220 protein-coding genes, 3 tRNA genes, 1 other RNA gene, 3 pseudogenes and 1 riboswitch (2 of these 228 only partly in view) are annotated in these 225,968 nt (G+C 70.7%); of the genes and pseudogenes, 85 read left to right on the top strand and 142 right to left on the bottom strand.

Translation table 11 applies throughout. The annotated features are described in order from the left end of the window. Nucleotides 1-323, top strand: partial view of a helix-turn-helix domain-containing protein gene (locus tag M8542_RS50230; RefSeq protein ID WP_257918113.1) — the 3' portion only. 628 nt of this gene lie to the left of the window's left edge; only the last 323 of its 951 coding nucleotides appear in the window; the start codon falls outside the window, past its left edge; its stop codon occupies nt 321-323. Between the two features lie 129 nt (nt 324-452). Here M8542_RS50230 and M8542_RS01440 read toward each other — a convergent pair whose 3' ends face one another. Both M8542_RS01440 and lysS read right to left on the bottom strand, forming a co-directional pair. After that, nucleotides 453-803 (bottom strand): histone-like nucleoid-structuring protein Lsr2, encoded by a 351-nt coding sequence (locus M8542_RS01440; protein WP_257918112.1) that lies wholly within the window; start codon nt 801-803, stop codon nt 453-455. Nucleotides 804-949: 146 nt separating this feature from the next. Beyond that, nucleotides 950-2,461, bottom strand: a complete 1,512-nt coding sequence (lysS, locus tag M8542_RS01435) for a lysine--tRNA ligase (RefSeq protein WP_257918111.1) — start codon at nt 2,459-2,461, stop codon at nt 950-952. Between the two features lie 77 nt (nt 2,462-2,538). On the opposite strand from lysS, the gene M8542_RS01430 reads away from it, so the two are divergent. From M8542_RS01430 to M8542_RS50225, 3 genes and pseudogenes are all read left to right on the top strand, one after another. After that, nucleotides 2,539-3,291 carry a class I SAM-dependent methyltransferase gene (locus M8542_RS01430; RefSeq protein WP_257918110.1) on the top strand — a complete coding sequence of 251 codons (753 nt, stop codon included), beginning with the start codon at nt 2,539-2,541 and terminating at the stop codon, nt 3,289-3,291. A 36-nt stretch (nt 3,292-3,327) separates the two neighbouring features. Beyond that, a riboswitch (guanidine-III (ykkC-III) riboswitch) is annotated at nt 3,328-3,390 on the top strand. Nucleotides 3,391-3,418: 28 nt separating this feature from the next. Beyond that, nucleotides 3,419-3,724, top strand: a complete 306-nt coding sequence (locus M8542_RS01425) for a DMT family transporter (RefSeq protein ID WP_257918109.1) — start codon at nt 3,419-3,421, stop codon at nt 3,722-3,724. Nucleotides 3,725-3,757: 33 nt separating this feature from the next. Beyond that, nucleotides 3,758-4,162, top strand: a pseudogene (locus M8542_RS50225) (DUF6640 family protein). Nucleotides 4,163-4,187: 25 nt separating this feature from the next. On the opposite strand, the gene M8542_RS01410 reads toward M8542_RS50225, so the two are convergent. The 7 genes from M8542_RS01410 to M8542_RS01380 all read right to left on the bottom strand — a co-directional run bounded on the left by M8542_RS01410 (nt 4,188) and on the right by M8542_RS01380 (nt 11,731). Then, on the bottom strand, nt 4,188-4,964 hold the full coding sequence (locus tag M8542_RS01410) for a type III pantothenate kinase (protein ID WP_257918106.1): 777 nt from the start codon (nt 4,962-4,964) through the stop codon (nt 4,188-4,190). Between the two features lie 5 nt (nt 4,965-4,969). Further along, nucleotides 4,970-5,467 carry an aspartate 1-decarboxylase gene (panD, locus tag M8542_RS01405; protein ID WP_257918105.1) on the bottom strand — a complete coding sequence of 166 codons (498 nt, stop codon included), beginning with the start codon at nt 5,465-5,467 and terminating at the stop codon, nt 4,970-4,972. 9 nt (nt 5,468-5,476) lie between these two features. Further along, nucleotides 5,477-6,382 carry a pantoate--beta-alanine ligase gene (panC, locus tag M8542_RS01400; RefSeq protein WP_257918104.1) on the bottom strand — a complete coding sequence of 302 codons (906 nt, stop codon included), beginning with the start codon at nt 6,380-6,382 and terminating at the stop codon, nt 5,477-5,479. Next, the gene (locus M8542_RS01395) at nt 6,379-7,338 is read right to left on the bottom strand and encodes a Rossmann-like and DUF2520 domain-containing protein (protein ID WP_372508468.1); all 960 of its coding nucleotides are present in this window, start codon (nt 7,336-7,338) and stop codon (nt 6,379-6,381) included. Before M8542_RS01395 ends, panC begins: the two co-directional genes overlap by 4 nt. Before the next feature lie 90 nt (nt 7,339-7,428). Next, nucleotides 7,429-8,532, bottom strand: coding sequence for a PrsW family intramembrane metalloprotease (locus tag M8542_RS01390; RefSeq protein ID WP_257918558.1), 1,104 nt, complete (start codon nt 8,530-8,532; stop codon nt 7,429-7,431). A gap of 457 nt (nt 8,533-8,989) precedes the next feature. Continuing rightward, nucleotides 8,990-11,200, bottom strand: coding sequence for a DUF6779 domain-containing protein (locus M8542_RS01385; protein ID WP_257918102.1), 2,211 nt, complete (start codon nt 11,198-11,200; stop codon nt 8,990-8,992). 69 nt (nt 11,201-11,269) lie between these two features. After that, on the bottom strand, nt 11,270-11,731 hold the full coding sequence (locus M8542_RS01380; RefSeq protein ID WP_257918101.1) for a DUF3180 domain-containing protein: 462 nt from the start codon (nt 11,729-11,731) through the stop codon (nt 11,270-11,272). A gap of 61 nt (nt 11,732-11,792) precedes the next feature. On the opposite strand from M8542_RS01380, the gene M8542_RS01375 reads away from it, so the two are divergent. Next, the gene (locus M8542_RS01375) at nt 11,793-12,728 is read left to right on the top strand and encodes a helix-turn-helix domain-containing protein (protein WP_257918100.1); all 936 of its coding nucleotides are present in this window, start codon (nt 11,793-11,795) and stop codon (nt 12,726-12,728) included. 326 nt (nt 12,729-13,054) lie between these two features. On the opposite strand, the gene folK is transcribed toward M8542_RS01375, so the two are convergent. From folK to dacB, 13 genes are all read right to left on the bottom strand, one after another. Beyond that, nucleotides 13,055-13,546: a 2-amino-4-hydroxy-6-hydroxymethyldihydropteridine diphosphokinase gene (gene folK, locus M8542_RS01370; RefSeq protein ID WP_257918099.1), complete on the bottom strand. Its 492-nt coding sequence runs from the start codon at nt 13,544-13,546 to the stop codon at nt 13,055-13,057. Then, nucleotides 13,543-13,902, bottom strand: a complete 360-nt coding sequence (gene folB, locus M8542_RS01365) for a dihydroneopterin aldolase (RefSeq protein WP_257918098.1) — start codon at nt 13,900-13,902, stop codon at nt 13,543-13,545. The genes folK and folB overlap by 4 nt, the downstream gene beginning before the upstream one ends. Then, nucleotides 13,895-14,701: a dihydropteroate synthase gene (folP, locus tag M8542_RS01360; RefSeq protein WP_257918557.1), complete on the bottom strand. Its 807-nt coding sequence runs from the start codon at nt 14,699-14,701 to the stop codon at nt 13,895-13,897. The genes folB and folP overlap by 8 nt, the downstream gene beginning before the upstream one ends. 35 nt (nt 14,702-14,736) lie before the next feature. Then, nucleotides 14,737-15,342, bottom strand: coding sequence for a GTP cyclohydrolase I FolE (gene folE / locus M8542_RS01355; RefSeq protein WP_257918097.1), 606 nt, complete (start codon nt 15,340-15,342; stop codon nt 14,737-14,739). Beyond that, nucleotides 15,320-17,734 carry an ATP-dependent zinc metalloprotease FtsH gene (ftsH, locus tag M8542_RS01350; RefSeq protein ID WP_257918096.1) on the bottom strand — a complete coding sequence of 805 codons (2,415 nt, stop codon included), beginning with the start codon at nt 17,732-17,734 and terminating at the stop codon, nt 15,320-15,322. The genes folE and ftsH overlap by 23 nt, the downstream gene beginning before the upstream one ends. 202 nt (nt 17,735-17,936) lie before the next feature. After that, nucleotides 17,937-18,752 (bottom strand): ESX secretion-associated protein EspG, encoded by an 816-nt coding sequence (locus M8542_RS01345; protein WP_257918095.1) that lies wholly within the window; start codon nt 18,750-18,752, stop codon nt 17,937-17,939. Nucleotides 18,753-18,885: 133 nt separating this feature from the next. Further along, on the bottom strand, nt 18,886-19,677 hold the full coding sequence (locus M8542_RS01340) for an ESX secretion-associated protein EspG (RefSeq protein ID WP_257918094.1): 792 nt from the start codon (nt 19,675-19,677) through the stop codon (nt 18,886-18,888). Nucleotides 19,678-19,734: 57 nt separating this feature from the next. After that, nucleotides 19,735-21,144, bottom strand: coding sequence for a hypothetical protein (locus tag M8542_RS01335; RefSeq protein WP_257918093.1), 1,410 nt, complete (start codon nt 21,142-21,144; stop codon nt 19,735-19,737). Between the two features lie 22 nt (nt 21,145-21,166). Next, entirely contained in the window at nt 21,167-21,532 is a 366-nt protein-coding gene (locus tag M8542_RS01330; RefSeq protein ID WP_257918092.1) for a hypothetical protein, read from the bottom strand. Between the two features lie 144 nt (nt 21,533-21,676). Continuing rightward, the gene (gene hpt / locus M8542_RS01325; protein ID WP_257918091.1) at nt 21,677-22,228 is read right to left on the bottom strand and encodes a hypoxanthine phosphoribosyltransferase; all 552 of its coding nucleotides are present in this window, start codon (nt 22,226-22,228) and stop codon (nt 21,677-21,679) included. A 3-nt stretch (nt 22,229-22,231) separates the two neighbouring features. Then, nucleotides 22,232-23,191 (bottom strand): tRNA lysidine(34) synthetase TilS, encoded by a 960-nt coding sequence (gene tilS / locus M8542_RS01320; RefSeq protein WP_257918090.1) that lies wholly within the window; start codon nt 23,189-23,191, stop codon nt 22,232-22,234. Continuing rightward, on the bottom strand, nt 23,188-24,198 hold the full coding sequence (locus M8542_RS01315) for an Rv3626c family coenzyme F420 biosynthesis-associated protein (RefSeq protein WP_257918556.1): 1,011 nt from the start codon (nt 24,196-24,198) through the stop codon (nt 23,188-23,190). The genes tilS and M8542_RS01315 overlap by 4 nt, the downstream gene beginning before the upstream one ends. Nucleotides 24,199-24,281: 83 nt before the next feature. Further along, complete coding sequence (gene dacB, locus M8542_RS01310; protein WP_257918089.1) at nt 24,282-26,591, bottom strand: D-alanyl-D-alanine carboxypeptidase/D-alanyl-D-alanine endopeptidase; 2,310 nt, start codon at nt 26,589-26,591, stop codon at nt 24,282-24,284. A gap of 176 nt (nt 26,592-26,767) precedes the next feature. Between dacB and M8542_RS01305 the strand changes: the two genes are divergently transcribed. Beyond that, entirely contained in the window at nt 26,768-27,280 is a 513-nt protein-coding gene (locus M8542_RS01305) for an inorganic diphosphatase (protein ID WP_257918088.1), read from the top strand. Nucleotides 27,281-27,349: 69 nt separating this feature from the next. Here the strand turns inward: M8542_RS01305 and M8542_RS01300 are convergent, their stop codons facing one another. The 6 genes from M8542_RS01300 to M8542_RS01275 all read right to left on the bottom strand — a co-directional run bounded on the left by M8542_RS01300 (nt 27,350) and on the right by M8542_RS01275 (nt 33,607). Then, nucleotides 27,350-29,005 carry an MDR family MFS transporter gene (locus tag M8542_RS01300; protein ID WP_257918087.1) on the bottom strand — a complete coding sequence of 552 codons (1,656 nt, stop codon included), beginning with the start codon at nt 29,003-29,005 and terminating at the stop codon, nt 27,350-27,352. A 173-nt stretch (nt 29,006-29,178) separates the two neighbouring features. After that, the gene (gene glyA, locus M8542_RS01295) at nt 29,179-30,447 is read right to left on the bottom strand and encodes a serine hydroxymethyltransferase (RefSeq protein ID WP_257918086.1); all 1,269 of its coding nucleotides are present in this window, start codon (nt 30,445-30,447) and stop codon (nt 29,179-29,181) included. Between the two features lie 198 nt (nt 30,448-30,645). After that, nucleotides 30,646-31,068: an uL11 family ribosomal protein gene (locus M8542_RS01290; RefSeq protein WP_257918085.1), complete on the bottom strand. Its 423-nt coding sequence runs from the start codon at nt 31,066-31,068 to the stop codon at nt 30,646-30,648. Nucleotides 31,069-31,101: 33 nt separating this feature from the next. Then, nucleotides 31,102-31,620 (bottom strand): gamma carbonic anhydrase family protein, encoded by a 519-nt coding sequence (locus tag M8542_RS01285; protein ID WP_257918084.1) that lies wholly within the window; start codon nt 31,618-31,620, stop codon nt 31,102-31,104. Between the two features lie 90 nt (nt 31,621-31,710). Beyond that, the gene (locus tag M8542_RS01280; protein WP_257918555.1) at nt 31,711-32,913 is read right to left on the bottom strand and encodes a M14 family metallopeptidase; all 1,203 of its coding nucleotides are present in this window, start codon (nt 32,911-32,913) and stop codon (nt 31,711-31,713) included. Nucleotides 32,914-33,019: 106 nt separating this feature from the next. After that, nucleotides 33,020-33,607, bottom strand: coding sequence for a TetR/AcrR family transcriptional regulator (locus M8542_RS01275; protein WP_257918083.1), 588 nt, complete (start codon nt 33,605-33,607; stop codon nt 33,020-33,022). 123 nt (nt 33,608-33,730) lie between these two features. On the opposite strand from M8542_RS01275, the gene M8542_RS01270 reads away from it, so the two are divergent. After that, on the top strand, nt 33,731-34,186 hold the full coding sequence (locus tag M8542_RS01270) for a GreA/GreB family elongation factor (RefSeq protein ID WP_257918082.1): 456 nt from the start codon (nt 33,731-33,733) through the stop codon (nt 34,184-34,186). Between the two features lie 69 nt (nt 34,187-34,255). Here M8542_RS01270 and M8542_RS01265 read toward each other — a convergent pair whose 3' ends face one another. The 4 genes and pseudogenes from M8542_RS01265 to M8542_RS01250 all read right to left on the bottom strand — a co-directional run bounded on the left by M8542_RS01265 (nt 34,256) and on the right by M8542_RS01250 (nt 40,446). Beyond that, entirely contained in the window at nt 34,256-35,509 is a 1,254-nt protein-coding gene (locus M8542_RS01265; protein WP_257918081.1) for a hypothetical protein, read from the bottom strand. Between the two features lie 935 nt (nt 35,510-36,444). Beyond that, nucleotides 36,445-37,160, bottom strand: a pseudogene (locus M8542_RS01260) (SMODS-associated NUDIX domain-containing protein). Between the two features lie 127 nt (nt 37,161-37,287). Further along, nucleotides 37,288-38,721, bottom strand: a complete 1,434-nt coding sequence (locus tag M8542_RS01255; protein WP_257918080.1) for an RNA-directed DNA polymerase — start codon at nt 38,719-38,721, stop codon at nt 37,288-37,290. Nucleotides 38,722-39,294: 573 nt separating this feature from the next. Further along, entirely contained in the window at nt 39,295-40,446 is a 1,152-nt protein-coding gene (locus M8542_RS01250) for a helix-turn-helix domain-containing protein (protein ID WP_257918079.1), read from the bottom strand. Nucleotides 40,447-40,558: 112 nt separating this feature from the next. On the opposite strand from M8542_RS01250, the gene M8542_RS01245 reads away from it, so the two are divergent. Genes M8542_RS01245 through M8542_RS01225 form a run of 5 tightly spaced genes read left to right on the top strand, consistent with a single transcriptional unit; the run spans nt 40,559 to nt 42,290 of the window. Then, on the top strand, nt 40,559-40,759 hold the full coding sequence (locus tag M8542_RS01245) for a hypothetical protein (protein WP_257918078.1): 201 nt from the start codon (nt 40,559-40,561) through the stop codon (nt 40,757-40,759). Next, complete coding sequence (locus tag M8542_RS01240; protein ID WP_257918077.1) at nt 40,756-40,953, top strand: hypothetical protein; 198 nt, start codon at nt 40,756-40,758, stop codon at nt 40,951-40,953. The genes M8542_RS01245 and M8542_RS01240 overlap by 4 nt, the downstream gene beginning before the upstream one ends. Then, the gene (locus M8542_RS01235) at nt 40,950-41,246 is read left to right on the top strand and encodes a hypothetical protein (RefSeq protein ID WP_257918076.1); all 297 of its coding nucleotides are present in this window, start codon (nt 40,950-40,952) and stop codon (nt 41,244-41,246) included. Before M8542_RS01240 ends, M8542_RS01235 begins: the two co-directional genes overlap by 4 nt. Continuing rightward, entirely contained in the window at nt 41,233-41,499 is a 267-nt protein-coding gene (locus tag M8542_RS01230; protein WP_257918075.1) for a hypothetical protein, read from the top strand. The genes M8542_RS01235 and M8542_RS01230 overlap by 14 nt, the downstream gene beginning before the upstream one ends. Next, on the top strand, nt 41,496-42,290 hold the full coding sequence (locus tag M8542_RS01225; protein ID WP_257918074.1) for a Scr1 family TA system antitoxin-like transcriptional regulator: 795 nt from the start codon (nt 41,496-41,498) through the stop codon (nt 42,288-42,290). Before M8542_RS01230 ends, M8542_RS01225 begins: the two co-directional genes overlap by 4 nt. A gap of 272 nt (nt 42,291-42,562) precedes the next feature. Here M8542_RS01225 and M8542_RS01220 read toward each other — a convergent pair whose 3' ends face one another. Beyond that, entirely contained in the window at nt 42,563-44,812 is a 2,250-nt protein-coding gene (locus M8542_RS01220) for a tetratricopeptide repeat protein (protein WP_257918073.1), read from the bottom strand. Between the two features lie 360 nt (nt 44,813-45,172). Then, nucleotides 45,173-45,246, bottom strand: a tRNA-Thr gene (locus M8542_RS01215). Nucleotides 45,247-45,379: 133 nt separating this feature from the next. Here M8542_RS01215 and M8542_RS01210 point away from each other — a divergent pair. Beyond that, nucleotides 45,380-47,044 carry a hypothetical protein gene (locus M8542_RS01210; protein WP_257918072.1) on the top strand — a complete coding sequence of 555 codons (1,665 nt, stop codon included), beginning with the start codon at nt 45,380-45,382 and terminating at the stop codon, nt 47,042-47,044. A 53-nt stretch (nt 47,045-47,097) separates the two neighbouring features. Here M8542_RS01210 and M8542_RS01205 read toward each other — a convergent pair whose 3' ends face one another. The 7 genes from M8542_RS01205 to topA form a co-directional block, all read right to left on the bottom strand. After that, nucleotides 47,098-48,303 carry a DNA polymerase III subunit delta' gene (locus tag M8542_RS01205; RefSeq protein ID WP_257918071.1) on the bottom strand — a complete coding sequence of 402 codons (1,206 nt, stop codon included), beginning with the start codon at nt 48,301-48,303 and terminating at the stop codon, nt 47,098-47,100. Further along, nucleotides 48,300-50,456 (bottom strand): bifunctional MFS transporter/dTMP kinase, encoded by a 2,157-nt coding sequence (locus M8542_RS01200; protein ID WP_257918070.1) that lies wholly within the window; start codon nt 50,454-50,456, stop codon nt 48,300-48,302. Before M8542_RS01200 ends, M8542_RS01205 begins: the two co-directional genes overlap by 4 nt. A 148-nt stretch (nt 50,457-50,604) precedes the next feature. Continuing rightward, entirely contained in the window at nt 50,605-51,231 is a 627-nt protein-coding gene (locus M8542_RS01195) for a hypothetical protein (protein WP_257918069.1), read from the bottom strand. Nucleotides 51,232-51,487: 256 nt separating this feature from the next. After that, complete coding sequence (locus tag M8542_RS01190) at nt 51,488-52,279, bottom strand: hypothetical protein (RefSeq protein ID WP_257918068.1); 792 nt, start codon at nt 52,277-52,279, stop codon at nt 51,488-51,490. Between the two features lie 401 nt (nt 52,280-52,680). Then, entirely contained in the window at nt 52,681-53,472 is a 792-nt protein-coding gene (locus M8542_RS01185; protein ID WP_257918067.1) for an ESX secretion-associated protein EspG, read from the bottom strand. Nucleotides 53,473-53,558: 86 nt separating this feature from the next. Further along, complete coding sequence (locus M8542_RS01180) at nt 53,559-54,134, bottom strand: hypothetical protein (RefSeq protein ID WP_257918066.1); 576 nt, start codon at nt 54,132-54,134, stop codon at nt 53,559-53,561. Between the two features lie 145 nt (nt 54,135-54,279). Next, nucleotides 54,280-57,156, bottom strand: coding sequence for a type I DNA topoisomerase (gene topA / locus M8542_RS01175; RefSeq protein WP_257918065.1), 2,877 nt, complete (start codon nt 57,154-57,156; stop codon nt 54,280-54,282). Between the two features lie 306 nt (nt 57,157-57,462). Between topA and M8542_RS01170 the strand changes: the two genes are divergently transcribed. Further along, the gene (locus M8542_RS01170) at nt 57,463-58,269 is read left to right on the top strand and encodes a S1 family peptidase (protein ID WP_257918064.1); all 807 of its coding nucleotides are present in this window, start codon (nt 57,463-57,465) and stop codon (nt 58,267-58,269) included. Between the two features lie 19 nt (nt 58,270-58,288). Here M8542_RS01170 and M8542_RS01165 read toward each other — a convergent pair whose 3' ends face one another. From M8542_RS01165 to M8542_RS01155, 3 genes are all read right to left on the bottom strand, one after another. After that, nucleotides 58,289-58,939 carry a hypothetical protein gene (locus tag M8542_RS01165; protein WP_257918063.1) on the bottom strand — a complete coding sequence of 217 codons (651 nt, stop codon included), beginning with the start codon at nt 58,937-58,939 and terminating at the stop codon, nt 58,289-58,291. A 51-nt stretch (nt 58,940-58,990) separates the two neighbouring features. Further along, a complete protein-coding gene (locus M8542_RS01160; RefSeq protein ID WP_257918062.1) occupies nt 58,991-59,578 on the bottom strand; it encodes a hypothetical protein in 588 nt (195 codons plus the stop codon). A gap of 151 nt (nt 59,579-59,729) precedes the next feature. After that, nucleotides 59,730-62,024 (bottom strand): sodium-translocating pyrophosphatase, encoded by a 2,295-nt coding sequence (locus M8542_RS01155; RefSeq protein WP_257918061.1) that lies wholly within the window; start codon nt 62,022-62,024, stop codon nt 59,730-59,732. Between the two features lie 349 nt (nt 62,025-62,373). Between M8542_RS01155 and sftH the strand changes: the two genes are divergently transcribed. Beyond that, nucleotides 62,374-65,067, top strand: coding sequence for a DEAD/DEAH box helicase (gene sftH / locus M8542_RS01150; protein WP_257918554.1), 2,694 nt, complete (start codon nt 62,374-62,376; stop codon nt 65,065-65,067). A 98-nt stretch (nt 65,068-65,165) separates the two neighbouring features. On the opposite strand, the gene M8542_RS01145 is transcribed toward sftH, so the two are convergent. The 8 genes from M8542_RS01145 to ssd all read right to left on the bottom strand — a co-directional run bounded on the left by M8542_RS01145 (nt 65,166) and on the right by ssd (nt 72,231). After that, entirely contained in the window at nt 65,166-65,783 is a 618-nt protein-coding gene (locus M8542_RS01145; protein WP_257918060.1) for a bifunctional DNA primase/polymerase, read from the bottom strand. A gap of 726 nt (nt 65,784-66,509) precedes the next feature. Next, on the bottom strand, nt 66,510-66,842 hold the full coding sequence (locus tag M8542_RS01140) for an Rv3654c family TadE-like protein (RefSeq protein ID WP_257918059.1): 333 nt from the start codon (nt 66,840-66,842) through the stop codon (nt 66,510-66,512). 94 nt (nt 66,843-66,936) lie between these two features. Next, a complete protein-coding gene (locus M8542_RS01135; protein ID WP_257918058.1) occupies nt 66,937-67,293 on the bottom strand; it encodes a TadE family type IV pilus minor pilin in 357 nt (118 codons plus the stop codon). Then, nucleotides 67,290-67,463: a DUF4244 domain-containing protein gene (locus tag M8542_RS01130; RefSeq protein ID WP_257918057.1), complete on the bottom strand. Its 174-nt coding sequence runs from the start codon at nt 67,461-67,463 to the stop codon at nt 67,290-67,292. Before M8542_RS01130 ends, M8542_RS01135 begins: the two co-directional genes overlap by 4 nt. A 19-nt stretch (nt 67,464-67,482) precedes the next feature. Beyond that, nucleotides 67,483-68,208: a type II secretion system F family protein gene (locus tag M8542_RS01125; protein WP_257918056.1), complete on the bottom strand. Its 726-nt coding sequence runs from the start codon at nt 68,206-68,208 to the stop codon at nt 67,483-67,485. Then, nucleotides 68,205-68,963: a type II secretion system F family protein gene (locus tag M8542_RS01120; protein WP_257918055.1), complete on the bottom strand. Its 759-nt coding sequence runs from the start codon at nt 68,961-68,963 to the stop codon at nt 68,205-68,207. Before M8542_RS01120 ends, M8542_RS01125 begins: the two co-directional genes overlap by 4 nt. Nucleotides 68,964-69,027: 64 nt before the next feature. Continuing rightward, a complete protein-coding gene (locus M8542_RS01115; protein ID WP_257918054.1) occupies nt 69,028-70,167 on the bottom strand; it encodes a TadA family conjugal transfer-associated ATPase in 1,140 nt (379 codons plus the stop codon). Between the two features lie 990 nt (nt 70,168-71,157). Beyond that, nucleotides 71,158-72,231: a septum site-determining protein Ssd gene (gene ssd, locus M8542_RS01110; protein WP_257918053.1), complete on the bottom strand. Its 1,074-nt coding sequence runs from the start codon at nt 72,229-72,231 to the stop codon at nt 71,158-71,160. 535 nt (nt 72,232-72,766) lie between these two features. Here ssd and M8542_RS01105 point away from each other — a divergent pair. From M8542_RS01105 to nicT, 7 genes are all read left to right on the top strand, one after another. Next, nucleotides 72,767-73,597: an HAD family hydrolase gene (locus M8542_RS01105; protein ID WP_257918052.1), complete on the top strand. Its 831-nt coding sequence runs from the start codon at nt 72,767-72,769 to the stop codon at nt 73,595-73,597. Between the two features lie 685 nt (nt 73,598-74,282). Beyond that, the gene (locus M8542_RS01100) at nt 74,283-76,022 is read left to right on the top strand and encodes a glycoside hydrolase family 3 protein (protein ID WP_257918553.1); all 1,740 of its coding nucleotides are present in this window, start codon (nt 74,283-74,285) and stop codon (nt 76,020-76,022) included. Further along, nucleotides 76,019-77,278, top strand: coding sequence for an exo-beta-N-acetylmuramidase NamZ family protein (locus tag M8542_RS01095; RefSeq protein ID WP_257918051.1), 1,260 nt, complete (start codon nt 76,019-76,021; stop codon nt 77,276-77,278). Before M8542_RS01100 ends, M8542_RS01095 begins: the two co-directional genes overlap by 4 nt. Nucleotides 77,279-77,324: 46 nt before the next feature. Next, entirely contained in the window at nt 77,325-79,043 is a 1,719-nt protein-coding gene (locus tag M8542_RS01090; protein ID WP_257918552.1) for a serine hydrolase domain-containing protein, read from the top strand. Between the two features lie 238 nt (nt 79,044-79,281). Next, nucleotides 79,282-80,259 (top strand): MurR/RpiR family transcriptional regulator, encoded by a 978-nt coding sequence (locus tag M8542_RS01085; RefSeq protein WP_257918050.1) that lies wholly within the window; start codon nt 79,282-79,284, stop codon nt 80,257-80,259. A 20-nt stretch (nt 80,260-80,279) separates the two neighbouring features. After that, nucleotides 80,280-81,209, top strand: a complete 930-nt coding sequence (locus tag M8542_RS01080) for an N-acetylmuramic acid 6-phosphate etherase (protein ID WP_257918049.1) — start codon at nt 80,280-80,282, stop codon at nt 81,207-81,209. Between the two features lie 52 nt (nt 81,210-81,261). After that, entirely contained in the window at nt 81,262-82,353 is a 1,092-nt protein-coding gene (gene nicT / locus M8542_RS01075; RefSeq protein ID WP_257918048.1) for a Nickel transporter NicT, read from the top strand. Here nicT and M8542_RS01070 read toward each other — a convergent pair. Further along, complete coding sequence (locus M8542_RS01070) at nt 82,350-83,072, bottom strand: Fic family protein (protein ID WP_257918047.1); 723 nt, start codon at nt 83,070-83,072, stop codon at nt 82,350-82,352. The genes nicT and M8542_RS01070 overlap by 4 nt on opposite strands. Then, the gene (locus M8542_RS01065; protein ID WP_257918046.1) at nt 83,065-83,562 is read right to left on the bottom strand and encodes a phosphoribosyltransferase; all 498 of its coding nucleotides are present in this window, start codon (nt 83,560-83,562) and stop codon (nt 83,065-83,067) included. The genes M8542_RS01070 and M8542_RS01065 overlap by 8 nt, the downstream gene beginning before the upstream one ends. A gap of 112 nt (nt 83,563-83,674) precedes the next feature. Between M8542_RS01065 and M8542_RS01060 the strand changes: the two genes are divergently transcribed. The 3 genes from M8542_RS01060 to M8542_RS01050 all read left to right on the top strand — a co-directional run bounded on the left by M8542_RS01060 (nt 83,675) and on the right by M8542_RS01050 (nt 86,973). Then, the gene (locus M8542_RS01060) at nt 83,675-84,277 is read left to right on the top strand and encodes a GNAT family N-acetyltransferase (protein ID WP_257918045.1); all 603 of its coding nucleotides are present in this window, start codon (nt 83,675-83,677) and stop codon (nt 84,275-84,277) included. A gap of 100 nt (nt 84,278-84,377) precedes the next feature. Continuing rightward, on the top strand, nt 84,378-86,360 hold the full coding sequence (gene acs, locus M8542_RS01055; protein ID WP_257918044.1) for an acetate--CoA ligase: 1,983 nt from the start codon (nt 84,378-84,380) through the stop codon (nt 86,358-86,360). Nucleotides 86,361-86,502: 142 nt separating this feature from the next. Further along, a complete protein-coding gene (locus M8542_RS01050; protein ID WP_257918043.1) occupies nt 86,503-86,973 on the top strand; it encodes a DUF6319 family protein in 471 nt (156 codons plus the stop codon). A gap of 153 nt (nt 86,974-87,126) precedes the next feature. On the opposite strand, the gene M8542_RS01045 is transcribed toward M8542_RS01050, so the two are convergent. Continuing rightward, nucleotides 87,127-87,468, bottom strand: coding sequence for a cupin domain-containing protein (locus M8542_RS01045; RefSeq protein WP_257918042.1), 342 nt, complete (start codon nt 87,466-87,468; stop codon nt 87,127-87,129). A 129-nt stretch (nt 87,469-87,597) separates the two neighbouring features. On the opposite strand from M8542_RS01045, the gene M8542_RS01040 reads away from it, so the two are divergent. Beyond that, complete coding sequence (locus M8542_RS01040; protein WP_257918041.1) at nt 87,598-88,326, top strand: VIT1/CCC1 transporter family protein; 729 nt, start codon at nt 87,598-87,600, stop codon at nt 88,324-88,326. On the opposite strand, the gene M8542_RS01035 is transcribed toward M8542_RS01040, so the two are convergent. Continuing rightward, a complete protein-coding gene (locus M8542_RS01035; protein ID WP_257918040.1) occupies nt 88,327-89,784 on the bottom strand; it encodes a peptide MFS transporter in 1,458 nt (485 codons plus the stop codon). 188 nt (nt 89,785-89,972) lie between these two features. Here M8542_RS01035 and nhaA point away from each other — a divergent pair, with 188 nt between their 5' ends. The 3 genes from nhaA to M8542_RS01020 are packed head-to-tail and all read left to right on the top strand — an operon-like array spanning nt 89,973 to nt 92,626. Continuing rightward, a complete protein-coding gene (gene nhaA / locus M8542_RS01030) occupies nt 89,973-91,160 on the top strand; it encodes a Na+/H+ antiporter NhaA (protein WP_257918039.1) in 1,188 nt (395 codons plus the stop codon). A 42-nt stretch (nt 91,161-91,202) separates the two neighbouring features. Next, on the top strand, nt 91,203-91,700 hold the full coding sequence (locus M8542_RS01025; protein WP_257918038.1) for a phage holin family protein: 498 nt from the start codon (nt 91,203-91,205) through the stop codon (nt 91,698-91,700). Between the two features lie 5 nt (nt 91,701-91,705). Beyond that, the gene (locus M8542_RS01020) at nt 91,706-92,626 is read left to right on the top strand and encodes an alpha/beta fold hydrolase (protein WP_257918037.1); all 921 of its coding nucleotides are present in this window, start codon (nt 91,706-91,708) and stop codon (nt 92,624-92,626) included. A 195-nt stretch (nt 92,627-92,821) separates the two neighbouring features. On the opposite strand, the gene M8542_RS01015 is transcribed toward M8542_RS01020, so the two are convergent. Continuing rightward, nucleotides 92,822-93,910 (bottom strand): FAD-dependent monooxygenase, encoded by a 1,089-nt coding sequence (locus tag M8542_RS01015; RefSeq protein WP_257918036.1) that lies wholly within the window; start codon nt 93,908-93,910, stop codon nt 92,822-92,824. Between the two features lie 108 nt (nt 93,911-94,018). Here M8542_RS01015 and M8542_RS01010 point away from each other — a divergent pair, with 108 nt between their 5' ends. Continuing rightward, nucleotides 94,019-94,900 carry a GntR family transcriptional regulator gene (locus M8542_RS01010; protein ID WP_257918035.1) on the top strand — a complete coding sequence of 294 codons (882 nt, stop codon included), beginning with the start codon at nt 94,019-94,021 and terminating at the stop codon, nt 94,898-94,900. On the opposite strand, the gene M8542_RS01005 is transcribed toward M8542_RS01010, so the two are convergent. From M8542_RS01005 to nth, 4 genes are read right to left on the bottom strand one after another with little or no spacing between them, the layout of a single operon-like run. Further along, entirely contained in the window at nt 94,897-96,081 is a 1,185-nt protein-coding gene (locus M8542_RS01005; protein ID WP_257918034.1) for a MarP family serine protease, read from the bottom strand. The genes M8542_RS01010 and M8542_RS01005 overlap by 4 nt on opposite strands. Before the next feature lie 4 nt (nt 96,082-96,085). Continuing rightward, nucleotides 96,086-96,781 (bottom strand): NUDIX hydrolase, encoded by a 696-nt coding sequence (locus M8542_RS01000; RefSeq protein WP_257918033.1) that lies wholly within the window; start codon nt 96,779-96,781, stop codon nt 96,086-96,088. After that, entirely contained in the window at nt 96,778-97,377 is a 600-nt protein-coding gene (locus M8542_RS00995; protein WP_257918032.1) for a TlpA family protein disulfide reductase, read from the bottom strand. The genes M8542_RS01000 and M8542_RS00995 overlap by 4 nt, the downstream gene beginning before the upstream one ends. Beyond that, entirely contained in the window at nt 97,374-98,057 is a 684-nt protein-coding gene (gene nth, locus M8542_RS00990) for an endonuclease III (RefSeq protein ID WP_257918031.1), read from the bottom strand. Before nth ends, M8542_RS00995 begins: the two co-directional genes overlap by 4 nt. 225 nt (nt 98,058-98,282) lie before the next feature. Here nth and M8542_RS00985 point away from each other — a divergent pair, with 225 nt between their 5' ends. The 4 genes from M8542_RS00985 (at nt 98,283) to M8542_RS00970 (ending at nt 102,132) form a co-directional block, all read left to right on the top strand. Continuing rightward, nucleotides 98,283-98,534, top strand: coding sequence for a hypothetical protein (locus tag M8542_RS00985; protein ID WP_013230551.1), 252 nt, complete (start codon nt 98,283-98,285; stop codon nt 98,532-98,534). A gap of 148 nt (nt 98,535-98,682) precedes the next feature. Continuing rightward, nucleotides 98,683-99,357, top strand: coding sequence for a Crp/Fnr family transcriptional regulator (locus M8542_RS00980; RefSeq protein ID WP_003081747.1), 675 nt, complete (start codon nt 98,683-98,685; stop codon nt 99,355-99,357). Nucleotides 99,358-99,788: 431 nt separating this feature from the next. Continuing rightward, nucleotides 99,789-101,036: an MFS transporter gene (locus M8542_RS00975; protein WP_372508450.1), complete on the top strand. Its 1,248-nt coding sequence runs from the start codon at nt 99,789-99,791 to the stop codon at nt 101,034-101,036. A 34-nt stretch (nt 101,037-101,070) separates the two neighbouring features. Beyond that, nucleotides 101,071-102,132 carry a DNA polymerase III subunit beta gene (locus tag M8542_RS00970; protein ID WP_257918030.1) on the top strand — a complete coding sequence of 354 codons (1,062 nt, stop codon included), beginning with the start codon at nt 101,071-101,073 and terminating at the stop codon, nt 102,130-102,132. On the opposite strand, the gene M8542_RS00965 is transcribed toward M8542_RS00970, so the two are convergent. Then, nucleotides 102,122-103,084, bottom strand: coding sequence for a hypothetical protein (locus tag M8542_RS00965; protein ID WP_257918029.1), 963 nt, complete (start codon nt 103,082-103,084; stop codon nt 102,122-102,124). The genes M8542_RS00970 and M8542_RS00965 overlap by 11 nt on opposite strands. A gap of 31 nt (nt 103,085-103,115) precedes the next feature. Further along, nucleotides 103,116-104,081: an Lrp/AsnC family transcriptional regulator gene (locus tag M8542_RS00960; protein ID WP_257918028.1), complete on the bottom strand. Its 966-nt coding sequence runs from the start codon at nt 104,079-104,081 to the stop codon at nt 103,116-103,118. An 83-nt stretch (nt 104,082-104,164) separates the two neighbouring features. On the opposite strand from M8542_RS00960, the gene M8542_RS00955 reads away from it, so the two are divergent. Then, nucleotides 104,165-104,986: a VOC family protein gene (locus M8542_RS00955; RefSeq protein WP_257918027.1), complete on the top strand. Its 822-nt coding sequence runs from the start codon at nt 104,165-104,167 to the stop codon at nt 104,984-104,986. Beyond that, the gene (locus tag M8542_RS00950; RefSeq protein WP_257918026.1) at nt 104,983-106,149 is read left to right on the top strand and encodes a carboxylesterase family protein; all 1,167 of its coding nucleotides are present in this window, start codon (nt 104,983-104,985) and stop codon (nt 106,147-106,149) included. The genes M8542_RS00955 and M8542_RS00950 overlap by 4 nt, the downstream gene beginning before the upstream one ends. On the opposite strand, the gene M8542_RS00945 is transcribed toward M8542_RS00950, so the two are convergent. The 7 genes from M8542_RS00945 to sp36 all read right to left on the bottom strand — a co-directional run bounded on the left by M8542_RS00945 (nt 106,127) and on the right by sp36 (nt 110,527). After that, nucleotides 106,127-106,381, bottom strand: coding sequence for a glutaredoxin family protein (locus M8542_RS00945; protein WP_257918025.1), 255 nt, complete (start codon nt 106,379-106,381; stop codon nt 106,127-106,129). The two genes, M8542_RS00950 and M8542_RS00945, sit on opposite strands and share 23 nt — an antisense overlap. Before the next feature lie 11 nt (nt 106,382-106,392). Next, on the bottom strand, nt 106,393-107,163 hold the full coding sequence (locus tag M8542_RS00940; RefSeq protein ID WP_257918024.1) for an MBL fold metallo-hydrolase: 771 nt from the start codon (nt 107,161-107,163) through the stop codon (nt 106,393-106,395). After that, nucleotides 107,160-107,978 carry an NUDIX hydrolase gene (locus tag M8542_RS00935; protein WP_257918023.1) on the bottom strand — a complete coding sequence of 273 codons (819 nt, stop codon included), beginning with the start codon at nt 107,976-107,978 and terminating at the stop codon, nt 107,160-107,162. The genes M8542_RS00940 and M8542_RS00935 overlap by 4 nt, the downstream gene beginning before the upstream one ends. A 109-nt stretch (nt 107,979-108,087) precedes the next feature. Beyond that, nucleotides 108,088-109,242, bottom strand: coding sequence for a hypothetical protein (locus M8542_RS00930; protein ID WP_257918022.1), 1,155 nt, complete (start codon nt 109,240-109,242; stop codon nt 108,088-108,090). Nucleotides 109,243-109,278: 36 nt separating this feature from the next. Further along, nucleotides 109,279-109,905: a hypothetical protein gene (locus M8542_RS00925; protein WP_257918021.1), complete on the bottom strand. Its 627-nt coding sequence runs from the start codon at nt 109,903-109,905 to the stop codon at nt 109,279-109,281. Then, nucleotides 109,905-110,360, bottom strand: coding sequence for a RidA family protein (locus M8542_RS00920; RefSeq protein ID WP_086840822.1), 456 nt, complete (start codon nt 110,358-110,360; stop codon nt 109,905-109,907). Before M8542_RS00920 ends, M8542_RS00925 begins: the two co-directional genes overlap by 1 nt. 5 nt (nt 110,361-110,365) lie before the next feature. After that, on the bottom strand, nt 110,366-110,527 hold the full coding sequence (gene sp36 / locus M8542_RS00915; protein ID WP_003068074.1) for a Sp36 family protein: 162 nt from the start codon (nt 110,525-110,527) through the stop codon (nt 110,366-110,368). A 208-nt stretch (nt 110,528-110,735) separates the two neighbouring features. On the opposite strand from sp36, the gene M8542_RS00910 reads away from it, so the two are divergent. Genes M8542_RS00910 through bagB form a run of 3 tightly spaced genes read left to right on the top strand, consistent with a single transcriptional unit; the run spans nt 110,736 to nt 113,119 of the window. Continuing rightward, entirely contained in the window at nt 110,736-110,984 is a 249-nt protein-coding gene (locus tag M8542_RS00910) for a hypothetical protein (RefSeq protein WP_257918020.1), read from the top strand. Between the two features lie 21 nt (nt 110,985-111,005). Then, entirely contained in the window at nt 111,006-112,013 is a 1,008-nt protein-coding gene (gene bagA, locus M8542_RS00905; RefSeq protein ID WP_257918019.1) for an ATPase BagA, read from the top strand. Further along, nucleotides 112,010-113,119, top strand: a complete 1,110-nt coding sequence (bagB, locus tag M8542_RS00900) for an ATPase BagB (protein ID WP_257918018.1) — start codon at nt 112,010-112,012, stop codon at nt 113,117-113,119. The genes bagA and bagB overlap by 4 nt, the downstream gene beginning before the upstream one ends. Before the next feature lie 75 nt (nt 113,120-113,194). Here bagB and M8542_RS00895 read toward each other — a convergent pair whose 3' ends face one another. Further along, nucleotides 113,195-113,491, bottom strand: coding sequence for a WhiB family transcriptional regulator (locus M8542_RS00895; protein ID WP_257918017.1), 297 nt, complete (start codon nt 113,489-113,491; stop codon nt 113,195-113,197). A gap of 345 nt (nt 113,492-113,836) precedes the next feature. Here M8542_RS00895 and M8542_RS00890 point away from each other — a divergent pair, with 345 nt between their 5' ends. The 3 genes from M8542_RS00890 (at nt 113,837) to M8542_RS00880 (ending at nt 117,596) form a co-directional block, all read left to right on the top strand. Beyond that, the gene (locus M8542_RS00890) at nt 113,837-116,014 is read left to right on the top strand and encodes a transglycosylase domain-containing protein (protein ID WP_257918016.1); all 2,178 of its coding nucleotides are present in this window, start codon (nt 113,837-113,839) and stop codon (nt 116,012-116,014) included. Nucleotides 116,015-116,140: 126 nt separating this feature from the next. Further along, entirely contained in the window at nt 116,141-116,569 is a 429-nt protein-coding gene (locus M8542_RS00885) for a hypothetical protein (RefSeq protein WP_257918015.1), read from the top strand. Nucleotides 116,570-116,643: 74 nt separating this feature from the next. Then, a protein-coding gene (locus tag M8542_RS00880; protein ID WP_372508449.1) for an IS5 family transposase occupies nt 116,644-117,596 on the top strand; the annotation gives its coding sequence in 2 pieces (ribosomal slippage) (nt 116,644-117,112 and nt 117,112-117,596; 954 coding nt in all). Nucleotides 117,597-117,628: 32 nt separating this feature from the next. Here the strand turns inward: M8542_RS00880 and M8542_RS00875 are convergent. Then, nucleotides 117,629-119,386, bottom strand: coding sequence for a serine/threonine-protein kinase (locus M8542_RS00875; protein WP_257918014.1), 1,758 nt, complete (start codon nt 119,384-119,386; stop codon nt 117,629-117,631). A 119-nt stretch (nt 119,387-119,505) separates the two neighbouring features. On the opposite strand from M8542_RS00875, the gene M8542_RS00870 reads away from it, so the two are divergent. Both M8542_RS00870 and M8542_RS00865 read left to right on the top strand, forming a co-directional pair. Further along, nucleotides 119,506-120,486: a metallophosphoesterase gene (locus M8542_RS00870; protein ID WP_257918013.1), complete on the top strand. Its 981-nt coding sequence runs from the start codon at nt 119,506-119,508 to the stop codon at nt 120,484-120,486. A gap of 29 nt (nt 120,487-120,515) precedes the next feature. Then, nucleotides 120,516-120,589, top strand: a tRNA-Pro gene (locus M8542_RS00865). Between the two features lie 52 nt (nt 120,590-120,641). Here M8542_RS00865 and M8542_RS00860 read toward each other — a convergent pair. Continuing rightward, the gene (locus M8542_RS00860; protein ID WP_257918012.1) at nt 120,642-121,406 is read right to left on the bottom strand and encodes a class I SAM-dependent methyltransferase; all 765 of its coding nucleotides are present in this window, start codon (nt 121,404-121,406) and stop codon (nt 120,642-120,644) included. A 39-nt stretch (nt 121,407-121,445) separates the two neighbouring features. Between M8542_RS00860 and M8542_RS00855 the strand changes: the two genes are divergently transcribed. Further along, the gene (locus M8542_RS00855; RefSeq protein WP_257918011.1) at nt 121,446-123,296 is read left to right on the top strand and encodes a prolyl oligopeptidase family serine peptidase; all 1,851 of its coding nucleotides are present in this window, start codon (nt 121,446-121,448) and stop codon (nt 123,294-123,296) included. Nucleotides 123,297-123,362: 66 nt separating this feature from the next. Here the strand turns inward: M8542_RS00855 and M8542_RS00850 are convergent, their stop codons facing one another. The 5 genes from M8542_RS00850 to M8542_RS00830 are packed head-to-tail and all read right to left on the bottom strand — an operon-like array spanning nt 123,363 to nt 127,555. Then, nucleotides 123,363-123,548: a tautomerase family protein gene (locus tag M8542_RS00850; RefSeq protein ID WP_257918010.1), complete on the bottom strand. Its 186-nt coding sequence runs from the start codon at nt 123,546-123,548 to the stop codon at nt 123,363-123,365. 15 nt (nt 123,549-123,563) lie between these two features. Beyond that, nucleotides 123,564-124,601, bottom strand: coding sequence for a GNAT family N-acetyltransferase (locus tag M8542_RS00845; RefSeq protein WP_257918009.1), 1,038 nt, complete (start codon nt 124,599-124,601; stop codon nt 123,564-123,566). Beyond that, nucleotides 124,595-125,707, bottom strand: a complete 1,113-nt coding sequence (locus M8542_RS00840; RefSeq protein WP_308210229.1) for a GNAT family N-acetyltransferase — start codon at nt 125,705-125,707, stop codon at nt 124,595-124,597. Before M8542_RS00840 ends, M8542_RS00845 begins: the two co-directional genes overlap by 7 nt. Before the next feature lie 58 nt (nt 125,708-125,765). Further along, nucleotides 125,766-126,800, bottom strand: a complete 1,035-nt coding sequence (locus tag M8542_RS00835; protein ID WP_257918008.1) for a GNAT family N-acetyltransferase — start codon at nt 126,798-126,800, stop codon at nt 125,766-125,768. Beyond that, nucleotides 126,797-127,555 carry a hypothetical protein gene (locus M8542_RS00830; RefSeq protein WP_257918007.1) on the bottom strand — a complete coding sequence of 253 codons (759 nt, stop codon included), beginning with the start codon at nt 127,553-127,555 and terminating at the stop codon, nt 126,797-126,799. The genes M8542_RS00835 and M8542_RS00830 overlap by 4 nt, the downstream gene beginning before the upstream one ends. A 272-nt stretch (nt 127,556-127,827) precedes the next feature. Between M8542_RS00830 and M8542_RS00825 the strand changes: the two genes are divergently transcribed. The 5 genes from M8542_RS00825 to M8542_RS00805 are packed head-to-tail and all read left to right on the top strand — an operon-like array spanning nt 127,828 to nt 133,828. After that, nucleotides 127,828-128,838 (top strand): glycosyltransferase family 2 protein, encoded by a 1,011-nt coding sequence (locus tag M8542_RS00825; protein ID WP_257918006.1) that lies wholly within the window; start codon nt 127,828-127,830, stop codon nt 128,836-128,838. Continuing rightward, nucleotides 128,835-130,076, top strand: coding sequence for an ATP-grasp domain-containing protein (locus M8542_RS00820; protein WP_257918005.1), 1,242 nt, complete (start codon nt 128,835-128,837; stop codon nt 130,074-130,076). Before M8542_RS00825 ends, M8542_RS00820 begins: the two co-directional genes overlap by 4 nt. Then, complete coding sequence (locus M8542_RS00815) at nt 130,073-131,317, top strand: hypothetical protein (RefSeq protein WP_257918004.1); 1,245 nt, start codon at nt 130,073-130,075, stop codon at nt 131,315-131,317. The genes M8542_RS00820 and M8542_RS00815 overlap by 4 nt, the downstream gene beginning before the upstream one ends. 19 nt (nt 131,318-131,336) lie before the next feature. Next, on the top strand, nt 131,337-133,136 hold the full coding sequence (locus M8542_RS00810; protein ID WP_257918003.1) for a carbamoyltransferase family protein: 1,800 nt from the start codon (nt 131,337-131,339) through the stop codon (nt 133,134-133,136). Further along, nucleotides 133,133-133,828: a hypothetical protein gene (locus M8542_RS00805; RefSeq protein ID WP_257918002.1), complete on the top strand. Its 696-nt coding sequence runs from the start codon at nt 133,133-133,135 to the stop codon at nt 133,826-133,828. The genes M8542_RS00810 and M8542_RS00805 overlap by 4 nt, the downstream gene beginning before the upstream one ends. Here the strand turns inward: M8542_RS00805 and M8542_RS00800 are convergent. Beyond that, the gene (locus tag M8542_RS00800) at nt 133,794-134,420 is read right to left on the bottom strand and encodes a TIGR03085 family metal-binding protein (protein WP_257918001.1); all 627 of its coding nucleotides are present in this window, start codon (nt 134,418-134,420) and stop codon (nt 133,794-133,796) included. The two genes, M8542_RS00805 and M8542_RS00800, sit on opposite strands and share 35 nt — an antisense overlap. Here M8542_RS00800 and M8542_RS00795 point away from each other — a divergent pair. After that, nucleotides 134,419-135,555, top strand: a pseudogene (locus M8542_RS00795) (NADH:flavin oxidoreductase/NADH oxidase). The gene M8542_RS00800 and the pseudogene M8542_RS00795 overlap by 2 nt on opposite strands. 29 nt (nt 135,556-135,584) lie before the next feature. On the opposite strand, the gene gad reads toward M8542_RS00795, so the two are convergent. The 4 genes from gad to M8542_RS00775 all read right to left on the bottom strand — a co-directional run bounded on the left by gad (nt 135,585) and on the right by M8542_RS00775 (nt 138,656). After that, nucleotides 135,585-136,964, bottom strand: coding sequence for a glutamate decarboxylase (gene gad, locus M8542_RS00790; RefSeq protein ID WP_257918000.1), 1,380 nt, complete (start codon nt 136,962-136,964; stop codon nt 135,585-135,587). Between the two features lie 73 nt (nt 136,965-137,037). Continuing rightward, nucleotides 137,038-137,514 (bottom strand): Dps family protein, encoded by a 477-nt coding sequence (locus M8542_RS00785; RefSeq protein WP_257917999.1) that lies wholly within the window; start codon nt 137,512-137,514, stop codon nt 137,038-137,040. A gap of 36 nt (nt 137,515-137,550) precedes the next feature. Further along, on the bottom strand, nt 137,551-137,973 hold the full coding sequence (locus M8542_RS00780; RefSeq protein WP_257917998.1) for an organic hydroperoxide resistance protein: 423 nt from the start codon (nt 137,971-137,973) through the stop codon (nt 137,551-137,553). A 134-nt stretch (nt 137,974-138,107) separates the two neighbouring features. Continuing rightward, nucleotides 138,108-138,656, bottom strand: a complete 549-nt coding sequence (locus M8542_RS00775; RefSeq protein ID WP_372508467.1) for an NADPH-dependent FMN reductase — start codon at nt 138,654-138,656, stop codon at nt 138,108-138,110. A gap of 145 nt (nt 138,657-138,801) precedes the next feature. Between M8542_RS00775 and M8542_RS00770 the strand changes: the two genes are divergently transcribed. Continuing rightward, nucleotides 138,802-139,854 carry an alpha/beta hydrolase gene (locus M8542_RS00770; protein WP_257917996.1) on the top strand — a complete coding sequence of 351 codons (1,053 nt, stop codon included), beginning with the start codon at nt 138,802-138,804 and terminating at the stop codon, nt 139,852-139,854. A 79-nt stretch (nt 139,855-139,933) separates the two neighbouring features. Here the strand turns inward: M8542_RS00770 and M8542_RS00765 are convergent, their stop codons facing one another. The 3 genes from M8542_RS00765 to M8542_RS00755 all read right to left on the bottom strand — a co-directional run bounded on the left by M8542_RS00765 (nt 139,934) and on the right by M8542_RS00755 (nt 143,143). Then, nucleotides 139,934-140,464 (bottom strand): hypothetical protein, encoded by a 531-nt coding sequence (locus M8542_RS00765; RefSeq protein ID WP_257917995.1) that lies wholly within the window; start codon nt 140,462-140,464, stop codon nt 139,934-139,936. Nucleotides 140,465-141,036: 572 nt separating this feature from the next. Then, nucleotides 141,037-141,636 (bottom strand): acyl-CoA-like ligand-binding transcription factor, encoded by a 600-nt coding sequence (locus M8542_RS00760; protein ID WP_257917994.1) that lies wholly within the window; start codon nt 141,634-141,636, stop codon nt 141,037-141,039. After that, entirely contained in the window at nt 141,617-143,143 is a 1,527-nt protein-coding gene (locus M8542_RS00755; protein WP_257917993.1) for a DHA2 family efflux MFS transporter permease subunit, read from the bottom strand. Before M8542_RS00755 ends, M8542_RS00760 begins: the two co-directional genes overlap by 20 nt. A gap of 173 nt (nt 143,144-143,316) precedes the next feature. Here M8542_RS00755 and M8542_RS00750 point away from each other — a divergent pair, with 173 nt between their 5' ends. After that, a complete protein-coding gene (locus tag M8542_RS00750) occupies nt 143,317-144,453 on the top strand; it encodes an MFS transporter (protein ID WP_257918549.1) in 1,137 nt (378 codons plus the stop codon). Between the two features lie 9 nt (nt 144,454-144,462). Here the strand turns inward: M8542_RS00750 and M8542_RS00745 are convergent, their stop codons facing one another. Both M8542_RS00745 and M8542_RS00740 read right to left on the bottom strand, forming a co-directional pair. Beyond that, nucleotides 144,463-144,843, bottom strand: coding sequence for a DUF8711 family protein (locus tag M8542_RS00745; protein WP_257917992.1), 381 nt, complete (start codon nt 144,841-144,843; stop codon nt 144,463-144,465). Between the two features lie 16 nt (nt 144,844-144,859). After that, complete coding sequence (locus M8542_RS00740; RefSeq protein ID WP_257917991.1) at nt 144,860-146,050, bottom strand: RtcB family protein; 1,191 nt, start codon at nt 146,048-146,050, stop codon at nt 144,860-144,862. A 157-nt stretch (nt 146,051-146,207) separates the two neighbouring features. Here M8542_RS00740 and M8542_RS00735 point away from each other — a divergent pair, with 157 nt between their 5' ends. Beyond that, nucleotides 146,208-147,686 carry a M48 family metallopeptidase gene (locus M8542_RS00735; RefSeq protein WP_257917990.1) on the top strand — a complete coding sequence of 493 codons (1,479 nt, stop codon included), beginning with the start codon at nt 146,208-146,210 and terminating at the stop codon, nt 147,684-147,686. A 10-nt stretch (nt 147,687-147,696) separates the two neighbouring features. After that, nucleotides 147,697-148,794, top strand: coding sequence for a DUF4034 domain-containing protein (locus tag M8542_RS00730; RefSeq protein WP_257917989.1), 1,098 nt, complete (start codon nt 147,697-147,699; stop codon nt 148,792-148,794). Nucleotides 148,795-148,841: 47 nt separating this feature from the next. Here the strand turns inward: M8542_RS00730 and M8542_RS00725 are convergent, their stop codons facing one another. Together M8542_RS00725 and M8542_RS00720 are read right to left on the bottom strand one after the other, a co-directional pair. Beyond that, nucleotides 148,842-149,879, bottom strand: a complete 1,038-nt coding sequence (locus tag M8542_RS00725) for an aspartate-semialdehyde dehydrogenase (protein WP_257917988.1) — start codon at nt 149,877-149,879, stop codon at nt 148,842-148,844. Further along, complete coding sequence (locus M8542_RS00720) at nt 149,879-151,144, bottom strand: aspartate kinase (protein ID WP_257917987.1); 1,266 nt, start codon at nt 151,142-151,144, stop codon at nt 149,879-149,881. Before M8542_RS00720 ends, M8542_RS00725 begins: the two co-directional genes overlap by 1 nt. A 230-nt stretch (nt 151,145-151,374) precedes the next feature. Here M8542_RS00720 and M8542_RS00715 point away from each other — a divergent pair, with 230 nt between their 5' ends. Further along, entirely contained in the window at nt 151,375-151,965 is a 591-nt protein-coding gene (locus M8542_RS00715; RefSeq protein WP_257917986.1) for a nitroreductase family protein, read from the top strand. Between the two features lie 70 nt (nt 151,966-152,035). Here the strand turns inward: M8542_RS00715 and M8542_RS00710 are convergent, their stop codons facing one another. After that, nucleotides 152,036-152,416, bottom strand: a complete 381-nt coding sequence (locus M8542_RS00710; protein ID WP_257917985.1) for a hypothetical protein — start codon at nt 152,414-152,416, stop codon at nt 152,036-152,038. Between the two features lie 218 nt (nt 152,417-152,634). Between M8542_RS00710 and leuA the strand changes: the two genes are divergently transcribed. Both leuA and M8542_RS00700 read left to right on the top strand, forming a co-directional pair. After that, nucleotides 152,635-154,395: a 2-isopropylmalate synthase gene (leuA, locus tag M8542_RS00705; RefSeq protein WP_257917984.1), complete on the top strand. Its 1,761-nt coding sequence runs from the start codon at nt 152,635-152,637 to the stop codon at nt 154,393-154,395. Between the two features lie 80 nt (nt 154,396-154,475). Then, nucleotides 154,476-155,027: a DedA family protein gene (locus M8542_RS00700; protein ID WP_257917983.1), complete on the top strand. Its 552-nt coding sequence runs from the start codon at nt 154,476-154,478 to the stop codon at nt 155,025-155,027. On the opposite strand, the gene M8542_RS00695 is transcribed toward M8542_RS00700, so the two are convergent. Continuing rightward, nucleotides 155,014-155,619 (bottom strand): peroxiredoxin-like family protein, encoded by a 606-nt coding sequence (locus M8542_RS00695; RefSeq protein ID WP_257917982.1) that lies wholly within the window; start codon nt 155,617-155,619, stop codon nt 155,014-155,016. The genes M8542_RS00700 and M8542_RS00695 overlap by 14 nt on opposite strands. Nucleotides 155,620-155,678: 59 nt before the next feature. On the opposite strand from M8542_RS00695, the gene M8542_RS00690 reads away from it, so the two are divergent. Then, nucleotides 155,679-156,281 (top strand): TetR/AcrR family transcriptional regulator, encoded by a 603-nt coding sequence (locus M8542_RS00690; RefSeq protein WP_257917981.1) that lies wholly within the window; start codon nt 155,679-155,681, stop codon nt 156,279-156,281. 32 nt (nt 156,282-156,313) lie between these two features. On the opposite strand, the gene M8542_RS00685 is transcribed toward M8542_RS00690, so the two are convergent. Continuing rightward, entirely contained in the window at nt 156,314-157,222 is a 909-nt protein-coding gene (locus M8542_RS00685) for a LysR family transcriptional regulator (protein WP_257917980.1), read from the bottom strand. Nucleotides 157,223-157,308: 86 nt separating this feature from the next. On the opposite strand from M8542_RS00685, the gene M8542_RS00680 reads away from it, so the two are divergent. Next, on the top strand, nt 157,309-158,217 hold the full coding sequence (locus M8542_RS00680; RefSeq protein WP_257917979.1) for an EamA family transporter: 909 nt from the start codon (nt 157,309-157,311) through the stop codon (nt 158,215-158,217). Here the strand turns inward: M8542_RS00680 and M8542_RS00675 are convergent. The 4 genes from M8542_RS00675 to M8542_RS00660 form a co-directional block, all read right to left on the bottom strand. Further along, entirely contained in the window at nt 158,214-158,861 is a 648-nt protein-coding gene (locus M8542_RS00675) for a DedA family protein (RefSeq protein WP_257917978.1), read from the bottom strand. The genes M8542_RS00680 and M8542_RS00675 overlap by 4 nt on opposite strands. A 107-nt stretch (nt 158,862-158,968) precedes the next feature. Beyond that, nucleotides 158,969-159,610, bottom strand: a complete 642-nt coding sequence (locus tag M8542_RS00670) for an SDR family oxidoreductase (RefSeq protein ID WP_257917977.1) — start codon at nt 159,608-159,610, stop codon at nt 158,969-158,971. 62 nt (nt 159,611-159,672) lie between these two features. Beyond that, a complete protein-coding gene (locus M8542_RS00665; protein ID WP_257917976.1) occupies nt 159,673-160,845 on the bottom strand; it encodes an RNA polymerase sigma factor in 1,173 nt (390 codons plus the stop codon). After that, nucleotides 160,842-161,204 carry a YciI family protein gene (locus M8542_RS00660; protein ID WP_257917975.1) on the bottom strand — a complete coding sequence of 121 codons (363 nt, stop codon included), beginning with the start codon at nt 161,202-161,204 and terminating at the stop codon, nt 160,842-160,844. The genes M8542_RS00665 and M8542_RS00660 overlap by 4 nt, the downstream gene beginning before the upstream one ends. 81 nt (nt 161,205-161,285) lie before the next feature. Between M8542_RS00660 and M8542_RS00655 the strand changes: the two genes are divergently transcribed. Beyond that, complete coding sequence (locus M8542_RS00655) at nt 161,286-161,708, top strand: YybH family protein (RefSeq protein ID WP_257917974.1); 423 nt, start codon at nt 161,286-161,288, stop codon at nt 161,706-161,708. A gap of 46 nt (nt 161,709-161,754) precedes the next feature. On the opposite strand, the gene M8542_RS00650 is transcribed toward M8542_RS00655, so the two are convergent. The 11 genes from M8542_RS00650 to M8542_RS00600 all read right to left on the bottom strand — a co-directional run bounded on the left by M8542_RS00650 (nt 161,755) and on the right by M8542_RS00600 (nt 174,006). Next, on the bottom strand, nt 161,755-162,867 hold the full coding sequence (locus M8542_RS00650) for an ABC transporter ATP-binding protein (protein ID WP_257917973.1): 1,113 nt from the start codon (nt 162,865-162,867) through the stop codon (nt 161,755-161,757). Next, nucleotides 162,864-163,859 (bottom strand): ABC transporter ATP-binding protein, encoded by a 996-nt coding sequence (locus tag M8542_RS00645; protein ID WP_257917972.1) that lies wholly within the window; start codon nt 163,857-163,859, stop codon nt 162,864-162,866. The genes M8542_RS00650 and M8542_RS00645 overlap by 4 nt, the downstream gene beginning before the upstream one ends. Nucleotides 163,860-163,866: 7 nt before the next feature. Next, entirely contained in the window at nt 163,867-164,796 is a 930-nt protein-coding gene (locus tag M8542_RS00640; protein ID WP_257917971.1) for an ABC transporter permease, read from the bottom strand. Next, nucleotides 164,793-165,794: an ABC transporter permease gene (locus M8542_RS00635; protein ID WP_257917970.1), complete on the bottom strand. Its 1,002-nt coding sequence runs from the start codon at nt 165,792-165,794 to the stop codon at nt 164,793-164,795. The genes M8542_RS00640 and M8542_RS00635 overlap by 4 nt, the downstream gene beginning before the upstream one ends. A gap of 87 nt (nt 165,795-165,881) precedes the next feature. Continuing rightward, nucleotides 165,882-167,552 carry an ABC transporter substrate-binding protein gene (locus M8542_RS00630; protein WP_257917969.1) on the bottom strand — a complete coding sequence of 557 codons (1,671 nt, stop codon included), beginning with the start codon at nt 167,550-167,552 and terminating at the stop codon, nt 165,882-165,884. Between the two features lie 328 nt (nt 167,553-167,880). Then, entirely contained in the window at nt 167,881-168,417 is a 537-nt protein-coding gene (locus M8542_RS00625) for a uridine kinase family protein (protein ID WP_257917968.1), read from the bottom strand. 4 nt (nt 168,418-168,421) lie between these two features. After that, nucleotides 168,422-168,856: a DUF2304 domain-containing protein gene (locus tag M8542_RS00620; RefSeq protein ID WP_257917967.1), complete on the bottom strand. Its 435-nt coding sequence runs from the start codon at nt 168,854-168,856 to the stop codon at nt 168,422-168,424. Nucleotides 168,857-168,868: 12 nt separating this feature from the next. Continuing rightward, a complete protein-coding gene (locus M8542_RS00615; protein ID WP_372508466.1) occupies nt 168,869-169,570 on the bottom strand; it encodes a glycosyltransferase family 2 protein in 702 nt (233 codons plus the stop codon). A gap of 59 nt (nt 169,571-169,629) precedes the next feature. Beyond that, on the bottom strand, nt 169,630-171,609 hold the full coding sequence (locus M8542_RS00610) for a DUF6541 family protein (RefSeq protein WP_257917965.1): 1,980 nt from the start codon (nt 171,607-171,609) through the stop codon (nt 169,630-169,632). A gap of 61 nt (nt 171,610-171,670) precedes the next feature. Then, complete coding sequence (locus tag M8542_RS00605) at nt 171,671-172,975, bottom strand: polysaccharide biosynthesis protein (RefSeq protein WP_257917964.1); 1,305 nt, start codon at nt 172,973-172,975, stop codon at nt 171,671-171,673. A gap of 8 nt (nt 172,976-172,983) precedes the next feature. Beyond that, nucleotides 172,984-174,006: a glycosyltransferase family 2 protein gene (locus M8542_RS00600; RefSeq protein WP_257917963.1), complete on the bottom strand. Its 1,023-nt coding sequence runs from the start codon at nt 174,004-174,006 to the stop codon at nt 172,984-172,986. An 84-nt stretch (nt 174,007-174,090) separates the two neighbouring features. On the opposite strand from M8542_RS00600, the gene M8542_RS00595 reads away from it, so the two are divergent. Further along, a complete protein-coding gene (locus M8542_RS00595) occupies nt 174,091-175,188 on the top strand; it encodes a UDP-N-acetylglucosamine 2-epimerase (protein WP_257917962.1) in 1,098 nt (365 codons plus the stop codon). Between the two features lie 58 nt (nt 175,189-175,246). Beyond that, nucleotides 175,247-175,801 (top strand): glucosaminidase domain-containing protein, encoded by a 555-nt coding sequence (locus tag M8542_RS00590; RefSeq protein WP_257917961.1) that lies wholly within the window; start codon nt 175,247-175,249, stop codon nt 175,799-175,801. On the opposite strand, the gene M8542_RS00585 is transcribed toward M8542_RS00590, so the two are convergent. The 3 genes from M8542_RS00585 to M8542_RS00575 are packed head-to-tail and all read right to left on the bottom strand — an operon-like array spanning nt 175,758 to nt 177,209. After that, a complete protein-coding gene (locus M8542_RS00585; protein WP_257917960.1) occupies nt 175,758-176,255 on the bottom strand; it encodes a hypothetical protein in 498 nt (165 codons plus the stop codon). The two genes, M8542_RS00590 and M8542_RS00585, sit on opposite strands and share 44 nt — an antisense overlap. Next, nucleotides 176,245-176,841, bottom strand: coding sequence for a recombination mediator RecR (gene recR / locus M8542_RS00580; RefSeq protein ID WP_257917959.1), 597 nt, complete (start codon nt 176,839-176,841; stop codon nt 176,245-176,247). The genes M8542_RS00585 and recR overlap by 11 nt, the downstream gene beginning before the upstream one ends. A 5-nt stretch (nt 176,842-176,846) precedes the next feature. After that, on the bottom strand, nt 176,847-177,209 hold the full coding sequence (locus M8542_RS00575; protein WP_257917958.1) for a YbaB/EbfC family nucleoid-associated protein: 363 nt from the start codon (nt 177,207-177,209) through the stop codon (nt 176,847-176,849). Between the two features lie 79 nt (nt 177,210-177,288). Between M8542_RS00575 and M8542_RS00570 the strand changes: the two genes are divergently transcribed. Beyond that, nucleotides 177,289-178,122, top strand: coding sequence for an N-acetylmuramoyl-L-alanine amidase (locus M8542_RS00570; RefSeq protein WP_257917957.1), 834 nt, complete (start codon nt 177,289-177,291; stop codon nt 178,120-178,122). Between the two features lie 355 nt (nt 178,123-178,477). On the opposite strand, the gene M8542_RS00565 is transcribed toward M8542_RS00570, so the two are convergent. Continuing rightward, the gene (locus M8542_RS00565; RefSeq protein WP_257917956.1) at nt 178,478-180,772 is read right to left on the bottom strand and encodes a DNA polymerase III subunit gamma and tau; all 2,295 of its coding nucleotides are present in this window, start codon (nt 180,770-180,772) and stop codon (nt 178,478-178,480) included. A gap of 89 nt (nt 180,773-180,861) precedes the next feature. Between M8542_RS00565 and M8542_RS00560 the strand changes: the two genes are divergently transcribed. After that, nucleotides 180,862-181,668, top strand: coding sequence for a spermidine synthase (locus M8542_RS00560; protein ID WP_257917955.1), 807 nt, complete (start codon nt 180,862-180,864; stop codon nt 181,666-181,668). Between the two features lie 6 nt (nt 181,669-181,674). Here M8542_RS00560 and ffs read toward each other — a convergent pair. The 10 genes from ffs to M8542_RS00510 form a co-directional block, all read right to left on the bottom strand. Then, nucleotides 181,675-181,769: signal recognition particle sRNA small type (gene ffs / locus M8542_RS00555), an RNA gene on the bottom strand. A gap of 64 nt (nt 181,770-181,833) precedes the next feature. Further along, complete coding sequence (locus M8542_RS00550; RefSeq protein WP_257917954.1) at nt 181,834-182,433, bottom strand: GTP-binding protein; 600 nt, start codon at nt 182,431-182,433, stop codon at nt 181,834-181,836. Next, a complete protein-coding gene (locus M8542_RS00545; protein ID WP_257918548.1) occupies nt 182,411-182,758 on the bottom strand; it encodes a DUF742 domain-containing protein in 348 nt (115 codons plus the stop codon). The genes M8542_RS00550 and M8542_RS00545 overlap by 23 nt, the downstream gene beginning before the upstream one ends. Next, entirely contained in the window at nt 182,758-183,192 is a 435-nt protein-coding gene (locus M8542_RS00540) for a roadblock/LC7 domain-containing protein (RefSeq protein ID WP_257917953.1), read from the bottom strand. The genes M8542_RS00545 and M8542_RS00540 overlap by 1 nt, the downstream gene beginning before the upstream one ends. Then, a complete protein-coding gene (locus tag M8542_RS00535) occupies nt 183,189-185,885 on the bottom strand; it encodes a sensor histidine kinase (protein WP_257917952.1) in 2,697 nt (898 codons plus the stop codon). The genes M8542_RS00540 and M8542_RS00535 overlap by 4 nt, the downstream gene beginning before the upstream one ends. 25 nt (nt 185,886-185,910) lie before the next feature. Next, on the bottom strand, nt 185,911-186,699 hold the full coding sequence (locus tag M8542_RS00530; protein ID WP_257917951.1) for an ABC transporter ATP-binding protein: 789 nt from the start codon (nt 186,697-186,699) through the stop codon (nt 185,911-185,913). Next, nucleotides 186,696-187,568: an ABC transporter permease gene (locus M8542_RS00525; RefSeq protein ID WP_257917950.1), complete on the bottom strand. Its 873-nt coding sequence runs from the start codon at nt 187,566-187,568 to the stop codon at nt 186,696-186,698. Before M8542_RS00525 ends, M8542_RS00530 begins: the two co-directional genes overlap by 4 nt. Beyond that, complete coding sequence (locus tag M8542_RS00520) at nt 187,565-188,578, bottom strand: ABC transporter substrate-binding protein (protein ID WP_257917949.1); 1,014 nt, start codon at nt 188,576-188,578, stop codon at nt 187,565-187,567. Before M8542_RS00520 ends, M8542_RS00525 begins: the two co-directional genes overlap by 4 nt. 99 nt (nt 188,579-188,677) lie before the next feature. Continuing rightward, a complete protein-coding gene (locus tag M8542_RS00515; protein WP_257917948.1) occupies nt 188,678-189,028 on the bottom strand; it encodes a hypothetical protein in 351 nt (116 codons plus the stop codon). Next, nucleotides 189,025-190,884 carry a glycosyltransferase family 39 protein gene (locus tag M8542_RS00510; protein ID WP_257917947.1) on the bottom strand — a complete coding sequence of 620 codons (1,860 nt, stop codon included), beginning with the start codon at nt 190,882-190,884 and terminating at the stop codon, nt 189,025-189,027. The genes M8542_RS00515 and M8542_RS00510 overlap by 4 nt, the downstream gene beginning before the upstream one ends. 89 nt (nt 190,885-190,973) lie before the next feature. On the opposite strand from M8542_RS00510, the gene M8542_RS00505 reads away from it, so the two are divergent. After that, on the top strand, nt 190,974-191,558 hold the full coding sequence (locus M8542_RS00505; RefSeq protein WP_257917946.1) for an O-methyltransferase: 585 nt from the start codon (nt 190,974-190,976) through the stop codon (nt 191,556-191,558). A gap of 24 nt (nt 191,559-191,582) precedes the next feature. Here the strand turns inward: M8542_RS00505 and M8542_RS00500 are convergent, their stop codons facing one another. Both M8542_RS00500 and M8542_RS00495 read right to left on the bottom strand, forming a co-directional pair. After that, nucleotides 191,583-193,100, bottom strand: a complete 1,518-nt coding sequence (locus tag M8542_RS00500; protein WP_257917945.1) for a sensor histidine kinase — start codon at nt 193,098-193,100, stop codon at nt 191,583-191,585. Continuing rightward, nucleotides 193,078-193,827, bottom strand: coding sequence for a response regulator transcription factor (locus tag M8542_RS00495; RefSeq protein ID WP_276585749.1), 750 nt, complete (start codon nt 193,825-193,827; stop codon nt 193,078-193,080). The genes M8542_RS00500 and M8542_RS00495 overlap by 23 nt, the downstream gene beginning before the upstream one ends. A gap of 168 nt (nt 193,828-193,995) precedes the next feature. On the opposite strand from M8542_RS00495, the gene M8542_RS00490 reads away from it, so the two are divergent. The 5 genes from M8542_RS00490 (at nt 193,996) to M8542_RS00470 (ending at nt 198,060) form a co-directional block, all read left to right on the top strand. Next, nucleotides 193,996-194,613, top strand: coding sequence for a hypothetical protein (locus tag M8542_RS00490; RefSeq protein WP_257917944.1), 618 nt, complete (start codon nt 193,996-193,998; stop codon nt 194,611-194,613). Between the two features lie 224 nt (nt 194,614-194,837). Next, on the top strand, nt 194,838-195,992 hold the full coding sequence (locus tag M8542_RS00485) for a sensor histidine kinase (RefSeq protein WP_257917943.1): 1,155 nt from the start codon (nt 194,838-194,840) through the stop codon (nt 195,990-195,992). Continuing rightward, complete coding sequence (locus M8542_RS00480) at nt 195,989-196,645, top strand: response regulator (protein WP_257917942.1); 657 nt, start codon at nt 195,989-195,991, stop codon at nt 196,643-196,645. The genes M8542_RS00485 and M8542_RS00480 overlap by 4 nt, the downstream gene beginning before the upstream one ends. A 167-nt stretch (nt 196,646-196,812) precedes the next feature. After that, the gene (locus tag M8542_RS00475) at nt 196,813-197,793 is read left to right on the top strand and encodes a S1 family peptidase (protein ID WP_257917941.1); all 981 of its coding nucleotides are present in this window, start codon (nt 196,813-196,815) and stop codon (nt 197,791-197,793) included. A gap of 69 nt (nt 197,794-197,862) precedes the next feature. Further along, a complete protein-coding gene (locus tag M8542_RS00470) occupies nt 197,863-198,060 on the top strand; it encodes a hypothetical protein (RefSeq protein ID WP_257917940.1) in 198 nt (65 codons plus the stop codon). On the opposite strand, the gene M8542_RS00465 is transcribed toward M8542_RS00470, so the two are convergent. Continuing rightward, nucleotides 198,050-198,496 carry a nitroreductase family deazaflavin-dependent oxidoreductase gene (locus M8542_RS00465; protein WP_257917939.1) on the bottom strand — a complete coding sequence of 149 codons (447 nt, stop codon included), beginning with the start codon at nt 198,494-198,496 and terminating at the stop codon, nt 198,050-198,052. The two genes, M8542_RS00470 and M8542_RS00465, sit on opposite strands and share 11 nt — an antisense overlap. 126 nt (nt 198,497-198,622) lie before the next feature. Here M8542_RS00465 and M8542_RS00460 point away from each other — a divergent pair, with 126 nt between their 5' ends. Next, entirely contained in the window at nt 198,623-199,294 is a 672-nt protein-coding gene (locus M8542_RS00460; RefSeq protein ID WP_257917938.1) for a TetR/AcrR family transcriptional regulator, read from the top strand. Here M8542_RS00460 and M8542_RS00455 read toward each other — a convergent pair. Together M8542_RS00455 and M8542_RS00450 are read right to left on the bottom strand one after the other, a co-directional pair. Next, entirely contained in the window at nt 199,291-200,139 is an 849-nt protein-coding gene (locus tag M8542_RS00455; RefSeq protein WP_257917937.1) for a GNAT family N-acetyltransferase, read from the bottom strand. The two genes, M8542_RS00460 and M8542_RS00455, sit on opposite strands and share 4 nt — an antisense overlap. A 55-nt stretch (nt 200,140-200,194) precedes the next feature. Beyond that, nucleotides 200,195-200,785 (bottom strand): TetR/AcrR family transcriptional regulator, encoded by a 591-nt coding sequence (locus M8542_RS00450; protein WP_257917936.1) that lies wholly within the window; start codon nt 200,783-200,785, stop codon nt 200,195-200,197. Nucleotides 200,786-200,836: 51 nt separating this feature from the next. Between M8542_RS00450 and M8542_RS00445 the strand changes: the two genes are divergently transcribed. Then, on the top strand, nt 200,837-202,354 hold the full coding sequence (locus M8542_RS00445) for a 3-hydroxyacyl-CoA dehydrogenase (RefSeq protein ID WP_257917935.1): 1,518 nt from the start codon (nt 200,837-200,839) through the stop codon (nt 202,352-202,354). Nucleotides 202,355-202,430: 76 nt separating this feature from the next. Here the strand turns inward: M8542_RS00445 and M8542_RS00440 are convergent, their stop codons facing one another. Beyond that, on the bottom strand, nt 202,431-205,265 hold the full coding sequence (locus tag M8542_RS00440) for a PQQ-dependent sugar dehydrogenase (protein ID WP_257917934.1): 2,835 nt from the start codon (nt 205,263-205,265) through the stop codon (nt 202,431-202,433). A 111-nt stretch (nt 205,266-205,376) separates the two neighbouring features. Continuing rightward, a complete protein-coding gene (locus M8542_RS00435; RefSeq protein ID WP_257917933.1) occupies nt 205,377-206,024 on the bottom strand; it encodes a L,D-transpeptidase in 648 nt (215 codons plus the stop codon). A gap of 210 nt (nt 206,025-206,234) precedes the next feature. On the opposite strand from M8542_RS00435, the gene M8542_RS00430 reads away from it, so the two are divergent. Then, nucleotides 206,235-206,744 (top strand): hypothetical protein, encoded by a 510-nt coding sequence (locus M8542_RS00430; protein WP_257917932.1) that lies wholly within the window; start codon nt 206,235-206,237, stop codon nt 206,742-206,744. Here M8542_RS00430 and M8542_RS00425 read toward each other — a convergent pair. Both M8542_RS00425 and M8542_RS00420 read right to left on the bottom strand, forming a co-directional pair. After that, nucleotides 206,734-207,624, bottom strand: a complete 891-nt coding sequence (locus tag M8542_RS00425) for a serine/threonine-protein kinase (protein ID WP_257917931.1) — start codon at nt 207,622-207,624, stop codon at nt 206,734-206,736. The genes M8542_RS00430 and M8542_RS00425 overlap by 11 nt on opposite strands. 7 nt (nt 207,625-207,631) lie before the next feature. After that, nucleotides 207,632-209,320: an HsdM family class I SAM-dependent methyltransferase gene (locus M8542_RS00420; protein WP_257917930.1), complete on the bottom strand. Its 1,689-nt coding sequence runs from the start codon at nt 209,318-209,320 to the stop codon at nt 207,632-207,634. 78 nt (nt 209,321-209,398) lie between these two features. Here M8542_RS00420 and M8542_RS00415 point away from each other — a divergent pair, with 78 nt between their 5' ends. The 10 genes from M8542_RS00415 (at nt 209,399) to M8542_RS00370 (ending at nt 216,867) form a co-directional block, all read left to right on the top strand. Next, on the top strand, nt 209,399-210,142 hold the full coding sequence (locus tag M8542_RS00415) for a PP2C family protein-serine/threonine phosphatase (protein WP_257917929.1): 744 nt from the start codon (nt 209,399-209,401) through the stop codon (nt 210,140-210,142). 44 nt (nt 210,143-210,186) lie between these two features. Further along, nucleotides 210,187-210,271: transfer RNA gene (locus tag M8542_RS00410), tRNA-Ser, on the top strand. Nucleotides 210,272-210,565: 294 nt separating this feature from the next. Next, a complete protein-coding gene (locus M8542_RS00405) occupies nt 210,566-211,030 on the top strand; it encodes a DUF6355 family natural product biosynthesis protein (protein ID WP_257917928.1) in 465 nt (154 codons plus the stop codon). A 31-nt stretch (nt 211,031-211,061) separates the two neighbouring features. Further along, nucleotides 211,062-211,403, top strand: a complete 342-nt coding sequence (locus M8542_RS00400) for a DUF6355 family natural product biosynthesis protein (protein WP_257917927.1) — start codon at nt 211,062-211,064, stop codon at nt 211,401-211,403. Between the two features lie 150 nt (nt 211,404-211,553). Beyond that, complete coding sequence (locus tag M8542_RS00395; RefSeq protein WP_257917926.1) at nt 211,554-211,904, top strand: hypothetical protein; 351 nt, start codon at nt 211,554-211,556, stop codon at nt 211,902-211,904. A 44-nt stretch (nt 211,905-211,948) separates the two neighbouring features. Further along, on the top strand, nt 211,949-212,830 hold the full coding sequence (locus M8542_RS00390) for a class I SAM-dependent methyltransferase (protein WP_257917925.1): 882 nt from the start codon (nt 211,949-211,951) through the stop codon (nt 212,828-212,830). A 373-nt stretch (nt 212,831-213,203) separates the two neighbouring features. After that, nucleotides 213,204-213,464 carry a hypothetical protein gene (locus M8542_RS00385; RefSeq protein ID WP_003056176.1) on the top strand — a complete coding sequence of 87 codons (261 nt, stop codon included), beginning with the start codon at nt 213,204-213,206 and terminating at the stop codon, nt 213,462-213,464. Nucleotides 213,465-213,468: 4 nt separating this feature from the next. Further along, a complete protein-coding gene (locus M8542_RS00380; RefSeq protein WP_257917924.1) occupies nt 213,469-213,714 on the top strand; it encodes a hypothetical protein in 246 nt (81 codons plus the stop codon). A 34-nt stretch (nt 213,715-213,748) separates the two neighbouring features. Further along, a complete protein-coding gene (locus M8542_RS00375; protein ID WP_257917923.1) occupies nt 213,749-216,466 on the top strand; it encodes an FtsK/SpoIIIE domain-containing protein in 2,718 nt (905 codons plus the stop codon). After that, nucleotides 216,463-216,867, top strand: a complete 405-nt coding sequence (locus M8542_RS00370) for a hypothetical protein (protein WP_257917922.1) — start codon at nt 216,463-216,465, stop codon at nt 216,865-216,867. Before M8542_RS00375 ends, M8542_RS00370 begins: the two co-directional genes overlap by 4 nt. Here M8542_RS00370 and M8542_RS00365 read toward each other — a convergent pair. The 9 genes from M8542_RS00365 to M8542_RS00325 all read right to left on the bottom strand — a co-directional run bounded on the left by M8542_RS00365 (nt 216,864) and on the right by M8542_RS00325 (nt 223,616). Beyond that, complete coding sequence (locus M8542_RS00365) at nt 216,864-217,220, bottom strand: YbaB/EbfC family nucleoid-associated protein (protein WP_257917921.1); 357 nt, start codon at nt 217,218-217,220, stop codon at nt 216,864-216,866. The two genes, M8542_RS00370 and M8542_RS00365, sit on opposite strands and share 4 nt — an antisense overlap. Further along, on the bottom strand, nt 217,217-217,741 hold the full coding sequence (locus M8542_RS00360; protein ID WP_257917920.1) for a hypothetical protein: 525 nt from the start codon (nt 217,739-217,741) through the stop codon (nt 217,217-217,219). Before M8542_RS00360 ends, M8542_RS00365 begins: the two co-directional genes overlap by 4 nt. After that, entirely contained in the window at nt 217,738-218,247 is a 510-nt protein-coding gene (locus M8542_RS00355; protein ID WP_257917919.1) for a hypothetical protein, read from the bottom strand. The genes M8542_RS00360 and M8542_RS00355 overlap by 4 nt, the downstream gene beginning before the upstream one ends. Continuing rightward, nucleotides 218,235-218,537, bottom strand: coding sequence for a hypothetical protein (locus tag M8542_RS00350; RefSeq protein ID WP_257917918.1), 303 nt, complete (start codon nt 218,535-218,537; stop codon nt 218,235-218,237). The genes M8542_RS00355 and M8542_RS00350 overlap by 13 nt, the downstream gene beginning before the upstream one ends. Beyond that, nucleotides 218,534-218,830, bottom strand: a complete 297-nt coding sequence (locus M8542_RS00345) for a hypothetical protein (RefSeq protein WP_257917917.1) — start codon at nt 218,828-218,830, stop codon at nt 218,534-218,536. Before M8542_RS00345 ends, M8542_RS00350 begins: the two co-directional genes overlap by 4 nt. Further along, on the bottom strand, nt 218,827-219,402 hold the full coding sequence (locus tag M8542_RS00340) for a hypothetical protein (protein ID WP_257917916.1): 576 nt from the start codon (nt 219,400-219,402) through the stop codon (nt 218,827-218,829). Before M8542_RS00340 ends, M8542_RS00345 begins: the two co-directional genes overlap by 4 nt. Next, complete coding sequence (locus tag M8542_RS00335) at nt 219,402-220,604, bottom strand: putative T7SS-secreted protein (RefSeq protein WP_257917915.1); 1,203 nt, start codon at nt 220,602-220,604, stop codon at nt 219,402-219,404. Before M8542_RS00335 ends, M8542_RS00340 begins: the two co-directional genes overlap by 1 nt. Beyond that, nucleotides 220,601-221,017 carry a type VII secretion target gene (locus tag M8542_RS00330; RefSeq protein ID WP_257917914.1) on the bottom strand — a complete coding sequence of 139 codons (417 nt, stop codon included), beginning with the start codon at nt 221,015-221,017 and terminating at the stop codon, nt 220,601-220,603. The genes M8542_RS00335 and M8542_RS00330 overlap by 4 nt, the downstream gene beginning before the upstream one ends. Nucleotides 221,018-221,147: 130 nt before the next feature. Continuing rightward, nucleotides 221,148-223,616: a DUF8508 domain-containing protein gene (locus M8542_RS00325; protein WP_257917913.1), complete on the bottom strand. Its 2,469-nt coding sequence runs from the start codon at nt 223,614-223,616 to the stop codon at nt 221,148-221,150. A gap of 126 nt (nt 223,617-223,742) precedes the next feature. Here M8542_RS00325 and M8542_RS00320 point away from each other — a divergent pair, with 126 nt between their 5' ends. Next, nucleotides 223,743-224,768, top strand: coding sequence for a CapA family protein (locus M8542_RS00320; RefSeq protein ID WP_257917912.1), 1,026 nt, complete (start codon nt 223,743-223,745; stop codon nt 224,766-224,768). A 290-nt stretch (nt 224,769-225,058) separates the two neighbouring features. On the opposite strand, the gene M8542_RS00315 is transcribed toward M8542_RS00320, so the two are convergent. Next, complete coding sequence (locus M8542_RS00315; RefSeq protein ID WP_257917911.1) at nt 225,059-225,505, bottom strand: limonene-1,2-epoxide hydrolase family protein; 447 nt, start codon at nt 225,503-225,505, stop codon at nt 225,059-225,061. Between the two features lie 17 nt (nt 225,506-225,522). After that, nucleotides 225,523-225,968, bottom strand: partial view of a TauD/TfdA dioxygenase family protein gene (locus tag M8542_RS00310; protein WP_257917910.1) — the 3' end only. The gene runs 472 nt beyond the window's last position; 446 of the gene's 918 nt are visible here — the last part of the coding sequence; the start codon falls outside the window, past its right edge; the stop codon is at nt 225,523-225,525.

The following is a 225,968-nucleotide window of genomic DNA, read 5'->3' as shown; positions in this document are numbered from 1 at the left end:
TCGCGCACGATCCCGGAATTACCCGGGTGGCGCAACTGTGCGCGGATACTGGACTAACCACCCGCGCGGTGCAGCGGTTGTTCGCCGAACACGTCGGCTGCCCACCCAAGTGGGCGATCCGGATATACCGCCTCAACGACGCCGCGCAGCGGATCGCCACGGAAGGCGACCCGGATTACGCCGGTCTGGCGGTCCGGCTGGGCTATAGCGACCAGTCGCACTTCATCCGTGATTTCCGGACCGTGACGGGCCAGTCGCCCGCCGAGTACACCCGAACGGCGCGGGCGGCCGCCGAACCGGAACCGGACAGCGACCGGACATGAAGAAAGCCGCCGGGCGAATTCGCCCGGCGGCCTCCGCCAAACCCCGCTTCGGGAAGTCCCGGGCCGCCCGCCGGACGACGCAGGTCAGCGACCCGCGATCGGCGTCGTGCGCGCCGGCCCGAAAAACCCTCAGTTCTTCTTGTGGTACGCCTCGACGACCTCGGACGGGATCCGGCCCCGGTCCGAAACCGCGTAACCGCTCTTGCGGGCCCACGCCCGAATGGCCTGGTTCTGTTCCCGGTCGACGGCGGCCGGGCGGGCCGAACCCTTACCCGCGACCGGGCGCACCGAAGCACGCTTGCGGCCACCCGCGCGACGGGCGTGCTCGACATACTGGGCGAGGGCGTCCCGCAACTCCTCGGCGTTTTCCGAGGAGAGGTCGATCTGGTAGCTGACTCCGTCCAAACCGAACTCGACGGTCTCTTCCGCCTCACTGCCGTCCAGGTCGTCGACCAGCGAGACGAGCACCTTCTGTGCCATCCGATTCCTCCTGCGGGGACTTGCTCAATGATCTGGTTACGGGGCGAGCCCCGGGACAGAAGACTTTGTCTAGAACATTGATACCCGCTTCGGGAGGGCAGCGCAAATCTCATTGGGATAACCGACGGCTATCCCACACGGCCGGGTTATTCCGGCCGCACGAGCGGGAAGAGGATCGTCTCCCGGATACCGAGACCGGTCAGCGCCATGAGGAGCCGGTCGATCCCCATTCCGACGCCGCCGCTCGGCGGCATTCCGTACTCCAGGGCACGGAGGAAATCCTCGTCGAGCCGCATGGCTTCGCTATCGCCCTGCGCCGCCAGCCGGGACTGTTCGGTGAGCCGTTCCCGTTGGACGGCCGGATCGACCAGCTCCGAGTATCCGGTGGCGAGTTCGAATCCGCGCACGTAGAGGTCCCACTTCTCGGCCACGCCGGGGCGCGAGCGGTGCTCCCGCGTCAATGGCGACGTCTCCAGCGGAAAATCACGGACAAACGTCGGGGCGTGCAGGTGATCTCCGACGAGGTGTTCCCACAGTTCCTCGACGAGCTTCCCGTGGCCGAGCTTCGGATCCACTTCCAGGCCCCTGGCCTGCGCGAATCCGTGCAGTTTGGCGGCGGGCGTCTCCGGCGTCACCTCTTCACCGAGGGAATCGGACAACGACTCGTACATTCCGAGTGTGGTCCATTCGCCGGAGAGGTCGTACTCCGAACCGTCGGGCAGGGTGACGACCTGGGTGTCCAGCACCGCCTGCGCGGCCTCCTGGATCACCTCGCGGGTCATCACCGCATTCGTGTCGTAGGTCGCGTAGGCCTCGTAGTACTCGAGCATCGCGAACTCCGGCGAGTGCGAAGAGTCGCTGCCCTCGTTCCGGAAGTTGCGGTTGATCTCGAAGACCTTCTCGATCCCGCCGACGACGCAGCGCTTGAGGTACAGCTCCGGCGCGATCCGCAGGAACAGCTCCAGGTCGAACGCGTTCGAGTGCGTGACGAACGGACGCGCCGCGGCGCCGCCGTGCAGCGTCTGCAGCATCGGCGTCTCGACCTCGGTGAACCCGCGGCGGTGGAACGACTCCCGCAGCGACCGGACCACGCCGGCGCGCGTGCGCACGACGTCCCGCGCCTTCGGGCGCATGATGAGGTCGACGTAGCGCTGGCGGATCCGCGTCTCCTCGGCCAGGTCCTTGAAGGCGTTGGGCAGCGGGCGCAGCGCCTTCGACGTGATGCGCCAGGCGTCGGCCATCACGGACAGCTCGCCGCGCTTGGACGTGATGACCTCGCCCTGCACGAAGACGTGGTCGCCGAGGTCGACATCGGACTTCCACGCCGCGAGCGCGTCTTCCCCGACCTTCGCCAGGCTGATCATGGCCTGCAGCTCGGTGCCGTCGCCCTCGCGCAGGCTCGCGAAGCACAGCTTGCCGGTGTTCCGCAGGAACATGACCCGGCCGGTGACGCCGACGACGTCGCCGGTGGCGGTGTCGACGGGCAGGCCCTCGTGTGCCGCGCGCACCTCGGCGAGCGAATGCGTGCGGGGCACCTCGACCGGGTAGGGATCGATCCCTTCGGCGAGGATCCGGTCGCGCTTCTCCCGGCGCACCCGCATCTGCTCGGGCAGTTCGTCTTCGGCGGGCTCGCTGGTGGAAGCGGGGTTTTCGGTCATGGCCCATAGGGTACGAACCCGGCCACGCGCTACGCCAACCGGATTACCTTTCCTTTCCCTCGATTAACCTGGGCCGGGTGAGTGATCCCACACGCGCCGAGCGCGCTTCCTCCTTCGGCAGCCGAGCGGCCGCGTACGCCGAGCACCGGCCCGATTACCCGCGGGAGGCGATCGAGTGGGGCCTTTCGGGGGCGAGGAGAACACCGCGTCACGTGCTCGATCTGGGTGCCGGAACGGGCAAGCTCACCCTCGGTCTGGCCGAACTCGGGCTGGCCGTCACGGCGGTCGAGCCCGACCCGGAAATGCGCGCCGAACTGGGCCGGGTGGTGCCGTCGGCGACGTCGCTGGCGGGCCGGGCGGAACGGATCCCGTTGCCCGACGCCGCGGTCGACGCGGTTTTCGTCGGCCAGGCGTTCCATTGGTTCGACGTCCCGGCGGCGATGACGGAGATCGGCCGCGTGCTGCGGCCCGGTGGCGTGCTGGTGCCGATGTGGAACTACGAAGACGAATCGGTGCCGTGGGTCGCGGAGTACACCGCACTCGGCCGCGACGGCGCCCGCCGCCCGGCGGCGACCGACGATTTGCGCCAGTTCGAGCACCCTGCGTTCGAGATGTTCGAAAGCGATCGGTTTCGCCATGTGCAACGCCGCACGGCCGAGAGCCTGCTGGAAACGATCGCCACGTATTCGCTCGTGATCGTCTCGACCCCGGAGAAGCGGCAGGCGTTGTTGACGCGGCTGCGCGAGTTCCTCGCGTCGAATCCGGCGACGGCGAACGGCGAGTTCGACCTCCCGTTGCAGACGCTGGCCCTCCGCGCCCGCCGCCGGTGAGACATTCTTTGTCACCGGCGGCGTGCTAGCTTCGGAAGTGACCTTCACGGAAGGTTCCGGACGAGCGCGTCGTACCCGGTCAGGACAAGACGACGCAGTGCCTCAAAACACTGCGAAAGGGCTCGTCATGTCTTGGGTCGTCCTCGTCCTGTCCGGAATCCTGGAAACCGTCTGGGCCGCGTCGCTGAAGGGCTTCTTCCGGCCGGCGGCGGTGGTCACGTTCGTGGTGGCGCTGGCGCTGAGCATGGCGGGCCTGGCGTACGCGCTGCGGACGATCCCGCTCGGCACGGGCTACGCGGTCTGGGTCGGCATCGGCACGATCGGCACGGCGCTGTACGGGATGGTCGCACTGGGCGACTCCGCGACGGCGGCGCGGATCACGTGTCTCGTGCTGATCGTCGCGGGCGTGATCGGGTTGAAACTGCTGCCTTGACCTCCAGCAAGGTGGAAGTTCGATACTGCGGTCATGCGGAGCAAATCCCTGGGCCGGGCCCTGATTTCGGTGGTGTCTTTGGTGACGGCGGTCGGCCCCTATCGCGCCGACTGGAACGAAACCCACGTGAAGAACCCGGCGTGGCCACCCCACGCGAAGTTCCACAACGGCCAGACGATGAGCCTGGGGCTGGCGCTGGGAGCCACGAGCTTGTGGTAGCTGTGGCGGGCGCCGTCGGGCCGCGAGGGCCTGGACGCGGGGGCGGTGCTGGCGTCGCTGTACTGGGTGACGCAGATTTCGGCGCTGGCTTATCCGGGGTCGAAGGCGGTCGACCCGCCCGGTGAGGCGCGGTTTCCCCAGGCCAAGGTGGCTTTCCCGGCGTTGGCGTTGACGGCGCTGGGGTACGCGCTGGAGCGACGGCGGCTGGCCCGCGGCTGAGGCGGCTCCGGCACTTCTTCCGGACTCAAGGCCGGATGTTGCGCTCGAAGACCAGCCGCAGCCCGAGCAAAGTCAAGTCCGGCACGTGGTCGGTGATCGTCTCCGACTCGCCGATCACCAGCGGTGCCAGCCCGCCGGTCGCCAGCACCGCGACCGGTTCCGTCCCGCCGGGGGACAGCTCGCGGACGATCCGCTTCACCAGCCCGTCCACCTGCCCGGCGAACCCGTACAGGATCCCCGACTGGAGGCACTCCACGGTGTTCTTCCCGATCACCGATCGCGGCGGCACCAGCTCGACCTTCCGCAGCGCCGCCGCGCGCAACGCCAGCGCGTCCACCGAAATCTCGATCCCGGGTGCGAACGCGCCGCCCAGGAACTCGCCGCGCGCCGAGATCGCGTCCACGTTGGTCGAAGTGCCGAAGTCGACCACCACGCACGCCGTGCTGTGGAGGTGGTGCGCCGCCAGCGTGTTCACCAGGCGGTCGGCGCCCACCTCCTTCGGGTTGTCCACCAGCAGCGCCACTCCCGTGCGCACCCCCGGCTCCACCACGATCTTCGGCACCCGCGCGTAGTACCGCGAAAGCATCACCCGCAGCTCGCGCAGCACCGCCGGGACCGTCGACAGGGCACTGATCCCCGTGACCGCGTCCGCGTGCGGGCCCAGCAGGCCGCGCACCGTCAACGCCAGCTCGTCGGCCGTCATGCGGGCGTCCGTGCGCATCCGCCAGTCCCCGACGAGCGTGCTGCCGGAGTACAGGCCCAGCACGATGTTCGTGTTGCCGACGTCGACGGTGAGGAGCAAGCGGGTCAGCTTTCCGCGTGCAGCAGCGCGTCGAGCCGGCGGGCGTCCGCCGTCTCCGCGACCGGGAACACCGCCGTGTCGTCCTCCGGCGGCAGCGTCACCGTGCCGGACAGCAGCCCGGACCCCTCCGGCGCGTAGCCGGGGTCGGCGTGCCGGTGGACGATCCGGTTGTCCGCGTCGACGAACACCACGCGCGGCTCGTACGTCGCCGCTTCGGCGTCGTCCATCTGGCCGTACGAAATGAGGATGACCAGGTCGCCCGGGTGCACCAGGTGCGCCGCTGCGCCGTTGATGCCGAGCACGCCGCTGCCGCGCTCGCCCTTGATGACGTAGGTCTCGAGCCGGGCGCCGTTGGTGACGTCCACAATGGACACCTGTTCGCCGGGCAGCAGGTCCGCGGCCTCCATCAGGTCCTGGTCGACGGTGACCGAGCCGACGTAGTGCAGGTCGGCCTGGGTCACGGTGACCCGGTGGATCTTCGACTTGAGCATGGTGCGGTACATAGTGGACTCCTATTCCCCTGCGTCCAGCCGCTCCGGGTGCTCGACAGCGGCGCCGAGCAACACCGGGACGTTGTCGATCAGCCGGGTACTCCCCACCCGGGCCGCGATCAACAGTCGTGCCTCACCGTCGACGGGCGCGGGCCCGAGGTCGGTTCCCCTCAACTCCAGGTAATCCACCTCGACCGCGGGCCGCGCGGCGAGGGTCTTCCACGCGGTCTCGAGGACCGCCTCGGCGCCGTCCCGCCCGACGAACGCCCCCGCGGTGAGGGCGGCCGACAGGACAATGGCGTCTTCGCGCTGTTCAGGCGTCAGGTAGACGTTGCGCGACGACAACGCCAGCCCGTCCTGCTCCCGCACCGTCGGCACGCCGATCACGTGCGTGTCGATGTTCAGGTCCCGCACCATCCGCTTGATCAGGACCAGCTGCTGGTAGTCCTTCTCGCCGAAGAGCGCATAGTCCGGGCGAAGCAGGTTGAACAGCTTCGCGACGACGGTGAGCACGCCGGCGAAGTGGCCGGGCCGGACCGCACCCTCCAGCTCCTCGCCGAGCGGCCCGGGGTGCACGGTGACCGCCGCGCCTTCGCCGTAAAGCGCGTCGGCGCTCGGCGTGAACGCGATTTCGACGCCGTCCTCGCCCAGCACGGCCAGATCGTTCTCCAGCGGCCGCGGGTAGGCCTCGAAGTCCTCGCCCTCGCCGAACTGCAGCGGGTTGACGAAGATCGAGGTGGCCACGACGTTGTTCGGCAGCCGCTTCGCGCGGCGGATCAGCTCGCGGTGCCCGGCGTGCAGCGCGCCCATGGTCGGCACGAGCGCGAGCTTGCGGCCGACGCCGTGCAGGGCCTTGCTGACCTGGCTCATCTGCTCGGGCGAGGCGAACGTGTTCAACGTGCCGCGGCTGAATTTCGGTGTGGTCACTGGTCTTGGTGCCCTTCGGCGGGATCGTCGAGGAGTTCGGTGAGGTCTTTGGCGGCCGCGGTGTCCAGCAGCCCGGCAGCCGAAGAACGCGCCACCGTGCGCTTGGCCAGCGCCCGGTAGGCCGGCGCGACGTCCGGCGCCCGGTCCGCCAGCACTGCGAGGTGCTTGCGGACAGTGCCGGCGTCACCACGCGCGACCGGGCCGGTGAGCGCGCGGTCGCCGTGTCGCAGCACATTATCCAACGCCGCCGAAAGCAGTGGCGCCACCAGGCGTTCGGAGTGCCCGATTCCCGCTTCGCGCAAGACTTCCGCGCAGTCGGCGACCAGTGTCATCAGGTGGTTCGCGCCGTGCGTCAACGCTGCGTGGTAGAGCGCTCGCGCGGAGTCGGGGATGCGCACCGGCTCGGCGCCCATCTCGACCGCGAGGGCCTCGCCGACGCTCCAGGCGGCGTCGTCGTCGGCCGTCGCGGTGACGCCGATGCTGCACGCCGCCAGCCGCTCGAGGTCCTCCTCGCGGCCGGTGAACGTCATCACCGGGTGCAGCGCGAGCGGCAGCGCCCCGGCCTCGGCGGCCGGCGCGAGCACGTCGATGCCCTGCGCGCCGGAGGTGTGCACGACGATCTGCCCGGGCCGCAGCGACTCGGTGGCGACGAGCCCGCGGACCATCCCGGCCAGCGCGTCGTCGGGGAGGGCGAGCAGCACCAGGTCGGCCCGGCGGACGGTTTCGTCGGGCGGCAGCAGGGGCACGTCGGGGAGGAGGCGTTCGGCACGGGCCAGCGACGCGGCGGACAGGCCCGACGCGGCGACCACGGTGTGCCCCGCCCGGGCCAGCGCGGCCCCGAGCACACTGCCCACCCGGCCGGCGGACACGACACCGACCGCGAGGCGGGCGGGCCTCATCATGGCGTGCGCCTGTGGACGCTCATGGTTGGCAGACTCCCTCTGCTCTCGTTCCAGTCCCGCTCCGGGTACCGGACGAACGGCGCGAGACTAACTCGGTTGAGCGCGAACCGTTCAGCCCGGGTGACAAGCTTCACCCGGACCGGGTCACCCTCGGGCGGCCTCGTCGGCGAGGCGCGTCGCCTCCGCCCGGGCGGCCTTCAACGTGCGCAACAGCTCCTTCTGACGCTGCCGGTCGTCGTCGGTGGTGAGCTCCCGGCGGTCGAGGAACGCGAGCTCGGTGACGCTCGCCTGGTAGACGGCGACGGCTTTCGCGGCCTGTTTCCCGGACTGCCGTTTCGCCTGGCGGCGCCACGCGCGCCGGCCGGGCAGGCTGGCCAGCAGCTCGACCTCCGACGGCGCGATCCAGCGCGACGCGGCCATGTGCGGCAGGGCGGTCGCGATGATCCGCTGCTCCCGCCGTCGCTGCAGGACGACCAGGTAGACCACGCCGAGGAACAACGGCAGCATGATCAGGAAGTACACGGTGAGGAACTTCGACCCGCCGAGCAGCGCGGCGCTGTTCCACAGCGCGTGCAGGCAGACGGCGGCCAGGTACCCGGCGAGCGGCGCGACGACCTTCATCGCCTTGGTGGTCGTGCGCGCGGCGATGCCGATCCCGATGCCGGTGAGCACGGCGAACAGCGGGTGCGTGAACGGCGCGAGCACGCCACGCAGGAAGAACGCCGTGATGACGCCCTGGCTGTGCCCGTCGCCGAAGCCGTACTCCGCGAAGGCGCGGCCGAAGTAGTAGATGTTCTCGGTGAAGGCGAACCCGGCGGCACTGAACCCGGCGTAGACGACGCCGTCCACGACACCGTCGAACTCACTGGACCGGCGCCAGAGGATGAGGACGACGAAGAGGGCTTTCGCGGCCTCCTCGACGATGGGCGCGGAGATCAGCGCGGCGATGGTGTTGCCGGTGCCCTTGCCGAGCAGCTCGTCGCCGACGGCTTCGGCGGTGGTGTTGATGAGCAGCGCGGTGATCGTCGCGATGCAGGCGCCCCACGCGAAGGCGAGGAGCAGGAACTTCGCGGGTTCGGGCTCCCACCGGTCGACCCAGAGGAACCCGGCGACGACGCCGGCGACGGGCACGAGCGCGGCGAGCACGCCGATGGTGACGGCGAGCGGCCCGACCCGCGCGGTGGCCAGGCCGAACAGGAACAGGCCACACAGGGCGACCACGATCAGCCCGAGCACCGGCAACAGCACGGTGATCCGGCGAGGCCGCCGTCCGCGGTCGAGTCCCGTCGCGGGCGAGAGGGTTCCGCTCACAGCCGGTCACCCTACGCAGACCGGACAGGAAGAGAAACGCCACCTGGCACACACGGCGTGGCTCGCGCCTCGGCCGGGCCGCCACGCACCCAATGTGGCGTTGGGTGCATCGAGCGCACCCAAAGTGGCGTTCGGTGCATCCAACGCACCCAACGTGGCGTTCGGTGCATCCAACGCACCCAACGTGGCGTTCGGTGCATCCAACGCACCCAACGTGGCGTTCGGTGCGCCCAACGCACCCAACGTGGCGTTCGGTGCGCCCAACGCACCCAACGCCACATTGGGGCGCTTGAGGCTGGCGCTCAGAGCAGGCGGTAAGGGCGACCGCCGCCAACGCCCAGTGCGCAGCGACCACCGCCGGGGCTCAGTCCCCCGCGGCGGCCGTGGCTGAACGTCAGTCCTCGGCGCGGCGACGGCGACGGGGCGTCGAGCCCGTGCCGCCGTTGGCCGCCAGCAGCTCGCTCACCGAACGGCCCGCCGTGTGCGAACCGCTGCCCGGGGCCGGCTCCGCCGCTCGGCGGCCGTTGCCGTTGCGGGCGTGGCCGTTGCCGTTGTGGCCGTTCTGCTCCACGTCCGCCGGGTCGACCGGGGTCATGCCGCGGCGGGACATCGATGCCCGCTCGGCCACCATGCCCTCCCACGCCGGGGGCTCGCCGTCCGGGCGACGGCGGCGGCCGCCACCCGTCGGGTCCGGGGCCGGGACCGCGGGCATCTGCTGCGAGTCGTCCGGCTTGCGACGGCGGCCGCCCGAACGGCCCTGGTAGTTGCGCACCGACTCCGGCAACGTCGGGTTGACGCCCGGGGCCTCCGCCTGCGCGGCCTCGGCCGGCGCGCGGTGCGAACCGCCGTGGCGCGACGCGGGCTCGTCGAGGATCGGCGACATGTCGGCCCGCGAGAACTGCTCCAGCCGCGACGGACGACGGCCGTCGGCGGCCGGGACCGGCGTGGTCGGCGGGACCACCGGGGGCAGGTCGGTGCGCGACGGCTGCCGCGGCGCCGGGCTCTTGCTCGGCACCGGCGTCGTCGGGGGGACGACTGGGAGGTCGCTGCGCGAGGCCGTGGCGTCCCGCGGCATCGGCGCCGGCTTGGGCTCGGGCGGCTTCGGCCGGTTCGGCCGCTGCCGCTCGGCGAAGTCGTCGCGGTTCTGGAAGGCCGCGCTCAGGTCGGTCACCGGCCGGATGTCCGACCGCGACATCTCCGACGGCTTCACCGGCGGCGCCGGCCGGGCGGGCGCCGGCCGCGGCGGCTCGGGCGGCTTGGGGCGCGCACCGTTCCCGACGCGCGGCAGGTCCGGCCGCGACATCTCCACCCGGGGAATGTCCGGACGCGACATCTCCACCCGCGGGATCGCCGGCATCGACCGCTCCACCCGCGGAATATCCGGACGCGACATCTCCACCCGCGGAATGGCCGGCATCGACCGCTCCACCCGCGGAATATCCGGACGCGACATCTCCACCCGCGGGATCGCCGGCATCGACCGCTCGACCCGGGGGATGTCCGATCGCGAAACCTCGCCCGGCCGCGGCGCCTCGACGCGCGGCAGGTCCGGCCGCGAAACCTCGGCCGGCCGCATCGCCGGGCGCGACAGCTCCGCGCGCCGCGCGGGCGGCGGCTCGGGACGGCGGATCTCCGTCTTCGGCTCCGCCGGCCGGCGGATCTCGGTCTTCGGCTCGGGCCGCGGCACCTGGCGCGTCGGCTCGGCGGCGGCCTCGGGACGGCGCTCCTTCGCGACCTCGTCCGGCTTGGGCAGCCGCATCGGCTGCGACTCGGCCTGGCGGCGGGCCGCCTCGGCACGCAGCTCGGCGGCCTTCAGCTCGCGCTGCGCGGCGTTCAGCGCCGGGTCGACCGGTGGCACCGGCGGCCGCCGCTCGCTCAGCGGCGCCGGCCGCGAGATCTGCTGGGTGCTCTGCGCGTTGACGTTCGCCGGGCCCTTCGGCGCCGGCTTCCCGCCGAATCCCTTGCTGTTCTTGCCCTTGCCGTTCGCGGGCTTGCCGCCCGACGCCTTGCGACGGCGCTCGTCGAGCACCCGGTCGATCAGCTCGGTCGGCCGCTCGCCGCCTTCGTTGACGGGCTTGCGCGCGGCCATCAGCTGGGCCGGCTTCTTCTTCGGGGCGCCGTCGGTGACCAGGCGGTTTTCGTCGGAGAGCTTGCGCATGCGAGTCGCCTGCGCGGTCAGCGCGACGCGTTCGAGCAGCACCTCGCCGCCGAACAGCGACTGGAGGCTGTCGCGCAGCGCGGACACCTCGGCGCGCAGCGCCTCCAGCTCCTCGCGGCTGCGGGAGTCGGCGGTGCTGCGGTTCTCCGCCTCCACCTCCAGCTCGAATTCACGCCGGGCCGCGATCTCGCGTTCCAGCTCCAGCTCGTACACAGCCTGCGCCTCGGTGACCGCTTCCTCGCTCTGTGCCGCGTGCTTGCGGTACTTCACGGCGAGAAATGCGCCGATCAGGGCAGCCCAGAGGGCGGCGACGATCCCCAGGCGGAGATAGCGGAGGTCGTCGCTGAGCACCAGTGCGAGGGTGGCTCCGATGGCGAGGACGAATCCGACGACTAGCCACGGCCTGCCCAGTAGGCGGCCGCGCGAGTCGTCACCCACGCCGGTCATGCCTGACACCGTACCTGCTCGTAATCCGAACGAGACCTACTCGGTCCCGCGAGCGGTGGGAATCCAGCGCTAACCGGTCATTCCGCCGGTGCGCTCACGATCTTGGTCGCGCGGGGTGCGGCAGCAGTGCTCGAGCCACAAACCCGCTGCTACCAGGGCTGCGGAAGACACGACGCCGACCACCCCGGCGCGGGTGTCGAGCACCGCCGCGACGAGTTCGTCACGTCGCGGAAAAAGATAGGCGAGCGCGGCCAGCCAGGCGCCGGCCATGAACGCTCCGGCGAGTGACGAAGCCTTCGCGAGGGCCACCGATCGGGCGATCCCGATCGCGGCGACGACGCGGCCGCTCTTGATCCGGGACCGGATGGAGAACGCGAGGATGGCCTCGACCACGGCCAGGACGGCGAAGGTGACGCCGGCGAGCGTCGGCAGCTGCGGCAGCGAGCCGTAGGCCACGACGAAGAGCAGGTAGCCGAGGACCAGGCCGAGCAGCCCGGCCACCACCACGTCACGGGGCCGGGTGAAGTGCATGCGTCAACCGTACCGTGGGAAGGTTGACTCTCCACCGACTGGAGAGTTCATCATGCGTCTTGTGGGCACCACCGCGACCTTCACCATCGGCGAGCTGGCCCGGCGAACCGGGCTGCCGGTCAAGACCATCCGCTTCTACTCGGACGAAGGCCTGCTGCCGCCCACCGACCGGACCGACGCCGGCTACCGGCTCTACGACGCGGCGGCGATGGCCCGGCTCGAGCTGGTCCGCACGCTGCGGGAGCTGGGCCTTGGCCTCGCCGACGTCTCCGCGGCGCTGACGCGGCCGGCGACGGTCGGCGAGCTGGCGACCCGGCACGTCGAGGCGCTGGACGAGCAGATCCGGCGGCTGCGGCTACGCCGGGCGGTGCTGCGCGCGGTGGCCAAGCGTGGTTCCGAACTGGAGGAAGTGAAACTGATGAACCGTCTCGCGTCGATGTCCGACGAAGAGCGCAAGCGGCTGGTGGACGAGTTCTGGGACGAGATGACGGCCGGCCTCGAAATCGACCAGGCCTTCTACGAGCGGATGCGCGCGGGGAAGCCGGAGCTGCCCGACGACCCGACACCCGAGCAGCTCGAAGCGTGGATCGAGTTCGCCGAGCTGGTCCAGGACCCGGACTTCCGGGCGCTGATCCGCGGCATGAGCGAAACCCAGGCCCAGCAGATCCGCGACGGCGAGTTCCACCCGCCGGCGGACGCCTGGCAGCAGAACTGGCCGAGCTGGACCGCCCGCGCCGAGGCGGCGGTGGCGTCGGGTGATTCGCCCACGTCGGAGGCGGGGCAAGCGCTTGCGGCCGAGATCGCGGCGGCGACGGCCCGCCCGGACCAGGACCCGGCGTCCGCGGAGTTCCGCACGGAGATGGCGGACCGGTTCGCGACGAGCGGCGACCCCCGGGCCGAGCGGTACTGGCAGCTGCTGGCGATCATCAACGGCTGGCCGCCGGTCCCGACGGCCCAGCCGGCGGTGCGGTTCATGATCGCGGCCCTGCGCGGCTGACCGCGGCTGAACGGCAGCTCGGCGATCCGCGGCCGCGAACGGGTTGACTCAGCTCAGGTCGAGACCCGTCCGGCGGACCGAAGCGACGTCGTCCGCCGGGCGGGCCGCCAGCAGCACCGCGACCGCGAACGAGTTGACTCAACTCAAGCCGAGACCCGTCCGGCGGACGGGCCGCCGGCAACGCCGCGATCGCCCCGGGGCCCAGCAGCACCGCGGCCGCGAAGGGGTTGACTCAACTCAAGCCGAGACCCGTCCGGCGGACGGGCCGCCGGCAACGCCGCGATCGCCCCGGGGCCCAGCAGCACCGCGACCGCGAACGAGTTGACTCAGCTCAGGTCGAGATCCGTCCGGCGGACCGACGCGACGTCGTCCGCCGGGCGGGCCGCCAGCAGCGTCGCGATCGGGCCGTGGCCCGGCAGGACCGCGGCCGGCTCGATCTCCACCCACGGCACCAGCACGCTCGCGCGGTCCGGCGTGCCCGGGTGCGGGAGCAGCAGCTCCGGGTCGGCCGACGTCACGCCGTCGACCGTCACGACGTCGACGTCCAGGGTCCGCGGGCCCCAGCGCAGCTTGCGCACCCGGCCCGCCGCCTGCTCGGCCGCCTGGCCCGTGCGCAGCCACGCCCAGTGGTCGCGGGCCGGGTCGTCGACGACGCAGACCGCGTTCAGGAAGTCCGGCTGGTCTTCGACGCCCCACGCCTTCGTCTCGTACACGCTCGACACCGCGACCAGCGCCGGGCGCACCGCGTCGAGCGCCAGCTTCAGGAAGCCGAGCCGGTCGCCGAGGTTGGAACCCAGGGAGAGGACAGCGCGGCTCATCGGTCGCGCCGGACCGTCACCGCGACGTCGTCGAACGTCAGCGGGATCGGCGCCGACGGCTTGTGCACGGTCACCTCGACCGCGCTCAGCCGCTCGTCGCGCAACACCTCGTCGGCGATCCTGCCCGCGACGCTCTCGATGAGGTCGTACGGCTCGCCCGCGACGATCCCCGCCGCGAGCTCGGCCAGCTCGCCGTAGTGCAGGGTCTTGGTCAGGTCGTCCGACGCCGCGGCCGGCCCGAGGTCGAGCCACGCCGTGATGTCGACGACGAACTCCTGGCCATCCCGCTTCTCGTGCTCGAACACGCCGTGGCGGCCGAACACGCGCAGGCCGGTCAGCGTGATCCGGTCAGACATCAGGCGAACCCTTCCACCACGCGGCGGCCACGGTGACCGCGTCCAGCGAAGCCCCGACCTCGTGCACCCGCACACCCCACGCGCCGGCGGCCGCGGCGAGCGCGGAAATCGCCGCGGTGGCGTCCTCGCGGCCGTCGGGCGAACGCGGTGTGCCGTCCTTTTCGGACAGCAGCCGGCCGAGAAACCGCTTCCGGGAAGCACCGACCAGCACCGGGAAACCCAGCGACAGCAACGAGTCCAGCCCGCGCAGCAACGCCCAGTCGTGCTCGGCGTTCTTCGCGAAGCCCAGCCCCGGATCGAGCACGAGCGCGCTCTCGGCGACGCCCGCGGCGAGCGCTTCGTCCACCCTGGACAGCAGCTCGGCCCGGACGTCGGCCACCACGTCTTCGTACTTCGCCAGCGCCTGCATGTCCTGGCTGTGGCCCCGCCAGTGCATCAGCACCCACGGCACCCCCGCCTCGGCGGCGACGCGCGCCATGTCCGGGTCGGCCAGCCCACCCGAGACGTCGTTGACGATCCGGGCGCCGGCTTCGAGCGCGGCCGCGGCGACGGACGCGCGCGTGGTGTCGACCGACAGCTGGATGCCCTCGCCGGCGAGGGTGCGGATGACGGGCAGGATCCGCCGCAGCTCCGTCTCGGCGTCGACCCGGGCCGCACCCGGGCGGGTCGACTCACCGCCGACGTCGATCAGGTCGGCCCCGCGCGCCCACATCTCGCGCGCGTGCTCGAGCGCCTGCGCGAGCCCGAGGTACCGGCCACCGTCCGAAAAGGAATCGGGCGTCACGTTCAGCACGCCCATCACGACGCACCGGCCGGGAGCGGGGAGCCCCACGCTCACCGGCGCGCCTTGATCAGGTCGAGCGCCTCCGCCCGCGAAGTGGCGGAGGTCTTGAACTGCCCCCGCACGGCCGAGGTGGTGGTGCGCGCACCCGGCTTGCGGATGCCGCGCATGGCCATGCAGAGGTGCTCGGCCTCCATCACGACGATGACCCCGCGCGGTTCGAGCTTCCGCACGATGGCGTCGGCGACCTGGGAAGTCAGGCGCTCCTGAACCTGCGGGCGCTTGGCGTAGAGGTCGACGACCCGGGCGAGCTTCGAGAGCCCGGTGACCTTCCCGGCGGCGTTCGGGATGTACCCGACGTGCGCGACGCCGTGGAACGGCACCAGGTGGTGCTCACAGCTGCTGTACATCGGGATGTCCGTGACCAGCACGAGTTCCTCGTGCGACTCGTCGAACGTCTTGTCCAGCACCGAGTCCGGCTCGGTGTAGAGGCCCGCGAACATCTCGCGGTACGCGCGGGCCACCCGGGCGGGCGTGTCCTTCAGACCGTCCCGCTCCGGGTTTTCACCGCAGGCCAGCAGCAGCTCGTGGATCGCCTTCTCCGCCCGGTCCTGGTCGAAGACCGGGCGGTCGGCGTCACTGGGGCTTGTCTGGTCCATCAGGGTCACGTCGTTCCCCCTCGCTCTGCTGGTTGCCGGCCTGGTCGGCGAACCAGCCGTGCTCACGAGGGCGTTCTTCAGCACCGGGGCGCCACGACTGGCCCGGCTGTCCGCCCGGCGAGGTCGCGGGCGTCCAGCCCGGAGGGGCACCGTAGTTCGGGGGGCCGCTCTGGCCCGCCGGACCACCCGGGTAGCCACCGGGCTGCTGGTTGTACGTCTGCGGCCAGTGGCTCGTGCCGTTGGGGCCACCGTTCGGGCCGCCGTAGGGACGGCCGCCGTTCGGGTAGGCGCCCGGCTGCGGCGGGGCGTACGGGTTCGCGTTCGGGTCCACCGGCGTCGGCGACGAGTACGGCGGGCCACCCGGCAGGTCGCCGCCGCCCTGCGCGGTGCCGACCGGGGTCGGCTCCGGCTTCAGGACCGGCTTCTCCTTCTCCGGCGGCGGCCACGGCTCGCCGCGCTCCATCGCCAGCTCGCCCGGGGTCTTGATCGGCGGCTTGTCCGACGGCGTCCGCTCACCGAACTCGTTGAACACGGTGATGTGCGGGCGCTTCTCGACCGTCGCGAAGATCCGCTCCAGGTCCTTGCGGGTCAGCGTCTCCTTCTCCAGGAGCTCGATGACCAGCTCGTCGAGCACGTCACGGTAGGTGTTGAGCACGTGCCACGCCTCGGTGTGCGCCGTCTCGATGAGCTTGCGCACCTCCTCGTCGATCTCGTGCGCCACTTCCAGCGAGTAGTCCGCCTGGCGGCCGGCCGACCGGCCGAGGAACGGGTCGCCCTGCTCCTGGCCGTACTTGACCGCGCCGAGCCGGGCGCTCATGCCGTACTCGGTGACCATCGCGCGGGCGATCTTCGTCGCCTGCTCGATGTCCGACGACGCGCCGGTGGTGGGCTCGTGGAAAACGAGCTCCTCCGCCGTGCGGCCACCCATCGCGAAGACCAGCCGCCCGATCATCTCGGAGCGGGTCATCAGGTCCTTGTCGTCCTCCGGGACGAGCAGCGCGTGCCCGCCCGTGCGGCCGCGCGGCAGGATCGTCAGCTTGTAGACCGGCTCGATGTCCGGCATCGCCCACGCGGCGAGGGCGTGCCCGCCCTCGTGGTAGGCCGTGATCTTCTTCTCCTTCTCGGAGATGATCCGGCTCTTGCGGGCGGGGCCGCCGACCACGCGGTCGACCGACTCCTCCAGCGCCGCGTCGGTGATCACGTGCCCGTTCTGGCGGGCGGTGAGCAGCGCCGCCTCGTTCAGCACGTTCGCCAGGTCCGCGCCGGACATGCCGACGGTCCGCTTGGCGAGGCTGCCCAGGTCGGTGCCCTGCGCGATCGGCTTGCCCTTGGAGTGCACCTCGAGGATCGCCTTGCGGCCGCGCAGGTCGGGCGCGGACACCGGGATCTGCCGGTCGAACCGGCCCGGGCGCAGCAGCGCCGGGTCGAGGATGTCGGGCCGGTTGGTGGCCGCGATCAGGATGATGCCGCCGCGGGCGTCGAAGCCGTCCATCTCGACGAGCAGCTGGTTCAGCGTCTGCTCGCGCTCGTCGTGCCCGCCGCCGAGGCCGGCGCCGCGCTGGCGGCCGACCGCGTCGATCTCGTCGACGAAGATGATGCACGGCGCGTTCTGCTTGGCCTGCTCGAACAGGTCACGGACACGCGAGGCGCCGACACCGACGAACATCTCGACGAAGTCCGAGCCGGAGATCGTGTAGAACGGCACGCCCGCTTCGCCGGCGACGGCGCGCGCGAGCAGCGTCTTACCGGTGCCCGGCGGCCCGTAGAGCAGCACGCCCTTCGGGATCTTCGCGCCGAGCGCCTGGTAGCGCGCCGGGTTCTGCAGGAAGTCCTTGATCTCGTACAGCTCTTCGACGGCCTCGTCGGCGCCCGCGACGTCACCGAACGTCGTCTTGGGCATGTCCTTGTTCAGCTGCTTGGCCTTGGACTTGCCGAAGTTGAGGACGCGGTTGCCGCCGCCCTGGGCGTTGTTCATCATCCACATCAGCAGGCCCAGCACGAGGGCGAGCGGGATGGCGAAGATGAGGATCTGCGTCAGCACGCCCTGCTGGGTCACCTTGGTGGTGAACTTGATCGGCTGCCCGCCGGTCTTGGCTGCGGTCAGCGCGTCGTAGATCGGGCGGGTGGCATCCGCCGGATACTGCGAAATGATCTGGGTGACCTGCTGGCCGTCGACGTCGATGGGCTTGGAAAGCAGCAGCTTGAGCTGCTGTTCCTTGTCCTCGAGGCTGGCTTCCTTGACGTTGTTCGAGGAGATCTGGGAGTTCGCCACCGAGATGGGTGCCTGGGTGTACCCACGATCACTGTCGAAGATCGTGTTGTACGCGAACAACGCCAGCAACCCCGCGACGATCCACAGCAGTGGGTTCCTGAGCACGCTCTTCCGGTTCATACGACTCGGCCCTGGTGGCCTCGACCCTCCCTGGTTGGGCGGCTCCTGTGATACCCGCCATCACGATGTTGACAACCCGTGGTGCCTGGACACCCGTCCCATCAGGGTACCGTCCGCTGCCGCGTTCATCCCCTGTGAGCCTCTCGCAGGTCAACGGGCGATACCGCGCCCGGGTTCCCGGCCGGTGTCCACGGAGGTCACGCTATCGGGTGCCGTCCGACACACTGCTCACCATCTCGCCCAGCCGGGTGCGCAGCGTCGCCGGGTCCGCCGGGGCGACGGTGACCCACTCACGGCCGTCCGTACCTGCGCGGGAGACGCTCAGGTACCGCCCGGTCGCGGTGTCGAACCAGGCCAGCACCCGGGACCGCTGCTTGGCCCCGACCTGCGAACGGCTGTTCGCTGCCAGCTGACCGCCGCGCTGCCGCGGCTGCCCGGCGATGCGCCCGTACGCCTCGCGCGGGTCGACCGTGGCCCGTTCGCTGAGCGGGGTCCGGCGCGCCCGGCCGCGTTCCTCGCCCGGGTTCGACGGCAGGGACACCGGGACCCGGATCGGGGCGGTGCGCAGCGCGTCGTCCAGCGGAAGTGTGACCGACGCCTCGCTGCCGCGCGGACCGCCCGGGAGCACCCCGACGACCGCGGAGACCAGGCCATCCGGTGGGGCGTCGCGCAGCCAGATGCCGTCGGCGTCCTGGATCGCGATGACGCCCTGGGTCTCGTCGGCCGCCGCGAGCACGCCGATCGTCGGCGCGTCGAACACCGGGATGTGCAGGGCGTCGATGGTCAGCGGGGCGAAGGCCAGCAGCTGCAGCGCGTCCTCGATCGGCGGCGCGAGCCGGCCGCGCGCGTCACGGACGCCGCGGGCCTTCAGCTCGGCATCGGTGCGGTGGCGCAGCGAGACGCGCTCATCCTCGGTCGCGCCGTGCGACCGGACCAGCAGCGGGTACGGCAGCTCCCCGACCTGCGCCGACTCCCAGAGGAAGTCGAACGCCAGCGGCGAGAAGAACTCTTGCATCACTACTCTCCCGGATCGGATTCTTGCTCAGCGTAGCCCGCACCACCGACGAAAAGTGATCGTCGGCCGGGCATGCTCGCCGGCCGCCGGAGCCCGATCTTGGCAGAGGTGGCGCGAGGGCCGGCCGCGTGGTGCGTCAGACCGCGCTGGTCGTCGCCGCGCCCGCGAGCATTTCGCCGAGCCGGTGCCGCAGCGTCGCCGCGTCCGCCGGGGCGATCGTGATCCAGTCCCGGCCGTCCCGGCCCTGGGTCGCCTGCGTGAAGTAGCGGCCCGACTCCGTGTCGAACCAGCTCAGCACCGGTGTGCGCGTGCGGCCGCCCATCCGGTTTCGGGCGTTGGCGCCGATCTGGCCGCCGCGCAGCCGGGGCTGGGCGTGCAGCCGGGCCAGCGCCTTGCGGTCGTCGTCCGCGCTCGCGCGCTCGTCGGCGTCGCCGTTGCCGCGGCGGGACAGGAAGTCCACGCCGTGCGCGCCGACCAGCTGCTCGAGCGGGACCGTGATCGACTTCTCCGAGCCGCGCGGGGCGCCCGGGAGCAGCGAGACGATCGCACTCGCCAGCCCGTCGGCCGGGCACGGCTGCAGGTGCAGCCCCCGCGTGTCCTGCACCGCGAGCAGCCCCTGGCCGCCCAGCACGCCGGCCACCGCGAGCAGCGGCTCGGCTTCCGGGGCGATCAGCTGGACCGCGTCCAAGCTCAGTTCGGGCTGCGCCAGCACGCCGAAGTAATCCTCGATGTGCGGTTCCGGCCGGCCGCGGCCGTCGGCGAGCCCACGCGCGACAAGGCCCTCCAACGTGCGGCGACGCAGCAGCGACCGCTCGTCGACGGTCGCGCCGTGCGACGGGACGCGCAGTGGGTACGGCAGCTCGCCCAGCCCGGCGGACTCCCACAGGAAGTCCACCTCGACCGGGGTGAGCAGCTCAGCGTTCGGCATCGAGCCACCCCCGGGAAGAGGACGAGCCGGGCCCGCGGAGGCGGGCCCGGCTTCGGATCAGCGGTCTTCTTCGTCCTCGGACCACGCGCCGATGACCGGCGGCGGGGTCGCCTGGTTCGCGCCGAAGGCGGCGTCCGGGTCGGCCTCGATGAGGAACGACGCGTGCGTGTGCTCCTCGTCCTGCTCGCCCTGGGCGCCGTGCGGGGCCATTCCGCCGCCCATGCCCGGGTTCATCGGCGGCGGGGTCTGCCCGCCGATGGTGCCGGCCGACGAAACGAGGCCCTGCTGCGGGGCCTGGGCCGAAGCGGCGCTCTGGCCCTGGCCGTCGGCCGACGCGAGGCTCGTCTCGTTCTCGTTCTTCGCGCCCGACCGGTTGCCCTTGCCCAGCGCGCGGGAGGCCAGCGCGCCGAGACCGCCCGCGGCCCCGCCGATGCCGAGGCCCATGCCGATCTTGCTCAGCGGGTTGCCGCCGGACTGCCCGGCGCCCGCCGGGACGTGGCCCGCGCCCGTGGTGGCGCCCGCACCGGTGCCGGCGACGCTGCCGCCGGCCCCGTCGCTGCCGAGCGTCGCCGCCGCCTCGTGACCGAAGCCCGCGACGCCGCTGTGGGCCGCGTTCGGGCCGACGCCGGCGTGCTGCGCGTCGAACGCGCCGCCGAAGTTGCCGAAGTTCGCGCCGCTGGAGGCGAACACCGCGCCGTCGGCGCCCGACAGGCCCTGCACCGGGCCGGCGTTGCCGACCGAGCTGATCCCGTTGAACGACACCGAGTTGTGCGAGCCCGTCGGCTTCATGCCGAGCGACTCCGGGCCGAAGCTCGGGGTCGAGCTGTCGACCTCGCTCATGGCCTTGGTGTAGGCGTTGAAGAACGCGACCTGCTGCGCCTTGACGTCGTTCGCCGCGTCGGCCTGGGCCTTCTGGTCGGCGATCATCGCCGCCGGGCCGCCGGCCAGCGCCGCCGCCATGGTCTGCTTGGGGTCGTAGTCCTTGGGGGCCGGCATCTTCTTGACCTCGCCGGCCGCCGCGGCCTGCCGGGCGAGCCGGTCGGACATCGTGTGCGCCGCGTCGGAGGCCTGCGAACCGGAGTTGGCGATGGCCACCAGCGCGCCCTGGGCACCGCCGGCGCCCTGGCCGACCCAGGCGTTGCCCAGCTCGGAGATCGCGTTGTACAGGTGGTCGGACGCCTGCTTCAGCTCGTTGCCGTGGTGCGCCCAGGCCTGCCCGGTCGCCTCGGCCGTGCCGGGTTCGTTGTTGTTGACCGCGCCGTTGTAGAGCTGCTGGCTCGCCTGCGCGTTCCAGTTCGGCGGGTTGGCGATCGCGCGGTCGCTGCCCATGTCGAAGCCGCCGGCGCTGCCGCGGGCGTTGTCGACGATGTTCTGCGACGCCGAGTTGTCGCCGAGCGGCACGAGCGAGCCCGGGTCGGTCGCCCCTCCAGTGGTGGACGACGGCTGGTCGCTGTGGTTCGGAGCCATGACTGCGAAATCCCCCTCTGACTCAGGCGTTGCGGAACGGGTCGGCCGCGGCGTTGTCGATCTCGTGGTACCGGGACATCGCCGTGACGATGCCCTCTTCGGCGGCGGAGTACTGGTCCAGCAGGTTCTGCAGGGCGGCGGCGTAGGAGTCGCCACCGCCGTCCGCGCGCTGGACGAACTTCGCGGCCATGGCGTTCCCGACCGGGTTGTCGCCGAGCTTCGGCGGCTGCGCGAGCGCGCCCGCGCCACCGAGCAGGGCTTCCACCGCGTCCTTGCCGGTGCGGATCTTGTTCAGCACGGCTTGCGCGGCTTCGGGGTCGATCCCGACCTGACCCGCCGCGGCCGCGGCCTTGAAGGCGTTCGCGTCGGCAGCGCTGCTGTTCCCCATCTGAGCTCTCTCCCGTTCCCCCGACCCGGTCACCGCGGGCACGAATGGTCTTCGCATAGGTTAACGCACGTGATCAGAGCGTATGACGCAAACTCGGACCGCGGGGTTCCGCGAATCCGGTACTTGCGGTGAACGGTCGGTGAACTAGGACGTGTAGACCTTCGGGTCGAGCGTCCCGATGTAGGGCAGGTCCCGGTAGCGCTCGGCGTAGTCCAGGCCGTAGCCGACGACGAACTCGTTCGGGATGTCGAACCCGATGTACTTCACCGGGACGTCGACCTTCACCGCCTCGGGCTTGCGCAGCAGCGAAACGACCTCGAGCGACGCGGGGTTGCGGCTCGCGAGGTTCTTCAGCAGCCACGACAGCGTCAGGCCGGAGTCGACGATGTCCTCGACGATCAGGACGTCCCGGCCGGCGATGTCCCGGTCCAGGTCCTTCAGGATCCGCACGACACCGGACGACGACGTCGCCGAGCCGTACGAGGAGACGGCCATGAATTCCAGCTGCGTCGGCAGCGGCAGCGCGCGGGCGAAGTCGGTCATGAACATGACCGCGCCCTTCAGGACGCCCACCAGCAGGAGTTCGCCCTGCCCGTTGGCCGGGTAGTCGGCGGCGATCTGCGCCGACAGCTCGGTGATCTTGTCCTGGATCTGCTGCTCGGTGACGAGCACGGAGGCGATTTCGCCCTCGTACACGGGTCATTCCCCTCGGGTGGTGGGTTGGGAGGTGAGGCAGAGCCTGCCACGGCACCGGCGTGCCTCCAAGTTGCCCGGCAACCAGACACCGCCTTGACCACGCCACCGGGCGACGAGGTCGTCGACCGCGCGCAGGTGCGCGTCGGTGAGCTCGCGCACACCCGATTGCAGCAGCCACCTGCGGATAACCCGCCGGCGGAGCGCCGGCGGCTCGGCTCCGAGGACGCCGACATCCAGACCTTCGGAGCCGCCCGCGCGGGTGAAGATCATGTCCGCCATTGTGTCCAGTGCCTCACTGTCCTCACGCAGCTGCGCGGCCGTGCGGGCGAGCGCGGCGGCCACTCCGCCGTTGAGGACGTCCTCCAGGAGCGGCAGGACTTCGGTGCGCAACCGGACGCGGGTGAAGCGCGGTTCGAGGTTGTGCGGGTCGTCCCACGGCTCGACGCCGAGTTCGGCGCAGGCTTCCCGCGTCGTCGTGCGCGGGACGCCCAGCAGCGGCCGGCCCCACGGCGGGTCGTGCGGCCGCATCCCGGCGACGCTGCGTGGGCCGGAGCCGCGGCCGAGCCCGAGCAGGACGGTTTCGGCCTGGTCGTCGAGGGTGTGGCCGAGCAGGACGAGCTCGTGCCCGGCCAGCGCGCGGTAGCGGGCCTTGCGCGCGGCGGCTTCCGGGCCGCCGGGTCCGGTGACGTCGACGCGGCGCACCTCGGCCTCGTCGACGCCGAGGGACTTCGCGGCTTCGGCGGCGTCTCGCGCGATCTTCGCCGAGCCGTCCTGCAAGCCGTGGTCGACGACCAGCGCGCGGACGCGGAGGCCGTGCCGGTGCCCGACGTAGGCCGTCGCCTCGGCGAGCGCGAGGGAGTCCGCGCCGCCGGAAACGGCGACGCACAGCTCGGCCGGCGGCTCGACGGACTGCAGGAAGGCACGGACCGCCCGGCGGACGGCCGCGACCGCCGGCCCGGTCATCCGTGCAGGCGCCGGACCCACGCGGCCGGATCGGCGATCTCGGCGCGCGAGGGCAGGGTGTTCGGCGAGCGCCAGACGGCGTTGAAGCCCGCCATGCCGACCGCGTCCACGACGTGCTTCGTGAACTTCGCGCCTTCTTCGTACTGACGGATCTTCGCGTCGACGCCGAGCAGCGCACGCAGCAGCCGGTCGAAGACGCCGCCGCCCTTGCGCCGCGCGGTGAAGCGCGCGCGGATCGTGTCGACGCTCGGCACGACCTGCGGCCCGACGGCGTCCATCACGAAGTCGGCGTGGCCTTCGAGGAGCGTCGAGAGCGCCAGCAGCCGGTCGAAGACCGCGCGTTCCTTCGGCGACTGGAGCAGCTCGGCGAGGTTCAGCTTCGGGCCCTGCTTGATCGCTTCGGGCAGCCGTCCGACCAGGTCGGCGAGGCTGTCGTTGCCGCCGCCCGCAAGCCCGGACACGAGCCGCTCGACCTCGTCGGCGAAGTAGTCGCGCAGCCACGTGACGGCGGTGAACTGGAGCCGGTGGGTGCATTCGTGCAGGCAGACCCAGAGCCGGAAGTCGTGCCCGGGGACGTCCATCGCGCGTTCGGCCGCGACGACGTTCGGCGCGACGAGCAGCAGCCGGCCTTCGCGGTCGGGCCCGCCGAAGGGGTCGTACTGGCCGAGGACGCGGCTGGCGAGGAAGGCGAGCACGAGCCCGGTCTGGACGCCGGCGCCGCCGGCGAGGATCGGCCCCAGCGGCCCGCCCTGCTGCGGCAGCGCGCGCCCGGTGAGCGCGTCGAGCCCGGAGGCGGCCGAGCGCACCCAACCCGGGCGGTCGACGACCTCGCCGGGCAGCAGCGGCAGGTCGAGCCCCAGGTTCGTCAGCTGCCGGACGTGCCCCTCGGCTTCCATGGTCAGCTCACGCAGATCGGTGACGGCCGCCTCGGCCTCTTCTCTGGGGACCTGAGGACCGCCGCGCACGAGCAGCGCGCCGGTCTGCGCGGCGAGCGCCCAGTCGACCATGGGCCGGGTCTCGGTTTCCTGACTCACCCTTCCGACGCTACCTGCCCGGTGTCGGTTTCCGGCCACGATCTTCGTACGGTTTGTTACGCGCACCCGCACTTGCGGAGGCTCGTCGCGAGGGCGTCGATGGCGTCGCGACCGGGCTGCTGGTCGGAACCGTTCGACATGAACGCGAACACCAGCACCCGGCCGTCCTGGTCCAGTACCAGCCCGGCCAGGGTGTTGACGCCGGTCAGCGTGCCCGTCTTGGCCCGCACCCAGCCGCGGCCGGCCTGCGACGCCGGGGTCTCGAACCGCTTGTCGGCCAGGGTGCCCGAGCCGCCGGCCACCGGGAGGCCCGCGAGCATCGGGCGCAGCTTGGCCGTGTTCGGGTTCTTGCCCTCCGGCGCCGCCGCGGCCGCCAGGAGCTCGGTCAGCAGCTTCGCCGGGATGCGGTTCTCGCCCGAGATGCCGCTGCCGTCGGACAGGTCGACACCCGAGACGTCGAAGCCGTGGTCCTTCAGCACCTTGATGGTCGCCTTGGCGCCGCCGGCGAAGCTCGCTTCCTCGCCGCTCGCCAGCGCGACCTGCCGCGCGAGGGCTTCGGCCAGCACGTCGTCGGAGAGCTCCATCGTGTCGGAGACCAGCTCGGTCAACGGCGCCGACTTGACCTCGGCGAGCACCTTGGCGTCCTTCGGCGCGGTCGCCTGGCCGCCGCCCGACGCGCTGAGCTTCGACGCGATCGTCGACGCCAGCGCGCTGCCCGCGTTGCCCACCCGCTGCGAGTTGTTGTTCTTCGGGTCCAGGCGGCCGGCGTCGGCCATCACGGACCCGATCTGCGTGGCGAACGTCGAGGGCGCGTCACCCGCGGCCCAGCCCGGCGCGGTCGTCGCGCCCTTGAACAGGCTCAGGTCGACCTGCACCTTCTTGACGCCCGGGTTGGCCTTCTTCACCTGCGCGACGAGGTCGTCGACGTGCGCGGCGCCCGGGTACAGCGGCGAGTCGGTGCCCAGCGGCAACGACGTCAGCGTGACGTCACCGCCGCCGACGAGGATCACCGTGCCCGGGTCGGCGCCCTGCACGATCTTCGTCGACAGCCGCGTGTTCGGGTCCAGCGAAAGCAGCGCGGCGGCAGAGGTGAGCACCTTCGTGGTCGACGCGGGCGTCGCCGGCGTCGCCGAGCCGTGGTCCCACAGCCCGGTGCCGCTGACCGGGTCGACCACGCTGCCGGTCAACGTCCCGAGCGCGCTGTTCCCGGCCGCGCCGGCCAGCGCGGACTTGACGCCGTTCGCGGTCGGCGCCTGCCCGGCGGTGTCCGGTCCCTGGAGCTGACGCGTGGCGGCGACCGGCTCCGGGCTGTCACCCTTCGGCGCGTTCGGCGCCCACGGCAGGCCGAGCCGGTTCGACACCTTCGGCATCGCGGCGGCGACCCCGCCGCCGGCCAGGACCAGCAGGACGACCACGACGAGCGCGATGATCTTGCCCTTGCGCCGCTTCTTCGGCGGCTCTTCGGCCGCCGGCGGCTCGGCCGGGGGCGGCTCCTGGCGCGGGGGCTCGGCGGGCGGCTCGGTGCGGCCCTCGACCCGCGGCTGGGGCTGCTGGTGGAACGCGCCGGGGAACTGGGTGGGCCGTTCGATCCCGACGGTCGCCTCGGCGTCGAACCGCTGCCCGTCCGGCTCGATCCGCTGCGGCCGGGCCAGCGACCCGGCCGAAGCCGAGGGCACGACCCCGCGCGGCGGCTCGGGCGGCAGCGGCGGACGGCGCTCGTCCGGCACGTCGATGCGCTGCGCCCAGGGCGCCGGCGGCTCCTCACGGCGTTGCGCGTCGGAGCGCTTCAGCTGCTCTTCGCGCCGCTGCTGCTCCTCACGCCACTGCTGGAGCTCTTCCCGCCACGGCTGGGCTTCGGCCTTGTCGGACGACGGCTCGTCGTGGCGGTCCTGCTGCTCGCCGGGCCAGACGTTGCGCTCCACCGGCACCCACGGCGCTTTCGGGGCGTCCGGCTCGGGCTTCGCCTGGATGTACTGGGTGCTCTCTTCGGGCTTTCCGGCCGGCTTCCGCTCGACTTCGATGTACTGGGTCGCCTCAGCGACCGGCTGAGGCTGGGCAGGCTTGGGCTCGGCCGGCTTGGGCTCCCGCGAGCCCAGCCGGTCGGCCAGGTCCTGCTTGGCCGGGGCCGGCGGCGGCGCGGGCGGCTCCTCGGCGGGCACGTTCAGGCCCGGGATCGGCTCGGGCTCGACGTTCGGCGCGAACCACGAGCCCTTCGGGGCCTCACTGCCTGTGACCTTGGGCACCTCGGGCTCGTCCGAAGCGCTCTTCGGCGACTCGGGCAGGGACATCGGGGTGGTCTTCCGCGCGCCCGACGACGAGCGGTCTTCGTCCGACGAAGGCCACATCGGCTGGTCGTTTTCCGGCACCCACCACTCCTTCTCACCTGCCCCGGAAGGGGCCAAGCTCACATGCCTCGAGGCCGACATCGATGCGGACCCGCGGCAGGCCGTAGTCCACACTAGGAGACGTCAAGACAGTCATGAAGGTTGCCGCCCGCGAGCCGCGGGCCCGCCCGGATCTATAAAGAAGCAGCGAGGACGCCGTGGAGTTCGACGTCACGATCGAAATCCCCAAAGGGGAACGCAACAAGTACGAGGTCGACCACAAGACCGGCCGCATCAAGCTGGACCGGACCCTGTTCACGGCCACGCAGTACCCGGCCGACTACGGCTTCATCGACGACACCCTCGGCCAGGACGGCGACCCGCTCGACGTGCTCGTCCTCGTCCAGGAGCCGACGTTCCCGGGCTGCCTGATCCGCTGCCGCGCGATCGGCATGTTCCGGATGACCGACGAGAAGGGCCCGGACGACAAGGTCCTCGCGGTCCCGACGAACGACCCGCGCCTGGAGCACCTGCGCGACATCCACCACCTGAACGAGTTCCACAAGCTGGAGATCCAGCACTTCTTCGAGGTCTACAAGGACCTCGAGCCCGGCAAGAGCGTCGAAGGCTCGTCCTGGGTCGGCCGCACCGAGGCCGAGAACGAGATCGCCCGCTCCTACGAGCGCGAGACCGACCGCCTGGCGAAGGAAGAGGCCAACGGGGGTCACTGAGCCCACGCAGAGCTTTCACACGAGAAGGCCCCCTCGGGAAGTCCCGAGGGGGCCTTTCTCATTCCCCGGTCAGTGCGCGAGAGCGAGGGCCGGAGCGTCCGCTTCGGCTTCGGCGCGCTGCTCCATCGCCGACTTGTCCGAGAGCGGCTTCTCCTTGAGGAACCACACCAGGGCGAACCCGACGGTCAGGACGATGCCGCCGACCAGGAACACCGTGCTCATCGACTCGGCGAAGCCCTGCAGGATCGGCCGGGCCAGCGCCGGGTCGAGCGAGGACAGGAACGACGTGTCGTTGACGTCCAGCGCGCCGCTCTTCATCTGCTGCGCGAACTCGGGGTTCCGGGCCAGCGCCGACACGTAGGCCGGGCTCGTCATGGCCGAGCGGATGGCGTTCGCGATCCGGTCGCCGACCGTGCCGAACAGGATCGACAGGAACACCGCGGTGCCCGCCGTGCCGCCGATCTGCCGGAAGAACGTCGCCGCCGAGGTGGCGACGCCGATGTCCTGCGGGCGGACGTCGTTGGTCGCGGCCAGCACCAGCGTCTGCATCGAGGCGCCGAGGCCGAGGCCGATCACGAAGGCGATCACCATGACCAGCGCCAGCGAGGTGTCGACGGTGATCGTGGACAGCGCGAACAGCGCCGCCGCCATCAGGCCGATGCCGGCCACCGCGAACATCTTGTACCGGCCGGTGGCCGAGATGATCCGGCCGCTGGTCAGGCTGGCGATCATGATGCCGAGCGTCAGCGGGAGCATCTGCAGGCCGGCCTGGGTCGGCGTCGCGCCCTTGACGATCTGCAGGTACAGCGGCAGCGACATCATCGCGCCGAACATCCCGGCGCCCTGCACGACCGTGACCAGCGTCGACATCCGGAACACCGGGCGCTTGAACAGGCGCAGCGGCAGCAGGGCGGCGTCGCCCATGCGGCGTTCGATCCAGACGAAGGCGGTCACACCCAGCGCGCCGACGACGTACATCGCGATCGAAGCGGCGGAGCCCCAGCCCCACTCGCGGCCCTGCTCGGCGACGATCAGCAGCGGCACCAGACCGGTGGCGAGCGCCACGGCGCCCCAGTAGTCGACCTTCTGGTCCACGCGGGTGTGCGGGAGGTTCAGCACCTTGGTGACGACGACCAGCGCGGCGAGCGCGATCGGGACGTTGACCAGGAAGACCCAGCGCCAGCCGGTGATGCCCGCGAAGGTGTCGATGCCGGCGAAGAACCCGCCGACGACCGGCCCGGCAACGCTCGAGATGCCGAACACCGCCATGAAGTACCCCTGGTACTTGCTGCGCTCACGCGGCGCGGTGATGTCGGTGATGATCGCGAGGGCCAGGGACATCAGGCCACCGGCGCCGAGGCCCTGGAAGGCGCGGAACGCGGCGAGCTCGTACATCGACGTGGCCATGCCGCTGGCCAGCGAGCCGACCAGGAACAGCGAGATCGCCGTCAGGTACATGGGCTTGCGGCCGTAGAGGTCGGACAGCTTGCCGTACAGCGGCGTCGAGAGCGTCGCGGTGATCAGGTACGCCGTGGTGGCCCAGGCCTGCAGGGACAGGCCGTGCAGCTCGTCGGCGATGGTGCGCATCGACGACGAGACGATCGTCTGGTCGAGTGCGGCGAGGAACATGCCGAGCATCAGCCCGGACAGGACGGTCAGGATCTGGCGGTGGGACAGTTTGCCGTTCGTAGCGGCTGCTCCTTCCGCCGTGGTGGTGTCGCTCATGGTGGTCTCCCTCGGGTCAAGCCTTCGCGTAGTTGCTTGTACCTCTCAACTACTTGCCTCGACCAAGTATTCCCCTATTGCTTGCATGGAGCAACCAACTTTTCTGTGAGCCGCGTCTCGGACATGCCAAGGGCGGCACTTTCATAGGGAAAGTGCCGCCCTTGGGTGGAGCGTCAGGCGGAGTAGCCCGGGATGGGGAAGGGCGCCAGGAACTCGCGGATCTCCGCGGCGATGGCGTCGAGGGAGGACTCCTCGGCGGCGGCCGCGGCGGTCACCGTGCGGTCGATCCACTCGGCGACCTGCGGCTGGTGCTCCGGCTTGAGGCCGCGGGTCGTGATCGCGGACGTGCCCAGCCGGATGCCCGACGGGTCGAACGGCTTGCGCGGGTCGAACGGCACGGTGTTGTAGTTCAGCTCGATGCCCGCGCGGTCCAGGGCCTGCGCGGCCGGCTTGCCCGCGACCGCCTTGTTCGTCAGGTCGATCAGCAGCAGGTGGTTGTCCGTGCCGCCGGACACCAGGTCGTAGCCCTTGGCCAGCAGCGCGTCGGCCAGCGCTTTCGCGTTGGCGACGATCGTGTGCGCGTACTCGCCGAAGTCCGGGCGCTGGGCTTCGCCGAGCGCGACCGCGATCGCCGCCGTCGTGTGGTTGTGCGGACCGCCCTGCAGCCCCGGGAACACCGCCTTGTCGACGGCCTTCGCGTGGTCGGCGTCCGAAAGGATCATCGCGCCACGCGGGCCACGCAGGGTCTTGTGCGTGGTCGTCGTGATGACCTGCGCGTGCCCGACCGGCGACGGGTGCGCGCCACCCGCGACCAGCCCGGCGATGTGCGCGATGTCGGCGACCAGCACCGCGTCCACCTCGCGCGCGATCTCGGCGAACGCGGGGAAGTCGATCGTGCGCGGGATGGCCGTGCCACCGGCGAAGATCAGCTTCGGCCGGTGCTGCCGGGCGAGGTCGCGGACCTGGTCGAGGTCGACCCGGCCGGTCTCCTTAGCGACGCCATAGCGGACCGGGTTGAACCACTTGCCGGTCGCCGAGACGCTCCAGCCGTGCGTCAAGTGGCCGCCGTCGGGCAGCGCCATGCCGAGCACGGTGTCGCCGGGCTGCGCGAAAGCGAGGTACACGGCCAGGTTCGCCGGGGACCCGGAGTAGGGCTGGACGTTCGCGTGGTCGGCGCCGAACACGGCCTTCGCCCGCTCGATGGCGAGCCGCTCGACCTGGTCGATGAACTGCTGGCCCTCGTAGTAGCGCTTGCCCGCGTACCCCTCGGAGTACTTGTTGGTGAGCACCGTGCCGGTCGCCTCGAGCACGGCCTGCGAGACGTAGTTCTCGGAAGCGATCAGGCGGATCTTGTCGTGCTGGCGCTTCGCCTCGTCTTCGACGAGCCCGGCGATCGCGGGGTCGGCGGCGGCGAGCGCGTTCAGGTTCGGCTGGTGTGTCATGGCGTACTCCGGCTCTGGAGTGGCCTTCACCCAGGCGCGCGGTGCCGGCCTCGTCGTCGCTTCCCGGTGGTGCTCCACCTCGATGGCGCCAGTCGCTGCTGCGCGGAAGAGCTTAGTCCACCGCGCTCGAGGCTCGACGGTGTTCGGCGCACCACCGGCAGGGGTGGCGGAAGCGGCACGACCGCGTGCTTGCGCACGTCAGTCCACGACCACGACGCCCATGGACCGGGCCGTCCCCGCGATCGTGCGCATCGCCATCTCGACGTCGGAGGTGTTGAGGTCCGGCAGCTTCCGCTCGGCGATCTCCCGCAGCTGCGCGACCGTCAGCTTACCGGCGACCTCGTGCCCGGGCCGCGAGGAACCCTTGTCCCCCAACGCCTTCTTGATGAGGAACGACGTCGGCGGCGTCTTGAGCCGCAGCGCGAACGAGCGGTCCTCGAACACCGAGACGACCACCGGCACGATGTCGCCGCGCTGGCCCGCCGTCGCCGCGTCGTAGGCCTTCTTGATCTCGACGAGGTTGACCCCGGTCTGCCCCAGCATCTTGCCGAGGTCGACGACCGGGGCGTTGCCCGCGCCGAGTTCGAGGGTGACCTGGTGGGTGAGTTTCTTCGGAGCCATGCCTCGAAGCTAGAGTCTCCAGCTACTGGAGGGTCAAACCGGTTTCGTGCCCGCGCGGTGGCGCCGGGCCAGCTCCTGGTAGACCGCCGCGTTGTGCTCGACCCACATCCGCGCGGAGTCGGTCAGCGGCACGAACTTCTTCGCCGGGCTGCCCATCGCGATGACCTCGTCGGGCACCTCGGTCGCCGGCGTCACGGTGGCGCCGGCCGCGACCAGCGCCCGCGCGCCGATCTTCGCCTTGTCGAGCACCGTCGAGCCGTTGCCGATCAGCGCCTGCTCCCCGATCGTGCAGTCGTGCACCAGGCACTGGTGGCCCACGGTGACGTTCTTGCCCACCTCGCACACGCCGTCGTTGACGTGGATCACCGAGTTGTCCTGGATGTTGGCGCCCTCGCGGATGACGATCCGGCCGAAGTCGGCCCGGATCACCGCACCGAACCAGATCGAGGCGTCCCGCTCGACGACGACGTCGCCGATCAGCGTGGCGGTGGGCGCGATCCAGGCGTCCGGGTGGACCTGCGGGCTGAGCCCTTCGAACGAGAACAGAGGCATGCCCGCACCCTAGACCGCGCTGTGACATCCGAGGCTTCGCCTCGGGCCGGGGGCTCCGCCACCCGGAGCCCCCGGAAAGCGCCCAGCACGTCAGCCCGTGATCGCCGCGTTGATCAGGATGTCGACGGCTTTGTCGTTGCGCGTGGTCTGCGGGACGATCTGGGTGTCGCGCGGGTAGAAGCCCGGGCTGCCGCCCTTCGGGTACATCTCGAAGGTGAAGCTCCAGATCTTGTGCGTCGCCCACATCCAGTCGTTGACGCTGCCGTCGGTGATGTAGAGGTCGCTGGACTGCTCCGGCGTGTAGCCGTTGGTCGCGGCCATCTGCCGGCCGAGGTTCTCGAACTTGGTCGCCTCGGCCGCGGTGAGCCCCGGCGCGGTCCGGTCGTAGGTGTAGCCGAACGGCCAGAGCACGAGCTCGGAGTAGGTGTGGAAGTCGATGTGCGTCTTGATCTGCTGGGCGCCGCCGACCACGCGCGAGTTCACCCAGTTGGACACGGCCCGGGTCTCGGGCGCGGAGAACGCCGCCGTGCCGCGGTAGGTCTCACTGGACGTCGAGCCGGACGAGCCGCCGCAGCAGCCCCACTTGTAGCCCCAGTTGCGGTTCGTGTCGGTGCCGGGGCCTTGGCGGTTCTTGCGCCAGCTGTGGAAGGTGCCGCCGGAGATGTCGTACTCGGAGCCGTCCGGGTTGACGCTCGGGAGCACCCAGATCTCGGTGCTGTCGACGAGCCGCTTGATCGCCGGGTCAGTGGCGTATCCGCTGGTCAGCCGCTGGACGATGTGCAGGCACATTTCGGTGGTGAGGTGCTCGCGCGCGTGCTGGTTGCAGGTGAAGAGCACCTCGGGCTCGTTCTCGTCCGTCGCGGCGTTGTCGGAGATCTTGAGCAGCGAAAGCGCACGGCCCTCGTACGACGTCCCGGCGCTGCCCAGCTTGGTGAGCGACGGGTAGTTCGCGACGGCCTTCTGCAGCTCGGTCTGGGTTTCGGCGTAGGTGTGGTAGCCGGTGTAGCCGGCCGGGAAGTCCTCGACGGTCGCCGTGGTCTGCGGCCGGCTGACCGCACCGAGCGCCTTCACGCCGAAGCCGAGCGCGCGCAGCTGGGCGGCCTCGCCGGGGTTGGCGATGACGGTCGTCACGCCGTTCGCGCTGTCGAGGATGTCGGCGCCGGTCCGGGCGACCTCGGTGCGCTGCTGGGCCGTGCCGGTGCCGGTCACCTCGTAGACCTGGGGGCCGGCGGGCTGGGCAGCGGCCACGCCGCCGGTGGTGAGCATCAAGAGGGCGGCCGCGGCCGCTGCCAGGCACGTTCGTGGGCGCATCACGTCTCCTGCTCTCGGGGGTCACCCGAGACTGGCCGGAGCCGGACGTAACGCGCAATCCGTACGCCTACGGATCTAAAGGGCGTTGCTAGCCGTAGTTGGCGAAGCAGAGCGCCTCGATGTCGCCGCGCAGCGCGGCGAACGGCCGCGGCCGCACCCGCTGCTGGACGACCGTGCCCAGCAGGTACGACAGCAGCGCCCGGGCGCGCGCCCGCGGGTCGTCGACGTCGAGCGGGGCGAGGAGCTCGGCGAGCAGCTCGGTCAGCGAGCTGAGCATGACGTCGATGGCCTGCGGGTGCTGCGCGCGGCCGGCCGCGATCCAGTACTCGAACCAGAGGAACGCGGCGTTCGGGTTCGCGGCGAAGACGCGCAGGTACTCCTCGAGGACGGCGAAGAGGCGTGCACGCGGCTCGTCGTGCTTCGCGGCGACCTCGCGCAGTCCCGCGGCGAAGGCGGTGATGTGCGCGGCCATGGCGCGGTCGATGAGGACGTCGATGTCGGCGAAGTAGTAGTGGATGGCGCTCTTGGTGAGCGGGCCGGCGTCGGCGATGGCGCGGACGGTGCAGCCCGCGAGCCCGTCGCGCGCGAGCACGACGCGGGCGGCCTCGACGATCTGCTCCTGCTTGGCCAGCTGGTTGGGAGAGAGCCGGTCGCTGCGACCGGGGACTGCGCTCACGGTGATTCTCGTTACCTTCTTCCTGGACGGCAGCCCCGAATCCTAGGGCAGACGTCCCGCGGGTGACCTCGGGGTGAAAAACCGGATTGGCCACCCCGGTCCGCGCAGCGGACAATGCCCGGCATGGTGATCTCAGGGGACAAGGGGCTCAGCCCGGCTGCGCGCAGCCAGCTGGAGAAGGAAATCGCGAACCTGCGCGCGCAACGGGAAGCCCTCGCGCCGCAACCCGGCGAGCAGGAACGCACCGGGGACGCGGCGGACCAGGCGGACGTGATCGACCGCGCGGAGGCGGCGGCCCGGCTGGACCGCCAGATCGCCGACCTGGCCGCGAAGATGGAGCACGGCGGCTACGGCAACGCCCAGCTCCCGGACGGCACACAGGTCTCCCTCCGCTTCTCGGACGGCGACGAAGAGACGTTCCAGGTGGTGACGGTCCCGGGCGAGGACGCGGACGCGATAACGTCGGACAGCCCCTTGGGCCTGGCACTGGTGGGAGCCAAGGCGGGCGACGAGATCACCTACAAAACCCCCCGCGGCGACGCAAAGGCCACAGTGGTCAAGGTGTCGGCTCCGAAGTAGCCCCTTTGCTGATCGCGAAGGCCCCCGGCTCGTGCTGGGGGCCTTCGCACGTTTCCCCCGACCGGGTGATCATTCCTTGGATGCCCTGGAGAAGAGTTCCAGCGTGCGGTCAAACAAGGTCCGTCCGGTGGCGAGCTCGCCGAGCGCGCTGAGCAACGCCACCAGCAGCCAGATCCACAGGAACGTCCACACAGGTCCGGCGATGGCTTCCGACGGGACGCCGCCGAACTTGACCAGTCCCCCCACGACACCTATCGGGACAGCGCCGATGAGGATCATCCGCAGGAAGCCGGACAGTGAGGCGAGCCTGCTCTGCAAGCTGATGGCGCCGCGAAGGGGCTCGACCGGGAGCTCGTCCAGCCGGCCGGACATCAGCGTCTCGGCTAGAGCGCACATCCGGTCCTGGTAATCCGTACGCGTCGTCTTCGCGGGCAGGGTGACCCAGACGCCCATCACTTCGACTGTCTGCGCGGCGAGCGCGCACCGGTGCTTGAGGACCGAACGCGCCAGCCGGCTCGACGGGCGCACGGTCTTCCACAGCGCCACTCTGAGGATCACCGCCAGCTGCGCCATGTGCCGGACGAGCTCCCGCCGGGTGTCCGCGCGCAGGAACGGCTCGTCCGCGGCCGACATCTCGATGGCCTGGAACAGCAGGCGCAGGCTGTGCGACCCGGGCAACGCCAACCGCCGGCGACGTTGCACGTACACGGCGATGAGCCCGCCGACGACCACGACGGCCACCATGAGCCCGATGGAGAGGATGCCTTCGACCAGCACGAAAGCCAGCCCTCCGGAGCCCCGGCCGACGCGCACCGGCCCTGCCCCGGTGAGTTCGCCATAGCCGATGAGGCCGGCCGCGAACGTCACCGCGAGCATGTACAAGCCCACGAGGACCAGCTGGAGCGACGGCAGGCGCGACAGGAGCCAGGTGAGCAGCATCGCGGGCCCGAAGACGAACAGATAGCCACCCATACCGGCGAAGATCGCCCCGGCCGCGTTGAAGTGATCGTCGAAGTACCACCCGACCCCGACCCAGAACGCGACCAGCGCGACGAGGCCCGCGCTGAAGCCGGCGAACTGGAAGCGGCCGGTCGAGAGCTCCTGCCGCGCCAGCTTCCGGTAAACGGCCCGGTGCTCGCCCGCGATGACGTCCGCCTGGTGCCCGCGCCGCGCGAAGGCCGCGACGACGGCGTCCCGGCCGCGAACCTGCTCCTCGGTGATCGACCGGACGGCGCTGAGGACGAGCCCGCGCCTGCTCGCCCGCAACGACGCCCGCGCGGAAGCGACCTCGTCGACGAGCTGCTGGACGACCGGGATCCGCATGGAGCGAGTCGACCATCGGGCGGGTGGTGGATCGTTCCGCCCAACGGATGAACCTGCGGAACTTTCTCGGCCGCGCACCGGTTCACCCACCAAACGGATCAGGCCCCAACCGAGGTGTCTCGGATGGGGCCTGACCTGCGGAGCCGCCTGGGGGAATCGAACCCCCGACCTATTCATTACGAGCGGAATTCGTCACTTGTTGACCTTGGTTGCAGGGCTCTGACCTGCACTTTCGGAGTCTCCAGGCGTCCGTGGACGTCCGTCGCTTGCCGCCCTGATTGCCCCTCAGTTCGACCCTCAGCAAACGCCCACGCCACTGGGCCGGCGGAGGCTCGCTCCCAGCGTGGCAGCACACGGCACGGAGCCGTGCACCTCACAGAATCCGATCACCACCAGCCATCCGCCGATGTCGCCGGGCCTCGGGCTTTATCGGGTCTTCGCTGCGATCCCGCCGAACGTCAAGGTGTCGCGTTCGGTCCACGCCCGAGACGAGACGAAAACGAGGGAGTCTCGGTGCACACTGGCGGCGCCTGAACGAGCTGTCAGGGCCTTGAGACACACCGGGAGGCCCGGGGTAAACCACAGTCGGGGTCCCAGCGGTAGAAGTTCAGCAGGCGTTGCATGCCCGCCGGCGTGAATCGGCCTGCGCAAAAACACCCTACGACCAGCGCGAACATGTCATCGAACACTCGGCCCTCCAGCAAGCAAGACGGTTATCAGGTAGGGGCGACGACGCAGCCACCGCGTCCACTTCGAGATCCAACACCTTGAGGCCGATCACGCAGTAGCCGCCCTCATGACCACGACACGTCGCTAGATCACGCCCTGCGGCTGCAGTACTAAGAAGCCGCGGCCTCTATATCGAACTAATCGCAAAACTCAAAGCATCAGCCAAAGAACAGATCAAACTGCAGTAATTCGAATCACAAACTACATCAGATCGTCCAGTTCGAAGTTGCCGATATCTCATAATTCTGCTTTTCTCCTGGCTTAGCGCCTCGGCGTCTGATTTGATCAGCAGAGGCCCACAACAAATCGCCCTCACCGGAGGCGTCCACAGGCAAGGCATCCAACTCTGCCGCCTGCTCGGAATTCAGTAATAGCTCATAAATATCAGCAATCAGCAACTCGCGACCATTGGCAAAGTCACTAAATCTGACTTTTTCGACCCTTCGCTCCAGGAAGTCGGCAGCACGTAACGGAACTTTTCTTCGAGCAAGTGCGGCATCACAAGCTCCTCATAAAGCTCTCTCATTGGGCCAACTTCTCGATTCTTGCCACTCTCAAACCAGCGAACAAAGCTAAGCAGATGACTTCCTTTGATCCAAATACGGAGATCATTCTGACTAGAAGTGTCTATCGGTATCAAGTCATCCGTTTCAACTTTCCACCGACGAAAGGCGGCCTGCGCGGACGGATTCACCTTGTAAACGCCACCAATCGGCTGGAATTGATTCGAATATCGCTTCCCTCGCACCAGGAGATACTTTCCGTTCCGTTCGACGCGAAGAAGATACGAAACCGATACACGAACCCGAGTACGCCTGTAGCGCAGAGTTGCAGATACTATTCTTAGATATTTCCGGTTCTGAATCACGGCATCAATAATTGGCACGGCGCAACCGGTTATAAGTCCCGTCAAGAGTGCCATCCAGAGGTCACCGCTTGAGAAAACCAACCCCACAATAGCAGCTATAATAAGAACTAAATATAGCCAGTCGATACATGTGCAGCCTCCACGGTAGCCGATGAACACCTAATTGCCAACTTGCACTCAATCAGTCATCGTCATCAGCTCTGAAATCTGGCGAGACTGCAAACGGATCGAATCTATTTTTCTCAATCATCCGCAATGTCAATGCGTTTTCTTCGAAATCTGAAAGCGAGCGTCTGATCAGTCGTCGCTCATCTCCCGTGCGCAAAAGTGACAGTGCAAGAATCCGACGCTCATGCGGATGGTCAACCCGGGGGAGCAGCTCATAAATCACCTCTCGCGCCAAATCTGGATCCCAAAAAGCTAAGCGTTGCGCAGTAAGTGCCATCAGCGGCAACGAAGGACGCTCATGCAAAGTCTCAGCAAAAGCCGTCCGCATCCTTAATGAGATTCTGGCCTGGGTCGGAAACATAGCACCAAGACGAGCTACACTCCACTCAAAGTGGGCCCAGGGACCTTTTTTGTATTCCAGATACCATTCCCGCATGCTGCGCCACCAGCCAAGATGCCGATAGGCTCGCGCGACATGGTCGGCAGCGTGCGGCATCATCGATACTGCACTTGTCAAACGATCGCGGCGCGAGCTGATTTCATGGGTACGCATTCGATGCAGAGCGAACCTGATTGTAGTACGATCCGCCTGCGTGGGGTCATCGATTATCCCATCGAGCAACTCTTCTAACGGTTGCCAGTCAGTGGGATCAGAGTCGAGCGCATCATCGACCGCACTGTGTTGAATCTTTCGGACGGCCGCAACCAAGTCTTCATTGGCCTTTACGACAGTCTTACCCATATTAAGTTCGAGTTTTGCACCATGTGCTACGCCTTCGAGCTCCACCTGAACACCTCGAAGAGTTGCCTCATCTAGTCCGAAAACCCAAATATCATCCATCCAGCGAACAACGCCGCCACGACCAGATAGCGCTCGCTTGAATCCGCGTTTCGGCAGCTTCTCGTAGTACTCATGAAGAGGCTTGTCCAAGCGCCGAAGATACATATTGGCAAGGACCGATGAGGACTTTGACCTTTGCATCAAACCCGACCGTCCCGGCGTCTGATCCAACTCGACGAGGAGATCAATCAGCCGCTCGAGAGCATCGCCTGCCACACCGTGACGTCGCAGGTCTTTGACTAAACCGCCCATAGGAATGCTTGCAAAGCACGATGTAACGTCCGTCTTCAAACCCACAGGGCTGAATTCAGCCAAATTTGATAGCGCAACGCGATACCCTGCCCATTCAACCTTATTGGTCAAGTAGTTTTTTCCATGCGAGTCTTGCCGGGGCAACCGCCATCCATACACCCAATAGTCAAGGTCATTTATTAGATTGAATCGCTGAAAATCTACCAGCGATTGATACATGAGTCGATCGAGTGGCTCCATGACCACAGCGGGACGGACGCCAAAGTTTTCCTTTGGGACATCGATGCTGTAGACCTGACAAGCGCCAGAAGCATTCAGCCGACGAACCAGGCTGGCCCACTTCTCAGCGCGCACGAAGTCATACTCTGGCCAATCCCACGGATCTTGATACCAATCGTCACGGCTGTCACTCCGAACGTTCGAGAGAGCGCGCACAAAGTCCAACTTGCCAGACCAGTCAAACACGGCTGCCACCCTCCGACGCAGTAAGCCACCCTAGCCAGCCTGAGTCAGTGTACATTCGAACGGTTATTTTTACATACTTACTCGACGACAGGCTGCAGTCATTCCCATTCGTTGAGCGTTGGAAGCAATGTACGCAGCCGCCATGTGATCTGATGGGGTCTCGTGAGCCGGAAGACGCCCTTCGACTGCTCCAGTAAATACAGCTCGAAGCGAAGCCCGCGCGCTACCGCCGTCGCCGAGGCTCACGTCGACACATCCGCCTCACCCACGCCATCACGTACATCTTGCCGACTAGTCCAGCACCGTCGACCGCTGGCACGTCCTGCCCGACATGACCATGATTTACGAGAGCTGGCTCGGCGAGTTCGAGGAAGCCGGGTCCTCACCCGCCAGCATGCTCCGCGACCGGCCCCTGTGATCGAGGTTCCGAAGCCTGCCGCGTAGACGGGCACTGCGTTCGTATTAAGCTGTTTTGATCAGCCCCATCCGGTCGGCCATGCCGCGGACCTCGCGCGCTACGCCCTCGCGCCGAGCGCGGGCCAGCATCGTGGAGATGATCTCCCGCACGAACGGGTTCGTTCGGGTTCGGATATGGCCCAGCTTCTCGGCCTGTACCAGGAGCGCCAGGACCTCTTCATCAGGCCTGCGGATGCCGTAAAGCGCTCGGGCGTGCTCGATCAGGAACGTCGTGCGGCGCGAGTCGATGGTGAGCTCGGCTGGATCAACGGTCGCGGCGAGGCGGGCGGCTTCGGCGTGGTCGCCGCGTTCGAGGGCTGATGAGATGCGCCAGAGCACGACGTTGGCCGGGCTGAACAGTAGGAAGTTCTTGTTGCCGTATTCGACGTGTTCGGCCAGGCCGGCGGCTTCGTCGAGCGCTGCGGTGGCGTCGCCGCCCAGGACGGATTCGGTGTAGCCGGTGGTGAGGGTGAGCGCGCCGCGGACGTCGTAGGCGTCGGCCGGCACGTAGTCCAAGGCGCGTTCGGCGAGCTTCGACGCCCGCTTGTGCGCGCCGAGGCCGGACAGGGCCTGCGTGCGCGCGAACTCGGCGAGGGCGATCCAGCCGGGTTCGCCGAGCCGCTGGGCTGCCTCGTGGCCGCGGTCGGCGGCGATCCAGGCCAACTCGAACGCGCCGAGCCCCTTCGTGAGCAGGGCCGTGGTGTGGGTGGCGGTGACGAGCGAGCGGAGCGCGTCCGGCTTGTCGACGTGGGTGTGCAGTGCCAGCAGCAGCTCGGGGAGACGGGCGCCGACCTCGGCGTCTTGGTTCGCCTGCCGCAGGGCCGCGACCAGCTGCGTCTCGGACAGCAGCTGCGCAAGGTCGCCGATCGGCGGCTCGGTGCCGTCGAGATCGGTGCTCAGCAGGGCATCACGGATAGCCGGGATGGCGGAGTCGGCCTGCGGGTCGCGGATCTCCAGCCCGTCGCCGGTGATGTCGGAGAGGCTGACGCGGAGCGCGCCGGCGATCGCGACCAGGGTTGAGCGCTTGTCGATCGCCGTGCGCTCGTTTTCGATCTTGGACAGGTAGCCCTTCGACAGGCCGGACAGGCCGGCGAGTTGTTCGAGGGATAGGCCACGCCAACGGCGAAGCCGGCGGATCGTGATGCCGATCGAGTCCATGCGCCTCAGGGTACAGATCTGGGTTTCCCAGCAGGAAACGTTTGTGACCTGCATCTTTGTACGGTCACTAACTATGCGTGATCGACGACGTACGCGACAGAGCATCGAGGGTGTGGACCAGCTCGGCGGTCCGGCACACGTCGAGGTCGAGGTACGGGATGACGACCGGATCGCGCTGATCAGCTCGACGCCTCCAGGCGAGCCGATCCTGTTCAGCGCCGAGTCGGCCGCTCAGCTTCGGAACCAGCTGGGTGAGGCGTTGACCGTCTCGCTGCGCGACGCTCGCACAGCTCAGGGGTGCAAGGCGCCATGACCGCGGAGCACTTCTCCGACCGACCGACGTTCAGGTGTGGCGCGTCGCTGTTCAACTCGGGTGGTCAGCGGCTCAACGAGATCGATCTTGACACCTATCGGCATCCGACGAAGCACGCGGACATGACCGATGCCGACTGGGAGCAGGCTGCCGCCGCGGTCCGGGCGTTCGACGTCGAGCGAGGGCTTCGATGACCGCCTTGGACGACGGCCCGATGACGGGCGCCAGCTCGTACCTGGACTTCTGGGAGTGGCACGAGTTCACCGGGGGCGGCGGGTGGGCGCACCTGTACCTGCACTCGCAGATGGCCAACCCGCGGCTCGTCATGCTGTTGCCCTGGTGCCTGACCGACGTCCGGTTCCCGCTGGAACATGACCGGCCCAGCATCAGCCGCCACCGGGTGATTCCCAGGCCGGGCCGGGTCTGTCCCGTCTGCGCGGCCCAGAACGAGCACCGGCGGATCGGGGTGCCACGTGCACGCTCGTGACCGCGAGTTGCTCGCCGCGCTCTCGAAGGTCAACTCCAAGATCGGAAGCGTGACCGTTGAGCTTCTGACCCTCCAGCCGGACGACGCAGCCTACGCCGCCGGTCTGCGCACCCTCGGCCGCCAACTCGTCCACATCGGCGTTGCCCTCACCCGCCGCGCCGGCGAACTCGACGGCACCGAACTCGATCCGTCTGCCCTGCTCAATGCCCCCGACACAGAAACCCACGACCGAACGGAGCGGTCTGAACCGTGACCGAAACTGTCCTCCGACCAGCCGTCATCGCCCTGGCCGGCGGCCTGCGCGAAGCCCGCAACGAGCGCGGCATCGGCCTGCGCCGACTGGCCGACATGATCGGCATCTATCCCGCCGTGCTGTCGAGCTTCGAACTCGGCCACCGCGCGCCACAGGACACGATCGTGGCCCACATCCTCGGGGTCCTGCGAGCACCACAACCCGTGCGCGAACACCTCATCGACCTGGCCCGCCGGTCCCGCGACCACGACCTGATCGATCGCACCGGACGCGCTGAGAACTACCTGCGTACCGCCTTTGAACAGCGATCTACCCGCGTGACCGAGTGGTCGCCGACCCTCATCCCCGAGGTCCTGCAGACCGCCGAGTACGCCCGCGCCTTGCGCGACACCGGCCTGCTCGCCCCAGAGGCCGCCGACGTGTGCTGTCTTCTCCGGACCGCACGTCAGCTCGCCTTGTCCGACGAACCGGGGCCGCCGCACACCTTCCTGATCGGCGAAGTCGCCACCCGGCCCGACGCTTGCACCGCCGATGTCCTCCGCGACCAGCTCGACCAACTGCGCGCCTGGGCGAGAAAGCCGCGGATCGGCGTGCGAATCGTCCCCGCCGCCGACTGCCCGCCCGGCCTGGTCGAACCGTTCACCCTCTACGAACGCCGCGCCGGCGCACTCGCCGTCACGCTGCGCCACCAGCACGGCGCCGTCTACTCCACCCACCAAGCCGCCTTGACCACCTACGAGAACGCCGCCCGAGCACTACGACGCCACGCCACGGATAACGCGTTGCCCTAAGCCCCCGGTCGGCGCGTCCTGACCTCCCTCCAGTCGGCGCGCCGGCTGGGCCTCACTCCCCGATTCGCCGAGCACACGTTCCTGCCGAAGCTCTAGCCTGGCCGAGGCACGAATCTGTGGCGTCAAGCCCCAGCGCTACGCCGTGAGGAGACCCCATACGCCGTGGTCGACCACTACGGGCACTAATCGACTTTGTCTTGCTGGGCCTAGTCGAGCAGGGTGTGCGCGTTGTTCGGGGATTAGGTGTTGCTGGCGGCGGCGTCGCGGTAGAGCTATTCAGCATCAGCTTCACGACCCGGCTGCCTGCTGAGCAACACAGCCAGATTATTCAGGGCGCCAGTATCGCCGGCGGCGACGGCGTCACGGTAGAGCTGTTCAGCCTCAGCTTCACGACCCGATTGTCTGCTGAGCAATACAGCTAGATTATTCAGGGCGCCAGTATCGCCGGCGGCGACGGCGTCACGGTAGAGCTGTTCAGCCTCAGCTTCACGACCCGATTGTCTGCTGAGCAGTAGCGCCAGGTTGTTCAGGGCTTGGAAGATGCCGCCGGCGACAGCATCGCGGTAAGCCTGTTCGGCCTCAGCTTCGCGACCCGGTTGCTCGCCAAGCAGGAACCCCAGGTTGAACAAAGCGTTAGTATTGCCAGCCGCGACGGCGTCGCGGAGAAAGCGTTCGGCCTCGACTTCACAACCCGACTTGGCGCTAAGCAGGATTCCCAAGTTATTTGATGCTTTGAGGTCGCCGGCGGCGACGGCATCGCGGAAAAGCTGTTCAGCCTCAGCTTCACGACCCGATTGCTCGCTGAGCATCACCGCTAGATTGAACATGGCCTCGGTGTCGCCATCGGCGACGGCGTCACGGTAGACCTGCTCGGCCTCAGCTTCACGACCCGACTTTTCACCGAGCAATAGCGCCAGATTGAACCGGGCTTGGGTGATGCCAGCAGCGGCGGCGGCACGGAAGGCCTGCTCGGCCTCAGCTTCACGACCCGACTGCTCACCGAGCAATAGCCCTAGGTTGTTCAGGGCTTTGATGCCGCCGGCGGCGGCGGCGGCGCGGTAAGCCTGTTCGGCCTCAGCTTCACGACCCGACTGCTCACCGAGCAGAAATCCGAGGTTGAATGAGGCTTCTGAGTCATACGGAGCGGCGGCGATAAATGCCTGTTCGGCGACGTCAGGACGGCCAGCGTAGTAGGCGGTAACGCCGATACGAAAGTTTTGCATGGGGGGCAGCGCGGCCGCCAGGACGGTCCAGGTCCTATCCCTGACGGGGCCAGTAAGCGGTAGGGCTGAATCGGTGCGGGCTCGCTGGGTGCGGTCAAGCAGGTAGTCCGAGGCCAGGTAGCGCTCGTCAGAGGTGGGTTGTAAGCAGGAGCTGGCGCCGAGGACCCGCCGGGTAGCCCAGTGCAATCCCACGTCCAGAGAGGGCAGGTCGGCGCGATTCCGCCAGGCGGGCGGCAGAAATTGGGCGTGCAGATCGGCTAGGAGCGCGGCGGGCACGGGGGCGTGGTGTCCAGCGCGTCGGCAGTCGACCGCCGCGCTGATGAGGGCTTGGCCGCGGATGAACTCGGGAGTCTCACCTGTGCACCAGCGGTCCACCATCGCCGGTCCTGCGGCCAGATACTCAGCAAATCCTTCCGGAGCGGCGACCGCCCGCCTGACGCGATCGTCACGCTCACCAGCCTGGTCGGCGCGAGTCCGTTCGGTGTCGGTTAGCGCCGCGGCAACCCTAATTCGCCGGCGACCGCGCACTCCGGCGAGGATCTCCACCGCAGCCTGGTCGATACCTGTGCCGGTGTCGGCGATTGAGCGAGTAGCGGACTGGGCGTGAAGAGCGAGTTGCTCATCGCGCATCGTTGCGACCACCGCAATCCCGGTATTCCCGAGCGGGCACAGCCGCTGCAAAAGCCCGACATCGAGGCCCTCGGCGCCAAGGTAGCGTTCTAGGTCGTCGAGCCAGAGAACCGTGTCCGACAAGTCCACACCGGCGTCGATGATTTCCCGCAACGCCGGACCGCCGTCTGGGACAAGCAGCTTGTGGCTGGGTCGTAGTCGGCGCAGCGCCTCCACCGCGGCCCGGGACTTGCCCACGGCTGCAGGGCCGTGCAGCAACACCATCCCGCCAGCGTGGATAGCCCACTCCAGGTCCTCATCGATGTCCCGGGCGACGTAGGGAGGGAGGTCGGAGCCGTCATCGGCGTAAGTATCGATCGCCGGCTTCACCCGCAGATCGAGCAAACCCACTCCGGACACCTGCGGTAGCTCGCCATTGACCAAGTGCAGCGCTCGCCCCACCAGCGGACTCACGATCCGTGCCGCCATCACAGGGGACGGGTTGGCCGATCGGCCGCGCACCCACCGCCACAATCCGGGTGCGCCCAAGGCCAGAGCAGCCACGATTCCCGCAGGCCAACTCAAACCCTCCAGAACGTTACGTATCGGATGCTGATCCGCCAGCAGCCAGCCCGGGAGACCGAACGTACCCACCGCCCAGACTGTCGCGGCCATCACACCGAACAGCACCGCGACTCGCGGCCACCGGCGAGACTTCACCTCAGTTCCTTCCACCTCGCCCGCACCTCCGCGCGGTCACCCACCATTCTTACTGTCGTGGACAACCTCAGTTGTGATACCAACGCTACGGAGTCGGCTCGCCACCGCGTACTGCGTGCGACACACCCACAAGTCAAGGTGCGGCGCCAGCAGCTGACACCTCCGCGAGAGTCAGCGGAGCAGGGCGGCCGCGACGATGGAGGTTCCCCGTGACGGGTGAACCTACGGAACTTTCTTCGCCCACCGCCAGGCGTCTCAGTCACCCACTTAGTCACCCACCAGACGAGTCAGGCCCCACCCGAGGAGTCTCGGATGGGGCCTGACCTGCGGAGCCGCCTAGGGGAATCGAACCCCTGACCTATTCATTACGAGTGAATCGCTCTGGCCGACTGAGCTAAGGCGGCATGTCTCCGGCTCGCGCTGGCGACGATAGCAAGTGTAGCGGAGGCTGTGCGCGTCACTTTCCCGGGGGACTGTCGTTAGGGCCCTATGACGTCGGTCTCACTCCCCGGTCGACCTATCTGGAGGCTCTGGCACATGCGGCGAAGACTGCCCCGTTCGGTGGCCCTGCCGGCGGCCGCGGCGTTGGTCCTGCTCAGCGCGGCGCCCGCGAACGCCGATCCCACCTACCCCACCACGCCGATCCCGCAGCCGGCCAGCTCCGGGCAGGCGCCGATCTCGGCGCCCATCGGGCCGCAGCCGCTGGGGCAGGCCGTCGGGGATGCGGGGACCGCGCTCGGGATCATCCGGCTGCTGCCCAACGCCGTGCCGACCCACACCATCCTGCCCGGGTTCGGGGACACGCTGCCGAAGCAGTCCGCGCTCGAGGCCGGCATGGGCCTGTCCAACGCGTCGGCCAACTCCGACGCCTACCTGAGCTACGAGAAGGCGATCGCGCAGGCGTCGCCGTTCGGGCTGTCGATCGGCGGGAACGCGCCGCAGACGCCGGGCAGCGTCGTGCAGACCGCCCTGCCGGACAACCCGCAGCCGATCAGTGGCGGCCTCAGCGCGCCGCAGAACCCGCTGCTCAACATCAGCGGGCTGACCGGCAGCGCCCACGCGCGCTGGAGCCCGACGCTCGGCCCGTGCGTCGACACCATCGCCGACGCCAGCACGGCGTTGGCGAGCCTGTCGCTGCTGAACGTCATCCCGTCGATGCCGAACCTCGGCCTGGACGCCCTCAAGCCGAAGCTCGACCCGAGCACGCTGGCCAGCGGCTTCGACCTCACCAAGGGGCTGCAGAGCCTCGGCGGCCTGCTGCAGGGCGGCGGGCAGACCGCGGCCTCCGGCAGCGGTTCGCTGCTGAGCCTGCCGAACGCGCTGTCGTCGCGTTCGCAGGTGAAGCTGGTCGACATCCCGGGCTCGAAGAACAAGGCCGTGCAGTCGACGTCGACGCTGCAGGCCGCGGACATCGAGATCCTCAAGGACACGCCGCTGGCGCTGAGCATCAAGGTGGTCAGCCAGCCGACGCTCAAGGTGACCTCCACCGGCGACGCGAAGACGTCCAAAGTGGACTACACCGCGCCGGTGCTGACCATCGCCGCGAACGGCAAGACGCTGTACACGTTGGACGCGGCGCACCCGACCAAGGACATCCCCATCGGGCTGCCCTTGAAGCCCCTCAGCGACCAGTTCGGCGCGCTCAAGGACCTGCCGGTGGTCGGCGGTCTGCTGGCCCCGGCCACCGGGCCGCTGCAGCAGGTCGGCGACACCGCGGGCAAGGTGCTCGACCTCGGCGTGCTGCGCCTCAGCATCGCCGGGCTGGACCAGAAGTCCGCGAACATGACCACGCCGTTCAAGGGCTTCCAGCTGGGTGCGTCGGCGCGGCTGTTCGACCTGCAGCTGCTGCCGACGACGAAGCTCAAGAGCCTGCTGCCGGACGACCAGGCGAAGAACCTGCCGTCGTCGCTCGCGCAGCTGTCGCTCGGCGAGCAGGTGGCGCGGGCGTACGCGCCGACCGGCGGTGTGGTCTGCGGGAGCACGACGACGCCGCCCGCGGGCGGTCAGGCGCCGAAGGGCCCGGTGAAGAACCTCGCCTACACCGGTGGCGCGTACGACACCGTGCCGCTGTTCTGGTCGGGTACGGCGATGCTGCTGCTCGGCGTGGTCATGGTGGCCGCGATGCCGGGCACGCGACGTCGTCCGCTGGCCATGGCGGTCGAGGAAAAGCCGTTCAAGCCGTCACCGCGGCCGCGGGAGTGAGCCGAGGGGTGTGAAGGAGCCCGCCGGGACGTTTCCGGCGGGCTCTTTCGTCTTCAGCCCTGGCGAAGCGTCGTGACCATCGCCTCGACGGCGATGCGCGGCTTCACGTTCAGGTCGATCGCGTCGCGGCACTCCAGCACCGCTTCGAGGCGGCGCAGCGTCGACTCCGCCGTCCACGACGACGCCGCTTCGGCGATCTGGTCGGCGTGGTCCGGGTGGTTGAGCGTCGCGCCGGAGCGGGTGCTCGTCACCAGGACGTCGCGGTAGAAGGCCGCCAGGTCGATCAGGGCGAGGTCGAGCGTGTCGCGCTGGGTGCGCGTCGCGCGGGACTTCTGCTTCTTCTCGAGCTGCTTCACCGCGGCCTCGGCGGCCCGCTTGGCGCCCGCGACGCCCTTGCCGACGCCGTCGCCGCCCATCGCCGTCCGCAGCTCGTTGCGCTCGTCCTCGTCGCGGGACTTGCTCGCCTCGCCCGCGTCGGCTTCGGCCGCGCTGATCAGCTGGTCGGCGCACGTGAAGACGTCGCTGGGCCGGCGCAGGCCGAGCGGGATCCGCAGCACGGTGGCGCGCCGCTGCCGGGCGGCCTCGTCCGTGGCCAGCCGGCGGGCGCGGCCGACGTGACCACCGCACACGGAAGCCGCCCACTGCGCGCGCTCGGGATCGACGTGGTCCCGGCGCACCAGCACGTCCGCGATCGCCCCCGGCGGCGGCGTCCGCAGCGTCACCAGGCGGCAGCGCGAACGGATCGTCACCGAGACGTCCTCGGGGTGGTCCGACGGCGCGCACAACAGGAACACCGTGCGGTCCGGCGGCTCCTCGACGGCCTTCAGCAGGGCGTTCGACGCCCCTTCGGTGAGCCGGTCGGCGTCCTCGATGATGACGACCTGCCAGTTGCCGGTGGTCGGCCGGCGCGCGGCCGCCTGGACCAGCGCGCGCATCTCGGCGACCGAGATGGACAGGCCTTCCGGCACCACGAGCCGGACGTCGGCGTGCGTGCCCGCCATCGTCGTGTGGCAGCCCGGGCAGGCGTCGCAGCCGGTGCCGGTGCTGCACTGCAGGGCCGCGGCGAACGTGCGCGCGGCCACCGAGCGACCGGACCCGGGTGGGCCGGTGAGCAGCCAGGCGTGCGTCATCGCCCCGGGCGGAGCGGGTTCGCCGGCGATGATCTTCGCGGCGGCCGACGCGGCCGCGGTCAGCGTTTCGACCGCGCTTTCCTGCCCGACCACCTGATTCCAGACGCCGATGCGCTCGGTCGTCGTCACTTCGCCTCCACGCGAGGCTCTTCCGGGACGGTGTCTTCGAGGTCCAGGGGCAGCGTGGACGGCTGGTCCGTCGCCGGCAGGCCGGTGGTCGACGGGAGCTCGGTGGTGGGCACGGCAGCCGTCGGCGCGAGAGCGGACAGGCGGCCGACGAACACGGCGCGCAGCGCGGTGCGGATGCGCTCGGCGACCTCGACGTCGGTGCCGTCCGCGTCGACCACGACGTACCGGTCCGGGTCGGCGGCGGCCATCTCGGTGAGCAGGTGCTGGACGCGCCACTGGTCGTTCATCGTGCTCGACCGGTCGCGCGGCGCGCCGTTCGGGGCCGAGTCGAGCAGGACGGTCAGGTCGGGCCGCAGCCGCCCGGTCGCCCAGTCGGCGAGGCCTTCGAGCTCGTCGCTGTCGAGCCCCGCGACGGCGGACAGGTGCGCCAGCGGCGAGTCGACGAACCGCTCCATCACCACGACCGAACCGGCGTCGAGCGCCGGCTGGACGTGCCGCTCGACGATGTCCGCCCGCACCGCGGCCGCGGCCAGCGCCTGAGCGCGCGCCCCGGTCAGCGAAGCGCCGGAGACGAGCGCGGTGAGCCGCTTGTCGTCGAGCGCGGGGTCGGCGGCGACCACGACCGGCCGGGTGCCGCCGCGCATCCAGTCGGCGAGGTTGACGGCCTGGATCGCGGTGTTGATCGCGGTGGTGCCCTCGACGGCGATCAGGAAGCCGTTGACGCGCCGCGGCGAGCGGCGCAGCGCGTTGCGCAGGTCGGACAGGATCGGCTCGGTGCGCTTGTCGTCCATCTGCCGGTACGCGAACAGGCCCGCGACCAGCGCGATCGCGGCGCCTCCGAGCATCACCGGGCGGGTGCCGTCGATGGTGAGCGGGCTGCCCCAGACGGTGATCGTGTGCCGCTGCACCGCGCCGACGATCAGCGGCACGGTGACCGTGGTGCCGAACAGCACCAGCTTCATCATCAGCTGGTAGATCGCGTTGATCCGGCCGCGGATGGCGTCTTCGACGCGCGAGCCGATGATCGTCACGCCGGTGAGGAACGCGGTGCCGGCGCAGACCCCGACCAGCACCACGGCGATCAGCGAGATGGCCAGGTGCGGCGACAGCGCCACGAAGAACAGCGAGATCGCGGCCGCGACGATCGAAAGCCCGAACAGCCGGTCGTGCGGGAGCCGGCGGGCGAGCTTGGGCGCGAACGCCATGCCGGTGGCGAGGCCGAGGAAGACGGCCAGGACCAGCAGGCTGAACGCCGAGTCACCGGCGAGCAGGCTCGAGGAGTACGGCTTGGCCGAGCCGATCACGGCGCCGCCCGCGACGAACGCGCCGAACGCGCCCACCAGCAGCCCGCGCACGAGCGGCGTGCTGCGGATGAACCGGAAGCCGTCGGCGATCATCGCGCCGATGCCGAGCTTCTCCTCGTCGGCCTGCTTGACCTTCTGCTCCGGCGTCGCGTGGACGTTGCGCAGCGAAAGCTCGGGGATGCGGGTGGCGATGAGGATCGCGCTGGCCAGGTAGAGCAGGCCGGTGATGATGACGACGAGCTTCGCGATGTTGAGGCTCGGGTCGCCGGGGAACAGGTGGAAGGTCGTGTTGACGCCGGTGATGACGGCGTTCGCGCCGGCCGCGGTGACGACGGCGAGGCCGTAGGTCATCACCATGCCGAGCTGGTTGGCCGTTTCGACCTGGTCGGGCCGGCGGAGCAGGTTCGGGACCGCCGCCTCTTTCGAGGGGATCCACATGCTCGACGCGCAGCCGACGAGGAAGTTCCCGGCGAGCAGCCACCAGGGCGCGCTGACGATCGCGATGGACAGCAGGAAGCCGCACCGCAGCAGGTCGGCGACCACCATCACCTTGCGGCGGTCGAACCGGTCCGCGAGCAACCCGCCGACCGGCGCGAACAGCAGCCCGGGCGCCAGGCCGGTCAGCACCACGCCGACGAACGCGAAGTTCTGGGCGAAGTAGTTGTCCGTGAGCTTCGTGGCCAGGCCGGTGAGGGCCAGGATGTTCAGCCAGTCGGCCACGCTGCACAGGTACGTGACGCCCCAGAGGCGCCGGAACGGTTTGATCGCCAGCACCCGCCGGACCCGGTTGATCGTGGACGCCTCAGCACCCGACGAGCTGCCCGGGCCGGCCCCGGGTACCGATCGCACGCCCTCGCTGATACGCCCACCCCACTAGTCACCGTGGTGCCGGACGCCCTCGTGAGGTAGCCCGACCGTGAAGTCAGGGTAGCCCGATCGGCCCTTGCCTCGCGGACGACCCCGAGGTCCCGGTGGGGTGGGGAACAGCGAGCGAACGCTAGTCGAACAGTCCGGTCACGCTGCTGACCAGGCTGGAAACCATCTCGATGGCGACGAAACCGAACACGATGAGCAGCATGACCGCGAGCATCACGCCCGCCGCGCTCGACGACGGCCGGTTGAACGCCGGCATCGACATCGACGGCATCTTCGGCAGCTTCCGCCGCTTGACGGGCACCACCTCGAGGTCTTCGTCGAAGTCGTCCTCGGCCGGCGGTTGCTGGCGGACGGCCCTGAGCAGCTGCGGTGGCCGGGTGGGCCACGTCCGCTGCCGGTTCCGCTGCCGCGGCAGCACTCCGAGTGGCGGCGCCGCGTTGTCGCCGACCGTGCCCGTCGTGCCCGCCGGCGGGATCGACTCCGGAGCCTTCACCCCGGCTTCGCCCTCTTCACGGAGGGTCTCTTCGACCATCCGACGCACGGCCTCCTCGTCGTGCTGCACCGGCCCGGCCACCGGGATCGGGGCGGGCTCGTGGCCATTAGCCACCGCGGTGCGTGGCTCGGGATCGGCCGTGACCAGTCCGGACACCGGGTCGGCGAACATTTCGCCGGATGTGCCGGACAGCGTGCCGTCGCGCTGAGTGAGCTCGGGGGCATTGAAGAAGGGAGCCTCACCGTTCGCGCTCATTGGTGACCACCTCACTACGGAATGTCCTCGCCTTTCCAGGGTAGCGACGATGGCGGATAACGCATCCGCCCAAAGGCTTTGTCTGCTGTGGAGGGACGGTCACGCAGCGCAAGCCCGTGCCCGAACCCACTGCAGTGTCCAGTCCGCCGGTGGTCCGGTCGACCGCCAATGGTGACGGATCGTAGTGAGACCTCTCACAGTCACTTTCGGCGGGCACATGGCGTAGTGGCCAGTCGCTGGCCGGCGGATGGCCAGTTCAGGGCACCTCCTCCTGCCCGAGGTCGATCATCTTCCGGCACCAGTCGCGCAGCATCTCGCGGCTGAAGGGACTCAGGACCAGCTGCCGCCGGCCGTCCCCGCGGTCGAGGGCGGCGAGCGCGAAGCGGCCCAGGTCGGTGTCGACCAGGACGAACCCGTGGTCGGGGAACTCGGCGCAGAGCCCGCCGAAGGCGAGCATGTCGAGCACCGCGGTGCCGGACCGGGGGCGCGCGAGCAGCTCCCGCATGGCGCCGACGTCGTCGTCCTGGCCGTCGCCGACGAGGCCGTCGTCGTCGACGGTCAGCCAGATCGCCCGCGGCGAGGCGCCGAACGGGGCTTCCGGCAGCTCCGCGACGAGCATCTCCGGCAGGTCCTCGAAGTCGGCGAGGTGGATAGCTGTGCGCCCGGGCAGCGAGCCCATCATGAAGGCGCGTTCGCCGTCGGCGTAGCAGCGGATGTCCGCGGTCTCGGGTCCTTCGTCGAAGACCCCGCACAGCGCGGCGCGGACCGAGCCACGCAGCATCAGCGACACGACTTCGAAGCCGATCTCGTTGAGCTCGCCGTCCTCGCCGAAGGGAGTGCCGTCGATCCAGGCGGCCCAGGCGATGTGCCGCTCGACCTCGGCGACGAGATCGGCGGGATCGTCGGAGACCGGCCCGTGGACGAGGATGTCGTGGTCGCTGACATCGGGGTTGTAGAGCCGGTCGACGGGCTCCCGGTCGGGCATGGCGTCGAGCACCGGCCCGGCGGCGAGTTCGAGCAGCTCCCGGGCGGCGGTGCGCTCAGGCATGACTACGCGCCCCCTCCCCGGCTCGCTTGGCCGGCCCGGTTCGGTCCGGTCTCGCGTGGGGCCGGCCGGGGTTGTCGCGGGAGGTTGGGCCGGCGGAGCGCGATGGCGGCTTGCCGGCCGGGCAGGCCCGCGAGGCCGAGACCTCCACCGGCAGAGCAGCCGGACTGGCCGCCGGCGTCGGCCGCGGTTCGGGAACGCCGCCACTCAGCTCGGCGGCCTCGAGGATGGCTTGGCCGACGGTGAGGTTCATCGGCGCGGGCGGGAATGTCCGATCCGCGACCTCACCACCTGCCAGCTCCCAGCCCGCCCCCTGGTCCGCAGCTTCCCGGCCCGCGCCCGCTCGACCGAGCGCCTCCCTGTTCAGCTCCGTCCTGACCGGCCGTCCTCCCACTGTTCCGCTCTCACGCATGGCTCTGCACCGCCTCGACGATCCACTGCTCCGCCGTGCTCCGCGACGCTGGGCCCCACGTCACCGTCCAGCGGCCGCTTCGCTCCACCGCCGCGCTGAACTGGTAGCGGCCCAGGTCGTTGTCGACCAGGCCGAATGCTCCGTGTGGGTACTCCGCCAGGATCGCGTTCCGGACCGCCAGGTCCACCAGCACCGTGCCCAGCCTCGGCCGGGCCGCGCACTCGCGGATCTGCGCCACCTCCCGCTCGCAGCCACGCGGGATCAGGCCACCCGCGTCCGTCTCGATGCGGACCTGCGTGCCCGGGCCCGGCGGCCGGTCGGGCAGGCCGTCGAACACCCAGCCCGGCAGCTCGCTGAGGAAGCCCGACCGCAGCCGCGCGCGGTTGCCCAGCTTGTGCAGCACCGTGGTGTAGTCCTCGTCGCCGAAGAAACGGACCTCCCACGGCTCCTGCCGGGCCGGAAAGACGCCCGTGACCACGCCGCGGATGAAGCCGCCCCGCAGCGCGCGGTACAGCCCCACCGCCTCGGCCGTGACCTCACCGCCCGGGGCGAGGCCGATCGCGGACATCCCGGCGACGAAGCGCGTGTACTGCTCCACCTCGTCGGCGAGGGTCTGAGGTCGGCTTTCGGACCGCGAGAACCGGGGTTCGGTGTCGGCCAGCACCGGCGGGATCTCGAACTCGGGGTCGTAAAACTCCATCACCGAGGGCCGCTCCGGCACTTCGGCCGAGAGCGGGGCGATGACCTCGTCGATGACGTCGAAGACGGCGACTGAGTTGCTCACCCCTAGATTGAACACCCTGGCACCGACAATTTCTCGCACATGTGTTCGACTGGGTGACGCCTTTCGGTGAGCGGTCGGCGAACGGCTCAGGCATGCTCCGGCACCCGCCCTTCGACGAACTCCGCGAGCCGCTCCACGGTTCCGGGCAGCCACCACAACCGGCGGCCGCCCCGGCGTCTGCCCAGGACCGCCAGGTGCCGGCCGCGGTCGTCGTCGACGAGCGCCAGCATCTCCCACGCCCGCCGCGGGCCGTCGCGGATGATGTCGAGCTGCACCGTGCCCCGCCGGGGCCGCCGCAGGTCCTCCAGCAGGTCGAGGACGAGGCACTCCTGCCCGGGCTCGAGCACGCCGCGCTCGTTCGCGTCGAGGTACAGCCCTTCCCCGGGCACCGGCGGCAGCGGAGGCAGCCTCGTGAGCGCCACGCGGAGGAGCTCCGCGACCGAGCCGGTGGACGGCCCGGACAGGCGCATGCCCTCCCCGGCGACGCCGAACCTCGTCCGGTCGTCGAAGAACGCCGAGGACCACGGCTCGTCGTACATCGCGACGGCCACGCCGCAGACGCCGCCACTGCCGGCGAAGCCGGGCAGCGATTCGATCAGGTCCGTGGCGGTCGCGCTGCCGGCGGCCGCCTTGCGGATGGGCTTCAGGATTTTCGCGGTCACCGTGTGCACGGTGCGTGGTGTCGTAGTCACCCGTCCATGAGACCCGGCACCACCGACAATTTCCCGAACATCCGTTCGAGAGGTCACTCGAAAGTGTCACGAAGGCCTCCCCGTCAGCTGCCGAGGAGGCCTTCGTGAGCAGTGCTTACTTCGTCTTGGTCGCCGTCGAACGCTTCGTGGTGGTCGACTTCGCGGCCGCGGCCTTGGCGGTCTTGCTCGTGCCCGCCTTGACCGTCTTCGCCGTCGTCGAAGCCGGCTTCCGCGCCGGCGCCTTCCGCTTCGGCGCCGGGCCCTTCGCCCGCTTCTCGGCCAGCAGCTCGGACGCCCGTTCCGCGGTCAGCGACTCGATCTCGTCGCCCTTCCGCAGGGTCGCGTTGTACTCGCCGTCGGTCACGTACGGGCCGAAGCGCCCGTCCTTGACCACCATCGGCTTCTTCGACACCGGGTCCTCGCCGAGCTCCTTGAGCGGCGGCTTGGCCGTCGCCGACCGGCCGCGCTGCTTCGGCTCCGCGTAGATCTTCAGCGCTTCCTCGACGGTGATCGAGAACAGCTGGTCCTCGGTCGAGAGCGACCGCGAGTCCGTGCCCTTCTTCAGGTACGGCCCGTAGCGCCCGTTCTGCGCCGTGATCTCGTCACCGGACTCGGGGTCCTTGCCGACGACGCGAGGCAGCGAGAGCAGCTTGAGCGCGTCCTCGAGGGTGATGTTCTCGATGTCCATCGACTTGAACAGCGAGCCCGTGCGCGGCTTCGGGGCCTTCGCCTTGGCGGCCTTCTTCTGCGCGGCGGTGGCGTCCTCGGGCAGCTCGATCTCCGGCAGCAGCTCGGTGACGTACGGCCCGAAGCGGCCTTCCTTCGCGACGATCGGGTGCCCGCTCACCGGGTCGGTGCCCAGCGTGCGGCCCTCCTGCGGGGTCGCGAACAGCTTCTCGGCGATCTCCTGCGAGAGCTCGTCCGGCGGCAGGTCCTCGGGCAGGTTCGCGCGCTGCGACTCGCCGTTGACCTCGCGCTCGAGGTACGGCCCGTAGCGCCCGACCCGCACGACGACCGTGTGCCCGTCGGCGTCGCTGAACAGCGGGATCGAGTTGATCTCCCGCGCGTCGATGTCCTCGACACTGCCTTCGACCAGCTTCTTCAGCCCGCCCAGGCGGCCGATCGAGCCGTCGACGCCCATGTCGCCGCCGAAGTAGAACTTCGACAGCCACTGCGCGCGCTGCTCGTTGCCCGCCGCGATGCGGTCGAGCTCGTCCTCCATGCCGGCGGTGAAGTCGTAGTCGACGAGCCGCTCGAAGTGCCGTTCCATCAGGCCGATCACGGCGAACGCGACCCACGACGGGACGAGCGCGGAGCCCTTCTTCCAGACGTAGCCGCGGTCCTGGATGGTCTTGATGATCGACGCGTACGTCGACGGGCGGCCGATGCCCAGCTCTTCCAGCTTGCTGACCAGGCTCGGCTCGGAGTACCGCGCCGGCGGCGACGTCGTGTGGCCGTCCGGGTTCAGCTCCGAAGCGGTGAGCGCCTGGTCCTTCTCCAGCACCGGCAGGCGGCTCTGCTTGTCGTCCGCCTCGCCACCGGTCTCGGTGTCGACGGCCTCGACGTACGCCTTCAGGAAGCCCGCGAAGGTGATCGTGCGGCCCGAAGCGGCGAAGGTGCACTCCTCGCCCGAAGTCGCGTTGCCGACGATGCGCACGGACATCGTGGTGCCCTTGGCGTCCGCCATCTGCGACGCGATCGTGCGCTGCCAGATCATCTCGTAGAGGCGGTACTCGTCGGTGTCCAGCTCGCTCGCGACCTGGCCCGGCGTGCGGAAGACCTCGCCCGACGGCCGGATCGCCTCGTGGGCCTCCTGCGCGTTCTTGACCTTGCGCGTGTACTGACGCGGCGACGGCGAGACGTACTCCTTGCCGTACAGCTGCGTGGCCTGGCTGCGCGCGGCCGAGATCGCCGACTCCGACAGCGTCGTGGAGTCGGTACGCATATAGGTGATGTAACCGTTCTCGTACAGCTTCTGCGCGATCCGCATGGTGCGCTCCGAGGTGAACCGCATCTTGCGGCCCGCCTCCTGCTGCAGCGTCGAGGTCATGAACGGCGCGTACGGCTTCCGCGTGTACGGCTTCTCTTCGACGCTCGAAACCTTGAAGTCACGCTGCTTCAGCGCTTCGGCCAGGCGCCGGGCGTCGGCCTCCGCGAGCACGCGGACCTCGGTGTTCGAGGACTTGAGCTGCCCGTCCGAGCCGAAGTCGCGGCCGGTGGCCAGGCGCGCGCCGTCGACGGCGACCAGGCGTGCCGGGAAGTTCCGCGGCGAAGCCTCTTCGCCCGCGTCCATGGTCGCCGAGATGTCCCAGTACGACGCCGACGTGAAGCGCATCCGCTCGCGTTCGCGCTCGACCACGATCCGGGTCGCCACCGACTGCACGCGGCCCGCCGAGAGCTTCGGCATGACCTTCTTCCAGAGCACCGGCGAGACCTCGTAGCCGTAGAGGCGGTCGAGGATGCGGCGGGTCTCCTGCGCGTCGACGAGGTCGGCGTCCAGCTCACGGGTCGAGTCGGCGGCCGCGCGGATGGCCTGCTCGGTGACCTCGTGGAAGACCATCCGGCGGACCGGGACCTTCGGCTTGAGCGTCTCGAGCAGGTGCCACGCGATGGCCTCGCCCTCGCGGTCGGGGTCCGTGGCGAGGTAGAGCTCGTCGACGTCCTTGAGCAGGCCCTTGAGCTCGGTGACCTTGGACTTCTTGTCCGGCGTGACGACGTAGAGCGCCTTGAAGTCGTTGTCGACGTCGACGCCGAGCCGCGCCCACGACTCGCCCTTGTACTGGGCGGGCACGTCGGCAGCGCCCCGCGGCAGGTCGCGGATGTGCCCGACGGAGGACTCGACGACGTAACCGCCGCCCAGATAGGGGGCGATCTTGCGGGCCTTCGTCGGCGACTCGACGATGACCAGCCGCCGGTGCCCGGCGCCGTTGTCCGCCGAGGCTCCGTTCTTCTTGGTCCGTGCTCCTGCCACGCTGTCCTGCTCTCCGCTCATCTCGTCCCGCCGCCGCGGAACTGCACCGAGCCCGTCCCCCGGTGGGTTCGGGCCCGCGTCTCGACCTGCCAGTGTGCACGCTGCCGCGGCCCGGACGGCGTGGAGGTGGCCCAACACGCCGCCGGTCCTGTGTCCAGCGCATCGCCGCTGACCTCGGCGATGTTTCCCCAACGTACCCGCCACGTGATTTCGGCCACGTCCCGCGCAGCCTAGCGCGTGACCGTCCGGATACCCTCCGTTCGACGGTGGTGGGCGCGGGGACGTCACCGCTTCACTGAGTTCCCCGTCCAGCCGAAAGGATCCGCCATGACCCGACGCCTGCTCGGCGCCCTGCTCACCGCCGCGACCGCCACTGTATTACTGGGGACCACACCGGCGAGCGCGGCCGCGGCGAACTTCGCCGGCACGGTGGCGCTGTCCAACTGCTCGGGCTCGGTGGTCAAACCGGCCGCGACGCCCGACAGTGCGCCCGCCCTCGTGATGTCCAACGGGCACTGCCTCGAGACCGGGTTCCCCGGCCCCGGGCAGGTCATCACCAACCGGACGTCCAGCCGGACGTTCACGCTGCTCAACGCCAGCGGCGGCAACGCGGGCACGCTGCGCGCCAAGAAGATCGTCTACGGGACGATGACCGACACCGACGTGTCGCTCTACCAGCTCACCACCACCTACGCGCAGATCAAGTCGAGCTACGGCATCTCGCCGCTCGAGCTGTCGAACGCGCACCCGAGCGCCGGCGCGGCGATCGACGTCGTTTCCGGTTACTGGAAGCGGATCTACTCCTGCAACGTCGACGGCTTCGTCTACCGGTTGAAGGAGGGCAGCTGGACCTGGAAGGACTCGATCCGCTACACGTCCGCCTGCCAGACCATCGGCGGCACCTCGGGCTCGCCGATCGTCTCCGGCGGCAAGGTCGTCGGTGTGAACAACACCGGCAACGAGGACGGCGCGCGCTGCACGGAGAACAACCCGTGCGAGGTCGACCAGGCCGGGAACGTCACCGTGCACTACAAGACGAACTACGGCCAGGAGACCTACGGCATTCCCGCCTGCCTGACCGCGGCCAACGAAATCGCGCTCACCCAGGCCGGCTGCACCCTGCCTCGGCCCTGACGCTCGCTCTCGCACCCGGTCAGGCCGTGCTCGTCACGGCCTCCGGGTGCGGGACCGGCAGCGGCTCCGCGCCGGGCCACGCCGCTTCGGCGCCCGGCGGCGGCTCCCCGATGAGTTCCAGCAGCGCCTCCAACCGGCGTTTCCCGGTGACCTTCACGGCCGGGACCTCGGCCTTCGGGCCGGTGAGCTTCGCCGGCACGCCCAACGGCGTCAGCGCCTCGACCAGCCGCTCGTGCATGTTCGGCGCCAGCGGATCGACACCCAGCAGGTAGCCCTGCGTGCCGGGCCGGCCGCCCGCCAGCGCCCACATCCGCAGCATCGCGCCACTCAGCCGGAAACCGTCCGGCAGTGCCTTACCCGAATCGTCCTCAACCGGGCCTGGGCAGCCCTCACGCAGCCACCGCAGCGCCAGCGGGAGCAAGTCGACCCGGAACGACGTCCGGACCTGAGGACGGCCGCAATCGGCCTTCGAGACCTGCGCGTCGGCACCGCGGCAGCGGAACTCGCGCGCCAGGATGTGCGCCCGCCACGGCTCCTCGACGACCACCGACAGCCGGGCGGCGGTGCGCCCGAAGCCGGTGATCTGGCCGTGGCAGCACAACAGGCCGGCCAGGTCACCCAGACCCGGCCCGCTGGCCTCGGCGGAGAAGAGCGAGATCGTCCGATCCACGGCGCCATACTAGAACACAAGTTCGATTCATGGCGAGTGTCACGCCGATCTTCAGCCGGGTGGTTGATCCAGCTGACGGCACGCCGGGGCGCGCAGTTCGGCCGCTTTGAGCGCCGGGACGTCCTTGAGGCCCTTGAGGTAGTCGAGGGCGTCGATGCGGTCCAGCGTGGCCCTGGCCTCGCCGAGGGCCTCCTTGGTCGCTGCCGCGTCCCCGCGGACGGCTTCGATGCGCTGACGCGCGTTCTCGGCCTGCTCACGGATCGCGGCGAACTGCCCGATGACGTCCTCGCGCCCGCCGTCCGCCGACGCGACCGGCGGCGCGCCGAGCGCGTTCAGCCCGGCGAGGCTCCGGTCGAGCCCGCCGACGACCGACGTGAGCAGGTCACTGGACGTCCGGGACGCCTGCTGCGGCGTGCTCGGGTCGACGGTCGGCAGCGCCGCCAGCGCGCGGACCAGGTGCGTCACCGCGCCGCAGTAGCCGTCCGCCCATCTCGCCGTGGCATCGGCCTGGGGAACCACGGTCGTCACCGACAGACCCTGGTCCCGTGCCGGCGTCTGCGAGGCTTGCTGCCCGCAGCCGGCGAGGCCGATGGTGATCGTCGTGGTTAGGGCGGCGAAGACGGTTGACCGCGGCCGCACCTGAACACCTCCTGCTCGACGACGTCCCGGAAGGGCCGACGGTACCGACTCGGCACCGCTTCGCAAGTCGCCGAGCCTGTGTGGGATGGCCTGACACGCCCCGGGCCCGGCACGCGACGCTGCGTGCCGGGCCCGGGGACGGGTTGGTGCGTCAGGCCTTGATCTCCGACGGGGAGTCGGTCAGGACCGTCCCCCGGCGCTTCGAGACCACGATCGCCGCCACGATCACTGCGACCGCGACCAGCGAGATGATGATGCGCACGGCGGCGTTCTCATCCGGGCCGATCGAGAACTGGACGACGGCGGGCGCGATCAGCACCGAGACCAGGTTCATGACCTTGATCAGCGGGTTGATCGCCGGGCCGGCGGTGTCCTTGAACGGGTCACCGACGGTGTCACCGATGATGGTGGCCTCGTGCGCGGACGAGCCCTTGCCACCGTGGTTGCCGTCCTCGACCAGCTTCTTCGCGTTGTCCCACGCGCCACCGGAGTTGGCGAGGAAGATCGCCATCAGGGTGCCGCAGGCGATCGCGCCGGCCAGGTAGCCGGCGAGCGCGCCGGTGCCCAGGCCGAAGCCGACCGCGATCGGGGCGAAGACCGCCAGCAGACCCGGCGTCGTCAGCTCACGCAGCGAGTCGCGCGTGACGATGTCGACGACCTTGCCGTACTCGGGGCGGGTGGTGCCCTCCATGATGCCCGGGATGTCGCGGAACTGGCGGCGGACTTCGTAGACCACCGCGCCGGCCGCGCGGGAAACCGCGTTGACGGCGAGACCCGAGAACATGAACACCACGGCCGCGCCGACGATCACGCCGACGAGCGTGTTCGGGCTGACGATCTGGTTGACGAACGACTTGGCCGCGTCCATGCCGGTGACGACGCCGTTGCCCATGCCGGACAGGGTCTTCGTGATCGCGTCCGAGTAGGAGCCGAAGAGCGCGGTCGCCGCGAGGACGGCCGTCGCGATCGCGATGCCCTTGGTGATGGCCTTGGTGGTGTTGCCCACCGCGTCCAGCTCCGTGAGGATCTGCGCGGCCTTCTCGTCGACGTCGCCCGACATCTCGGCGATGCCCTGCGCGTTGTCCGAAACCGGGCCGAAGGTGTCCATCGCGACGATGACGCCGACGGTGGTCAGCAGACCGGTGCCGGCCAGCGCCACGGCGAACAGCGCGACGCCGCCGCCCAGGAGGTACGCGCCGAACACGGCCGCGCCGATCACCAGCGCGGTGTACACAGCGGACTCGAAACCGACCGAGATGCCGGACAGGATGACGGTCGCGCCACCGGTCTCCGACGTCTGCGCGACGTCCTTGACCGGCTTGTACTCGGTGCCGGTGTAGTAACCGGTCAGCTTCAGGATGACCGCGGCGAGCACGATGCCGATGATCACCGCGACGGTCGCGATGACCGCCGGGTTGCCCGAGTTTTCGAAGCCCGCGCCGAAGTCGGAGAAGCTGCTCGGCAGGTACACGAACGCCGCGATCGCCGACAGGACGGCGGAGATGACCGCGGAGATGTAGAACGAGCGGTTGATCGTGACCAGGCCGCCCTCACCCGCACGCGCCTTGGTGATGTAGACACCGATGACCGCGGTGATGACACCGATGGCCGGCACGATGAGCGGGAAGATCAGGCCGTGCACGCCGAAGGCGGTGCTGCCCAGGATCAGCGCGGCGACCAGCATGACGGCGTAGGACTCGAACAGGTCAGCGGCCATGCCGGCGCAGTCGCCGACGTTGTCACCCACGTTGTCCGCGATGGTGGCGGCGTTGCGGGGGTCGTCCTCCGGGATGCCCTGCTCGACCTTGCCGACCAGGTCCGCGCCGACGTCGGCGGCCTTGGTGAAGATACCGCCGCCGACACGCATGAACATCGCGATCAGGGCGGCGCCGAAGCCGAAGCCCTCGAGCACCTTGGGCGCCTGGCCGGTGTACACCAGCACGACGACCGCGGCACCGAACAGGCCGAGGCCGACGGTGATCATGCCGACCACACCACCGGTGCGGAACGCCACGCGCATGGCGACCTCACGGCCGCCTTCCTCGCGCGACGCGGCGGCCACGCGCAGGTTCGCCTGCGTGGCCAGCCACATGCCGAGGTAACCGATCGCGAACGAGAACGCCGCACCGACCAGGAAGAAGATCGAACGGCCGATCTTCTCGTTCCAGTCGTCGGCGGGAAGTGCGAAGAGCAGGAGGAACACGATCACGCCGAAAATGGCGAGGGTGTTCCGCTGCCGCTTGAGGTAAGCGGCCGCGCCTTCCTGCACCGCCTTGGCGATGTCCTGCATCTTGGCGGTGCCCTGGCCTGCGGCCAGCACCTCCTTGAGCAGGACGTAGCCGATGACGAGTGCGGCAAGCGCGACCACGGCGACTACACCGACAATCGTGTAGCCACCTCCGGAGAGCGTGATGGACCCGCCCTCCGCGAGGAACTGCCGTGACATTCGTCCTCCAGGAGACGTCGCCGATCGCCAGCGTCGACGGCAAGCCGAGGGTTCGACACGGCCGACGCTGGCATGGACCCTGTACCGAGCGACACGCTAGCCGGGACGCAATGCACGTCTCACATGACGCTCACCACAGAGGGTGTGGATTGCGGGAGTGTATTGGTATCGCAACCAGCGCCTTCACGCCGTCCCGGTGACGGCACATTCCGTTACCTTGTGAGGCTCCTCACTTGATCGATCACTCTTTCGCCGATCCGTTGCCGCACTTGGGGATGCGAAAACTGTCGGACCCCTGTGCCAACCTTGGCGGGTGGACGACTCACGGGGGCGGCGGCTGCTGGGGCGGGTGACCGCCGGCATCCCGGCGCGCGAAGACCCGGTCACGCACGTGGCCGAACTCCCGGGCCGCGCCGCGGGCTACGCAGAGTGGCCGGCGTGGGCGGATCCGGCGGTTGTCGCTGCGCTGCGTGACTGCGGGGTCTCGGCGCCCTGGGCCCATCAGGCCGAGGCGGCGTCGCACGCGTACGAAGGTCGTCACGTCGTGGTCTCGACCGGCACGGCGTCGGGCAAGTCGCTGGCCTACCAGCTGCCGGTGCTGTCGCGGCTGGCCGCGGGCGAGAAGGCGAACGCGCTGTACCTGTCGCCGACCAAGGCGCTGGGCGCCGACCAGCTGCGGTCGGTGTCCTCTTTGGACGTCCCCGGCGTCCGGGCGGCGTCGTTCGACGGCGACACGCCGATGGTCGAGCGCGACTGGGTGCGCGCGCACGCGAACTGGGTGTTCACGAACCCGGACATGCTGCACCGCGGGATCCTTTCGCAGCACGGGCGGTGGGCCGGGTTCTTCCGGCGGCTCGGCTGCGTGGTCGTCGACGAGTGCCACACCTACCGCGGGGTCTTCGGCTCACACGTCGCCCTGTTGCTGCGCCGGTTGCGCCGGGTGGCCGAGCACTACGGCGCTTCGCCGGTCTTCGTGCTCGCTTCGGCGACGACTGCTTCGCCGGCTTCGTTCGCTTCGCGGCTTACCGGTGTTTCGTGCGTGGCGGTGACGGAGGACGCTTCGCCGCGCGGCGCCCGCACGGTGGCGTTGTGGGAGCCGCCGTTGCTGGAGGAGCTGACCGGGGAAAACGGCGCGCCGGTGCGGCGGTCGGCGGGCGCGGAGACGTCGCGGATCCTGGCCGACCTGGTCGTCGAAGGGGCGCGGTCGCTGGCGTTCATCCGGTCGCGGCGGGGCGCGGAGCTGGCCGCGCTGGGTGCGCGTCGCATTCTGTCCGAAGTGGACCCGGCGTTGGCGGAAACCGTTGCGGCGTATCGGTCCGGGTACCTCCCGGAAGAGCGTCGCGCGTTGGAATCGGCGTTGCTGTCGGGACGGCTGCTCGGTGTGGCGACGACGAACGCGCTGGAGCTCGGCGTCGACATCGCGGGGCTGGACGCGGTGGTGCTGGCCGGCTACCCGGGCACGCTCGCGTCGTTCTGGCAGCAGGCCGGCCGGGCGGGCCGTTCGGGTGACTCGGCGCTGGTGGTGTTCGTCGCGCGAGACGACCCGCTCGACACGTACTTGGTGCACCACCCGGCGGCGTTGCTGTCCCGGCCGGTGGAGACGGCGGTGCTCGACCCGGCGAACCCGTACGTGCTGGCGCCGCAGCTGGCGTGCGCGGTGGCGGAGCTGCCGTTGACGGTGCCCGAGCTGGAGATGTTCGGCGGCGCGGCGGCGCAGGAGGTGCTGGCCGAGCTGGCGGAGCAGAAGCTGCTGCGGCGCCGGTCGAGCGGCTGGTACTGGACGTCCCGCGACCGGCCGCACGCCGAGGTGGGCATCCGCGGCACGGGCGGCGAGCAGATCGCGGTGGTGGAAGCGGACTCGGGCCGCATGCTCGGCACGGTCGACCCGGGCTCGGCGTGCTTCGCGGTGCACCCGGGCGCGGTGTACCTGCACCAGGGGTCGTCGTACGTGGTCGACGAGCTGGACCTGGACCAGGGGCTGGCGCTGGTCCACGCGGAGAACCCGGACTGGACGACGACGCCGCGCGAGATCGTGGACATCTCGGTGCTGAGCACGCAGGAGAAGCAGGACTTCGGCGGGGTGAGCGTGTGCCTGGGCGAGGTGGCGGTGACATCGCAGGTGGTGGGCTACCTGCGGCGCCGGCCTTCGGGTGAGGTGCTGGACCACACGCCGCTCGACCTGCCGGAGCAGAGCCTGCACACCCGGGGGGTCTGGTACACGGTCTCGGGCGAGCTGCTCGGGACGGACGAGGTGAAGGGGGCACGGGCTCGGCGAGTGGGTGGCTCGGAGGCCGGCGGTTCGGGTCGGCCTGATGCGGCTTTCGCCGACTCTGCCCGGCCTGGGCCCGGTGGCTCGGAGGCCGGCGGCTCGGTTCACCCTGGTCTCGGCGGCTCGGAGGTCGCTGGTTCGGTTCTCTCTGGGCCGGCCGGCTCGGAAGCCGCGGGCTCTGCTTGCCCTGCCACGGCGAACGACTCTGTCGTTTCGGCGCGCGGCGTTTCACGCGAGGCCGCTTCGAGCGATGCCGATTCGGGTGATGGCGAGGCGGGGACCGGGGGCCATCGGGTGGGGACCGAATCTGCGGGGCCGGTGGGGACCGGGGAGGAACCCCTGGCAAGCGGTCGGGGGCCCGCTCACGAGGGTGGCAGGGCACCGGGGAGCGCCGGACTGGTTCCGGCGCGAGTCCCCGGTGCCCTGCATGCCGCCGAGCACGCCGCGATCGGCCTGCTACCGCTGTTCGCTACGTGCGACCGGTGGGACATCGGCGGGGTGAGTACCGCGTGGCACGAAGACACCGGGGAGGCGACGGTGTTCGTGCATGACGGGCATCCCGGGGGTGCGGGATTTGCCGAACGCGGTTATGCCGCGATTGTCCCGTGGCTGGCCGCAACGCGGGAGGCGATCGTCTCCTGCGAATGCCCGACGGGTTGCCCGTCCTGCGTTCAGTCGCCGAAGTGCGGGAACGGCAACGAACCGCTGGACAAGGCAGGGGCGGTGGCTGTCCTGGAAACCGTGCTCGGGGCGTTGCGTCAACACGGCAGCTAGGACGGCCACTGGTGGTTCATGGAGTTGTGTCCTGCTCCGCCTCGGCCGGGCTGGGACCGGCCTTCGGCGGTGGTTCTCGGTTGGTTCAGGCCGCGGGTTCAGGCCGCGGTGGACTGGACCAGCTGCGAGCTCTCGGCGCCGGCGAGGGCGCGGACGAGCACGTCGTGCACCTCGGCGGCGTCCGGCAGCTGCCAGCCGCACACCTCGGGCTTCACGCGCCAGTGCACGACACCGTGCTGGAGCGGCGAAGGCGGCAGCGGGATGTAGCTGCCCTGGCCGTGCCACTGGATGGAGGCACGCGAGGCGAGCTCGGCCGGCACGTGGTCGGCGACGGTGGTGAGGAAGAGCCAGCGGCCGTTCGGCATCGCGACGATGGGCGCGGGGTGGCCGAGGGCGCGGAGCAGGCGGCAGGCGCGCTTGCCGAGTTCGTCGTCGACCTCGATGGCGTCGAGGACGGTGCCGGTCGCGACGAGGAGGCTGTGCGTGCGGTCGGAGAACCAGGTGGCGACCTCGTGGGCGTGGGTGCCGATCTGCTCGCGCCAGGTGTCACTGGCGGGGATCGGGCGGCGCCAGGTGAGGTCGTCGCCTTCGGTCAGCGGAGCGGGGTCGACGCCCGGGAGCACCGGCCAGCCGCGCCAGGCGAGACCAATCGCCTCCGCCCGCAGTTCGATGCGGAAGGCGCCCCGCCAGCTGTCCGGCCAATTCGCGTCCAACATTCTCTTCCTGCCTTCAAGTTCCGGTTTTCCGCGACCCCGCTAGACCCGGTCGTGGTGTCGCACATCTCACTAAACGGCAAGTTGCACATCGCTTGGAACCCCCGCGCGACAACCGGTGGTTACGGGGCGATGAACGCCTAGTAGTAGGTACGGCCCGACCGAACCCGACGGCGCGGATCGACGGTGAACGGCAGCCGCCCACGGACCGTTCGTCGCGGAAAACCCCGAGGTCGACACTCCCCGGACGACGCGCATGGTTGCCGAAGGACGTCCTTTCGGCCCAGGTGGGCAGCGGATTCGACCGCTCGCCGTGCACTACCGACCGCTGCCCGTGACCACCGGCCGCTCATCGCCCGGTCCACCGGATCAGCCGGTCACCCCCGCATACCGACCGGTCGGCGTCCACCGCTCGGCGGCGGGTGGGAATCCCGCTGAGCGGTTCCCGCACGACCGCCGGGACCGGCGGGCGCCCGCTTCGTGCGCGCTGGTCGGCTGCGGAAGATGGCGTGGCAGCGCCGGCCGACTGGGGCGGGCGCGGGGTGGCGCGGTTGGCGCGGTCCCGCTCCCGGCTGGGGCGGGCGCGGGGGTGGCGCGGTTGCCGCGGTCCCGCTGGCCGGCTACTGCGGCAGCGCCGGCCGGATACAGGCGACGTGGTTGCCGCGGCGCCGCTGGCCGCCGGTGCGGGGCCAACCGGCCGCCGACGCGCGGGCGGCCGCGCCAGGGCGGTCACGGCGGCTGGCCAGCGGGACCTGCGCGTGCTCGGGCGGCAGGGGCCGGCAAGCCGGCCAGGGCGAGGCTGGGTGCCTCGACCTCGACCAGGGCGTCCAACCGCTGCCATCGGCAGGTCAGGAGCGTCACTCCCATCTGCTCCGCCACCCACCGGGCACGCTCACAAGCTCGGTCCGGCCCTTCGGCAGCGTGCGAGGCGGCCGCGAGTGCACCCAGGTCGGCGGCGGTCTCCGCGCGGTGGCGGGCCAGCACCGCCGCCGCCAGCCAGCAGCCCAGGACCGCGATTCCGGCCAGGGCCGCCACCGCCATTGCCGTCCAGATCGTGGCCACTCCGCTGTCTTGGCCGGGGCCCGGCTTGATGGGCTTGGGCCCTCGCGTGCACTGCGTTCGTGAGCCGGCCTGGGGTTGCGGTTGTGCGAGTGGGTCAGCCGGCATTTGGCGTCTCCGCGCCCGGCTCCGCTACCGCGTACGCCGTTGCCTGCAGGTGGACCGCCGGCAGCAGGCCGCCGGCCGGGTGGGCTGTTATCTCCACCCTTATCTCGTCTCCCGTCCGCTCTATTGCCAGCTTCGCCTCCGGTGGGGCGATCTCGTGGACCGCCGCTGCCGCCTCTTCGGGTTGGCCTCTTGCCAGCAGGCGTGCTGCTTCGCGCGCCGCGTCCGTGCAGCGCAGCTGGGCCGTCAGCAACGTCAAGCCCGCCACCAGCAGCACCGTCACCACCGTCAGGCCCGCCAGGCCGAGCGCTGCCTCGACCGTCACCGAGCCGTCGTCCCGCTCTCTCATGACGGCACCGTCAGCGCCTTCATCACCAGGTTCGTCAGCCACGACACGACCGAGTCGCCCGTGAGCAAGCTGTAGAGCACTGCCGCGAACGCCGCTACCGCGACCGTCACGATCGCGTACTCGACCGTTGTCGAGCCGTCGTCGGAGGTGGGGCGGTGGACTGCGCGCATGGGATTTCCTTTCGATCAGTCAGAACAGAGGGCCCAGGCGGCCGGCCAGGCCGAGGACGACCGGCAGCACACCCAGGCAGAAGAACGCCGGTAAGAAACACAGGCCGACCGGGAGGGCCAGCGCCACCCCGGCCCGTTCGGCTCGTTCCTCCGCCGCCGTGGCCAGTTCTTCACGGAAGCGGGCGGCCAGGTCGGCCGCCGCCGTGGTGAATGCCGCTCCCGAACGAGACGTGCGGATTGCCGCGGCTGCCAGCTCGGTCAGGCCCGGGACCGCTTGTACCGGCGCCCACGCCTCCTCGGGGCCGGAGCCGAGGGCGAGCAGGCCGGACGTCGACTCGAGTGCCGCGCCGGCGTTCGGGGGTGCCAGGTCGGAGACGGCGTCGAGCGCCGATGGCACCGGCAGGCCCGCGCGCAAGCACGCCGCCAGGAGGTCGAGGGTTCCGGCCAGGCGGAGCTTTGTCGCGATGTCGACCGTTGGCGCTCGCGGCCGTCGGGTGCGGCGGATTGCCCACCAGCCCGCGGCCGTCATCAGGCCGCCCACCGCTACGCCGGTCACTCCGCCGATCAGGAGGGCCGTCGAGGCGCCGCCCAGAGTCGTCGCGATGTGTGGGAGTGCTTGGCGCCAAGGGTGGGCGGGTGCCGGCTCCGGGCCGGCGGCCAGCCAGGTGAAGCGTCGCGCTGTGGCGGCGTCGCCTGGCCAGATGAGGAGCGCGCCCGCGAAAAGGAGGAGTGCGGCCGCGGTCATCGGATCCGCACCGTTCCGGTCAGGGCGCGGCACCAGGCCGTGCCGGCCCAGAGCAGGACGCTGCCCGTGACCAGCAGCAGCTGACCCGGCGTGCTTTCGGCCAGCACCGGCAACGGCGCCGCACCCATGGCCTGCCCGAGCAGCACGCACAGGGCCGGGAGCCCGGTGAGCACCGCCGCGCTCGCGCGGGGGCCGGCCAGCTTCGCCCGCATCCGGCGGCCGAACGTCAGGGCCGCTTCCGCGTCGCGGCGGGCCGCGTCGAGGACGTCGGCCATCGGCAGGCCGTAGCGCTTGCCCACGCTCCAGGCCGAGGCCAGTTCCGGGAGGGCCGGCGCGTGCAGTTCGCTGTCGAGGCGGGCCGCGGCCGCCAACGCGTGGAGGTCACCCGCCACCGCCGGCACGACGTCCGCGGCGGCTTCGGCCGCGGTCACCGGGTGGGCGCCGGCGCGGAGCTCGGCCACCATCGTCCGCAACGCCGTCGCGGTGTGGGCGGCCATCGCGAGCTCCGCCGTCGCCCGGCGGTGGGCTCGCCACTCCTGGTGCCACGCCAGTGTCAGCACTCCGGCGGCGATCGCACCGCCCACTCCGGCGAGCAGGGCGGCGAACGCCGCGGGGGCCAGCCACCGGACCACGACCCAGACGTCGGGCAGCCGGAACGTCGACGGCCGCTCGACCGCGACCTGGAGCCGGTTCGGCGCCGCGGGCCAGCACGCCAGCGCCGCGCCGACGCACAGCGAGGCCCACGCGGTGATCATCGTGGCCTCCTTTGCCGGCGCGGGAAGACGTTCACCAGCAAGGAAATGCGCACCAGCAGCAGAGTCAGCACGCGATCGCTCCCGACGTGGTGAAGAGGTGGCGGTCGATCGTCCAGCGGCCCGCGCGCCACACGGGCACCACGCGGACCCGGCCGTGTTCGGCGCGGAGCACGCCGGCTTCGGCGAGACGTCGCCGGCCGCCGGGCTCGCGTCGCATGTGGAGCACCACACGGATCGCCGCGACGAGCTGGCTGTGCACCGCTTCGCGGCCGAGGCCGCCGAGTGCGGCCAGTGCTTCGATGCGGGCGGGCACTTCGGCCGGGGAGTTGGCGTGGACGGTGCAGGCGCCACCTTCGTGACCAGTGTTCAACGCCGAGAGCAGTGCTCCGACTTCGGCGCCGCGGACCTCGCCGACCACCAGGCGATCGGGACGCATGCGCAGCGCCTGGCGGACGAGCTCCGGCAGGCCGACCGCGCCCGCACCCTCCACATTGGGCGGACGGGCCACGAGGCTGACGAACTGCGGGTGCCGGGGCCGGAGCTCGCCGGCGTCTTCGACGCAGACGATGCGCTCGGCCGGGTCGACCGCGCCGAGCAGCGCGGCCAGGAGGGTGGTCTTGCCCGCGCCGGTGCCGCCGGTGACGAGGAAGGCCAGCCGGCGGGCGACGACGGACTGCAGGAGCTTCGCGCCGCTCGCGTCGAAGGCGCCGAGTTCGTGGAGGGTGGCGAGGTCGTGCGTTGCCGGGCGGAGGACGCGCAGGGACAGGCAGGTGCCGTTGGCCGCGACCGGTGGGAGGACGGCGTGGACGCGGACCCGGGAGCCGGGCAGCCAGCCGTCCACATAGGGCTGGGCGTCGTCGAGCCGGCGGCCGGCCGCGAGCGCGAGGCGCTGGGCCAGGCGACGGACGGCTTCCTCGTCGGGGAAGCGGACTTCGGTGCGGGTGAGGCCTTCGGGGCCGTCCGTCCAGACCTCGTCCGGGCCGGTGACGAGGACGTCGGTGGTCGTGGGGTCGTCGAGGAGCGGGGCGAGGGGGCCGGCGCCGACGAATTCGTCGCGGGCTTGGCGGGCCGCGACCAGGACGGCCTCGTGGCTGAGGGCGCCGCCGGCTTCGGCCCGGACTGCGGTCGCTACGGCGACCGGATCGGCCTGGCGGCGGTCGCCCGCGAGGCGGTTGCGGACTCGGTCGACGAAGTCGGTGGTCATGGGTTCACCGCCTTGGTCTGGTGTCTTCGGAGGGGGTTGGGGGTGAGGTCGGCTGTGGCTCGGGTGTCGGGTGGGCGGTGGTGGCCGGTGGGTCGGGTGGATGGCTCCGCAGCGGCTCCGGCGGGCAACGCTGTGACGCGCGCGCCGGGTCGGCCGTGGTGGCCGGCGGGCCGAATGGCTGGCTCCGCAGCGGCTTCGGCGGGCAACGCTGTGGCTCGGGTGTCGGGTCGGCCGTGGTGGCCGGCGGGCCGAATGGCTGGCTCCGCAGCGGCTTCGTTGAGCAACGCTGTGGCTCGGGTGCCGGGTGGGCGGTGATGGCCGGCGGGCCGAATGGATGGCTCCGCAGCGGCTCCAGCGGGCAACGCCGTGACACGGGTGCCAGGCAAGCGGTGGTGACCGGTGGGTTGGGTGGATAGGTCCGCCGCGGCTCGGGCGGGCAACGCGGTGACTCGGGTGCAGGGGAGGCGATCGTCGCCGGCGAGCTGGATGGCTGGCTCCGCCGCCGGGCACGGCGGTACCGCTCGGGCTAGCAACGCCGGGACACGGGTGCCGGGCAGGGGGTGGAGGGCGGTGAGTCGGGTGGCTAGCTCCGCCGCAGCCTCGGCCAGCAACGCCGTGACACGGGTGCCGGGCAAGCGATGGTGGCCGGCGGGCTGAGTGGATGGCTCCGCCGCAGCCTCGGCCAGCAACGCCGTGACACGGGTGCCGGGTGGGCGGTGGTGGCCGACGGGCCGGGTGGATGGCTCCGCCGCAGCCTCGGCCAGCAGCGCTGTGACTCGGGTGCCTGCCGCGAGGAAGGGAGTGGGTGGCGTGGTTGTCATCGGGGGTGCTCCTCGGGGTTCTCCGGCTGCTGTCTGTTCGGGGTGGACAGCCAGGTCAGGAAGTTCTTTGCGCTCACCGGGCCTCGGCCGGCCAAGGTCAGGACCGTCGGTAGGAGCAGTTCGCTCACTCTCTGCGGGCTGCGGGCCGCCGGTGGGTTGGTGTCCGTGCTCATCTGTTCGCCGCCCGGGCTTCGCGGTGGGCTACCGCCAATACCTCTGCTGCCGCTGTTGCCAAGGGGCCCGTTGGCTTCGAAGGGAACTCGCCGCGCTCCACCGCTGCCGGTAGGCCTCGCTCCGGTGGCATCGATGCCAGCAGGGGTGGGCCCAGGAGGCCCGCCGTCCGGGCTGCTGATACTCCGGCCCTTGACCGTCCACACGCGACCACGCCCAGGCGGGCCGTCAATGCCGACAGTGGACGCAAGACCTGCTTCGCCGCCATGCACGCGCGGAACTCCACCGGGGCCACCAGCACCACCAGGTCCGCCACCGCCACCGCTTCCGCCGCCGCGTCGCCCAGGGTGCGGGGTAGGTCGCACACCACCGTCCGGCCCGCTCGGCGGGCCGCGGACAGAACCGCTGACAACGACTCGACCGCGGGGCCTTCGCCGCCCGGGCCGCAGGCCAGGACCGGGAGGCTGCCGCCGCGGTGCTTGCGCTTCGGTAGCGTCGCGGCCAGGGCCGGTACCGAGACACGGCCGCTCAAGCGGACCTCCGACCAGCGTGGGCCGGGCGTTTTTTCCAAGCCCAGCAACAAGTCCAGGCCGCCGCCCAGTGGGTCGCAGTCCACCAGCAGTGCGCCGCCCGGTCCGCGGTCCGCCGCCAGCGCGAGGGTTGCCGCGAACACCGATGCTCCCGCGCCGCCGCGGCCGCCGACCACGCCGAGCACCAAGCCGGCCTCCTCCGCCGGGGTCTCCACGATGTCGGCGAACGCGCCCGCCAGCTCCGTCTCCTCCTCGGGCAAGGAGATCACCCGCTCGACGCCGGCGCGGAACGCGTGCTCCCACAGCTGAGGCCCCGGGCTGCCCTTGCAGACCAGCAGGACGCCGGCACGGCGCGGCAAAGCCGGTGGCAGCCGCGCCGTTTCTTCGTCGAGCACCACCAGCGGCGCCCGGGCCCAGTGCCCGCGGGCCGCCGTCAGGTCCGGCGCCCGCTCGAACTCGCAGCCCGCCACCGCGGCCACCCGCAGGATCTCGTCGAGCACCGTCTCGTCCGCCGCCACCACCAGCGGCCGTTCGCCCGCCATGCGTTCCTCCCCCGTCTTCGGTGCGGGCCGTGGGTGGCCCGGATTCCACCGTCGCGCTCGGGGCCGGGGCGGCACAACCAGGCGGGGGCGCGGCTGTGGACAACCGGGGTGTTGTGGACAACTGCCGCGCGGGAACGGCTCGCGGACCGGTTCTGTCGGGGGGTTGTGGCAAGATCGCGCACCGCAGGTGCGGCGTAAATGAGCGCGAAAGATCCGCATTCGACGATTTCGACGGCACGGAAGCGCGCGCGAAAGAAATGCAAACGGAAGGTAAGAAGGCGGCCCCCGCCAGGGGGGAGGGACGGGGGCCGCCAAGGGTTCAGCCCCGGGGGGTCGGACTGAACCGGCCCGGTTGGACACCGGGCTCCCTCACTGTAACTCCGCCTGCCGCCGGTTCGCGCGCCGGACGAGATACACAGTTCGGTAACGGCACAGCGCGCCGGAAGTGCCTTCCTGTCATGGATTTTCCGCCCGTTGCGACGCGCGCGTGGTGGATCAACGGGACGCGCCACGATCAAGCTCTTATCCTGGTGCCGTGGCCGAACCGAGCAGCGCGCCGTCGCGCATCCGGAAGCCGGGCCCGGAGCACGCGGTGGCCGCGTTCTTCGACCTGGACAAGACGATCATCGCTTCGTCGAGCGCGCTGGCGTTCAGCAAACCATTGCTCAAAGAAGGGTTGATCAACCGTCGCGCCGCGTTGCGAAGCGCCTACGCGCAGCTGGTGTTTTCCCTCGCCGGCGCCGACGAGAACAAGACCGAGCGGTTGCGCGCCGAGGTTTCCGCGCTGTGCGCCGGCTGGGACGTCGCGCAGGTTTCGGCGATCGTCCGCGAAACCCTGCACGACGTCGTCGACCCGCTCGTGTACGTGGAGGCGGCGGAGCTGATCGCACGCCACCGCGAAGACGGCCACGACGTCATCGTGCTTTCGGCGACCGGCGAAGAGGTCGTCGCGCCGGTGGCGGAGATGCTCGGCGCCACGATGAGCGTCGCGACGCGCATGCAGATCGTCGAGGGCCGCTACTCCGGCGAAGTCGACTTCTACTGCTACGGCGCGAACAAGGCCGTCGCCGCGAAGCAGCTCGCCGCGACCCACGGCTACGACCTCGCCGAGTGCTTCGCCTACACCGACTCGAGCACCGACATCCCGCTGCTCGAGGTCGTCGGGCACCCGCACGCGGTCAACCCGGACAAGCTCCTGCGCCGGGAAGCGCTCGACCGCGGCTGGCCGATCTTGGCGTTCGAGCGGCCCATGTCGCTGCGCAGCCGGATTCCGACCCGATCGGCGGGAATGGTGGCCCTCGGCGTCGGCGCGGTGGCCGCCGGCGCGACCTGGTACGGCCTCAGTCGTCGCCGACGGTCCCGATAATCGCGAGCCACCCACCCACACGGCCGTACGACCTGCGCTTTGCTTGGCCCAGCCCCGAATTGTCCGTCGCGCAGGGTGCCGATGTCACCCGATCCAGCCTCTGTACCGGTGCACCCATCCGCGCACTTGAAGTGACCGGGCTCACGGCGTAGAAAGTAGGTGCGGACGTTCGGTCGGCCAGGGAGCAGGTAGAAGAGAAGCCTGTTCCACCCCGGCAAACCTCCGTGCGCGGACTCCGGGTACCCACGCGCAGCGCGCCGCGGGAGGCTCGTCGTCTAGGGACTGCGTAGTGGGACGCCACACGCCGAGTCCATGTAGGTACGACCAGAGTTGCACGCTTGGTCGCCCGAGATGTTCGCGCTTTGCAGGCGGCGCCCGTTGGCCTTCGGCCACGGGCGCCGCCTCGTCTATGCGGAAAGCCGGAAAAAGACCAGTCGACGACGTGGTCCACCGCCCGTTCGGCCGCAGAGCATGTTGCGAACGGCGATTTTCCTACCGATCCGGGTACGACTGGGCCGTTGCTGCGGTCGGTCGATGGACATCGACGGATTCGGTGAGTAGCTTCCCGATACTGGCGCTTCCGAGTGGACTTCTGACGTCCCCCGGGCGCCCGCAACTTTCTGGGAGGCTGGTCGTGACGACCCGAAATCGGAGGTTCCATGCGCTCGCCCTGCCCGTCGCGGGGGTGCTCGCCCTCACCGGTGTGGGTGTCGCGACCGCGGCGAGCGCACCGGCGGTGACGGCGGACGCGCAGGCGGAGGCCGCGGCGACGCAGGCGCTGCGCGGGCTGTCGCTCGAGCAGAAGGTCGGGCAGCTGTTCGTCACGTGGGTGAACGGCAAGACGGCCGACGAAGTGAACCCGAAGAACCAGACGGACTTCGGCGTCGACACCCCGGCCCAGGTGATCCAGAAGTACCACCTGGGCGGCGTCATCTACTTCAACAACGACTCCCGCGACAACTTCGACGACCCCGTGCAGGTCTCCAAGCTGTCCAACGGCCTGCAGAAGGCCGCCATCACCAGCGGGGCGCACATCCCGCTGCAGATCGGCGCCGACCAGGAGGGTGGCACGGTGACCCGGATGGGCGCGCCGGCCACCGAGTTCCCGAACGCCATGGCCATCTCGGCCGGCCGCGACACCGGACGTGCGACGAAGGCCGCGACCATCCTCGGCCAGGAGCTGCGGGCGGTCGGCATCAACCAGGACTTCGCGCCCGACTCCGACGTCAACTCCAACCCGGTCAACCCGGTCATCGGCGTCCGCTCCTTCGCCGGGCAGCCGGGGCTGGCCAGCGACTTCGTCACCGCCGAGCTCAAGGGCTTCCAGAAGTCCGTCGCGGCGACGTCGAAGCACTTCCCCGGCCACGGCGCCGCGCCGACCGACAGCCACACCGGGCTGCCGCGGATCGACAGCACCGAAGACCAGTGGCGGGCCACCGACGTGCCGCCGTTCAAGGCCGCCATCAAGGCCGGCGTCCCGTCGATCATGACCGCGCACATCCAGTTCCCCAGCCTCGACCCGTCGCTCGAACCCGCGACGCTGTCGAAGCCGATCGTCACCGGGAAACTGCGCAACGAGCTGGGCTACAACGGCGTCGTCATCACGGACTCCCTGGAGATGCAGGGCGTGCGCGAAATGCACAGCGACGCCGAGATCCCCGTCCTCGCCCTCAAGGCCGGGGTCGACCAGCTGCTCATGCCGGTGCACCTCGACGTCGCGGTCAACTCGGTCATCAACGCCGTGAAGTCCGGCGACATCCCGATGCAGCGGATCGACCAGAGCGTGCTGCGCGTGCTGAAGCTCAAGTTCAAGAGCGGCATCCTCTTCTCGCCGTTCGTCGACCCGAACCGCGTGCTGAAGACGGTCGGCACGCCGGCGAACCTCAAGACCGCGCAGGACATCGCCGACCGCGGCATCACGGCCGTCGCGAACGACGCGAACCTCCTGCCTCTCGCGCAGAAGCCCGCGAGCGCCCTCGTCACCGGCTGGGGTGTCTCCACGACGGCGACGCTCGCGCAGAAGCTGACCGCCCACGGCACAACGGCGACCGCGTACCAGACCGGTCAGGCGCCGACCGACGCCCAGATCGCGCAGGCCGTCGCCAACGCCGGGAACGTCGACCTCGTCGTCGTGCTGACCAACAACATCGGCGGCTTCCCCTTGCAGACCAAGCTGCTCGACGCGCTGGCGGCCACCGGCAAGCCGGTCGTCGCGGTCGCCGCGCAGATCCCGTACGACGCCGGTTACGCCAGCAACGTCAAGACCTGGCTGGCGACCTACGGCTACATCGGGCCGACGCTCGAAGCCCTGGCCAAGGTCATCCTCGGCGAGACGAAGCCGACCGGGAAGCTGCCGGTCGACATCCCGGCCGGCGCCGACGTGCACACCGTGAAGTACCCGTTCGGCTACGGGCTGACCTGGTGAACCTCAACCGGCGCCACTTCCTCGGCGCGGGCGCGCTCGCCGTCCCGATCCTCGCGGGCGGTTCGGCCGTCGCCGGGGCCGAGCCGGAGCACAAGCCCGGGCGCGTCCTCACCGGCGCGGAACAGCTCGCCGCGCAGGGCTGGCGGGCGTTCAAGGGCCGCAAGCTCGGCGTCCTGTCGAACCCGACGGGCGTGCTGCTCGACGGCGACCACATCGTCGACTCGATGGTCGCGGCCGGCGTCAAGCCGGTCGCGGCCTTCGGGCCCGAGCACGGCTTCCGCGGCAGCGCGCAGGCCGGCGGCTCCGAAGGCGACTACACGGACCCGCGCACCGGCGTGCCGGTGTACGACGCGTACGGCGCCGACGCGACGAAGCTCGCCTCGCTGTTCACCAAAGCGGGCGTCGACACCGTCGTCTTCGACATCGCCGACGTCGGCGCGCGTTTCTACACCTACATCTGGTCGCTCTACACGGCGATGGTGGCCGCGGCGCAGGTCAAGGCCGCGTTCGTCGTGCTCGACCGGCCCAACCCGATCGGCGGCCGCGCGGCCGGCCCGCTGCTCGACCCGAAGTTCGCTTCGGGCATCGGCAAGAAGCCGATCGTCCAGCAGCACGGCATGACCGCCGGCGAGCTCGCACGTTTCTTCGCCGAGGAGTTCCTGCCCGCCGAAGGCGTGCAACTGGCACACCTCGACGTCGTCCAGGTACGCGGCTGGCAGCGTGACACGCTCTTCGCGCAGACCGGGCTCAACTGGGTCCTGCCCAGCCCGAACATGCCGACCCCGGACACCGCCCTCGTCTACCCCGGCACGGGCATGTTCGAAGGCACGGTGTTCTCCGAAGGCCGCGGCACGACCCGGCCGTTCGAGATCATCGGCGCGCCCGGCCTCGACTGGCGGTGGCGCGAGAAGCTCGAGGACCTGCGGCTGCCCGGGGCGAAGTTCCGCGAGACCTACTTCGTGCCGACGTTCAGCAAGTTCGTCAACCAGACCTGCGGCGGCGTCCAGGTGAGCGTCGACGACCCGCGTGTCTTCGACGCCATCCGCACCGCCGTCGCCATGCTCGTGACGGCGAAGGCCCTGCACCCGGACGTCTTCGCCTGGCGCCCGGACAACTACATCGACAAGCTTTCCGGGTCCGATCGCCTGCGGACCATGATCGACGCCGGCGCGGGCGTCGACGAGGTCACCGGGGCCTGGCGGGCCGAGCTCGCCGAGTTCGACCAGAGACGTCGTCACTACCTGCTCTACCGCTGAGGGGGAACTCGTGCGTGCTAGGAAGGTCATCGCCGCGGCCACCGGAGTGCTGGTCGCACTGACCACGTTGACCTCTGGAGCCAGCGCCATCACCAGCCACGACGACGCCGGCCGCTTCGACCGGCCGCAGCAGGGCTTCGCGGCGCCGTGGACGACCTTGCGCGACGGCCGGGCCAAGGACGTCAACCTCGACCCGGCGCCCATCAAGGCCGCCGAGGACTTCCTCGCGAGCTGGACGAAACCGGACGCCACCGGGCACCCGCACTTCTCCGGCGCGGTCGGCCTCCTGGCCCACGACGGCGTGGTCGTCGACCGGTACGCGGTCGGCGGCGCGCTGCGGTACGCCGACGCCGCGGGCACCGAGCTGCCCGCGGACCAGCAGGTCCCGATGCGCGACGACACCATCTTCGACATGGCGTCCATCTCGAAGCTGTTCACGTCAATCGCCGTGATGCAGCTGGTCGAACGCGGTCAGCTCACCATCGACACCAAGGTGAGCCGCTTCTTCCCGGAGTTCGCCACCGGCGACAAGGCCGCCATCACCATCAAGATGCTGCTCACGCACGTCTCCGGCTTCGACGCCGACCCGATCCCGTCGCTCTGGGCCGGCTACCCGGACATCCCGGCACGCCGCCAGGCCGTGCTCGACAGCCCGCTGAAGAACAAGCCGGGCACGACCTACCTCTACTCCGACATCAACCTGCTCACGCTCGGCTTCATCGTCGAGAAGCTGACCGGGCAGCCGCTCGACAAGGTCGTGCACGACCGGATCACCGCCCCGCTCGGCATGGTCGACACGGGCTACAACCCGCCCGCGTCGAAGCTGGGCCGGGTCGCCGCGACGGAGTTCGAGGCGAACCCGCCGCGCGGGATGGTCCGCGGCAGCGTGCACGACGAGAACGCGTGGTCGCTCGGCGGCGTCGCCGGGCACGCCGGGGTGTTCAGCACCGCCGGCGACATGGCCACGCTCGCCCAGACGATCCTCAACGGCGGCACCTACCGCGGGCATCGGATCCTGAACGAGCAGACCGTGCGGCTGCTGCTGACGAACTACAACCAGCAGTTCCCGGACGACTCGCACGGCCTGGGCTTCGAGCTCGACCAGCCCTGGTACATGGGCGCGCTGGCCTCGCCGGTCACCGCCGGGCACACCGGTTTCACCGGGACGACGCTGGTCATCGACCCCGAATCGCGGTCGTTCGCGATCCTGCTGACCAACCGCGTGCACCCGACCCGCAACTGGGGCTCGATCAACACCGCGCGCCAGGTGTGGGCGACGTCGCTGGCCAGGGCCATGGCCGTGCGGCCCGCGGTCGGGAAGGACGCCTGGACGAGCACGCTGGGTAATGCCAGCGTGGCCACACTGAGTACCCGGCCATTTACTACGCATAGTGATCAAGCACACGTGTCCTTTTTCGCCTTCGTGGACACCGAGGGAAGCACTGATCCATTACAGCTGCAGGCGACGACCGACGGCGTGAACTGGCAACCGATCACTCTCTCGGTTTCCGGACCGGGTGCACCCTCCGGAGATGTGACGTCGCTCTCCGGACACGGGCACCGTGCCTGGTGGAAGGCGACCGGCGTCGTGCCGCAAGGCGCGTCGGTGAGCCTCCGCTGGCGTTACAGCACCGACCCGAATTACACGGGCCGCGGAGTTTCGGTCGACGGTGTGAAAGTCACCGAGAGCGGCCGATCACTCCTCGACGGTGAACGGAACCCCGCCGCGCTGATCGCGGAGGGTTGGCAATTGAGCAGTAGGTGACGGCGGTGTCGCTCACCGTCGAACTACACCGGGATTTAACCGTCTGCTTGCCGTTTGCGTCGCGACACTAAGTTGCCAAGTCGTTAGCTTGACCTCGTTAACAATACCGACCTGGTTGGCGACTTTCTGGTCAGTGATTAATCGCAAATCCAGATCCGCAGACACGGACGGGTTGCGATCCGACCGAAGGGTGTGGGTAGCCTTGTCGCAGATGCCAACGGTTAGTAACTTTCCGACGGTGAGTGATACCGAATCCGTAATCAGCGCGGCACCGTCCGAAGCCGTCGCGGTCCAGTCGACCGTGCGGGACGCGGACGCCAGCCCGCTGGTCCGGATCCGGTCCCTGCTCCCCGGCCTGGCCCGCGCCGAGCAGCGCGTGGCGAAGGTGGTGCTCGACGATCCGGCCTCGGTGGCCAGACGCAGCATCACCGAAGTCGCCCTGGCCGCGAACACGAGCGAGACGACGGTGACGCGCTTCTGCAAGGCCGTCGGCGTCGGCGGCTACCCGCAGCTGCGCATCGCGCTGGCCGCGGACACCGCGCGCACCGAGGCCCGCACCACGCGCAACCTCGGCGGCGAGATCGGCCCGGAGGACGACCTGGCCGCCGTCATCGGCAAGGTCAGCTTCGCCGACGCGCGTGCGGTCGAGGAGACCGCCGACCAGCTCGACGTCGCCACGCTGGAGCGCGTGATCGAGGTCGTCGCGAGCGCCGGCCGCGCGGACGTCTACGGCGTGGGCGCCAGCGCCTTCGTCGCCGCGGACCTGCAGCAGAAGCTGCACCGCATCGGCCGCGTGTGCTTCTCGTGGTCGGACACGCACATCATGCTGACCTCGGCCGCGGTGCTGAGCCCCGGTGACGTCGCCATCGGCGTCTCGCACACCGGCGCGACCACCGACACCGTCGAGGCGCTGCGGGTCGCCCGGGAGCACGGCGCCGTCACCATCGCCGTGACGAACTTCCCGCGTTCCCCGATCACCGAGGTCGCCGACTACGTTTTGACCACGGCCGCCCGGGAAACCACGTTCCGTTCGGGAGCGACGGCGAGCCGCATCGCCCAGCTCACCGTCATCGACTGCCTGTTCATCGGCGTCGCGCAGCGGCACATGGACGCGTCGGTCAGCGCTCTGGACGCCACCAGGGACGCGGTCGGCTCGCACCGCTTGGGGGTCAGGCCGGACGGTCGTCGCCGTCCGCGGGAAACCGGCAAGCAATGACCGGAGAAAATGTGAGGCGCATGATGACCGTCCCCACGCAGGCGGTGCACGTCGATTCGCCGACCGAGACCCGCAACCCCCGCACCACGGACATCGACCTGATGTCCACCGCGGGGATCCTGGGCGCGATCAACGCCGAGGACCGCACGGTCGCCGGCGCCGTGGCCGAGGTGCTGCCACAGGTGGCACGCGCGGTGGACTACGCGGTCGACGCCCTGCGGGCGGGCGGCCGGGTGCACTACGTCGGCGCGGGGACGTCCGGCCGCCTGGCGACGCTGGACGCGGCCGAGCTGGTGCCGACGTTCAACGTGCCGTCGGACTGGTTCATCGCGCATCACGCCGGCGGCGAGCGCGCGCTGCGCCAGGCCGTCGAAAACGCGGAGGACGACGACGGGGCCGGCGCCGCCGAGATGGCGGCCATGGTCCAGCCGGGTGACTTCGTGCTGGGGCTGACGGCGTCGGGCAGGACGCCGTACGTCTTGGGCGCGCTGCTCGCGGCCCAGCGCCAGGGCGCCCACACGGGCCTGGTGTCGGGTAACGCGAACGCCCCCAAGCCGCCGGGTGTCGACGTGCTCATCGCGGTCGACACCGGGCCGGAGGCGATCGCCGGGTCGACCCGGATGAAGGCGGGCACGGCGCAGAAGATGATCCTCACGTCGTTCTCCACGGCGACGATGATCAAGCTGGGCCGGACCTACTCCAACCTGATGGTCAGCATGCGGGCGACGAACGCGAAGCTGCGCGGCCGGACCATCCGGATCCTGCAGGAAGCCACCGGCATGACGATGGCGGACTGCTCGGACGCGCTCACCGAGGCCGGGGGCGACCTCAAGACGGCGCTGGTGCACCTGCTCGCGGGTGTCGACGTCAAGAGCGCGGCGAAGGCGCTGCACACGTCCGGTGGGCACGTTCGCAAGGCGCTCGACATGGTGCGGGTGCGCGCAAGCTGATTGCTCTTCACCTGCTCACCTGTCTAACCTCTCAGATGAGAGGCAGGTGGCGATGGCGAGCACGATCGAGGACTCGCGGCGCGGGCTGTCGCGCCGCGAGTGGGTGTCCGTCGGCGGGATGGCCGCGGTCATCCTGCTGCTCAACGTCGTGGGCTGGGTGGTGCTGGCGGCTTTCGTCGCACCCCAGCACTACGCGCTCGGCACGTCCGGCGTCTTCGGGATCGGCCTCGGCGTCACGGCGTTCACGCTCGGCATGCGGCACGCGTTCGACGCCGACCACATCGCCGCCATCGACAACACGACCCGCAAGCTGATGGCCGACGGCCAGCGGCCGCTGTCGGTCGGCTTCTGGTTCTCCCTCGGGCACTCGACGATCGTCTTCGCGTTGTGCCTGCTGCTCTCGCTCGGGGTCCGCGCACTCGCCGGGCAGGTCGAGGACGACTCCTCGGCACTGCACACCGCGACCGGTCTCATCGGGACGTCGGTGTCCGGCGTTTTCCTCTACGTCATCGCGATCCTGAACCTCGTGGTGCTCATCGGCATCCTGCGGGTCTTCCGGAGGATGCGCCACGGCGAGTTCGACGAAGCCGCCCTGGAGCACCAGCTCGACAACCGCGGCGTGCTGAACCGGCTGCTGCGCGGCGCGACGAAGGCGGTGCGGAAGCCGTGGCACATCTACCCCGTCGGTGTGCTGTTCGGCCTCGGCTTCGACACCGCCACCGAGATCGGCCTGCTGGTGCTCGCCGCCGGCGCCGCGACGTTCGCCCTGCCCTGGTACGCGATCCTCGTGCTGCCGATCCTCTTCGCCGCCGGCATGAGCCTGTTCGACACCGTGGACGGCTGCTTCATGAACTTCGCCTACGGCTGGGCGTTCGCGAAGCCGGTGCGCAAGATCTTCTACAACATCACGGTGACCGCGTTGTCGGTCGCGGTGGCGCTGGTGATCGGGACCATCGAGCTGGTCTCGATCCTCGCCGAGAAGCTGGACATCACCTCGGGGCCGCTGGCCGCGATCGCTTCGGTCAACCTGGACTACGTCGGCTTCGGGATCGTCGGGTTGTTCGTGCTGACGTGGGTCGTCGCGCTCGCGGTGTGGCGGTTCGGGCGCATCGAAGAGAAGTGGTCGGCGAAACTGTCCTCTTAGGAGGCCGCGTCCGAAATGCTCTTCGCTTCGCGCGCGCCCGCTTCGAACGCTTCGCAGCAGAAGAGCAGCCACGCGCGCACGCCGTCCGGCGACCCGCTCGCGAAGCCTTCCGCGGTTTCGAGGTAGCGAGGCACCCGGCGGAAGAACGCGACTTCGGGCACGGTCAAGGCCTTCGGGTCCAGCCCTGTCGCGATCATCGTCAGCCGGGCCGCAGCGCGGGCGACGACGCCGTCCGCGCTGCCGAACGGCTTGAGCGCCAGCAGTTCCCCGTGCACGACCGCGGTCAGGACCGGGCCGGGCACCGACGTCGCACCGGTCACCAGCTGGGCCAGCAGCTCGAGGCGGCCGCCGCCGGAATGCGGGCGGCCCAACGCGTCCAGGTCGTCGACGAGGTCCGCCGCGGCGAGGACGTGCAGGCGCGCCAACGCTTGCAGCGGCGCGCGGCGCCACGTCGGGAGCAGCGATTCCAGGGTCTCCGCGACGCGCAGCGAGCCGGCCAGCGCCGGGTCGGACACCGCGCCGTCAGCGGGTAGCTCCGGGTTCGCGCCTTCGATTCCCGCCGACGCGCGAGCCGCGCGGACCGAGGCCTCGGCCGCGGTCGCCGCGCCACCGCGGAGGTTGGCGGGCAGGCGGTGCACCTTGAACACGGCGTCCTGGGCGGACTTCGCGGCCGCGGCGACGCCTTCGAGGTCGAGCAGGGGCTTCAGCGGATCAGGCATCGAGCACCTGGCCCGCGCGCGAAACCACGGGCGGCAGCACCGACCACGGGAAGTTGATCCACCGGTCGGTGTGCCGCCAGACGTACTCGCACTTGACCGTCGAATGCGGCTTCTCGTAGACGACCGCCGAGCGCACCTCGGCGACGTGCTCGACGCAGAAGTCGCGGACCAGCTTGAGCGTGGCGCCGGTGTCGGCGACGTCGTCGGCGATCAGCACCTTCTTGCTCGTCAGGTCGACGACGTTGGGCACCGGCGGCAGCATCACCGGCAGGTCGAGGCGCTGGTCGACGCCGGTGTAGAACTCGACGTTCATCACGTGCAGGTTCTTCACGTCGAGCGCGTAGCCGAGCGCGCCGGCGACGAACAGGCCGCCGCGGGCGATGGACAGGATGAGGTCCGGTGCGAAGCCGTCTTCGGCGATGGTGTGAGCCAGTTCACGGCTCGCGGTGCCGAACAGCTCCCAGCTCAGCTCTTCCCGCTCTTCGGCCATCGATCTCGCCCTTCGTCGTGGTCAGCCGAGCATAGGCAACGCCGAAGTGGCCTCTGAAAACGCTCGGAAATTGGCTATCCGGGAAAGCCAAAGCCGCGTTTACGGTGGTCCCGTGAGCGACTGGAGCACCCGACCGACCTTGTCCGGCGAGCACGTCCGCCTGGAGCCACTGACCCTCGAGCACGCCAAGGGCCTCTTCGAAGCGGCCGACGACCCGGGCATCTGGGCGTGGCTGAGCATCCGGCAGCCGGGGGATCTTCCCGCGGCCGAGCGGATGGTCACCGACGCGCTCGCCGACCCCGCGCGCCGCGCCTTCGCGCAGATCGACGTCACCTCCGGCCGGGTCGCCGGGACGACGTCGTACTACCAGGTGGTCGAGGCGCACCGGATCCTCTCGATCGGGCACACGTGGATCGGCGCGGACTGGCAGCGCACCGGGCTCAACACCGAGTCGAAGCTGCTGCTGCTCACGCACGCGTTCGAAACCCTTGGCGCGCAACGGGTCGCGTGGGAGACCGACATCCGCAACCTCCGCTCGCAACGCGCCATCGAACGACTTGGCGCGCTTCGCGAAGCCGTGCTGCGCGCGCACCGGATCCGGCCGGACGGGTCGTCGCGCGACACCGTCCTCTATTCGATGCTGGCGCCGGAATGGCCGGCCGCGAAGGCCCGGCTGAACGAACGCTTAGTCACCGCGGCTCGCCTGGCTCGGTGAAACCGCGGGGCAACGTGGGTGCAACCTTTTACAAGGCGGACTAACGTCGCTAGCGTGCCGCTAGCCGTCATGTCGGCGCACTACAGGAGGCCTTGCAACCATGACCGAGCAGTCCCCCGCTCTGGACAACCTGCTCACCGAGAGCCGCACCTTCCCGCCCAGCGATGATTTCGCTGCTCAGGCCAATGCGAAGGCCGATCTCTACGCCGAAGCGGACGCCGATCGCGAAGCGTTCTGGGCGAAGCAGGCGGAGCGGCTGACGTGGGACACGAAGTGGACCACGGTACTGGACTGGACCAATGCGCCCTTCGCGAAGTGGTTCGTCGGCGGCAAGCTGAACGTCGCGTACAACTGCGTCGACCGGCACGTCGAGTCCGGGCACGGCGACCAGGTCGCGATCCACTGGGTCGGCGAGCCGGGTGACACCCGGGACATCACCTACGCCGAGCTGAAGACCGAGGTTTCCAAGGCCGCCAACGCCCTCACGTCGCTGGGCGTCAACGCCGGCGACGTCGTGGCGATCCAGCTGCAGATGGTCCCCGAGGCCATCTTCGCGATGCTCGCGTGCGCGCGGATCGGCGCGCTGCACAACGTCGTCTTCGGCGGTTTCTCACCGACGGCGTTGCGGGCCCGCGTCGACGACGCCGCCGCGAAGGTCGTGATCACCTCCGACGGCCAGTTCCGCCGCGGCAAGGCCGCGCCGATGAAGGCCAACGTCGACGAAGCGCTCGAAGGCGCCGAAACCGTCGAGAAGGTCATCGTCGTCAAGCGCACCGGCGACAAGCTCGAGGGCGACGTCCCGTGGACCGACGACCGCGACCTCTGGTGGCACGAGCTCGTCGACGGACAGTCCGAAGAGCACACTCCCGAAGCCTTCGACAGCGAGCACCCGCTGTTCATCCTCTACACGTCCGGGACGACCGGGAAGCCGAAGGGCATCCTGCACACCTCCGGCGGCTACCTGACGCAGACGGCGTACACGCACCACAACGTCTTCGACCACAAGGCCGGCGAGGACGTCTACTGGTGCACCGCGGACATCGGCTGGATCACCGGCCACAGCTACATCGTCTACGGCCCGCTCGCCAACCGCGTCACGCAGGTCGTCTACGAAGGCACGCCGAACACCCCGCACGAGGGCCGGCACTGGGAGATCATCCAGAAGTACAAGGTCTCCCTCTACTACACGGCGCCGACGCTGATCCGCACCTTCATGAAGTGGGGCGCGGAAATCCCGGAGAAGTACGACCTGTCGTCGCTGCGGGTGCTGGGTTCGGTCGGCGAGCCGATCAACCCCGAGGCGTGGATCTGGTACCGCGAGAACATCGGCGCGGGCAAGACGCCGATCGTCGACACGTGGTGGCAGACCGAAACCGGCGCGATCATGATCTCGCCGCTGCCGGGCGTCACCTCGACCAAGCCGGGTTCGGCGCAGAAGGCGCTGCCGGGCATCTCCGCGAAGGTCGTCGACGACCAGGGCAACGAGGTCGGCCCGGGCGGCGGCGGGTACCTGGTGCTCGACAAGCCGTGGCCGTCGATGCTGCGGGGCGTCTGGGGCGACGAGGAGCGCTTCCGCGACACGTACTGGTCGCGCTTCAAGGACCAGGGCTTCTACTTCGCCGGCGACGGCGCGAAGTACGACAACGACGGTGACGTCTGGCTGCTGGGCCGCGTCGACGACGTGATGAACGTGTCCGGCCACCGCATCTCGACGACCGAGGTCGAGTCGGCGCTCGTGTCGCACCCGACGGTGGCCGAGGCCGCGGTCGTCGGCGCGACCGATCCGACGACCGGCCAGGGCATCGTGGCGTTCGTGATCCTGCGCGGCAACGCGGTGGACGGCGGCGAAGAGGCCATCCAGGCGCTGCGCAACCACGTCGCGAAGGAGATCGGGCCGATCGCGAAGCCGCGGCAGATCATGGTCGTGCCGGAGCTGCCGAAGACGCGTTCGGGCAAGATCATGCGCCGCCTGCTGCGTGACGTCGCGGAGAACCGTCAGGTCGGCGACGTGACCACGCTGGCCGACTCGTCGGTGATGGACCTGATCTCGTCGGGCCTGAAGTCGGGCAAGTCCGAGGAGTGAGCTAGCGTCTTCTCCGTCAGGGCCCTTCCGGCTGCGCGCCGGGAGGGCTCTGTCATGACACCCCGAGTGGCGCGGCTCGAACGCATGTTCTACGCTGTGCCGCGAACCACACCCCCTTCCCGGGCAAGGAGACGACACGACGATGACCGTGGATGTCCTGACGCACGACGAGGAAACGGCCTCGGCTCCGGCTTCGACTCCGGAGGTTCCCGCCGCCGAGGAGACCGTCACCGAGTCCGCGTCCCCGGCCGCTTCGGAGAGCCCGGCTGAGCCGGCTGCTGAGGAGGCCCCCAAGCCGAAGCGCGGCCGCCCGAAGGGTGCGACGGCGTCGACGGCGAAGAAGACCCGCACGGTCGAGCTGACCCTCACGGTCACCGGCACCGCCGACGGCGAGTGGCAGGCCGAGCTGAAGAACGGCTCGAAGTGGGTCGCGAAGGGTCTGGAGATCCCCGCGGCGGCGGTCTCGCGCGCGGCCAAGGAGCTGCACGCGGACCTGTCCGGCCCGATCGACGAGGTGATCAACCAGGCCCGCGAGGCGCAGGCGGCGAAGGTCGCGGCGCTGGAGGCCGAGCTCGAGAAGGCCAAGCTGGCCCTCGCCGAGCTGGACGCCTGAGGCTTCACTCCGGGAGGCGCCCGGTTCCGCGTCGGCGGGGCCGGGCGTTTCCGCTTTTCACGCCCGAGCGCCCCAATGTGGCCTTGGTTGCGTCTGACGCACCCAATGTGGCCTTCGGTGCGTCTGACGCACCGAAGGCCACATTGGGGCGCTTCACGCTATCGGGGGCCGCTGCGGCAGCGGGGACTTGAACTCCACCCACATGGAGTCCGTCAGCGCCTCCACGTGGTGCTCGACCCCTTTCGGGTGCAGCACCGAATCCCCCGGCGCCAGCTCCGACTCGACGCCGTCCACCGCGCCGCGCAGCCGACCCGAGAGGACGTACACGATCGAGTCGTGGTCGTGGGCGTGCGGCGGCGAGGCCACGCCCGCCGGGTAGTGGATCAAATACGCCAGGCCGCTCGACGCCGTCTCCAGCAGCCGGAAGCGGCCTTCGCCACCCGTCAGCGGGAGGCCCTCCACCGTCACCAGCGGCTGCCACACCTGTTCCTCCATACCGCCATGATGACCCATGCCGGCTGAGAGTCCACACAGGACGGCTTAGGTAAGGCAGGCGTTAATTAGGCGTACCTGACAAAAAGAATAAGTCTCGCCACGATTCTCCGTTCGTGTTTCACTTGTCGGGTGACCGAAACGATTGACGGTGACGCCGTGGGCCACACCCACGAACCGCACCAGGACGTGGGCGGCAAGCTGAACTGGCTGCGGGCCGGGGTTCTCGGGGCCAACGACGGGATCGTGTCCGTCGCCGGCATCGTCGTCGGGGTCGCCGGCGCCACCACCGAAAGCACGACGATCCTCACCGCCGGAATCGCCGGGCTCGTCGCCGGCGCCTTTTCCATGGCCGGCGGGGAATACGTCTCGGTCAGCACCCAGCGCGACACCGAACAGGCCTTGCTCCGGCTGGAAAAGCAGGAGCTCAAGACGATGCCGGAGGCCGAGGAGCGCGAGCTCGCCGGGATCTACGAGGAGAAAGGGCTTTCGCCCGAGCTCGCCGGTCAGGTCGCCCGCGAGCTGACCGAAAAGGACGCGCTGCAGGCGCACGCGGAGGCCGAGCTCGGCATCGACCCGGACAACCTGACCAGCCCGTGGCAGGCCGCGTGGGCGTCGCTGATCGCGTTCTCGGTCGGCGCGTTGCTGCCGATCCTCTCGATCGCCTGGGCCGGCGTCTCCCTGCGCGTGTGGGCGTGCGCGGCCGCGGTCGTCGTCGGCCTGACGCTCACCGGGTGGCTCAGTGCCCGGCTCGGGGACGCCAAGGTGGGGCGCGCGATCCTCCGGAACGTCGGGGTCGGCGCCCTCACCATGGTCGTGACCTACTTCGTCGGTGTGCTCTTCGGCGTCACCGTCGGCTAGCTAGTGCACGCCCTTCATCAGCTTGCGGATGAAGGGGATGGCCAGGAACAGCAGGATGCCGACCGCGATGGCGACCCCGCCGACCGTGCTGAAGTACGGCGCTTCGTCGTCGACCGAGTAGTACTCGGCGAGCTTGCCGGACATCGCCGTGCCGAACGAGATCGACAGGAAGTTCAGCGCGACCATCTGCGTCCGGAACGCCTCCGGCGCGAGCTTCGTCGACAGCGAAAGCCCGACCGGGGACAGGCAGAGCTCGGCGATCGTGAAGACGAACAGGATGCCGACCAGCGCGAGCAACGGACTGGCGTTCTGCCCGCTGCCCACCATCGGCAGGAACAGCAGGAACGCCGCGCCCATGAGCACCGTGCCGAGGACGAACTTCATCGGCGTCGACGGCTGACGCTCGCCCAGCTTCGTCCACAGCGCCGCGATGATCGGCGCGAACACGATGATGAACACCGGGTTGATCGAGTTGACCCAGGACACCGGCATCTCCCAGCCGAACAGGCTCCGGTTCAGCCGCTGGTCGGTGTAGGCCGCGACGACCGTGAACTGCTGCTGGTACAGCGAGAAGAACACCGCGCTGGCGATGAACATCGGGATGAACGAGAACACCCGGCTGCGCTCGTCGCCGGTGATCTTGCGGCTGGTCAGGATGACGAGGAAGTAGACCACCGAGATCACCCCGACCACCCACACGACGACGTCGGCGAGGTTGTTCGGGTTGACCACGCCGGTCAGCACCAGCGCGACGATCGCGGCGACCAGCACGACGGCGCCCCCGACCGCGAGCAGCCGACGCGACGACGGCAGCGGGTTCGGGATCTCCTTGGCCTTCTCGCCGAGGTTCTTGCGGCCGAGCGTGTACTGGATCAGGCCGAGCGCCATGCCGATCGCGGCGAGGCCGAAGCCGAGGTGGAAGCCGACCTCGGTCTGGGCGAGGCCGGTCAGCAGCGGCCCGACGAACCCGCCGAGGTTGACGCCCATGTAGAAGATCGTGAAGCCGGCGTCGCGTCGCTCGTCGCCCTCGGCGTAGAGGGTGCCGACGATCGCCGTCGCGTTGGACTTCAGCCCACCACTGCCGACCGCGACGCAGACCAGGCCGACGCCGATCCCGGCCAGGCCCGGCAGCAGCGCCAGGCTGATGTGGCCGATCATGATCAGCACGGCGCTGTAGAACAACGTCCGTTCCGAGCCGAGCAGCCGGTCGGCCACCCACGCCCCGATGACGGCGGAGAGGTACACCAGCCCGCCGTACGCGCCGACGATGCCGAGTGCGGACTCCTGGGCCAGGCCCAGGCCACCCTGTTCGACCTTGTAGTAGAGGTAGATGGGGAGGATGCCGAGCATCCCGTAGAAGGAGAAGCGCTCCCACATCTCGACGCCGAAGAGGTTCGCCAGCCCTCGTGGGTGCCCGAAGAACCTCGTGTCCTGCTGGACCTCGGTAGAGGTGCTCACAACTCTGTCTTCCTTTGTCTCGGACTTCGTTGTCGCTTGGCATGTTAGGAGGGGTCGCCGGTGAATCACCACCGGTACCCCGTGTGGCGGCGGCCATAACGGTCCGTGACAAAGAGGGATTAAAATAACGTCAAGGTGCGCCGGGAAGTCTGGTCGGCAACAGTGACCATCGACCCCAGGAGCCGCCCGTGTCCCGCCCGTTGACCGAGTTCGCGCGTTACCTGCGCACCGAAACCACCGGCGGCCTCATCCTGCTCGCCGCCACCGCGGTCGCCCTGATCTGGGCCAACTCACCCTTGCGCGACAGCTACCACGCGCTGCGCGACTTCCGGCTCGGCCCGGAGTTCCTGCACCTGAACCTGACCCTCGGCGACTGGGCGAAGGACGGCCTCCTCGCCCTGTTCTTCTTCGTCGCCGGCCTGGAGCTCAAGCGTGAGCTGGTCATCGGCGAGCTGTCCCGGTTCAAGCAGGCGATCCTGCCGGTCGTGGCCGCGATCGGCGGCATGGTCGTGCCCGCGCTGATCGCACTGGGCGTCGGCTGGGGGACGCCGGGGATCGAGCGGGCCTGGGCGATCCCGGTGGCCACCGACATCGCGTTCGCGCTCGGCGTGCTCGCGCTGACCGCGTCGAACCTGCCCTCGAGCGCCCGGGTGTTCCTGCTGTCGCTGGCCGTGGTCGACGACCTCGGCGCGATCGTCGTCATCGCCGTCGTCTTCACGACCGGGTTCGACCTGGTCGCGGTGGCCGTCGCGATCGCGGCCCTCGCGCTGTACGCCTTCCTGCAGCACAAGCGGGTCCGGACGCCGTGGCTGTACGTGCCGTTGGCCCTGGTCACCTGGGTCGCGGTGCACTCGGCGGGCGTCCACGCGACCATCGCCGGCGTCGCGCTCGGCCTGCTCACCCGCGTCCGCCCCGACGCGGGCGAGGCCGAGGCGCCGGCCCTGCGGCTCGAGCACCGGCTGCAGCCGTGGTCGGCCGCGGTGGCCGTGCCGGTGTTCGCGTTGTTCGCCGCCGGGATCTCGGTCAACGGCGACGCGCTGGGCGCGGTCTTCACGACGGCGTTGCCGCTGGCCGTGCTGGCGGGGCTGCTCGTCGGCAAGGTCGTCGGCATCCTCGGCGCGAGCCTGCTCGCGGTGAAGCTGCGCGTGGCCGAGAAACCCCGCGGGATGGGCTGGCGGGACATGGCCGCGTTGTCCGTGCTCGGTGGGGTCGGGTTCACGGTCAGCCTGCTGATCACGGAGCTGGCGTTGCCGGCGGAGGCGAGCGAGCTGGCGAAGGCCGCGGTGTTGATCGCGTCCGCGGCGGCGTCCCTGCTGGCGGCAGGCTTGCTACTCCGCCGTAACCGAGTACACGCCGAAATCTCCGACACACTGTGAGTCCGCCGCGCCCGGTTTCCGGACACATGGCACGATGACCCGGTGAGCAGCCCCAAACACGAACGCACCGGCCCCGACGGCGTGGGGGCCGTGCCTTACCTCCCGCTGTCCTCCGACACCGACGTCCCGGGCGACCAGTCGATCGGCAGGCTCGTCGGCGACGCGACCCAGCACATCTCGACCCTGGTCCGGGCCGAGATGGAACTGGCGAAGTCCGAGCTGGTCGGCGAGGTGAAGAAGGGCCTCAAGGGGGCCGTCTACTTCCTGATCGCGCTGACGGTCCTGCTGTACAGCTCGTTCTTCTTCTTTTTCTTCCTGTCCGAAGGCCTCGCGGACTGGGCCCGGCCGCTGCACCGCTGGGGCGCGTTCGGCATCGTGTTCGTCCTGATGCTGCTCGTCGCGGGCGTGGCCGGCTTCCTCGGCTACCGCAAGGTGAAGAAGTTCAAGGCGCCCGAGCGGACCATCGCCAGCGTCAAGGAGACCGCCGCCGCGCTCAAGCCGCAGAAGGCGCCCGAAGCCGACTTGACCACGCGCGACTGAAGTCGTTGCACGCGTCCCCCGACCCGTCGATCGTCCGGCTCGACGGCCCGTGGGTCCACCGCGACCTGTCCGCGAACGGCATCCGGCTGCACGTCGCCGAGCTCGGCGACGGCCCGGTCGTGGTGCTACTGCACGGGTTCGCCGAGTTCTGGTGGACCTGGCACCACCAGCTGCGTGCCCTGGCGGACGCGGGGTTCCGCGCGGTCGCCGTCGACCTGCGCGGCTACGGCGACTCGGACAAGCCGCCCCGCGGCTACGACGCGTGGACGCTCGCGGGGGACGTCGGCGGGCTGGTCAAGTCGCTCGGGGCGCGCCGCGCCCACCTCGTCGGGCACGCGTGGGGCGGGATGCTCGCCTGGACGGTCGCGGCCCTGCACCCGCGGCTGGTGTCGTCGGTGACGGCGATCGGCGCCGCCCACCCGCTGGCACTGCGCTCGGGTGCGGCCCGCCCGTGGCGCGGCCAGGGCCGCGCGGCCGGGCACCTGTTCCGCTTCCAGGTGCCGATGGCGCCGGAGAAGTGGCTCGTGAAGGACGACGCCCAAGCAGTCGAGGACCTGTTCGGCGCCTGGGCCGGCGCGCGCTGGCAAGCCACTCCGGACTTCGGCGACAGCGCCGCGGCGTTCCGGCAGGCGATGCTCGTGCCCGGCGTCGCGCACAGCGCGCTCGAGTACTACCGCTGGGCGTTCCGCGCCCAGTTCCGCGGCGAGGGCCGCCGGTTCACCGAAGCGGTCGGCAGCCGGATCGCCGCCCCGACGCTGCAGCTGCACGGAGCTGAGGACACCTGCATCCTCCCCGAGACGGCGGCGTCGTCGGCCCGCTGGGCGGGCCCGCACGCCGAGCCGGAGATCTGGCCGGGCGTCGGGCACTTCCCCCACCTCGAGGAGCCGGACCGCACGTCGGCGGCGCTGGCGGGGTTCCTCAGCTGAGGTCGATGGCGTTCTTCGCCCGCTCCACCGACTCCTCCGCCGGACCACCTGCCGGGTTCTCGGTCGCCAGGGCCTGGTTCAGCTCGACCGAGCCGCCCGCCACGCCCCTCGCCGGCTACCTCGACGAGGCCCGGCGGCGCTCTTCCCCCGCCGACCCCGCCACCCCTCCCCGCCGAGGACCCTGGCCGACCTCCTTCAGCTGAGGTCGATGGCGTTCTTCGCCCGCTCCACCGACTCCTCCGCCGGACCACCCGTCGGGTTCTCCGTCGCCAAGGCCTGGTTCAGCTCGACGAACGGCCGCATCCGCCGTTCGTAAGCCGCGAACGCCTCCTCGTACTCTGAGCGCCCCAGCTCCTGCGCCAAGACATACGCGCCGACCAGCGCCAGGCTCGTCCCCTGGCCGGACAACGCCGACGCGCAGTAACCCGCGTCGCCGACCAGCGCCACGCGTCCGGCCGACCACCGGTCCAGGTGGATCTGCGCCATCGCGTCGAAGTAGAAGACCTCCGCCTCGGTCATCGCCGCCAGCAGCTTCGGGACCTCCCAGCCCACGCCCGCCAGCCGGGACGCGATCAGCCGCTTCTGCTCCGCCACGGTCAGCCGCGGCAGCGGCTCCGAGCCGAAGCCGAGGGTCACGCGCAGCTCGGTGTTGTCCCGCACCGGGTAGACCGCGCCGCCGGTTTCCTCGTTCCGGAACCACACCTGCCAGTCCTCGAGGCCGAGGAAGTTGGCCGTCGGGAAGACCGCCAGGTACTGCCCGAGGTGCGTGCTGAACCGCTCCTCCGGCCCGAAGGCCAGCCGCCGCACGGCCGAGTGCAGGCCGTCGGCGCCGATGACCAGGTCGAACGTCCGGAAGCTGCCGCGTTCGAACTCGACGCGCACGCCACGGCGCTCTTCGGCCAACGCCGTGACGGCGTCGCCGAAGACGTACTCGACGTCGGCCGCCTCGTGCAGGATCGCGACGACGTCGTCGCGCAGCAGCTCGAAGTCGGCGCTGTCGAGCCGTCCGCTGCTGTAGGTGAACTCCTCGGACCGGAACAGCTCCTGCCCGGTCCCGTCCACCACGGACATCCCCCGCATCCGGGTGCGCAGCGCGCGCAGCCGGTCGCCGAGGCCCATCGCGTCGACGACGTCGAGCGCGGCGCCGCGCACGTCGATCGCCTGGCCGCCGGTGCGCGGGCCGGGCGCGCGCTCCACCACGGTCACCGTCCAGCCGTCGCGCGCCAGGAACCAGGCCAGGGTGCCGCCGGCGACACCCGCGCCGGAGATCAGGACGTTTCGCATGTGCCCTCCAGAGTCGTACGCTTGTGCGCACCACAGTGGAGTCACCGCAGTTCGGAAGCCAACTCTGTACTAGCACAGATCGCTGGCTGTACTAGGTCAGGAGACGTCGTGAAGTACGTGGTCATCGCCGAAGAGCTGCGCGGCCGGATCACGCGTGGGGAGCTGCCGCCGGGCGCCCGGGTGCCCTCGACCCGGCGGCTCGCGGCCGACCACGGTGTCGCGATGGCGACCGCGGCCAAGGCGTTGACCCTGCTGAGCCAGGAGGGGCTGGTGCGCGCGGAGCCACGCTCGGGCACGGTCGTCGCGAGCCGGGAGCGGCGCGGCGGCCGGCGGGGCCTGACCCGCGACCGGATCGTGCGCACCGCGATCGGCATCGCCGACGCCGAAGGGCTGGCCGCGTTGTCCATGCGTGGCGTCGCGGCTCGCCTCGGCGTCGCCGCCATGGCGCCGTACAAGTACGTGAGCGGCCGGGACGAGCTCGTGCTGCTGATGGCCGACGCGGCCTACGGCGAACGCGGCTACCCGGCCGAACTGCCCCCGGACTGGCGCGACCAGCTGCTGCTCGTCGGCCGCACGCTGTGGAGCCTCTTCCGGCGGCACCCCTGGCTGGCCCAGCTCACCCCGATCACGCGGCCGCTGCCGTTGCGGAACCTAGCCGCCCACGGCGAGCGGGCGCTGTCGGCGCTGGCCCAGCTCGACGTCGACGCGGCCACCCTCTGCGACCTGCACGTGGTGTTCTTCAGCCACCTCCAGGGGCTGGCGAGCCACCTGGAACGCGAGCAGAGCGCCCTGGCGTCGTCCGGGCTGTCCGAAGACGACTGGATGGACCGCCAGGGCCCCGCGCTCGCCGCGATGACCAGCGGCTTCCCGACGTTCGCCGGCATGCTGCGCGAGCTCGGGGAAACCGGCTACGACCTGGTGCTGGACACCATCGCCGAGTCCGGGCTGCGGGCGCTGCTCGACGGCTTGGCGCTGCGGTACGGGCGTTAGGCGGCGCAGGAGCCCGTCGACACGTTCGTCGACTGCGACGGCGCCGCGTCGACCTCGGCCCGCACCTGCTCGGCCGTCAGCGTGAAGCCCGTTTCCGGGTCCTCGACCGCCGCGCCGAACACGACGCCGATGACTCTGCCGTCCGGCGTCACCATCGGGCCGCCCGAGTTCCCGCTGCGGATCTCGGCGCGGACCGTGAAGACGTCCCGCTGGACCGTCCGGGCGTCGTAGATGTCCGGGCCGCGCAGGTTGATCCGGCCGCGCACGCGCGCCGGCGTCGCCCGGTACGGGCCGTCGAGCGGGTAGCCGAGCACCACCGCGCTGTCGCCCGCCCGCGCGGTCTCCGGCGCGAACTGCAGGGCCGGGGCCCGCAGCCGCGGCACGGCGAGCACCGCGATGTCGACCTCCGGGTCGAAGTAGACGACCCGCGCCGGGTAGTCGCCCTGGGTCGTCTCGATGCCGACGGTGTCGGTGCCCGCGACGACGTGCGCGTTCGTCATCACCCGCTGCGGCGCGATCACGAACCCGCTGCCTTCCAGCGAGCGCGAGCACGAGCTGGCGCTGCCGCGGATCTTGACCACGCTGCCGTGCAGCTGCTGGACGATCCCGCTGCTCTGCAGGGCCGGGTCCGGCGGCGAGGTGTCGGCCGTCGGGGCCTTCTCGAAGGGATCCATGATGGACGGGAAGCCGGACGCGTCGAGCAGCTTCCGCAGCTGGCTCGGGAAGCCCTGCGCGGCCTCCGGCATCGCGTCGTTGACCTTGCCGAGCACCAGGGAGTTGTTGATCCCCTTGGGCAGCCAGGGCAGGGCGGACACGGTCGTCAGGGGCGTCGCGATCAGCCACGCCACCACGAGCACGACCAGGGCCTGCACGATGGCGCCGAGCGTCTTGTCGACGCCGCGGAGCTTGTCCGGGTTGATCTTCTGCCGCAGCCGGCGGCCGACGTAGACGCCGATCGCCTCGCCGAGGGCGACCAGGAAGACCACGGTCGCGACCGCGAAGGCGACCTTCCACACCTGGTCGTCGAAGAACGAGACCACCACCGGCGCGAGCTTGATGCCCACGACCGCGCCGAGCACGACGCCGACGAGCGACGGCAAGGCGACGATCACGCCCTGGTATGCGCCGGACACCGCCGCCAGCACCGCCAGCGCCAGTACCAGCACATCGACCCAGTTCACCGTGTCACCCTTCCACAACCCGCGCCTGGTACGCGGCCAGCGCCTCGTCGAGGTCCCGGACGTCGCCCGAGTCCCATTCGCGCTCGAAGCCTCCCAGGCCGAGCAGGACCGACAGCAACCCGGCGGTGAACCCCCAGACGAACAGGCCCGAGACCTCGAAGGCCGGGCCCTTCCACGGCGCGCCGGCCTTCTGGACGGTGAACCGGTTGGCCGGGTCGGCCAGATCGGCGAGCGGCACGCGCGCGACCGACGCCGTCTCACCCGGGTCGACCGCGTGCACCGGCGACGGGGTTTCCCAGTGCGCGAGCACCGGCGTCACCGCGAACTTCGAGACCGGGACGAACAGCTCGGGCAGCACGGCGATCGGCCGGACACCGGACGGGACGACCCCGGTCTCCTCCTCGGCCTCGCGCAGCGCGGTGCCGACCGGTCCGCCGTCGCCGTCTTCGGCGCCGCCGCCGGGGAAGGCGACCTGGCCGGCGTGCGAGCCGAGCGTGTCGGCGCGGCGCTGCAGCAGGACGTCGGGCTCGCCGTCGGCTTCGCGCTCGCCGAAGAGGATGAGCACCGCGGCGGGCCGGGTGTAGGTGTCCTCCGGCGGGCTGAAGCGCGTGAACGTCTTCGAATCGACCTCGCCGCTGACCTTGACCAGCGGCCGGAGCCACTCGGGGACGGACTCCGGCTCCACCAGCGGTCCGATCATGAAGCCCCTCCCACTGCCGCGCGCACCTGGTCAGTGTTCCCGAACAACCGTGGGTTCGCGATGAACCGGACCTCCCCGGCGGCGGTGACCAGGTAGGACGCCGGGAGCGACGACGGCACCTTCAGCGCCGCGCGGACGGGCCCGCTCGGCCCGTCGCCGTCGAAGACCGACGGTAGGTGCACGCCCAGCTCGGCGAGGAGGTTCAAGCCGTCCTTAGCCGGGCTCTGCACCTGGACGCCGAGCACCCGCACGGCACCGGGCTGCTTCGCGTACTCCTGGAGCACGGGCAGCTCGGTCCGGCACGGCTGGCACCACGACGCCCACACGTTGACCAGCACCGGAGCCCCGGCCAGGGCCTTGCCGAGGTCGACGCTGCCGCCGTCGCCAAGGCAGTCCGCCTCGACGCCGTCGAGCTGCTTCACCGGCCGGGCCGGACCGGCCGCGGGGCACGGCTGGAGCGCCGCCGCGGACCGGGCGGGCGCCAGATCCCCGGCCGGTTTCGCCGCGCTGTCGTCGCCCCCGCGGGGCAACAGCGCGACGATGAGCGCCACCGCCAGCACGGCGGCGGCCAGCGCCCATTTGGTGACGGTCGTCACCGGGGCGCCGCCATGGCCAGGATGTGGTCCTTCTCGACGCCCTTGACGAGCTTCGCGGCCTCTTCGAACCCGGTCGGGCCGGTGCCGTAGGACGGGCAGTCCTTGGCCAGCGGGCAGGCGCCGCACGCGGGCTTCTTGGCGTGGCAGACACGCCGGCCGTGGAAGATCACCCGGTGCGAGAGCATCGTCCACTCCTTGCGGGGGATCAGCTCGCCGATCGCGTGCTCGACCTTGACCGGGTCGTCCTCGGCCGTCCAGCCCCAGCGGCGCACCAGGCGGCCGAAGTGGGTGTCGACGGTGATGCCCGGGACGTCGAAGGCGTTCCCGAGCACGACGTTGGCGGTCTTGCGGCCGACGCCGGGCAGGGTGACCAGGTCGTCGAGCTTGGCCGGGACCTCGCCGTCGAAGCGTTCGACCAGCGCCGCGCCGAGCCCCATCACGGAGTTCGCCTTGGCCCGGTAGAAGCCGGTGCTCCGGAGGTACTCCTCCAGCTCGGTGCGCTCGGCGCCGGCGTAGTCGGCGGCGGTCCGGTAGCGCTTGAACAGCGCGGGCGTGACGAGGTTCACCCGGACGTCGGTGGTCTGCGCGGACAGCACGACCGCGACCAGCAGTTCCAGCGGTGTGGTGAAGTCGAGCTCACAGTGGGCGTCGGGATAAACGTCGTCCAAGCAACGCTTCATCCGCCTGGCGCGTCTCACCAGAGCTAACCGGCTTTCACCAGCGCCCTCACGGGGGGCGTTCGTGGTGGCAGGTGGCACCCCGATAGCCTACGGGCGCTGTCGGACGAGCCGGTGACTGACCGGTGGACGACCGACACGCCAGAGCACCACTCGGCGCAGTTTTCCGGCCGCCATGAGCGAGGATCTGGAGTAGATGCTTCCCACTGAGTGTTTCGGGGTCCGGTCATGACTGTCTGGTTCGTCATCCTGGTCCCCTTGGTGATCATGTTCTTCGCGCTGTTCATGGAGCGCGTCGAAAGCCGGCTCAAGCACGTCGCGGTGCAGGAGAACGAGGTCGAAGAGTTCCTCGAGCAGGCGCAGCCCAACGAGGTCCGGGCGCTCTACGGGCACGGCATCGGCCGCGCGCTGGAGCTGTTCCGGCTGCGTAGGCTGGGCGGACGGGCAGCCAGGCTACGCGCGCGGCGCGTGCGGAGTTAGGCTCCACGTTCGAACGAGATCGTTTGGCGGGCCGCGCGTCCGCCGAGCGATCTCGGGAGTACGCCCTAGACTGACGCGCAAGTGATCGGCGTCACGCTCTTCCAGCCACGGGAGGGCGTGAACGTTTCTCGACGAGGAGGCACCCGAGGTGGACGAAACCCTGGCCCGTGCGGGCATTTTCCAGGGTGTGGAGCCGGCAGCGGCGGAGGCGCTGGCCCAGACCTTGGAATCCGTGGAGTTCCCCCGCGGCCATGTCATCTTCAACGAGGGTGAACCCGGCGACAAGCTCTACATCATCCAGTCCGGCAAGGTGAAGATCGGCCGCAAGTCGCCCGACGGCCGCGAGAACCTGCTGGGCATCTTCGGCCCGTCCGACATGTTCGGCGAGCTGTCCATCTTCGACCCCGGCCCCCGGACGTCGAGCGCGACCACGGTCACCGAGGTCCGCGCGGTCACCATGGACCGCCCGGCGCTGCGCCAGTGGATCTCGACCCGGCCGGAGATCGCCGAGCAGCTGCTGCGCGTGGTCGCGCGCCGCCTGCGCCGGACGAACAACATGGTCGCGGAGCTGATCTTCACCGACGTCCCCGGCCGCGTGGCGCGGGCGCTGCTGCAGCTCGCGCAGCGCTTCGGCAGCCAGGAGGCGGGCCTGCTGCGGGTCACGCACGACCTGACGCAGGAAGAGATCGCCCAGTACGTCGGGGCGTCGCGCGAGACCGTCAACAAGGCGCTCGCCGACTTCGCCCACCGCGGCTGGCTGCGGCTCGAAGGCAAGAGCGTGCTGATCCTCGACCCCGAGCGGCTGGCTCGCCGGGCTCGCTGAGTCTTGGTACGAAGAAGGCCTCCTCGCCCGGCTGGGTGAGGAGGCCTTCTTGGTGCAATGACTTCGTTCAATGACAAAGAGCCGGGCGCCACCCCCGACGTGGCGCACCGGCTCTTCGTTTGTCGCGCGGACCATCCCCCGACGATCCGCGCTCCCCGCCCTCCGGACCAGGCCCCGACCCATATGCCGGAGGGAGCTGGGTTGTGTGCTGTTGTTCAACCATCACGGCCCATACCCACGAATTCAAGGCCATTCACTCTCAAGGACGCTGTCCCGTGCGTTTCGTTGCACGAGTTCACGGAGAATATCGTGAGTGTTACCCGATCGAGACCTCGCGGACCGGTCCCAAGATCCGTTCCCAGTCTGCCGGTGACGCACCTGACCGTCAAATAACTGGTACTCACGTACCACTCTGCGGCATACTGGCACGCGTGTCCCACTCCGAAGGTCGTACGTCTTTGGCCGACTACCGCAGCGCGCTGACGACCCGCGCGGCGCGGCGGCCCGCGATCGCGTCCGTGCTCGCCCGGCTGCCGATCGCGATGATCGGCATCTCGGCGCTGCTCTACGTCCAGCGCGAGACCGGTTCCTTCGCCGCGGCCGGGCTGGTCTCGGCCGGTTCACTCGTCGGGGTGTCGGTGGGCGCGGTGATCCAGGGCCGGCTGATCGACCGCTTCGGCCCGACGCGGCCGCTGCTGGTCGTGGCCGTCACGCTGGCGCTGTCGATGAGCGCGCTGGTGACGTCGATCGAGTCGCACGCGCCGACCGCGGTGATGGTCGCGCTGGGCGCGGTCACCGGGCTGTCCGAGCCGATGGTCGGCTCCGCCTCCCGGGCGCTGTGGGGCCGGCTGCTGCCCCCGGGCGGCGCGCGCAACGCGGCGTTCTCGTACGAGGCGATCAGCATGGAGGTCTTCTTCATCCTCGGCCCCGGCCTGGCCGGGCTGCTGGTGACGGCGCCGTGGGCCGGCACCGGCCTGGTGCTGGGTGTCGCACTGCAGTTCACCGGCGCGGTGCTGTTCGCGCTGAGCCCGGCGGTGCGGGCGTGGGGGCCGGCCACCGGCTCTTCGCCGTCGCTGCTGGGCGCGTTGGCGAGCCCGGGCATGCGGACGCTGGCGCTGGCGGCGCTCGGCTTCGGCGTGGTGATCGGGTTCGTCGAGGTCGCGGTGCCCGCGTCGGCGACCGAGGCCGGGCACGCGTCGGTGGGTGGCCTGCTGCTGTCGGCGTGGTCGCTGAGCTCGGTGGCGTTCGGCGTCGCGTACAGCCTGCGCCCGTGGCCGCGGCGCCTCGGCCTGCGGCTGCCCGCGCTGCTGGGCGCGTTCGGCGCGTTGGTGGCGCTGCTGGCGTGGCCGTCTTCGCTGTGGGGGCTGGCGCTGATGATGCTGCTGGCGGGCGCGTTGATCACCCCGCAGTCGACGGCCCACTCGTCGACGATCGAGGTCGTGGCCCCGGCCGGCACCGCGGCGGAGGCGTTCGGCTGGGTCCTGACGGCGGTGACGCTCGGGCTCGCGGTGGGCCAGTCGGTGAGCGGGTACGTGGTCGAGCACGCCGGCCCGTCGGCGGCCTTCCTGGCGGCGAGCGTCGCCGGGCTGGCGCTGGCGGCGCTGGTGTGGGCGCTGCGCGGAACGGTCCGCCCGGCGGTCACCGCGCCGGTTCCCTCGCTGGTCGGCGCCGGGCAGTAGCGTTTTTGTCGGTGCCCGCCGCTAGCTTGCGGGCATGGACGTCACCGCGCCTGCCCACCGCCTCTCGGCGGCCGTCTCCGCCGCGGCCCGGCTCCTGCCCGCCCGAGCCGGGTTGCGGCTGGACGCGGGAGCCGCCGGCCTGAGCGTCGCCGGAAGCGACTCGGACCTGGCGGTCCGCTTCGACTGCCCGGCGACGTCCCACACCGACGGCTCGGTCGTCGTCCCCGCGGCGCCCTTGGCCGAGACGTTGCGAATGCTCGACGCCGAGCTGGTGCGCCTGGTCGTCGAGGGCAGCCGCTTGGCGCTGCGGCTCGACAACGCCCGCTTCGCGCTGCCCCTGCTGTCCACCGAGGCCGGGCCACCGGGCGCGGAGCCGCCACTGGTGTCCGAAGTGGACGGAGCGGCGTTCGCGTCGGCGCTGCGGACGGTCGCGGGAACGGCGTCGAAGGACGACCCGCTCCCGCTGTTCACGGGCGTCCGGCTGCAGGCGGGGAGCCGCCTGACGCTCACGGCGTCGGACCGCTACCGGATGGCGGTCGCCCGGCTGCCGCTGCGCTCGCCGGGGTCGCTGGACGTCCTGGTGCCGGCGTCGCTGCTGACGGAGGCCGCGCGCCAGGCACGGGGCGTGGTCGGCCTGCACGCGGGCCCGGACCGCTTCGGCTTGAGCTGGGCGGGCGGCCTGGTCGGCACGGCGGTCCTGGACGCGGGGTTCCTGTCGGAGGATTCGATCCCATCGGGCGCGGTCGACACGACGGTAACGCTGGAGGCGGATGCTTTGGCGGCGGCGGTCCGCCGGGTCGGCGTGTACGCCGAGGACCGGCGGGTGCTGACGCTGGAGGTCGGGGACGCCCAGGTCCGGCTGGCGAGCGCGCGGCAGGACACGGGCGAGGCGGAGGAGACGTTGAAGGCCGAGGTTGGTGGTGGGCGGACGTCGCCGTCGTTCCAGGCGAGGTATCTGCTGGACGCGCTGCAGGCGTTCGCGGGTGAGCGGGTGGTGCTGTCGATCCAGCCGGGGATGCGGGCATGCGTCCTGCGGGCGGCTGAGGCTGGGGAGGTGGAGCTGACTTACTACCTGATGCCGATGCTCAGCCGATGATTTCGGTCAGGTCCCTGAGGACGACTTCCTTCGCTGGTCCGGCCGTGAACTGGCTGACGGTCAGGGCGGCACTCCCGAAGTGGTCCTCGTAGGCACGACGCAGGTTGGGCGAGGAGCGGCCCAATGCCCACTCCATGGTCGAGTTGCTCTTCCGCAGGAAGCTGATGGGCAGGTCGCCGAGCACATACAGCTCGGCCCGGCGCCGGCCACGCCCGAGAACGAGGCCGACCATGTCGGCCACCAGCCCGCGTTTACGCATGGCATCACGGCCTTTCCACTCGCCGGCCTTGAACTCGGCGACGCGGCGGTCGGTCTCGAGGTCGAACTTCCGGCTTGGATCATTCCCGGCGGCCAGCGATGGGCGCTGGGTGATGCGCTCACCCGGTTCGAGGATCTTCGGCAACGCGCGGACGATCATCGCCGCGTGGATGAGGTCGTTGACCCGCCCGGCGTGCTGGCGGACCAGCAAGGCGCCCCGGACCAGGTCATCGGTCATGCCCTCGGCGGCCACCCGCGCGCCCACGGTCTCGATGTCGGCCCCTTCCAGGAGGGACTCCAGCCGAACGACCCGGCTCGACAAGTTTTCTTCGGCGAAGAACTCGTGCAGGTCGATGAAGGACTTGACCGCCGAACCCAGATCGCTTTTGGGCGCCGGCGCCTCGGCCGCCGGCTCCGGTTCGCTCGGGGCCTCAGGCTCGTGGGGCAGCGGGCTCGTCGTGAAGCCGAGCCGACGCAGCTGACGGATCGCGTAGTGGGAGATGAACTCGGTTCGCGACACCCCGACTGCACGCTCGAAGATCTGCCGTGGCGGCCACCGTTGTTCACCGATGGCCACCCAGTGCGTGCGAATGGGCTCCGGGCCACCCCGGGCTGCCGCGCTCAACACCTCTCCGCGGCTCAACCGATACTGCTCGCCGTTCAACACGAAGTCGATCGCACGATCGTCGTTCATAGGCAGTGAGTCGCCTGTGGGTGTGATCCCGCTACACCGGCGTCACGGTGCCGAAGCGCTTCAACGTCCGGATCATCGGCGCCGTCTCCACCTGACGCACCCCCGAAAGCCCGCCCAGATCGTCCGCCAGATACGCGTACAACGCGGCATCGTCACGGCAGCCCACATTCGCCACCATGTTCGCCGGGCCCGTGGTCGCCGCCGCGAAGGCCACCTGTGGGTGACTTGCCAGGGCCCGGCCCGTCGACTCCAGCGCCGACGGTGCCACCGTCAGCCACAGCGTCGCCGTCAGAGGGTAGCCCAGCAGGGCCGCGTCCACCTCGACGTCGAAGTACAGCGCTCCCGATGAACGCAACGCCGACAACCGGCGCCGGACCGTTGACTCTGACCGGCCAGACGCCGAAGCCAAAGTCGACATGTCGGCACGGCCGTCGGCCGCCAATGCCGTCAGCAGGCCTGAGTCGCCGGGTTCCGGCTGGTAAAGCGAAGAAACGGGCGCCGGGCGAAGCAAAGCGACCTGCGAAGCCGACAAAGCGCTCGATCGACCCGACCAACCAGCAGGACCTCCGGCGAACCGGCGCAGCAAACGGTAAGCCGTCATCGAGACCACCCGCGGTGTCCGCGGCAGCTGGCCGAGGAGCAGGCCGTCCGTCTCCTCGCGCAGCGGCGCCCTGACGAAGCAGACGATCTCCGTCCCGCCGGACATCAAACTCACCCACTGCGTGTCCGCCCGCCGCGCCAGTGCCGCCGCGATCGACGCCGCCGCGTCCGGTACGCAGCGCAGCCTGACCAGCCAGTGCACCTGGCCCAGCGGCGCCGCCTCCGGGACGCCCACCACCCGCAGCACCCCCGACGACCGCAGCTTCCGGTACCGCCGCGCCACCGTCTGGTCCGACACCCCCAGCACCGCGGCGATCGTGCTGAACGACGCCCGGCCGTCCAGCTGCAGCGCGTGCGCCAAGCCGCGATCGAGGTCGTCGAGCAAGCCGGATTCCACCAGGAGAGCCTAACCAGTGTCGGATTCCGGGCACAATTTCGAAGCAGGAGGAAGAAACAGACACAGAAGTCCAGGCTGACGGCATGAACATCGACCACACCGTCTTCCTGACCAGGAACTACGAAGCGACCTGGCAACGCTACGAACAGCTCGGCTTCACGCTCAGCCCGCCGTCCCGGCACTTCGCCTCGGCGAGCGACCGCGGTGAACCCGTCCCGAGCTGCACCGCCAACCGCTGCGCCTACTTCGGCGGCTCCTTCCTCGAACTCATCGGCATCGTCGACGAGACCGCCGGCGACCCGTGGCGGGTGCTGCCGATCCTCGACGCGCGCGGCGACGGCCTCCACGGCGTCTCCTTCGGCGTCGACGACTCGGAAGAAGCGTCACGACGCCTCGCCGAGGCCGGCCTCTCGACGTCCGGGGTGCTCAAGCTGCAGCGGGACGTCGAACTACCCGAAGGCACCCGCACCGCGCGCTTCCGCAGCGTCCACATCAGCCGAGACCGGACCCCCGAAGGCATCCTCCACACCGCCGAGCACCTCACCCCCGCGTACGTCCACCAACCGCGCTACCTCAGCCACCCCAACGGCGCCCAGGGCGTCGCCGGGATCGTGCTCGTGGTGCCGGACCACGAACGAACCGGCTACCAGCAGCGCTACGACCTGATCACGCGCAACGAGCACCTGGTCGACATCGTCGGCGCGAGCGACCTCGACACCGTTCTCCCCGGCGAACCCGTCAAGACGACGCCGTACTTCGCCGCCCACGGCGTTCTGGTTGCGGACCTGGCGAAAGCGCGGAAGCTGATCGAAGAGCACGTCCCGACCACCACCCGCGGAACCGGCTTCTTCGTCCGAGCCGAGGACGCCGAAGGCGCCGCTGTGTACTTCGAGGAGGCACGATGATCGTCGAGACCACCACCGGCCGGGTGCGGGGCGCGGAAGGCGCCTTCCGTGGAATCCCTTACGCCACCGCGAAACGCTTCGAAGCACCTCGCGAGCCGACGCCGTGGAGCGGAGTCCGCGACGCGCTCGAAGCCGGCCCCGCGGCACCGCAACCGCCGTCCCGCCTGGAGCAGGCCCTCGGCCCGATGCCCCTGCCGCAGAGCGAGGACTGCCTGTTCCTCAACGTCTTCACGCCCTCGACCACCGGGAGCCGGCCGGTGCTCGTGTGGATCCACGGCGGCGGGTTCTCCAGCGGCTCGGGTGGCCAGGTCTGGTACACCGGCACGCGCCTGGCCCGCGACGCCGACGCCGTCGTCGTGACGCTCAACTACCGCCTCGGCGCCCTCGGCTTCGCCGCGCTCGAGGGCGTGCCGGCCAATCTCGGCCTCGCCGACCAGCTCGCCGCCCTCGAATGGGTCCGCGACAACATCGCGGCGTTCGGGGGAAATCCCGCCGAAGTCACCCTCGGCGGACAGTCCGCCGGCGCGCAGTCGACGCTCGCGCTCTGGTCGTCGCCGCGTGCCCGGGGCCTGATGAAGCGGATCGCCCTGCAGAGCGCGCCGGTCGGCATGCCACCGTCCACATGGGACAAGGCGCACCAGAACGCGCTGCTGCTGGAGCATGAACTCGGCGAAGACATCCGAACGGCCGCAACGGAAAGGCTTCTCGAAGCCCAGCTGAAGGTCGCGGCCAGGACCCCTGGCACCCTCGAACCGCCGTTCCAGCTGGTCGCCGACGACGACCTCGTCGCACACGACCTCATCGAAGCCGCGCCCGAAGGCCCGGCGCTCATCAGCTGGACGAAAGAGGAACTGCGCGCTTTCGTCCCCGACGCGCCGCGAGAAACCGTCGAAGCCGCGAACAGCTTCTTCACCGACGACAGGCTGATCGAGAAGCTCGACGCCTTCGCCTACCGCTTCGACTGGCAAGCCCCCGGAAACCGGTTCGGCGCCTGCCACTGCATCGACATCCCGTTCCTCTTCGGCACCCACGACGTCTGGGCCGCGCCGATGCTCGAAGGCGCGCCGCGGGGGCTCGAAGGAGAAGCCGGGCTGCGCCGCGCGTGGGCCGCTTTCCTCCACGGAGAGCGGCCCGGCGCGATCAGCCCGCCGAAGCTGCCTTGACGGCGGCCTCGACCTCGGCGAAGGAGGGGTTGACCAGCGCCGTCGACCCGACGATCACGGTCGGCACGGTCTCGTTCCCGTTCGCCACCTCGCGCACGCGCGCGGCGGCGTCCGGGTCCTCCCAGATGTTGATCTTCCGGATGTTGAAGCCGCTCTTCGACATCGGCCGGTCCAGCGCCATGCAGAACCCGCACCCCGGCCGCCAGTAGAACTCGACCTCGACAGTACTCATCCCGACGCTGCTCATCCCTGTTCCTCCGACCGCAAGTAGTCCAGCTGCGCCTGCACGCTCAGTTCGGCGGGCGCCCACAGCGCCCGGTCGACGTCGGCGTAGACGACCTCGACGACCTGGCGCGGTGTGGCGTCCGCGCCGAGCACCTTCAAAGCCGAACGCACCTGGTCCAGCCGCTGTTCCCGATGGGCGAGGTACTCGCGGGCGGTCGCGGGCAGATCGGGCAGCTCCGGACCGTGCCCGGGCAGCCCGAGCACGCCCGCGGGCAGCTCGATCAGCTTCCGCAGCGAGCGCAGGTAGTCACCGAGGTCGTGCAGCACGGTCGTGCCGCGGCCGAGGATGGTGTCGCCGGTCAGCACCTGACCGGCGAGCACCAGCGACACCGAGTCGTCGGTGTGCCCTGGGGTGTGCAGGACGCGGATCGAGAGGCCGCCGGCGTCGATCACCTCACCGTCCACAAAGGACGACGCGCCGAGGCACAGCGCCGGGTCGAACGCCCGCACCGGCGCGCCGACGCGCTCGGCGAACCACGGCGCACCCTCGGCGTGGTCGGGGTGGAAGTGCGTGAGCAGCACCAGCTCCACCGAACCGGCCGCGGCCAGCAGCTCGAGGTGTTCCAGGTCGCGGTAACCCGGGTCGACGACCACGGCCGGGGTGTCGGGCGTCGCCCGCAGCACCCAGCTGTTGGTGCCTTCGAGCGTCATCGACGACGGGTTGTTCTCCAGCAGCACCGAAGCCGTCTCGGACACGCGGCGCAGCACGCCGTACGCGGGGGCAGTCATCGCTTCTCCAGCACGACGCGGACGTGGTCGTCCTCACGGATCAGGGTCGGCGCGATCCGGACGATCTCGCGCGGCGCGTTCAGCACGTCTTCGGCTGTCTCGAACTTCGCCAGCTCGCTCAGCGTCAGCCAGGTCGGCGGCATCAGCATCCGGCGGCCTTCGCGCGCGTCGGCGATGGCGTCGTCCGGGCGTTGCCAGCCGGAGCTCGACGCCTCCGACGTCGCACCGTCGGCCTCCTGGCCATCGGGCAGCTTCGCGACGTAGAAGCGGGTGTCGTAGCGGCGCGGCTCCTGCTCGGGCGTGATCCAGTGCGCCCACGGCCGCAGCAGGTCGGCCCGCAGGGTCAGCCCGGCGTCGGCGAGGAAGCCGGCCAGCGACACCGCACGCGTCTCCAGGGCCGCGCGCGCGGTCGCGTACGGGGTGACGTCGGTGAGCACCGCGTCCGCGCTGCCCGCGAGCAGCACGCCCGACTCCTCGAACGTCTCGCGCACCGCCGCACAGGTCAACGCCCGCGCGAGGGCGTCGTCACAGCCGAACCGCGCGGCCCACCACGACGGCTCCGGGCCGGCCCACGCCACCGACGCGTCGGCGTCGCGCTTGTCGACCCCGCCGCCGGGGAACACGGTCATCCCCCCGGCGAACGGCATGCCCTTGACCCGGTGCTGCAGGAAGATTTCGACGCCATCGGCGCCGTCCCGGACGAGGATCACGGTCGCCGCGTCCTTGGGCGTCGCCGGCGGGCCGTCGGCATTGGCCCGCGTCGCTACGCCGGCTCCGACCGGGATGTCGAAGACAAACTCCGTTGGCTGCTCCACCCGGGCAACATACCTCCGGCACCCGACGTCCCGTCGCGCAGTTGTGGCACGCCGGACAAAAGCAAAAGCGGCACTTTCTCGACGAAAGTGCCGCTTTGTGCCGCAAACCTCAGGGGGCGGTCCAGCCGCGCTGGTCGCCGCCGGAGCGGGACGCGCCGTTGAGCCGCATCTTGGCCGCCTCAGCGCGCTCACGCTCGGCCAGCTCGGCGTGCAGCTCCCGCAGCAGCGCCCGATCACGCTCGCTCAGGCTCGGGTCGTCCAGATCCAGCGCCGGCAGCTCGACGACCTCGTGCATCGACGGCTTGCCCGCGGCGATCTCGCGGCCCTTCTCCGGGTCCTCGGCCAGCGCCTGCCGCAGCTGCGCGACCTCGGCCGGGGTCAGGTCGGCGGTGCGCTCCGCCCGCGTCTCGGACCGCTCGGACCGCGCCTTGCGCGACGGCTCCGGAACGACCGGCGGGGCCGGCGGCGAAACGATCGGCACCACCGGGGCGACGGGCTCCGGCGGAGCCGGCGGCGCCGTCGTGGCGGCGCTCGACCGCATGCTGTGCCTGCTGCCCGACTCCGCGACCGGCTCCGGCGTCACCGGGGCCGGCGGCTTGACCGGCTCCGGCCGGTAGGACGACGCGCTCGACGTCGGACTCCCGGTCACCCACGCCGGCGACGCGGCCGCCGAAGCGGCCTGGTGGTACTCGGAGTGCGCGACGCCCGGCCCGCTGACCTCGACGACCGAGTGGATCCCCGCCCGGCGCAACGCCGTGTCGACGCGGAACGCGACGGCCGGCGGGTTGCCTTCGGGACCCAGCTCGACGAGCACCACGCGCTGTGGCAACGCGCCCGGCACGCTGCCGGCCGGGGTGTTGCGCCACACCGCGTGCACCGAGCGGACGTCCGGCAGCACCTGCAGGGTCCGGTCGAGTGCCTCGGCGATGCCGAACTCCGGGGAGTTCTCGCCGGTGAACCGGTGCGTGTTGACCGGCTCGGCCTCGTCGACCAGCAGGTCGTTCGCCAGCGTCGCGTCGGACCGGCTCATCTCGAGGACGAGCGCGAGCTCGCGCTGTTCGGCGGAGCTGACCGGGATCCGGCCCGCGATGAGCGTGCCGGTGGTCAGCTCGACCGCCTCGTCGATGTGCGCCCGGGCGATCAGCTCACGCGCTTCGGTGAGCGCGCTGTCGTCGATCCGGCCCGCCAGGGCCAGTAACAGGTTGTGCAGGCGCAGGGGCACCGAGAACCCGTCCATGGGCGGGCCGTCGTGGACCTCCACCATTGCCTTGCTCCCTCCCAGCTCGCTGGCGGGCGAGCGTTATGCGGCTACTAGCCGGTTCCCCGCCACCGCGCCCACGCAGACCAGCTCTGAGTCGGCCAGCGCGGCCCGGTGGTACCCCGGCAGGTCGAAGCGCGGCGGGATGACCTCGACGCTGGGCTCTTCGTCGCCCAGAACGCGCAGCACCCGCTGCAGTTCGCCGGTCAACCTCGGCAGACCGGTCAGCGCGGTGATCAGCAGGACGCGCTTGGCGGTGCCCTGCCCGACCACACCGACGTGTCGCCAGCTTTGCCGCACTTCCCCCACATCCGGTCGTCCCCGCAACGTTGCGTGGATCAAAACGGACACGGAGTCGACCGAGTTAACCCATTCGGGCGCACTCGACGTGAATGTGTACCGGTTCTCGGCGACGTCGTCTACCCCCAGGGTGGAACTCACCTGGTGCCAGTCGGCGCCGTGCGGGATGAGCCCGGCCACGAGCAGCCGGTACTCCGTCTGGTCGAGGTCGATCCTGTGCTTAAGCAAAGACCTCGGCAGGGTCCGGGCGAGCGTGCCCATGGCGCCCTCGCCGAGCCAGTCGCGGAACCGCCACAGCAGCTGGTCGGGCAGCCGCCCGGCCAGCCGGAGCAGCAGTTCGTGCGTGGACTGCTCGATGTCCGGATCCATCACTGCACCTCCACGATCAGTTCGACCTCCACCGGCGAGCCGATGGGCAGCTCCGCGACGCCGACGGCCGAGCGGGCGTGGATGCCCGCGTCGCCGAAGACCTCGCCGAGCAGCTCGGACGCGCCGTTGACGACCGCGGGCTGGCCGGTGAAGCCCTCCGCGGAAGCCACGAAGCCGACAACCTTGACGATCCGCGCGACGTTGTCAATGCCGACCAGTGCGTGCACGGCCGCGAGCGCGTTGAGCGCCGACGTGCGGGCGTGCCCCTTCGCCTCTTCGGGGCTGATCTCCGCGCCGACCTTGCCGGTCGCGGCGAGCACGCCGTCGACGAAGGGCAGCTGACCCGAGGTGTACACGTGCTTCCCGCTCTGGACGGCGGGCACGTACGCGGCCAGCGGAGCGGCCACGCCGGGCAGCTCGATGCCGAGTTCCTTCAGCCGTTCGCTCCAGCTCACGCGGATCAGCCCTTCGGACGCTTGAGGTACGCGACGTGCTGCTCGCCGCTCGGGTTCGGCAGCACGGTGACCAGTTCCCAGCCGTCCTCGCCCCACTGGTCGAGGATCTGCTTCGTCGCGTGGATCAGGAGAGGGACGGTCGCGTACTCCCACTTGGTGGCGCTCATGAACCGGGAGCGTAGCCAAGCGGGCAAGCGCGCCGGGGACGGCCGCCCGGATTCACGGCACGACGCGCCGAACTGTGGTTCATCTCACGCCGGCCCCGAGCGCCCCAATGTGGCCTTGGTTGCGTGAGACGCACCGAAGGCCACATTGGGTGCGTCTGACGCACCGAAGGCCACATTGGGGCGCATGGGCGGCCGCTAGATTTGGCGGGTGGAAACGTGGCGCGTGCTCGCGGCGGCCCTGCTCGCGGCGGCCGGACTGCCGCTCGCGCTGGTCGTGATGGCGAAGATCCGCGACCGGACGCAGAGCTCGGGCCAGGTCGCGCTCGGCGGCGTGGTCACGCTCACGCTGCTGGTCGTGCTGGGTGTGCTGATGCTCACCGTGCTGCCCGGGCTCGTCGCCTGGGTGCTGGTCGCCGCGGTCGCGGGTGCGGTCAGCGTCATGCTGCTGGCCAGCTGAGCGCCGGTTTAGGGTGAAGAAGTGACCATTCCCCATGCCGGCTGGACCGACGAGCTTGCCCGCGCCCGGCTGCACTTCGTCACCGGCAAGGGCGGCACCGGCAAGACGACGCTCGCCGCGGCGCTCGGCCTCGCACTCGCCCGCGAGGGCCGGCGCGTGCTGCTCATCGAGGTCGAGGGCCGCCAGGGCATCGCCCAGCTCTTCGACACCGAGCCGCTGCCCTACGCCGAGCAGCGCATCGCGTCCGTCCCCGGCGGGGGCGAGCTGCGCGCACTGCACGTCGACGTCGAAGCCGCGCTGCTCGAGTACTTCGAGATGTTCTACAACCTGGGCTTCGCCGGCCGGACGCTGCGGCGGATGGGCGCGATCGAGTTCGCGACCACGCTCGCGCCCGGCCTCCGGGACGTCCTGCTCACCGGGAAGATCAAGGAGTGCGTCGGGCGCACGGAGTCCGACGGGCGGCACACCTACGACGCCGTCGTCGTCGACTCGCCGCCGACCGGCCGGGTCGTCAAGTTCCTCGACGTCACCAAGGCCCTGACCGACCTCGCGAAGACCGGCCCGATCCGCGGCCAGGCCGAGGGCGTCGTGCGGCTGCTGCACTCCGGCGAGACGGTGATCCACCTCGCGACGCTGCTGGAGGAGATGCCGGTCCGCGAGACCGTCGAAGCCGTCGCCGAGCTGGACGGCGCCGACCTGCGCCCCGGCGCGGTGCTGGTCAACCGGGTCAGACCGCCGCGGCTGCCGGCCCGGTCGGTGACCGCCGCCGCGGACGGGCGCGTCGACGCCTCCCGCGTCCGCTCCGGGCTCGCGTCGGCGGGCCTGAAGCTGCCGGACGAGACGCTGGACGCGCTCGTCGAGGAAACCGTCGAGCACGCCGTGCGGGTCGCCGCCGAGCAGCGGGCGCGCGAGCAGCTCGCCGAGGCCGACCTGCCGACCCTCGAACTGCCGGACCTGACCGACGGCGTCGACGTCGCGGCCCTCTACGACCTGGCCGAGGCCCTGACCGACCAGGGGGTGCGGTTGTGACCGAAATCGACATCGACGCGCTGCTCGACGACCCGGAGAGCCGCGTGATCGTCTGCTGCGGCTCCGGCGGCGTCGGCAAGACGACGACCGCGGCCGCGCTGGCGTTGCGCGCGGCCGAACGCGGGCGGCAGACCGTGGTGCTGACCATCGACCCCGCGCGTCGCCTCGCGCAGGCACTCGGGCTGCGCGAGCTCGGCAACCACCCGAAGCAGGTGCGGGTCGACGGGTTCGAGCCCAAGGGCGAGCTGTGGGCGATGATGCTCGACATGCGCCGCACCTTCGACGATATGGTGCGCGTGCACGCCGGCCCCGAGCGGGCCGAGCAGCTGCTGCAGAACCCCTTCTACCAAACGATTTCCACGTCGTTCTCCGGCACGCAGGAGTACATGGCGATGGAGAAGCTGGGCCAGCTCGCGGCCACCGGCGACTGGGACCTGATCATCGTCGACACCCCGCCGAGCCGGTCCGCTTTGGACTTCCTGGACGCGCCGACCCGGCTTTCGTCCGCTTTGGACGGCCGGATGATCCGGCTGCTGACCGGCCCGGCGAAGGCCGGCGGCTGGGGCCTGCGCAAGGTCGTCAACGCGGGGTTCTCGATGTTCGCGAAAGCGGTGTCGACGATCATCGGCGGCCAGCTGCTGACCGACGCTTCGGCGTTCATGCAGGCGTTCGACAGCATGTTCGGCGGCTTCCGCGAGCGCGCCCGCAAGACGGCCGAGCTGCTGCGCTCGTCGGGGACGTCGTTCCTCGTGGTGGCCGCGCCGGAGCCGGACGCGCTGCGCGAGGCGTCCTACTTCGTGGAGCGGCTGTCGTCGGAGTCGATGCCGCTGGCCGGGCTGATCGCGAACCGGACGCACCCGGTGCTGGCTTCGCTTTCGGGCGCCGAGGCGCGCGCGGCGGCGGACACACTGCAGAGCGCCCCCTTGGCCGAAGCGGTGCTGCGGCTGCACGCGGACCGCGTCGACCTGGCCGCCCGCGAAGAACGGCTGCTCGCGCGGTTCACCCGGGCCCACCCCGAGGTGGCGTTGGCCCGGGTGCCCGCGCTGGCCGGTGACGTGCACGACCTGGAAGGCCTGCGCGACATCGGCGCAAAACTCGCCGGCTGACGCGGCACTTTCATAGGGAAAGCTGCGCCGCCGAGCGGGCGAAGCGGAACTTTCCCTACGAAAGTGACGGCGTCGTCAGCCGACCTCGACTCGCTCCAACGCGTCCCGTTTGGCCGCGTCGAGCAGGTCGGCCCAGCTCACCACGTCGGGGCGGCGGCGCAGCAACGCCCGCCGCTCCCGTTCGGTCATGCCTCCCCACACGCCGAAGTTGATCCGGCCGTCGAGTGCTTCGGCGAGGCATTCCGTCCGGACCGGGCAGCCCATGCAGACCGCCTTGGCCCGGTTCTGCTCCGCGCCCCGGACGAACAGGCCGTCCGGGTCGGCGTCCCGGCAGGACGCGTTGATTCGCCAGCTCGACTGGTTGGTTTCCATTACCCCCAGCTCCCTACCCTGGTGATCGACGCACCAGCGGGGAAAGGCACTGCGCTCCCTGCCCCCGCGAGCGTGTCTCCCTCAGCTCACGTCGGTTACCCGGGCACCTCCCCGGTGCCGGTGCCGCCGAACGGAGCAGGCGAGCTCCCACTCGCGTTGATCCATCCGTCGGCTTTTCTTCGTGAGACGTTGACGGACTGTAGGGGCCCTCGGTTCCCCCCGCCAAGACCTAGAATGCCTTCCGTTACCAGATGTCACCGAAGGGGGTCGGTTTTGTCACTGAATTCACACTTGCGGAGACAGGGCGTCACCGTCGCCTGACCCGTTCCGCGTAGGCTGGCCCTCGTGCGAAAAGCGGATGGTTTGTTCAAGCTCATCGGCCTCTGCCTGCTCGCGGGGGTGCTCGTCGCCGGCATGCTCTTCCCGGTCGCGGGCGCGGCCGGTGTCATGTCCAACCAGGCCAGCGAGACGGTCGAGAAGACGTCTTCGGACCTCGCGGACATCCCGCCGCCGCTGGTCACGACGGTCACCGACAGCACCGGCAAGCCGATCGCGACGCTGTACGACCAGTACCGGCTGCCGATCACGCCGGACCAGGTCAACGAGGCCATGAAGTGGGCGCTGGTCTCGGTCGAGGACAAGCGGTTCTACGACCACCACGGCGTCGACTGGCAGGGCACGCTGCGCGCCGCCGTCAGCAACAGCACCGGCGCGGACACGCAGGGCGCGTCGACGCTGACCCAGCAGTACACCAAGAACTACCTGATCAACGTCGTCTACCGGGGCGACCCGGTCGGCCAGAAGAAGGCCCAGGAGCAGTCGATCGCCCGCAAGCTCAAGGAAGCGCGGATCGCGATCCAGCTCGAGACGAAGCTGTCCAAGCAGCAGATCCTCGCCGGCTACCTGAACATCGTCGAGTTCTCCCGGCAGATCTTCGGGATCGGCGCCGCCGCGCACGCGTACTTCAACACCACGCCGGAAAAGCTCACCGTGCCGCAGGCCGCGCTGCTGGCCGGCCTGGTGAACAACCCGATCAACAACGACCCGTGGAAGCACCCGGACAAGGCCACCGCGCGCCGCAACCTGGTGCTCGACCGGATGGTGGAGAACAAGAAGCTGGCCAAGGCCGACGCCGACCGCTTCAAGGGCGAGCCGCTGGGCGTGGTCCCGGACTTCCCGGCGAAGCCCGCGGCCAACTGCATCGGCGCCGGCACGGAGAACGGGTTCTTCTGCCAGTACGTCGAGGACTACCTGCTCAAGTCCGGGATGACGAAGGACCAGCTCTACACCGGCGGCTACACGATCAAGACCACGCTCGACGAGCGCGCCAACCACGAGGCGAAGGTCTCGGCCGAGACGCAGGTCAAGAAGACCCAGCCGTACGTGGCGAACACGTTGTCCCTGGTGAAACCGGGCAAGAACCGGCACGAAGTGGTCGCGCTGGCGGCGAACCGCGACTACGGCCAGGACCAGGACGCCGGCCAGACGACGTACGCGCTGCCCGCGGGTGTCTACAACACCGGCGGCGCCGGGTCGACGTACAAGATCTTCACCTCGGCCGCGGCGCTCGAAAAGGGCGTGGCAGGCATCTATTCGCCGGTGCAGGTGCCGGACACCTACACCTCGCACGTGTTCACCGGTGGCGGGAAGAGCTGCCCGGCGACCGGGCCGCCGCTGAACTCCAAGTGGTACTGCGTCGGCAACGCCGGTGACTACAGCCGGATCGCCCAGGGCGCGACCCTGCAGACGGCGCTCGCGACGTCGCCGAACACCGCGTTCGTCGAGCTCGAGGACCGGCTCGGCAGCACCGCGCCGGGCATCGACATGGCCAAGCGGCTCGGCATGCGTGAAACCATGGCGAGCACGACCGGCGGCGGCACCGTCGACCCGAACTCCTCGGACGCGAGCAAGCACAAGAGCCAGGCGGAGGTCTACGGGCCGGACGCCAGGAGTCCCGGTTACGGCGCGTTCACCCTGGGCTTCAGCCCGCTGAGCGGCCTGGAGCTGGGCAACGTCGCGGCGACGATCCTCTCCGGCGGCGTCTGGTGCCCGCCGACGCCGATCGCCGGCGTGACCGACCGCAACGGCAAGCCGGTGCCCGTCAAGGAAGCGCCGTGCGAGCAGGCGGTGCCCGAGGGCTTGGCGAACACCCTCGCGGTCGGCATGAGCAAGGACGACCAGCCGGGCGGCACGTCGGCCGGCGCGGCGAGCGCCGTCGGCTGGGACCGCCCGATCATCGGCAAGACGGGCACGACGCAGGGCAACGTCTCGGCGACCTTCGTCGGCGGCACACCCCAGCTGGCGGGCGCGGCGATGACGTTCAAGTTCGGCGGCGGCCAGGGCGGCATCTGCGACGGCAACGCGCCGGGTTCGGTCCGGGTCTGCCCGACCGGCAACATCTTCGGTGGCAAGGCCCCCGCCCGGACGTGGTTCGGCGCCATGAAGAACATCATGGACGCGAGCCAGCCGAGAATGGAGCTGCCGGCACCGGATCCGCAGTACATGGGCGGCGGCGCCCGGTAGATCGACGGCAGGAAGGGCCCGCGGGGAAACCGCGGGCCCTTCCGTTTTTCCGGCTCCGATACACCGGCCCCGCCGCTACACTCGAGTGCTCCGGAACACGCCTACGGCGATCGGATGCCACGGTTCGTGAGTGAGAAGACCGATCGCCGGCACCCCCGGGCCGCCCGGATCACCTGGCTGCTCGCCGGTGCCGCGCTCGTCGCCGCGGTGGTCGTCCTCTGGGTCACGCTCGGACCACCCACCGCGGACGACCGCGCTGTCGGCAAAGCCACCGAAGCCGCGGACGCGCAAGCTCACGAAGCGGTGGGCAGGCTTGTCACCGCGGCGCACGAAGGCGCTCTCACGGATGCCGGAATCAATCGCGCGTTGGCGTTGTCGACCGCCGGAGCGCACAGCATCCGGCGGCTCGGCTCGACCGTGGTGGTGACCGCGGAGGTCCACGGCGTCACGTCGGGTGCGTTCGGCACGATTTCGGCCGACCCCTGCTACGAGTACGACATCACCTTGCCCGTCCAGGACGAAAGCAGCATCGAACTCCACGCTTGCCGGCCCTAGGGCCTGTATCGAAGTCGTCTCCGACAGGTTGACCTGGAGTTGACCGTGTTGGGCGTGTTGGTGGCCGGGAATGGATGAGGTCTCCGGTAGTTGGTTCGTCGACCAAGAAGAACCTGAACACCACCGGAGACCTCGTGGACACCTTAGCGGTGGCGGGGCGGTTCGACCTGACCGACGAGCAGTGGGCGGTGCTGGAGCCGTTGTTGCCGGTGCCGTCGCGGCCGGGTCGGCCGTCGTTGTGGAGCAGACGGCAGTTGATCGATGGGATCCGGTGGCGGGTGCGCACCGGTGCGCCGTGGCGGGACATGCCGCCGGGATATGGGTCCTGGGCGGCGGTTTATGGGTTGTTCCGGCGGTGGCAGCGCGCGGGTGTCTGGCAGGCGATTCTGACTGCGTTGCAGGCCCGGGCCGAAGCCGAGGGGCGGATCACGTGGGATATCAGTGTGGATTCCACGATCGCGCGGGCGCATCAGCATGCCGCAGGTGCGCGGAAAAGGGGGATCTTCAGGCTGAGCCACCGGGCGGGGTCGCCGTGGAGCCGGAGGATCATGCGTTGGGGCGGTCCCGCGGTGGGTTGACCACGAAGCTGCATCTGGGGTGTGAGCAGGGGCAGAAGCCGTTGTCGATCGTGCTGACCGCCGGCCAGCGGGGTGACAGTCCGCAGTTCGTGCCGGTCCTGGCCGGGATCCGGGTGCCTCGTCCGGGTGTTGGGCGGCCGCGGACGCGTCCTGATCGGGTGCTGGCGGACAAGGCTTACACGTCGAAGGCCAACCGGGCGCACCTGCGCGGGCGTGGGATCAAGGCGACGATTCCGAGCAAGGCTGATCAGGATGCATATCGCAGAGCCAAGGGGTCGAAGGGCGGTCGGCCACCGGCCTTCGACCCCGAGATCTATAAGCAGCGCCACGCTGTGGAATGCGGCATCAACCGGCTCAAACGGCACCGCGGGGTCGCCACCCGCTACGACAAACTCGCCGTCCGCTACGAGGCGACTGTGCACATCGCCGCGATCAACGAGTGGCTCTGACCGACTTCGATACAGGCCCTAGGCGACCTTCCTCAGCTCTGCGGCATGTCCGACAGAATCTCCGTGTTCCACCACTGGTAGAGCTTGTCCAGCTCGTCGTTGTCCGAGACCTTCGTGGACAGCAGGATGCCCGCCACCAGGTTCTTCTTCTCCGTCCACACCAGCTGGGCCGGGTTGCCGAGGAAGCACGTCAGGTACTCGCCCGGGATCGGGTTCGGGACTTCGGCGCGGTAGTACGTGCCCCAGATCTTCGGGTACTTCTCCGGCCGGCACGCGCCCTGGGCGTCGTTGCGGGTGAGGCCCTGGGTCTTCACGATGTCCTGGAAGAACGCGTCCATCGCCGCCGCGTCGGCGAAGCGCAGGAACTTCGCGCCGGTCGGCTGCGGGAACATCACGTTGCCGATCTTGACGTCGCCGACGTTCGAATCCGTGCACTCGGCCGCCGCGGCCGTGCCGGGTGGGGCCGCCGCCGGCACGCACGTGTACTGCTTGTAGACCGCGGGCAGCGCCGCGAACAGCTTGCTGTCGGGGGTCGGCTTCGATTCCGAAGTGGACGGTGGCGGCGACGTCGTCGCGGGCGGGGTCGTCGGCGGGCTGACGGTCACCGGCGGTGTCACCGAACCCTGGTGACCGGTCTGCGTGGTGCTGTCCTTGGTCACCAGGTACGTGATCAGCAGCGCGACCACGACGACGCCGGCGAGCACGCCGCACAGCGCGATCCACCGGTTCCGCTGGGACTTCGGCGGGCCGCCCGCGACCGGGGCGAGCTTGCCCGACGGCCCGGTGAACGGCCGCGGGCCGGTCGGCGGGCCCGCGTAGGGCGTGGCCGGCATCGGACGCGGCGGGGTCATCGGGGCGGACACCGCGTGCTGCTGGGGGATCGGCCCGGAGAAGGTGGGCGGCGGCCCGGTGAGCGTGGGCCGCGGCGAAGTCACCGGGCCCGGCAGGGTCTTCTGCCACGTCGGCAGCGGGGCGGCCGGCGCGGTCACCGCCGCGCGGACGGCCTCGGCGAACGCGCCCGCCGTCGGGTAGCGGCCGGCCGGGTCCTTCGCCATGCCGCGCGCCACCACGGCGTCCAACGCGGGCGGCAGGCCCGGCCGCTCCTGCGAAGGCGCCGGCGGTGCGGCGTTCAGGTGCGCGCCCATCTGCGCGGCCGCGCCCTCGGCCAGGAACGGCCGCCGCCCGGTGAGGCACTCGAAGAGCACGCACGCGAGCGCGTAGACGTCGACGAGCCCGGTGATCGGCGCCTCGCCGAAGCGTTCCGGCGCCATGTAGTCGAGCGTGCCGATCACGTTGCCGGTGCCCGTGATCGACGTGCCCTCGCCCGACATCGACCGCGCGATGCCGAAGTCCACGAGGTACACGAAGTCGGCGCTCGTGACGAGCACGTTGGACGGCTTGACGTCGCGGTGCACCAGGCCGTCGGCGTGGGCGGCGTCGAGCGCGCCCGCGACCTGCTCGACGATCCCGGCCGCCCGCGCGGGCTCCAGCGGCCCGTCCGCGAGCAGCTCCTTGAGGTCGCGGCCTTCGACGAGCCGCATGTCGAGGTACAGCCGGTCGTCGATCTCGCCGTAGGCGTGGATCGGGATGACGTGCGGTTCCCGCAGCCGCGCGACGATCTGCGACTCGCGGCGGAACCGCGCGCGGAACGCCTCGTCCGCCACGAAGGGATCGGACAACAGCTTCAGCGCGACGACGCGGTCGTGCACGGTGTCGTAGGCGCGGTGGACCTCGCCCATGCCACCGCGGCCGAGCAGGCCTTCGATCTTGTACGGCCCGAACTGCTCCATCGTTCTCCCCAAGCCCCCCGGCTCAAGTCCCGTCTATCGGGCCGACGCAAATGCTAAGCGGCAGGTTCCCCGTAACGGCGGCGAAGTCATCCAACTGTTGAGCACGTATCCTGGACCCCGTGAGCACGCTCAGTAACACAAGCACGTCGGGGGCGACAGCGAAGCGCCTCGCCGCGGGGACGCTGGCCCTCGGCGCCGCGACCCTCGGTTACGCCGTCGGCATCGAACGGCGGCACTGGACCCTGCGCACCGCCGAGCTCCCGGTGCTGGCGCCCGGGTCCCGGCCGTTCACCGTCCTGCACGTCTCGGACCTGCACATGCTGCCGGGCCACCGCAGCAAGCAGCGCTGGGTCGCCGCGCTCGACGAGCTGAACCCGGACCTCGTCGTCAACACCGGCGACAACCTGTCGCACCGCACCGCCGTCCCGTCCGTGCTGCGCGCGCTGGGCCCGCTGCTCGACCGGCCCGGAGTGTTCGTCTTCGGCAGCAACGACTACTACGCGCCGAAACCCAAGAACCCGGCCCGGTACCTGATGCCGAAGGGCAAGAAGAAGCGCATCCACGGCGTCCAGCTGCCGTGGCGCGACCTGCGCGCCGCGTTCGTCGAGCACGGCTGGACGGACCTGACGCACGTCCGCCGCACGATCGACGTCGGCGGCCAGGCGGTGTTCGCGGCGGGGGTCGACGACCCGCACCTGCGCCGTGACCGCTACACCGACATCGCGGGCCCGGCCGACAGCGGCGCGGCGGTCCGCATCGGCGTGACGCACTCGCCGGAGCCCCGGGTCCTCGACACGTTCGCCACGGACGGTTACGACCTCGTGCTGGCGGGCCACACGCACGGCGGCCAGCTGCGGCTCCCGGGCTACGGCGCGCTCGTCACCAACTGTGACCTGGATCGCAGTCGCGCGCGCGGTGCTTCGCGGTGGGGCGCGCACATGTGGCTGCACGTCTCGGCCGGCTTGGGCACCTCACCCTGGGCGCCGGCCCGGTTCGCCTGCCCACCCGAGGCGAGCCTGTTGACGCTGGTCCCGCGCGGATCGGGGTCGGCCGAACCGCGTAAGGCAGCCCGCCGGAAAGCCCGCGACACGGTCCGCTAGACTTCTCCACGACCCGTTAAGCAGTACCTCGGGGTGTGGCGCAGCTTGGTAGCGTGCCTCGTTCGGGTCGAGGAGGTCGTGGGTTCGAATCCCGCCACCCCGACGAGTAAGAGCCGGTGTCTTCGGACACCGGCTCTTCTGGTTTCAGCGGCGGTTCAGCGGGTCGCGGTCACTTCGACCCAGCACTGGCTGAAGTCCCCGTCACCGCCGCGGGTCCACATCCACGCCGAGCGGGCCGCGCTCGCCAGCTGGTCGCGATCGCGCCCCTCCTCCTTGAGCGCCGCCTCCAACCGCGTCTCCACGTACTTCGCCAGGTCGCGGTAGCTCATGTCCTCGCGGTAGCGCGCTCTCGACACGACTTCCGTGAACCCCGCCGCCGCGCACTGGTCGGCGATCACCCGGCCCGCGAACGGGTTGCCGCCCGCCTGGCGGCGCAGCAGGTAGTGGCCGCGCAACGCCGCGTCGACGTTCGCCGTCTTCGGGCGCACACGGGCCTTGCTCCAGTCCGAAGTGGACAACGCCAGCCTGCCGCCGGGCTTCAGCACCCGGCGCAGCTCGGCCAGTGCGTCCAGCGGCCGGGCGAGGTGCTCGAACAAGGCGTGGGAGAACGCGACGTCCACGCAGCCGGAAGCGAACGGCAGTGCGTAGGCCGACGCCGTCACGAAGTCCACTGTGGACCTTCCGGCGCGGCGCGCGGCCGCCCGGGCGAGCGCCACCTGGCCCGCGTCGAGATCGACCCCGGTGACGCGCGATCCGGCGGCCAGGCCGAGGGTGATCGAGCCGGGACCGCAGCCGAGGTCGACCACCCACATACCCGGGGTGAACAGCGGCTGGGCGAACGTCGCGCGCTCCGCCGCCGTGCGCGCGGACATCATCGAAACCGCGTCTGCACCGTAGCCCGGCGCGTAACCCTCCAGCACCCCGCACACAGTACGGCCAGAAGGTGGCAGGATCGAGGGGTGAGCACGCAGTCAGCCAACCAATATCCGCCCGCGGTGGTCCCGGACCGGCTGTTCGAAGACGCCGAAGCCGAAGCCCGCTGGCGCGCCCGCTTCCACGCGCCGCGCATCTCCACGCCCGACTGGGCTCGCGACGCGCCCGACGCCAACCTCTACGTCTCCAACGCCAGCGGTGTCTGGGAGGTCTACGCCTGGAACCGCGCGACGGGCGAGCACCGCCGCGTCACCGACCGGCCGAACGGCACCATGCACGCCACGACGTCCCCGGACGGCGAGTGGATCTGGTGGTTCGACGACACCGACGGCGACGAGTTCGGCTCGTGGGTGCGCGAGCCGTTCGCCGCGACCGAGGGCAGCGAGCCCGAGAAGGCGGTGCCCGACGTCCACGACGGCTACCCGGCCGGGCTGGAGATCGGCGCGAAGCTCGTCGCGGTCGGCGTCTCGACCGACGACGGCAGCGAGCTGTTCGCCCGGATCGGCGGCGAGACGCACCGCTTCTACAGCCACGCCGACGACGCCGGCATCGCGTCGATGTCGCGCGACGAGAGCCTGCTCGCGATCTCGCACTCCGAACACGGTGACTCGCGCCACTCGGCGCTGCGGGTGGTCGCGGCCGACGGGTTCACCACGGTCGCCGAGAAGTGGGACGGCGAGGGCAAGGGCCTGACCGCCCTCGAGTTTTCGCCGCTGCCCGGCGACCAGCGGCTGCTGGTGCTGCACGAGCGCCGCGGCCGCGAGGAGCTGCTCGTCTGGGACGTCCGGGCGGACACCGAGACCGAGCTCGAGCTCGACCTGCCCGGCGAGGTCGCCGCCGGCTGGTACCCGGACGCGCGGGCGCTGCTCGTCGTCCACTTCCACGAAGGCCGCAGCTCGCTGTACCGCTACGACCTCGACACGTCCGAATTGTCCTCTGTGGACACGCCGGCCGGCCGCATCGGCGGCGCCGGGGTCCGGCCGGACGGGACGGTCGAGTACTCGTGGTCCAGCGCCGCCGAGCCGGCCGCGGTCCGGGCGCGGACCGTCGAGGGCACCGACGCCGTGCTGCTCGAGCCGCCGGGTGAGCGCGCGCCGGGTTCGGAGCCGATGACCGACGCGTTCGTCGACGGCGTCGGCGGCCGGATCCACGCGCTGGTCTCGCGGCCGTCCGGGGCGCCGGAAGGTCCGCTGCCGACGGTGTTCTCCCTGCACGGCGGCCCGCACGCGGCGGACGAGGACCGCTTCTCCGCCTACCGCGCGACGTGGCTCGACGCGGGCTTCGCCGTCGTCGAGGTCAACTACCGCGGTTCGACCGGCTACGGCTCGGCCTGGCGCGACGCCATCGAGGGCCGCCCGGGCCTGACCGAGCTCGAAGACGTCGCCGCGGTCCACGACTGGGCCGTCCAAAGTGGACTCAGCGACCCGAAGAAGTGCGTTGTCAACGGCGCTTCGTGGGGCGGCTACCTGTCCCTGCTCGCGCTCGGCACGCAGCCGACGCGGTGGGCGGCGGGTGTCGCCGGGGTGCCGGTGGCGGACTACGTCGCCGCGTACGAGGACGAGATGGAGCAGCTGCGCTCGTTCGACCGCGCCCTCTTCGGCGGCTCGCCGGAGGACGTGCCGGCGGTGTACCGGGAGTGCTCGCCGCTCACGTACGTCGACGCCGTCGCGGCGCCGGTGCTCGTGCTGGCCGGCGACAACGACCCGCGCTGCCCGATCCGGCAGATCGAGAACTACCTCGACCGGCTGGCCGGCCGCGACCTGCACCACGAGTTCTACCGCTACGACGCCGGCCACGGCTCGCTGGTGATCGCGGAGACGATCAAGCAGACGTCGATCGAGGTCAACTTCGCCCAGCGCGCCCTCGGCCTCCGCTGACCCCAAGCCGTCACTTTCATAGGGAAAGTTGCGCTCGCGCGGAACTTTCCCTATGAAAGTGCCGCTTCAGCGGTCGGAGTGGAGGACGCCGCCGGTGGCCCAGTGGTCCGCGCCGACCTCCACCAGGGTCACCTGGACGCCTTCGGGCTTGCCGCCGCAGGTGCGGATGAACGCGTCGGTCAGCTCGCGGACCAGTGCGCTCTTCTGGGCGGGCGTGCGCCCCGGGAACATGGCAACGCTGATCATCGGCATGGCGGGCTCCTGCTGCTAGGTGGGACGCCGCGAAGCTAGCAGCGGGACGGCCGCCGCGTACTGGGGGACCAGCCGCGCGCCGAGCGTCGCCTTCATCTCCTGCATCTTCTTGCCGAACACCACCGACTCGCGGCCGTTGGCGATCGCCCAGCGCACCGCCTCGCCGTAGAAGTGGAAGTACGCGCCGGCCCGGCCGCCGTCCTCGGGCGGCAGCGCGCCCCAGTGCCGCGCGATCGGACGCGCCGGGTGGTCGAGCACCGTCGCGACGGCGAGCAGCCGGCCGGTGCGCGTGTCGTGGTAGGAGATCACCACGACGTCGGGCTGGCGCAGCAGTGCCGTCAGGTAGCCGGTGAAGTGCGGCAGCGGCACGATCGGGACGTCCCGGTGCTTGCGTTCGTTGAGCCGCAGCACCTCCGCGACGGCGACCGGGTCGGCCTCCTTCCCCGGCACGCACCGCACCTCGACCGACGGGTCGGCGTCGAAGGTGCGGAAGATCTTGCGCAAGTTCTGCTTCCGCTTCCGCGCCAGGGAGTTCATCCAGTCGTCGCGGGAGCCGAACCCGGCGACGTCGAGCACGGCGATGTCCTCGGTCCGGCGCAGCAGCCGGAACCGGCCGCCGGCCGCTTCCCGCCCGGTTTCGCCGACCTGCCGGACCAGCAGCCCGCGGAGCCCGGGCCCGAGCTCGGCCCGCATCGCCGGGACGTACGTCTCGAGCAGGCGCGCCACCCCGCCGTCGGCGCCGGGCTCGGCGAACCACCAGCCGGGCTGCGAGCTCGCGCCGGGCCCGCGGACGTCGAGGCCGCCGAACCAGCCCCGGCCGGTCCCGGCGAACCGGTGCCGCCGGGTGCGGCCGGTGACCCAGGCGGCGCTGACCACCCCGCACGGCCGCCCGCCCTCGCGGAACACGGTGACCGGCTGCGGGGTCCGCGCGGCCCAGGCCTGCGTGGCCAGCACTTCCCAGCTCCAGTCGGCGCGGAGCCCGGCCTGCTCGCGCAACGCCGTCCAGTACCCGGGTTCCGGGTCGTGGCGCGGGTCGAGGACGTCGGTCACCACCGCGTCACCGGCCTCGGGACGACGGCGCCGAACACCGGGCTCGGGCTGAACCCCAGCGACACCTTGAGCTCGGTGGCGCCGCGGCCCAGCGCCAGGAACTTCCGCCGCCGCTCGATCATGTGCCGCACCCCGCGCACGACGACGTCGAAGTACAGGTGCTTCGGCCGGCCGCCACCGGGTGGCAGCGCGGCCCAGTGCTGGTGCAACGGCGTCACCGGGTGGTCGAGCAGGTCGGTGAAGGCGAGCAGGCGCCCGGCCGCGTCGTGGTAGGTCGTGGTGACGACGTCGGGGCGGCGGACGAGCGCGCCGAGGTACTCCGCGGTGACCGGGCCGCGCCGGTCGAGCCGCACCGGTCCCTTGCTTTCGCGGTGGGCGTGCAGCATCGCCGCCAGCTCGGCCGGGTCGAGGTCGTCGCGTGCGGTCCCGGCGCGGACGACGACGTCGGGGTCCGCGGCGATCTTGCGGAGCTGCCCGCGCAAGCTGGAGCGCCGGTTCCGGCTCAGCGCCGCGAGCCAGCCGTCGAGATCGGCGAAGGTGTTCTCCAGCACGAGCGCGGGCAGAACCTCGCGGACGAGCCGGCCGCGCCCGGCGACCAGCCCGGCGGTGTCCGGGGTGACGGCGCGGTAGACCACGCCGAGGCAGCCCGGGCCGGTGCGCCGGCAGGCCGCCTGTTCGAAGCGGCGCAGGATCTCCCGGCGGGCGTCCGCGTCGAGTGCTTCGGCGAAGAGCCACGCGGGGTAGCACGACAGCCAGGCGTGCTGGACCTCCAGCCAGCGCGGACCCCACCGGGCGAGCCCACCGACCGACGCTGGCTCGGCCGATGGGCTGGGCCGGCACACCATGGCGAGCACCGCGGCGACGAGCTCGGCCCCATCGCTCACCAGGGTGAGCAGGTACGGGCTGCGGGACGGCCTCGACTCGATGCCGAGCAGGCCGTAGTCCCAGGTCAGCGGGGCCTGCTGGGTTTCGAGGAAGGCCGCCCAGCCGGCGGGTTCGGGATCGGTGCGCGGGTCCAGCACCCGGACGGTCCAGGTCATCGGCCGGGCCCGGGGGTTCGCGTGCCGCTTGAGGGCGGCGCGACGTGCCGCGACCCCCAGTCGCGGCACCCCACCACCGCCCTCGCACTCTGCGTGTCAGCGTCCACTGTGGACGACGTAGGTCCGGTCATCGGCCCAGCACCGGTCTCGGCGCCACGGCCGCGTAGAGCGAACGCGGCAGGAAACCCAGCTCCTGCTTCAGCTCGCCCATCCCGCGTCCCGCGGACAGCTCCTTCGCCCCGCGCTGGGTCATGAACCGCACCGCGCGCACGTAGGAGTCGAAGTACAGGCCGGACGACCGGCCGCGCTCGTCCAGCGGCAGCGCCGCCCAGTGCTGCAGGCAAGGGCTGTCCGGGTGGTCGAGCATCGTGTTCACCGCGAGCAGCCGGCCTTCGGGGTCGCGGTAGGTGAGCGTGTGCACGTCCGGCCGCCGGAGGTACCAGTGCAGGAACCCCGCCGACGGAACCGTGCGCGTGTCCAGCGGCAGCTTCCCGTACCGCTCGCGGTGGGCCCGGATCAGCGTCGCGACCTCGACGCCGTCGACGTCGTCGCGGCCGGGGCCGCCGCGCACCACCAGGCCCGGGTCCTCGGCGATCCGGCGGCGCCGCCGGCGCAGGCTGCCGCGCCGGGCGCCGGGCAACGTCTTGAGCCAGTCCTCTTCGGACGCGAACCGGTTCGCCAGCACCGCCGTCGGATCCGACGACCGGACCAGCCGGGCGCGGCCACCGACGTGCGCGGCGAGCTCCTCGTCGAGCGCACGGTAGAGCACGCCGAGCAGGCCGACGCCGAAGTGGCGCGGCAACGCGCGTTCGAACTCCCGCACCAGCGCGCCCCGGTCACCGAAGCCCGGGGCGAACACGATGCCGGGAAAACCGCTGAGCCACGGCTGGTACACCTCGGCCCAGAACGGCCGCAGCGAGCGGCGGCCCGGCGCGGGCGCGAACCGCGGCGCGAGCCGGGGCCGGCAGACCAGCACGGACGCCCCGGCGACGATCTCGCCACCGTCGGTCGCGACGACCAGCTGCTGCGGGTTGCGCGCACCCCAGGCCTCGAAGCCCATCAGCGCGTAGTCCCACACCGGGTGCAGCCGCGCGGTCCGGGTGAACTCCGCCCAGCCCTCAGGCGCCGGGTCGGTGCGGGGATCGTGGAAGGCGAACTTCATGTCAGGACGACCGGGGTGCCGTGCCGCGGGCAGGGCGCGATCTCGCCACGCACGCCACCGGCCGGGAGGACGTCGACGAACCGCGGGGAATCCTGGCGCAGCAACGTGAACGCGAGCCCGGCGGCGGTCGGCCGCGCGTAGACGTGCGGCCAGTCGAGGTGCCAGCGGCCGCAGCCGCCGAGCGCGCCGAGGTACCCGAGCGCCGGGTCGTGCAGGACGCCGTACGGGCCCGCGTCCAGTGAGTCGAGCTCGTGGTGCGGCACGGCCTCGACGCGCTGGTCCTCGGTGAACGCGGTGATGGCCTTGTCGTCGCCGACCGCGAGCACCCGGTCACCGCGGCCCAGCACCGCGGCGACCTCGCGCAGCACGGCCGCGCTCGGCTCGTCGGGGTCCGCGACGCAGCCCCGGACCCCCTTCGGCAGGTCGGCCGGCGGGCGCAGGCCGTCCGGTCCGAGCAGGACGACCAGGCTGCCGGGCCCGGCTGCCCGCGCGGTCCGCAGCACCCGGCCGAGCCCGCGGGCGGGTTCGGTCCGCGGTGCGCCACCGGCCAGCGGCACGAGGTCGACGAGCTTGTGCACGGCCTCCGCGAGTGGCGCCGCACCACCGTTCGTCCCGGTGCGCCCGGGCACCAGGACCGGGTCCTCCCGGCCGTCGAGTGCCCAGCGCTCGCGGTAGAACGGCACCGTCGCGAACGCCGACCGGACCGCCCGGACGTAGGCAGCACGCCACCAGACCCCCGCCCCCAGATTCCACATGGCCGGGGAGTCTGCGCCATCGGCGGCCCGCGCGGAAGAACTTGCCGCGCAGGACACCCCGAATGCCGGATGGGTTACTACTTTGGTCTGGGTCTGAATGGTGGAATTCGCAGATCTGCCGTCGCAAAAACTCTTTCCGTCTGCTTATAACTCCGCGACACAGCACGTCGGCAAGCCGCCTTACCGAATCCATCTGGGGGATTCATGATCACCATTCGCACTGTCGGTGACCGTTCGGACACGAATCCGGTACGGCACGCCCGGCGCAACAGATGACCAGCAGTTTTCCCGGGCCATCGACCGGTGGACTCAGCGTAGTCATTCCGTGCTTCAACGAAGTCGAGAACATCGAACCGTCCTATCGGGAAATAACCAACGAACTCGCCGATTATTCGCTGGAACTGTTTTACGTCGACGACGGAAGCGTCGACGGGACGTTGGACAAGATCCGCGCGTTAGCCCATTCGGACCCACGCGTCCGGTACGTTTCGTTCAGCCGGAACTTCGGGTTCGAGGCGGCCTTCTCGGCGGGCTACCGCTATGCGTCACGGCCGTGGATCCTGCACATCGACGCCGACCAGCAGTTCCCCGCCGCCGAGGCGGGGAAGCTCATCGCCGCGGCCGAAGCGGGCAACGACGCGGTGTTCGGCGTCCGCACCAACCGCCAGGACCCGTTGCTGCGGCGCTGGGGCACCGCCGCGTTCCACTTCCTCGGCCGCCGGGTGCTGCGCATCGAAATCCCGCCGGGGGCGACGGCGTTCCGGCTGGTGCGCGCGGAACTGGCCCGCAAGATCGTCGACCTGCGGCTGGGCACGCCGTACTTCCTGGCCACGGTCCCCCGCCTGACCAGCCGCTACACCTGCGTCCAGGTCGCACACCGGGCGCGGGAGCGCGGGAAGTCCAAAGTGGGCTTCGGGTTCCTGGCTTCGCACGCCATCGAGCTCTTCGTCGGGTTCACGCGACGGCTCACGACGGCGGCGTCCGTGACGGCGCTGATCGCCGGGGTGATCGGGCTGCTCGTCGCCGGCACGGCCGCCTTCGGGCTGCTCGGCGCCGGGGTCGAGGCCGCGGTGCTGACCGGGCTGCTCGGCGTGCTCCTGCTCGTGTCGTCGCTGACCGTGCGCTACCTCGTCGTGGTCGGCGCGGGCCAGGCGCGGCCGCGGCAGTTCTACATCCGGGAGGCGAACGTCGACGTCGACGCCGAGGACCGGCTCTTCACCCCGGCGGACCCGGCGGGTCCCCGGCTCATCGATGTGCAACTGGGGAAAGGCGTTTCAGCGTGACGAGTTCGGAAAACGGGTCCGCGAGAACCCTGGTGATCCTGGGCGGCGCGGACGGTTCGGTCAGCACCTACGAGCGGGCGCGGGAGCTGGGGTTCCGCACGATCTGCGTCGACGTCCGGCCCGGCGCGCCGGCGGTGGCGTACGCGGACGAGTTCCTGCAGGTCAGCGTCCGCGCGCCGGAGCAGATCGCGGCGGCGCTGGACGGCCGCCGCGACCTCGCCGGCGTGCTGTGCCCGGCCAGCGACGTCGGCCTGCCGGCGCTGGCCTGGCTGACCCGGCACTGGGGCATGCCGGACCCGCTGCCCGAGTACGCGGTGCGGGCGTCGACGGACAAGTCGGTCTTCCGCGCGCTGTGCGACCACCTGGGGCTGCCGGGCTACCGCAGTGTCGACGGCCGGCCCGGCCCGGAGCTGGTGCACGCCGCCCAGCAGCTGCGGTTCCCCGCCCTGGTCAAGCCGGTCGACTCCTCGGGCAGCCGCGGGGTCGTCTCGTGCCCCGGCCCGGGCCGGCTGACCAAGGCGTTCACCGAGTCGCTCGCGTTCTCCCCGTCGGGCCGGCTGGTCGTGGAAGAGCACCTCGACGGCTCGCACTTCACCATCGAGGCGCTGGTCGTCGACGGCCGGATCGTCTTCCACGCCGTCACCGAGCGGGTGCTCACGCCGCCGCCGTTCTTCGTGACGGCGTCGCACCTGCTGCCAGCCGAGCTGCCCGCGGACGTCGAGCTCAGCCTGATCGAGGCGCTCGACCTGATCTGCACCGAGCTCGGCTACCGCACCGGCCCGCTCACCCTGGACGCCGTCCTCGGCCGCGACGGCCGGCTGTACCTCATCGAGATGGGCGCCCGGATGGGCGGCAACGGGCTCGCGGAGGCGATCGCGCACTGCCACGGCGCCGACCTGATCGGCGCCGGGATCGCCGCGGCCACCGGCGGCGAGGTGCGCCTCGACCTGCACGAGCCGAAGCCGACCCTGGTGCACATCCTGGCGTCCGACCGCGGCGGTCACCTGTCCCGAGTGGACGGTGTGGATGACGTGCGCGCGCTGCCCGGCCTGGTCGGGCTGCACTTGTTCGCCGACGAGGGTTCCTTCGTCCGGCCGTACGAGCAGGCGGGCCACAAGCTGGGGTACGTCGTGCTCACCGCCGGGTCGGTGCCCGAGCTGCTCACCGCGGAGAACGCCGTGCGCGGCACGCTGAAGTTCCTGCTCCACGAGCAGGACATGGCGGTGCCCCTGCCGTGACGAGCTCCTCGGTCACCGCGGCCGTGGCCCCACCGCGACCGGCGGTGGTGCTGCGGCTGCTCGCCGGCCGGGGCGTGTTCCGGTTGTCGGTCCAGCTGATGGGGCTGGTGCTGATCACCGCGTGGGGTGCCCGCGACTACGGGCGCTTCGCGAACGCGCTCGGGCTGATGACCTGGCTGAACTTCGTGCCGGGCGCGGCGGAGAAGTCCGCGTTGAAGACCCTCCCGCGGCTGCGGCTGACCCGCGACGCCGTCGCGGCGCTCGCGGTCCGCATCGCCGCGGCGCCGGTCCTGGCGGTGCTGGCCGCGATGGTCGTCGCGCTGGTGGTGGCGCCGAAGTCGGACGCGGCGCTGTACCTGACGGCGGCGGGGTGGTCGATCGCCGGCGGGCTGCTGATGACGGTGTCCGGTCTGCACCGGCTGCGCGGTAAGTCCACTTTGGACGCGCTGGCGTTCACCGCGGGCTCGGTCGTGGTCGGCGTGGTCACCTGCGTGACGTGGGCGGTGCGCTGGCCGCCGGAAACGCACTTGGCGCTGTTGCTGGGCGGGCTGCTGGTGATCCTCGGCACGTCGGCCGCCCTGCTGCCGAGGCCGTGGCTGCGCGGCGGCGGCGTGGCGGGGCACCGGCTCCTGCCCGCCTACGGCCGCAGCACCGTCCTGCTCGGCCTGACCGAGGTGCTCGACGTGCTCTCGACGTCGGTCGTGTTCGGCGTGCTCGCGCTGTCCGGGCGGACCACCGACAGCGGCCCGTTCTACCTGGCGCTGCTGGTGTCCAGCGCGTTCTGCTCGCTGCTGTTCTACCAGCTGAAGCTGCACCAGCCGACGGCGTCGTGGCGGCTGCGCGGCACCGGCGCGGCGGCCGGGCGGGCCCGGGCGGGCGGGCTGCTGAAGCTGGTCGAACGCGCCGGGATCGCGTTCGCCGTGCTGCTGGCCGCCGGGCTGGCCGCGCCCGCGACCCGGGCGTGGCTCGGCGCCGAAGACAACTACGTCGTGCTCGCGGCGCTCGTGCTCCTCGAGACGGCGCTGTACGCGACCGGGCTCTACGCGAGCTTCCTCGTCGAAAACACCAACAGCAAGGTGCTGACGCTGACGTCGGGCACCGCCGTCGTCTCACTGGCCGTCACCGCCGTCGCCGCGGCGGTGCTCGTCCCCGCGCTCGGGCCGGTGGGCGGGTTCGCCGCGCTCGTCCTCGCGCTCGCGGTCAAAGCGGCGGTCCTGCGCCGTCTGGTCCGCCGTCACTGAACCACTGGGAGAGAAAGACATGTACGTACTGGGCATCAGCAGGGTCCACGACTCGGCCGCGGCACTCGTGCGCGACGGCGAGATCATCGCCTTCGCCGAAGAAGAACGCTTCACGCGCGTCAAGCACGACGGCGGCTTCCCCGCCGAGGCCATCAAGTTCTGCCTGGAGCGGGGCGGCATCACCCTCGCCGACGTCGACCACGTCGCCTACTACTGGCAGCGCTGGAAGGAGGGCGTCCACGCGGCCAAGGTGTTCGCGCGGTACTTCCCCGGCACCCTCGACGTCTTCCGCAACGCCAACGGCGACGAAGGCGGCAAGTCGGCCGGCATGGTCGACACGTTCCGGACCGGCGGCGGCTCCGGCCACGACGACTACCACGTCGGCGGCGCGGTCCTGGCCCACATCAAGCGGTCCTACACGCTCGCGAACGACGTCAAGGAGGCCGCCGGCTGGACCGGCCCGACGAAGTTCAAGACCCACCTCGTCGACCACCACCGCGCGCACGCGGCGAGCGGGTACTTCATCTCGCCGTGGAACGAGTCCGCCGTGCTCACCTTCGACGGCATCGGCAGCGACGGCACCGCGACCTACCTCGCGCACGGGCGCGGGAACCAGCTCGTCGACCTCCGGCGGATCAAGTTCCCGCACTCGCTCGGCGCGATGTACGCCGGTGTCACCGGTTACCTCGGCTTCTTCCCCACCCGCGACGAAGGCAAGATCATGGGCCTCGCGCCGCTGGGCGAGGACACCTACGTCGACGCGTTCAAGCAGCTCATCCACCTCGACGACGACGGCGGCTTCGAGCTGGACCTGAGCTGGTTCGGCCACCACCGCACCGGCAAGCACGTGATGTCCCGGAAGTTCACCGACGCCTTCGGCCCGGCCCGGCCGAAAACCCGGGTCACGGCCGCGAACCCCGTTCCCCAGCACTACTGCGACATCGCCTACGCCCTGCAGGTGACGCTCGAAGAAGCCGGCCTGCACCTTGCTCGGTGGCTCCAGCGCGAGACCGGTTCGAAGCGGCTGTGCGTCGCGGGCGGGGTCGCGCTCAACAGCGTCATGAACGGCCGGATCCTGCTGGAGACGCCGTTCGAGGACTTCTTCGCCCAGCCCGCGGCGGCCGACGACGGCTGCGCGCTCGGCGCGGCCCTGGACGTCTCGGTCGCCAAGTACGGCAAGCCACGCCCGCGCGACGGCTTCACCTACACGGGCCCGGACTACACCGAGGCCGAAATGGAGCTGGCCCTGCAGGACGCCGGTGTCGAGTACCACCGCGTCGACGACATCGCCGCGCACACGGCCGCCAAGATCGCCGACGGCAAGATCGTCGGCTGGGTGCAGGGCCGGATGGAGTGCGGGCCGCGGGCGCTGGGCAACCGGTCGCTCGTCGCCGACCCGCGCGACCCCGAGTCGAAGACGCGGATGAACGAGAAGGTGAAGCACCGCGAGGCGTTCCGGCCGTTCGCGCCGTCGTGCCTGGAAGAGCGGGCGGGCGAGTACTTCGTCAGCGACTACCCGTCGCCGGTGATGCTGCTGGTGTTCGACGTCCTGCCGGACAAGCGGGCCGAAGTTCCGGCGATCACGCACGTGGACGGCACCGCGCGGGTGCAGACTGTCAGTCGCGCGGACAACCCGCTGTACTACCGGATGATCAGCGAGTTCGAGAAGCTGACGGGGGTGCCGATGGTCGTCAACACTTCGTTCAACGACAACAACGAGCCGATCGTGGCGAGCCCGGCCGACGCGATCGCGTGCTACCTCAAGACCGACGTCGACGCGCTGGCGCTGGGTCCGTTCTGGGTGGAGAAGGAACTGTGACGCTCTTGGACGAATCGCCCGGCCTGGTCGCCGCCCTGTACCGGCGGCGGCAGTGGCTGTGGCTGGTCGCCGCCGTCCCGGCGGTGGTGACCGCACTGCTGATCATGGTGGTGCTGCCGCCGGACCAGACGCTGGACAACGTCGGCGACTGGGCGTTCAAGCTGTGCCCGTTCTTCTTCGCGGTGCTGACCGTGTCGTTGTTCCCACGCGGTCGCTTCGGGCCGGCGCTGATCGTGCTCGCCGTTTTCGTCTACATGTCCTATTTGGACACCGAGCTGGTGATGCGGGTGCAGGACTTCGCCCGCTCGCCCGACGGCGACTTCCAGCCGGTGTACCAGTTCGAGCTGTTCGTCACGACGTTCATCGTGCTGTTCGCGCTGCTGGCCTACCGGCTCGGCGGCGGCCGCACGGCGAACGTGCTCAAGGTCGGCATCGCGTCGATCCTCGTGGTCATCTCGGGGGTCAACGACCTGACGTTCTGGGCGCTCAACGACGTCTGGGCGGCGGGTGCGAAGCCGGCTGAGCTGAAGTGGGCTTCGCACATGATCGTGTTCCTCGGCGGGCCGCCGAGCGTGCCGGCCGCGGTGGCTTTCATGGCCGTCCACCTGGTGCTGGCCGCGATCGTCGTGGCGCTGCCGGTGGGCCGCTGGGTGTCAGTCAGAGTCCACGGTGCACCGACTGGAGCTTCGTGACGGCGGCCGCGTCGCCCTCGAAGTCCAGGTCGACGGCGTCGCGGCCGAACACGAACAGCAGCAGGTCGATCGGGTCGCCGACCACGGTGACCGGGTCGGGCCCGGTCTTGACCGCGGCCTCCTGGCCGGTCTTCGTCTTCAGCGTGACACCGACGGGCGCCTTGCGGAGGTTGAGCTTGGCGGCGCCTTTCGCGGACTTCCAGGCGGCGGCGTCGCGGGTGGGGTCGGCAGGCCGCGGCTGCCAGCCGGGCTGCGCGCGCCGGACGTCCTCGTGGTGGACGAGGAACTCGGCGGTGTTGGTCAGCTCGTCGAGCGGGCCGAGCGAGGTGGGCCAGAACTTCGACGGACCCTGCCGGACCTGCTCGACCAGGCTTTCCCACGGCTTCGCGGCGTAGCGGTCCTGGACCTTCTGCGTGTACCCGGCGAGCGCGGGCACCATGATCCCGGGCGCGGCATCGGGCCGGTGCTCGCGCACGACGAGGTGCGCGGCGAGGTCCCGGGTGGTCCACCCCTCACACAACGTGGGCGCGTCGGGCCCGAGGTCGTGCAGGAGCGTGGCCAAGGCCTGGCGTTCGTCAGCAGCGACACCCATGTGGTCGACGTTACCCGCCGGTACCGCCGGTGGCGACGGGAAGAGACGGCGGGCACGTGTCGTTGATCCAGTGGTGAGCCGACTCTTCAGCCCGATCACCGTCCGCGGCCTGACCCTGCCGAACCGCGCGTGGGTGTCGCCGATGTGCCAGTACTCCGCCACCGACGGCGTGCCGGGTGACTGGCACCTCGTGCACCTCGGCCAGTTCGCCACCGGCGGCGCGGGGCTCGTCATGACCGAGGCGACCGCGGTGGCCCCGGAAGGCCGGATCAGCCCGCAGGACACCGGCATCTGGAACGACGTCCAGGCCGGGGCCTGGCGCCGGATCGTGGACTTCACGCACGGCCAGGGCGCGGCCATCGGCATGCAGCTGGGGCACGCCGGCCGCAAGGGCTCGACACACCGGCCGTGGGAAGGACCGGGCAGCATCCCGCCCTCGCAGGGCGGCTGGGAGAGCGTCGGCCCGTCCGCGACGGCGTTCGGCCAGTACGCCGCCCCGCGCTCGCTGACCACGGACGAAGTGGCGGCCCTCCCGCAAGCGTTTGCGGCGGCGGCCCGGCGCGCGGTCGACGTCGGCTTCGACGTCCTGGAGCTGCACTTCGCGCACGGCTACCTCGTGCACCAGTTCCTCTCCCCGCTGTCGAACACCCGCACCGACCGCTACGGCGGCGACTTCGAGGGCCGCACCCGGCTCGCGCTCGAAATCGCCGACGCGGTCCGCGCGACGACCGGCGTCCCGCTGTTCGCCCGCCTCAGCGCCACCGACTGAACCGAGGGCGGCTGGACTCTCGACGACTCCGTCCGCTTGGCGAAGCTGCTGGCCGAGCGCGGGATCGACCTGATCGACACCTCCACTGGCGGCAACAACCCGAGCGCCGACATCCCCGTCGGCCCGGGCTACCAGGTCCCGTTCGCCGAGCGGATCCGCGCCGAAACCGGCCTCCCGACCGGCGCGGTCGGCATGATCACCGACCCGCGCCAGGCGGAGGAGATCCTCGAGAACGACCAAGCCGACGTCGTGTTCCTGGCCCGCGCGCTGCTGCGAGACCCGCACTGGCCCCTGCGCGCGGCGAACACCCTCGGCGCGGAGGTGCACTGGCCCACCCAATACGCCCGCGCCAAGACCTGGCACTGAGGCGGCACTTTCGTACTGAAAGTGCCGCTTCAGTGGTGGAAGGCGGTTGCCTTTGCGGGGTCGGCTGGGTGGCCGCCCAGTTCCGGGAGGATCCGCTTCAGGTCCGCCAGCAGCAGGTCCGCCAGGTCGTGGGTGAAGCCGTTGCGGACGACGATCCGCAGCACCGCCAGGTCCGTGCGGTTTTCCGGGAACGTGTACGCCGGCACCAGCCAGCCACGCTCCCGGAGCCGGCGTGACACCTCGAAGACGTCGAAGCCCGCGTCGGGCCGGGTCGTGACCGCGAAGACCGGCAGCTGGTCCCCTCGCGTCAGCAGCTCGAACGGGCCCAGCGCCTCGATCCCGGCCGACAGGTGCGTCGCGACATCGCGCGAAGCCTGTTGCACCGCCCGGAAACCTTCCCGGCCGAGCCGCACGAACGTGTAGTACTGGGCCGCGACCTCGGCGCCCGGGCGGGAGAAGTTCAGCGCGAACGTCGGCATGTCGCCACCGAGGTAGTTCACGTTGAACACCAGCTCCGCCGGCAGTGCCGCCTGGTCCCGCCAGATCACCCAGCCCACGCCCGGGTAGACGAGCCCGTACTTGTGCCCCGACGTGTTGATCGACGCCACCCGCGGCAGGCGGAAGTCCCACACCAGGTCCGGGTCGAGGAACGGCGCGATCATCGCGCCCGAAGCCCCGTCGACGTGCACCGGGATGTCCCAGCCGGTGCGCTCGGCCAAGGCGTCGAGTGCCGCGGCGATCTCCGCGACCGGCTCGTAGCTGCCGTCGAACGTCGAGCCCAGGATCGCGACGACGCCGATCGTGTTTTCGTCACACCGCGAGACGGCCTCCGAAGCCGAGAGGTGGTAGCGGTCGCCGTCCATCGGGACCAGCCGCGGCTCGACTTCCCAGTACTCGCAGAACTTTTCCCAGCACACCTGGACGTTCGCGCCCATCACCAGGTTCGGCTTCCCGGTGCGCCCGAGCTTGCTCCAGCGCCGCTTCAACGCCATCCCGGCGAGCATGCAGGCTTCCGACGACCCGGTCGTCGAGCAGCCCATGATGTCCGTCGGGTCAGGTGCGTGCCACAGGTCGGCGAGGATGTTGACGCAGCGGCGCTCCAGCTCGGCCGTCTGCGGGTACTCGTCCTTGTCGATCATGTTCTTGTCGACGCACTCGGCCATCAGCTCGCGGGCCTGCGGCTCCATCCACGTCGTGACGAACGTGGCGAGGTTGAGCCGCGCGTTGCCGTCGAGCATCAGCTCGTCGCGCACGAGCTGCAGCGCGGAGTCCGGCGGGAGCGGGTCGTCGCGCAGCTTGTCGTGCGGCATGACGAACCCCGCCGCGAGCGCCGGGTTCGCCCCGGCGTACATCGGATTCGTGCCGCCGGCGCGGTCCGGGCGATCGGCTTTCCCCTGATGCAAGACCATGCCACCGAACGTACTGAGCCCGGCAACGCGAAAGGGGCCGTCCCGTCCGGAACGACCCCTTTCGCGCGAAAAATCAAGCCTGCTGGGCCTGCCACATCCAGTGCGCCTCTTCCAGCGCGCGGGTGATCTCGATCAGCAGGTCCTGCGTGACGAGGTCGCTCTTGTCGGTCTCGTCGATGCGGGCACGCAGCCGCTCGATCAGCGTCGCGAGGATGTCGACGATCGCCGCGACCGTGGCCTCGACGGACTGCCAGTTGTCGGGGTAGTCGGGCGCGCCCGAGCTCTCGACGACGGTCTTGGCCTTGCCGTTCGGCGAGACACCGATGGCGTTGGCGCGCTCGGCGACCTCGTCGACGTACTGGCGTGCGGTGTTGACCAGCTCGTCGAGCTGCAGGTGCGCGCTGCGGAAGTTCGCGCCGACGACGTTCCAGTGGGCCTGCTTCGCGATGAGGGACAGGTCGACCAGGTCGACCAGCGTCGCCTGCAGGGCGTTACCGGTGATCTCCTTGTCGGCCTCGGAAAGCGGGCTCTTGATCGGAGACTTGCTCATCTCTGGTGTTCCTTCCTCGGACTCGTGCGAGAGCGGTCAGACGGTGGCGGAGAGGGCGACCTCGATGTTGCCGCGGGTCGCGTTGGAGTAGGGGCAGACCTGGTGGGCCTGCTCGACCAGCTGGTCGGCCTGGGCCTGCTCGAGGCCGGGCAGGGAGACGTTCAGCGCGACGCCGAGGCCGAACCCGACGTCCTGCTTGAGCACGCTGACCTCCGCCGTCACCGTGGAGTCGCCCAGCGACACCTTGGCCTGGCGAGCCACCAGCTGCAGGGCGCTGTGGAAGCAGGCCGAGTAGCCGGCGGCGAAGAGCTGCTCGGGGTTGGTCTTGTCCCCGCCGGGGCCGCCCATCTCCTTCGGGATGGCCAGCGACTCGTCGATGACGCCGTCGGAAGAGGTCACCTCGCCGTTGCGGCCGTCGCCGCGCGCCGTCGCCACCGCTGTGTAAATCGCCTGACCCATGCTCAGCCTGCCTTCTGTCGCGGACGCTCCACAGCGAGCGTCTCACTGGGCACAACATCCCGCGACCGCGGAACGGTGCCCCCACATGGCAGGCATCACGTGTAGCGATTACCCGGCGGCCACCGGGCAAAACGTCATGCGGCGCGCATCACGGCGAACTCGGCGACCTGCCGCCCGATCAGGCGGAGCGTGCGCACGCTCTTCTCGTCCGAGGCGCCCCCGCCCTCGTCGAACTTGGTCTCGGCGGAGTTGATCGAACCACCCAACGGGGTGGCCCAGCCGCGCAGCGCGTGCGTGATCGTGCGCAGCTGCTCGAGCGTGGTCACCGCGGCCTGCCAGCCGTACGCGACCGCGGCGAGGCCGACCGCGCGGCCGTCGAGGTAGGGACGCTGGTCGTCGCGGAGGTCCTCGACGTAGTCCAGGGCGTTCTTGACCAGGCCCGACAGCGCGCCGTGGTAACCCGGCGAGACGACGACGAGGCCGTCCGCGTGCCGGATGGCTTCGACGAGCCGGGTGGCGCGTTCGTCGCGGTCCGGCTCGCCGGCGTCGTAGAACGGCAGCACCAGATCCGGGCCGGTGAGCAGGCTGGTCCGGACCCCGACTTCGGCCGCGCCGGCGAGCGCGATCTGCAACGCGCGTTCGGACTGGGAGCCCTCGCGGAGAGAGCCGCCGATCCCGAGCACGTTGAGCGTCCTGGCTGAAGTCACGCTTTCCAGGCTAACCCCTCCACTTAACTGGAGGACCAGACTCTGGGACCGAGGTCCGCGTCACAGCTGGACCTGTTACCTACTGACGAGTAACGTCCCCGGCGACCCTCAGGAGGCAACGATGGCGATCCCGCTCCCGGTCCGCATCCAGGCGGCCGCGTCCCAGCTGGCGTTCTGGCTGCCCACGCCGGTGCGGCGGGTGGTCGCGGGCCGCCCGAAGCGCATCGACGGCCAGGACCTCGCCCTCGACGCCCAGCTGCTGCTCCGGCTGCAGAAGATCGCCCGCGCCGAACTGGTGCACGGCTCGGTCGAGCAGTCCCGCGCCCTGCTCGACGTCGGGCGGCACCTGGTCAGTGGCAAGCCGATCGAGCCGGTCTCGGTGCGCGAGGTCGCCGTGCCGACCCCCGACGGCGACCTCCCGGCAACGCTCTACACACCCGTCGGGCTGCCGGAGAAGTCGCCGCTGCTGGTGTTCTTCCACGGCGGCGGCTGGGTGATCGGGACACGCGCGAGCCACGACAACGCCGTCCGGTTCCTGGCCAAGCACGCCGGCGTGCGGGTGCTGTCGATCGAGTACCGGCTGGCCCCGGAGTTCCCGTTCCCGGCGGCGGCGGAAGACGCGCTGGCGGCGTTCGAGTACGCGGTGGCGAAGGCGAGCGACCTCGGCGCGGACCCGGCGCGCATCGCCGTCGGCGGCGACAGCGCGGGCGGCAACCTCGCCGCGGTCACGGCGCAGCAGGCCGTGCGGCGCGGTGGCCCGGTGCCGGCGTTCCAGCTGCTGATCTACCCCGCGACGGATTTCGCGAAGCGGTACCGCTCGCGAGACTTGTTCGGCGAAGACCTGTTCCTGACCGACGTGCACATGAAGTGGTTCGAGAACCACTACGTGCCCTCGGGCACGGACCTGACCGACCCGCGGCTCTCGCCGCTGCGCGCGGACGACCTGAGCGGCCTGCCGCCGGCGCTGGTCGTCACGGCCGGGTTCGACCCGCTGCGCGACGAAGGCGAGGCGTACGCGGAAAAGCTGCGCGAGGCGGGTGTCGAGGTGGCGTTGCGCCGGCACGACGACCTGATCCACGGGTTCATCAACTTCACCGGCGTCGGCACGCGGTTCCGCGAAGCGCTGGCCGAGACGGCGGGCGCGCTGCGGCAGGGTCTGTCCAAACGGGACTGACGTGCCGAACCCGGAGCCCGGCGCGGAGAAATGTCCGCGGCCGGGCTCCGGGTCCCCCTGTTTCCCTTCGGTGGTTCGCTCAGCCCGCCGGCGCGGGCAGTGGTGGCACCGGCAGCGGCGGCACGGGCAGGCCGCCGAGAATCCCGCCGAGGATCCCGGTGACGGCCGCCAGCAGCGCCTTGACCAGGTCGCTGACGATCTTCAACGGGCCGGGCAGGTCGGGCAGCGACGGGATCGGCACCGGCAGCGGCGGCAGCTGGCGCGCCTTGGCCGTCGGGTCGGTGAGGAGCCGGGTGGACTCGTCGGCACGGCCCTTGGCCAGGCCGGCGAGCTGCTCGGTGTCGGTCTGGACGGTGTAGCGCTTCCCGGCGGCGATGTCGGCGAGCACCGGGCTCAGCTGACCGAGGTCGCCGCGCGTGGCGCCGACGTTGCCCGCGTAGGCCACCTTGGTCAGGTCGTCACGCATCTGGAGCACCTGTGCGGCGAGGGCCTGGGTGCTGGAGGACCCCTTGCCCCCGTCCGGGCTCGCCGAGGCGATCCCCGCCATACCGACCGCCAGCAGACTGCTCGCGGCTACGAGGGCGATGGACCGCCCGAACTTGCCTTTCATTCCTTACCTCCTGGCCTCGGGAGACCTGACGGGATAAATCGATACCCCCCGTGTCGGAGATAAGCCACCCGATCACCGGTTAGAGACGTTTTCTAACCCTTACGTGCCGGATGCGCGAGCGGCGAACTGGCCCGCAATTGATTAACGTCGAAACCTTGCCCGTCCCCCTGAAGATCATCCTGATCGATTCCCGCTGTCACTGCTGGTAGCGAGCGTCCACTGTAGAGCGATTGGGTCACTCACGCGGGTGTAAACGGTGATCATTTAGCTTGATCACTCCGTCGGACCGCGTGTCGGGACTGCTCCAGACGGGGCGTCCCCCACGCTCGCACCGCCACCCACAAGGTTCCGCCCGTGGTGGTGGCGTGGTGGTGGCGGAAATGCGAAATCAATTCCGGAAAGCGGTTTCGGCGGGGGTGGCGCGGCTTGCGGTGAAGGTGATCGGGTGGCATTCGGGTGGACCGCCGCCTCGGTCGAGCTGGCGGCGGGCTCGCCACCCCGCGGCCGGCTGAATCGAGCGCCGACCGGGCCTCCCCGCCGGCGCGCGCCACAAAGCCGGCCACCCCGAGCCGTCACAGCGGCAGGCCGGCCTCCAGATGCGCCACCGCCCGGTCCAGCACCACCAACGTGTCGGCGTCCGGATCCCCGGCGGACCCCACGAACGCCGCCAGCACCACCCCGACCACCGCGCCCGCCCAGTTGCGGACCTCGAAGTCGTCCGCCGACCGGCCGGTTCGCTCGGCCGCCAGGCCCGCCAGCAGCTCGATCCCCTCCGCGAACTTGTCCATCACCGCCGTGCGCAGCTCCGGCTCGGTGAACACCAGCCGCTGGCGCCGGCGCTCCTGCTCCCACGCCTCGCCCGCCAGCTGCCCCCTGATCACGTCCACCGTCGCGCGCAGCGCGCCGATCGGGGTCAGCTCCGCCGGCTGGGCCAGGGCCGCCGCGATCAGCACCGGGTCGAACGGGTCGTACAACACCGTTGCTTCCTTCGTCGGGAAGTACCGGAAGAACGTGCTCGGCGAGATCTCCGCCGCCGCCGCGATCTGGTCCACCGTCGTGGCGCTGTAGCCCTGTTCGTGGAACAGCCGCAACGCGTGCCGCTGGATCGCGGCGCGCGTCCTGGCCTTCTTCCGTTCCCGCAGTCCCGTGGGCTCAGCTGGCGACGACGTCATGCTCCGATTCTCGCGGCTGCTCCCCGGCGCCCGTTCGCCCGGGCAGGAACAGCAGCGCCAGCAGGGCCCCGGCCAGGCCGAGCCCGGCGCAGACCCACAGCGTCGCCGCCATGCCGTCGGTGAACGCCGTCCGCGCGGACGCGGCCAGCGCCGGCAGGTGCAGCTTCTCCGCCACGGCGACCGCGCTCGACGCGCTGCCGCGCACCGCGTCCGCCACCGGCGCGGGCAACCCGTCGACCGGGACGCCGTCGCGGTAGGCACCGTTGAGCACCGTGCCCAGCACCGCCACCCCGATCGTGCCGCCGACCTGGCGCAACACCTGGATCAGCGCCGACCCGGCCCCCGCCCGCCCCTCGGTGAGCGCGCCCATCGACATCGTCATCAACGGCGGCAGCGTGCACCCCGTGCCCAGCCCGATGACGATCTCCCAGCCCACCGTGGCGCCGTAGCCGTCCGCCGCAGACGTCGTCGAGCCCCAGGCCAGGCCGGCCGCGAGCAGCGCGAACCCGAACGTGACGACCACCCGCACCCCCAGCGCGGCGACCAGCCGTTCGGCGAGCTTCGCCGACACCAGCATCCCGCCGATCAGCGGCAGCAGCCGCACCCCGGTCTGCAGCGCGTCCGCCCCTTGCACCGCCTGGAACAGCTGCGGCAGCACGAACAGCAGGCCCATCAGCGCGAAGGACGCCATGGTGGCGAGCGTCGCGCCCCAGACGAACCGCGGCTCGCGGAACAGCGCCAGATCGGTCAGCGGCGCGGCCACCCGCGGCTGGGTCCAGCAGAACCCCGCCAGCACCACGACGCCGAGCGCGATCAGGCCGAGCGTCACCGGGTCGGTCCAGCCGTGCTCGCCGGCGTGCACGAACCCGTAGGTCAGCGCGACCAGGCCGGCCGCCGAAAGCGCGATGCCCCGGAAGTCGATCCCGCCCTGGCCGGACCCGCGCGTGCGCGGGATCAGCAGCAGCACCGCGAGCACGCCGACGACCGTCAGCGGCACGTTGATCAGGAACACCGAGCCCCAGGCGAAGTGGTCGAGCAGCCAGCCGCCGAGAAGCGGGCCGAGCGGGATGCCGGCGAACGTCGCCAGCACCCACGTCGTCAGCGCCTTCGCCCGCTCCTCCGGCGGGAACAGGATGTTCAGCAGCGAGAGCGTCAGCGGGATCAGGAACGCGGCGCCGACGCCGAGCACGACCCGGGCGGCGATCAGCTGGCCGGGCGAGCTCGCGTAGGCGCAGCCCAGCGAGGCCAGCCCGAACACCGCGAGCGCGGCGAGCAGCAGGTTCTTCGGGCCGAACCGGTCGCCCAGCAGGCCGGCCGGCAGCAGCAGCGCGGCCAGCGCCAGCGTGTAGGCGTTGCCGAACCATTGCAGCTGCGTGGTCGTGGCGCCGAGGTCGACGGCGAGTGTCGGCACCGCGACGTTCAACACAGTCAGGTCCAGGCCGACGGTCAGCAGGCTCACCGCGAGCGCGCCGAGCGCCCACCACCTGCGTGGATGGAGCTGAGTCATAGCGACCCCCATTTGATAGTGACTACCAAGTGAGAGTAGCTCTCAAAATTATCCGGCACCAGTGGGAAATAACTTGCACGCGCGTACCACCTTGGGTTCTCATCGAGGACGTGCCTCTGCAGCCCTACCGCCGGGTGCTCTCCGTCCCCCGCGTTCCCTCGACGATGGCCCTGATGTTCCTGGCGCGGCTGCCGATGACCATGAACGGCGTCCTGATGACGCTGTACATCGTCACCGGGCTCGGCCGCGGCTACGGCGCCGCCGGGCTGGTCGGCGCCGGCGTCACCCTCGGCATGGCGCTCGGCGCGCCGCTGCTCGGCCGCTGCTTCGACCGGTACGGGCTGCGGCCGATCGTCGCCGTCTGCGGGATCGGCACGACGGTGTTCTGGATCGCCGCGCCGCACCTGCCCTACGAAGCGCTCGCCGCGGTCGCGGTCCCGGCCGGGATGCTCTCGGTGCCCGCGGGCTCGCTGGCCCGGCAGGTGCTGGCCGCGCTCGTCCCGGTTTCGGAGCGTCGCGCGGCGTACTCGCTCGACACGATCTCGATCGAAGCGACGTTCATGATCGGCCCGGCCGTCGGCATCGCGGCCATCACGGCCCTCTCGCCGACGTTCACGCTCAGCGCGCTCGGCGTGCTGTTCGGCGGCACGGCGTTCCTGATCTGGCTGATCAACCCGCCCATCCGCGAAGCGGTGGACCCGGCCGAGTCCAGCGTCCGGCCGCGGCTGCGGAGCTGGCTGACCGGCCGGCTCGTCGCGACGCTGCTGATCGCGGCCGGCACGTTGTTCGTGCTCGTCGGCACCGAGCTGGCGACGCTGGCGGCCCTGCGCGCGAACGGCGACCTCGGCGTCACCGGCCTGGTGATCGCGGTGATGTGCGCGGCCTCGATCGCCGGTGGCATCGTGCACGGCGCGGTCAAGCGGTCGCTGCCGCAAGGGCTGCTGATGCTGCTGCTCGCGCTGCTGGTGGTGCCCGTCGGGCTGGCCGACCAGCCGTGGTGGCTGCTGATGCTCGTCCTGATCCCGACGAACCTGCTCTGCGCGCCGACCCTGGCAGCGACCACCGAGACGGTCAGCCGGATCGCCCCGCCGCGGGTGCGCGGCGAGGCGATGGGACTGCAGGACGCGTCGACGCGGATGGGCCTCGCGCTGGGCAGCCCGGTGGTCGGCTTCGCGATCGACCACTCGAGCCCGGCCTGGGGATTCGCGGCGGCCGGCCTGGGCGGCCTGGTGATCGCGGCGGCGGGCCTGCTGTACCGGCGCGCGCCGGAACCGGCCACGGAGCCGGTCCCGGCGCTGGCCGAGAGCTAGCGGGCCCGGTCAGCCGCAGGCCGCGCGGAGGGCGTCGAGCTTCTTGACGTTGCGCTGCACCCACTGGGCGACCACGCCGGCGTCCTCGATGCGCTCCTTCTGCACCTCGACGTACGACCCGGCCATCCCGAGCAGCGCGTTCTTCACGTCCTGGTCCTGGACGCTGCCCGCCAGCTCGCGCAGCCGCCGCTCCTTGTCCGCGGCACGCTCCTTGAGCTTGGCCGGGTCGACCAGCGGGTTCAGGTCTGCGAGCCCGAGCGCCTCGGTGCACGCGCTCACCTTGTCCGCGGTCCTCGAACCCTGGTCGACCGCCTGGCCGACCTGGTCGCACCCGGCCAGCAGCAATCCCGCGGCCGCCAGCACGGCGGCCGTCCCTCCACCCCTCGTCATGGCGCCAAGGTACCGCTCAGCCCTTGACGCAGACCACCTGCTTGAGGTGCGCCACCACCTCGACCAGGTCCGTCTGCGCACGGATCACCGAATCGATGTCCTTGTACGCCGCCGGGATCTCGTCGACGACCCCCGAGTCCTTGCGGCACTCGACGCCGGCCGTCTGCTCGGCCAGGTCCTCGGCGGTGAACAGCTTCTTGGCCTTGTTGCGGGACATCCGGCGGCCGGCGCCGTGCGACGCCGACTGGAAGGACGAGGTGTTCCCGAGCCCGCGGACGATGTACGAACCGGTCCCCATGCTGCCCGGGATGATCCCCAGCTCACCCGATCCGGCGCGGATCGCGCCCTTCCGGGTGACGAGCAGCTCGACGCCGTCGTACGTCTCTTCCGCGACGTAGTTGTGGTGGCACGAGATCGCGTCGTCGAAGCCCGTCTGCGGGACGACGTCCTTCAGCGCCTGCTTCACGAGCGCGACCATCGTGGCGCGGTTGCGCGCCGCGTAGTCCTGCGCCCAGAACAGGTCCCGCCGGTAGGCCTGCATCTCCGGCGTGCCGGCGACGAACACCGCGAGGTCGGTGTCGGGCAGGTCGGCGTTGTGCGGCAGCTTGCGCGCGACGGCCATGTGCCGCTCCGCCAGCTCCTTGCCGATGTTGCGCGAACCCGAGTGCAGCATCAGCCAGACCCGGCCCTCGTCGGCGCCGCCCTGCTCGAGGCAGACCTCGATGAAGTGGTTGCCGCCGCCGAGGCTCCCGATCTGCCGCGCGGCCCGGTCGTGCAGCTCCTGGACGCCGGTGTGCAGCTGCCCGAAGCCCTTCCAGAACGCGTCCCAGCCACCGACGCCGTGCACCTTCGCCGGGTTCACCGGCGTCTTGTGCAGCCCGAAGCCGACGGGCACGGCGCTTTCGATGCGACGGCGCAGCGTCCCGAGGTCGTCCGGCAGGTCGCCCGCGGTGAGCGACGTCCGGACGGCGCTCATGCCGCACCCGATGTCGACGCCGACCGCGGCCGGCGAGACGGCGTCGCGCATGGCGATGACGCTGCCGACGGTCGCACCCTTCCCGTAATGGACGTCCGGCATCACGGCGACGCCGTGCACCCACGGCAGGTTCGCGACGTTGTGCAGCTGCCGCATGGCCTGGTCTTCGACCGACGCGGGGTCCGCCCACATCCGGATCGGGACGCGGGCGCCTTCGACAGCGGTGTACATGGTTCCTCCCCGTGAACTTGCTTGCGGCGCCCAGGATCCCCCGCCCGCCGCCAAAACACCAACGCGATTTCTTCGTGAGCAAAAAGAAATCCGGTGGCGGCGGCCGGTCCGGCAGAATGAGCCGACCGTCCGGAAGGGACGGTGTGGGGGAGGAATCGTGAAGACTTCGTGGCGCGCGCTCGTCGCCGTCGTGCTGCTGGCCGGGTTCCCAGTGCTCGTGCTGCTGGTCGTCGGCGGCCTGGCCGCGGCCGAGTACTGGGCCTTCCAGCACTCCGGACTGCTGGCGATCAAGCTCGGGATCGTCGCGGTGCCGGTGTCGTTCGCCCTGCTCAAGGCCCTGTTCGCGATCGAGCGGACCCGCGGCGACGACCTGCCGGGCGTGCCGGTGACGCCGGCGGACCAGCCCGGGTTGTGGGCGCTCGTGCGCGAGATCGCCGACGCCGTCGGCACCCGGCCGCCGGACGCGATCTCGCTGCTCAACGACGTCAACGCCGGGGTGCGCGAGCGGACCGGGTGGCTCGGGCTGCGGGTGCGCCGGCGCGAGATGTTCATCGGGGCGCAGCTGCTCGCCGGCCTGCGCCACGACCAGCTGCGCGCCCTGCTCGGGCACGAGCTGGCGCACTACACCAACCGCGACACCCGGCTGGCCGGGCTGACCTACCGCGGCCGGCGGTCCATCGAGAAAGCGCTGACCGGGCTCGACGGCGACGGCTGGTTCGAAGGGCTCGTCCGGAAGCTGTTCGTGCTCTACGCGAAGCTCTACTTCGCGGTCTCCGCGTCGGTCTGCCGCCGTCAGGAGCTCGCCGCCGACGCCGCCGCGGCGCGGCTGGCCGGGACCGCGGCCGCCACCAGCGCGCTGCGCGAAGTCGACGCGCTCGACGTCGCCTGGAAGTACTACGCCGACCACTACTTGGTGGTCGGCTGGCACGCGGGCTACCTGCCGGACCGGCCGGCGGGCGGGTTCCGGGCAATGCTCGCCGACGCCGGACGCGCCGAGCAGATCGACCGGCTCCGGCGGGAGCTGCCGGCGGAGGAGACCTCCCGCTACGACACGCACCCCGCGACGTCGGAGCGGGTCGCCGCGCTGGCAGCCGGGCCGGCGGTGCCGGGCCCGGCGGGTGGCGACCGCCCGGCGAGCGAAGTTCTGCGTGACGCCGAAGCGACGCTGGACACGGCCTTGTTCGCCGACCTGGACGCCGAAGCGGCCGCCAAGCGCCGCACGGACTGGGACAGCCTGGTGGACATCGGTTTCCGGCACGCCGCGACCAAGGCGAAGACGGTGTTCCTGAACGGGCGCACGCTCGACGACGCGCTCGCGCTGATCGACGCGGGGCAGGCGAGTGAGTTCGCCGATCCGGGTGTCCAGCCGCCGGCGTCCGCCGGACCGCGGGCCCGGCGTGAGTTCTTCGTCGCCTCCGTCCGCTCGAACCTGGCCACCGTGGTCGCCGCCGCGCTGGCGGAAGCCGGGGTGGCGCACTGGAAACTGTCCTGGTCGGGCCCGGCCGAGCTCGTCGTCGACGAGCCGCACGGCACCGAGCTGGACCCGGCCCTCGACGCCGCCGCGGCGGCCGACCCCGACACCGCCCCGCTGCGGGCCCTGCTGACCGCGGCCGGCGTCCTGCCGGTGCGCACCTGAGGAGAAACCCATGCCGTTGTTCGACTTCAAGCGCCGCAAGGCCGCCGTGGCGCTGGTGAAGGCCGCGCGTGCCCGCGGGATGGGCGTCGAAGACTACGTGAAGACGCTTTCGCCGGCGGAGCTCGCCAAGTACGTGCCCGGCGCCGACCAGCCGAAGACCGAGATGCCGGACGTCGCGCTGTGGGGCCTCCCCCCGGGCGAGGACGTGACGGCGGAGCCGTTCCTCGCCGACGCCCGGCTCGCCGAAGCTGTCGCGGCCTACCGCGCCGGTGACTGGCGGCCGGGGGCCCGGCTGCTGGAGGAGATCGGTGCCGACTGGGACCGCCGGGCCCACGCCGTCCAGCAGCTCGGGGACGCCGCCGCGGACGACGACCTCCCGCTCAAGGAGTGGCGGACGGCCGGCAGCGCGGCCGCCGAAGCCGTCCACGCCCAGGGTCTGGTGGCGCTGGCCTGGCAGATACGCACGCGGCTCACCCCCGAGCACGTTTCCGAGGAGCAGTGGGCCGGCTTCTTCCGCGTGCTCGAGGACGCCGAAGCCGCGACGCACGCCGCGATCGAAGCGGCGCCGGACGACCCGACGCCGTGGTGCACCATGCTGACCGTCGCCCGCGGGCGCCAGTACGACAACGACGGCTTCCGCGCGGTGTGGGCCGACCTGGTGGCCCGCGACCCGCTGCACCGGCCCGCCCACGACCAGGCACTGCAGTACTGGTGCGCGAAGTGGTTCGGGTCGCACGAGCAGATGTTCGCCTTCGCCGACGAAGCCGCCGCGAAGGCACCGAAGCTCGCGGGCCTGGCCCTCGTCGCCGCGCACGAAGCGGAAGCGAAGGACGTCGAGGCCTGGAAGAGCGACCGGACCGAGCGTGCGCTGGACGTCGCCCTGCCGTGGCTGGCCGGCGAAGGACGGGACCACCCGGCGAACCGCCGCGACCGCGCGTACGCGGCGAAGGCACTGGTGGTGAACGGCCGCGGCGACGAGGCCGTCGAACAGTTCAAGGTGCTCGGCACGCACGCGGACGCGCTCGTCTGGGCCTACGGCGGCAAGGGCGCCGTGTTCGAGTTCGTCAAGACGCGCTACCTGGCCTGCCACGGCGCGACCCGGCCGTGAACGCGACGAAGGCCCCCTCGCGCGCGAGGGGGCCTTCGTCTTCAGTACTACTGCTGCGCGATCAGCTCCGCGATCTGCACCGCGTTGAGCGCCGCGCCCTTGCGCAGGTTGTCGTTCGCGATGAACAGCGCCAGCCCGCGGCCGCCCCCGACACCCTGGTCGACGCGGATGCGGCCGACGTAGCTCGGGTCGTTGCCCGCCGCCTGCAGCGGGGTCGGGATCTCCGACAGCTCGACGCCCGGCGCGTGCGTGAGCAGCTCGGTCGCGCGTTCGACGGTCAGCGGCTGCGCGAACTCGGCGTTGACCGAGATCGAGTGGCCAGAGAAGACCGGCACCCGCACGCAGGTGCAGGACACGCCGAGGCCCGGGATGCTCAGGATCTTGCGGCTCTCGTTGCGGAACTTCTTCTCTTCGTCCGTCTCGAGCTCGCCGTCGTCCACAATGGACCCCGCCATCGGCAGGACGTTGAACGCGATCGGCCGGACGTACTTGTCCGGCGCGGGGAACTCGATCGCCGCGCCGTCGTGGGTCAGCAGCTCCGCGTGCTCGGCGCCCGCCTTCACCTGGCCCGCCAGCTCGTCGACGCCGGCCAGCCCGCTACCGGACACCGCCTGGTACGTCGAGGCGACCAGCCGGACCAGGCCGGCCTCGTCGTGCAGCGGCTTCAGCACCGGCATCGCGGCCATGGTGGTGCAGTTGGGGTTCGCGATGATCCCCTTGCGCGCTTCCTTGATGGCGTGCGGGTTGACCTCGCTGACGACCAGCGGCACGTCGGGGTCCATCCGGAACGCCGAGGAGTTGTCGATCACCGTCACGCCGGCCTCGGCGAACCGCGGCGCCTGCGCCTTCGACGTCGACCCGCCCGCGGAGAACAACGCGATGTCCAAACCGGACGGATCCGCGACCGCCGCGTCTTCGACCGTGATTTCGGTGTCGCGCCACGGCAGCTTCGAACCCGCCGAGCGCGCCGAAGCGAAGTACCGGAGCTCGGCGATCGGGAACTCCCGCTCCGCCAGCAGCTTGCGCATGACCGCGCCGACCTGGCCGGTCGCGCCGACCACTCCGACCCGCAACCCGTCCGCCATCAGCGACCACTCCCCGCGTAGACAACCGCTTCCTCGTCGCCGCCGAGCTCGAACGCGTCGTGGATCGCGCGCACGGCGTCGTCGAGCTGGGCGTCGCGGATCAGCACCGAGATCCGGATTTCCGAGGTGTTGATGATTTCGATGTTGACGCCGGCGTTGGCCAGCGCCTCGCAGAACGTCGCCGTGACACCGGGGTGCGAGCGCATTCCCGCGCCGACCAGTGAGACCTTGCCGACGTGGTCGTCGTAGAGCACCGTCTCGAAGCCGATCTCCGCCTTGACCTTCTCCAGCTCCTTGACCGCCTTGGCGCCGTTGGCCTTCGACAGCGTGAACGTGATGTCGGTGCGGCCGGACACGGTGCTCGACACGTTCTGCAGCACCATGTCGATGTCGATCTCGGCGTCGGCGATCACGCGGAAGATCCGGGCCGCCGCGCCGGCGTGGTCCGGCACCCCGGTGACCGTGATCTTGGCTTCGGAGCGGTCGTGCGCCACACCGGTGATCAGGGCTTGTTCCACGGGGATCTCCTCGATAGAACCGGTCACGGTCGTGCCCGGCTTGTCACTGTAGGAAGAGCGGACACGGATCGGCACGCCGTAGCGGCGCGCGTACTCGACCGAACGCAGGTGCAGGATCTTCGACCCGCTGGCGGCGAGCTCGAGCATCTCCTCGTACGGGATGGTGTCGAGCTTGCGCGCGTCCGGCACGATCCGCGGGTCGGCCGAGTACACACCGTCCACATCGGAGTAGATCTCGCAGACGTCGGCGTTCAGCGCGGCGGCCAGCGCGACGGCGGTGGTGTCCGAGCCGCCGCGGCCCAGCGTGGTGATGTCCTTGGTGTCCTGCGCGACGCCCTGGAAGCCCGCGACCAGCGCGACGTAGCCCTGTTCGAGGGCTTCGGTGACGCGACTGGGCGTGACGTCGATGATCCGCGCGTTGCCGTGCACCGACGTCGTGACGACGCCGGCCTGCGAGCCGGTGAACGACCAGGCCTCGGCACCCTGCGCGGCGATCGCCATGGCGACCAGCGAGTTCGAGATGCGCTCACCGGCGGTGAGCAGCATGTCCATCTCCCGCCCCGGTGGCGACGGGTTGACCTGCTGCGCCAGGTCGAGCAGCTCGTCGGTGGTGTCACCCATCGCCGAGCAGACGACGACGACGTCGTTGCCGGCCTTCTTGGCGGCGACGATCCGTTCGGCGACGCGCTTGATCCGGTCGGCACTTTCCAGCGACGATCCGCCGTACTTCTGGACCACGAGGGCCACGCCCGAACCTCCTAGCCGGGCCGGGTGTGCTCCCTGGTGGGCACCGGAGAGCCCCCGCGTCCCATGTTTGACAGGGAGCCTACCGGGGTGGCAGCGGCCCGCCACCCTCTTGACGTGGGCCGGACTCCTTCCGCGGGCGGTTCGGAAGTAAATCTTCCGTAACACCAACGAAATGCGCGAAGCCCTTCCTCCCGAGTGATGCAGCGCACGCCCTGGGTACGGTGGCGATCATGCGGAAACCAGCTGTGACGAGCGTCCCGATCGCCTCGGTGCTGGCGGAGCGGTGGAGCCCGCGGGCCCTGGACCCGGCGGCCACGGTCACCCCGGACCAGGTCCGGGCCCTGCTGGAGGCGGCCCGCTGGGCCCCGTCGTTCGGCAACACCCAGCCGGCGCGCTACCTGGTCGGGCTGCGCGGGACGCCGTCGTTCGACGCGATCCTGGCAACGTTGAACGACGGCAACCAGGCGTGGGCGCACCGGGCCGGGCTGCTGCTGATCGGCGTGATGGTGACGACGAACGCGAAGGGGGACGTGCCCTACGCCGAGTACGGGCTGGGGCTGGCTTCGGAGAACCTGGTGCTGCAGGCGGTGGAGCTGGGGCTGGTGGCCCACCAGATGGCGGGCTTCTCGGCCGACGCGGTCCGCGCTTCGTTCGGCCTTCCGGACGACGCCGTGCCGAAGGTGGCCATCGCGGTCGGCTCGCCGGGTGACCCGGAGGTTCTCGAGGAGGACTGGCGGGTGGAGCGCGAGAAGGCCGAGCGGGTGCGGGTGCCGCTGGCGGAGTTCGCGTTCACCGGCGAGTGGGGCAAGCCGGCGCTGTGACACCCATCGACCCGTAACTCGCGCTTCCCGGCGGAACTCGCGTGATCAGAGCCGGTACTCGCGAGTCGCGTCAGGAAGCGCCGCCCACCCGGCGGATGACCTTGGCCAGGATCCCGGACACCACGAGCCAGAAGACCGCCGCGATGCCGTAGTTCACCAGCACCCGCAGCTTCTCGTCACTCGGTGTGAACAGGTCGCTGAAGCCCAGCGCCAGCCCGTCGGCCCAGGACTTCACGAACGAGACGATGCCGTTGTCCGGGTTGGCCGAGCCTACCGTGAAGATCACGTGGATCACCAGGAACGCCGCGAAGATCAGCCCCACCCAGCGGACGACCGACGCCACGATCGACGCCACCCGGCCGCTCGCGCCGCGCCAGTCGACCGGCGCCCGGCGGGAGACCTTGGTCTCTTCCGACGACGAAGAAGACGAAGACTCCGCGTGCTCACCCATGGTCGAAGTTTCGCACGGCGACCGCCCAATTGCTACCCACAGGTAACACCCGGCCGGGGACTCCCCGCTTCCCTCACGGAGCGTTCCCTGGTTATGGTGGGGTCGTGGCGCGTGCTCTCCTGCTTCGCTGCCGCGACGGGGCCTGACCGGACCGGCTCCCCGTCGCGGGGCTTCGTGGTGCCGGTCGCACCCGTCTAGCTGGAGAACCCCGAATTCGCATGAGCAAGATTCGCAAGCCTTCGCGTACCGCGCCCGCTGACCAGCCCGTTTGGAACACCCAGCGCGGCACGTCCATGCCGGTGCACCGCTACCGCCCCTGGTACGATGTCGTCGAGAACATCGACCTGCCCGACCGCACCTGGCCCGCCAAGCGCATCGACCGCGCGCCGCTGTGGTGCGCCGTCGACCTGCGGGACGGCAACCAGGCCCTGATCGACCCGATGTCGCCCGCGCGCAAGCGGAAGTTCTTCGACCTGCTCGTCCGCATGGGCTACAAGGAGATCGAAGTAGGCTTCCCGGCCGCGAGCCAGACCGACTTCGACTTCGTCCGCGAGATCATCGACGAAGGCGCCATCCCCGACGACGTCAGCATCCAGGTGCTGACCCAGTGCCGTCCCGAGCTGATCGAGCGCACCTTCAAGTCGCTCGAAGGCGCGCCGCGGGCGATCGTCCACATCTACAACTCGACGTCGATCCTGCAGCGCCGCGTGGTCTTCCGCGAAGAGCGCGAGGGCATCAAGAAGATCGCGACGCAGGCCGCGGAAATGGTCGTCGAGCTGGCCGCGAAGCAGCCCGACACCGACTTCCGCTTCCAGTACTCGCCGGAGTCCTACACCGGCACCGAGCTGTCCTACGCGCTCGAGGTCTGCAACGCCGTCACCGAGATCTGGCAGCCGACGCCGGAGAAGCCGGTCATCCTGAACCTGCCGGCGACCGTCGAGATGGCGACGCCGAACGTCTACGCCGACTCGATCGAGTGGATGAGCCGCAACCTGGCCCGCCGCGACTCGGTGATCCTGTCGCTGCACCCGCACAACGACCGCGGCACCGGCATCGCCGCCGCCGAGCTGGGCTTCCAGGCCGGCGCGGACCGGATCGAGGGCTGCCTGTTCGGCAACGGCGAGCGCACCGGCAACGTCGACCTGGTCGCGCTGGGCATGAACCTCTACAGCCAGGGCGTCGACCCGCAGATCGACTTCTCGGACATGGACGAGATCAAGCGGACCGTCGAGTACTGCAACCAGCTGCCGGTGCCCGAGCGCTCGCCGTGGGGCGGCGACCTGGTGTTCACCGCCTTCTCGGGCAGCCACCAGGACGCGATCAACAAGGGCCTGGACGCGCTGAAGGACGCCGCCGACAAGCAGGGCGTCCCGATCGACGAGTACCCGTGGGAGGTCCCGTACCTGCCGATCGACCCGAAGGACGTCGGCCGCACGTACGAGGCCGTGATCCGGGTGAACTCGCAGTCCGGCAAGGGCGGCGTCGCCTACATCATGAAGGCCGAGCACCAGCTCGACCTGCCGCGGCGCCTGCAGATCGAGTTCTCGAAGGTCATCCAGCGCTACACCGACTCCGAGGGTGGCGAGGTCGACCCGACCACGATGTACAACGCCTTCTCGGCCGAGTACCTGGAGCTGAAGACGCCGCTGGAGCTGGTCCGCCAGCACGTCCAGGACAACGGGGACGGCGAGTACGACATCACCGCGACCGTCCGCGTCGAAGGCGACGAGCACGAGGTCACTGGCCGCGGCAACGGCCCGATCGCGGCGTTCTTCGACGCGCTGTCGACCGTCGGCTTCGACCTGCGCCTGCTGGACTACTCCGAGCACACGCTCTCCCCGGGCGACGACGCGCGCGCCGCGTCCTACATCGAGTGCGCGATCTCCGACCGGGTGTTCTGGGGCATCGGCATCGACCCGTCGATCGTGACGGCGTCGCTGCGCGCGGTCGTCTCGGCGGTGAACCGCGCCAACCGCTGAACCTGTGGGCCGCCTGTCGGGTTCCTGTGAGTCCCCGGTGATCGGGACTCATCGGCACCCGGCAGGCGGTTAATGGAGGTGTGGACGCGACTACGGCGGGACTGCTGGTGCTGTTCGTCGTCTCGCTCGTGCCCCTGCTGCCCACCGAGGTGACGCTCCTCGGGATGGGCGTCGCGGCGGCGCAGGGCGGGACTTCGCTGGCGCTGGTGATCGCCGTGTCGAGTGCCGGGTGCCTGGTCTCGGACCAGGCGCTCTACGCCCTCGGCCGGTTCGGTGGCCGGGCGGCGCTGGACCGGCTGAGCCGGCGGAAGAAGATCTCCGCCGGCATCGGCTGGCTCGACGGGCGGCTGCAGCGCCACCCCCGGCCGGTGCTGGTGGTGGCCCGCTGGCTGCCGTCCGGCGGGACCGTCGGCGCCCTGCTCGCCGGGTCCCTGCGGTGGCCGATGGCGGAGTTCTTCACCGCGTCGGCCGTGGGCGTCACGCTCTGGACGTCCTACGTGGCCTTCCTCGGCTACGCGGGCGGCCAGCTCATCACCGAACCCGGGATCAGCATGCTGCTCTCCCTCGGCGTCGCCCTGATCCTGGGTTCGGTGATCACCTTCGGCGTGAAGCGGTCGGCTAGAGCGCTTTGAGAATGTCCGCCGGCTCGGTCCGCGTGACGAAGTCCGGGTGGACGTCGACGAACCGCAGCGCCCGGTCCTGATCCACCACGACGACCGCCGGGTGGACCAGCTCCCACGTGCCGTTGACCTGCTCGAGGTCCGTGCCCAGAGTCTGCATGGCTTCGCGCACGGGCGCGGAAACCGGATAGCTCAGGCCGAGTCCGCGGGCGACGGTGCTGCCGACGTCCGACAGCACCGGGAACTCCAGGTCCGGGAGGGGGCCGTCCGGCTTCTGCGGGCTGATCGCGGCGAGGGTCGCGTTCCTCGCCGTCAGCTCGGGCAGGAGCTCCTGCTGGTAGGTGCGCAGGGTCAGGTTGCAGTACGGGCACCACTGGCCGCGGTAGAACACGAGCACCGCCGGCCCGGCCGCGACGAGGTCGCCCAAGCTCACCGGCACCCCGTCGGCACCCGGCAGCGTGAAGTCCTCGATCCGGGCTCCCACCTGGGCGAACTTCGTCCCGGTGGCGCGGCGCCGGTCTGCTTCGAGCACTTCGAAGATCTCCGGCGGCAGGGCGCCGCGGAGGTGGTCGTTCACCCCGGTCAGGGCAGCTTCGAGCGTCATGGATCCCCCAAACTCGTTGTACTGATCGGTACAGTGGCTCGAACTGTACTATTCAGTACATGGAGACGCAAGCGGCTTCGACCCCGCGCGGCAAGCGGACCCGCGAGGCGATCGTCGACGCGGCGGCCGCGCTGATGTACGTCGACGGCGTCGCGGGCACGAGCGTCGACAAGGTGCTCGCCGCGAGCGGGGCCGGGAAATCGCAGATGTACCACTACTTCAAGAACAAGGAACAGCTGGTCGAGGCCGTGATCGACCGCTACCTCGAGCAGATCCTCGGCAACCAGCCCGCGATCTTCGACCTGACCTCCTGGGCCGACCTCGAGACGTGGACCGAGCAGCTGCTGGACGTCCACCGCCGGGCGGGCGGCCCGATCGCCTGCCCGCTGGGCAACCTCGCCGGCGAGGTGGGGGACAACCCGAAGCTGGCGCCGCTGGTCGACCAGGCCTACCGGACGTGGGAGTCGCACCTGGTGCGTGGCCTGAAAACCTTGCAGGACAAGGGAGAGCTGGCCGCGGACGCCGACCCGGCGCGGCTGGCGCAGGCCGCGATGACGTCTGTCCAAGGTGGACTGCTGCTGGCCCACATCCGGCACGACCTCACGGCACTGGAGGACGCGCTGGGCATCGCCCTCACCTACCTGCGCGGCTTCCGCTCGTGAGTGGTTAGGGCGGTTAGAACCGCCCTAACCACTCACGAGGCGGTGAGCTGGGCGACCTCCGCGCGCAGCTCGTCGATCACCTTGGCGACGGCCGGGCGCTGCAGCGCCCCCGTCCGGCAGACCGCCTCCACCAGCCGCGCGGCGCGGATGCCCGCCAGCGGCCGGCTGACCAGGCCGCTGCCCCGGCGCGTGTCGATCGTGTAGCGCGGGACCAGCGCGATCCCGTGGCCGGCCGCGACCAGGCGCTCGGTGATCCGGAAGTCGTTGATCCGCTGGACCACCACCGGCCGCACGCCGGTGCGGACGGTCAGCGAGCGCAGCACGTCGTCCACCGGGAAGCCGTGGTCGACGCCGATCCAGCGTTCGTCGGCCAGCTCCGCCAGGTCCACGCGCCGCTTGGCCGCCAGCCGGTGCCCGACCGGCAGCGCGACGTCGAGCGGCTCGCGCAGCAGCGGCACGACGTCGAGGCGGTCGTGGTCGAACTCGGGCGCGTGCTCGTCGCGGTGCGCGACGACGACGTCGTAGTCGGCGACCAGGCCGGGCACTTCCGGTGGCGTCATGTCGACGTCCCGGACGTCGACCTGCAGGCCGTCGTACCCGGCCACCCGGGTCAGCAGGCCCGGCAGCAGCATCAGCCCGGCCGACTGGAAGATCGCGATCCGCACCCGGCCGCGCGGCGCGCTGCGGTAGGTGTCGAGCTCGGACTCGGCGCGATCGAGGGCGGCGAGCACCTCATCGGCCCGGGCGACGAGCGCACGCCCGGCGTCGGTGAGCCGCAGCCCCCGCCCGGCGGGCTCGGTGAGCGGCAGGCCGACTTCACCCTGCAAGGCACGCAGCTGCTGCGAAACGGCGGACGGCGTGCAGTGCAGTGCCCGCGCGGCGGCGGTCACGCTCCCGCGGTCGGCGAACTCCCGCAGCGTGCGCAGGCGGCCCAGGTCCATGCGGCCAGCATATGTGAAGCACGGCTACAAGGTCCCTGCAGTTATTCTCGCTGGTCCTTCACGGTCGCCGACGTCAGAGTGGAGGCATGCCCGCTCGTGACCGCCTGCTCGCCGTGCTCGTCGCCGTCCTCTGGGGCCTGAACTTCCTCGCCATCCACGCCACGCTCGGCCAGTTCCCCCCGGTGTTCGCGGGCGCGCTGCGGTTCGCCGTGATCGCCGTGCCGACGATCCTGTTCGTGCCGTGGCCGAAGGTGAAGGTGCGGCACCTGCTCGGCTACGGCCTCGGTTTCGGCACCGGGCAGTTCGCGTTCCTGTTCATCGCGATGGACACCGGGATGCCGACCGGGCTCGCGTCGCTGGTGCTGCAGGCGTCGGCGCCGTTCACGGTGCTGCTCGGCGCCGTCTTCCTGCGTGAACGCGTCACTCGGCACCAGCTGGCCGGCATCGCGCTGGCCGTCGCCGGCATGGCCGCGATCGCGTGGCAGCAGTCCGGGCACGCCGCGCTGCTGCCGGTGATCCTGACCCTGCTGGCCGCGCTGAGCTGGGCGTTCGGCAACCTCAGCACGCGCAAGGCCGAGCCGGACAACCCGCTGCACTTCACGCTGTGGATGTCGGTCGTGCCGCCGCTGCCGATGTTCGCGCTGTCGCTGGTCATGGAGGGCCCGGCCGCGCAGTGGCACTCGCTGACGACGCTGGGCACCCCGACCGGGCTGACCGCGCTCGGCGGCTTGGCCTACGTCGTGCTGATCGGCACCGTCGTCGGATCCGGCGTGTGGACGACGTTGATGCGGCGCAACCCGGCCGGCGTCGTCTCGCCGTTTTCGCTGCTGGTGCCGGTGGTCGGGCTGACGGCGTCGTTCCTGTTCCTCGGCGAGCGGCCGACCACGCTGGAGATCGTCGCGGCGCTGGTCGTGATCGGCGGCGTGCTGCTCGGGTCGCTGCGGACCACGCGCAAGCCCGAGCCGGAGCTGCTGCCCGAGGAAGTGCCGGTCTAGGCCGCGTTCTCTTCCTGCTTCGGCGTCTCTTCTTCGCTTTCGTGCTTCTTGCCGAGGCGCTTCTTCATCACGAAGAAGACCACGACGCCGAGCACGATCGCGGCGACCAGGCCGTACTTGGAGAAGTTGCCGAGCCACTCTTCGGCGACGACCCCGAGGTAGTAGACGAGCGCGGTGGTGCCGCCCGCCCAGACGATGCCGCCCGCCGCGTTCGCCAGCAGGAACTTCGGGTAGTGCATGCGCAGCGACCCGGCGAGCGGGCCGGCGAGGATCCGCAGGAAGGCGATGAAGCGGCCGAGGAAGACGGCCCACACGCCGCGTTTGTCGAAGATCCGTTCCGCGTTGGCGAGGTGCGTCGGACCGAAATGCTTCGGGAATTTCCGGCCGGCCCACGCGAACAACCGCTGCCCGCCGGTCTTCCCGATCAGATAACCGATGCTGTCGCCGATGATGGCGCCGGCACTGGCCAGGACGCCGATCCACAACGGATTCAGCGTGTCGTGCTGCGACGCCAGCAAGGCCGCGCTGACCAGCACGATCTCGCCGGGCAAGGGAATGCCGAGGCTCTCGATCATGATCACCGCGCCGACGATCAGGTAGACCGAGAGCGGCGGGATCGCCTGCAGCCATTGGTCGACGTGCACTGCCCGTACCCCCTGCTGTTTCGGAATCCGCTTTCCGCAGAGTACCGGGGCCGGTGCGCCCGGGGCGGCCTACTCAGGTATTGCCCCGGGTACGACTTAAGTCGGGGTCAGTCCAGGACGGCGAGGGCGGGCGCAACCGGGAAATCCCCGGAAACGACGTCGAAACCGCGGTTTTCGGTGAGCGGTTCGGCGAGCACCCCGACCAGCACGGCGGCGACGTCCGCGCGGGCGATCCGCCCGGGTTCGAGGTGCCTGGCGGCCTTGACGCGGCCGGTGCCGGGCTCGTCGGTGAGCGTCCCGGGCCGGACGATGGTCCAGGTCAGGGCGGATTTCCGGAGGACGCTGTCGGAGACCTGCTTGGCGAACAGGATCGACCGCACGAGCCGGTCCCCCTGATCGGGTGAGTCGGCGAACTGCGCGGAAAGCTGGACGAACCGGGGCACACCGGCTTTTTCGGCGGCGCGGATGGCGGTGATGCCGCCGTCCCGGTCGACGAGGTTGACGGACTCGGGCTCGGGATCCGGCGCACCGATCGTGTTGACGACGACGTCGGAGTTCTTGAAGGCCTCGACGAGGTCGTCCGGGTCGGCGGTGACATCGGCGACGACGGGCCGCACATCGAGGCCCTGGAGGACTTCGGCCCGTTTCCGGCTCCGCAGCCCAGCGCGAACGGTGTGCCCCCGCGCGGCGAGCATGCGGACGACGTGGATCCCGGTTCTGCCTGTCGCTCCCAGCACGGTGACCTGCATGCCGTTGATCCTCCCGCAGGTTGGGCGTCAGCGCTCCACAGAGTTGTCCACAGGGTTCATCCTCATGTGGACAACTGCTGCGCCCGGGCCTGCAGATAGCTCTGCTCCGGCAGGCTCAACGTCCGCGCCGCCGCGACCAGATAAGCCTCCCGGGCCCCGGCGGAGTCCCCCGAAAGCTCGAGCAGGTGCGCCCGGACCGCGGCCACCCGATGGTGTGATGCCAACGCCGGATCCACCGCGGCCAGCTCAGCCAGCCCCGCCGCGGCCCCGTGGACCTGCGCGAACGCCACCACCCGGTTCAGCGTCACCATCGGCCCGGGCGCCACGACCCGCAACAGGTCGTACAACGTGAGGATCTGGACCCAGTCCGTCTCCGCCGCCGAAGCCGCCTCGTCGTGGACCGCCGCGATCGCCGCCTGCAGCTGGTACGGCCCCACCGGTGCGGCCGCGAGCGACGAAGTGATCAGCGAGACCCCCTCCGCGATGAGCTCCGCGTGCCACAGCGACCGGTCCTGCTCGGCCAGCGGCACCAGCGCCCCGGACGAAGAGACCCGCGCCGGCCGGCGGGCCTCCGTCAGCAGCATCAACGCCAGCAGCCCCGCGACCTCACCGTCCGAAGGCAGCGACGCGCGGAGCTGCCGCACCAAGCGAATCGCTTCAGTCGTCAGCTCGACGCGGTTCAGCGCCGACCCCGAGCTGGCCGTGTGGCCCTCCGTGAAGATCAGGTACAGCACCTGCTGCACCGCCGCCGGCGAGTCCGGCGGCACGAACCGCTCGCCCCGCAGCGAACGCTTCGCCCGGCTGATGCGCTGGCCGATCGTCGCCTCCGGGACGAGGAACGCGCGGGCGATCTCCGCCGTCGTCAGGCCGCCCACCGCGCGCAGTGTCAAAGCCACCTGCGAAGGCCGCGAAAGCGACGGGTGGCAGCACAACCCCAGCAACGTCAGCGTGTCGTCCACTGCGGAGACCGGCGTCGCGTCCGGCGGCTCCATGGACGCCACCAACTCCTCACGCCGTTGCCGCGCGGTGTCGCTGCGCAGCTGCTCGATGCGTCGCCGGGACGCCGTCGTGATCAGCCATCCCTTCGGGTTGTCCGGGAGGCCCGCCGGCCATTGCGTGGCCGCGGCCAGCAGGGCCTCCTGGACGGCGTCCTCGCAGGACTCGAAGTCGCCGTAGCGGCGGACGAGCGCCGCCAGGACCTGGGGCGCCAGCGACCGAAGGAGCTCCGGGTTCACAGCTCCGGCCCGTGCAGCCCCATCACCGGGCGCACCTCGACCGCGCCGAACGCCGCCTCCGGGATCCGGGCGGCGATCTCGAGCGCGCGGTCCTCGGTCTCGCAGTCGAGCAGGTAGAAGCCGGCGAGGAACTCCTTGGCCTCGGCGAACGGCCCGTCGGTGGTCAGCGACCCGGCGCTGATCCGCTTCGTCAGCTCCGGGAAGGCCAGCCGCTCCGACACGATCCGCTCGCCGGACGCGTCGAGGTCGTCGTTGAGCTGCTGGTAGTACGCCAGCCCCGCCGCGCGCTGCGCCTCGGTCATGCCCGCCCACGCCTGGCGCGACTCGGGGTTGCCGTAGATCAGGACCACGTATTTCACGAACGCCTCCCGCGGGATGTCGAAATCCGGATGGCGGCGCCTACGTCCCCTTCGAAAGACACCGCACCCCAGGAGGATGGCATGACCGAGCACCGGATTCGCGAAATCATGGCGGCGCGCGCGAAGGCGATGACCGCGCGGGACGCCGAGGCGCTGGCCGCGCAGTACGCGCCCGACGCCGTCGCGTTCACCCTGGCCCCGCCGCTGGTCCACCACGGCGAAGACGTCGCCGCGCGGGAGGCCTGGTTCGCCGGCTTCGACGGGCCCATCGAGTACTCGACGCGGGACCTCGCGATCACCGTCGGCGAGGACCTCGCGTACTGCCACGCGCTCACGCGGCTCTCGGCGACGCCGAAGGGGATGCCGGAGAAGTTCGAGCTGTGGTTCCGCTCCACGCTCGGCTTCCGGAAGGTCGACGGCGACTGGCGGATCACCCACGTCCACGACTCGACGCCGTTCCACATGGACGCCACGATGCGCGCCGCCGTCGATCTCAAGCCCTGAAAGAGGAATGGCCGGCCGGGAGAAGTCTCCCGGCCGGCCACCGCCCTCAGAGGATCTCGGCGGACGTGCCGACGTCCGGCGGGCCCAGGTCGGGGTTCAGCGCCCCGGTGAGCTCCACCAGCTCCGGCTTGACCTCGTGCGGCTGGATGCGCCCGTCGCGGATGTCCTCCGCGTAGTGGCACGCCACCCGGTGCCCGCTGCCGATCTCGCGCAGCTGCGGGCGGTCGGTGTCGCACAGGCTCTCCTGCCGCCACGGGCACCGCGTGTGGAAGCGGCAGCCCGACGGCGGGTTGGCCGGCGAGGGCAGGTCACCGGCGAGCAGGATCTGCTCGCGGGTGTCCTCGACCTGCGGGTCCGGCACCGGGATGGCCGACAGCAGCGCCCGTGTGTACGGGTGCAGCGGGTCCCGGTACAGCGAGTCCGCGTCGGTCTCCTCGACCAGCGCACCCAGGTACATCACGCCGATGCGGTCGGAGATGTGCCGCACCACCGCGAGGTCGTGCGCGATCACGACGTAGGTGAGCCCCAGCTGGTCCTGCAGGTCCTCCAGCAGGTTCACCACCTGGGCCTGCACCGAAACGTCCAATGCGGACACCGGCTCGTCGGCGACGATCAGGTCCGGCTCCACCGCCAGCGCCCGCGCGATGCCGATGCGCTGGCGCTGCCCGCCCGAGAACTCGTGCGGGTACTTCCGCAGCGACGTCTCCGGCAGGCCGACCGCGGCCAGCAGCTGCCGCAGCCGCCGCTGGGTGGCCTCCTTGTCCTTGTCGAGGCCGTGCGCGTGCATGCCCTCGAGCAGGATGGACTCGACCGACTGGCGCGGGTCCAGGCTGGACATCGGGTCCTGGAAGATCATCTGCATCCGGCGCCGGGCCTTCCGCAGCTCTTCTCCCTTGAGCTTCGCGACGTCGGTGCCGTCGAACTTCACCGAACCGGACGTCGGCTCGTTGAGCCGCAGGATCGCCCGGCCCAGCGTGGACTTGCCGCAGCCGGACTCGCCCACCAGGCCGTAGGTCTCCCCGCGGCGGATGGCCAGGTCGACGCCGTCGACCGCGAACACGTGCCCGACCGTCCGGTCGATCACGACGCCGCTCTTGATCGGGAAGTGCACCTTGAGGTCGTCGACCTCGAGCAGCACGTCACCAGCGGGACGGGTCATCGGGCTCCTCCTCCCGCCGCGACCGTCGGCCGCACGGGGTTGTGACAACGCAGCAGGGTGCCCTGCTCGGGCACCAGCTGCGGCTGGACCTCGCGGCAGACCTGCAGCGCGTTGGGACAGCGCGGCGCGAACGCGCAGCCGCCGTGCCACGGGATGTTGTCGGCCACCGATCCCCTGATGGGGACCAGCTTCTCGCCGCGGCCCGCGTCGAGCCGCGGGATCGAAGCGAGCAGGCCGTGGGTGTACGGGTGCCGCGGCTCGGCGAAGAGCTGGTGCCGCTGCGCCCGCTCGACGATCTTGCCGCCGTAGAGCACGTTGACCTCGTCGCAGAGCCCCGCGACGACACCGAGGTCGTGCGTGATCATGATCAGCGCGGTGCCGGTGTCCTGCACCAGTTCCCGCAGCAGCGCCAGGATCTGCGCCTGGATGGTGACGTCCAGGGCCGTGGTCGGCTCGTCGGCGATGAGCAGCCGCGGCCGGCACGCCAGCGCGATCGCGATCAGCGCGCGCTGCCGCATCCCGCCGGAAAGCTGGTGCGGGTACTCGGAAAGCCGCCGCGACGGGTCGGGGATGCCGACCTTGTCGAGCAGGTCCGTCGCTTCGACGGACGCCGCCTTGCGCGCCATGCCGCGGTGGCGCTCCAGCACCTCGGTGATCTGCAGCCCGATCGGGATGACCGGGTTCAGCGAGGACAGCGGGTCCTGGAACACCATGCCGAGGTCACGGCCCCGGCGGTCGCGCATGTCCTTGTCGGACAGCTTGAGCAGGTCGGTGCCTTCGAAGCGCACCGAGCCGCTGACCTTGTTGCCGCGCCGGGCCAGCAACCGCATGATCGCCAGCGACGTCACGGACTTGCCGCAGCCGGACTCGCCGACCAGGCCGACCGTCTGGCCGGGCTCGACGTCGAAGCTGACGCCGTCGACCGCGGTGAACGGCCGTTCGCCGCGGCGCACGAAGTCGACCGTGAGATCACGGACTTCAAGGAGTGCCATCAGGACCTCACCGCCTGTTCTTCGGGTCGAGGGCTTCACGCAGGGACTCGCCGAGCAGCGTGAACCCGAGTGCCACCACGATGATCGCGATCGCCGGGTAGTACGCGAGCTCGGGGCGGATGTCGAGGAACTGGCGCGAGGCCTTGCCCAGCATCAGTCCCCACTCCGCCCGCGACGGGTCCGGGTCGCCCAGGCCGAGGAACGACAGCGCCGCGGCCTCCAGGATCGACGTCGCCAGGGTCAGCGTCGCCTGCACGATGACCGGGCCGAGCGAGTTCGGCAGCATGTGCCGGAACACGATCGTCCCGCGTTTCACGCCCAGGGACGTCGCCGCCAGCACGTGGTCGGCGTCCCGCTGGACGAGCATGGACCCGCGCAGCAGCCGGGCGAAGATCGGCACGCCGACCATCGACACGGCCAGGATGACCGTCCACTGGCTCGGCTTCGCGAACAGCGCCGCGATCGAGATGGCCAGCAGCAGCGACGGGAACGACAGCATGACGTCGACGAGTCGCATGAGGACGGTGTCGACCCAGCCGCCGAAGGCACCCGCGACGCCACCGATGATGACGCCGATGAGCACGCCGATCACCGTGGCCAGCACGCCGACGAGCAGCGTCTGCTGGGCGCCGACGATGAGCCGGGACAGGAAGTCGCGGCCGAAGTCGTCGACACCGAGCGGGTAACCGGGCATCGCACCGGGGATGATGCCCCGGCCCAGCTGGACCTGGTCCTGCAACGCGCGGTCGAGCGGGTCCTTGGGGGCCAGCAGCGGCGCGAAGATCGCCAGGAGCAGGAACAGCCCGGTGATGACGCCACCGGTGATCGCGACCGGGCTGCGCAGCATGCGGCGGAACGCTTCCCCGCCGAGGCTGCGCCCGCTCGCCGCGGCGAGCTTGTCGATCGGTTCCTTCTTCTTGTTCAGCAGAGTGTTCATCGCACACGCACCCTCGGGTCGATGATCCCGTACGAGATGTCGACCAGCATGTTCACCAGCACGTACACCACGGCCCCGAACAGCAGGAGCGCCTGCAACCGGGGGTAGTCACGCCGTTCGATGCCTTCGGCCAGCAGGAAACCGAGACCGCGGAAGTTGAACACCCGCTCGGTCAGCACCGCGCCGCCGAGCAGCGCGCCGGTCTGCAGGCCGATGGTGGTGACCACCGGCAGCAGGCCGTTGCGCAGGACGTGCCGGGTGCGGACCACCTGCTGGGTCAGGCCCTTGGAGTTGGCCGTGCGGATGAAGTCCTCGTTGAGGACGTCGAGCACTGACGCGCGGGTGATCCGGGTGATCACCGCGAGCGGGATGGTGGCGAGCGCGAACGCGGGCAGGATCAGGTGCTTGATCGCGTCCCAGACGGCGTCCCACTCACCCGTCATGATGCCGTCGAGGATCGCGAAGTTCGTGATCGCCGTGGCGTCGAGGCCCGCGGCTTGGCGGCCCTGCGACGGCAGGCCCAGCGGCGCGGCCAGGATGTCCTGCATCATGTAGCCGAGGAAGAACACCGGCACCGCGACACCGATCAGGCTGAGCACGATGACACCGTTGTCAACGGCTCCGCCGCGGTAGCGCGCGGAGAGGTAGCCGGCCGGGATGCCGATGATGATCGCGATGATCATCGCGCTCAGGCCGAGCTCGATGGTCGCCGGCAGGAACGTGATGATCTCGCCCATGACGGGCTGGGTCGACACCAGCGAGTTGCCGAAGTCGCCGGTGAACGCCCGGCCGAGGAACCCGAAGTACTGCACGATGATCGGCTGGTCGAGGCCGAGGATGTGGTTGAGGTCGGCGACCTTCTCCGGCGTGGCCTTGTCCCCCAGCAGCGCTGCGGCGGGACCACCGGGCAGAGACCGGAGCCAGGCGAAGATCAGGATGGACAGGATGAAGAGCGTCGGGATCGCTTGTAGCAACCGACGCACGAGGAAACGAAGCACTTGCAGTCCTTTGGTGCCAGCCCGGGATCAGGCGCAGGGGGTGGGTGCGGTAGCACCCACCCCCTGCCTTTGGCTGAGAGCCTTCGATCAGCTCACGGTCACGGTGTTGAAACGCTCGTCGGTGAGCGGGCTCGCCACCAGACCCTTGACCTTCGGGCCGACCACGATGGCCGGCGTCGGGTACGCGATCGGGATCGCCGGGAGGTACTCCATGATCTGCTTGTTCACGTCCTGGTACGCCTTGGCGTGCGCGTCGCCGGCGGGCGAAGCGTCGGCGGCGGCCAGAGCCTGGAACAGCTGCGGGTTGTTGAAGCCGAATTCCTTCTTCTCACGGCCGAAGAACGTGCCGACGAAGTTGCCGGCGTCGTTGTAGTCACCGGTCCAGCCGAGCAGGTGGAGGTCCTGCTTACCGGCCTTCTGCACGTCGTCCTTGTAGCCACCGTTCCACGGCTCGGCGTGCGTCTCGATCTTGATGCCGATGTTCTTCAGGTCCTCGGAGATCGCCGTGAAGGTGTCCGCCGGGTTCGGCATGTACGGCCGGGTGACCTCGGTCGGGTAGTAGAACTTCAGGGTGAGGTTCTCCGCGCCGGCTTCCTTGAGGAGCTGCTTGGCCTTCTCCGGGTCGTACGGGTACTTGGTGACGTCGTCGGTGTAGCCCGAGATGACCTTGGGCACGAACTCGGTCGCGACCTCGGAACCCTCGGCCAGCTTCGACTTCACGAACTGCTCGCGGTTGACGCCGTAGGCCAGCGCCTGGCGGACCTTGACGTCCTGGAGCTTCGGGTTGTTGGCCTGGTTGATGCCCAGGTACAGCACGTTGAACGACGGGCGGATGAGGACCTGCTCGCCGTCGTTGCGCAGCAGGCCGTAGTCCGCCGGGTTCGGGTAGTCGTAGCCGTTGATGTCGCCGGCCTTGAGCGCCTGCTTGCGGGCGTTCTCGTCCGGGATGACCTTGAAGATCAGCTTGTCGAGCTTCGCCGGCGTCGGGCTGGTGTCGTTCTTGACCAGGGTGATCTCACCCTTGGCCTGGTCCCAGCTCTCGAACTTGAACGGGCCGGTGCCGACCGGGAACTTGTTCGCGTACTCGCTGTAGGTGAACGAGTCGCCGCTCTGGGTGACCTGGTCGGCGTTGTGCGCCTTGAGCGCCGCCGGGCTCTGGATGGCGAACGACGGCAGCGTGAACGCCGACGGGAACGCGCCCTTGGCCTTGTTGAGGTTCAGGACCGCGGTCGTCGGGTCCTTCGCCTCGCAGCTCTTGTAGACCGGCGAGCCGGTGGCGTCGCCCTCGTTCTTGGCGAAGCCCTCGAAGACGTCGCCGTAGTAGATCATCTGGCTCTGGGCGGCGGCGCCCTTCATGTTGAACCAGCGGTCGAAGTTGAAGCAGACCGCGGTGGCGTCCATCGGGGTGCCGTCGGAGAACTTCACGCCGGACTTGAGGGTGAACGTCCAGGTCTTGCCGTCGTTGCTCGGGTCCCACTTCTCGGCGAGGGACGGCTCGAGGTCGGCGGTGCCCGGCTTGTTCTGGATCAGCGTGTCGTAGATCTGCCGCGTGATCCGGAAGGTTTCGCCCTCGTCGTTGAACGCCGGGTCGAACATCTTCGGGTTGCCGGCCGCGCCGAAGATCATCGTGCCTCCGGAACCACCCCCGGCGCCCTCGTCACGCTTGGATTCCGCACAGGCGGACAGCGAAACCGCGAGCGCGCCGGCGAGCCCGATCAGGGCCACGCGGCGTGTTCGGGTCAGCCGCAATTGCTGCATCTGGCACCCCTTGGGAGATGTTCGGGTTCTAAGTCACCGTCCGGTCGGTCAGGAATCCGACGGACGATCGGTGTGCCCGCCGACACTAGCGGGAACTCGGCCCGCACTTAAGTACGTGAGGTTACGATCGCGCTACGTGGGCACCGATTTGACCGCAATGTGTCCGTAAATCACGACAGAATGTGACCATTTGTGGCGTACCACTCCGCTTGGTGCCGGATCCATGACTCAAATGGCGGTACCAACGTTGGGCCACTAGTGTTGGCCGCCCCTTGGGGACTTGATCGATCCATGGGGTCACTCTCACGGAGGGTGACCGCTCGGTTCCCTACGAAAGTCGGGTGCCGGCGGCCTCGGGGGTGCCGTCCACGGCGAACCAGCCGCGCTCGAACCGTTGCCAGCGGCTCAGTTCCGCCCTGGCCGTCTCGCCGTCCCGCGCCACCGACCGGGTCAGCCGTTCGGCCTCGGTGCCGCCGGAGACCCAGCAGAGGTGGGAAAGCAGGGGTCTTGCCGAAGTCCGGCCGCTCGAGACGCCCTCCAGCACCAGGACGTCGGGCACGGGCACCCGGACCACGACGCCGGGCCGCGGCGCCCCGGTGGACCAGTCCATTCGCCGGTAGGCGCCGTCGCGGCCGGCCGCCAGGGGCTCCAGGACGCCTTCGACGAGCTTCGGCCACCACGCGACCGGGTCGTCCCACGTCGCGAAGGCGTCGGTGCTGACCAGCTCGGTGCGGCACCCGCGGGCCCGCAGCCCGGCCACGATCCGGGCGGCGTGCGTGGACTTCCCCGCGCCCGACGGGCCGTCGACGGCCAGCAGCCGCACCGCACCCAGCCGGGCGGGGGCGGCCAGCAGCGTGTCGATCAAGCCGTCACTTGCTGACGCGCTCGACCTCGGGCAGCCCTTTGACGTCGTCCGGCGCCGACGTCCGCTTCTCCAGCTCGGCGATCCGGCGCTCCAGCTCGCGCCGGGTGTCCTCGAGCTCGCAGCGCAGCAACGCGGTCTCCTCGACCGACGTGCGCACCTCTTCTTCCAGGTGCCCGACCTCGGTGGACAGGTGCAGCGACACCAGGGCCAGCACGACGCCGGCCAGGAGGAAGACGAAGTTCGACGGCGTCTGGACGCCGGTGTGCGTGGCCAGGAAGTCGGCCGCCTGCGGCAGCACCGCGAGGACGACGACGCCGACCGCGACGACGAGCCACACGCCCGCGTACTTCTCCCGCAGCTTGCGCCGCCGCATCATCTCGAGGACGACGAACAGCACGACACAGGCGACAACGAGGCTGAGGATGCGCCAACCCTGCATTTCTGCTTCCCCTTACGCCGAGTCGGACGAGTCGACCGCGGGCCGGCGGCGCACGAGCGCCAGCAGCAGCGCGAGCCCGGCCCGGCCCAGGTAGACGGCCGACTTGACGGGTGAGTGGCTGGGCGTGCCGCCCGCGCGCTCCCGCATGACGACCGGGATCTCCTTGATGGTCAGCTTGGCCCGGATGGCCATCACCAGGGACTCCACGGTGTCCCCGAGGTACTCCGCCGGGTAGTAACCGGCGAACAACCGGATCGCCCGCGGGCCCATCGCCTTGAACCCCGACGTGACGTCGGTGAGCTTGGTCTTCCCCAGCCGCGAGAACACGAGCGAGAGCGCGACCATCGCGTACTTGCGCGGCCCGCTCGCCTTGTAGGAGCCCTTGCCCGCGAACCGCGAGCCGATCACGATGTCCGCGTCGTCGAGGCCGCGCAGCAGCGCGTCGAGCTCTTCGGGGTCGTGCTGACCGTCCGCGTCCACCTGCACGACGACGTCGTAGCCGCGGGCGGCGGCGTAGCGGAAGCCGGTGCGCATCGCCCCGCCGACCCCGAGGTTCACCGCGAGGCGCGCCACCTCGGCGCCGGCCGCGCGGGCGAGCTTGGCGGTGTCGTCGACCGAGCCGTCGTCGACGACCAGCAGATCGCCGCCCGGCAGAGCACGTTTCACCTGCTCGATGACCGAAGCGACGCTCGCGGACTCGTTCAACGCGGGCATCACGATGAGCACGCGGCGGCTGGTCACGGAGGTGCTGGACACGCGATCACTCTAGCCTTTCACTGGCCGTCACCGGCCGCGGACCCGATCGCCGCACCGGAGGTGACGACGCCCTGCTGGCCCTCGATCTCGTAGACGGACGCGCCGGGGTTGCGGAAGACGAGCTTGAAGCCGGTGCCCGATTCGAGGTGGTCGAGACCGACGCCGCTCTTCGTGTCCTTGGTGACCATGCCCTTGCCGACGAACACGTACCGGACCTTGAGGTCGGTGAGCAGCTCGCGCACGTGCGGGTACTTGTCGATGTCGTTGAGGTACACGCTGAGGTAGCCGGCCGGGGTGTCCGGCTCGGCGCCGTAGAAGGTCCATTCGACCGGCTGGACGCCGTCGAGCGCGTACATCCAGACCGAGCCGTCGGCCTTGCCGTTCATGACGTGCTCACCGGGCGCGGTGTGCGCAGCGAGCCAGCTGAACGCCTCGCGCTCGTCGTTGCTGACCGTGGGCCCGCCGCTGTAGTTGAGCTGCAGCCGGGCGGCGTTGCGGCCGACGTACCCGCCGCGGCTCAGGCCGCCGACCACGACGACCAGCAGCACGACGCCGACCGCGGTGAGCGTCGCCGGCGCGACGTTCGGCAGCCGGCCGCCGGCCTTGCGCGCGAACCAGCGGGCCGCGGTGTCGGTGAACTCGCCGAACGCGACCGCGCCGGCCAGCGGCAGGAGCGCGCCGATCCGGTAGTGGTCGTTGTAGAAGACGCCGGTGAGCGTGTGGATGAGCGGCGACTCGATCGACACCGTGAACATGAACAGCACGCCGAGCACGACGTAGGCGCCGACCATCCACAGCATCCGGCGGTGCCGCACCAGCAGGCCGATGCCGATCAGCGCGGGCACGCCGATCCACCACTGCGGGAAGGCGGCCATCGGCGAGAAGGTGAGGGTCTCGCCGAGCCCGCCGCTCACCGTCGCCTCCGACGCCCAGAACGCGCTCGTCACGCCACCGGCGTTGTACAGCGAGGGCAGGGCGAGCGGCAGCCCGCAGACCACGGCCAGCACGATCGTCGCGACGAGCGAGGGCGCCGACCGGCGCCAGTCGATCCGCTCGAGCCGGAACAGCACGGCGAGCAGGATCAGCAGGAAGTACACGACGACGACGAACGCGACGCTGGTGTGCAGCCCGATCAGGCCGGCGACGCCGAGGCCGATCGCGACCGGGCCGGCGATCCCGCGCGGCTCCAGCAGCAGGCGGGCCAGCGCGAGCGCGGCCGGGATCATCGCCACCCCGGCGACGTAGGGCCACAGCGGGCCGCGCCAGAGCGAGTCGTACGGGAAGGTGGTGAACGACGCCGACACCGCGGCGGCCGCGGCGACCGCGAGCGGCGGCATCCGCCAGACGTGGCACAGCGCCGCGACGCCGATGGGCACGCACAGGACCACCGTGAGCGCCGCCATGTTCAGCGTCGGCATCATCGCCAGGCCGGCCTTGTCGAAGACCAGCGCGAGCAGGGCGTGGTAGGTGTCCGGGTAGAAGTAGTTCGTCTGGTTCGGCAGGTTCGCGATGGTGCCGACCGTCGAGGGTCGGGCGTCGCCGTGCTCGGCGATCCAGCGCACGAGGTTGGCGTGGAAGGGTGCGTCCCAGCCCTGCTGGACCTGGTTCAGGCCGCGGGCGCCGCGCAGGAACGTGACGACGCCGACCAGGCTGCCGGCCGCGACGCCGGCGCCGATCAGCAGGTGCTGGCGCAGCGTGCGGGGCGGCGCGGCCGCGGCGGCGTCCTTCTCGGCCCAGTCCGGGTGCCGCCGGGCGGTGAACCGCTGGACGAGGTGGGCGAGCCCGAAGCCGACCGCGGACAGCACGAGCGTCCAGAGGGCGACGTCGAGGGTGGTCCAGCGGATGCCGAGGCCGCCGAGCACCGGTACGCCCAGGCTGACGATGCCGAAGGTCAGCAGCGGCGCGACCGCGGCGAGCAGCCAGCCGCGCAGCCGCACCGCCGCCCCGAAGACGAGGCCCGGCAGCCAGAAGGCGAGCACGACCAGAAGTACGTTCATGGTATTCCGCTGTCCAACCTCACCGGCGCCGCGCGCCGACCTGTCCCGGGTCCGGCCGGGGTCACCCTACTGGGACGTCCGAAGCGGGCTGCACGTTGCCCGGCCGTCGCAACACGAACATCAACACCACGAGCAGCCCCAGCGTGGGGCCACCGGCCAGGCCGGCGACCGCCTTGAGGATCGGGTCACCGGGCACGAGCAGCAGCGTCGCCGCGGTGGCGACCGCGACCACGGCCCAGGTGAGGAGCACCTTGTTCGCCTCTTTGCGGGCCACGAGCACGGCCGTCATCAGCTGCAACGCCGTGAGCAGCACCGCACCCCACACCATCCACGCCACCCACCAGCCCTGGGCGACGAAGTCCGCACCGTAGAGCAGCGAGACCAGCCACGGCCCGATCAGCCAGCCGACCAGCGCGCCGACCACACCGAGCACGACCGTGCCGAGCGCGCCGGCCGCGAGCAGCTTGCGCAGCCGGTGCTGCCCCTCTTCGGTGCCCGAGAGCCGCACGACCGTCGGCACGGCGAGCGCCTGCAGCGGCGAGAGCAGCAGCAGCGGCACCCGCGACACGGTGAGCGTCGCGAACAGGACGCCGACGTCGGCCACGGACCCGCCCGGCGCGAGCAGGCTCACCATCGCCGGGTAGCCGGTGATGACGCTCGCGGTCAGCGCCGCGCCGGTCAGCAGCACGAGGATCCGGGCGGTCACCGGGCCCCAGCCCTCGCCGTCGGCGTGCGGGTCGACCAGGCCGGTGACCGGCTTGACGAACAGCAGCCAGGCGAACGAGCCGGTGGCGGCCGCGATCGCGAAGGACGTCACGCCGGTGAGCCCGGCGGCGGCGATCCCGAGCAGCACGACCACCCGGACCGCGGCTTCGGCGACGACCAGGCCCGAGTACGGCTTGATCCGCTGCTGCCCGACGAGCAGGCCGCGCGCGGCGAACTGGCAGGCGAACGAGATCGCCCCGCACAGCACGATGACGCCCAGCGTCGTGTTGCCGCCGTAGAGCCGGTCCGACAGCACCGGCACGGCCATCGTCAGCGCCGCGACCACGGCGACGGTCACCGCGCCGACGGTCAGCGCGCGCAGCGCGGGCTTGCCGGCCCTGCCGCCGTCGAGCGCGGCGACCGCGGACTGGCGGGACAGCTCCTGCTCGAGCGGCGACAGCGCGCTGCCGAGGCCCATCAGGATGCCCCAGAACGAGAGGTAGACCTTGCTGTTCTCCGGCCCGAGCCAGCGGGTCGCGACCAGCGTCAGCACGTAGCCCAGCGCGATCGCGACGAGCAGCGAGACGCCGATCTTCCCGGCCGACCGCCCGGTTTCCTTCGCCAGGCTGCGCCCGTCCGCCTCGCCGGACTCGTGGGTCATCGGTGCACTCATCGGTCTCGCCGCCGGCGGGCACGCAGCGCCATGACGAGGCCACGGACCGCGCCCGCGCCGAAGCCGGCGCCGAACACCGGGGCCAGCTTCGCGACGGCCTTGGCTTCGGCGTTCGTCGCGCCGAAGCGCGTCACCGCCACACCGGCCGCGGCCGACCCGGCCGCCGCGAGCGCGACGGCCGTCTTCGGGCGCTTGACCGCGATGCCCAGGCCGAGCAGGCCGACGCCGAACGCGGCGAACAGACCGTTGCGAGCCGGGCCGGGCGAGCCGAGGTAGGAGTCGACGAAGGTCGTCCCGCGGAAGTAGGCCTGCGCGGCGAACTTCTTGAAGCTGTCGCGCCCGTGGTAGGTCGCGGAGAAGTCCGGGGCCAGGAAGATGCGGTGCCGTTCGGCGATCCAGCGCAGGACGCCGGTGTCGTCACTGGCGAAGCGGACGTCGTCGAACAGGGAGACGAAAGCGTCGGAAGCCGCTTCGAGAACGCCGCGCGGGGCGGAGAAGAATCCGGTGCCCTTCGGGAAGAGGTCGAACTCCTCGATGCCGAACGACATCAGTCGCGGGTCCGCGCAGTAGCGGCGCCACGGAATCTTCACGAGGCCGGCCATGAACCCGGCGTACGGGTTGTTCTCGGAGGCGACGTTGACGTGGCCGTTCCAGACCGTCCGCTCCGGGTGGTCGACCAGCTGGTCGCGCAGGAAGGTCAGCGAGCCGTCGTCCACCACCACGCGGCTGTCGAGCAGCAGGATCTGCTCCCCGCCCGCCTTGGCGATGCCCGCCCGCCGGGCCTCGAAGCGGCCGGAGTTGGCCTGGCTGAGCACCGTGATGCCGTGGCGTTCGCGCAGCTCGTCGAGCCGCGACGGCGTGGCGTCCGTGCTGCCGTCGTCGACGACCACGACCTCGATCGGCCAGTTCGCCGTCTCGGCCGAGGCGAGCAGCGCGCGGACGCTGCGTTCGATCCAGTCCTGCTCGTTGTAGACCGGGATCACGACGCTGAGCGAGGGGAGGAGCGGGTTCGCACTCACCGGGCCGAGGCTACCCGGCGGCCCCCGCGGCAGGTCGGCCAGTATCCTTACGCCACCGCACCCGATCGGAAATGGGCTCCTCTGGTGATTTCCTTCATTCTCGGCACCACCGCGGAACTGATCAAGATCGCGCCCGTCTACCACGGGATCCGCGAGCGCGGGATGCGGCCGAAGATCTGGTTCACCGCCCAGCACGTCGACGAGGTCGCGGACGTCCTCGCGGACCTGGACATGCCCGCGCCGGACGTCTGGCTGGTGCCGGAGGAGAAGGCGCACAACCTCGAGTCGCCGGCGCAGGTGCCGGGCTGGGCCGCGCAGGTCATGCGCACCGCCTGGAGCCGCCGCCACGAGCTGCGCGCCGCGCTCAACGAAGACGGCCGTCCCCCGCTGGTGCTGGTGCACGGCGACACGTTCACCACGCCGTACGGCTCGCTGATCGGGAAGCGCATCCTCAAGTCCCGCGTCGGGCACGTCGAGGCGGGCGCGCGGTCGGGCAGCATCCTCTCGCCGCTGCCGGAGGAGCTGAACCGCAAGATCGCGGCGAAGATCGTCGACATGCACTTCGCGCCGAGCGCGCGTGAGGTCAACAACCTGCGCCACGCCCGCGGCGTGGTCGTCGACACCGAGGCGAACACGGCGATCGACGCCATGCGGCTGGCCATCAACGGGCCGCTGGACGTGCCGAACCTGCCGGAGAAGTTCGGCCTCGCCACGCTGCACCGCTTCGAGCTGGTCTCGCGCCCGGACAAGTACCGCGAGGCGCTGGAGATCCTGCGCGAGCAGAGCCGCAAGATGCCGATCCTGTACATGGCGGGCGCGCCGGAGCGCGAGAAGATCCGCGCGCTGGGCATCGGGAACATCTTCGACGACCAGTTCATCGTCCAGCCGAAGATGCGGTACCTGAAGTTCCTCCCGCTGGTGGCGCGCGCCGAGTACGTCGTCACCGACTCGGGTGGTCTTTCGGCGGAGTGCTACTACCTCGGGCTGCCCTGCGCGGTGCACCGCGAGCGCACCGAGACGCCGCAGCACCTGGGCGAGACGGTGGTGCTGACCGAGATGCGCGGCGACAAGCTGCAGAACTTCCTCGACACGTACCAGAACCGGCGCGGCGAGTCCTGGATGGACAAGTACCACCCGTCCGAGATCATCGTCGACACGCTGGCGCAGCTCGGCTACTGCTGAGGTCCTCTTTGGAGTGATCCCGGTCGCCGGGTGACCGGCGGTCGGGCACCGTTCGGCCATGATCCACATCGGACTGGCGGCGGTCCTGCTGGTGACCCCTCCGATCGACCAGGCGTCGGTGCGCGACGCCGCACTCGACGCGGGCTACCAGGCGGAGTACGTCGGTTCGGCGGGCCCGATCGCCCAGGCGATCCACGCGGCGTACGACATCCCGGCGTCGGTGACGGTGGCGCAGTCGATCCTGGAGTCGAACTGGGGACGCAGCAAGCTGTCGACGGCCGAGCTGAATTATTTCGGCTTCAAGTGCGTGACGCCGACGAGCCCGGGGCCCATTGCGGTGCGGTGCGCTTCCTACCCGACAACGGAGTGCATTCCGTCGCCGTGTCATCCGGTGGATGCGTTTTTCCGCTCGTATGCCTCGGTTTTCGATTCATTCCGCGATTACGGCCGATTGTTGACGACGTCGTCGAACTACGCGGCGGCCCTGCCGGTGCGGGACGACCCGGACGCGTTCGTCCGGGCGGTGGCGCGGAAGTACGCCACCGACCCGGAGTACGCGAACAAGGTGATCAAGCTGATGGACCGGTACGACCTGCGCCGTTTCGACCGGTGAGCTTGGCGATCGCCCGGTCGTGGAAGCCGCCGGTGAGCTCGCCGAGCTTCTCGAAGAACGCGACCCCGCCCGCGGTGAGCGCGGCGAGCAGCTCCTGCTCACCGGTGACCCCGCGCCGGCTCGTGCCGTCGTCGAAAGCCAGGGTGAACCGCGCCCGGCCGCCGGGGATGGGCTCGAGCCGGAGCGCGCCGTAGCCCTCCCACAACCGGGTTTCCGCGTGCCCCTGCGCACGGTACTGCGCCACCACCTCGGCGAGGTCGTTCCACAGCCCCTCGACCGCCACGTGGATGGTCTCGTCGAAGATCGCGACCCCGCCCACCGTCAGCTCGACCACGCCGTCGCCGAGGAAGGCCTTCCAGCCGGGCAGCTCGGTGCACTCCCGGATGTCGACCAGCTTCGCCTTCCGGGCCCGCCCGATCAGCAGGAGCGTCCGGATTCCCCCGTCAGAGGGCACGGCGGCCCGAGAGCGCGCGGCCCAGCGTCAGCTCGTCCGCGAACTCCAGGTCACCGCCCATCGGCAGGCCCGACGCCAGCCGCGTCACGCTCAGGCCCGGGAAGTCACGCAGCATGCGCACCAGGTACGTCGCCGTCGCTTCGCCTTCCGTGTTCGGGTCCGTCGCGATGATGATCTCGCTGATGTCGGCCTCGCCGATGCGCTTGAGCAGCTCGCGCATCCGCAGCTGCTCCGGCCCGATGCCCGACAACGGGTCGAGCGCGCCGCCCAGGACGTGGTAACGGCCCTTGAACTCACGCGTGCGCTCGACCGCCAGGACGTCCTTCGGCTCCTCGACCACGCAGATGACCGTGAGGTCGCGGCGCTCGTCGCGGCAGATGCGGCACTTCTGCTGCTCGGAGACGTTGCCGCACACCTCGCAGAACTGCACGCCCTCCTTGACCTTGCCGAGCACGTCCTGCAGCCGCGCGATGTCGGCCGGGTCGGTGGCCAGCAGGTGGAACGCGATCCGCTGGGCGCTCTTCGGCCCGACCCCGGGCAGCCGCCCGAGCTCGTCGATCAGGTCCTGGACGACACCTTCGTACAAGTTCGTCAGCCGCCGAAGCCGAGCGCGCCGAGGTCCGGCATGCCGCCGCCACCGCCGCCGAGGCCGTTGGCCAGCGGGCCGAGCTTCTGCTCGGTGAGCTTCTGCGCGTTCGCCGACGCGTCGCGCACCGCGGCCACGACCAGGTCGGACAGCGTCTCGACGTCGTCCGGGTCGACCACCTTCGGGTCGATCTGCAGGCTCTTCAGCTGGCTGTCACCGGACACCGTCGCGGTAACCAGTCCGCCGCCGGCACTGCCGGTGACCTCGGTGTTGGCCAGTTCTTCCTGGGCCTCGACGAGCTTCTGCTGCATCTGCTGCGCCTGCTGCATCAGCTGGGAAAGGTCGAAGCCGCCGCCGGGTTGGGCCATGATCGCACTCGGTCCTCTCTGCACGACTGTGTCGTCCACCAGGGTAGTCGCGCCACGCCGGGTGCCGGGCTGTGGCACCGTGGTCGCCGTGCGACGCGCGATTGCCTCCCTCCTGCCGGCCGGTGCCCTGCTGCTCACCGGCTGCTCGCCGGCTCCGGCGCCCGCTCCGGCCCCGGTGGTCACCCGGACGGTCACGCCGTCCCCCGCTTCGGTGACGCCGTCGTCTTCCACGCCGGCGGCTCCCCCGCCGTCGACGCCCGCGGCCGGGAAGGTCGTCGTGCTGGACCCCGGGCACAACGGCGGGAACGGCGCGCACCCGGCGGAGATCAACCGGAAGGTGCCGGCCGGGCGCGGGCAGACCAAGCCGTGCAACACGACCGGCACCGCCACCAACGCGGGCTACCCCGAGCACGCGTTCACCTTCGACGTCGCCCAGCGGGTCGGACAAGCGTTGGCGGCCAAGGGAATCCGCGTGGTCTACACGCGACAGAACGACTCGGGCGTCGGCCCCTGCGTCGACCGCCGCGCGGCGATCGGCAACGACGCGAGCGCGGACGCGGTGGTCTCGATCCACGCCGACGGCTCGACGGCGGCGGGCGCGAACGGCTTCCACGTGGCGTATTCGTCACCACCGCTGAACGCGGCGCAGGGCGAGCCATCGCTGAGGCTGGCCCGGACGGTGCGCGACACGATGCGCACGAACGGCTTCAACACATCGAACTACATCGGCGGCGACGGCCTGTCGGCCCGTTCGGACCTCGGCGGCTTGAATCTTTCGACGCGCCCGTCGGTGCTGGTGGAGTGCGGCAACATGCGCAACGCAACGGAAGCGGCCCGCATGACGAGCGCAGAGGGAAGACAGTCGTTCGCGGCGGCCATCACGGCGGCCATCGAGGCCTATCTGGCCTCCTGACCCGCCGGCCCACTCGCACACCTGAACGGGTCGGCCGGCGTACCTGGAGGGTCGGCTCGCGCACCTGGCGGGTCGGCTCGCGTACCCGGAGGGTCGGCCGGTGAGCCGACCGCTTGGGCACGCCAGCCGACTCCCCGGGCGCGTGAGCCGACCGTCTGGGCGCGCCAGCCGACTCCCCAGGTACGTGAGCCGACCGTCCGGGCGCGCCAGCCGACTCCCCAGGCGCGAGAGCCGACCGTCTGAGTACGCCAGCCGACCCTCCAGGCACGTGAGCCGACCGGCTAGGTACGTGAGCCGACCGTCTGGGCGCGTGAGCCGACTGGCCAGGTACGCGAGCCGCCCCTTCAGGGCGGGGTCAGTCGAGTGGGCGGGCGCCCAGGTGGTCGGAGATGAGCTTGCGGGCCAGCTCGTCCGGGTCCTGGTCCGGTGGGGGCGGGGGTGGCGGTGGGGCCGGGCTGGCGTCCTCGTTGTAGAGGTCGTCGTCGTCCTCGTCGGACGGCTCCGGGGGCAGGGGGATGTCCGGCTCGCTGGTGGCGACCTTGGGGCGCGCCGGTGGCGGGGTCGCGGGCCGCGCAGGCGGCGCGGCGGGCGGTGGCGCCGCAGGTGCGGCCGTCGCCGACTGCCGGGTGAAGGACCGCTCCGGCGCGGGTGCGGCCGCCTGCTGGGGACGTGCCGCGGACGCCGCGGGGGCGTTGCCGTGCACGCACCGGACGCGCCAGTCGCCGCCCAGGACGTCGGTCAGCGCGCCGGCGATCTTCTGCGCGTTGTCCTGGTCGGACAGCCGGCGGGCCAGCGGCTCGGACTTGTGCGTGAGGGTGACGGAGTTCCCCTCGACCTCGGCGACGGTCGCCTGCGTCAGCATCGCCTCGAGGCTCCGGCCGCCGGTGAACTTGCGCAAGGCGGTCATGAGCTGCGGCCAGACGTTCCGGATCGCGGCGGCATCCATCCCCCCGGACGCGGCGGGCGCCTCGGCCGCGCCACCGCTCGAGGCTGCCGCCGGGGCAGGCGTGCCCCCACCCGGCGTACGCGGAGTTCCCCAACCACCGTCACCGGCCGGGGCAGGCGTGCCCCCACCCGGCGTACGCGGAGTTCCCCAACCACCGTCACCGGCCGGAGCAGGCGTGCCCCCACCAGGCGTGCGCGGAGTTCCCCAACCGCTTTCCGCAGGCTTGGCCGCGGGCTCGGCGGATGCGACCGCGGCCGCCGGGGCGGCGGGCGCGCTCGGCCCACCCCGGCCGCCGTCGCCCGCCGGAGCCGCCTGAGCGGCCGAAGCCGCCTGAGCGGCCGGAACCGTCTGTGCGGGCGGAGCCTGAGCGGCCGGAGCCGCCTGAGCTGGCGGGGCCTGCGTGGGCGGGGCCTGAGCAGGCTCCGGCGCCGCAACGGGCGCCGGACCAGCCGAAGCCGGCCGCTGCGAGGGCCGGGAGAACCGCTCCGGTGCCGCTCGCACCGGTGGCTCCACCCCGCCCTCCGTGGGCGCGCCACCGCCGCCGGCCAGCGTCGCGCGGCGTTCCAGGCGCTCGATGCGGGCCACCAGGGCCTTCTCCGCCTCCGTCACCGACGGCAGCAGCATCCGCGCGCACAACAGCTCGAGCACCAGCCGCGGCGAAGTCGCGCCGCGCATCTCCAGGAGTCCATTGTGGACGATGTCCGCGTAGCGCGAAAGCGTCGCCAGGCCGATGCGTTCCGCCTGCGCGACCATCCGCGACAGCTCTTCCTCCGGCGCGGACACCAGCCCGCCCGCCGAGTCCGGGACCGCGCGCAGCAGCACCAGGTCGCGCAGCCGGTCGAGCAGGTCCGTCGCGAACCGGCGCGGGTCGTGGCCCGCCTCGGCGAGCTTCTCGACCGTGCTGAACACCGTCGCCGCGTCCTCGGTCGACAGCGCGTCCACCATGTCGTCGATCAGCGCGACGTCCGTGACGCCCAGCAGCGCCACCGCGCGCCCGTACGACACGCCGTCCGGGCCCGCGCCGGCGAGCAGCTGGTCGAGCACCGACTGCGTGTCCCGCGCCGAACCACCGCCCGCGCGGATGACCAGCGGGTACACCGCCGGCTCGACCTGGACGCCCTCCGCCGCGACGTTGCGCTCCAGCAGGTCGCGCATCGCGCTCGGCGGGATCAGCCGGAACGGGTAGTGGTGCGTGCGCGAGCGGATCGTCGTGAGGACCTTGTCCGGCTCGGTCGTCGCGAAGATGAAGATGACGTGCTCGGGCGGCTCTTCCACGATCTTCAGCAGGGCGTTGAAGCCCTGCGTGGTGACCATGTGCGCCTCGTCGATGATGAACACGCGGTAGCGCGACTCCGCCGGCGCGTAGAACGCCTTGTCGCGCAGCTCGCGGGCGTCGTCGACACCACCGTGGCTCGCCGCGTCGAGCTCCGTGACGTCGACGCTGCCCGGGCCTTCGGGCGCGAGCGCCTTGCACGAGTTGCACTCGCCGCACGGGTCCGGGGTCGGGCCCTTGGCGCAGTTCAGCGAGCGGGCCATGATGCGCGCGCTCGACGTCTTGCCGCAGCCGCGCGGGCCGGAGAACAGGTAGGCATGGTTGATCCGCCCGGCGGACAACGCCGTGCGGAGGGGTTCGGTCACATGCTCCTGACCGACTACCTCGGCGAACGTCGCCGGACGGTACTTGCGGTACAGCGCGAGAGCCACGTCGCGAGGGTACCGGCAGGGTCCGACAGTTAGGCTCGCCGGTCGTGGCGCGAGGACGAAAGCCTGGTCCGGTACCCGGGCGGTACCCAGTGCGGTTCGGGACGGCGGAGCTGCTCCGCGACGCCGACCGCGCCAACGCCTGGCTGGTGTCGGTCGACGGCGTCGCCCAGTCGTACGTCGACCTCGACGACCCGGCCAACCTGGAGTTCGACTACGTCCGGCGCTTCGGCGACGTCGTCGACCACCTGCCGCCGGGGCCGCTGGACGCGCTCCACATCGGCGGCGCGGCCTGCACGCTGCCGCGGTACGTCGCCGCGTCGCGGCCGGGCTCGCGGCAGCTGGTGTTCGACGCCGACGGCGAGCTGGTCGAGCTGGTCCGCGCGCAGCTGGGGCTGCGGGTGCCGGGCCTGCGCGTCCGGGTGACGGACGGCCGAGCCGGGCTCGCGACCCGCCGCGACGACACCGCGGACCTGGTGGTGGTCGACGCGTTCGAGCGCGCAACCCTGGCCGGCGGCCTGGCGACCTGGGAGGCGACGACCGAGATCGCCCGCATCCTCCGCACCCCGGGCATCTACCTGGCGAACATCACGGACGGCGCGGGTCTGCCGTTCGCCCGCCGCGTGCTGGCGACGCTGCGGGAGGTGTTCCCGGAGGTGCTGCTGCTGGCGGACCCGGCGGTGCTGAAGGGCCGCCGCTTCGGCAACCTGGTGTTCACGGCCTCGGCGGCACCGCTACCGACGGCGGAGCTGACCCAGCGGGCGGCCTCGGCACCTTTCCCGACGAGCTGCGTACACGGCGCGGAGCTGCGCAAACTGGCGGGCAAGGCGACGCCGATCACGGATGAGGACGCCCCACCGTCACCCCAGCCCCCCAAAGACGCCCTGGGCCTGTTCTAGGGCAAAAAAAGGGGACCCCGCGCACCCGCCAGAGCCTGCTTATCCTTGCTGCCTTCCGGCCCTGGGGAGGTTCACAGGGTGGACGCCGCGCGGGGTCCGTGGATCAGTGTAGCCGGAGACGTACGGAGACCTCTCGGGAACCCCTGAGATACATCGCGGACCTATTCAGGCCCCCGCGCCCGCCTGGGCCCGGGCCTTCTTGAACGTGTTGTGCAGGACCGCCAGCAGCGCGTCCCGCACCGAAAGCTTCTGCCGCGCGTCGAACGTGATCAACGGGACGTCCTCGCTCACCGCCAGTGCCCAGCGGATGTCGTCCAGGTTGTGGCCGAGCGCGCCGTCGAACATGTTCACCGCCACCACGAACGGGAGGCCCGCGTTCTCGAAGTAGTCGACCGCCGGGTAGCAGTCGTCCATGCGGCGGGTGTCCACGATCACCAGCGCCCCCAGCGCGCCGTGGACCAGGTCCTGCCACATGAAGCCGAACCGGTCCTGGCCCGGCGTGCCGAACAGGTACAGCTTGACCTCGTCGTCGATCGTGATGCAGCCGAAGTCCAGCGCCACCGTCGTGGTGGTCTTGGCCGGGACGTGGCCCGTGCTGTCCACCGAAGCCGCCACCGACGTGATCGCCGCCTCCGTCGTCAGGGGCTTGATCTCCGAGATCGACGACACCGCCGTCGTCTTGCCGACGCCGAAGCCGCCCGCGATGACGATCTTGACCGGGGCCGGTGGGCGGGCGCCCGGCTCAGTGAATGGCTTCGAGTCCACGAATGACCCTTTCGATCATGCCGAGGTCGGCCGAGGTGTGGTTCGCCGGCCGCCGTACGACGACGTAGCCCAGCTCCGCCAGGTCCGCCACCAGCACGCGCGCGACGCCGATGTGCAGGCCGAGCAGCGCGGCCACCTCGGCGACCGACATCGTGCTGCGGCAGAGGGAAACGATCTCCTGCCGTTCGAACGTGAGCTTCGGGTGCGACGCCGCGCCGAGCCGGGACGTCATGACCTGGGCCTCGATCTCGAGGCTCTGGTCGACCGGCTGGGCGCGCCCCGAAGTCAGCAGGTACGGCCGCAGCAGCGAAGGTTCGTCGGCCATCACGCACCCACGGTGTTCTTGAGCTCCTCGATCAGGCCCGGCGTGAGGACTTCGGTGGCGCGGTTGGCGAACATCGCCATCTCGTAGGCGATCGTGCCGAGGCTGGCCTGCTTGGTGGCGAGGACGCCGAGCGAGCAGCCGATGCTGATGGTGCAGACCAGCAGGTAGCCGTGCTCCAGCTCGATGATCACCTTGTCCGGCGCGCCGAGCGGGTGGCTGTCGGAGACGCCGTGGGCGAGGCCGAGCATGGCCGAGGAGATCGCGGCGAGGCGGTCGGCGTTGGACCGCTCGAGCTCCGACGACATCGCGATCAGCAAGCCGTCGGCGGAGACCGCGATGGCGGCGATCGCGCCCGCGGTGTGTTGCGCGAAGCGGCTCACCAGCCAGTTGAAGTTCTGGGCCTCGACGCTGACACCAGCTGCGGGGATGCTCATTTCCTGCTCTCTTCTGCTCGTTCCGTCACACGACCGGCGACCACGCCTCGGGGCGGGCTGTCTGCCGTCATCTCGTCCGCCTTGGCCAGGCCGGCGGCGAACGCGTCGAACGCCGCCCGGTCGGCCGCCGGGTCCCGCCGGGCGCGGGAGACGACGGCGCGCGCGGGCGGCCTGCCCGCGGCCTGCGTCGGACGCAGACCGGGGGCGAGCTGGGCGCCGGGGACGCGGCGGACCAGGCCGTCGCGGGACGCCGGGGCTTCGGTGGCCATCGCCGAACCCCCGGGCACCCGCACCGGCAACGACACCTCCCGACCGGCACTTTCACGTGAAAGTGCGGGTGCGGGGGCGGAGCTTTCACGTGAAAGCGGCGCTTTGGGGGCGGAGCTTTCACGTGAAAGCGGCGGGGTGGTCGCCTCGGCGGCCTTCGTGAAGGCGCTCTGGAAGCCGTCCATGGCGGCCTTGGTCGCCTCCGGGTCGTGCCGCGGCTTGCCATCGGGCTCCACCGCCGGCGCGCCCGGACTCGGCAGCTGCGCGCCGCGGACGCGCCGGCGCAGGCCGCCGCGCGTCTCGGTGTCCGGCTCGGTGTCCGGCCAGACCGGCTCCAGCTGGTTGAACCAGCGGAAGCCGTGCGGGACGCCGAGCAGGGCCGGGATCGCCGGCGCCGGCAGCGGCTCGGCCGGCCGCAGTTCGTCCAAAGTGGACATCGCGACGGCCGCGGCCTCCGCGGGCACGGCCTGCGCCGGGATCACCGGCGCCGGCCCGGCCTTCGGCAGGGGCGCCGCGCGGTGGCTGAACAGCGACGGCGGGATGGTCAGCCGCGCGGTCACCCCGCCGGTCGTCGGCGTCGCGAGCAGTTCGACGCCGAGGTCGTGGCGCCGCGCCAGGCGGCCGACCACGAACAGCCCGAGCACGCTGGTCGGCGCGAGCTCCAGCCGTTCGCGTTCGACGAGCCGCTGGTTCTCCTCGGCGATCTTCTCCGCCGTCATCCCGATGCCGTGGTCGACGATGCTGACCAGGCAGGAGCCGCCGGCGAGGAACATCGTGTCGACCTCGACCACCGAACCCGGCGGCGAGAACGACGTCGCGTTCTCCAGCAGCTCCGCGAACACGAGCACCAGGTCGGCGCCGAGGGCCGACGAAAGCAGGATCTCGCCGACGACACCCAGCTTGACCCGCTGGTAGTCCTCGATCTCGGCGAGCGCGGACCGCAGGGCCGTGGCCAGCTCGATCGGGCCGGCGATGCGGGTTTCGTCGCGGGTGCCGGACACCACGAGCAGGTTGTCGGCGTTGCGGCGCAGGCGGGTGGAGAGGTGGTCGAGCCGGTAGAGGCTGGCCAGCAGCCGGGTGTCCTGCTCGTTGCGCTCGACCTCGTCGATCAGCGCGAGCTGGCGGCCGACGAGGTTCTGCGTGCGCTTGGCGACGTTCGCGAACATCAGGCCGGTGTTGCGCCGGGTGAGCGCCTGCCGTTCGACCAGCTCGGCCGCGGTGGTCTGGACCCGGTTGAACGCGGCGGCCAGCTTGCCCAGCTCGTCGCTCGACACGACGTCGATGGTGGCCAGCCGCGGCACCTGCGCCTCGGCTTCCTCGGTGTCGGTCACGCGGACGAGCTCGGTGCCGGCGAGGTCGGCGACCGACGTCGCCGCGCTGGTCAGCCGCCGCAGCGGCCGGGCGATCGAGCGGGACACCGCGACGGCGAGGAAGGCGACCAGCAGGAACAGCAGGCCCGCGCCGACGCCGACCAGCCACGCCAGCCGGGTGCCGGCGTCGGCGCGGCCGTTCGCCGCGTCGGCGATCTCGCCGGTGACCCGTTCCTGGACCAGTTTCCGCTGGCCCGCCTGGCTTTCCGACGCGCTGAGGACGTCCGCGACGTACTGGGTGGTCGCCACCGCGTCCCGCGGGTTTTCGACCTGGCCGGCGAGCTCGTCGATCCGGCGGCCGGCCTCGCTCTGCTCGACGTTGACGACCAGCGCGGACTGGTCGCGGTCGGTCTCGTCGTCGGCCTGCTGGACGAACCGGTCGGTGAAGATCGGCGCCTGCTGCGTCGCGTCGTCCAGGATGGACCGGCCGGCGTCCGGCGAAACCGCCGTCACGATCAACGCCATGCCGCGCAACGAGTTCTCCTCGTTCGCGCGCAGCAGCGCCTCGAGCGCGGTCAGCTCCCGGGTGCCCTCGGCGTCGCTGGTCAGCTGCGGGACGAGCCGCAGTGAATCGATTACCGCGCCGATCACCGCGTGGTAGGTGCGCGCGACGCTGTCGAGCGCGACACCGCGCCGCTGCGCGTTCTGCCGCAGCTCGTTCAGCGAGCCGACCCGGGTCAGCGCCGCGGAAAGCTCGTCGGGCGCGTCCTCGCCCAGCGACGACCGCACGCTCTCCACCGCCGCGTTCACCGTCTTCTGCTGCTGCAGCATCTGGTCGGCGGACATCGACGGCGTCGCGACGTACGCGCCGGTCAGCAGCCGTTCGCGCTGCAGCTGCCAGACCAGGCCGCCGAGCTGCTGCGTGTGCCGCGCCACCGTCGCCGACTGCGTCGCGGCCACGGCGCTGTTCGCCTGGGTCAGCACGAACGGCACCGACACCAGCACCACCGCGGCCAACGGGGGCAGGAGCAGCAGGTTCAGCTTGCCGCGAATGCCGAGCCTGGCGAGAAAACCCCCACCGGCGGCCCGTTCCGCGGCCGGCCTGCCGTGCCTCATCCCTGCACCTTCCCGTCTTCCGTTCTCACCCGTGGCCGGCCACCCGGCTGACGTGGCCGCGGTGCTGCTCCCGGACGAGGTCCTCGATCCGGGCGCGCAGCGCGAGGAACGCCGGTTCGCGCTTCACCGCCAGGTCCCGCTCGGCGGGCAGCGTCACCTCGACGTCGGCGGCGATCCGGCCCGGGTCGGAGGCGAGCACCACGACCCGGCCGCCCAGGAACACCGCTTCCTCGACGTCGTGGGTGACCATCAGCACCGTGGTGCCCGTGTCGGCGTGCACCTGGCGGATGAGCACCTGCATGTCCTCTTTGGTCTGGACGTCCAGCGCGCCGAAGGGTTCGTCCAGCAGCAGGACTTCCGGTTCGCACGCCAGCGCCCGCGCGATCGCGACGCGCTGCTTCTGGCCGCCCGAAAGCTGTCTCGGCAGCGACTTGCGCACCGCGTCGAGCCCGGTCTCGGCGAGGTACCAGTCGACGCGCTTGGCGCGCTCGGCCGCGTCGACCGGCAGCAGCTCGAGTCCGAACGCGACGTTCTTCTCGACGCTGCGCCACGGGTAGAGCGCGCCGGACTGGAACACCAGCCCGCGGTCGGGGCCGGGGCCGGTCACCGGGACGCCGTCGAGCGCGATCTCGCCCTCGGTCGGCCGGTCGAGCCCGGCCACCAGCGAAAGCAGCGTCGTCTTGCCGGACCCGCTGGCGCCGACGACGCAGACGAACTCGCCCCGCGCCACCGCGAGGTCGACGCCGTCGAGCGCCCGCGTCACCTTGCCGCGGACCACGTAGTCCTTCGCGACGTTCCGCAGTTCGAGGGTCATGCCGCCCACTTCCCGACCCGCGTGCGCAGCAGCCGCAGCAGGACGTCGATCAGGAGCCCCGCGACGCCGATGACGACCAGCACGGCGAAGATCTTGTCGGTCTGGAGGAACCGCTGCGCGCGGACGATCCGGTAGCCGAGCCCGGCCGAGGCGTTGATCAGCTCGGCGACGACCACGAAGTTCCACGCCGCCGCGGCGTTGACGCGGATCGCGTCGATCATCCCCGGCAGCGAGTGCGGCACGATGATCTTGCGCAGCACCTCGCCGCGGCGCGCGCCGAGCGTGTAGGAGACGTCGATGAGCGAGCCCGGCACGCCACGCACGACGTCGGCGGTCATCAGCGTGTTGAAGAAGACCGTGCCGATGAAGAGGAGGACGATCTTCGACGGCTCGCCGATGCCCAGCCAGATGATCAGCAGCGGGATGAACGCGCTCGCCGGCAGGTAGCGCAGCAACCCGATCAGCGGCTCGAAGAACGCCTGCCCGGCGGCGAACGCGCCCATCAGGATGCCGAGCGGCACCGAGACGAGCACCGCGAGGCCGAAGCCTTCGAGCACGCGCTGGGTCGTCGCCCAGGCGTCGTCGAAGAGCTCGCCCGTGCTCGCCATGTCGGCGCCCGCCTTGAGCACGGCGACCGGCGACGGCAGGAACGTCGAGTCGACGGCCCCGCTGACGCTGAGCACGACCCAGGCCAGGAGCGGGATCGCGAACGACAGCACCGCGAGCGTCCAGCGCGCCGACGCGGAAATGGGCGTGCGCAACGAAAACAGCGCCGACACCCGCTTCGGCGCGGCCCGCCGCGGCAGGGGCGCCCACGCCGGGCGCCCGGACTCCCGCCGCTCGGCGAGCTGCTGGGCCGGCGGGGTCACTGCGGCGCGGCCTTCACGAACTGGTCGTCGAACAGCCCGTCCAGCGAGGGCCGCTGCTGCGCGAGCCCGGTGTTCACGATGAAGTCGATGATCTTGTTCGCCTGGAAGTCGAGGTGCTGCGCGGTCACCCCCGGCGTGAACGCGTCGAGGTTCTGCTGGCGCGTGAAGATCGTGGTGCCGGCGTCGTAGGTCTGGTAGTCCGCGTCGGAGACCCCGCCGCGCTTGGCCATGATCCCGACGGCCGCGGCCTTGTTGGCCTTGATCCACGCCAGCGTGTCGAACCAGGTGTTGACCAGCGCCTGGACGTCCTTCGGGCGCTCCTTGACCAGCTTCTGCGAGGTGACGAGGTGGTCCGGGATGGCGCCGGGGAACTCGGCCGACGACGAGATCGCGCGGCTGCCCTGGCGCTCGAGGGCCTTCGAGGTGAACGGCGCGAACGCGGCGACGGCGTCGACCTGGCCGCCGGCGAACGCGGCCGCCGCGGCGTCGGTCGGCAGGTTGACCAGCTCGATGTCCTTTTCGGTCAGCTTCGCCGACTGCAGCGCGAGCAGCAGCAGGTAGTGGTCGACCGCGCCCTGCTCGACGGCGACCTTCTTGCCCTTGAGGTCGGCGACGCTGGTGATCCCGTCCCGCGCGATGATCTTGTCGTTGCCGGTGGAGTTGTCGTTCACCAGCACGATCGACAGCTTGGCCCCGCCCGAGAGCGAGGACAGCGTGTCGTTGAGGGTCTGGCTGTTCGCGTCGATGGCGCCGCTGGAAAGCGCGTTGATGCTGTCGGTGTAGTTGTCGAAGTACTTGAGGTCGACGTTCACGCCGTTCTTGGCGAACAGGCCCTGCTCCTGCGCCACCTGCCAGGGGAACCAGCCCGGCCAGGCGCTGAACCCGAGGGTGAGCTTGCCGCCGCTGCCGGCGGCGGAACTGTCGCTGCACCCCGAGAGCGCGGTGACCCCGGCCAGGGTCAGCAAGGCCAGGAGCACCGTCAGCGGACGGCGGCGGGAACGGGAAATCACAACGGACTCCAGAGGGCGGGGAAGTGGAGTGACGCCGTCGCCAAACGGGCGGCGGCGGCCGCGAGCCTAGCGACTAGCACAAGATCCCCACAACGCCCGTCAATGCAGCCGAACGAGTGACCCTCCATCGGGACGACCAGCGATATCGAGCCCCTCGAAGATCAACTCGCCCCCATTCCGGTCGGCCGCCCGGTCAAGATCGCCGAGTACGCCGAACGGCCGTTCGTGCAGCTGCACAAGCGAAACAGCCTTGCCGTTACCACACCGCCGGGCCGCGCCGAGTTCGCCGTGGACGGTGCTCCGACGGTCCCGAACAATCGTTCGTAATGCGCCGATCAGCGGAACGGTGATCGAACAGGTGTCCGCATCCGCGGTTACCGCACGGATCCGGAAATCCGCGAATGTTTCGGCGACTGTTAACACGGCCGAAACAATCGGAATTTCGGTCAAGCGACCGATTTTGTCAGGTCGTAAACCGTCGTGCCGCCGACAGTGACCGGCGTGAAGTTCTGCTCGACCCAGCTCTCGATTTCCCCCGCGGTGCCGCGGCCACCGCCGAAGCCGCCGCGGCCACCCGCGACGTAGTAGTGGATGTCGCCGGCGGCGACGTACTGCTCGAACCGCGCCAGCGTCGGCGCCGGGTCGCTGCCGCTGAAGCCGCCGATCGCGAGCACCGGGCGGCCGCTCGAGAGCGCGAGCCCGGCCGACTGCATCGCGCCGCTCTGCGCCGCGGCCCACTTCGTCGTGGTGTCCTTCAGCAGGTCGATCACCGCGGCGTCGGCCTGCCCCTCACCGAAGCCGCCGCGCGCGCCGAACCCGCGTCCACTCGCGACCGCCGGGCCGGACGACGGCGTGCCACCCGCGTGCGCGGTCGCCGCCGTGGCGAGGGTGAACGACGTCGTCCCGAGCAGCGCACCGCACAACCCGAGCACGGCCACGACCGGGCCGAGCCGCCGGACCCGGTCGGCGCCGAACAGCAGGGCGAGCACCGCGGCCGCGGCCGGCACGAGCACGGTGTAGCGGATCCAGGGCTGCCACTCCGGCGTCCGGGCGAGGAGCACGAAGGCCCAGACCGCGCTGCTCGCGAGCAGCACCGCGAGCACCGCCCGGGCCGCGAAGTTCGCCCGGCCACGCCAGAGCTCGCGCGCGGAAATCCCCAGCGTGCCGGCGATCCCGGGGGCCAGCGCGACCGTGTAGTACGGGTGGATGATGCCGCTCATGTAGCTGAACACGAGCGTGGTGACGACCAGCCAGCCACCCCACAGCAGCAGCGCCGCGCGCGTCCGGTCGGTGCGCGGCGCGCGGCGGGTGAACCACAGCCCGGCGACGAGACCGAGCAGCGCCGCGGGCAGCAGCCACGACGCTTCGCCGCCGAACTCGCCGCTGAACAACCGCGTCAGGCCGGTTTCCCCGCCGAACCCGCCGAAGCCGCGCCCGCCACCGCCCGCCGGCGCGCCAGTGCCACCTCGGCCTTCGCCGAAGATCCGGCCGAGGCCGTTGTAACCGAAGGCCAGCTCCAGCACGGTGTTGTCGGTCGAGCCGCTGATGTAGGGCCGGTCCGCGACCGGCCACAGCGCGACGGCCACGACCCACCAGCCGGCCGAGACGAGCACCGCACCGGCCGCGGCGAAGAGCTGCCCGATCCGGCGGCCGGGTGACGTCGGCGCCGCGACCGCGTACGCCAGCACGAACGCGGGCAGCACGAGGAACGCCTGCAGCATCTTGTCGAGGAAGCCGAACCCGATCGCGACCCCGGCGAGCACCAGCCACCCGGTGCTCGCGTGCTCGAGCGCGCGGACGACGCAGTACGCGCCGGCGACGAGCAGCAGCACGAGGAAGGCGTCGGGGTTGTCGTACCGGAACATGAGCGCGGCGACCGGCGTCAGGGCGAGCGCGGCCCCGGCGAGCAGCCCGGCGCCCGGCCCGGACAGCCGTCGCACGGCGAGGTAGAGCAGCCCGGCCGACGCGACGCCGGCGAGCGCGTTCGGCACCAGCAGGCTCCAGCTGGAGAAGCCGAAGAGACGTCCGGACAACCCCATGACCCACAACGAAAAGGGCGGTTTGTCGACGGTGACGACGTTGCCCGGGTCGAGCGAGCCGAAGAACAGCGCCTTCCAGCTCCACGTGCCGGCCTGCGCGGCCATCGCGTAGAAGTCGTTGCCCCAGCCGGTCTTCGCGAGGTCCCACAGGTAGAGCAGGCCGGTCCCGACGAGCAGCGCGGCGACGGAAGGCTTGACCCACCGCGGTTTCCGGACGGCTTCGGGCGCGGGCTGGGCGTGTTCGGGCGCCGACAGCGTGGTCGTCATGGCTCCGACCGTGTCGGCGCCGCATGTGGTGAACTTGTGGCGAAGCTGTGCACCGGCTGTGGATCGGTCCCGATCGGGTGGTGAAGGTCATGCCGGAGAACGACGATCTGCCCGCGGTGGTGCGACGAGCGGTGGCGGCCGCCGCGAGCACGGGGTTCGGCCGCTCCTGTCATCCCGCCCAGGGCCGGTTGCTGCGGCTGCTGGCCGGCGGCGTCGAAGGTGGCGTGATCGGCGAAACCGGGACCGGCTGCGGGGTCGGCCTGGCCTGGCTCGCCGCCGGGGCGGGGCCGGGCACGACGCTGGTCAGCGTCGAACGGGATCCCGGGCGGCACGCGGCCGCCGCCGAGGTGTTCGACGGCGTGCCGAACGTGACGCTCCTGCTCGGCGACTGGCGGGAGCTGGCCGCGGCGGCGCCGTTCGACCTGCTGGCCCTGGACGGCGGCGGGCAGGGCAAGGACACCGAGCCCCCGCTGGCGCCGCGGCGCTGGTTGCGGCCACACGGCACGCTCGTCATGGACGACTTCACGCCGATGTCGTCCTGGCCACCGGTGTTCCAGGGCGAGCCCGACGCAGCGCGGCTGCACTGGCTCCGGCACCCCGACCTGCTGGCGACCGAGCTCCGCCTGACCCCGGACCTCGCCACAGTGGTCGCCCGGCTGGTCGTGAGTGGTTAGGGCGGTTCTAACCGCCCTAACCACTCACGACGGAGCCGGCGCCGCCATGAAGGTCATCTCGAACTCCGTCCGCCCCGGCCGGCTCTGCACCCCGACCCGGCCGCCGTGCGCGCCCACCACCGCCGCGACGATCGCCAGCCCGAGGCCGGTGCTGCCCGCCGCCCGTGAGCGCGAGTTGTCGCCGCGGGCGAAGCGCTCGAAGATGTTCGGGAGGATCTCCGGCGGGATGCCCGGGCCGTCGTCGGCCACGCGCAGCCGGAGCACTCCGTCCGATGTGGACAGTGTGGTGGTCACCGTCGTGCCCGGCGGGGTGTGCGTGCGGGCGTTGGCCAGCACGTTGATCACCACCTGGTGCAGCTGACCCGCGTCACCGAGGACGCCGATCGGCTCGCCCGGGACGTCCATCAGCCACTTGTGGTCCGGCCCCGCGACGTAGGCGTCGGCGACCGCGTCCGCCACCAGCCGGCACAGGTCCACCCATTCGTGCACCACCGGGCGGCCCGAGTCCAGCCGGGCGAGCAGCAGCAGGTCCTCCACCAGCGTCGTCATCCGGCGCGACTCGGACTCGACGCGGCTCATCGCGAACGCCACGTCCGGCGGCACCTGCTCGCCGCCGCGGCGGGTCAGCTCGGCGTACCCGCGGATCGCCGCCAGCGGCGTGCGCAGCTCGTGGCTCGCGTCCGCGACGAACTGGCGGACCCGGTTCTCGCTCGCGTGCCGCGCGGTCAGCGCGTTCGCGACGTGCTGCAGCATCCGGTTCAGCGCCGAGCCGACCTTGCCGACCTCGGTGTTCGGGTCGGTGTCGGCCTCGGGCACCCGTTCCGACAACGCGACTTCGCCGCGGTCCAGCGGCAGCTCGGAGACGCGCGTCGCGGTCGCGGCCAGCCGGTCGAGCGGCTGCATCGTGCGGCGGATCGTCGCCGCCCCGGCCGCGCCGGCCACCAGGATCCCGGCCAGCGCGACGCCGCCGAGGATGAACCCCAGCCGCCAGAGCGTCTCGTTGACGTCCTTGAGCGGCAAACCGATGACGGTCTTCTCGCCGGCCGGCGACGTCGTCGAGACCACGCGGTACTCGCCGAGGTTGCCGCCGAGGTCGATGCTGCGCTGCTTGCCGTCGGCCGGCACCGCGAGCAGCGTCAGCACCTGGTTGGCCGGGATGCCCCGGAACGGCGGCTTGCGGCTCGACGGCACGCCGACGCTGGAGTCGAGCACCGCGGCCGAGGCCACCGACCCGGACTGGACGACGGCGAGCGTGCCGTCGCCCTGGCCGACGACGCGCAGCGCGTCCGGCGGCTTGGGCTGCCCGCCGTAGTTCCACGGCGGCGGCCGGTCCCCGCCGTGCGACGCGCGTTCGCTGGCCGCGGCCAGCCGCTTGTCCTGCTGGCCGACGAGGAACTCGCTCAGCGCGAACTCCGTGACCACGCCGACGACCAGGCACACCAGCGCGAGCAGCGCGGCGAGCTGGACGATCAGCCGCCGCCGCAGCGACCACGGCCGCCGCGCCCGGAACCGCCGTGGCTCAGCCCGCTGGCTTGAGGACATACCCGGCGCCCCGCATGGTGTGGATCATCGGCTCGCGGTCGGCGTCGATCTTCTTGCGGAGGTAGGAGATGTAGAGCTCGACGATGTTGGCCTGACCGCCGAAGTCGTAGCTCCACACGCGGTCCAGGATCTGGGCCTTCGACAGCACGCGCTTGGGGTTGCGCATGAGGTAGCGCAGCAGCTCGAACTCGGTCGCGGTCAGCGGCACGAGGTCGCCGCCGCGGTGCACCTCGCGGCTGTCCTCGTCGAGGGTGAGGTCGCCGACGACCAGCTGCGAGCCGCTCGCGCCGGTGACCCCGCCGGCGCGGCGCAGCAGCGCGCGCAGGCGCAGCGCGACCTCTTCGAGGCTGAACGGCTTGGTGACGTAGTCGTCGCCGCCCGCGGTGAGCCCGGCGATGCGGTCCTCGACCGCGTCCTTCGCCGTCAGGAACAGCACCGGCAGGTGGGGCGCCTCGGACCGCATGCGGCGCAGCACTTCGAGGCCGCTGAAGTCGGGGAGCATGACGTCGAGGACGACGGCGTCGGGCCGGAAGTCGCGCGCGATCCGGACGGCTTCGGTGCCGTCGCCCGCGCTGCGCACCTCCCAGCCCTCCATGCGCAGGGCCATCGACACGAGCTCGGCCAGCGTCGCCTCGTCGTCGACGACGAGGACCCGCACCGGGCTCCCGTCGGCGCGGCGCAGGTCGGCCTTGCCGGGGCCGGGTGACGTGGCGTTCATAGCGGTCATAGTGCCATCTTCTCGGCGGCCCATCAGTGCTCACTGTGCGCTCGCTGTGCGTTTCCTGTGAGAGTTCGTTCGTTCGAGGCACAGCACCCGCTGACGCCCCGCACAGCTCAAACACAGCCACGGCGGTGAACCTGAGCTGGACCAGTGTGGGCACCACCGGAGGACACGATGACGACCGAGCCGACGCCGACCACGCCTGAGCCGGCCCCCGCCAACTGGGGCGACCCGGCCCCGGCCGCACCGAAGAAGGGCTGGTCCGGCAAGAAGACGGCGATCGCGGCCGGTATCGCGGTGGTGATCGCGGCCGGCGGCGGCGCGGCGATCTGGGCGGGCACCAGCAGCGCCGACAATTCCGCCCAGCAGGGCCCGGGCGGCTTCGGCGGCCCTGGCGGCGGCCAGTTCAACGGCCGCGGCGGCATGCCGGGCGGCGGTTTCGGCGGCGGCATGACGGCCCTGCGCGACGCGCTGCACGGCGACTTCGTGGTGTCGAACGGCAGCGGCGGCTACACGACCGAGCGCCTCCAGACCGGCGACGTCACGGCGCTGAGCGCGACGTCGGTGACGTTGACGAGCAAGGACGGCTACAAGCAGACGTACACCCTCGACGGCTCGACCCAGAAAACGGGCGACGTCAAGCAGGGCGACACGAACGTGACGGTGGTGGCGAAGGTGGACGGCCAGACGGCGACGGCGACATCGCTGGGCCAGGGCTTCGAGCCGGGCCAGCGCCAGCCGGGCCAGCGCCGCAACGGCGACGGCAACTACTCGGCCCGCCCCACGAACTGACCCACCCCCGCCCGGCCCCAAGCGCCCCAATGTGGCCTTCGGTGCGTGAGACGCACCCAATGTGGCCTTCGGTGCGTCAGACGCAACCAAGGCCACATTGGGGCGCTCCGGACCTGCGCCGGCCGGTGCCCTCTGACCGGGAACGTCCCGATGCCGCGTCCCCCCTCGCGTCGCATCGGGGCGTTCCCGCCCACCGCCGTCGCCGTTAGGGCAGAGTTGCCGGTGTGCACGGCATCAGCGGATCTCTGCGACGGCAGTCGCTGCTGGTCGCGCTAGTCTGCGTGGTCTGTGACGCCGCCCTGTTCGGCATCCGCGGCCCGCTCGGCGAAGCCGGCTGGCGCGCCTGGGTCGTGCTGCTCGGCGGGATCGCCGTCAACGCCGCCCTCGCCGGGCCCGCCCGCTACTCCGGCTGGGTCGCCCTCGCGCACGCCGTCCTCTTCGCCGGCTCGCCGTTGCTGCTGTGCACCTGCACCGGTTACGTCATCGGCAACAACGCCGGCATCCTGATCGCCGGCTACCGCGCCGGCGCCTGGCTGCGCCCGAAACCCGCGGTCCTGGCGTTGCTCGCGCTGCTGGCCGGGGTCGTCGCCGGGTGCATCGAAGGCGGTGGCCGCACCGCCGCGGACTGGCGGCTGACCGCCGTCAGCGTCAGCGTCAGCAGCCTGCTGCCCTGGCTGGTCGGCCGGTACACGACGGCCCGCCGCGCCTACATCGCCGACCTCGAACGCGAAGCCGACGAACGCCGCCAGCACGAAGAAGAAGCCGTGCGGCGAGCCGTCCTCGAGGAGCGCACGACGATCGCGCGCGACCTCCACGACGTCATCTCCCACCACGTCAGCGCCATCGGCGTGCACGCCGGCGCCGCGCGGCTCGGCCTGCCCGACGGCGACGGCCCGGTCCGCAAGTCCCTCGGCGCGGTCGAGTCCGCGAGCCGCTCGGCGATGGCCGACCTGCGCCGGCTCCTCGACCTCCTGCACGCCGATCCCGACGCCGACCAGCCCGGTCTCGACAACCTCGGCGAGCTGGTCGAGACCGTCCGCGCGGCCGGCCTGCCCACCCGGCTGACGCTGGGCGGCGAGCCCCGCGAGCTGCCCGGCTCACTCGACGTCGCCCTCTACCGGATCGCGCAGGAAGCCCTGACCAACGCGCTGCGCCACGGCGAAGGCCCGGTCGAGGTCGAGCTGAACCACGGCCGCACCGAGGTCGTGCTCGCCGTGACCAACGGCCTGCGCCCCGGCCGCACCCCGCGCAACGAGCACGCGCACCGCGGCCTGGCCGGGATCCGCCAGCGCGTCACCCTGTTCGGCGGCCAGGTGTCCTACGGCGAAGCCGGCGAGCGCTGGCAGCTGCGCACGACTTTCCCGGTGGAGAGCACATGATCCGCGTCCTGCTGGCCGACGACCACGCGATGTTCCGGTCCGGGATGCGCGCGCTGCTCGACACCCAGCCCGACTTCACCTGCGTCGGCGAAGCTTCCGACGGCCGCGAAGCCGTCGCGGAAACCGCGCGCCTGCGCCCCGACGTCGCGGTCCTCGACGTCCGGATGCCCCGCCTCGACGGCCTCGCCGCGACCGAGGCGATCCTCGCCGCGCCGGGCAACGACACCCGCGTCATCGTGCTCACGACCTACGACGCCGACGAGTACGTCTACCGCGCGCTGCGGGCCGGCGCGAGCGGGTTCCTGCTGAAGAGCCTGGCGCCGGAGGAGCTCGTCGCGGCGATGCGGGTGGCCGCGCGCGGTGACGCGCTGATCGACCCGTCGGTGACGCGGCGGCTGGTCGCGAAGTTCGCCGCGGTGCTCGAGCCGGCGGCCGCCGAACCCCCGGAGCTGGCCCGGCTGACCTCCCGGGAGCGCGAGGTCCTGCTGCTGATCGCGACCGCCTGCAGCAACGCCGAGATCGCGCGGCAGCTGCACGTCGGCGAGGAGACGGTGAAGACGCACGTGTCGCGGGTGCTGGCGAAGCTCGGGCTGCCCGACCGCGTGCACGCCGTCGTCTACGCCTACCGGCACAAGCTCGTGCCCGGCGAATAAGCCGGTTCTGCCCCGGATACGACGTTCGTCGGTGTTGCCGCGGCCGTTCGGCAGGGCACGATCGGGCGCGTCAGTTCTTTACCGACCAGGTTCTCGCGAGTCCCGTCGGGAATTCCCGACTGGGTCCGGCCCCACTCTTCGCGGAGCCTTCGGAGCAGGGAGAACGCATGCGAACAACTCGTGCCAGGATCGGTGTTCTCGGCGTTGCCACGTTGGGCGCGCTCACACTCGGGGTGTCCATCACGCCGGCGGTGTCCGCCGCGGCGGACCCGCTGGCGGTGTTGAGCAGCTTCGGCGCCGCGACCGGCGGTTACCACCTCGAGGCGGGCAAGCCCGTCGTGAACGTGCTGACCGAAGCCGACGCCGCCAAGGCGAAGTCTTCCGGGGTGACCGCGAAGGTGGTGCGGCACAGCCTCGGCGACCTGACCGCGGCCAAGCAGCAGCTCGACGCGCTCGGCAGCGTCCCGAACGCCGGCTGGGGCTTGGACATCGCCCGCAACCAGGTCGTCGTCGACGTCTACGACGCCACCCCGGCGGCGCAGCGCGACAGACTGCTCGAAACCGTGCGGCAGTACGGCGATCTCGCGCGCGTCGAGCGGCACCCGGGCGCGATGTCGCTGTTCATCAAGGGCGGCGACGAAATCAGCAACGGCCGCGGCCTCTGCTCCAACGGGTTCAACGTGGAGAAGGACGGCCAGAAGCTGCTGCTGTCGGCCGGCCACTGCGAGGTGCTCGGCGGCGGCGGGCCGTGGAACGGCGGCGCGACCGTCGGCTTCAAGTTCCCCGACGAGGACAACATGCTCGTCGAAAACGCGTCCGGCGAAGGACCGAGCGAGGTCACCGACGGCACGAAGATCACCGAATTCGCCGACGCGGTGGTGGGCGAGCAGATGAAGCGCGATGGCCGCACCTCGGGCGTGACCTCGGGTGAGGTCACGAAGGTCGACTACACCTTCGAGGCCGAGGGCTACACCGTCTACCACGAGTTCTGCACGACGGCCACGTCCGCGGGCGGCGACTCCGGCGGCCCGGCCTACGACGGCGGCAAGGGCCTCGGCACGCTTTCCGGCGGCGACGGCTCGACGTCGTGCTTCTTCCCGGCCACCCTCTCCGCCCAGCGGTACGGCGTGACCCTGCCGCAGTCCTGACCGCGGTACCGACCCCGGGCCGGCCGGCACGAACTCGTGTCGGCCGGGCCGCGGACCTAAGCTGGGCCGATGAAGCGGTGGATCACCCTCGCGGTCGGGATCGTGTTCGTGCTGGTCGGCGCCGTCTGGGTGCTGCAGGGCATCGGAGTCATCACCGGCAGCTTCATGACCGGCCAGAAGCTGTGGTTCCTGATCGGGCTCGCCGCGTTCCTGGTCGGCGTCGTCCTGGTGGCGGCGAACCTGACGCGGCGCAAACCTACTTCGTGAAGATCTCGAAGATCGGGTAGCCGGGCGCGATCTCGCGCAGCTTCTCGTCCGACGCCTTCGCGTCGACGCCGTCGAAGAACATTCCGACCTCGAACTTCCACCGCTTGAGGTACGCGCGGAGGATGCCCGGCTTCTCGTCGTCGGCCAGCTCCCGGAACGTGAACTCTTCGACGCGCTTCCCCACGCGCAGCGAACCCTGGCCGGCGGCCCGCAGGTTGCGCACCCACTGCGTCTCGCCACGCGGGGCGACGAGGTACCGGACGCCGTCGACGGTCAGCAGGTTGACCGGCACCGACCGCGGCTCGCCGCTCTTGCGGCCGACGACGGTCAACACCCGGCTGCCCCAGACGCTGAAGCCCATCCGGGTCAGCTGCGCGACAGTCCGGTGGAAAACGTTGGTGGCCTTCTTCGGCTCGATGTAGCGGGCGGCGGTCATGACGTCCTCCGAAGTTTGGGAGAGCAGTGCTCTCGGTTAAGAGCAGTTAACACCCGAGCACTGCTCACTGTCAAGAGCACTGCTCTCTATTTTGTGCGCCGCTCTCGTCGTGGCACACTGATCCCCATGACCGCGACCCGCACCGCGCGTGAACGCGCCCGCGCCGAACTCACGCAGGAGATCAAGGACGAGGCCCGCCGCCAGCTCGCCGAGGTCGGCGCGCACGGGCTTTCGCTGCGCGCGGTGGCGCGGGAGCTGGGCATGGTGTCGTCCGCGCTGTACCGGTACTTCCCGAGCCGCGACCGGCTGCTGACCGACCTGATCGTCGACGCGTACAACGCCATCGGCGAAGCCGCGGAGCAGGCCGACCCGGGCGAGGGCGAGCCGCGCGAGCGCTGGCTGGCGATCTGGCACGCGACCCGCGACTGGGCCCGCGCGCACCCGCACGAGTACGCGCTGATCTACGGCTCGCCGATCCCGGGCTACGAGGCGCCGCAGGACACCGTCGTGCCCGCGGGCCGGGTCGCGCTGGCCCTGGTCAAGGTCCTCACGCACACCGAGCTGCGGGCGATCGACGGGCCCGTCGCGCCCGAGCTGCGCGCGCAGGCCGAGGCGCTCACGAAGGTCCTCGGGATCATCGCCGGGCCGGAGACGGTGACGCGCCTGATCATGGCGTGGACCCAGTTGTTCGGGGCGATCAGCTTCGACCTGTTCGGCCAGTACGTGGGCAGCGTCGACCCGGCCGACGCGTTCTTCACGCACTCGGCGACGCGGATGGCGGAGTTCGTCGGGCTCTAAGCCTCCCGGCAGCGGTCCCGGACTTCGGGCCACGCCTCGAACCCCGCCGACTCATACGTCGCCACGCCACCGACGTTGGCACTCGGCGTGCAGACCAGCGCACTCGACGAACCCAGCTCCCGCAGCGCGGCGGCCGCGGCAAGCGTGATCGCCCGGCCGTACCCCCGCCGGCGGTGGTCCCGGTGCACCCCCATCGGCTCGAGCAGCCCCGGCTTGCCCGCCCCGGCCGACCACACCGTCACCACCGCGACCGCGGTGCCGTGCTCGTCGTACCCGATCAAGCACCGCGCGTCGGCGTAGGGCGTTCCGGCCGCCGTCGCGTGCCAGCGCTCCTCGGAGAACGTCGACCCGGTGAACGACGCCCGCAACACCGAAGCCCACTCGGCCGCCTGCGCCGGCCCGGCCACCTCGACCCGCAGGTCCCCGTCCGGCACCGGCTCCGTGAGCCCGCGACGCAGTGGCGTCCACGGCTCGCCGAGTGTCCAGCCGCGCTCCGCCAGCACCTCCTGGAGCAGCGCGTCGGCGGGCGCCTCGACCGCCACCTTCCCTGCCGGCAGCACCCCGCGCGACGGGTCACCGAGGTCCGCGGCCAGCCGCGACGCCAGTTCTTCGTCCTGCCGGGCGGCCGGCGCGATCGTCATCCGCAGCAGCCCGGGCTCGTCCAGCAGCCCGACGGCGACCACCCGCTCGTCGCGACGCCAGATCCGGACCGCCGCGGCGGCCGGCGAGGCCCCGAACCGGCAGAACCAGCCGACGTCCCCCGGGTGCAGCTGCATCGGCGCGCCTTCGTGCTGCCACTCCCGCAGCGCCCGCACCGCCTCGGAAAGCATGTCCGGTTCACCCATGCTCGCGATCACACACCACCGCGGCACCGGCCCGCACCCGGTTTTCCCGACCGGATCAGCCGAGCCAGGACCGCAGCAGCAGCTCGACGGCGTCGGCGATCACCGTGTCGCTCGTGCCCTCCGGGCTGAGGTAGCGCTGCCGGAGCAGGCCGTCCTCCAGCGCGTGGATGATCAGCGCGAGGAACGCCGGGTCGGCGGGCGGCTGGACCCCGCGAGCGGCGAACGTCGCGCGGACACCCGCCTCGATCAGCTCCCGCGCGGCCCGCTCGTTCTCGCCGGCCGAGGTCCGGGCGGGCGGGTTGCGCAGCGCGTACAGCGTCAGCTCGGTGCGCAGGGCGAACCACTCGGGCAGGTGCTCGGCACGCTCGGCGTGCCACTCCTTCAGCCGCGCCATGACGTCGCCGCGCAAGGCGGCCACCTCGGCCGCTTCCTGCTCGCGACGCCGGGCCAGTAACGCCACGACGAGCTCGTGCTTGTCCTCGAAGTTGCCGTAGAACGCCCCGCGCGTGTACCCGGCGCGCTCGGCGATCTGCTCGACCGACGTGCCGTTGACCCCGCGCTCGGCGAACAGCTCGGCCGCCGCCGCGAGCAGCCGGTCCTTCGTCCGTTCGCGGCTTTCCGCCCGCGTCAGCCGCTTCCCCGTCACCGTCGAGACGGTACCGTCGCGCGTGAGGAATCGGTGCGAAAGGCGGGCGACGTGACGGGGTGGGCCGGGAAGGTCGGCAGGATCCGGGTGATCGGGACCGGGGTGATGGGCCGCGGCATCGGCCAGCTCGCCGCGACCGCGGGGGTGACCGTCGAGCTGGCCGACGTCCGGCGCGAGGCCGTCGACGACGCGATCGAGTTCATCGGGAGCATGGCCGACAAGCTGGCCGCGAAGGGCAAGCTGGCCGACGCGCGGGCGGTGCAGGACCGGCTGGTGCCCGTCGCCTCGCCCGACGCGCCCGCGGACGGCGTCGACCTGGTCGTCGAGGCCGTCCGGGAGGACCTCGCGACCAAGCGCGCGTTGTTCGCCGACCTCGAGCGCGTCTGTCCACAGGAGACGATCTTCGCGACGAACACCAGCTCCCTGTCCGTCACCGAAATCGCCGCCGAGCTGGCCGACCCCGGCCGGCTGGTCGGGCTGCACTTCTTCAACCCGGTGCCGCTGATGCGCCTGGTCGAGGTCGTGCCGGGCACCCGCACGCACGACTGGCTGCCCGCCGAAGCGCTGGAGCTGGTCAAGGGCTGGGGCCACGAGCCCGTGCTCGCGAAGGACGCGCCCGGCTTCCTGGTCAACCACGCCGGCCGCGGCCTCAACACCGAGGCATTGCAGATCCTCGCCGAAGCGCTGGCCGAGCCCGCCGACGTCGACCGCGTCGCGCGGGACGTGCTCGGCCTGAAGCTCGGCCCGTTCGAGCTGCTCGACCTCACCGGTCTCGACGTCTCCCACGCGGTGCTGGAAAGCATCTGGAGCGGCTTCCACGGCGACCCGCGGCTGCGGCCGTCGTGGCTGACCCGGCCGCGGGTCGCCGCCGGGCTGTTCGGGCGCAAGAACGGCGAAGGCTTCTACTCCTACGCCGACGGGAAGCAGCAGGTCGCCGACGAACCAGAAGCACCGCCGAAGCCGACGAGCCCGGTGTTCACCGCCGACGAGCACCTCGCCCGCGTGCTGTCCGGCGCGGGTGTGCAGGTGGTCTCCGACGCCTACCCGGACGCGGTCCTGCTCGTCCCGCTCTACGGCGAGTCCACAGTGGATGCTGCTGTCCGGGCGGGACTGCCGCCGGCCCGCGTCACCGGCGTCGACCCGCTCGGCGGCTACGAACGACGGCTGACGATGTCCGTCCACCCGGGACTCGACCCGGCGGCGGGCCGCGCCGCGTGGGGCGCGCTGGCGGCGACCGGCCGGCCGGTGACGGTGGTGCGCGACGGGCCGGCCCCGATCGCGCAACGGCTCCTGGCTTCGATCGTCAACACCGCGTGCTTCATCGCCGGCCAGCAGCTGGCCACCCCGGCCGACATCGACACGGCCGTGCGCCTCGGCCTCGGCTACCCGCGCGGCCCGCTGGCCTGGGGCGACCTCGTCGGCGGCGACGTCGTGCTGCGCATCCTGCGCGGCCTGGCCGCGACCACCGGCGACCCGCGGTACCGGCCGAGCCCGTGGCTCACCGAGCGCGTCGCCCTCGGACTGCCACTGGTCTCGGCCGGGACCACCCCCACGGACCTGCGTTCCTGACCGCGAAAACGGCTCAGGCCGCCCCCGGAACCCCGGGAACGGCCTGAGCCTGTTCACTGTTCAGCCGATCAGCCGATCACCACGGGTGGTCGACCGCCCCGGTGGCCGGGGTGTAGGTGACGTAACCGCCCTGGAAGTCGCTGCGGTACACCGAACCCTGCATGTACTCGTCACTCGTCGGGTAGTGCAGGTACGACCGCTCCCAGCCGAGCACACCCCACCGCTTCCGGATCTCACCCTTCACCACGTGGGTCTGGGTCGCGACCGTGTAGTAGATCGAGGTGTTGAGGTCGAAGTGGTTGTACCGGCCGACGCCGTCCGGCGTGCCCGTCTCGTCGATCGTCGGGTAACCGAGACCACGCTCGTAGCCGTAGTCCGCCCACTTCTTCCGGATCTCACCGTAGATCGCGTTCGCGCCGAGACCGGGCTTGTAGTAGATCGACCCGACGTTGGTGCCGTTGATGAAGTGGTTGTAGCGGCCGATGCCGTCGGGCGTGCCCTGTTCATCGGTCGTCGGGTACCCGAGCAGGCGTTCGTAGCCGAGCGCCGCCCACTTCTTCCGGATCTCGCCGTACACCGCGTGCGCACCCGTGCCGGCCGTGTAGTAGATCGACCCGATGGCGCCGTTGGTGTTGAAGTGGTTGTACTGCCCGACGCCGTCCGGCGTCACCGAAGTGTCGTTGGTCGGCGGGCCGAGCACCGTCAGGCCGTTGAACGCGATGTACTTGTCCAGCACCGGACCGGTGACGTACTTCGTGCCACCGACGGCGCTCCAGTAGAGCCGGCCGTTGGCGTAGGGCCGGTAGTGGGCCACGCCGTCGGCGACCTCGGGACCGGTCGGCACGCCGAGCTTCGCCCGCAACGCCGCGTCCCCGTTGTAGCGCTGGTCGATCGGCGAGTCGTAGTTCGCCGTCAGCGTCATGTCGCTCGCGCCGACGGTGATGTCCCAGCGGGTGGTCGTCGGACCGTTCTGCCAGCCGGTGAACTTCGAAACGCCGTCGGTGCCCAGCGGCTCGGCCTCGACGTCGAACTTCGCGCCCTCGGTGACCAGCGCCGAGCTGACGCCGCCCTCGACCGGGATGCTCAGCGCCGCGGGCTGCGTGCTGAGCAGGGTGAGCCGGTGCTGACGCGGCAGGGCCGTGTACGTCTTCGTCGTGACGACGCCCGCGCTGTCGGTCACCGTCGCGGTGAACTCCATGCGGGAGTCCGGGTGCTCGGTGAACGGCTGCGCGAAGCTCGTGCCGGTGCCCCCGACGCCGGGGTGCGAGTGGCAGGTCGCTTCGCTCGGGCAGTGCCGGACGAAGGTGGTCCACGTGATCGGCAGCGTGCCGTCCTCGGCGTCCGTCGCCGTGGCGCTCAGGCCGACCTCCTGGCCCACCGCGAACGTCGCGGTGTCCCCGGGCGTGGTCAGCGTGAGGACCGGGGTGTGGTTGCCGGGCGCGACCGCGATGTCGGTCGTGCCGGTGGCGCCCAGCGGGTCCCGGACCGTCAGCTTCGCCGTGAACGACTCGGTGCCCGCCGCGTAGGCGTGGTTCACCTTCGGGCCGGCGTCGAGGGCCTTGGTGCCGTCACCGAAGTCCCAGTCGTACTTCAGGACGTCGTTGTCGTAGTCGACCGACGTCGAGCCGTCGAACGACACCGTGCGGGTGTCGGGATCGGTGGTCGTCGTGGCCTTCGCCACCGGCGCGGTGTTGCCGGCGGTGTAGGTCAGCCGCCGCAGGTTGCCGGTGAGGATGTCGGCGTAGACGATGTCGCCGTTCGGCGCCGCGCCGAACTTGACCGGGCCGCCGATGTCGGTGAACTTCGGCGGGTTCTCCGGGGCCTGCGTCAGGGTGCCCTTGTCGTCGTAGCGCAGGGTCCACATCTTGTGCGTCACGTAGTCGCCGAAGAAGTAGGAACCGCGGTAGGACTCCGGGTAGCTGGATCCGTTGTAGACGATGCCGCCGGTGACGCTGTTGCCCTGCATCGGCCCGGTGCCGTGCAGGAACTCGAAGATCGGCGGCTGGTTCGCCACGCCGGCGCAGCCCGCGAGGCCGGTGTAACCCGGCGTCGGGTGGTTGCCTTCCCAGCACGGCCAGCCCTGGTTGCCACCGCGCTGGACGACGTCGACCTCTTCCCAGGTGTTCCAGCCGACGTCACCGGCGACGGGCAGGCCCGACGTCGGGTCGATGCTGAACCGGAACGGGTTGCGGAAGCCGCGCGCGTACACCTTGCTCGCGGTCGAACCCGGGTTGGCGGCGTCGTAGTACGGGTTGCCCGGCACGCCCTTGCCGTCGGCGGCGAGGTGCAGGATCTTCCCGTACGGCTGGTTGATGTCCTGGGCGCGCAGCGCGCCCGGGTCCACCTGGGTGAAGTCGCCGTTGTCGCCGATGGACATCCAGATCGTCCCGTCGGCGGCGGCGACGATGCCGTTGATGCCGTGGACGTCGAAGAAGCCCTTCGTCTCGAACAACGTCTGCTCACCGGTCAGCGAAGCCGGCGCGCCCGCCGCGTCCACGTTGACCGTGAAGCGCGACAGCCGCATGACGTAGCCGCCGGTGACGTTGATCGAGCGGGTGAGGTAGATGTTGTGCGACGTCGCGTAGTCCGGCGCGACCGCCAGGCCCGCGAGCCCCAGGTCGCCCGCGTCGCGGGTCGACGGCAACGTCGCGATCGTCTTCGGTGTCCCGGTGGCCGGGACCCACTGGACGCGGCCGTTCTTCGCCGTGGCGATCACGGACTGGTCCGGCAGGTACGCGAAATCGGTGAGCTGGAACTGCCCCAGCCCGGTGTTGGTGTCTCGCAGGACGAACCCCTGCGGTAATGCGGTTGCCGCCGTCGCCACCCCCGTGGACACGACCGGCAGCAACGCCCCAGTCATAACTGCCGCCACTAAGGAGTGACGTAGAGCGCGAAGCTTTCGCAAGGCCATTTGGCCCCCCTTCCCAAGCGATCACTTATCGCCTGAGTAGGGGGACCAGTTGCACTCGTCTGAGCGAATTTACCGGACTGTGACCTACTGTCCGTAATTGGTCTGTACCGGTTACGGGACAACCTGGACGACGTCACCGACGTGCAAAGTGTTGAAGAACTTCAGGGACGCCCCGGCCGACAGGTGGATGCAGCCGTGCGAGTACACCGACAGGCTGCCGGTGTGGAAGGCGTCGCCCGGGTAGAAGAACACCGAGTTCGGCATCTTCGCGTTGTCGAACTCCTTCGACAGGTGCATCTTCTCCTTCGACAGCACGTGGAACGTGCCGGTCGGCGTCGCGTAGCCCTTGCGGCCCGGCAGCATCGGCACCGGCCCGTAGACGACCTTGCCGCCCTGCAGGATCCACGCCTTGTGCGCGGAGAGGTCGACGCACGCCGCCGTGCCCGAAGCCGCGGCCGCCGCCGCGCACGGGACACCCGGGTCGCTCGCCGGCTCCGCCGGCTTGGGCTTCGGCTTCGGCTTGGGCTTGGTGGTCGTCGGCGCCGGCTTCGACGTCGTGGGGGTCGGCGTCGGGGTCGCGCTGGTGGTGGTCGGGGCGGCGGTGCTGCTCGACGTCGTCGGCGTCCCGCCCCCGCTGCCCGCCGCGGCGACGGCCCCGCCGCCGGCGTTCGGGCCCTCGGTCGCGGCGCCACCGCCGGAGCACGCGGCCAGCACGAACGCGGTGGCCAGCGCGGCCGCTCCCGCCAGAAGCCTCTTCACGATCCGGTACCCCCAGCTACTCGATCATCGCTTGTGGACATGGGTAAAGACGGCGGTCACCCGGTCGAGGTTCGTCCCGGAAGGTCACGATTCGGTCAGCGTCAACCCCTGGGTTGAGCCACGGTTCCACCCGGGCCCGATCTCCGCGCCGACGAAACCGGGCCGCCGTTCGCCGAAGCTGGGAGCACCTTCGAAACCCAGGAGCCCGAAATGCCCAGCGCCGCGAACGTCCTGCTCTACGTGGTGATCGCCGCCTACGTCCTCTACCGCGTCGGCTACAAGCAGGTCCGCGGCACGCTGCTCGACCGCAAGACCCTCACGATGCTGCCGCTGATCCTCGTCGCCGTCGGTGCCTTCCTGGCCGCGAAGGCGATGCCCGGCGCGTCGCCGGCCGAGTTCGGCCTGCTCGTCGTGGACCTCGTCGTCCTCGCCGGGCTCGGGGTCCTGCGCAGCACCACGACCACGCTCACCGAACGTGACGGCACGACGTTCCAGAAGGGCTCGGCCGTCACGATCGGGCTGTGGGTGCTGACCATCGCCGTCCGCGTGGGGCTGGTCGCGCTGGGCACCGCCCTCGGCGTCGCCGGCCCGCTGACCACCGGGTCGATCGTGCTCACCCTGGGCGTCAGCATCGCGGTGCAGAACGCGACGACGTACTTCCGCGTCCAGCGCCGTGGCCTGCCCCTGGCCGAGCGGCGCACCGCGGCGCTCAGCCGCTGACGCGCCCCAGCATCCGGGCGTACATCCGGCCGGGGCTGGGCACCGACGGCGGCACCAGGAACCCCGGCAGCGGCGGCAGCCCGCCGACGAACGCGCCGAGCCGCTCGTACAGCGCGGCCGCCCCGGGCGGCCGCGCTTCCGGGTCCTTGGCCAGCATCTCGGCGAGCAGCCCGTTCAGCTGCTTCGGGACACCGGGCACCGGCGGCGGCAGCTCCTTGACCTGCCGCTCGAACACCGCGTACGCGGTCGGCCCGTCGAAGAGCCGCCGCCCGGTGAGCATCTCGTGCAGCACGCAGCCCAGCGCGTAGAGGTCACTGCGTGGTTCGGCGCCGCCGCGCTGGATCTGCTCGGGCGCCATGTACGACGGCGTACCCAGCAGCTGCCCGGCCCGCGTGAACTGCGCGGCGTCGGCCTCGCGCAGCACGGCGAGCCCGAAGTCCATCACCTTCACCCCGCCGTCCGGGCCGAGCATCAGGTTGGACGGCTTGAGGTCGCGGTGGCAGACGGCGAGCGCGTGCGCGGCGGTCAGCACCGCGCACGTCTGCGCCGCGATCGCCGCGGCCCACGGCACCGGCAGCGATCCGTGCTCGGCGAGCAGGTCGGCCACCGTCACGCCGTCGACGAACTGCATGACCTGGAACAACCGGTCGTCGTGGGTGCCGTAGTCGTAGAGCGTCGGGACGCCGGGGTGGTCGAGCGTCGCCAGGATCCGTGCCTCGCGGGCGAAGCGGGCTTCGAGCTCCTCGTCGCGGCCCGGCAGCCTGAGCAGCTTGATCGCCACGCGCCGCCCCAGCCGGCGGTCGTGGCCGCCGTGCACCGCGCCCATCCCGCCGCGGCCGAGGGGCAGCTCGTCGAGCTCGTAGCGGTCGGCGATCAGCATCCGTTTCCTATCGGCCCGGCCGGAGCCGTCCTTCGACAAGTCCCGCGAAGCCTAGCCGCACCAGCTCCCGGCCCGTTTCCGCCGTCGCACGCAGAACCGCGTCGAACTCGGCCAGCCGGCGGAACACCTCGCCGTACTCGCGCTGGACGTCGAGCGGGACGCGTGGGATCCGCACCCGCCTGCCGTCGATCCGCGTCGACGCCGAGGCGGCGGGCAGATCGGCCGCGCGCAGGCAACCGGCGAGGAAGTCCGCGTCCAGCCGGGCGGCGTCGACGCGGTAGACGGTGAGCCCGGGGCCAACTGCCTCCGGAAGTCCACTGTGGACGTACGCGATCCCGGTCACCGACGCGACGACGTCGCCCGCCTCGGCGCTCGGGTGCTCAGCGTCGGTGCGGGCCGCGTGCTTGACCTCGACGACCCCGGCCTTGGCGAGTTCGCCGATCGTGGTGAACGCCGGCTCGGCGTCGGCCGCCTCCAGTGGCGGCAGGGTCGGGGTCAACTCGGCGAACTTCCCCCGCACCGCTTGGAAAGCCTGGCCGAGGTCTTCGTCCCGGGCGCGGCGGCGGGCCGGCGTCAGGTCGACGTCGTCGTCGAGCAGGTCGATGATCCGGACGCCGGTTTCGGGCCGGTCCTGGAACTCCTGCCAGCTTCTTTCCACTGTGGACAGATCTTCGCCCGCCTCGCCGAGCAGCACGGTCGACGGCGGACGCTGCCCCGGCACCGGCCGGCGCAGCAGCCAGAGGTCGGGACCGGCCGCCGTCAGCGTGACGACGGCGCGGACCGCGCCCGCGCGCAGCAGGTTGCCGCGGATGCGTTTCCCGCTGCGCCGCCCGGCCGCGGCGCCCGGCATCAGGATCGCCACCGTGCCACCGGGTTCGACGTGCGCGAGGCAGTGCTGCACCCAGGCGAGTTCGGGCTCGCCACGCGGCGGCAGGCCGTACTCCCAGCGCGCGTCGCCGACGAGTTCGTCGTGGCCCCAGGCCCGTTCGTTGAACGGCGGATCGCACAGGACGGCTTCGGCGGTCCGGCCGGCGAAGGCGTCCTCGCGCAGCGCGTCGACCGCGTGCACCTCGGCCTCGACCCCCCGCAGCCGCAACCGCAACGCCGCGATCGTCGCCGTCTCCGCGTCGCTGTCCTGACCCAGCACGGTTTTCGCGCCGCTGGCCAGCGCGAGCGCGCCGAAGCCGCAGGCGGGGTCGAGGATCGTCGACACCGGCCCGGCGAGCCGGGCCATCAGCTCGGCGACCGGCTCCGGCGTGGTCGACAGCCGCCGCGAATGCGCCTCGAAGTAGCGGCGGCACAGCAGTTCGAACGACTCGAGCGGCCCGGCGCGGTGGGTCAGCTCGTTGAGCAGGGCGAGCAGCTCCGGGTCGGTTTCGCGGTCGAATTTGCCGGGAATCCCGGCCTGGTAAGCGAAGAAGGCACCCGCGAGGCTGACGCGCGCGGCGAGGCCGAGGTCGTCGCCGAGGGCGCGCAGGCGCTGCCACGCGCGTTCCCCGGCCGACAGCTCGAAGGGCTTGCCGCGGGCGTGGAACCAGCCGGTGACGTCGGCCAGGCCGAAGAGGGGACTCGACGCCGTGCCGCCCACCGGCTGCGGGAAGTCGGGGTAGCGGCGGCGCCAGTTGCTCACCGCGGCCCGGCCGACCCCGGCGAGGCGCGCGATGTCGGCCGCGCTGACGGTGGCGGAGTCGTCCATGGCGGGCACTCTATCGGAGAGTGCTCCATTCAGCCGAGACGCTTGTGAACTCAGTCAACCAATGCTTTCATGGGAGTCATGACACACGATCGGTACGTCCTGCGGTACGCCGCGGGGTCGGACGTCGGCCGCCGTCGCAAGGTCAACGAGGACTCGCTGTACGCGAGTTCCCGCCTGCTCGCGGTCGCCGACGGCATCGGCGGCCAGCCGCACGGCGAAGTCGCCAGCGCGACGGCGGTGGACGTGCTGCGCGAGCTCGACGTCGACCTCCGGCGGATCGACCTCACGGGCGTCGACCTGGCGGCAACGCTGGCCGGCGTGGTCAAGTCGATCGACGAGCGGCTCGCGGAGGTGGCGTCGAACGAGCCGACGACGGAAGGCATGGGCACCACGCTGACGGCGCTGATGTTCGACGGCGTCGAGTTCGCGGCGGCCCACATCGGCGACTCCCGCGGCTACCTGCTGCGCGAGGGTGGCCTGCGCCGCCTGACCCGCGACCACACGCTGGTCCAGGCATTGGTGGAGGACGGCCGCGTGGCGGCGGAGGACGCGGAGTCCCACCCACGCCGCTCACTGCTGATGAAGGCGCTGCAGACAGCGGGATCGGGCGACCCGGACATCTGGACGTTCACCCCAGCCGAGGGCGACCGCTATCTGCTGTGTTCGGACGGCCTGAGCGGCCCGGTCCCGGAGCCGAAGCTGCGCGACGTCCTATCGGCGATCGAGGACCCGGCGGAGGTGGTCCCGGAGCTGATCCGCCTGGCCAACGAAGCCGGCGGCCCGGACAACATCACATGCGTGGTGGCCGACGTCACGCGGTGACCCACCGTTCGAGCGCGTCGAGGGCGTCCGGTATCGTCTCCTGCGGAGGATTGGCCGAGCGGCCTAAGGCGCACGCTTGGAAAGCGTGTTGGGTTCACGCCCTCGCAGGTTCGAATCCTGTATCCTCCGCCGTTTGAACAGGCGAACGCCGGGTGCCCCACTGCGGGACACCCGGCGTTTTCCGTCTCCGCCTGCCCCGAGTGGTCACCGGGGACCACACCGGAGCCTGCCGCACACTGACGTGGGTGTGCCGCCCTTCGGCAGCACGTTGAGCGCACACCACCGGCCGGTGCCGACTTTGGGGGATGGCCTCACGCGCCTCGCTGAGCAGGCGGCGCGTTTGGCTTACCCGTGCAAAGCCGCCAGTCCGTGACAATGCATGCCCCCGCGGTCTCGTGGGCCGCGCAACACTACGCCGATCAGGTGATCGAGAGGGATCTGCGTCAACCGGAGGTCGCAAGCGGGCGTGTCGGCCTCGCAATGCGGCAAGTGCGAACCGGTCCGATCTCGGCGCGCCTGCGTTTGGCAATTCAACCGACTGAGGCATCTCGGACGTTTCAGGAATGGAGAGATCCAGTGACAAGCCGAGTTCGGACGTGGTCCACCGTCATCGTTGGTATCGCTGCCGCCGTCTTGACGGTGATCCCACCGGCAGTGGCGGCCGCCGACACACCGCCGTCAGGGTGCGGCTTCCACAAGGTTGGTGGAACCCGGGCGCTCGCCTACTTCAACAACTGCAGCATCTATGCCGTGAAGATCCACGTGGACGTCGTCTTGGATCCGGACCGTGAGTTTTGCGTGTCGGCGAAGAACGATTACCGACTGGGAACGTACGGGACAATTCTTCCCGGGCGGATCCAGAATGCGTGGTCGCTGTACATCTGTTGAGCTGACACCAGTTTCGAACAAACAGGAAAGGATGCCTGAAGTGCTCACGATTCGAACAGGCGGGAAGCTGGCGGCAGCCGTCGCCGCCGCGGCGCTGGTGCTGACCGGCGCCGAGGCAGGGGTAGCGCAGGCTGACACACCACCCTCAGGGTGCGGCTTCCACGTCAAGGATCCCGGGAACCCCGTCTACTCGAGCGCATGGTTCAACAACTGTTCGTACTATCCGACATTGGTGCACGTCGACGTGTCCCTTGCCAGAGACCGAGACGTCTGCGTCGCGCGCAAGTCGGACACCTTCTTGGGAGAGTACAGCTCCTATGGCACCGGAACGGTCCGCAATGCGTGGAGCATCGGCACCTGCGGCGCCGCATAGACGAACCTGTCGGCGACCATCGGGTAGCGGACGGTTGTGTCACACGATCAACGGCGCAACCGTCCGCAGCCTGATGACACGACTCGCCACTGCGAACAGTGACCGAGATCACTCCGAGCGAACCGTCCGGACTTTCGTCATTCTGGGGTCATGACCGAGTGCGGGAACCGCCTCAGCCTCGATGAGGAACTTCGCCACGTCGACCAGCTCCGTCGCCACCTGCCGTCCGCGCACGACGAGCCGGCTCATCCCGGGCTCTGGCCGCTGGTCCAGATCACCAGCGCCCGCACGATCGACGGCGAGCAGGTCACCGGCTCCGACGCCGTGGCCGCGATGCGGCTGCTCATGCAGGTGCGCCGCGACGTCGACGAGGCCGAACTGCGGCTCGTCGAGGCGGCCCTCGACCGCGGCGAGACCCTCGGTTCGCTCGGCTCCGCCTGCGGACTCTCCGACGCCGCGATGGCCGACCGCTACCGGCGGCTCGGCGGCCGGCGCGCCTGAAAATCGCTGGCCCGCCCCGAATCCCGGCCCCTACCGTCCAGCCGGTGACCTACGAGCACCCGCTGGCCTACCTGCTCGGCATCGAAGGCCTCGCGCTCCTGCGCGCCTTCACCGGCGACCACGACCGCGAGTTCGTCGAAGCGCGGCTCGCCGAAGTCCGCCGGCTCCTCGACGACCCGGCTCTCGAGAACGCCGTCGACACCGAACCGCTCGGCTCCGTGTCCGGGTACGACAGCTGGGCCGGCACCTACGACAACCCCGGCAACGCCGCCTTCGCACTCGACGAGCCGCCGCTCAAGGCCCTCGTCGAGCCGCTGCCACCCGGGGACGCCCTCGACGCCGCCTGTGGCACCGGGCGGTACTCGGCCATCCTCGCCGAACGCGGCCACCACGTCGTCGGGGTCGACAGCTCGGCCGGCATGCTCGCGCGGGCCCGCGAACGGGTGCCCGGCGGGGACTTCCGGCTCGGCGACCTGACCCGGCTGCCGGTCGGCGACAGCGCTTTCGGGCTCGTCGTCTGCGGGCTCGCCCTGACCCACGTCCGCGACCTCGGCCCGGTGCTGGCCGAGTTCGCGCGGGTGCTGCGCCCGGGTGGGCACGTCGTCGTCTGCGACATCCACCCCGAGTCCGTCCAGCGTGGCTCGATCCCCGCGCTGCGCGGACCGGACGGCCGGCCCGGCCGGCTCGTCACGTACCGGCACCTGGTCGGCGACTACGTCCGCGCCGCGCTCGCGGCCGGGCTCACCGTGCTCGGCTGCGAGGAACCCGCCCCGCCGCCGAAGGACCCCGCGCCGGCCGCGAGCGATCCCGGACCGTGGGAGCTGTGGCCGTGGAGCCTCGCCGCGCTGGTGCCCGACGCAGTCCGCGCGGCGAACCGGGATGTGCCCTCGATGCTCGTCTGGCACTTCGGACTGCCCGAAATGTGAAATGTCTTCGAACAAGTGTGGGACAAATTCGTTCGTCCACAGCGAGTTACGACCAGGGCTGAGCGAAGTGGGTTTGCCCGGCCGCGCTAGTCTCAGCCTCACCTCGCCCGCCCCCCTTTCCAGAAAGGCCAGCAGTGGCACGAAAACCGCTCTGACCTGGGGTAGCGCTGGCCAGCGACTTCAGCGTGCGGTACTGGTGCCGGGGACAACCCCCGCACAGACCGTGATCGGCCCGGCCCCGGACGTTCCCACGTCCGGGGCCTTGCTGATTCCGGACCCACGATCACTCGGCAAAGTCAGTTGATCACGCTGAGTCGTTGGATCTGTTTCAATAGAAGTCCGCCCCCGTACGACCGAGGAGTAGAGGCCCGACATGGCCGGAGTCGAAGAGATCCGCGCTGGCATCGCGCTCGCCAACGAAAAGGCGTCCGCGAGCATCGCCGCCCTCCAGCAGGCAGCGCAGTCTCTCGAAGAAGCCCAGCAGTCGCTCGCACAAGCGACGCAAGGCAGCAGCCAGCACGAAGTGAGCCAGGCACACGGATTGCTGGCGGAAGCCCTGCAAGGCATAAACGGCCTGCAGAGCACCGTCCAAGCCAGCATTTCCTCCGCCGACTCCTACTCGGCGCGTCTCTGACCGGATGACGCTCGCCGAACTCCACCAGCTGCTCACCGCCGTCGCGGCCGGGCTCGCCGACGCGCGCGCCCACTCCGAGCGGGCCACAAGCCTGCTCGGGGAAGCCCGGCAAGCTCTCGTGGACGCCCAGGCCAAGGCCGATCCCTGGCTTCCTTCGCAGTACGCCCAAGCGGCCGAGGGGCTGGACCAGCTCCTCGGCCGTTTGGCCGCTGCCGAAGATCTGGTGAGCGGATACTCCTCGCGCCTGTAATCCTTTTCAGGGACCACATCTTTTGGGGACGCCGATGGCCAACAAGTCAGCCGAGCAACGCAACCGCGTCGAAACCGCACTCGACCGGGTCCGCCATCAGATCGGACTGGTGCTGGGCGCGGCGGCCGGCGCGCGCCAAGCCGCGGAGGCCGAGCTCGCCAAGCTCGAGCTGGAGCGCGACATCGTCCGCGTCGGCATGAACCACGCCACCCCCGAGCAGCAGAACGAGTGGTCCAAACACCCCGCCGCGCACGAGGTGTTCGGCGCGCTCGGCACCGTGCGAGGCACGTTCTACACGGACTGGAGCCAAGGCCCGGCGACGCTGCGCGAGCTCGTCGGCCAGAACGCGCCAGGCCCCGCCGGGGCGAAGCCCGGTGAGTGGCTCGGCCGCGTCGGCCACAACGCCGGCATCACCTCGCCCGGGCTGTGGCGTGTCGGTTCCGCGACGGCCGCGGGCGGCGACGCCACCCGCACGTTCGACGTCGCCGTCCCGCTGCTCGACGAGTCGCACCTGGCGATCACGTCCGCGCCGAAGACGCGGCCGGTCATCGACGGCATCGTCCAGAACCTGCTGATCCGGGTGCTCTCGACGTTCGAACCCGGCGCGGTGCGCGTGCACCTGTGGGACATCGGGCAGCTGACCGCGATCCTGCCCGACCTCTACCCGCTGAGCCGCACGAGCGCGCTCTCGCTCTACGACCCGGGCCGGCTCGAGGACCTCCTCGACGAGCTGGCCGGGCACATCCGCCGCATCCACGCGACCGGCATGCAGGACGGCAAGACCTCGCTGCGCGAAATGCGCGTCCACCGGCAGGAGCGGATCGAGCCGTTCCGCATCGCGGTGCTGTACGGCAACGGCGAAACCCTCGAGCCGGAACGGGCCCGCGACCTCAAGCGCGTCGCGAGCGGCGCGCTGGCCGCGGGCATCTGCCTCATCATGATCGACGTGCCGACGGCGGTGAGCGCGTCGGTCGAGACGCTGAGCCTCATCGACGACCGGCACGCGATCAGCAGCATGACCGGCACCGACCTGGTCGTCGACCTCGACCCGCCGATGCCGTCCGGGCAGGTCATCCGCGCCGCCGACCGGATCGCCGCGGCGCTGATCGCCAAGCAGGGCGGGCCGCGGTCGTTCGACGACCTGCTGCCGACCGAGCTGGGCCGCGAGAGCTCCGCGCGCGAACTCCGCGCACCGGTCGGGTTCTTCGAGGGCGAGCCGGTCGAGGTCGTCATCGGCGACGCGAGCCCGCACGCGCTGATCGGCGGCCCGTCCGGGTCGGGCAAGACGAACTTCCTGTACGCGCTGCTCGGCAGTCTCGCGGCGCGCTACAGCCCGGACGAGCTGGCGCTGTACCTGCTGGACTTCAAGGAAGGCGTCTCGTTCGCCGGGCTGGCGCCTGGCCGCAAGGACGCGAGCTGGCTGCCGCACGCGCGGCTGGTCGGCGTCAACGTCAACACCGACCGCGAGTTCGGCCTGGCGCTGCTGCGGTTCCTGGCCGATGAGCTGCGGCGCCGGTCGGCGGCCGCGAAGGAGCACGAGGTCACGAACCTCGCCGACCTGCGCGAAGCCGATCCTGGCGGGCACTGGCCGCGGATCGTCGCGGTGATCGACGAGTTCCAGTACCTGTTCGCGGGCCGCGACCAGGTGACGGCCACGGCGACGCAGCTGCTGGAAGACATCGCGCGGCGAGGCCGTTCCCAAGGCATCCACATGGTGCTGGCCAGCCAGGACGTCGCCGGCATCGAAGCGTTCTGGGGCAAGCCGGCGGTGTTCGAGCAGTGCACGCTGCGCATCGCGATGCCGAAGGCGCGGCGCGTGCTGGCCGAGACGAACAACGCGGCGGTGTCCGCGCCGAAGTGGCACGGTGTGCTCAACCACGACTCCGGTGTCGCGCACGGCAACCAGCTGGCCCACATTCCGGACGCGAGCAGCAAGGACGTGTTCGTCCGGCTGCAGCACCGGTTGTGGGACGAGTACGCGGCCCGGTTCCCGCGCCCGCGCCTGTTCGACGGCGCGCATTCGCCGATCCTGGAACAGTTCCCGGCCTACCTGGACCTGAAGCCGAGCTCCCGGCCGCGTGCGTTGCTGGGCCAGTCGATCGACGTCACCGAGGCGGCGTGCGGTGTCGACCTGTCGTGGGCGCCGGGCCGCAACATCGCGGTGCTGGGCTCGGCGGCCGCCGAAGCACTGTCCATCATGGACTCCTCGGCCCGGTCGCTGGCCCGGCAGTACGAGCCGGGCCAGGTCGAGTTCGTGCTGGGCTGCGCGATCGAGGCGTGCGCGCCGGCGGTGCTGGAGCTGGCGGAGCGCCTCCGGGCCGACGGCCACACGGCGACCATGGTCGACGACCTGACGTCCACTTTGGAGTCGCTGTCCGGCGGCGCGAAGATCCTGCTGCTGTACGGGGTCGACGCGGCGCTGCCGTCGTTGGAGGTGAAGGCGGTCGGCCAGCTGAAGAGTGGCCTGGACCACCTGCGCACGGTGCTGAAACAGGGGCCCGGGCACGGCATCCACACGATCGGCTGGTGGCGCAGCATCGCCCGGCTGAAGGACACGCTGGGGTTCGCCGGCACCGACGACATCGGCACGTGGGCGGCGCTCGACGTCCAGGGCAACGAGCTGGCGCCGTTCGCGGCGGGCCAGGTGGTGCACTGGTCGCCGCGCCCGGGCCGCGCGTTGTTCTTCGACCGGACGACGCACGGCGCGCCCGAAGTGATCATCCCGTTCCAGCGTCCGGAGAACGCCCAGTGACTGACGACGGCGCCACCGCGGCCATGCGGTACAAGGAGATCATCGCCCTGTCCCGGGGCTCGGCGGAGAACCTGCGCGAGTGGGAGGTGGCGCGCGCGGAGGCGTTGGAAGCGGAGATCGAGGAAGCCCAAGGCGCGATCGAGGCGGCGACGGAGCGCGAAACGCGGGCGGCCGAACGCGCGTCGCGCTGGTGGCGGATGGCACTGCACAACATCCAGGGCCTGCCGTGGCTGCCCCCGGGAGACGACCCGCACGCGATTTCGACGGCCCGGCCGGCGTACCTCGAGCGATACCTGGAGGAGGTCAAGCCGAGCTACCAGGAGCTGGTGCAGGCGGTGCTGGGGTTGGGCTGGCGGGCCAAGCGGGCGGCTTCGAAGCAGCAGCCGCCACCACCGGCCTAGACGTCGAAGACGGTGCCGTCGTAGGGCTCGTCGTCTTCGGCCGGCGCCCGTTTCCGCATCGGCCGCGGCGCCGGCTGGTCGAGCTTCCCCGCGGCGGCAACGGCTTCCCGAAGGGCGGCGGTGATGGTCCGGCTGAGCGTGCCGGCGTCGAACCGCATGGCTTCGGGGGCGAGCCGCACTTCGGAGACAACGCCACCAGGCCCGGCGAGAACGGTGACGGCCCGATCGGGCGAGACGACGGTGGTGTGCGCGCTGCCGGCGATCCCGGCGAGGATGCGCTGGTTGTCGGCCTTGCGGTCTTCGATCTGCTTGAGCTGCCAGCGCATTTCCTCGATCAGCTCCGGGTTGTTCATGGCCTCCCCTGGTGCCGCATGAATTGGTAGACCTTCCGGCCCGGCTGGACGGTGTACCCGCGGCGGTGCGCGACGACCATCAGCTCGGGCAGGAACATGGGTTCGTACAGGATCTGCAGCTCGACGGTGTCCCGTCCGTCGAGCAGTTGCGCGACGTAGGGTGCGCGGGGGTTGCCGGTGAACGCGGTCTGCGGTGCGCCGCGTGTGAACTCGTAGCGCAGGGCCGCCGGGTTGGGCGTGAACGCGTAGCCGCGGGCTTGGGCCATGCTCAGCAGATCGGGCACGCTCATCGGGCTTTCGGCGTACGAGAGGACCGCGAACGGACGACCGTCGAGCAGCTGCGCGACGGGTGCGATCCCGGCTTGCCGGCCCTTCGTCACTTTGCCGTTCACGACCAGGAACACCACGAGACCCACGACGATCAGGCCGACGAACGACCCGATGATCACCATCATCTCGGTGAAGCTTCCGCGGTACTGAGAGCCGGCGAGGTCGGCTTGGGTTGGCTGCGACTCGTTCATGGCCTACCCCGGTGCCGCATGAATTGGTAGACCTTCCGGCTCGGCTGGACGGTGTACCCGCGGCTGTGCGCGACGACCATCAGCTCGGGCAGCGTCATGGGTTCGAAAAGGATGCGCAGTTCGTAGGTCGCTCTCCCGTCGAGCATGTGCCCGATGTACGCCGCCCGCGGGTTGCCGGTGAACGCTGTTTGCGGCGCGCCGAGCGCGAACTCGTACCGCAGGGCGGCCGGGTTCGGGGTCAGGGCGTACCCGTGGGCTTGGGCCGCGCTCAGCACGTCGGGCACACTCAGCCGGCAGTCGGCGTAGGGGACGTACACCAGTGGCCGGCCGTCGAGTTGCTGAGCCAGCCGCCGGTTTCCCGCTGCCCGGGTCTTGCTCCGCCGGTTCTGCACGAAGAGGAACACACCGAGACCGATGAGGGCGACAGCGGCGATGATCGCGATCGGCACCGCATCTTCGGCGGGGTCGAAGTGCGCCTTCGAGCCGGCGACGATCATGGCGACCACGGCCCAGGCGTCTGCGGCAGGCGGACGAATTCGTAGTACTTCCCGAACTGGTGCTCGACCAGGACGTAACCTCGGCTCTGCGCGACCCAATGGATATCCGGCCGACCGAGGCCCAGCTCCGCCATCCGGATGCTGAACCGGCTTCGCCCGTCGAGCCGCGCCGCCAGCTCCGCCATCTGCTGTTCGCGTGGCCGCTGCCCCCGCGAGACCCGGACCACCGTGATCACCACGACGGCGGCGATCAGACCGGCCCCCACCACCAGCACGAGCAGGACGATCAGCGGTTTCATGCCAATCTCCCAGGTTGGTGCGGCGTGTAGACGAACTCGTAGTACTTGAACGACCGGTGGACGATCAGGCTGTAGCCGCGACTGCGCGCGACCCAGACGAGGTCTTCCACGGAGAGGCCGTTTTCGATCATGCGCACGTTCACCTGGTTCCGGCCGTCCAGCTGCGCGGCCAAGGCCGCCATCTGCTTCTCACGCGGCTTCGTCGAGCGGGCCGCGCGGACGATGGTCAAGGTCAGGCCGCCGAGAGCCACCGCACCGATCAGGGCAATGCCGAGCACATCCAGGCCGCTCATGAGACGTCCTGGCTGCGGAGGCTCCAGGCCACCTTCGCGGTCGCCTCGGCGACGGCGGGCCAGGCATCCTCGGACTCCGCGACCACCGACAACACCACCACAGACCGGCCATCCGGCAGCGGGATCTGGTACTCGGCCTTGATCTGGGTCCGGACATCCCGCTCGGGCAGGCGGAACTCGCCCTCGCTGATCGCGACGATCGCCGGCCCGATCGGCAGCCGCACCGGCTGGACCACGGCGTACTTGTGCCGGCTCCGGTACTGCTCGGCCATCGCCGCCACCACGGCGTCCCGGTTGCCGGGGGCTGTCTCCGGCCACTGCACCACGCCCAGCGTCAAGGTCGCGACGTCACCCTTGCGCCGGCCGACCGCGAACTTGCCGAACACGCGGATGCCGTTCGCCTGCATGGCCGGGACCAGCGCCATCAGGTAGCTGCCGAACTCCTCGACGGAAGTTCCGGCCCCGGTCGCGGCGTTCTCGGCGATGGTCCAGGCGTGGCCGCGGTTCATCTTGTCGTCGGCGCCCACCGGCATGCCCGCGAAGCCCGGCGGAAGGTCGATTTCGAGAGGCATCAGTTCCACACCTCGTCTTCCGCACGCTCACGCCGCCGCTCGGGCGCGTTGTCGGCCTGTGCTCCCGCCTCGGTCGCATTGCCCAGCGCCACCGCAGCCCACGGCGCAGGCCCGGCGATCAGCGTGCCGGCAACCACTGCCACCTGGCCGCCGTCCTTGGGCACCCAGTAGTTCTGGAAGTCGTCCCAGGGGCTTTCGAAGTCTTTGCCACCCGCAACTTCACCGACCGCCTGGTCAGCGAGCAATCCGTAGGTGCCGACCTTGATCGCGGTATCCGGCACCCCGGGAACGAGCCCGGCCAGCGAAGTTGCCGCGCCCGCCACATCGAAGATCAGCGTCTCGGACGACACGTTGGCACCTGCCGCCTTCGCGAGGGCATGGCCTCCGAGTGCGCCGATACCGACGCCAGTGGCGACGGCACTCGTGATCTCACCTACCGGGGGCGGAAGTGCATCGCTCAAGACGCCGAGGCCGTTGCCGATGTCACCCATCACGTCGGACAGCTTCGAGATCAGCTCCGCGTGGTCCTGGACGAAGTCCCACGCCTGGTCCGCCCCATCGGCGAGGGTGTTCGTCAAATCGCCGAGTGCACCGCCGACCGCGTCACCCAGCTTGTCGAGCAGATCCGGCTCGTCCGGCGCCAGCTCCTTCGCCTTCCGAAGCGCCTCCGCGACCCGCCCGGCCGCCTCCGTGTGCTCCTGCTGAAGCTGCTTCGCCGCGTCCTGGACGTTCTGGCACCCGTCGATGGCCACCTGAAGCTGCTGACCGGCGTTGTCCAGCAGACGCTGAGCGATCTGCAGAGACTGCTGATCCGGGAACGACCGATTCGCCAGCGCAAGATCCGGGTTCGCCCGCGCCTGCTCGGCCGCCTGCGCCGCCGCTTCCGCCCGGGCCTCCAGGTCCGACGCACGTTTCTGCAGGTCACCAAGGTCCTGCGCCCACCGTTCGAGGGCATCGGCCGCCTCGCCCATCGACCGAGCCGCGCCCTCGAGGTACTTCGGCAGCGGGCCCAGGCGCCGAGCGAAAGCCTCACTGGCCTCGCCCTGCCAGATGCCCTGCTTCCGGACGATCTGCCGCAGCGAATCGTCGGCCTCGGTCAGGTCGGTGCTCACCGCGCGGTACTTGCCGGCCAGGTCGGTGACGCCGTCGAGGTCGCCCGGCGCCGGGTCGAAGCCCAGGGCGGGGAAGTCCTGGCTGCTCATCGGCCGTCTCCGTCCAGGAGGTCGCCGATGCCGCGGCGGCCCTCCGGCGAGTTGATGCCCGGCACCCCGCCACCGACCTTCCCGTCGTCCCTGGGATCAGCCCCCGGAGCGCCGCCACCCCCGACAGCCGAGCCGAACTCACCCGCGAACTGGGCCTCGATCCGCTCGTACTTCTCCTTCGCCGCCTTCAGCCGCTCAGTGATGTCCGAAGCCGCCTCACCCAGCCGCCCGATCCCGAACCGCCAGGCCTCCTCGAACTCCACCCCCGCTTTCCCCAGCTCAGCCGTCCCCAAAGACCCGAACGCCCCACCGCCGCCGAGCTTCCTGTTGGCATCCGCCATCCGGCCCGCCGCCGTGTCGAGGTCGCCGATGAGCTTGCCCAGCTCGCCGGCCTTCACCGCGTACCCGTCCACGCCACCCTCCCCTGTGGTCCCGTCCAACCTAGGACGGACGTCTACCCTCCGCGGTTTCATCGTCACCCAAAGGAGCGAGCACGAGAAAGGCCCCCATCGGGTCGAACCCGATGGGGGCCTTCCGAAAACCTCATCGACCGAGGAGCTGCTCCAGGTAGTCGAGCAGGTCGTTGAGCGCGTCCAGGATCGCGTTGCCGGTGCTCGGCCGGAACCGGATCACCTGCGGGTCGTGGTCACTGGCCTGGTCCGCGAACTCCGCGTTGATGTGGACGACGTCGTAGTCCACCCCGCGCGGCGCCTTCGACGCCAGGATGTGGTCCAGCACCTGCGACTGGCCCTCGAACACGTAGCTGTACCGCTCGGCCTCGGGCACCGACGCGATCAGGTCCTTCAGCGCGCCACCAGCGGTGAGCGTCTGGACCGCGGGCGAGAACGGGTAGTCGTTCAGGTCGCCCGCCACGACGATGTTCGCGTTGCGGTCGGCCGACAGCAGCGAATCGACGAACCCGCGCAGCACCGTCGCCTGCTTCTGCCGCTGCACCTCGGAACTGCGCACCGGCGGCTGGTTGCGGCCGTGCGTCGGCTGGTCGCCGCCCTTGGAGTTGAAGTGGTTGGCGATGACGAACACCGTGCGGCCCTTGAAGACGAACTCGCCGGCCAGCGGCTTGCGGCTGTCCTCCCAGGCTTCGTTCGCCGGGTCGACGCGGCCGGGCGACGCCGTCAGGTGGGCCTTCCCGTGCTCGCGAACGACACCCACCGAGGTGGTCGACGTCCCACCCGGACGATCCACAAAGGACACACGGGCCGGGTTGAACAGGAACGCCACGCGGATGTTGCCGCCCGGCTGGCCGCCGTCCTGGTCGTTCACCGGGTCGATCGAACGCCACTGGTAGCGCGGGCCACCCTTGGCCACGATCGCGTCGGTGAACTTCTGGAGCGTCTGGTCCGCCGCGACCGTGCCGTCGTCGGTGGCGCCCGTGTTGTCCTGGATCTCTTCCAGGTTCACGATGTCCGGCGTCGCCAGGTGCGTCACGATCGCCTCGCCGAGCCGGTCGTACTTCGCCTGCGGGTCGCCCGGCGCCAGGTTCTCGACGTTGTACGTCGCGACCGCGAGCTCGCCGGAGCGCTGCTTGCGTGTGGTCTCGGCCGCCAGCCCGTTGTCCTTTTCGGTCCCCAGCACGCTGGCGAACAGCGTGTAGCCACCGAAGTTGCTGTACTCGACCGGGCCCGACGTGGTGCCGGTCAGCACGTCACCGACGTTGAGCTTCGGGAACGGCCGCTGGTCGAACGGGATCAGCGACGACACCTTCATGACGCCGCTGTTCAGCTGGTCGTACCCCAGGTAGACGCTGCCGCCGCGGACCGACTTGTGCTGGTCCGGCTTGGACGTCACGTACAGCTCGTTGAAGGAGTTCGACGGGCCGACGACCCGCGCGTCGCTGATCGAGACGATCTCGCTCTCGTGCGACTCCCAGAAGTCCAGCGCGTACTTCGCCGGCTCCAGCGGGAGCGACTCGATGTTCCCGCCCGGCGAAGGCGCGTAGGCGATCGGTACCGTGTCCGGGTTCAGCACGGTCGGCGCCGGCAGCGCGTTCCCGTGCGAGCCGACCGTCCACTGCGCACTGCCGAGCTCGGTCAGCGACTGGTAGTTCGACGTCGCCGGCGCGTCCGGGTAGAACTCGCGGACGGTGCCGGTCGCGGTGACGGCGTCGCCGACCGCGACGGCCGGGCTGGTCGAGCCGGTGAACACGAACAGGCCCTCGCTGGTGCGCGGGTCGTTGTCCGGGTTCGGGTCGGTGAGCCAGAACCCGCGCGACGAGCCGAACGTCCGGGTCGCGGTGACGACCCCGGTGACGTCGCTGACCTTCTTGTCCTTGAACGGCGAAAGGCGCGTGGTGCCCTGGATTTCGTGGATCTTCGCCGGGGTTCCCGGGTCGCCGGGGGTGCCGCCGCCGGTCGTCTCGCCCTTGGTGTTCGTCGGGGTCGGGTCGCCCACGGTGAAGTCGGCGGCGTTGTCGTCGGTGTCGGCCAGCGACGCACCGCGCGCGACGGACGTCGCGTTCGACGGCGCGGCGGTCGGGCTGCCCTCGCGCACGGTCGCCGTGCCGAACCCGACGAGGTCCTTGATCCGGGTGTCGGCCGCGCAGTCCGCGACGGTCTTGCAGGTCAGCGCGGCCGTGCCGGAGACGAGGGCGATCGTGCCCGCCGTCGCGGACATCGCGATCGCGCCGGTCGCGTCCGGGGCCGGCAGGGCGACGGTTCCCCCGGAACCCTTGCCCTCGGCCACCAGGTAACGCCCGCCCGGCGCGACGCTGCCGGTCAGCTGCGTCACCTGCCAGGTGCTGCCCGCGCTCGGCGAACCGGGCAGGTACTGGACGCTGAAGCCGTCGACGCTCGCGGCCGCAGTACCGTGGTTGGCGAGTTCGACGAAGTCGTTGATCAACGTGGCGCCGGAGTTGCCGCCACCGCCGTAGACCTCGGCGATGACCGCGTCGGCGCTGGGTGCGGCGAGCGCGGCCGGGGCGGCCACTCCGCCGAGCACCAGGCCCGACGCGACGGCCACCGTCAGCGCGGTCTTGGCTCTGTGGGTCTTGATCACCCTGAGTCCCCTTTGTGCTTGAACAGTCGTGGCATAGTCCCCCGAACAGATGAGGAGGAGGAAGACAAAGATGCAACGATTCGTAACAACTACTTTCGTCGTCACTCTTTCGGCAGAGCAGGTTTCGTGATCACGCTTGTCCTCGGCGGAGACGTCAACATCCAGGGCCGGACAACGCCGTCGAAGGCGTTCGAGCAGTTGAACCCGCTGCTCCAGGGGGCCGACCTCCGGTTCGTGAACCTCGAAGGGCCACTGTCGGGAACGGCCGGTGAGGTGGACATCCCGCACAAACCGAACTGGCGGCATTCCGCGCCGGAGATGGTCGAAGCGCTGACCGCGGCCGGCATCGACGTCGTGTCGTGCGCCAACGACGTCACCTACCCGCCCGCCGCCGCGATGGCGAGCCTCGCCGTGCTCGACCAGGCGGGGATCGCGCACTGCGGGGCCGGCGCCGACTTCGCCGCCGCGCACGCACCCGCGACGCTCGAACGGGCCGGGAAGAAGGTCGCCTTCCTCGCCTACACCTCGCTCTGCTGGCCGTGGGGCCAGGCCGCGACCGTGACCGCGCCCGGCGTCGCGCAAGCGTTTGCGACCACGGCTTACCAGCCCGACCCGAGAGTCGCCGACATCCCGGGCCGGCCGCCGCTCGTCCGCACGACGCCGCTGCCCGAGCACCTCGAGCGACTGGTCGCCGACGTGAAGCGCGCCAAGGCCGGCAACGACCACGTCGTCGTCTCGATGCACTGGGGCCTGCCCGGCCCCGACCTGGCCGAGTACCAGGTCACCTACGGGCGCGCCGCGATCGACGCCGGCGCCGATCTGGTCGCCGGGCACGGGCCGCACACGATCCAGGCGGTCGAGGTGTACCGCGGCCGGCCGATCCTCTACAGCCTCGGCAACCTTGTCTTCGACTGGCCGGCGATGCGCGGCCGGCACCTCGACGGGCTGCTGGCCGGCTGCATGTTCGGCGACGAGCCCCGGCTCGAGCTCATCCCGGTGCGGCGCAACGCCGAGAACGATTGCGAGCCGCTCAGCGGCGATGAGGCCACGAAGGTGCTTCGGTACGTCGCGGACATCTCGGCGCTGCGCTCCACCAGCGTGTCCGTCCGGGATGGAATCGCTTCGGTGGGCGGTCTCGGCGTTGGCGCGTAACGGAATGCGCGCGGTTCGTCACCGCACGCGGTGCGCCTGTCACCCATCCGGCGCATCTGCCTTAAATGCTCCCTAAGACCGGGAACAACCCGCGTGAAGCGGAGGTACGGTCTGCGTGAGCCGCCGGAAAAGTGGCACAGACCACTCCCCGACAGCTCAACCAGCACGTCACGTGGGGGAGGGAGAACGATCATGTGGGGGTTGATTGTTCTCAGCTGCGTGTTCGTGCTGGTGCTGGGGATAGCCGCGGTCGTGGACCTTCGGGACCACGACCGCGGCGAGCACCGCGTCTAGCGGACCGGCTGCCTTCCCTTGTAGCGGCCGAGGAGCGTGCGCGCGCCGGCCAAGGCGACCCGCCCGGCGCCCTTCGCGCTCGCGGCCAGGAACGTCGTCCAGTCGAAGTAGTCGCGCCAGAGCACGATCCGGCCGGCCTCCACTTCGAACGTTCCGCACACCCAGAACTCCGCTTCCCACGCGCCGCGGCGCAGCACGTCCGTGCGTTCGGTGAGCACGACGTTGCCGTCCGCGGCGATGTGGTGCGTCCGCGCTTCGAAGCCGGAGCCGTACTTGGCCATGAAGCGCAGTTGTTTCTCGACCGCCGCGACGCCGCGGGCGGGCGGCAACGGCACGTTCTGGTACACGATGTCGCTCGCCGCGAACGTCAGCGCGCGGTCCACGTCGAGGTCTTCGAGGGCCTTGAGGAAACCGGTCACCACTGCCTGGGGTTCATCGGTCATGCCCCCCAGGCTAAGGGTCAGAACGGCCGGTCGCCCGCGATGGCGACGCGCTCCGCGATCCGGACGTGCGGGTGGTAGTCGTTGACCGCGTAGTGCTGCGTGGCGCGGTTGTCCCAGAACGCCACCGAGTTCGGCCGCCAGCTGAACCGGACCTGGAACTCCGGCGTGTGGGCCTGCAGGAAGAGGTACCGCAGCAGCCGGTCGCTCTCGTCGCGGTCCATGCCGACGATGTGCGTGGTGAACGCCTGGTTGACGAACAGGGTGCGCCGCCCGGTCTCGGGGTGCGTCCGGACCACCGGGTGCTCGACCGGCGGGAACTGGTCCTGCCACTGCGCGAGGAGCGCCGGGTCGGAGAACCGGTCGAATCCGGGGAGGTAGTCGTGCACCGCGGTGAGTCCGTCGATGCGGGCGCGGACGTCTTCGGGCAGGTTGTCGTAGGCGGCGGCCATGTCCGCCCACATCG

Source organism: Amycolatopsis iheyensis, from assembly GCF_024703995.1.
GTDB classification, from domain to species: domain Bacteria; phylum Actinomycetota; class Actinomycetes; order Mycobacteriales; family Pseudonocardiaceae; genus Amycolatopsis; species Amycolatopsis iheyensis.
This window is presented reverse-complemented; position numbering and strand designations above follow the sequence as displayed.

What these genes read in the sequence shown, in the direction of transcription:
- M8542_RS00945 (WP_257918025.1), bottom strand. Translation starts at nt 106,381, where the DNA reads ATGAGTACTGTCGAGGTCGAGTTCTACTGGCGGCCGGGGTGCGGGTTC.
- M8542_RS01380 (WP_257918101.1), bottom strand. Translation starts at nt 11,731, where the DNA reads ATGCACTTCACCCGGCCCCGTGACGTGGTGGTGGCCGGGCTGCTCGGC.
- M8542_RS01265 (WP_257918081.1), bottom strand. Translation starts at nt 35,509, where the DNA reads ATGCGGATCCCGGTCGTCCAGCAGCTCGTCGACGAGGTCGCTTCCGCG.
- M8542_RS01210 (WP_257918072.1), top strand. Translation starts at nt 45,380, where the DNA reads ATGCGGCGAAGACTGCCCCGTTCGGTGGCCCTGCCGGCGGCCGCGGCG.
- M8542_RS00640 (WP_257917971.1), bottom strand. Translation starts at nt 164,796, where the DNA reads ATGAACACTCTGCTGAACAAGAAGAAGGAACCGATCGACAAGCTCGCC.
- M8542_RS00835 (WP_257918008.1), bottom strand. Translation starts at nt 126,800, where the DNA reads ATGAAGTTCGCCTTCCACGATCCCCGCACCGACCCGGCGCCTGAGGGC.
- M8542_RS01000 (WP_257918033.1), bottom strand. Translation starts at nt 96,781, where the DNA reads ATGATCGGACCGCTGGTGGAGCCGGAGTCCGTCCCCGAGTGGCTCCGG.
- M8542_RS00530 (WP_257917951.1), bottom strand. Translation starts at nt 186,699, where the DNA reads ATGACCCTCGAACTGCGGAACGTCGCGAAGGACTACGTGGTCCGCGGC.
- M8542_RS00380 (WP_257917924.1), top strand. Translation starts at nt 213,469, where the DNA reads ATGACGCTCGCCGAACTCCACCAGCTGCTCACCGCCGTCGCGGCCGGG.
- M8542_RS00745 (WP_257917992.1), bottom strand. Translation starts at nt 144,843, where the DNA reads ATGACGAGGGGTGGAGGGACGGCCGCCGTGCTGGCGGCCGCGGGATTG.
- M8542_RS01335 (WP_257918093.1), bottom strand. Translation starts at nt 21,144, where the DNA reads ATGGCTCCGAACCACAGCGACCAGCCGTCGTCCACCACTGGAGGGGCG.
- M8542_RS00415 (WP_257917929.1), top strand. Translation starts at nt 209,399, where the DNA reads ATGACACACGATCGGTACGTCCTGCGGTACGCCGCGGGGTCGGACGTC.
- M8542_RS00455 (WP_257917937.1), bottom strand. Translation starts at nt 200,139, where the DNA reads ATGGGTGAACCGGACATGCTTTCCGAGGCGGTGCGGGCGCTGCGGGAG.
- M8542_RS00475 (WP_257917941.1), top strand. Translation starts at nt 196,813, where the DNA reads ATGCGAACAACTCGTGCCAGGATCGGTGTTCTCGGCGTTGCCACGTTG.
- M8542_RS01285 (WP_257918084.1), bottom strand. Translation starts at nt 31,620, where the DNA reads ATGCCTCTGTTCTCGTTCGAAGGGCTCAGCCCGCAGGTCCACCCGGAC.
- M8542_RS00895 (WP_257918017.1), bottom strand. Translation starts at nt 113,491, where the DNA reads ATGGAAACCAACCAGTCGAGCTGGCGAATCAACGCGTCCTGCCGGGAC.
- M8542_RS00830 (WP_257918007.1), bottom strand. Translation starts at nt 127,555, where the DNA reads ATGTGGAATCTGGGGGCGGGGGTCTGGTGGCGTGCTGCCTACGTCCGG.
- M8542_RS00360 (WP_257917920.1), bottom strand. Translation starts at nt 217,741, where the DNA reads ATGAACGAGTCGCAGCCAACCCAAGCCGACCTCGCCGGCTCTCAGTAC.
- M8542_RS00985 (WP_013230551.1), top strand. Translation starts at nt 98,283, where the DNA reads ATGACTGTCTGGTTCGTCATCCTGGTCCCCTTGGTGATCATGTTCTTC.
- M8542_RS00335 (WP_257917915.1), bottom strand. Translation starts at nt 220,604, where the DNA reads ATGAGCAGCCAGGACTTCCCCGCCCTGGGCTTCGACCCGGCGCCGGGC.
- M8542_RS00630 (WP_257917969.1), bottom strand. Translation starts at nt 167,552, where the DNA reads ATGCAGCAATTGCGGCTGACCCGAACACGCCGCGTGGCCCTGATCGGG.
- ssd (WP_257918053.1), bottom strand. Translation starts at nt 72,231, where the DNA reads ATGGCGGGCGAACGGCCGCTGGTGGTGGCGGCGGACGAGACGGTGCTC.
- M8542_RS01340 (WP_257918094.1), bottom strand. Translation starts at nt 19,677, where the DNA reads ATGCCGAACGCTGAGCTGCTCACCCCGGTCGAGGTGGACTTCCTGTGG.
- M8542_RS00490 (WP_257917944.1), top strand. Translation starts at nt 193,996, where the DNA reads ATGACGACCGAGCCGACGCCGACCACGCCTGAGCCGGCCCCCGCCAAC.
- gad (WP_257918000.1), bottom strand. Translation starts at nt 136,964, where the DNA reads ATGGTCTTGCATCAGGGGAAAGCCGATCGCCCGGACCGCGCCGGCGGC.
- M8542_RS01045 (WP_257918042.1), bottom strand. Translation starts at nt 87,468, where the DNA reads ATGGAGGAACAGGTGTGGCAGCCGCTGGTGACGGTGGAGGGCCTCCCG.
- M8542_RS00925 (WP_257918021.1), bottom strand. Translation starts at nt 109,905, where the DNA reads ATGGATCCGGACATCGAGCAGTCCACGCACGAACTGCTGCTCCGGCTG.
- M8542_RS00740 (WP_257917991.1), bottom strand. Translation starts at nt 146,050, where the DNA reads ATGTACACCGCTGTCGAAGGCGCCCGCGTCCCGATCCGGATGTGGGCG.
- M8542_RS00400 (WP_257917927.1), top strand. Translation starts at nt 211,062, where the DNA reads ATGCCTGAAGTGCTCACGATTCGAACAGGCGGGAAGCTGGCGGCAGCC.
- M8542_RS00755 (WP_257917993.1), bottom strand. Translation starts at nt 143,143, where the DNA reads ATGACTCAGCTCCATCCACGCAGGTGGTGGGCGCTCGGCGCGCTCGCG.
- M8542_RS00770 (WP_257917996.1), top strand. Translation starts at nt 138,802, where the DNA reads ATGGCGATCCCGCTCCCGGTCCGCATCCAGGCGGCCGCGTCCCAGCTG.
- glyA (WP_257918086.1), bottom strand. Translation starts at nt 30,447, where the DNA reads ATGACACACCAGCCGAACCTGAACGCGCTCGCCGCCGCCGACCCCGCG.
- M8542_RS00420 (WP_257917930.1), bottom strand. Translation starts at nt 209,320, where the DNA reads ATGGACGACTCCGCCACCGTCAGCGCGGCCGACATCGCGCGCCTCGCC.
- M8542_RS01015 (WP_257918036.1), bottom strand. Translation starts at nt 93,910, where the DNA reads ATGCGAAACGTCCTGATCTCCGGCGCGGGTGTCGCCGGCGGCACCCTG.
- M8542_RS00470 (WP_257917940.1), top strand. Translation starts at nt 197,863, where the DNA reads ATGAAGCGGTGGATCACCCTCGCGGTCGGGATCGTGTTCGTGCTGGTC.
- M8542_RS01145 (WP_257918060.1), bottom strand. Translation starts at nt 65,783, where the DNA reads ATGTTGGACGCGAATTGGCCGGACAGCTGGCGGGGCGCCTTCCGCATC.
- M8542_RS01315 (WP_257918556.1), bottom strand. Translation starts at nt 24,198, where the DNA reads ATGGTCGACTGGGCGCTCGCCGCGCAGACCGGCGCGCTGCTCGTGCGC.
- M8542_RS00505 (WP_257917946.1), top strand. Translation starts at nt 190,974, where the DNA reads ATGCCGGAGAACGACGATCTGCCCGCGGTGGTGCGACGAGCGGTGGCG.
- M8542_RS00545 (WP_257918548.1), bottom strand. Translation starts at nt 182,758, where the DNA reads ATGGCCGACGAACCTTCGCTGCTGCGGCCGTACCTGCTGACTTCGGGG.
- M8542_RS01130 (WP_257918057.1), bottom strand. Translation starts at nt 67,463, where the DNA reads ATGCGCGCAGTCCACCGCCCCACCTCCGACGACGGCTCGACAACGGTC.
- M8542_RS00465 (WP_257917939.1), bottom strand. Translation starts at nt 198,496, where the DNA reads ATGACCGCCGCCCGCTACATCGAGCCGAAGAAGGCCACCAACGTTTTC.
- M8542_RS00875 (WP_257918014.1), bottom strand. Translation starts at nt 119,386, where the DNA reads ATGGAGCAGTTCGGGCCGTACAAGATCGAAGGCCTGCTCGGCCGCGGT.
- M8542_RS01385 (WP_257918102.1), bottom strand. Translation starts at nt 11,200, where the DNA reads ATGACCGGCGTGGGTGACGACTCGCGCGGCCGCCTACTGGGCAGGCCG.
- M8542_RS00395 (WP_257917926.1), top strand. Translation starts at nt 211,554, where the DNA reads ATGACCGAGTGCGGGAACCGCCTCAGCCTCGATGAGGAACTTCGCCAC.
- nth (WP_257918031.1), bottom strand. Translation starts at nt 98,057, where the DNA reads ATGAAGCGTTGCTTGGACGACGTTTATCCCGACGCCCACTGTGAGCTC.
- ftsH (WP_257918096.1), bottom strand. Translation starts at nt 17,734, where the DNA reads ATGAACCGGAAGAGCGTGCTCAGGAACCCACTGCTGTGGATCGTCGCG.
- M8542_RS00650 (WP_257917973.1), bottom strand. Translation starts at nt 162,867, where the DNA reads ATGACCCGTCCCGCTGGTGACGTGCTGCTCGAGGTCGACGACCTCAAG.
- M8542_RS01240 (WP_257918077.1), top strand. Translation starts at nt 40,756, where the DNA reads ATGACCGCGGAGCACTTCTCCGACCGACCGACGTTCAGGTGTGGCGCG.
- M8542_RS00725 (WP_257917988.1), bottom strand. Translation starts at nt 149,879, where the DNA reads ATGGCGGACGGGTTGCGGGTCGGAGTGGTCGGCGCGACCGGCCAGGTC.
- M8542_RS00810 (WP_257918003.1), top strand. Translation starts at nt 131,337, where the DNA reads ATGTACGTACTGGGCATCAGCAGGGTCCACGACTCGGCCGCGGCACTC.
- M8542_RS00715 (WP_257917986.1), top strand. Translation starts at nt 151,375, where the DNA reads ATGCGGAAACCAGCTGTGACGAGCGTCCCGATCGCCTCGGTGCTGGCG.
- M8542_RS00780 (WP_257917998.1), bottom strand. Translation starts at nt 137,973, where the DNA reads ATGGGTCAGGCGATTTACACAGCGGTGGCGACGGCGCGCGGCGACGGC.
- M8542_RS00340 (WP_257917916.1), bottom strand. Translation starts at nt 219,402, where the DNA reads ATGCCTCTCGAAATCGACCTTCCGCCGGGCTTCGCGGGCATGCCGGTG.
- M8542_RS00950 (WP_257918026.1), top strand. Translation starts at nt 104,983, where the DNA reads ATGATCGTCGAGACCACCACCGGCCGGGTGCGGGGCGCGGAAGGCGCC.
- topA (WP_257918065.1), bottom strand. Translation starts at nt 57,156, where the DNA reads ATGAGCGGAGAGCAGGACAGCGTGGCAGGAGCACGGACCAAGAAGAAC.
- folP (WP_257918557.1), bottom strand. Translation starts at nt 14,701, where the DNA reads ATGGGCGTGCTGAACGTGACGCCCGATTCCTTTTCGGACGGTGGCCGG.
- M8542_RS00690 (WP_257917981.1), top strand. Translation starts at nt 155,679, where the DNA reads ATGGAGACGCAAGCGGCTTCGACCCCGCGCGGCAAGCGGACCCGCGAG.
- M8542_RS00930 (WP_257918022.1), bottom strand. Translation starts at nt 109,242, where the DNA reads ATGGTGGAGGTCCACGACGGCCCGCCCATGGACGGGTTCTCGGTGCCC.
- sp36 (WP_003068074.1), bottom strand. Translation starts at nt 110,527, where the DNA reads ATGAGCGCCACCAAGTGGGAGTACGCGACCGTCCCTCTCCTGATCCAC.
- M8542_RS00760 (WP_257917994.1), bottom strand. Translation starts at nt 141,636, where the DNA reads ATGACGTCGTCGCCAGCTGAGCCCACGGGACTGCGGGAACGGAAGAAG.
- M8542_RS01425 (WP_257918109.1), top strand. Translation starts at nt 3,419, where the DNA reads ATGTCTTGGGTCGTCCTCGTCCTGTCCGGAATCCTGGAAACCGTCTGG.
- M8542_RS00825 (WP_257918006.1), top strand. Translation starts at nt 127,828, where the DNA reads ATGACCAGCAGTTTTCCCGGGCCATCGACCGGTGGACTCAGCGTAGTC.
- M8542_RS00350 (WP_257917918.1), bottom strand. Translation starts at nt 218,537, where the DNA reads ATGAAACCGCTGATCGTCCTGCTCGTGCTGGTGGTGGGGGCCGGTCTG.
- M8542_RS00345 (WP_257917917.1), bottom strand. Translation starts at nt 218,830, where the DNA reads ATGAGCGGCCTGGATGTGCTCGGCATTGCCCTGATCGGTGCGGTGGCT.
- M8542_RS00510 (WP_257917947.1), bottom strand. Translation starts at nt 190,884, where the DNA reads ATGACGACCACGCTGTCGGCGCCCGAACACGCCCAGCCCGCGCCCGAA.
- M8542_RS01330 (WP_257918092.1), bottom strand. Translation starts at nt 21,532, where the DNA reads ATGGGGAACAGCAGCGCTGCCGACGCGAACGCCTTCAAGGCCGCGGCC.
- M8542_RS01065 (WP_257918046.1), bottom strand. Translation starts at nt 83,562, where the DNA reads ATGGCCGAAGAGCGGGAAGAGCTGAGCTGGGAGCTGTTCGGCACCGCG.
- M8542_RS00425 (WP_257917931.1), bottom strand. Translation starts at nt 207,624, where the DNA reads ATGCTGATCGCCGACCGCTACGAGCTCGACGAGCTGCCCCTCGGCCGC.
- panD (WP_257918105.1), bottom strand. Translation starts at nt 5,467, where the DNA reads ATGTACCGCACCATGCTCAAGTCGAAGATCCACCGGGTCACCGTGACC.
- M8542_RS01300 (WP_257918087.1), bottom strand. Translation starts at nt 29,005, where the DNA reads ATGAGCGACACCACCACGGCGGAAGGAGCAGCCGCTACGAACGGCAAA.
- folE (WP_257918097.1), bottom strand. Translation starts at nt 15,342, where the DNA reads ATGGACCAGACAAGCCCCAGTGACGCCGACCGCCCGGTCTTCGACCAG.
- M8542_RS00375 (WP_257917923.1), top strand. Translation starts at nt 213,749, where the DNA reads ATGGCCAACAAGTCAGCCGAGCAACGCAACCGCGTCGAAACCGCACTC.
- M8542_RS00610 (WP_257917965.1), bottom strand. Translation starts at nt 171,609, where the DNA reads ATGAACGTACTTCTGGTCGTGCTCGCCTTCTGGCTGCCGGGCCTCGTC.
- M8542_RS00655 (WP_257917974.1), top strand. Translation starts at nt 161,286, where the DNA reads ATGACCGAGCACCGGATTCGCGAAATCATGGCGGCGCGCGCGAAGGCG.
- M8542_RS00315 (WP_257917911.1), bottom strand. Translation starts at nt 225,505, where the DNA reads ATGACCGATGAACCCCAGGCAGTGGTGACCGGTTTCCTCAAGGCCCTC.
- M8542_RS01290 (WP_257918085.1), bottom strand. Translation starts at nt 31,068, where the DNA reads ATGGCTCCGAAGAAACTCACCCACCAGGTCACCCTCGAACTCGGCGCG.
- M8542_RS00615 (WP_372508466.1), bottom strand. Translation starts at nt 169,570, where the DNA reads ATGCCCGCGTTGAACGAGTCCGCGAGCGTCGCTTCGGTCATCGAGCAG.
- M8542_RS01440 (WP_257918112.1), bottom strand. Translation starts at nt 803, where the DNA reads ATGGCACAGAAGGTGCTCGTCTCGCTGGTCGACGACCTGGACGGCAGT.
- tilS (WP_257918090.1), bottom strand. Translation starts at nt 23,191, where the DNA reads ATGACCGGGCCGGCGGTCGCGGCCGTCCGCCGGGCGGTCCGTGCCTTC.
- nicT (WP_257918048.1), top strand. Translation starts at nt 81,262, where the DNA reads ATGGCGAGCACGATCGAGGACTCGCGGCGCGGGCTGTCGCGCCGCGAG.
- M8542_RS00765 (WP_257917995.1), bottom strand. Translation starts at nt 140,464, where the DNA reads ATGAAAGGCAAGTTCGGGCGGTCCATCGCCCTCGTAGCCGCGAGCAGT.
- M8542_RS00365 (WP_257917921.1), bottom strand. Translation starts at nt 217,220, where the DNA reads ATGAACAACCCGGAGCTGATCGAGGAAATGCGCTGGCAGCTCAAGCAG.
- M8542_RS00590 (WP_257917961.1), top strand. Translation starts at nt 175,247, where the DNA reads ATGATCCACATCGGACTGGCGGCGGTCCTGCTGGTGACCCCTCCGATC.
- M8542_RS00535 (WP_257917952.1), bottom strand. Translation starts at nt 185,885, where the DNA reads ATGAGGCACGGCAGGCCGGCCGCGGAACGGGCCGCCGGTGGGGGTTTT.
- M8542_RS01070 (WP_257918047.1), bottom strand. Translation starts at nt 83,072, where the DNA reads ATGCCTGATCCGCTGAAGCCCCTGCTCGACCTCGAAGGCGTCGCCGCG.
- M8542_RS01250 (WP_257918079.1), bottom strand. Translation starts at nt 40,446, where the DNA reads ATGGACTCGATCGGCATCACGATCCGCCGGCTTCGCCGTTGGCGTGGC.
- M8542_RS00605 (WP_257917964.1), bottom strand. Translation starts at nt 172,975, where the DNA reads ATGACCCACGAGTCCGGCGAGGCGGACGGGCGCAGCCTGGCGAAGGAA.
- M8542_RS01155 (WP_257918061.1), bottom strand. Translation starts at nt 62,024, where the DNA reads ATGTCACGGCAGTTCCTCGCGGAGGGCGGGTCCATCACGCTCTCCGGA.
- M8542_RS01270 (WP_257918082.1), top strand. Translation starts at nt 33,731, where the DNA reads ATGGTGATCTCAGGGGACAAGGGGCTCAGCCCGGCTGCGCGCAGCCAG.
- M8542_RS00850 (WP_257918010.1), bottom strand. Translation starts at nt 123,548, where the DNA reads ATGCCGATGATCAGCGTTGCCATGTTCCCGGGGCGCACGCCCGCCCAG.
- acs (WP_257918044.1), top strand. Translation starts at nt 84,378, where the DNA reads ATGACCGAGCAGTCCCCCGCTCTGGACAACCTGCTCACCGAGAGCCGC.
- leuA (WP_257917984.1), top strand. Translation starts at nt 152,635, where the DNA reads ATGAGCAAGATTCGCAAGCCTTCGCGTACCGCGCCCGCTGACCAGCCC.
- M8542_RS00730 (WP_257917989.1), top strand. Translation starts at nt 147,697, where the DNA reads ATGCCGTTGTTCGACTTCAAGCGCCGCAAGGCCGCCGTGGCGCTGGTG.
- M8542_RS00540 (WP_257917953.1), bottom strand. Translation starts at nt 183,192, where the DNA reads ATGAGCATCCCCGCAGCTGGTGTCAGCGTCGAGGCCCAGAACTTCAAC.
- M8542_RS00645 (WP_257917972.1), bottom strand. Translation starts at nt 163,859, where the DNA reads ATGGCACTCCTTGAAGTCCGTGATCTCACGGTCGACTTCGTGCGCCGC.
- M8542_RS00440 (WP_257917934.1), bottom strand. Translation starts at nt 205,265, where the DNA reads ATGGCCTTGCGAAAGCTTCGCGCTCTACGTCACTCCTTAGTGGCGGCA.
- M8542_RS01135 (WP_257918058.1), bottom strand. Translation starts at nt 67,293, where the DNA reads ATGAGAGAGCGGGACGACGGCTCGGTGACGGTCGAGGCAGCGCTCGGC.
- M8542_RS01170 (WP_257918064.1), top strand. Translation starts at nt 57,463, where the DNA reads ATGACCCGACGCCTGCTCGGCGCCCTGCTCACCGCCGCGACCGCCACT.
- M8542_RS00785 (WP_257917999.1), bottom strand. Translation starts at nt 137,514, where the DNA reads ATGAGCAAGTCTCCGATCAAGAGCCCGCTTTCCGAGGCCGACAAGGAG.
- M8542_RS01235 (WP_257918076.1), top strand. Translation starts at nt 40,950, where the DNA reads ATGACCGCCTTGGACGACGGCCCGATGACGGGCGCCAGCTCGTACCTG.
- M8542_RS00670 (WP_257917977.1), bottom strand. Translation starts at nt 159,610, where the DNA reads ATGCAGGTCACCGTGCTGGGAGCGACAGGCAGAACCGGGATCCACGTC.
- M8542_RS00495 (WP_276585749.1), bottom strand. Translation starts at nt 193,827, where the DNA reads ATGACCGCTATGAACGCCACGTCACCCGGCCCCGGCAAGGCCGACCTG.
- M8542_RS00575 (WP_257917958.1), bottom strand. Translation starts at nt 177,209, where the DNA reads ATGGCCCAACCCGGCGGCGGCTTCGACCTTTCCCAGCTGATGCAGCAG.
- M8542_RS00430 (WP_257917932.1), top strand. Translation starts at nt 206,235, where the DNA reads ATGCCCAGCGCCGCGAACGTCCTGCTCTACGTGGTGATCGCCGCCTAC.
- M8542_RS00460 (WP_257917938.1), top strand. Translation starts at nt 198,623, where the DNA reads ATGACCGCGACCCGCACCGCGCGTGAACGCGCCCGCGCCGAACTCACG.
- M8542_RS00970 (WP_257918030.1), top strand. Translation starts at nt 101,071, where the DNA reads ATGGACGTCACCGCGCCTGCCCACCGCCTCTCGGCGGCCGTCTCCGCC.
- M8542_RS01050 (WP_257918043.1), top strand. Translation starts at nt 86,503, where the DNA reads ATGACCGTGGATGTCCTGACGCACGACGAGGAAACGGCCTCGGCTCCG.
- folK (WP_257918099.1), bottom strand. Translation starts at nt 13,546, where the DNA reads ATGAGCCGCGCTGTCCTCTCCCTGGGTTCCAACCTCGGCGACCGGCTC.
- lysS (WP_257918111.1), bottom strand. Translation starts at nt 2,461, where the DNA reads ATGACCGAAAACCCCGCTTCCACCAGCGAGCCCGCCGAAGACGAACTG.
- M8542_RS00965 (WP_257918029.1), bottom strand. Translation starts at nt 103,084, where the DNA reads ATGAACGACGATCGTGCGATCGACTTCGTGTTGAACGGCGAGCAGTAT.
- M8542_RS00955 (WP_257918027.1), top strand. Translation starts at nt 104,165, where the DNA reads ATGAACATCGACCACACCGTCTTCCTGACCAGGAACTACGAAGCGACC.
- M8542_RS00680 (WP_257917979.1), top strand. Translation starts at nt 157,309, where the DNA reads ATGCCCGCTCGTGACCGCCTGCTCGCCGTGCTCGTCGCCGTCCTCTGG.
- M8542_RS00685 (WP_257917980.1), bottom strand. Translation starts at nt 157,222, where the DNA reads ATGGACCTGGGCCGCCTGCGCACGCTGCGGGAGTTCGCCGACCGCGGG.
- M8542_RS00620 (WP_257917967.1), bottom strand. Translation starts at nt 168,856, where the DNA reads ATGCAGGGTTGGCGCATCCTCAGCCTCGTTGTCGCCTGTGTCGTGCTG.
- M8542_RS01190 (WP_257918068.1), bottom strand. Translation starts at nt 52,279, where the DNA reads ATGCCTGAGCGCACCGCCGCCCGGGAGCTGCTCGAACTCGCCGCCGGG.
- M8542_RS01195 (WP_257918069.1), bottom strand. Translation starts at nt 51,231, where the DNA reads ATGAGCGCGAACGGTGAGGCTCCCTTCTTCAATGCCCCCGAGCTCACT.
- M8542_RS00695 (WP_257917982.1), bottom strand. Translation starts at nt 155,619, where the DNA reads ATGACGCTCGAAGCTGCCCTGACCGGGGTGAACGACCACCTCCGCGGC.
- M8542_RS00940 (WP_257918024.1), bottom strand. Translation starts at nt 107,163, where the DNA reads ATGACTGCCCCCGCGTACGGCGTGCTGCGCCGCGTGTCCGAGACGGCT.
- M8542_RS01120 (WP_257918055.1), bottom strand. Translation starts at nt 68,963, where the DNA reads ATGATCACCGCGTGGGCCTCGCTGTGCGTCGGCGCGGCGCTGGCGTGC.
- M8542_RS00710 (WP_257917985.1), bottom strand. Translation starts at nt 152,416, where the DNA reads ATGGGTGAGCACGCGGAGTCTTCGTCTTCTTCGTCGTCGGAAGAGACC.
- M8542_RS01125 (WP_257918056.1), bottom strand. Translation starts at nt 68,208, where the DNA reads ATGACCGCGGCCGCACTCCTCCTTTTCGCGGGCGCGCTCCTCATCTGG.
- M8542_RS00750 (WP_257918549.1), top strand. Translation starts at nt 143,317, where the DNA reads ATGTTCCTGGCGCGGCTGCCGATGACCATGAACGGCGTCCTGATGACG.
- M8542_RS00800 (WP_257918001.1), bottom strand. Translation starts at nt 134,420, where the DNA reads ATGGGTGTCGCTGCTGACGAACGCCAGGCCTTGGCCACGCTCCTGCAC.
- folB (WP_257918098.1), bottom strand. Translation starts at nt 13,902, where the DNA reads ATGTCTGACCGGATCACGCTGACCGGCCTGCGCGTGTTCGGCCGCCAC.
- M8542_RS01080 (WP_257918049.1), top strand. Translation starts at nt 80,280, where the DNA reads ATGATGACCGTCCCCACGCAGGCGGTGCACGTCGATTCGCCGACCGAG.
- M8542_RS00385 (WP_003056176.1), top strand. Translation starts at nt 213,204, where the DNA reads ATGGCCGGAGTCGAAGAGATCCGCGCTGGCATCGCGCTCGCCAACGAA.
- M8542_RS00500 (WP_257917945.1), bottom strand. Translation starts at nt 193,100, where the DNA reads ATGTCCTCAAGCCAGCGGGCTGAGCCACGGCGGTTCCGGGCGCGGCGG.
- M8542_RS01115 (WP_257918054.1), bottom strand. Translation starts at nt 70,167, where the DNA reads ATGACCACCGACTTCGTCGACCGAGTCCGCAACCGCCTCGCGGGCGAC.
- M8542_RS00480 (WP_257917942.1), top strand. Translation starts at nt 195,989, where the DNA reads ATGATCCGCGTCCTGCTGGCCGACGACCACGCGATGTTCCGGTCCGGG.